The organism is Burkholderia sp. MSMB617WGS (genome assembly GCF_001532025.2).
Classification (GTDB): domain Bacteria; phylum Pseudomonadota; class Gammaproteobacteria; order Burkholderiales; family Burkholderiaceae; genus Burkholderia; species Burkholderia savannae.
In genome coordinates, this window is record NZ_CP013458.1 from 173,015 (window position 1) to 403,700 (window position 230,686).

Here is a 230,686-nt window from a genome sequence, read left to right on the forward strand (position 1 = left end):
CGAATATTCCGTTCGCTAGCGTTCCCGGATAAACAATAGAATCTCTCCGTATACTATTCCCTTTCACGGCATCGATCTTTTGTAATTCGTATTTCCGAAATGAAAGAAATTTGAAATATTCGGCGGTCGACGCGAGAAATGACGAAAGAGCAAAAGTATGATGAATAGGCTGCTGTGATGCCTGCCGTGATGGCGAGGCTACTCGGCGTGTCGAATTTTATGAGCTGATGCCGACCGGCGCTCTCCTGCCTTTCGAGCTGTCTGGCCAGCGATCGAGTCTCACGCAGGCAACGCGGCGCAAAGATCCGGCGGGCGCGTGGAGCGTTCGCCGAAGCGTGTCGTTCGGCGGGGAGGCTATGCGGAGGCGGGATGATCCGTCGGTCGGCTTTGCTCGAATGGCGGCGGCCACGCAACGGTCCGTCGCGCTCGGTGTTGCGCGTTCGCGTCCCCTGGAGCCTTCATGGGAGGTCGGTGCCGGCATGGATTATCGCGCAAACCCCTGAAATTCGGCCGACGTTCTCGACGCGTTCATGTTACGTCGCTCGGGCCGGATTTGGATTGCTCGACCATTCGCGTGCTACCGGCATCGTTGACGTAAAGCGCGAGCCGCATATTTCGCCGCAAGTGCGACGAGGACGAAATTCAGCATTTGGCGCTGCCGGCGCGCAACACCGTTCCGGTTTTGACAATCTCCTTCCATTCGGCCTGCGCCTTGCGTCGCGCGGAAGGTGAGAGGAATATGAAATTGTTGAGAAGCACCAGGAATTCTCGCCTCTCCTCCTCCGGTAGAGCTGAAAAATCGAGCATTATGGATGCAACCTTTTGTGAGTTTGACATCGGATAGACCTCGGAAGATTGACTCAATCAGCTCCGGTCGAGGTGCGTTGGCGTGCGCAAATGATTGGTTATGATTCGAGTTTTGTCGAATGGAATCGGGTTGGGCACGACCGGGCATGGTGTGAATCGATCGAGTTGAATGATCGAAATATACGGACCCGATATCCGAGGGTGTATTGGACAAAACAAAAAATGAGTGTGAAGTGAGGCGTATTTGTATTAATCTCATGCGCGTGCGAGGCCATGTAAGTCGAGCGCGGCGAGAAAGCGGCCGGAATTTGATTTCTATTGAGAGGCCGCGGCCAATCACGACGTGTTGTCGATCGATGACGACGGCATCGGTCATTCGTCGTCGGCATTCCGAAGATCGCAAATTGATGACCATGCGGATGGCGGGCATGGCTGTGCAAGGGCGCGAAGTGTGTCGTGAGTTGTCCGATATCCGGCTCCTCGCAGGAATTCGATGCAATGCCGAAGAAGAAAAGCACGGCGCTGTCGAGGCCGAAGTTCGAACGAGCGACGAAGACATGCAACGCGCGCTACCGTGATTTTGCGGCGGCGAACGCTCATGAGCGACGTCAGCGAACGTCATAAGGCCGTTCATCACGACAGCAACCGATCAATGACTGGTCGTGTCTTCGACCAGTTTCACCTTCAGCGCATATTTGAGAAGATCGATGTCGCTGTTGAGGCCAAGCTTTCGCATGGCATTGGCTTTTTGAGAGCTGATGGTTTGTTTGCTTCGCTTCAGGCGGTTGGCAATTTCGTTGACCGACAAGCCGGACGTGAACAGGCGCACGACTTCCATTTCCCTCGGCGATAACGGAACGCTTCCGTCCGGCGACTTGCCATGACCGCTGTTGACGATCGTCTCCATGGTCGGAGAAAGGTAGGAACCCTTCGCATAGCTGGCGTGAATTGCTGCAATGATGTGTCCGACCTCGTCCGATTTGCTGAGAACCGTGGAAATGCCGTGTGAAATCAGATTGTGGATGATCGCGGGGTTGCTGATCATCGTGAGCGCAATCAAGCGGGTGCTCGGATATCGCCTTTGGATATACGAGAACAGAGAAATGCCGTCTCCGAAGTTGTCGTCCGGCATGTTGTAATCCGAAATGACAACATCGCAAGGATATTCATTGAGCGCAGACAGCAGTTCAGTGGAATTTCGGCAGGCGCTCACCACTTCTATCGAGCTGACAGGAGCCAGCGCGTGAAGCAGGCCGGTCAGTACAGCGGGATGGTCATCCGCGATGATGACCTTGATGGAAAAAACAGTCATCTTGATTTTAAGTTACATGGTTTGCGAAGTTTTGTGAAAGCGCGTGACATTTTTGAGATTGGCTGAAATTCCATCTCGATATTGGGCTTTTTCTATCGATCTTTATCAATTCGATAATTTGAGATTCATTTGACATTGGCGGCTCGGGTGTTGAAAATTCATGTCGAAAATCGTAAGGCGAAGCCCGAAAATAGGCGCATCGCGGTTTGATGCGCTGGATATGGAGCTTCAATAAAATCACACTTCGAAGCCGATGGGATCATCGTCATCGATGATTAATCGACGTGTAAGATGCAGATTAAATTACAAATGCCGGCAGTGCCATCGGACATGTATTAAAGGGTTGAATTTGTCAATATTTTACAAATTCAATCGCGGGAAGAGTTGTGGATCTCGTTTTGTTCATGAAGGTGAAGATGGATTGTGCAATTCTGCCTGTGAAGGATATGCGAATTAAGAAGGCGCATACTTGGCATGTGCGCCTTGGCGTCGGGTAGCGTGACGCGCGATGCGAGGCTGGTTGCGGACGATCGCTGATCAGCCGCATGATCCTTCGGCTTCTTCATAAGGTTGATCCGGATCGAACAGTTCGGGCGCGTCATAAGTAACGCGGCATTCGCTTCGGTTGACGCCTGACAACCTGATCGGCTTGCCGATGTCGTCATCGGATAGGATGAAATTTCCGTCTCCGACGATCGTGCCGAGGAATTGCCCTTGCTCGTCGAGCACGGTGGTGCCGACCGGTGCGGTGGCCCCTGTCGAATCTCGTATCGTCAACATGAGTTGTCGCGTTTCGGTTGCGTTGATCGTGCGTGTGAGCACGCTTCCTCGTCTGAGTCCGATGTCTACGGTCGTCGTGTCTAGGCGCACATTCATGGGGAGGCTTTGCGTATCGAGCCGAAGCTGGGCTTTCGTGTAGGGCGTCACTGAAGGAATGATCGCGGTGCCGAGCGGATTGGTGATGGAGGTGCCGCCGGGAGCGCTGATTCGCAGCCCCTTCTGGTTTGGAACCGATACGATGGCGAACGTATCTCCGATTCGACTGGAGGCCGTTCCGAATAGTCCGTTGGCGTATGCGATGCCTCCACTTACGGACACGTAAGTAGACCGTGAATTGGTCGTGCTCTGAGCGACGCCTGCACCGATCTGAGCAAGACCGGTGTTCATGCTGAAGGATGCGTTCGCGGTCTGGCCGTTCTTGTCGCCCGATGCGCCAATGGAATAGGAGCCGTTTCGTCCCAGCCGATTGCTGTAGGACGTGCCGAACGTGAGATCGCCGCGCTGCGACCGGGCGCTTCGTGCGCTCAAGGAGCCGCCGCCAAGCGGAATCGACACGTTGGCGTATACGCTGCTGCCGTATTTGGGGCTGATTTGTGCGGCAAGGCTGACGTTCGCACGGCCGATCTTGCGGCCGATGCTCAGCGTGTGAGACAGGGTGCTCGAAGCGCCGAAGAAACTGTTGTACGAAAGTCCATACGTAAAACTGCCCCAGCGAGGATGCGCCCAGTTTACCGACGCGTTCGCCGAATGCTTGGTTTGGCCCGCTCCGGTGGCGTCGCGAAGCGATCCGAGTGCAACATCGGGCGTGGTATAGCGATTCGAGCGCGAAAGCCACGAGGCGGACGCGAACACGTTCCCTCCGATCCGGGTCGAGCCTTGCAACTCGAATTGATATCCTTGACCCACGCCGGCGGCTCGTGAATAGCGCACTCCACTTGCAAGCCATGCCCCGGATTCCACCGAGAGTGTTCCTTGGGCGCTCGCATGAACATAGCCGGGGGCGGCAAGCGCGGCGGTCGACACGCGAAGATTGTTGGACGCCGAGAAGGAGACTTCGCCCGTGGCGAAGATCGCGGGCGTGCGCCTTCCGTCGGAATGGCCCGCGTCCTGATAGCGGCCGATGGCTGCCTGCCAGGTCATCGGCTGCTTCGCGTCGGCATAGCTCATGCCGACGGGCATCTCGAAGCGTCGCTTTCGCCCGTCCTGTTCGGTGATTTCGATCTGGAGATCGGCGTTCTGCGCGACGTTGCCGATGTCTGACAGCATGAACGGCCCAGGCGGGACGATCGTGCGATAGACGACACGGCCGCGCTGACGTACTTCGACGGTCGCGTTGCTTTCCGCGATGCCCTGAATGGGAACAGTCAGTTGTCCTCCGCTTTGCAGGCTGTCCGAACCGATTTGAACGCCGAGCATCGGCAGGCCGCCCAGGCTTTCGCCTGCGGAAGTGAACTGGCCGATCTGCGCGATGGCGCCCCACGCGTCGACGGTACGCGCGAGGTAGGTGTCCTGCAATTGATACGAGAATCCATTGCTGGAATTTGTCAGCGATCCGCGATTGCGGAAAGACCAGTTTCCGATATTGAAGCCGGGCTCAATTCGCGCCTGAAAGTAATGACTGTTGCCGAAACGGGTATCGAAGCGCTGCGCGAAGACATCGTAATTCAGCAACATCGCCTTACCGCCGGAGTGCAGTCCGTCGTCGCGCCGCTTCGGATCGAACGCTTTCTCCGGCACGGTCATGTCGATTCGGAACTGCCCCGGATGGAGTTTCATGTGAAATTCCGGCCACATTTGCTCGGGGTCGACGCAACCGGCCAGGTCGGACGGTTTACGCAATCGCAGCGTGCCCAACAGTGCGGCGTCGAAGCACGGATCGCCGTCGTCATCAAATTGAACGTTCGTCGTGTAAGTCTGATGGGCGTTGAGTGCGATCGTGACTTCCTGTCTGCCGGGGAGAAAGCGCGAATCGCCGCTGAAGAATTTTGCGATGTCGGCGGAATAGCCTCGCGCGATCAGCGTTTGTGTGTCGAATTCAACAGCCGCGCTGGACGAAGGCGACGAGACGGCGAGCGCGTCGCTGCTTCCCCATCCAATGAAGAGGAGCAAGCTAAGCGACAGGATCGACCGTCTTGCGTGCACAACGTATCTCCCGGCAGCGGTGCTGTTTGAGTTGGCGAGGGAAGGGGGCCGCGTTGATTCGCAAGCCCTCTACAGGTGAAAGGCGCAACTGGCCGTGCGCGCCGGACGGAAATGGCGCGAGCCGCATCGACACATGAGCCGCGTGCGTGGCGGCGATGCGGGCGCAGGGTCAATGGCCGGCATCGCTCGAACAAGAGCGTTCGTTCCGCGACGAGCGCGCGGGTGGCCATTAATGTGAATGATCGTCGCGTCGCGAGGCGAAATCGCCCGGCGGCGCGAATGCAGCGGACTGGGGCGAGAGACGAGAGTTGGCTGGTTGACGTCGGCGAGGTGATGTTGCCGACTTTCGCTCCGCCAAATTAACGCTGGACCGGCATCGTGACTGCGGGCAATACGAGGCCGTAGCGGCTGAGCGGAACGATCTCGATTTTGTCGGCGGCATCGTCTATTTCAACAGTTCGAGACTCGCCAGGCATCAGGTAGGCATGCGGGAGCGCGACCGTCTTGTTCGCGGGCAACAGCTTGACGCTTGGCGCGAGGCGGATCACGTGCGTGCTCGGATTGCTGAGCGTCAAATGTCGATCCGCAAGGCTGAGCTTCAAGTTATCCCAAGGGGTTTTGGAAACGGGAACCGCGCCGGCTTGAACCAAAAAGCCGATTTCCTGGCGTACCGGCATCACGAGCGAGCCGCGGCCGGTTTGCGATACCCCTTCGAACGATGCCTTGAGCATGTACTCGTGCTCGAGTTTGGCCCCCTTCTTGAGCGAAAAGTTGATCTGCTGACTTTGGCCGGGATCGATGCGTGCGATTGGCGGCGCAATCAGAATGCGTTGACTGAGTTTGTCTTCGCCAAGATCTTCGAGCTTGCTGACGAGCAGCATGGGGCTTTCGCCGTCGTTTTTGACGTTGAAGGCGACGCGTTGATCCGTTTCGTTGAAGATGATGGTTGGGCTCTCTAGGGTAAAAGTAGCTGCTTGGGTCTTCAGGCAGAATGCTGAAAAAATGAGGAGCAAGAGTGTTTTCATGAGAGTAATTCGAGAATTGAGAAAGTGGGGCATGAGATTGGTTTTTAAGAAATATCAAATATTGATAAATAATGTAGACGTGATGCTATGCCGTTGTTTCGATATGTGGAATGTTATCTTTTGTGCCGCGGGTAAGGGATGGGACGAGTCTTGTTGTTCGGTAGGACAAGTACTACGTTGTTAAATGCATGTATAAGATGGGATGGGGATGGTGAGGCGACTGAATTTTGAAGATATTCAGGCATGGCTAACGCATGGCCGCGTGATCGTTGCGTGATGAGATGTAGCTGTTGTTACGGAAGGTGCGAGATGAAATCGAATGACATTAGGCCAGATGACATCTTTGATGTGGTATATCTCGATCGATGTCTCGACTTGGAAGCTGCCGCGTGATCATGGTATGAGGGGAAGCGTCATAAACCATTTATTTTCTGAATCGCCAAGGTCCGGCTTACGCAGTGCTATTGAAAATGAGTAAAAGCGCCGCCTCGTGAGCGACGCCAATATGAGAGCGAGCAGTCATGCACTTCTGATTGTGAGGGCGACTGCCTGGTTATGATGCAATGATTTCTTATGCTTTACGGGTTGCGTCATTGGGGAAATTTGGCATCATGTTTATTTTGAGTAATATCCTGCTGGGTGTTGTGGGAGGTTATAAATATTTTTTAAATGCCAAATGCGAACGTGAGCGTTATGGAACCGTCCAGATCGACTGTATCAGTAAGTGCGCCATTCATCGATCCGCTGCCGGCCAACGTCGGCGTGACCACCAGATCGGCTGTAAATGTTTGGCCGGTTGCCTGCTTTGCACTGCTCCCCTGGCCAGTTGACCAGCCGTGTCTGTTTTGGCCACTTGGATTTTGGAGATACACGTCGCTGCTCCCCATCATGCCTCCACCGTTTGGCCAGGCTGAGAATACGGTAGAGTTTTTCCCGTCCACGGTGCCGTTCTCCATCAATACTGTGTAGTAGCCAAGCTTTCCATCTGAATTGACCTTTCCTAAACCGAAGTTGCTTGGATTTGCTTCGGAGGTTGAATCGGAACGATTATCCGTCACAGTGAAATTCAAAAATGTCGTGGCATCGCATTTTACGACCCAAGTTTTTGTCATTGAGGAAAGTGTGGTCTTTTCATTTCCAGGTTTGATGAGCGTCGATGGAAGGTGACCAAAGTCGTAAACTCCTTCTCCTGGAGAGCCAATGATGCAACTTGGAACGTCTATTTTTCCTTTGACGGATAGATCGATCGTCGGCTTGTCGGCATGTGCGCTCGTCATGAGGGAAAATGTAGACGCGGCCGATAATGTAAGAAGGATTGCTTTCATATTTAAACGTGATTGGAATTTGCAAAAATTTCTGTGTGATGTATTTGTATCAAGGAAATTAGGGGCGTTGTGATGCAGGGATGTGGGGATTAAGCTGATGCGTGGCTGTCGTTAAGGAAGGTATGTGCGGATCATTTTCCGAGTGTCGGGCATCTCGTTCCGCCCGCTGATTATCAAGGTTAGAGGCGCTCGCAAATGCTCGACCGTCCAGCCGGCGGTGAATATGCCAAAGTGCCCGGTAGCGACCCATGCACCTTCTATGCTTTACGTATAGCCTTTCGCGCCATCCATCGGTTGCCCAGTGCAAACAAGGTGGTGATTTCGGCAATGTTCTTCGTCAGGCCGCGGTATCGCGTCGTTGTATGGCAGAACTGGCGCTTCGAGACTCGAAGCAAATGCTCGGCCCTGGCATGGATGCCGGCTTTCGGGCGCTCGATCTGGTCGGACATCGCATCCAGGCGGTCGCTGGAGACCAATTACCTGCGCCCGCCGGGCCTCATCGCGATGTGCCGGCGCAACAAGCAGCGTTCGCGGCGCTTCTCGATGCTCGGACATCCGGCATCGGCGTACACGGCCGTCTCTTCGCCATGCACTGGCGCCTCGGCTACGTTGATGTCGTGAACGTTGGTTGCGCCATTTCCGTCGCCGGCGCATTTGCCTTGGGTAACTTGCTGACATCCACGAAGCGTTCTACAACTCGGCTGCTGCGTGATCTGCTGAAACACCTTGCAGCGCACTCAGCAGCCTTTATGAAACAGCCTCTTAGAGGCCGAACGCGAAAGTCAGCGTTGCGGAGCCGTCCAGATCGACTGCGTCCTTCAGCGCGCCACCCATCGTTTCGGTGCCGGCGAGAACCGCTTCGACCACCATGTTCGCGGTGAAAGTCGTTCCGGCCATCTGCGATGCGGCGCTTTCGCTTGCCCACCCGTGCGTGTAGTTGGCGAGCTTGTTCAGTTTTTGAGACGCTGCGATAACGCCCGTACCACCGAGAGACGTGTTCGGCGTTGCATACACTCGTGCCTTTTGGCCATCGACCTGCGCATCTTGCATCGTCACCGTGTAGTAGCCCAATTTGCCGTTGTCGTTGACCGTACCCAGGCCAAATGCGGTGTTGTCCGTCGAACTCGACGAAGCGCTGCGATTGTCCGTCACTTTGAAGCTCATATACGTTTTGGCATCGCAGTTCACGGTCCACGCCTTTTCCATCTTGGTAAGCGCCGTAGTCGCCGTACCGCTCTTGATCAGCGTCGGCGAAATTTTCCCGTAGTCGTATACGCCATTGTCGGCCGCGGCGACGGTACAGGCCGGCACGTCAATCGTGCCCTTGACGATAAGGTCTTGAGCCGGTGCTGCAGCATGAGCTGCCGTCGTGCCGAGCATGGCGATGGACAGCGCGAGAAGAGAGGTTTTCAGTTTCATGGATTCGAGTTCCCAAGTAGAAAAAAGCCCGGAGGCCGGCATATTCCCGATAAACCAGACGGTCGTTGCGGAAATCCGTGACTGAGATGCTAATCAACGAGGTTTGTCCTAACACTGGGACAGGTCCTGTTTTGGATCGAACTCGTCCTAACCCGCGGGCGCGCAACACCGCGAAAAATACCTGTGGACACGAGCCGCGCGTCCGGTGCGCGGTTGGCAGCCTGGCGCCACGCGCAGGAATGCCGCCGAGGCGACTGTACGGAGTGCAGAGCGAGCGGAGAGGATCGCAGCGGCAGCCGCCATGCGGCATGAACGCAGCTTTTGCCGGTGCGGGATTGCAGTGCATGCCGTCCGGGATTGTCGTTTGGATGCTTGTCGCACAAGCGTTGCAAGAAGGAGGCGATAGGCAGGGCAATGCATGCGCGTGAGAGCGTCGTACCGTCGAACATCGCTCGCTTTGCGATCCCGTCGCTTAGTTCGAGCGTGGACGCCGTACTCAACTCACGGGCCCCGTAAATCGAAAGAGCGCTTCGAAGGCGTGCCAAAAGCGTCTGTACGGTCGCCGCGCGCCGATGGAAATTATTATGTGACCCTTAATGTGGGTGTGACTCACGCTATAGGGGGCGATTCCGGAGCGTGATTTCGGTCGGGTAATTTCGGAATGGATGCGTCGATACACGATCCTGGTGGGCTGTATCCGGATGCTGTTTGGACGTGGCTCGCAGCCGTGTGCGCCTCTTGTGCATAGTGCAGCAGGACGATCGGTCAATTCGACTGTTCTTGCGCGGCGCCACATCGAGCTTAATCAATTCGACGAGACAGGTAAAACTTACGCGGCGCGCAGTAATTGTTAAATATTGTTTGTAATGAAATTGCCGAGTGTTTTGTAATTATAATGTAAACATGTAGGCAGTAGGCCGCTAGATTCATGTTGTCGTGAATTGAAAATTATAAAGTGCATCAACTTATTGAGTTTTCAATGAAGTGGTGAGCGAAGATTGTTTGCCGCGCGCCACGTTGCTTGTCTAGCGGCAAAAATGGAGATCGACGTTATATAAACCCTATTCGTTCTGAACAGTTGATCGATTGATTCGGGATCGAATGAGGCGCGTGGTCGATATGACGTTGATACAAATTTGGGGGTGAAATGAAAATCGATTTGATTGTCGCTGACGACCATCCCGCACTGATAGCCGGAATAGAGCATGCGCTGAGCAGATCCAGTGCGATCAGAGTCGCAGGCACGGCAAGCAATTCCACTGAATTGGTCGATCTGCTCGCGTGCGAGCGATGCGACATCCTGATTACCGATTACGCCATGCCTGGCGGCAGCCACGGTGACGGCCTTGGGCTGCTTTCGTTCCTGAGGCGCCATTACCCCGATTTGAAGATCATCGTATTCACGGCGATCGACAATCCCGCGCTCATCGCGTCGATGGCACGGCTGGGCGTGCGTGCGATCGTGAACAAGATGGACCATATCGACAACCTGATTGCGTCGGTCCAGGCCGTCTACGCGGGAGCAACGTACATTCCGGCGGACGTCGATGCATTCGTGTCGTCGCGAATTGCCGACGACGGGCAAGCGCTGTCGATCGAGCGGCAGCTCTCGGCCCGGGAATTGGAAATCGTGCGTCTTTACGTATCCGGGCTTTCCGTCAACGAAATCGCTGCCTATCTTCATCGCAGCAAGCAAGCGGTCAGCACGCAAAAGATGAATGCGATGCGAAAGCTTGGCATCGAACGCGATGCGAGCCTGTTCCGCTTTGCGTATGAAACCGGCCTCATGGCGGCCGGCGTGCCGTCCGGCGCTCCGGTCGGGGTGCAGGCGGCGGCGTATTGATTGCCGCTTCGCCGCGACGCCGGATCGTTCCGCTCGTCACGCTATTCTCATGCGGCAGGCGTCCTGTTTCGCACAACGACACGCGGAGCTCGCGGTCGCGACGCAACATGCGCGGTTCGGGTAAGCAAAGCGCTATCGGGCAACGAATCGCTTAATGCGCCGGCGCTTGCATGGAGCAGCCATGTTGCGCCTTGCGCTGCGAGCCGTGCGCGAATGCGTGCGCGGCAACATGACAGGCCCGCGATCACCGGCACCCGCTCAACCGGAAGGCGGTTTCCGTCGCCTCGTCACGTATCGCCGCGTGCCTCTTTTTTCGACGGCTGCAATGCTGGCCGACGCTCGGCTTGGCCGGATGCCGAACTGCCCGGAGAGCGGCAGCCGGATCGGCGCGCGACTCCGGCCGAATCTCCGGTGGAATCTCCGACCGAATTCGCCGAGCGACGCAATCGCGCCTTTGTGCCGGCCATCACGCTCGACGGCACCGCGCGGTTCGGCGCCGCGATTTCATCCCAAATGATCGTTGTCCTGGTGGCTCGACAATTCGAAAACCTTCCTGTCCTTTCCGCGTATCCATGCCGGTTCTCGCCCGAGCCCGGTCCACGTCGAGCCGCTGACCGGGTCGTAGTACTTGGGTTCGCGCTTCTTCTTCGAAGAAAATACTTCTTGAGGCGTAAAGCCGAATTCCGCGACGCATTCGCGAATCTCCTGGAGCACTTTGGCTGAAATCGCCTTGCGTTCCCGGTCCAGGGATGCCTGAAGCGATTTGACGTGTTGTTTGTACTCTTGATAACTGTTCATGCCTGAATTATTTCGATCGAATACGATATTCGATTGGTGAGGTATGCCGTTGAATAAACTCGATATTGTTGGATGGTAATTTAAAGATTGATCATTTGTAATGGGACAAGTATGGATTAAGGGCGCTTTAAATCGCGATTGCCGAAATTCAATCGCCGGCCTCCGTCCTTCCTCGGGCGTCGCGCAATGGCGATGATGTTCGTGGTGCGGCCGGCAGCGGGAACGCCGAGCTGATTCCGGCCGGCCGCGGCCACTTGCCGAAAATGCCGCGACGAGGCGCAAGCGGCTTGGAGGCTCCGCGATGTGCGGATCGTGGGCGGCGCGGGCCGCGATAGCGGTCATTGGCCGTCGGAGGTCGCTGAGGGGAAGCGTCGCGGTGATTGAACGAACGGCACGAGAAGCGGGGCACGTGTGCGCCGTCCACCGTCGACGCCGACGCAATGGCTGCGCCGCGCGCAAAAGCAGCGCCGCCGACGCTCGAGACTTTCGGCATGGAGCAACGCGTCGTCCATTCCGATGAACGGAGAAGCGGAGAAGCGGAGAAGCGGAAAAGCGGAAAAGCGGAAAAGCGGAAGACCGGACCAGAGGACGAGCGATTCGCGCACACCGCGGGCAACGCCGGCGCGCACAGAGGCGGATGGGCAGATCGCCCCGCATGTACATTTGCACCATAAATCTCGCCTGAATGTCACGTCTATAGTGCATTCGCCCGATGAATCCCCGGCGCGACGTCCCTACCATACGGCTCACACGATATAAAACGATCCGGAGACGCGCATGACCCCTCCCTCCTCCGTCGCGGCGCGGCCCGCATCGGACCCGCTGAACGACGGCTATCGCAAGGTCGCGTTCCGGCTGATCCCGCTGATCTTCGTCTGCTACCTGTTCAACTATCTCGATCGCGTGAACGTCGGCTTCGCGAAGCTGCAGATGCTGAGCGACCTGCAAATGAGCGAAACCGTCTACGGTCTCGGCGCGGGCATTTTCTTCGTCGGCTACGTGCTCGCGGGCGTGCCGAGCAATCTGATCCTGCGGCGCGCAGGCGCGCGCGCGTGGATCGCGATCATCATGATCGTGTGGGGCGCGCTGTCGTCGGCGCTGTTGTTCGTGAAGACGCCGGCGTCGTTCTATACGCTGCGCTTTTTCACCGGCATCGCGGAAGCCGGGTTCTTTCCCGGCATGGTGCTCTATCTGACGCAATGGTTCAGCGCCGAGCATCGCGGCCGCGCGATCGCGCTCTTCATGTCGGCGATCCCGATCTCCGGCGTGATCGGCGGCCCGCTGTCGGGCTGGATGCTCGACCACTTCTCGGCGGGCCAAGGCGGGCTCGCGGGCTGGCAGTGGCTGTTCCTGCTGCAGGGCGCGCCGACGATCGTGCTCGGCGTCGCGGTGTTCGTGTTTCTGCAGGACCGGATCGAAGACGCACGCTGGCTGTCCGGCGACGAGAAAGCCGCACTCAACCGCGCGATCGTGACGACGGCGGCCGACGCCGCCCGCGCGTCGTCCGGCCAGCCGCACACGTTGCGCGACATCCTGCTGAACGCCGCCGTCTGGAAATTCGGCATCGTCTATTTCTGCATCCAGATGGGGGTGTACGCGATCAACTTCTGGCTGCCGTCGATCATCCGCTCGCTCGGCGTCGGCGGCAGCGGCGCGATCGGCTGGCTGAGCGCGATCCCGTATTTGTTCGCGAGCATCGCGATGATCGCCGTCGGCAAATCCGCCGATGCGCGCCAGGAGCGCCGCTGGCATCTGAGCGTGCCGATGGCGGTCGGCGTCGCGGGGCTGCTGATGGCCGCGCAGGCCGGCAACGCGATCGTGCCGGCGATGATCGGCCTCGTGCTCGCGACGGCGGGCGCGCTCACCGCGCTCGCGATGTTCTGGCCGCTGCCGACGCTCGTGCTGACGGGCACCGCCGCGGCGGGCGGTGTCGCGCTCATCAATTCGCTCGGGCAGATCGCCGGGTTCGTGAGCCCTTACATCGTCGGCTGGATCAAGGACGCGACGCAGCGCACCGATCTCGCGCTCTACATCCTGTCGAGCACGATGGTGGTCGGCATCGTGCTCGTGATGCGCACGCACGCGCGCCGCGCCGGCCGCTGACGCGGGCCATGCCGCGCCTTTCGTTCCTGCATTCGCGCGCGAGCCGCGCGCGCCACCGAAGAGGTTCGTTGATGAAGATCGTGATTGCTCCCGACTCGTTCAAGGAAAGCCTGAGCGCGGTCGAAACGGCGCGGCAGATCGAGGCCGGGTTCCGCGAAGTGTTCGCCGACGCCGACTACCGGTGCCTGCCGATCGCCGACGGCGGCGAAGGCACGGTCGACGCGCTCGTCACGGCGGCGGGCGGCGAGCGTCGCGCGGCAATCGTCGCCGATCCGCTCGGCCGGCCGGCGCGCGCCGCGTTCGGCATCCTGCCCGACGGCACCGCGGTCATCGAGATGGCCGAGGCGAGCGGCCTGCATCGGGTGCCGCCCAAGTCGCGCGATCCGCGCGTCACGTCGAGCCGGGGCACGGGCGAGCTGATCCGCGCGGCGCTCGACGCCGGCGCGCGCCGTTTCATCGTCGGTCTCGGCGGCAGCGCGACGAACGACGGCGGCGCGGGCATGCTGCAGGCGCTCGGCGCGCATCTCGCCGACGCAGACGGCCGGCCGATCGGCCCGGGCGGCGCGCCGCTCGAGCGGCTCGCGCGCATCGACGTCGCCGGTCTCGACGGCCGGCTCGCGGCGTGCGCGTTCGAAGTGGCGTGCGATGTCGACAATCCGCTCGTCGGGCCGAACGGCGCATCCGCGGTGTTCGGCCCGCAAAAGGGCGCGACGCCCGAGATGATCGCGCATCTCGATCGCAACCTCGCGCATTTCGCGGCGATCGTCGCGCGCGATGTCGGCCCGGACGTCGCGCGGCTGCCGGGCGGCGGCGCGGCGGGCGGCCTCGGCGCGGCGATGTCCGCGTTCCTGAACGCGACGCTGCGCCCGGGCGTCGAGATCGTGTCCGACGCGCTGCGGCTGCGCGACGCGATTCGCGGCGCGAGCCTCGTCGTGACGGGCGAAGGCTGCATCGACGGCCAGACGCTGCGCGGCAAGGCGCCCATCGGCGTCGCGCGGATCGCGGCGGAATGCGGGGTGCCGGTCGTCGCGATCGGCGGCGCGGTGACGGGCCAGGCCGACGCGCTGTACCGGCACGGCTTCGACGCGCTCTTCGCGTCCGTCAGGCGCGCGTGTACGATCGACGAGGCCCTTCGCGACGCGGCGACGAACGTGCGCTTCGCCGCGCGCAACGTCGCGGCGGCGATTCGCGTCGGCTGGCAGCTCGGCCGGCGCGCGCCGGCGCGGCACGCCGCGTAGCGCACCCGCATCGGCCGCCCGTTCGCCGGCCGGCCGCATGCATCCGATCCACTTCTCAGCTCTGCACACGGATATGCGAAACGAAAGCCACACCGACCGCGAGCGCCGCCGTTCGACGAAGATCGTCGCGACGCTCGGCCCGTCGAGCTCCACGGAGCCCACGATCGAAGCGCTCGCGCGCGCGGGCGCCGACGTCTTCCGCCTGAATTTCAGCCACGGCACGCATGCCGATCACGCGTCGCGCCACGCGGCCGTGCGCGCGATCGAGGCGCGCATCGGGCATCCGATCGGCATCCTGCTCGATCTGCAGGGCCCGAAGCTGCGCGTCGGGCAGTTCGCGGGCGCTCGCGCGCGGATCGCGAAGGGCCAGCCGTTCGTGTTCGACCTGAACCCCGCGCCCGGCGACGCGCAGCGCGTGTCGCTGCCGCACCCCGAGATTTTCGACGCGGCCCGGCCGGGCCATCTGCTCCTCGTCGACGACGGCAAGCTGCGGTTTCGCGTGGAGGCGGTGTCGGCGGGACGCATCGAGGCGGTCGCGCTGCTCGACGGGATCGTGTCCGATCGCAAGGGCGTCAGCGTGCCCGACGCGACACTCGCGATCCCGGCGCTGTCCGCGAAGGATCGCGACGATCTCGAATTCGGGCTGTCGCTCGGCGTCGACTGGGTCGCGCTGTCGTTCGTGCAGACCGCGCAGGACGTGCACGACGCGCGCGCGCTGATCGGCTCGCGCGCCGCGATCGTCGCGAAGATCGAGAAGCCGCAGGCGGTGACGAACATCGTCGACATCGTCGAGGCCGCCGATGCGGTGATGGTCGCGCGCGGCGATCTCGGCGTGGAGATGTCGCTCGAGGACGTGCCGAGCGTGCAGAAGCGGATCATCCGGCTCGCGCGCGCGGCGGGCAAGCCGGTGATCGTCGCGACGCAGATGCTCGAATCGATGACGCTCGCGCCGACGCCGACGCGCGCGGAGGCGTCCGACGTCGCCGCGGCCGTCTACGACGGCGCGGACGCGGTGATGCTGTCGGCCGAATCGGCGTCGGGCGAGTATCCGGTCGAGGCGGTGGACTTCATGCGCAAGATCATCGCGACGACCGAGGCGGACCCGATCCAGCCGCAGTTGATGAAGGCGATCGTCACCGCGCACGCGCCGAACGCCACCGACGCGATCGGCGCGGCGATCGAGGTGGTATCGGATACACTGCGGCTCGGCGCCGCCGTCACGTACACGGCGTCGGGCGCCACCGCGATACGCCTGTCCCGCCTGCGGCCGAGCACCGCGATCCTGAGCCTCACGCCGCGCGCCGACGTCGCGCGGCGGCTCACGCTCGCGTGGGGCGTGCGCTCGCGCGTCGCGGTCGAGGCGACGGGCATCGAGAACATCGTCGAGATCGCGATCGAGGCCGCGCACGCGGAAGGATTCCCGACGGACGAATGCCCGATCGTCGTCGCCGCGGGCGTGCCGTTCGGGCATCCCGGCTCGACGAACCTGATGCGCATCGTCTGGCCGACCGAAATGACGCGACAATAGGCGTCGGGCCGGGCGCCGGCCCGCGGCCCGCCTGGCCGCCGGCTTTGCCGCCGTTCCCGCAACCCGACCTGACCGCCATGATGATCGATGCCCGGCTCGCGACTGAAATCGTCGCACGCACCGTCGAAGTGATGCCGTTCGACGTGAACGTGATGGACGCGCACGGCCTGATCCTGGCGAGCAGCGACGCGGCGCGCGTGGGCGAGATCCACGCGGGCGCGCAGCTCGCGCTGGCCCGCGCGCGCGCAGTCGAGATCGACGACGCGATGGCCGCGAACCTGAGCGGCGTGCGGCCCGGCATCAATCTGCCGCTCAGCGTGCGCGGCAAGGTGTGCGGCGTGATCGGCGTCACCGGCGAGCCGGACGCGGTGCGCGGCTTCGGCGAGCTGCTGCGCGTCACGGCGGAATTGATCCTCGAGCGCGAGCAGTTGACGGTCGAATTGCGCCGCAACGCGCGCCATCGGGAAGAGTTCGTTCTCCAGCTTCTGAGGCGCACGGCCGCGTCCGCCGAGCTCGAAGCATGGGCCGACCGGCTCGGCATCGACGTGCGCGTCGCGCATGCGGCGATCGTGTGCCGCCTGAGCGGCGTCGATGCGGACCCGGAGGCGGGCGTCGGCCAGATCGAGGCGATGCAGTCGCAGCTCGCGCACGAGTGGCCGCAGTTGCTGACCGCGAAGACGTCGTATCTGGAGCTCGTGATGTTCGATGCGATCGATGCGCGCGCGGCCCGCGACGGCGCGCTGGCGAAGCATGCCGGCAAGCGGCTCGCCGCGCTGGAGGGCACGCTGCGCAAGGTCGCGACGCAGCCGTTCTCGCTCGCGCTCGGCATCGCGCTCGACGGGATCGACGGCTTCGAGCGTTCGTATCAGTGCGCGCTCGCGACGCTGCGCGTCGGCGCGGCCCGCGCGCCGCGGGAGAACACGTACTCGTACTACGAATTCGTGCTGCCCGTCTTGCTGTCGGCGCTGTCGCAAGGCTGGCAGGCGCAGCAGTTGCGCTTGCCGCTCACGCGCCTGCTTGCGCGCGAGCGGCGCTCCGGCGCGCTGCTCGACACGCTGAAGGCCTGGTACGCGAACGACGGCCACCCGAGCGCCACGGCCGAGGCGCTCGGCATTCATCGCAATACGCTCGATTACCGGCTGCAGCAGATCCGCGACGCGACGGGCCTCGATCTCGGCGCGATGGACGATCGGCTCTGGCTGTACATCGCGCTGCAGACGACGGTGAGCCGCCGCGACGGCGATGAGGGCGGCGCAGGCGACGGACGTTCGGCGAGCTGATCGGCGGCAAGCCGCACGGCATCGATCGATCCGGGGCGCACGCGGCGCGCACGCGGCGCGCACCTTCGCATGCGCGTTCCGTGCGCTCACCGCGCTTCCTGCACGCTGTCGAACGGCGCGCGCAACCCCGTTGTCGTCCCATTGTCACCTAATTTCCCGCCGCGTCCGCCTTGCCCGCGTTTCCGGGCGTCTCGCGCTTACCGAACCACCCGTTGCTCGATTTTCTGAAATATCCGTAAATGATACGGATATTTTTTTGAAATTTTCCGATTATAAATATCGTGCGCGCATGTCGTGTTTGGGAGATATATGTCGCCGAATTGAGCGGAATGATTTCGTGCAAATGAACGGATCGACCGATTGGTTTGGAGTCTTATGAATTTCGCGAGAAACTTCGATTTTTAACAAATACTTTCGTGCGAATCGCATTCAAACATCACACGATTTATCGTAGACTTCGTTCCGTTCCAATCGTCAAGATTAATACGGGAACGTCGTCGCTGCAGCTCCCGGTGTTTCATCCAGACGACGAATGTTCCCTGTTTCGCTTCAATGTTGCTCGCTTGAACCGGCGCCGGCGCATCGACGGCGCCGGAGCACCGATGATCGGCCGATTGCCCGCAGCGTCTCGCCGGTTGTCGAGCTGTAAATCGTTCTCGCGCGGCCAATGAATGGCGTCGATCATTGGCGCGCGGAAAACAATCGATTCGTTCCGCATCTTTCATCAAAGCAATCCAGGGATTATTCCGGGAATCCGGTTCATTGGCGCGCCTGATTTGAAATGAGCCGAGCATTTCGGATCGCGGCGGCGGCCATTGTCGGAAATCGCCCGAACAATCCCGCCTTTGCCGGGAGATCGGCCGATTCGTCTCATGCAGTCGAGTGTCAATCGGCCGCCGATCCTTTCTTCGGAAAGCCGGCGGCCAGTCAGGTAGGGATTCACCCTGCAATCGTCAATCGACGCGTCCGCGCGGACACGCACGGGCGGTCGTTCATCAATTGCGCCACAAGCATGGAGTGCCTGCACCATGACGACATCCACCCTCGATTCGCCGCGCCTTTCCGAACACGAATCGCGCGTTCCTTCGCCGCAAAACGCCGCCGACCTGCTGTTGCGCGCCGCGCGGCTGCATCCGCACACGGGCGTTCGCTTCGTTGCCGCGGAGTCCGAAGAAAACGGCACGTTCCTGACGTATCCCGAGCTGCTGGACGAGGCGCGCCGCATTCTGGGCGGCCTGCGGGCGCGCGGCTATCGCTCCGGGATGAAGGTCGCGCTGCTGCTCGAGCACGCAAACGATTTCATCCCGGCGTTCTGGGCCTGCACGCTGGGCGGATTCGTGCCGTGCCCGCTCGTGCCGATCCGCAACGATCCCGAGCGCTGGGCGAAGCACCTCGCGCACGTCGACGCGCTGCTCGACCATCCGCTTCTCGTCACCACCGAGGCGCTGAAGAACGATTTGCCGAGCGGCGCGTTCGCGGTCAACCTGAACGCGCTGCGCGCGGGGACACCCGACGAGTCGGTTCATGTCGCGCAGCCTGCGGACCCCGCCGTCTTCGTGCTCACGTCCGGCTCCACGGGCAATTCGAAGGCGGTCGTGCTCACGCACGGCAACCTGCTCGCGTCGATGGCGGGCAAGAACGATCGCCAGCAGCTCACCCGCGCGGACGTCACGTTCAACTGGATTTCGTTCGATCACGTCGCCGCGCTGCTGGAAGCCCATCTGTTGCCGCTCTACGTCGGTGCGGTGCAGCTTCACGTCGAATCCGCGGCGATCCTGACCGATCCGCTCAGGTTCCTGCATCTCATCAGCCGCTATCGCGTCACGATGACGTTCTCGCCGAACTTTCTGTTCGGGCAACTGAACGCCGCGCTCGAATCGATGGGCGACGAAGCGTTCAACGCGTTGCGCCGCAAGCTGGATCTGTCGTCGCTGCGGCATGTCGTCTCGGGCGGCGAAGCGATCGTGGTCGCGACCGGGCAGCGCTTCCTCGATCTCCTCGCGCCGTGCGGGCTCGCTCGCGATGCGCTGTGGCCGGCCTTCGGCATGACCGAGACGTGCGCCGGCTCCGTGTATTCGCGTGAGTTTCCGCAAGGCGACGCCGGCCGCGAATTCGCGTCGCTCGGCCTGCCGGTTCTCGGGCTGCAGATGCGCATCGCGGACGACCGCAACAACGTGCTGCCGGACGGCGAGACGGGCGAGTTCCAGTTGCGCGGCCCGATGATCTTCCATCGCTATCACAACAACGCCGAAGCGACGCGCACGGCGTTCACCGACGACGGCTGGTTCCGCACCGGCGATCTCGGGCGCATCGAGCGCGGCCGGCTCTCGCTCGTCGGCCGCAGCAAGGACAGCATCATCGTCAACGGCGTCAACTACTTCAGCCACGAGCTGGAAACGACGCTCGAAGAGCTGGACGGCATCAAGCGCTCGTTCGTCGCGGCATTCCCGACGCGCGGCGCGGGCGACGAATCCGAGCAGCTCGTCGTGACGTTCACGCCGTCGTTCCCGCTCGACGACGAAGACGAGCTGTATCGGCTGATCATCGCGATCCGCAACAGCACGATCCTGCTGTGGGGCTTCCGGCCCGCACTGATCCTGCCGCTGCCGGAAGACGAATTTCCGAAGACGAGCCTCGGCAAGACCCAGCGCACCATCATGCGCAAGCGTCTCGAAGCGGGCGGCTACGACGGCTACAAGGCGTGCGCCGCGGATCTCGCGAACCGGCAGATGGGCGGCTACGTCGCGCCCGAGGGCGAGACCGAGGCGGCGGTCGCCGCGATCTTCGCGCAGATGTTCCAGGTCGAGCACGACGCGATCAGCGCGACCGCGAGCTTCTTCGATCTCGGCGGCACCTCGCTCGACATCCTCAAGCTGAAGCGGCACGTGGAGCAGCGGCTCGCCGTTGTCGATCTGCCGATCGTGACGATTCTCCAGAATCCGACCGTGCGCGCGCTGGCCGCGCGTCTCGCGCCGGGCAAGCGCGTGACGGCGGGCGAATACGACCCGGTCGTGCCGCTCCAGCTCACGGGCGCCAAGACGCCGCTCTTCTGCGTGCATCCCGGCGTCGGCGAGGTGCTCGTGTTCGTCAATCTCGCGAAATACTTCGTCAACGAGCGCCCGTTCTACGCGCTGCGCGCGCGCGGCTTCAACGAAGGCGAGACGTACTTCTCCCGCTTCGACGAGATGGTGAACGTGTACGTCGATGCGATCCGCCGGCGGCAGCCGCACGGGCCATACGCGGTGGCCGGCTATTCGTACGGCGGCGCGGTCGCGTTCGAAATCGCGAAGGTGCTCGAATCGCAGGGCGAGCGCGTGGATTTCGTCGGCAGCTTCAACCTGCCGCCGCACATCAAGTACCGGATGGACGAGCTCGACGAAGTGGAGGGCGCGGTCAACCTCGCGTTCTTCCTGTCGCTGATCGACAAGCAGCAGTCGCTCACGCTGCCGTCGCAATTGCGCGCCGCGATGCCCGAGCAGGACCCGCTCGCGTACCTGATCGACAACGCGCCGCCCGGCCGGCTCGCCGAGCTCGACCTGGATCTGCCGAAGTTCCGCGCCTGGGCGGGGCTCGCGCAATCGCTGCTGACGCTGGGGCGTTCGTACGCGCCGTCCGGCGACGTGGCGTCGATGTCGATCTTCTATGCGATTCCGCTGCGCGGCACCAAGGAAGACTGGCTGAACAAGGAGCTGCGCCGGTGGGACGAGTTCACGCGTGCGCCGAATCGCTACATCGACGTGGCGGGCGAGCACTACACGCTGATGGGGCCGGCGCACGTCGCGACGTTCCAGGCGGTGCTGCGGGCCGAGCTCGACCGCGCGCTCGGCGGCAAATGACCGGCGTCTCATGTCACGGATGACCAAGGAGAGAGGCTCATGACTGTGTCAGGCAACGACAAGCGTGGCGACGCGAAGCAGACGCGCGCGAAGCGGAAGATCTTGATCACGGGCGCGACTGGCCAGGTCGCGCGGCCCGTCGCCGAAGCGCTGGCGGCGGAGGACGAAGTATGGGCGATCGGCCGCTTCGGCGACGCGAGCGTCGAGGACGCGTTGCGCGCGAAGGGCGTCAACACGCGGCGGTGGGACATGGAGCGCGACACGCTCGACGGCCTGCCCGACGACTTCACGCACGTGCTGCACGCCGCGGTCAGGCGCGGCGAGGACGGCGATTTCGAGAAGGCGATCGAAATCAACACGGTCGCCACCGGCCGCCTGATGACGCATTGCCGCCACGCCGAATCGTTCATCTACGTGTCGAGCGGCAGCCTGTACGCGCGGCAGGCGCTCGACCATCCGTATGCGGAGACGGACCCGCTGAACGGCGTCGCGCACTGGCTGCCAGCGTACCCGATCGTCAAGATATCGTGCGAAGGCGTCGTACGCGCGTTCTCGGCCGTGCTCGGCCTGCCGGCCGTGATCGCGCGTCTGAACGTCGCGTACGGCCCGTACGGGCACGGCGGCGTGCCGGTGCTGCTGTACCGGCAACTGCTCGCCGGCAAGCCGATTCCGGTTCCGCGCGAAGGCCAGAACTGGGCGTCGCTGATCCACACCGACGATCTCGTCCGGCAGGTGCCGCTGCTGTGGGATGCGGCGAGCGCGCCCGCACTCGTGCTGAACTGGGGCGGCGACGACGCCGTCGGCATTCAGGACTGCATGCAGTACGTCGCGGACATCACGGGCGTCGACGCGCGTTTCGAGCGCGGCGACGTGACGCGCGAAACCTATGCGTTCGACAACACGAAGCGGCGCGCGCTGATCGGCGACTGCGGCGTGCACTGGAGGGAGGGCGTGCGCCGGACGATCGAAACGCACTTCCCCGGAGCGGTGAAGACGCACCCGGCCGCGCAGCCCTGACGCGCGACACAGGAGAAATAACCGATGTCGACCAACATGCAGACCGTGCGGGCCTCGTACGAGGCTTTCCATCGCCGCGACCTGCCCGGCGTGCTCGCCGCGCTCGCGCCGGACGTGCTGTGGACCCACCCGGACGGCATGGGCCCGTACGGGCTCGGCGGAACGAAGCGGGGCCACGACGAAGTGATCGCCTTCATCAGGCACGTGCCGACGCACATCGCCGAGATGCGGCTTGCGCCGGAGGAGTTCATCGAATCCGGCGACCGGATCGTCGTGCTCGGCACGCGCGGCGTCACCGCCGTCAACGGGCGCAGCGCGACGCTGAAGTTCGTGCACGTATGGAAGTTCGTGAACGGCAAGGCGGTCACGTTCGAAGATCATTTCGACACGGCGGAAATGATCAAGCTGATCACGGCTTGATCGTCCCGGCTCGCGCGGGCGGCGGCGCGTGCCGTCGGCCCGCGTCGGTTCGCCGCGCGGCCGCGCGAGACCAGGGCGACGAGCACATTCCCATTTCGAAACAAGGAGAAGCTTCATGGCGAAAGTGGATGCGAGCCCGGCGCCGCACACCGCGATATTGCAGATGATCATCGGCAAATGGCACGCGCAGGCGCTGTACGTCGCGGCCGAGCTGGGCATTGCCGATCTGCTGGCGGAGAAGGAACGGACGGCGGCCGAGCTGGCCGCCGCGACGGACACTCATCCGGAAGCGCTATATCGCGTGCTGCGCGCACTCGGCGATCTGGGCGTTTTCGTCGAAGGGGACGGGCGGCGTTTCAGCAACAGCCCGCTCGGCGAAACGCTGCGGTGCGACGTGCCGGGCTCGATGCGCGGGTTCGCGCGCATGGCGGGCATGGACGTGGGCTGGAAGGCGTGGGGCGGGCTGCTCTACAGCGTGAAGACCGGCCGAAGCGCGTTCGAGCACGTCGTGGGCGGGCCGGGCTTCGAATACATCGATTCGCACCCGGAGGTCGCGCAGATCGTCAACGACGCGATGACGAGCGTCAGCGAACTCGAATCGCCGCCGGTGGCGCGCGCGTACGATTTCTCCGGAGCCCGAACGATCGTCGACGTCGGCGGCGGTCACGGCCTGCTGCTGGCGACGCTGCTCGCCGCGAATCCGCAGGCAAGAGGCGTGCTCTTCGAGCTGCCGCATGCTTGCGACGGCGCGCGGCGGCTGTTCGCGAAGCACGGGCTGACCGACAGGGTCGAGGTGGTCGCGGGCGACGCGAGCAAGTCGGTCGACGCGCAGGGCGACGTCTACGTGATGAAGCACGTCATCTGCGATTGGGACGACGAACAGGCGATCCGGATCATGACGAACTGCGCGGAAGCGATGCCGTCGGGAGGCAAGCTTCTGCTCGTGGAGGCCGTGCTCACGCCGCCCGGCGAGCCGCATTTCGCGAAGCTCCACGATCTGGAAATGCTCATCATGAGCTCGGGCGGGCATGCGCGCACGGCCGGCGACTACCGGCGGCTCTATGAGGCGGCCGGATTGTCGATGACGGCCGTTTATCCGACCGAAGGCATGCATAGCGTCATTGAGGGCGTCAAACGGTGACGCGGGCGGCAGGGCACGCCGATCGGCGGCGCGCCCTGCCTTGCCGCGCCGCGCCTTGCCTCGTCGCCGTGACGTCCGCCGACGAGGATTCGCGCCCGACGGCCGATGGCATGTTCACGCGCGCGCATCCGGCGCGCGGCGATCGACCGGATCGGGGCGGCGCCGCGCGCAGGCTCGGCGGCGAACGGCGATCGCCGGGCCCGACGCCGCGGACACAGCGTTCATGTCGCGCCGATTGGCCGCCGCGCGCACGGAAAGGAACGGGCGGCAACGATCGATGCGCGCGCGGCGCACGTTCGCCTTCGCGCGCGGCGCGTCGCGCGATGCATCGAAGCCGCCCGCCGCGCGAGTTGCGCGAGTCGCGCCAATCCCGTCAAGTCACCTTGCCGCGCAGATAAGCCGACAGGTGTTCGGCTCCCGTCACGAGAAAGAACGTGATGATCAGCAGCAGCGACACGGTCTGATACTGGAACAGATTCATCGCGGTCAGCAGATGAAAGCCGATGCCGCCCGCGCCGACGAAGCCGAGCACGAGCGACGAACGCAGGTTCTCGTCGAAGCGGTACAGCGCGATGCCGAGCAGCGACGGCAGCACGCCCGGCACGACGGCATGCGTGAAGACCTGCAGGCGGCTCGCGCCCGTGAGCGTCAGCGCTTCGACAGGGCCCATGTCCATGTCCTCGATGACTTCCGAGAAAAGCCGCCCGAGCATGCCGACCGAATGCACGGCCAGCGCGAGCGCGCCCGGGAACGGGCCGAGGCCGACCGCCGTCACGAACAGCAACGCCCACACGAGATCCGGCACGACCCGCGTGACGCCGATCAGCGAGCGCGCGGCAAGGTACAGCGGCCGCGCCGGCGTGACGTTGGCGGCGGCGAGAATCGCGAGCGGAAACGCGAAGACGACGCCGCAGACGGTGCCGAACATCGCGACGTCCACCGTCTCGATCACCGCCCACAGGCTCGATTCGAGCTTGCCGAAGTCGGGCGGCATCGATCGCGACAGGATGTCGAGCATGCCGTGCACGCCGGTGACGAGATCCTGGGGGCGCGCCTCGACGACATAACAGGCCTGCGCGAACAGCGCGACACCGAGCAGCGCCGCGACGAACAGGGCGGCGGGCCGCGCCTCGCGCGCGCCCGGCCGCGGCGCGCAGCGCACGCTGTGGTTCATCGTATGGCTCATTGCGGCTCCGATGCGTAGAGGCGGGCCACCCTCGCGGGATCGACGGACGCGGCGGCATCGTCGAACACGACCTCGCCCTGGCGCAGGCCGATCAATCGGTCCGCATAGCGTTGCGCGAGCGCCGGCTGATGCAGCACGCAGACGATAGCGATGCCGTCTTCGGACGTGAGCCGGCGCAGCAGCCGCATGACTTCCTCGGCCGCCTCGGGGTCGAGGCTCGCGAGCGGCTCGTCGGCGAGCAGCACCTGCGGCCGCTGCGCGAGCGCGCGGGCCACGGCGACGCGCTGCGCCTGACCGCCCGACAGCGTGCTCGCGCGCTGCCGGGCGAGATGCAGCAGGCCGACTTCGTCGAGGAAAGCGCGCGATGGCTCGACCTCGGCGCGCGGCACACGGCCGAACGCGGTTTCCCACGTGCGGTAGCGGCCGAGCGCGCCGGTGCACACGTTGGCGAGCACGCTGCGGCGCTTCACGAGGTTCGCATGCTGCGAGATCAGCGCGATCGGCAGTCTCGCCACGCGCAGCGTCTCGCCGGACAGGCCGGCGAGATTGCGGCCGGCGATTTCGATCGTGCCGCTCGTCGGCCGGTTGAGGCCCGCGACGCATTTCAGGAACGTCGACTTGCCGCAGCCGTTGCTGCCGAGGATCACGGCGAACTCGCCCGCGCGGACGGATAGATCCAGCGCGCGCAGCGCGAGATGCCCGTTCGGATAGCGCATCGACAAGCCGCGCACCGCGAGCTTCGTCTCTGCGCCGGACACGGCGCGCGGCGGCATCGCGGAAATGGGAGCGAACGACATGGGCGCGTGTCCGAGCGCATCGATGGAGGGCGTTCCGACAGGCAGGTTCATAGCTTGCTCAAGTCGATGTTCAGCATCGAAACGAGGCTGCGAATCACGTCATACGCAGCGTCCGTCTGCGGCGCGGTACGCAGCGCCGGCCCCAGCGCCGCGGCGATGAACTTCTGCGTGCCCGGCGACAGCTCGTGGAAATCCAGATTGCTCAGTACCTCGGTCAGTCTGGCCTTGACGTTCGCCGGCAGATCGCCGCGGATCGCGATCGGATCGATTGGAATCGGTTCGGACTGCCACAGTGTCACGAACGCTGCCGGGTCGTACTGATTGCTGAGCTTCGCGCTCGCGATTTGCGAGCTGTTCAGCTCGCCTGCCTTCACCTTGCGATTGCGCAGCGCCTCGTACGACGCGGTGTGACTGCCGGCGTAGAGCGCGCGCACGTCGGCGTGCGGATCGATGCCGGCTTTCTTCAGGCCGAATGCCGGGAACAGGTGCCCGGACGTGGACGCCGGGTCCGAAAACGCGAACGATTGCCCCTTGACGTCCGCGAGCGTCTTGATGCCGGAGCCGGGCCACGTGACGATCGACGCGGTGTAGGTCGCGGCCCGGCCGTCCTTGCCGGCGAACGTCGCAACCGCTTCGGCGCGCGCGATCTTGTTGGCGAGCACGTAGCCGAGCGGACCGAATTCGGCGATGTCGAGCTTGCCCGCACGCATCGCCTCGATCTCGGCGTTGTAGTTCGTCGCGATCGACAACTGCACCGGGCAACCGGTTTTCCTGGCGATCAGGTCCGCGATCTCCTTGTACGCGGGCTGCAGCAGCGCGGTGGCTTCGTAGGGAACGACGCCGAAGCGGATCGTGCCGCCGCTCGGGCACACGGGTTCGGCATGTGTCGCGCCGACCGAGACGCAGAGCGATGCGGCGGCCGCCGCGAGGATTGTCGAGAGTTTCAATTTGCGCTCCAAAGGATGCGGTGATCAGGGGCGAGAAATCGATGAAAGTTAGGGTGACTATCTATCTGGATTGGTTTGCCGTTCAGGCTGACGAACCGACGAACCGACGAACCGACGAACCGACGAACCGACCGACGGCCGCGTTACTGCGCCGCAGTCGCTTCGCCGGACCGCAGCGCGCTCGTCAATCCGCCTGCGGCGGCGCGCTGCGGATACCGCGTGGAAAATACGTGGCGGCCTGCGTTCCAGGTGTTCGTCACCACCGGCCAGCGCTCTTCGAACGACACCGACACGAGATCCGCCCGCGCGCCGAGCGCGATGCGGCCGCGATCGGCGAGGCCGCAGGCGTCTGCGGGATTGCGCGTGACGAGCGCGATCGCCGACGGCAGGTCGAGCTGCGCTTGATCGGCGGCGATGAACGCGGCCACGACGAGCGCCGACGGCTGATAGTCCGAACACAGACAGACGGATTTGCACGCGCGGATCGCGTCGATCGCGCGCATCGAGCCGCTCTGGCTCTTGCCCCGCAGCACGTTCGGCGCGCCGAAGAGCGCCGGCAGCCCGAGCTCGGCGGCCGCGCGGGCGGTTGCTTCGTTGGTCGGGAATTCGGTCATCCGCACGCCCAGGCGCTTCATCGCGGCGACGCGCGCGGCCGAATCGTCGTCGTGGCTCGCCGTCGGCACGCCGGTGCGCTGCGCGTGCGCGAGCAACGCCGACATCCGTTCGTTCGCGCCTGCCTGCGACGCGAGCTTCTCGGCCGCGATCGCATGCGCCGCGCCGCGCTCGATCCGGTGATTGCCCGTCAGATAATCGATGTACGCATCGAGCGTGCGGAACTGGCCCTGGCCCGGAGAGTGGTCCATCACCGACAGCAGGTCCACGACGCCTTCGTCGAGCAGCCGATGCAGCAACGGCGCGGCGGCCGCGTCGGTCACTTCGTAGCGGCAATGAATGCGGTTGTCGACGAGCCCGCTGCGTCGGAACGCGGCGACCGCGCGCACCAGCGCCTGCGCGGTGTCGTTGTCCCGCACGCCGGCGTCGGCGCTCGCGAACGAGATCGCGTGAAAAGGCGTGGTGATGCCCGCCGCCGCGTTGCGGCGATCGATCTGCGAGGCCGCGAAATCGAGCGGGAACAGCACGCGCGCACGCGGCTCGGCTTCCTTTTCGATTGCGTCGCAGTGCAGATCGACGAGCCCCGGGATCAGCGTGTGCCCCGTTAGGTCCGCGTGCGCGGCGCCGCTTGCGCCGTCCGGCTCGATCGCGACAATGCGGCCATGCTCGACGAGGATCGCGCTGTCGTCGAGCACCGCGTCGGGCAGCACGACGCGCGCGCCCGTCAGATAAGTCCTGTTCGTCATGATCGGCTCCGGTGATCAGCCAGGTTGCGCGGCGTCGGCCGCGTTGCGTTGCGGCGGCTGCGACGGGGCTCGCGCGCCGGGCGAATGCGGTTGCGTTGCGGTGTCCGGCGCGTTCATGGCGAGCGTTCGCGTGCCGACTGCTTCGCGCACCGCGCGATCGTGAAAGATGCCGATCAGGCAGCGGCCGGCCGCGCACGCGTCGCGCATCAGCTCGATCACGATCGCGGCGTTCTCGGCGTCGAGCGATGCGGTCGGTTCGTCGAGCAGCAGGATCGGCTGCTCGCCGATGAAGCCTCGCGCGATGTTCACGCGTTGCTGCTCGCCGCCTGAGAACGTCGCGGGCGGCAGATGCCACAGTCGGCCGGGTAGCCGCAACCGCTCGAGCAGCGCTGCGGCGCGCGCCTCGGCCTCCGGGCGGCTCGCGCCGCGCTGAAGCAGCGGCTCGGCGACGACGTGCAGCGCGCCGATGCGCGGAATCGCGCGCAGGAACTGGCTGACGTAGCCGATCGCGATTTGCCGCGCGTGCAGCACCGCCTGCTCCGACGCGCCGACGAGCTCGAGCCACGGCGCGTTCGCCGGGGCCGTCGCGCTCGCGGGCATGCGGATGCGGATGCTGCCTTCGGTCGGCAGATAGTTGCCGTACAGGCAGCGCAGCAGCGTGCTCTTGCCGGCCCCCGAGGGCCCGGACAGGATCAGGCAGTCGCCCGCGGCCGCGTCGAGATCGACGGAATCGAGCACGGGCAGGCGCACGCCGCCCTGGTTGTGCAGCGTGAACGTCTTGCCGAGCCCGCGCACGCTGATCATCGTGGTGGTGTCTGTCATGGTCAGTTTTGCAGCATCGAGGAGACGAGCAATTGCGTGTACGGGTGTTGCGGATCGTCGAGCACCTGATCGGTGAGCCCGCTCTCGACCACCTCGCCGCCCTGCATCACGAGCGTGCGGTGCGCGAGCAGCCGCGCGACCGCCAGATCGTGCGTGACGACGATCGCGGCGAGCCCCATTTCGTTGACGAGCTGGCGCAGCAGATCGAGCAGGCGGGCCTGCACGGAGACGTCGAGCGACGCCGTCGGCTCGTCCATGAAAACGAGGCGCGGGCGCGTGACCAGATTGCGCGCGATCTGCAGCCGCTGTTGCATGCCGCCCGAGAAGGTCGTCGGCGCGTCGTCGAGGCGGCCGACGTCGATCTCCATCTTGTCGAGCCATTGCGCGGCCGTCGCGCGCAGCTCGCCGTAATGGCGCTGCCCGATCGACATCAGGCGCTCCGCGATGTTGCCGCCCGCGCTGACCTGCATGCGCAGGCCGTCCCGCGCGTGCTGCCGGACGAAGCCCCAGTCGGTGCGCGCGAGCAGCCGCATGCGCGCGCCGGCGAGCGCCGCGAGATCGACGAGCCCCTGGCCCGGCAGATCGTAGTGAACGGAGCCGGACTGCGGCGCGATTTGCGCGGACAGCGCGTCGAGCAGCGTGGTCTTGCCCGAGCCGGATTCGCCGACGATGCAGAGCACTTCGCCCGGATGGAGCTCGAAGCTCACGTCGCGAAAGCCGTGAACGCCGTCCCAGGTCTTGGTCAGGCCGCGCACGGACAACAACGGGCGGGCGTTCATGCGGCGTCCTCCTTGGCTTGCTTCGCTTGCTGCGACACGGTTCGCTCCGCGCAATATTCGCTGTCCGAACAAACGAACTCGCGCGTGCCCTGATCGTCGACGATGATCTCGTCGAGGTAGCTCTTGTCCGAGCCGCAGATCGCGCAGCGCTGTTCCCATTTCTCGACCGTGAACGGATGGTCATCGAAGTCGAGGCTCCTGACCGGCGTGTACGGCGGCACCGCGTACACGCGCTTCTCGCGCCCGGCGCCGAACAGCATCAGCGCCGGATTGCGGTCGAGTTTCGGGTTGTCGAACTTCGGGATCGGCGACGGACGCATCATGTAGCGTCCGTTGACGACCACCGGGTAGTCGTATGTCGTCGCGATGTGGCCGTATCGCGCGATGTCCTCGTAGAGCTGAACGTGCATCGCGCCGTATTCGGCGAGCGCGTGCATCGTCCGGGTTTCCTTCTCGCTCGATTCGAGCCAGCGCAGCGGCTCCGGAATCGGCACCTGGAACACGAGGATCTGGCCTTCGGCGAGCGGCGTTTCCGGCACGCGGTGGCGCGTCTGGACGATGGTGGCGTCGCGCGTGCGCTCGGTCGTCGCGACGCCGGCGACCCGGCCGAAGAAGCGGCGGATGTTGACCGCGTTGGTCGTGTCGTCGGAGCCCTGGTCGATCACCTTGAGCACGTCGTCTTCGCCGATGATCGATGCGCTCACCTGAATGCCGCCCGTGCCCCAGCCGTAGGGCAACGGCATCTCCCGGCTGCCGAACGGCACCTGATAGCCGGGGATCGCGACCGCCTTCAGCAGCGCGCGGCGCAGCATGCGCTTCGTCGCTTCGTCGAGGTAGCCGAAGTTGTAGTGCGGATCGCGTTCGACTTGCGTGTCTGTCGTCATGCCGATACTCCGTGAGGCGTCATCGCATCGGCGTCGGCGTTCGCGCTTGCGTTCGCGTCTTGCGCCTCGCGTGTTTTGCTCACGTCGCTCACGTCGCGCACTTCGCGTATCTCGTCGGCGCGCGGCGCGCACTCGGCCGAGCCGCCCGCGGCCGCGGCCGCGGCGTCTTCGTGCGCGCGTTGCGCGTTCAGCCGCCGCAGCAATTCGAGCTGCGCCTGGAAGTCGACGTGATGCGGCAGCTTCAGATGCTGCACGAAGCCCGACGCTTCGACGTTGTCGCTGTGGTAAAGAACGAATTCCTCGTCGTTAGCGGGCGACTCCGCGCTTTCGCCGAGCTCGACGGCGCGCATCGCGCGATCGACGAGCGCCATCGCCATCGCCTTGCGCTCGCTGTAGCCGAACGCGAGCCCGTATCCGCGCGTGAAGCATGGCGCGTGCGCAGCGTTGCCGCCGAAGTCGTTCACCATCTGGCACTCGGTGATGTCGATCTCGCCGACGGTGACCGTGAAGCCGAGCTCCGGCAGCTCCATTTCGACTTCGACGCTGCCGAAGCGGATCTCCGCGACGAACGGGTGCGTATTGCCGTAGCCGCGCTGGGTCGAATAGCCCATCGACAGCAGGAAGCCTTCGTCGGCGCGCGCGAGGTTCTGCAGGCGGGCCGCGCGATCGGCCGGGAGCTGCATCGCCTCGCGCGTCAAATCGACGGGAGCGGGGTCGCCCGGCGCGGGCGCGTCGCGTTCGATCAGGCCGTCGCGTTCGAGCAGCGCCGCGATGCCGGGCATGTTTCCGCACATCTGCGCGGGCATCGACGCGCGCTCCGCGCATGCTTCGCCATCCGAAGCGATGCAGCCGGGATGCGTGGCGGCCGGATCGCGCGCGGCTTCGAGCGAGAAGTCCAGAAGCCGCTGCGTGTAGTCGTAGGTCGGCCCGAGCAGTTGGCCGCCCGGCACGTCCTTGAACGTCGACGAGATCCGACGCGAAACCGCCATGCGGCCCGTGTCGATGGGCTCCGCGTACGCGAAGCGCGGCAGCGTGGTCCGGTACGCGCGCAGCAGGAAGATCGCCTCGATCAGATCGCCCGCCGCCTGCTTGATCGCGAGCGCGGCGAGACGGCGATCGTAGAGCGACCCTTCCGCCATCACGCGCGACACCGCGAGCGGCATCTGCGCGACGATCTGCGCGATCGTCAGCTCCGGAATCGACGGATCGCCGCGCCGGTATTCTTCGAGCATCCGGTACGACTGCAAGATGGCTTTTTCGCCGCCCTTGACCGCTACGTACATGTCAGTTCTCCACGACGATGGTGCGCGGCAGGCCGCAAAGCGCGTTGCCGCAGACGAGGAAGACGTCGACGCCGAGCGGAAACCGCTCGTGGTTGAGGCGCCATTGCGCCCAGAAGCCGTCGGGCAGCCCCGCGACGGCCAGCGCCTGCTCGTCGAGGATGCCGGGGCCGCGCAGCGTCACCGCGTCGCCTTCGCCGAGCGCGGTCACTTCGATCAACAGCGTCGTCGAGCGGTCCGGGTAGGCCGGGTCGCCTTGCGCGCAATCCGCGAGCTTCGGCATCGCGCATGCGGCCGGCACCGCGGCGAACGTCGCGTGCGCGGGCGCCTTTGCAAACGTGCATGCGTTGTGAAAGCGCAGGAAGCGGCGAATCTCGTCGTCGGCCTCGGCGGGCAGCCACAGCGGCGCGTCCGCGTCGGCGAGCGTGAGCAACAGCGCCGTCATCGCGGGCGAGAGCCCTTCGGGGACGCCGCACGCGTGCTCGGCGCCGAGTGAACGGATGCGTCCCGGATGGGCGAGCGCGGCGAGCGCGGCGCGGAACGTCGATTGCGCGCCGCGCACCGGATCGGCGAATGCGGGCAGCAGGCCCGGCGATGCGGGGCGCGGCATCACGGCGGCGACGGCGGCGGTGTCGGTATCGAGCGTCATGTCATTCGTCTCCGCGCGACAGCGTGAAGAAATCGACGCGCGTGCGGCTCACGTCCGCCGCATGCCGGGCGCGCCGCGCGGCGCGCGATGCGGCGAGCGGCGCGACCACGCTTTCCCGGACGCGCGCATGCCACGCCGGCGACTGCATCAGCGCGTCGACGAGTGCCGCCTGCTCGGCGTGCCGCGCGCTGCGCCCTTGCACGTAGGCGATGCCGACCACGCCCTCCGGGAGAGACAGCGCGCACCGCGTGACCGTCATTTCGCCGAGATTGAAGCGCGCGCCGGTGCCGCCGGCGCGCCCCTGAACCATCGTCATGCCGATTTCCGGCGACCGAACCCAGCGATAGGCCGGCAGCTCGGCGCTGTCCGCGAGCGCGCGCATCGCGCGATCCAGCTCGTCCGATTCGGCGAGCGCGAGCACGCGCAGCCAGTCGGCGCGCAGCCGCTCGTCGGGTTTCGGGGCGGGGCGAATGTCGGGAGCGTTTCGCATTGCTTTCGGATTCTCCATGGTGCGTCGAGGTGTTCCCATGTTTGCCCGCAGCGCGCGGCCGCCGCCGTGACGGCTCGCCGGCGGATCGCCGCGCATCGGCATGCGACACCCGGCCGAAATCGTAGAAAATGTCTATACCAACTGGTTTAGACAAGTTGATTGGCGACCATTGCAGCAAAGTGCGGTGAAGGTTTCGTGACGGCCGCCGATGTGATCGAAAATGTTCGCCGTGTCGGGGAGGCGAGGCTTGCTCGCGTGGAATTGCATAGAATCGTTCGATCCGATATCGTCCCGAAGAACTTCCGACTCAAGAGTGCTCATGGAACGCCGTTCAGGTATCGCAGTATGGCGACAGATAGGTGAATCGCTGGCAGAGGAAATCCGGACCAATCGCTACATGCCGGGCACGTTACTGCCGTCCGTGTCGGATCTGGCCGCGCGTTACGACGTGAACCGCCACACGATCATGCGCGCGATCGCGGAACTCCAGCAGCACGGGCTCGTGCGCGTGGAGCGCGGCCGCGGCACTTTCGTCGAGTCGAGCATGCTTCAGTATCCGATCGGCAAACGCACGCGCTTCACCGAAACGCTGCGCCGGCAGGGCGTGCTGGGGTACGTGACGCTCGTCCAGTCCGACGTGATCAAGGACGCGGACATCGCGCGCCATCTGAAGCTGCCCCGCACGGCGAAGCTTTTGCACATTCGCGTGCTCGGCAAGGCCGAGAAAACGACGATCAGCCTTTCCGACAACTACTTCGAACAGAAGCGCTTCCCGGATTTCGCGGATATCCTGCGCGAGACGCATTCGATCTCCGCGGCGTACGCGCGCTACGGGATTGACGACTACGTCCGGCAATGGTCGAAGGTCACGGCGCATCTGCCGGAGCCGGACGTCGCGCGGCTGCTGGAGCAGTCGCGGCTGCGGCCGATTCTGCAAGTCGAGGCGCTGAATACGGACCTGAAGGGCGCGCCGCTGCAGTACACGCTGGGAAGCTTCGTCGGCGACGGCGTGGAGCTGCTGATCGGCGAGGAATGAGCGGCGAGCGCGCGAACGGATATGGCGTGCTCGTGCGCGGCGGATGGGTATCGAGTTCGGTGATTCGATAGGTTATCTAGACTGGCCTATCTAGACATCTTGGTGTCATCGTCGCCCGCTAAACTGCCCCGCATGAGTCATTTGCTCAGCGAGGTGCCGCAGATGAAGGACGATTCGTTGACCACTGCAATCGCGCGCGGCGCCGACCGCACGGCGTCCCGGCTGGCAGGCATCGTCGGCCGCCGGGTGCTGACGCGCTCCGGCATCGAGGCGGCGCGCATCGCCTTCGCGGGCGAACGCATCGCCGACGTGCATGCGGCGAGCCGCGACGATGCGCCGCCGTCCGCTGCCGATTTCCTGAACGCCGGCAATCTTCTGGTGCTGCCGGGCATCGTCGATCTGCACGGCGACGCGTTCGAGCGGGTCGTCATGCCGCGGCCGAACGTCAGCTTCGATTATCGCCACGCGCTCTACGATACCGACAGGCAACTGCTCGCCAACGGCATCACGACCGAGTTCCATGGCGTGACGCTGTCGTGGGAGGGCGGATTGCGCGGCGCGGCGTACGCGGAGCGCATGTTCGACGCGCTGGCGCGCCACCGCGGCGTGCTCGGCGCGCATCACTACGTGCACCTGCGCTTCGAAGCGCACAACGTCGCCGACGTTGCGCTCGCCTGCGAATGGATTCGCGCCGGCCGCGTGCAGTTCGTCGCGCTCAACGATCACTTGCCCGAGATGGTCAAGCGCTTGGGCAATGCGCGCAAGCTCCAGCACTATGCGGACCGCGCGCAGTGCGACGTCGACGCATTCTGCGAGCGCGTTCGCGCCGCACAAGCGGCGGCGGATGCCGTGCCCGCGTCGGCGGCGCGGCTCGTTCGGGCCGCGCTCGACGCGGGATTGCGCGTGGCTTCGCATGACGATCCGAATCCGGAGGTGCGCCGCCGTCATCATGCGATGGGGTGCAGCATCGGCGAATTCCCGTTGACGGTGGAAACCGCGATGACCGCGCGCGAGCTCGGCGACGCGGTGGTGTTCGGCGCGCCGAACGTGGTGCGCGGCGGCAGCCACATGAATGCACCGAGCGCCTCGGAGATGGTGAAGGCCGGGCTGTGCGACGTGCTGGCTTCGGACTACTACTATCCCGCGCCGATCGCGGCCGCGTTCGAGCTCGCGGCGCGCGGGGCGCTGCCGCTCGCGCACGCGTGGCGTCTGATCTCGTCGAATCCGGCGCGCGCGGCCGGCCTCGACGATCGCGGCGAACTCGACAGACATCTGCGCGCCGACGCGATTCTCGTCGACGACAGCGTGCCCGGCCTGCCGCGCGTGTGCGCGACGATCGTCGGCGGGCGCGTCGCGTACTCGACCGGCCAGTGGGCGATGCGCCCGGCGCGCGACGCCGTGCAGCTCGACGCGGCGTGACGGCGAGGCGAAGAATGCCCGTGAACGATGCCCGCTATGCCGTCTATCTGACGCCGGCCGAGCCGTGGAACGCGCTCGGCAGCCGCTGGCTCGGCCGCGATGCGTTGACCGGCGAACGAATCGAACGGAGCGCGGAGCTCGACGACGCATGTCTCGATGCGTGGACGAGCGGTCCGCGCACCTATGGTTTGCACGCGACGCTCAAGCCGCCGTTCCGGCTCGCCGCCGGCCGCTCGGCAGCCGAGCTCGACGTGGCTGTGCGCGCGCTCGCCGCGCGCATGCGGCCCTTCGCGCTTTCGTTGGAATGGCGGCCGTTGCGCGGCTTTCTCGCATGGCGCCCCGCCGATGAGTCCGTCGAGCGCGGGCCGCTGCAGGCGCTCGCGGACGCGTGCGTGCGCGAACTCGACGGCTTTCGCGCGCCGCAGCCCGCGACGGATGTCGAGCGCCGGCGCGCCGCGGGCCTCACGCCGCGCGAGGAAGCGCACCTCGTTCGCTGGGGATATCCGTACGTGTTCGACACGTTCGCGTTCCACATCACACTGACGAATCAACTGGATACGGCGTCGGCGGACGCCGCGACGAACGCGTTCGCGCGGCTCGCCGCGCGTCACGGGTGCGCCGCTGCGCTCGATGCCGTATCGATGAACGTGCGCGACGTGTCGATTTTCGTGCAGCCCGCGCCCGACCGGCCGTTCGTCGTCGCGCGCCATTACGGCTTCGACGGTTCGACGCGCGACGGCGCGGGCGCGGCGGCTCTGAAGGATCATCGATGAATGCGACGCAAGTGTCGCGACCGGGCGCGCTCGTCTATCTGACGGGCGCGTCGGGCAGCGGCAAGGACAGCGTGCTCGCGTGGATCGCCGCGCGGCTGACGGCGCGCGACCGGGTCCGCATCGCGCGCCGCTACATCACGCGCGACAGCGGTGCGACCGAGGCGTCGATCGCGCTGTCCGACGCGGAATTCGCGCGCCGCGCCGAGGACGGCCGCTTCGCGATGCACTGGCGCGGCCACGGCCTGTCGTATGGCGTCGGAATCGAGATCGACGCATGGATCGCATCGGGCGACGCCGTGATCGTCAACGGCTCGAGAGCCTATCTGCCGCACGCGAGCGCGCGCTATGCGCAACTGATCGCGGTCGAGCTCGTCGTGTCGACGGATATCCTCGCCGCGCGCCTGTTGCGGCGCGGCCGGGAGGACGCGGCGCGGATCGCCGCGCGCATCGAGCGCGCCCAGCAGGCATTCGCGGTGCCTGACGGCTGCACGATGATCCGGATTCCAAACGACACGACGATCGATGCCGCGGCGTCGGCGCTATTCGCGCTCGCACGCGCGGGCCATGCGCCCGACACGGCCCCGCGAAATGCGGCCCGGACGGCCGGCTCGACGCTTTTACCCGTTCGCGTATGAACGATTCACTTCGCCCGCCGCCGAAGATCGCGGAAACCGTCGTCAGCCCGAGCGCGCGGGTGCGCGACGCGTGCATCGGGCGGCGTTGCGAAATCCTGCACGACAGCGTCGTCGAATATGCGGCGCTCGGCGACTATTCGTACATCGGCGAACGATGCATGATCGCCGACGCCGAGATCGGCCGCTTCTGCGCGATTGCGGCGAACGTGCGCATCGGCGCGCCGAATCATCCGATGGAACGCGCGTCCCAGCATCGCTTCACCTATTGCCCTGAGTATTACTTCGACGACACCGCGCGCGACGCCGCATTCTTCGGCGAGCGGCGCACCGATCGCGTCCTGATCGGCAACGACGTGTGGATCGGCCATGGCGTGATCGTGCTGCCGGGCGTGACGGTGGGCGACGGCGCGGTGCTGGCCGCGGGCGCGGTGGTGAGCCGCGACGTCGCGCCGTACGCCGTCGTCGGCGGCGTTCCGGCGCGGAAGATCCGCGATCGTTTCGCGCGCGACGTCGCGCGCAGGCTGCAAGCCATCGCGTGGTGGAACTGGCCGGACGAGGTGATACGCGAGCGGCTGGCGGATTTTCAGCACGGCGACGTCGACGCGTTCTGCGCTGCGTGGGGTTGAGCGGCGCGTTCTGCGACGATCGGCGCGCATTCGCCGAACGATTCGACGAGGCCGGTTCCGACGGCGCGACCGGCAACGGCGCGAGAGCCCCGGCAGGGCGCGCCGCGACGCCCGTTCAATCCCCCGATGAATGGGCGTCGAGCTGCGACGGAGTGATCCGGCCCGGTCGGCGGGGGGCGCCGATTGCTCGCGATCATCGGTCGCCTCGATGCGCGGGAGGCAATATGCGGTGCGACCCGCGCGCATCGCGGCGCCGTCCGGCAGTGCGCATCGCATGCCGCTACGATCGACGTCGATGCGCGCGACGGCGAGAGAAAATTCGCACGCTAGCGATTTGTGACCTCGGCCGCCGTCGCGGCGAGATGGGCGGGCGCGACGACGTTCCGGCCGAGCGTCTTCGCGCGATAAAGCGCGGCATCGGCGGCGGCGACGAGCGCTTGCGGCGTTTCGAACGGATTGCCGCTGCTTGCCGCATAGCCCGCGCTGACCGTCACGCAGCCGGGCTCCGTATCGGCGGCGAGGCGCAGGCGTTCGACGGCCTGCCGCGCTTGCTCCGCGATCGTCTGCGCGCCGTGTTCGTCCGTTCCGGGCAGCACGACGGCGAACTCCTCACCTCCGTAGCGCGCGACGAAATCGGTCGGACGGTTCGCGACGCCGGACAGCGCGGCCGCGACGGCGGCGAGGCACGTGTCGCCTTGCAGATGACCGAACGTGTCGTTGTAGCGCTTGAAATGATCGACGTCGACCATCACGAGCGCGATCGGCAGATTGTGCCGATTCGCGTGGCGAAAGGTTTTTTCGAACTGCTCGTTGAAATAGCTGCGGTTGTACACCATCGTCAGCGCATCGTGCGACGCGGTTCGCACGAGCGATGCGTGCGCGTCGAAGAGCCGACGGTACAGCACGGTCACTTCCCATATGAGCACGCAAACCAGCACGCCCGGCGTGAACATGCTGAAGAGCCGCGCGACGTACCACCCGACGCTGAAGCGCGTGGTGCTCAACAGATTCAGGCTGGTGTCGGTGAAGCAAGCGAGCAGCACGACGACGAGCCAGACGTCGAGCGTCGTTCTCATGCGGCCGATGAACAGCGCGGCCGCGATCGAGCCGAGATTGATCGCCCAGACGACGCTCGCGGCGAGATTGGCGGCGAACAACGCGTTGTCGAGCGACGGATCGAACGGCCCGGGCAGATCGGCGTACAACGCGACAACGCCGAGCGCGATGCCGGATGCGGCCGGCACGCCGATCAACGCCGCCAGCCAGCGGCCGACGTGGCGCGTGCGGTCGAGCCGGTTCGCGAGCCGGTAGCGCGTCAGCAGCGCGATCACGACGAGCAGCGGGAAGCCCGCGTGCCAGAACATCCATATCCATGCCGCGCCGTAACGTCGCGCGCCGAGCAGGCCGGCCGGCGAGAAGACGCCCGGATACGCGAGCAGCTGGAGCGCCACCGTCGTCGCCGCGAACGCGTACGCGCCGGCGAGCGCACCGAGGACGGGGCGACGCATGACGGTGAACTGCGCGCCGAGAAGGAACGCGGCAATGATCGAAGTGGTGAACACCGTCAATGCGCACATCGGCAAGAACGGCGCGATCGCCGGCAGCCGCAGATTCGCGCTCGGCGCGGTGGCCGTGAGCGCGCCCAGCGTCATCAGCCCCATTGCTCCGGCCCCAAGCGTCTGCAAGCGAGACGGGCGTTGTATGAGAAAACCATCCATTGGATCTCCCGAACGCGAAAGCCGGCGCGTCCATCTGGTGGACGGCGAAACGAAGTGCGAAAAGCGGAACTGGAAGGCACCCCGTACGAATGAATTGAATGTTGACGACGCGGTCCGCCGCGACGTTGATTTACTTTAGTCCATTCGGGGTGCATCGTCATTCACGGTGGAGCCGCGCTGAAGCGGCGGGAGGGCAAGGGCATGCGATGGCTGTGCAGACACGCGCCGGTATCGCCGCCGTCGGTTCGCCGCATCGAATTTCGCGAACCGCCAGGGCCGAAAGCCGGCTTATCGCACGCGCTCGCTCGCGATGGGCCTGGTGTGATGAATCGCGTCGGGCATGCTCGTTTGAAGGTTTCGCGGCGCGCCGCGTGTCCGGCGCACGCTCGAATCCCGGCCCGGGGCGACCGATCGACGGGAATCCAAAACAATCCGGCGCGCCGACCGAGACGCTTGCCGACGGCGCTCGCCGATATGGCTCGCCGACGCGGCGATGGCTCGACGCGCGGGTTCCGCCCCGCTGCCGGCGTCAAGGGCAGGACCCCAAAACGGCGGATGAGCGAAATCGTCTTATCATTCGTGGATTGGGCGACGTTCGATCGAGATTGAAGAGAGACGTGCGCGACGTCTCAAACGTTCATTCGGTTTTTCTAGCGATGAGATTCGCCGTTTGCAAGCGCGGCCTCGAAGGCATGCGGAGCGCTCGCGACGGCACGTATCCGACGCAACGGCAACGAAGGAGAACGCCATGACTCGACGCTTCGATGCAATCATCATCGGCACCGGTCAATCCGGCCCGCCGCTCGCCGCCCGGTTGTCCGGCGCGGGCATGAAGGTGGCGGTCGTCGAGCGGGCGCGCTTCGGCGGCACCTGCGTGAACACCGGCTGCATTCCCACGAAGACGCTGATCGCGAGCGCATACGCGGCGCATCTCGCGCGGCGCGCGGACGAATACGGCGTCGCGATAGGCGGGCCGGTCACGGTCGACATGAAGAAAGTGAAGGCGCGCAAGGATCGGATCTCCGGGCGTTCGAACCACGGTGTCGAACAATGGGTGCGCGGCCTCGAGAACGGCACGGTCTATCAGGGGCATGCCCGTTTCGAGAGCGCGCGTTCGGTGCGCGTCGGCGACGAGCTGCTGGAAGCCGGCCGGATCTTCATCAACGTCGGCGGGCGGGCGCTGATTCCGCCGATGCCCGGACTCGAGCAGGTGCCCTATTTCACCAACTCGACGATGATGGACGTGGACTTCTTGCCCGAGCATCTGATCATCGTCGGCGGCAGCTACGTGGGGCTCGAGTTCGGTCAGATGTACCGCCGCTTCGGATCGCGCGTGACGATCGTCGAGAAAGGCGCGCGGCTGATCAGGCGCGAGGACGAGGACGTGTCGCAGGCGGTGCGGGACATTCTGGAGAGCGAAGGGATCGACGTACAGCTCGGTGCCGATTGCCTGAGCGTGCGGCGCGACGCGGGCAACGTGGTGATCGGGCTCGATTGCGCGGCCGGCGCGCGAGAAGCGACGGGCTCGCATCTGCTGCTCGCCGTCGGGCGCGTGCCGAATACCGACGATCTCGGGCTGGAGAAGGCCGGCGTCGAAACCGACGCGCACGGCTACGTCAACGTGGACGAGCAGTTGCGCACCAACGTGGAAGGCATCTGGGCGCTGGGCGACTGCAACGGTCGAGGCGGATTCACGCATACGTCTTACAACGACTACGAGATCGTCGCGGCCAATCTGCTCGACGACGATCCGCGCAAGGTGTCGGATCGCATCCCTGCCTATGCGATGTTCATCGATCCGCCGCTCGCCCGCGTGGGAATGACGCAGGACGAGGCGGCGCGTTCGGGGCGCCGGTTGCTGGTCGGCACGCGGCCGATGACGCGCGTCGGACGCGCGGTGGAAAAAGGCGAGAGCCTCGGTTTCATGAAAGTGATCGTCGACGCGGAGAGCCGCGCGATTCTCGGCGCGTCGATTCTCGGCGTGACGGGCGATGAAGTCGTGCATTCGCTGCTCGACGTGATGTATGCGAAAGCGCCGTACACGACGATCAGCCGCGCGATGCACATTCATCCGACCGTGTCGGAGCTGGTGCCGACGCTGCTACAGGATTTGCGTCCGCTGGCGTAGAGAAGGGGAGGGGACGCGCGTGCGGGCGCGGCGCCGCACGCGATCGCGTAATCGGATGATCGCGCGATCTCGAGTGATCAAGCGTTCGACTGCCGTTCAACGCCGATCGCTTCGCCATTTCCGGGTGCTGAAGCGAGATGTCGCGCACGGCGCGTGCGAACGCCGCCGTTCGGAAGTCGGAACCGGATTCGGCCGGGGCGCGCATGTCCGCTGCCGCGATCGAACGACGGACGAACCGGCGCGCGGCACGACGCGCCGCGCGAGCACGCGCCGGCGGCACGCCGGCCTCATTCAGGCATCCGTCGTACTGTCGCGCGCACCGCCGCCGCTCGCTCGGCCCGGAAGAATCAATGCGAGCTCCAGCCCTTGTAGCGCTTCGCGTTGTCGCGCGTGACGAGCGTCGGTTCGAGCAGGATCATCGCATTCGCGGGCTTGTGTCCGTTCATCACCCCATAGCCGACCGACACCGCCTTCTTCGCCATCGCGAACGGGTCCTGGCTCGACGACGCCTGCACCTGCGTGTCGCTCTGGAGCGCGGTTTCGATATCGGGTGCGCCGTCCACCGACGTGATCACGATGCCGGTGCGATGCAGTTGCTTCGCGGCGAGGTCGCTGCCGATCGCCTGCGGATCGTTGATCGCGAATACGCCGTCGACTTTCGGAAAGCGCGTCAGGTAGCCCTGCATTGCGTTCATTCCGCCTTCGCGCGAGCCCTTGCCGTCCTGGTCGCTCGACAGCAGCTTGAGGCCCGGATTCTTCGCGAGCACCGCCTTGCAGCCGTTCACGCGATCGATGACGGCCGACACTTGCGGGCCGTTCTCGATGATCACGTTGCCCTTGCCGTCGAGCTTCTTCGCGAGGTAGTCGCATGCGAGCTCGCCAGCCTTCACGTTGTTCGTCTGCACGGTCGCATCCGCGCCGGACGCCGCGACGTCGACCGCGATCACCGCGATGCCGGCCGCCTGCGCCCGGCGCACGGCGGGCTCGATCGCTTTCGGATCAGCGGCGTTCAGCAGGATCATGTCGACGTGGGCCGAGATGAAGTTGTCGATCTGCGTGAACTGCTTGTTCAGGTCGTAGTCGGCGGAGACCGCGGTGACTTTCGCGTTCGGATTGAGCTCCTTCGCCTGCGCCTGCGCGCCTTTCACGACGGTGACGAAGTACGGATTGCCGAGCGAGCCGACGGTGATGCCGATCGACTTGAGCGGCTTGTCGCCCGCGTGCGCGGCGCACGCCGCGAACGCGAGCGCGCACGCGGCGCCGGTCTGAACGAGCTTGTGTTTGATCTCCGACATGTCGTTGTCTCCGTATGGTCCGTGATGGAGGGCGCGCGCGAGGACCTGCGCGCGCGCCGCATGGCGTCTCGATGCGTCAGGTGCGGGCCGATTCGTGCTGGCGGTAGCGGTCGAGCGCGACCGCGCCGATGATCACGAGCCCCTTGATGATGTATTGCCAGATGTCGGACACGCCGAGCAGCACGAGGCCGTTCGACAGCACCGCGATGATCAGCGCGCCGATCAGCGTGCCGACGATCGAGCCGACGCCGCCGACGAAGCTCGTGCCGCCGAGGATCACCGCGGCGATCGCGTCGAGTTCGTACGACTGGCCCAGCTGCAAGCCGTTCGCCGCATAGAGCCGTGCGGCCGACATCAGCGCGCCCAGGCCGGCGAGCAGGCCCGAGCTAGCATAGACGAACAGCTCGATGCCGCGCACGTTGATGCCCGACAGCCGCGCGGCTTCCGGATTGCCGCCGACCGAGTAGATCCGCATGCCGAGCACCGTGCGGCGCAGGATGAACCACGAGATCGCGACGACGGCGAGCGCGATCACGATGAGCCACGGCACGCCGAGAATCGAGCCGTTGCCGATGAACGCGAACGGCAGTTGCGGATTGAAGATCGTCGTATCGTTGCCCATCAGGCGCGCGACGCCGCGCACGGCCGTCAGCGCACCGAGCGTGACGATGAAGGGCGGCAGGCGCAGGAACGAGATCAGCACGCCGTTGACGACGCCGAACGCGAGCCCCACGAGAAGCGCGGCGGGAATCCCGAGCCAGCCCCAGCCGGGAAGGTTCGATGCGATCAGCGACGCGACGGCGGCGGCCGCGAGCACCGAGCCGACCGACAGATCGATGCCGCCCGTTAGGATCACGAACGTCATGCCGGCGGCGAGCACGATGTTGATCGACGCCTGCTGCGTGACGATCGACAGGTTCTGCAGCGTGAAGAAGCCGTCGGTCATGAAGCCGAAGCCGACGCACAGGAGCACGAGAACGGGCAGCATGCCGGCCGTACGCATCAGCGCCTGCATCCGCGCGCGGTGGTCGGCGGCGCGCCGCGGCGCGCGGTCCGGCGCCGCGCCGGCCGGCGCGGAGGCGATCTCGCTATGCTTCATCTGATGGGTCATGGCGATAACCTGAGGGTGAGAGGACAAGGCGACGGCGGCCGCTCAATGCGCGGCCGCCGTTTCGGTGCGTGAGCCGGTGGCGAGCGCGATGATCGCCTCCTGCGTGATCGGCGCGCCCGTGTGTCCGCCGAGCTCGCCGGCAATCGTGCCTTCACGCATCACGAGCACGCGGTCGGCCACGCCGATGATCTCCGGCAGCTCGCTCGAGATCACGATCACGCCGACGCCTGCGCGCGCGAGATCGTTGATGATCCGGTAGATCTCCGATTTCGCGCCGATGTCGACGCCGCGCGTCGGTTCGTCGAGGATCAGCACGCGCGGCTTCGTCTCGAGCAACCGCGACAGCAGCACTTTTTGCTGGTTGCCGCCCGACAGCGCGCCGACGTTGACGTTCGCGTGCGGCACGCGAATCGACAGCGCGGCGATCGCGTCGCGCGCGCGCTGCGCGCCGCGCGCGAGATCGAGCGCGCCGAGGCGCGCGTCTCGCCCGCAGACCGAGATGTTGATGTTGTCGCGCACGCTCATGTCGAGGAAGAGGCCCTGGCGCTTGCGATCCTCGGTCAGATAGACGAGCCCGGCGTCGATCGCGTCGCGCGGCGAATGCGCGCCGAAGCGCTTGCCGTCGAGCTTCACTTCGCCGCGCACGCGCGGCTCGGCACCGAACACGAGGCGCGCGAGCTCGGTGCGGCCCGCGCCGACAAGGCCCGCGATGCCGAGCACCTCGCCCGCGTGCAGATCGAGGCTGCAGCCGCGCACGCGGCCGCCGTCCGCGACGTCGCGCACCGACAGCAGCAGATTGCCGGGATCGTACGGCGCATGCGTTTTTTTGTAGAACCCCGAAATATCGCGGCCGACCATCATGCCGACGAGCCGCTCGGCCGACAGCGAATCGCGCTCGAGCGTGCCGACGTACGCGCCGTCGCGCAGCACCGACACGCGGTCGGAAAGCTCGTAGATCTCCGCCATCCGATGGCTGATGTAGATGATCGCGAGCCCTTCGGCGCGCAGTTGCCGAATCAGCCGGAACAGGTTCTCGGTCTCGCGCGACGACAGCGGCGTCGTCGGCTCGTCCATCACGAGAATGCGCGCCTTCGTGTGAACGGCGCGCGCGATCTCGACGAGCTGCTGCTCGGCGATCGACAGCGTGCCGACGAGCGTGTCCGGCCCGAAGTTCGCGCCGAGCCGTTCGAGCACGTCCCGGCAGCCGCGCGCCATCGCGGCGCGATCGATCGTGCCCCAGCGGTGGTTGCCGCGGCGCAGCTCGCGCCCGACGTAGATGTTCTCCGCGACGGTCAGATTCGGTGCGAGGCACAGCTCCTGGTAGATCACGGCGACGCCCGCATCGCGCGCGGCGAGCGGCCCGTCGACGGCGACGCGCGCGCCGTCGATCAGGATTTCGCCGCCGGGATCGGCCTGATACGCGCCCGACAGAATCTTGATGAGCGTCGATTTGCCGGCGCCGTTTTCGCCCATCAGCGAATGAATCTCGCCCGCATGCACGGCGAGGCTCACGTCGGCAAGCGCACGCACGGCGGGGAACGTCTTGCTGATGCCGCGCATCTCGAGCAGCGGGCGCGACGGTTCAGAACGCCGCATATCTGGCCTCCTGCGATTCCACGCCGGCGCCTCGGAGGATGCCGGCGCGCGGGGAGAAGTTGAAGAACATCGGCAGCGTCGCGGCACCGATCGCGCCGGCGTCCGGGCCGAACGAGCCGCGCACCAGCGCGGGTGTGCCGCGCGCTTCCGGCGCGAGCGCCGCTAGCGCGGCGTGCAGGCGCGCGATCAGTGTGCCGATCAAACCCGCGTCGATGTCGGCGTCGAGCACGACGACGGGTGATTCGAGCACGGCGAGCGCCGCGCGCAGCGCGGGCGCGAGCGCGTCGACGCAATCGTCGATCCATTCGTCGACGGCCTTCGCCCCGCGCGCGATGCAAGCTTCGAGATCCGCGCGGCTCTCGACTTTTTCGCCGCAGTAGCGCAGATGCCGGACGAGCCCGTTGAGCGACGCGCGCGTGATCAGGATGTCCCATGCGCCGCGCGGCTTCGGCACCGAAGGCAGGCGGCTCGGCGGCACCGGCATCATCGCGAAGTCGCCCGCGTTGCCGGTGACGCCGCGCAGGCAGTCGCCGTCGATCGCGATGCCGCCGCCGATCGCGGGGCCGAGGAACAGGTAGACGAAATCGTCGCGTTGCCGTCCGCAGCCGTAGAACAGCTCGGCGATCGCGGCGGCGTTGCCGTCGTTTTCGCTGAAGACGGGCAGCGCGATCGCGCGATCGAGCTCGCGCGCGAAATCGACTTCGGCCCACGCGCCGAACGCATCGGCGGGCAGGTCGATCTCGCGCAGCCAACTGCCGAGGTTGTACGGCTGCGCGACGCCGACGCCCGCGAGCCGCTCGCGCTCGTGCGGAGCAAGTAGCCGCTGCATCGCGGCGACGTCCTGCTTGACGATCTCGAGCACCGTGGCGGGCGGCGGGAGCAGCGTGTCGTGCGAGCGGCGGCCGATCACGTCGCCGGCGAAGTTGACGAGCGCCGTCTCGATGCGCATCCGGTCGAGGCGCACGCCGATCCCGAATGCGCCGCGCGGGTCGAGCCGGATCAGCGACGCGGGCTGGCCGCGCTGGCCTTCGGCGCGGCGGCCGGCGAACTCGATGAGCTTTGCTTCGGCAAGCGAAGCGATGATGCTGCCGACCGCGGTGCCCGTCAGATTGGCGAGCCGCGCGAGATCGGCCTTCGACGCGCTGCCCGCGCGCCGGAGCGCCCTCAGCAGAAGGCGCTCGTTGTAGCGGCGCACGTTGGCCGAGTTGCTGCCCTGGCCGATATGCGGACTCCTCATGATTTCTCCTCCGGGTTGGCACGGTTCGCCCGAGGTTAAATAAATCAGCTTGATTTATTTAACCTCGGGATGTCGGGCGTGTCTGCCTAGGGAAATCCCGAGGGTTGATGCGAGGAGGTCAGGAAATGGCGGCGAGCGATGATGGTTCGCCTTCAGTCGTGCGTTCGGGCGTGGTCGAGCAATGCGCGCGAGCGCGCGTGACCGCCGAGCGAATCGGCGATGCCTTGCTCGCATGCGCGGATGGCGTGTCGCCGGCGGTGCTGCGTTTGATTGGGCATCCGAAACGAATGAGCGAGCGCGTCGAATGAAGCCGTGCATGAGACCGCGAACGCGGCGGTATAGCCCGGCCTTTCGATTCGCGCGCCGAAAGGCGCTCGGCGCGCCGGCGCGAATGCGATCGTGCGGACTGCTGCAGGCGTTGCGTGCGTTGCGGCGCGCGATCGTTCGGCTGCCCGCCGATCCGGCGTGCAAGCCGGATCGGCGGGCAGCCCGTGCGCCGTCATGCGGCGTTCAGGCCGATCGCGTCGCCATCACGGCGAAGCCGACGCCGGCGGCCGCAGTGGCTGTGCGCCCGGCACGTCGGGCGCGCCGCGCTGCGCTTCGACGGGCGCCTGTGTCGCCGCCGGGTCCGGATTCCAGCTCGTTCCGCCCGGCTTGACCTTCGGCGGCGGCAGCGCCTTCGCGAGCGGGCGGCTCGGCGGCGCGGGCGGAGGCGGCGGCGCGGGCTGCGCCCGATCGGGCGCGGCCGCCGCCGAAGCGGGCATCGCGGCGGCCGCGGCCGCCGAATTCCGATTCGACAGCAGTCCGTAACGCCAGCCCGCCGCGGCCAAGCCCAGCAGCGCCGCCGCGGCGAGCGGCAGCCAGCTTGCGCGCGACATCACCAGTTCACCTGATCGTTCAGCGTCAGCGTGCCGCTCGCGGGCGTCTGCAGCTGGCGATTGCCGGACCAGTTCTCCCACGTCACGCTGCCGTCGGCGTTCTTGCGGTAGTACTTGTACTGGATCGCCTGAGCGGCCGGCATGTTGACGGTGTTGCTCCACACGGGGTAATTGGCCGGGTCGACGGGAATGCCGAGATCGGTATTCCAGTTGCCGAGCGCGGCGGCGTTGCCCGTCACGTACATTTGCTGGCCGGGCTGCGTGCCGGCGTTGACGTTGACCGACACCGACACCTGCCCGCTCTGCAGCGGCGCGACGCAGTTGTTGTAGCGCGCGCAGACGACCGACGGAATGTCGACGATGCGGCTCGCCTGGATGGACGCGAGCAGGCTGATGTACTCGCCCATCGCCCAGTTCAGCGGCGCCATCGACTTGGTCGGCTGGCCCGGCGCGTAGCCCGCGGGCGTCGTCACCGCCCAGCCGTCGGGCAGCGTCGTCGAATTCGACCACACCTGTTCCGGCAGGAAGCCTTCGGGCGTCGTCAGCTGCTTGAGCGTCGAGAAGTACGCGCTGCCCGCGTTGCCGCTGCCTTGGCGCGCGATCTCGTACATGCCGCGCTCGGCGGTGAAGATCGGCCACAGGCGGCCGGCGCCGGTGCCGTCGAAGTCGCTGCCGTCGTTGTGCTCGCCATAGCCGTCGAAGTTGTAGCGGAACCACGCGTTGGGCGACAGCGCCGGCGCGTTCGGCAGGCTCAGCGACTGGCCGAGCACGCTGTCGTAGACCGAGATCGTGTTCACGACGGTCGGATCGGTCGCGCGCTTGACGCCCATCCGGACAAGCTCGAAGAAGCCGCCGTCGACGACGCGCCGCGCGTCGTGGCTGCCGCCGCCGTTCTTGATCGTCAGCGTTTGCGTCGCGTCCGGGCCCGCGGTGGGCGCGAAGCTCGCGCGATCGGTGCCGGTGCCCGAGCGGCCCGCCGGGTTGATGCGGATGTAGTAGCTGCCGCTGCCGAACGAGCCCGTCGACGTGTACGTCCACGCCGCGACGTTCTCCTGCCAGTAGTCGGCCGCCGCGAGATAGCGCGCGGCGCTCGTCGTGTCGCCGTTCTGCGTCGCGATGTCGGCCGCCGTGACGAGGCCGGCGATCTCGGCCGCGATCGTCGACGGCGAGTAGCCGGAGTTCTCCTCCCAGCGCTCCTGATACGTCCACGGGCCGGTGTTGACGATGTAATCGGCGGTGAGCTTGATCTTCGACCACAACGGATTGAACACGCTCGGGCCGAGGCGCCACGCGAGGATGATCGGCATCGCCTGCTCGTCCATCTGCGTGCCTTGCCAGTACGGCCAGCCGCTCACCCACGCGTTCTGCGGGAAGCGCCCGGCGCGGCTGTAGCCCTGCGAGCAGCCGGACGCGTTGTATTCGGCGGTGCCGCAGTCGCTCGTCTGTTGCAGCGTGTTGAACAGATAGTTGACGACGCTCGTCGCGGTGGACGTGTCGCCCGCCGTCGTCAGCGCGTTCGCGAACTTGAACAGATCGCGCGGCCACACGAGGTGATAGCCGCCCGCGTTCGCATCGCCCTGCGTTTCGCCCCACGGCGTGCCGATGCCGGCGATCATCGCGCCGTTGCTCTTGTCATGCATCGTCTTGAGCGTCATCGCGGCGAGGTAGTACGCGTCGTCCGCGGCGCCGTTCTGCGACGACAGGCCCGCCGCGTAGTTGTGCCACGCGGTGTCGTACTGCTGCTGCTCGCCGGCGAGATCGCTGCCGAGCACGGTGTTCGCGTCGCCGAGCGCCTGGTCCTGCGTGCTGCCGAAGCCGAGCACGACGTCGAACGACACGCTCGTCGCGCTCGGATCGCCGAGATCGATCCAGCCCATCTGCGCGACGTTGCCGTTGGTGGCGGACGTGAACGTCCAGTCCATCGTCTTGTCGGCGGTGCCGCCCAGCAGGTCGGTCCAGCCGTCGCTCTGCCCGACGAAGCCGTTCGACGTCATGCCCACGCCGTTGACGACCTTCCACGGACGGTTCGTCACGAGCGCCGAGTAGCGGCTGTCGTGATTCGCGACGAGCGCGTTGCCGCCGGTGCCGGACACTGTCTGGGCGGTGTTGTTGCTGCCCGCGTTGTCGAGGTACGGTTTGGACAGCATGTAGAGATTGAAGTCGCCGACCTTGTGGCCGTTGAGCGCGGTGAACGTGACGCGCTGCACGATCGCGTTGTAGTTCGGATCGGCGAAGATGATCTTGCTGATCCGCCAGTTGTGCGAACTATTGCTGGTCGTCACTTGCCAGCTCATCGTGCGCGTGTCGGTTTGCGCGGCCGAGTAGGCCTGCAGCTTTTCTTCGTCGACGAAGGTCTTGCCGCTGTCGCCGACGAGGAACTGCAAGTCGACGGACTCGGGCGTGTCGAGTACCGGGTAGTAGACCTCCGAGAGGATGCCGCGATAGCCGGTGAAGTAGACCCGCGATGCGCCGCTGACCGCCGTGCCGAGGAACGATTTGGCCGACGGGCCTCGCACGGGCGTCGCGCCGGGTGAGCCGAATGCTTCGGTGGCCGAAACGGACGCGGGTAAAGCGGCCGCGCCCGTCAGCGCGGCCAGACTGCCAACCAGCACTGCCTGTTTGAATCCGAAGTGCTTTGCCGACATTTTTTTCGTCTCCGTTATGGATATTTGCGGTGTCGTTCTTTGTAGCAAAACAACACGCGCTGTATCTCACGCGGAGGCGAAAGAGTCAATATTGTCAATGTCTTGTAGTCGACTATGTACTGATACTACATCCGCTGAACTGTGCGGTAGCGCGCACTGGTGGCGACGCGCGGACGACGATCCGCGCCGGAGCATGTCGGTACTTTAGGAGGGCGGCGACGAAACCCAGGCCGACGGCAGTCCGGATTCGCCGCGCGCGCCGTGCGCTCGACGTCAATCGAGTGGCTTGCCCGCCTTGTCGTCCATCGAGCGTAGCGCGATCAACGTCAGCACGCCGCAGCCGATCGCGTACCACGCGGGCGCGTTCGCGTTGCCCGTCGCGGCGATCAGCCACGTGACGAAGAATTGCGCGAAGCCGCCGAAGATCGCGACGCCGACGCTGTAGACGAGCGCGCCGCCCGTCGCGCGAACCGCGCGCGGGAACAGTTCGCCGAGCATCGCGCTCATCGCGCCGACGTTGATCGCGTGCACGGCCGCGAGCGCCGCGATGATCGTCAGCAGCGAGACCGCGCCGGGCCAGCGGTTCAGCGCGACGAACGCCGGATAGATCGCGAGCATCAACGCGATGCGCGTCCACCAGACGATCCGGTTGCGTCCGTAGCGATCCGACAGATGGCCGCCGATCGGCGTCACGATCGCGAGAATCGCGCCGGCGACGCAGCCTGCCGTCATCGACAGCCAGCCCGGCAGATGCAGCACCTGCACGCCGTAGATCGCCATGTAGAACACGATGATGTAGTGGATCGACGTGCCGCCGATCGTGATGCCGAGGCCGGCGAGCACGGCTTTGCCGTGGTGGCGCAGCACGTCGGCGAGCGGCAGCGACGCGGCGCTTCCGTGCGCTGCGGATGCGGCGGCATGCGCAGCGGCCGGCGCTTCGTCGACTGTGCGCCGCAGCCAGTAGCCGAGCGGCACGAACAGCGTGCCGATGACGAACGGGACGCGCCATCCCCAGCTTTCGAGTTGCGCGGCGCTCAACGTCGACGTCAGCAGGACGCCCGTCAGCGCGCCGGCGAGCGCCGCGAGCCCCTGGCTCGAGAACTGGAACGATGCGTAGAAGCCGCGTTGCCCGGGCGGCGCCTGCTCGAGCAGCAGCGTGGTCGACGCGCCGACTTCGCCGCCCGACGCGAATCCTTGCAGCAGTCGCGCGGCGACGAGCAGCAGCGGCGCGGCGACGCCGATCTGCGCAAAGGTCGGCGCGACGGCGATCGTCGCGGTGCCGAGCGCCATGATGAGAAGCGTGGCGATCATCGCGCGCTTGCGGCCGACGCGGTCCGCGTAGATGCCGATCACGAGGCCGCCGAGCGGGCGCGTGAAGAACCCGACGCCGAAGCTCGCGACCGCGAGCATCAGTTGTCCGAACGACGAGTGAACCGGGAAGAACAGCTTGCCGATCAGGATCGCGAAGAAACTGTAGACGGTGAAGTCGTAGAATTCGAGCGCGTTGCCGACCGCGGCCGCGGCGATCAGGCGCCGCCTCTTCGCGGCGAGGCGTGCGTCGGCCGGCATGCCGGCGAAGTCGAGAGCGGTTGTTTCCATGTGATCCCCGAGGAGCGCGAGACGGCGTGGCGAGAAGGCGTCAGGCGGCGAGCCAGGCTTCGGTCAATCGAACCCAGTAGCTCGCGCCGATCGCGAGAATGTCGTCGTTGAAGTCGTAGCCGGGGTTGTGCACCATGCAGCCGCCCTTGCTGCCGACGCCGTTGCCGATGAACGCATAGCAGCCGGGGCGCGCTTCGAGCATGTACGCGAAATCCTCGCTGCCCATCAGCGGCGCGGCGTCCGCCTCGATCCGCTCCGCGCCGAGCATCCTGCGCGCGACGTCGACGGCGAACGCGGTGGGCTCGGGATGATTGACGAGCACCGGATAACCATAGTCGTACTGAACGTCTGCTGCGATGCCGAAGCTTTCCGCCTGGCCCTTCACGAGCGCCTCGATGCGATGCGCGAGCCGTTCGCGGACGTCGGCGTTCAGCGCGCGCACCGACAGCTTCATCACGACCGTCTCGGGGATGACGTTGAACGTCTCGCCCGCCTGTACGCTGCCCACGGTGATCACCGCTGCCTGCTGCGCATCGATTTCGCGTGCGACGATCGTCTGCAGCGCGACCATGATGCTGCCCGCCGCCGACATCGGGTCGCGCGCGAAATGCGGCATTGCGCCGTGGCCGCCCACGCCGCGCAGCGTGATCGTCACGCGGTCGGACGACGCCATCGCGGCACCCGCGCGGAACGCCATGTCGCCCGCCGCGCGGCCGGGCATGTTGTGGATCGCGAAGATCGCGTCGCACGGAAAGCGCTCGAAGAGGCCCTCGTCCATCATCGCCTTCGCGCCGCCGAAGTTCTCTTCGGCGGGCTGGAAGATGAGGTTCAGCGTGCCGGAGAACCGGCGCGTCGCGGCGAGGTGGCGCGCCGCGCACAGCAGCATCGCGGTATGGCCGTCGTGCCCGCACGCATGCATTTTGTTCGCGTGGCGGCTCGCGTACGGCAGGCCCGTCGCTTCGGCGATCGGCAGCGCGTCCATGTCGGCGCGCAGGCCGAGCGTGCGCGCACCTTGTTTTTCGCGCAGCACGCCGACGACGCCCGTCTTGCCGAGCCCACGATGCACATCGTAGCCCCAGCCGGCGAGCAGCTCGGCGACCAGGTCGCTCGTCAGCGCTTCTTCGAACGCGAGCTCGGGGTGTGCGTGGATTCGGCGGCGCACATCGATCAGATCAGGCGCGATCGCGGCGATGCCGGGGATGACGGGATTCTTGGGTGTGTCGGAATGCATGCTGTTTCCTCGTGGGGCGTGAGTGCGCGCTTGTGCGGACATGTTGACGAAGCATATGAATTTTTTTTGCGCACCATAAGCTGATAAATTGCGTCGGTGCTCACCGCCGGTTGCCTCTAGGGAACACCCTGATTCGCCGCGGCGCAGCCGATGAACGGCCTCTTCGAACCGCGCGTTTCATATGAAATATCACCAGTTGAAAGCGTTCGTCGCCGTCGCCGACGAGGGCAGCATTCGCGCGGCCGCGCGCCGGTTGAACGTGTCGCCGGCCGCGTTGACGAAAGCGGTCAAGGAACTGGAGCTCGCGCTCGGCGTGTCGCTCGTCGTGCGCACGGCGCGCGGCGTGCAGCTCACCGGGTTCGGTCAGCAGCTTCAGGTGCGCGCGCGCCTCATCGTCGCCGAGATGCAGCGGGCGCGCGACGATATCGAACAGGCGCAAGGCGCGACGACAGGCTCGGTCGCGGCCGCCATCACGCCGGCCGCCGCGGTGACGATCCTGCCCGACGCGTTTCGCGCGTTTCGTCGGCGCTTCCCGGTTGCGCGCGTGAGCATTGTCGAAGGGTTTCCCGGCGTCGCGCTGCCGAAGCTGCACGACGGGTCGCTCGATTTCGCGGTGGCAGTGGTGGTGCCGGAACTGCTCGCGGCGGAATTCGATCACTCGGAGCTGTATGCGAGCCGGCACGTGATCGTCGCGCGCAAGGGGCATCCGCTTGCGTCGGCGACGTCGCTCGCCGATCTCGTCGATGCGGACTGGCTGATGAATCCGTCGCCCGAGAGCTCGACGCAATTGATGTTCAATTGCTTTACCGAGCACGGCTTGCCGGCGCCGATACGCGTTGTCGAGTGCCCGAGCTATGCGATCGCGCACTGCCTTATTCAGGGCTCCGATCTGATTGCGTCGATGCCCGAGCAACTGCTCGATGTCGAATGGTCGCGCGGCCACGTCGCGGTGCTGCCGATACGCGAGGTGCTTCCGGCCGCGTCCGTGCAGTTGGTGACGCGCCGCGACAGCCCGCTGACGCCGGCGGCGGCGATGCTCGTCGATTGCATGCGCGACGCGGCGCGGCGGCATGGGTTGCGTTGACGTTTGAGACGCGCGGCGAGGTTCGCCTTGGGTGTCGTGTCGATCGATGGGCGCCGTTTTACGTCGTGCCGCTTGTTTTGCGGGCTGCGCGAACGATGCGTTCGTGGCTGATCGATCGACGTACCCGACCTATCCGCCCAGATCCATCCAGGCCTGTCACGTTTCATCGAGAACCGTCCGGACGCAACGGATGGGCGTGCCGCGTTTCTTGTCGATCGGGGCCGCTTCCGGGATCGCGGCCGCGTGCTTCGCGGCACGTGCCGCGCGTTACGCGAGCGTCGGATAACCGAGCGCGATCGCGTCGCGCGCGAATCGCTCGATTTCCGCGTATGCGTCGGGCGCGAGCCGCTCGAAGCCGCGCAGCCGTAACGCGCGCGCGCGCTCGGGGTCGAGCGCCGCCGCCGCATCGAGCGCGTCGCGCAGCGCGGCGACGCGTTCCCCGGCAAGCGTGCGCGACGCGATGAACGGCAGGCCCGGCGCGGACGCCGTCGCGCCGATGATTCGTACGCGACGCAGCAACGCCGGCAGCGCGTCGCGCACGTACGCGAGCGTCACGCAATCGATCGCGGCGAGATCCGCGTCGCCCGCATCGAGCGCGCGCAGCGCATCCAGATGCGAGCCGGTGCGAGCGACCGTCGAGAAGAAGCGCGCGTCGCGCGCGTGCGGCGCGACGGCGTGACGTAGCGCATTCATTCCGCTGTGCGAATCGTCTCCGTTGTACACGGCGCGCAGGCCGCGGCATGCGGCGAGCGTCGTCGCGCCGCGCGCGTGCGCATCGGCCGATACGACGAGCATGCTTCGATAGCGTGCGCCGTCGCATCCGTCGGCGTCGAAGACGGGGGTCGCGATCAGATGAACCGCATCGGCGACGCCGAGCATCCGATACGGATAGCCGCACGTTTGCGACAGCAGCAGATCGCCGCGGCGCCACATCGGCAGCAATTCGCCGAAGGGTTCGCCGGAAGGCTCGCCGAGCAGCGCGACGCCGGCCGGGCCGCCCGCGCGCGCGAACGCGCGCAGCGCATCGCGCAGCAGCGCGCGCCACAGCGCGGCGTGCCGCGGCGTCACGTTGTACATCGGCAGTCCGGCGATCCATCGGGTCATGCGGACATTCTACGGATTTCCGGGCCTCCGGCGGGCATGCATGCGTTTGCCCGAGCCGCGAATCGCGCGCCGCCTGGCGCACGCCGGCGGCGGAACCGTTTCGCCGCTTCTTTCTCGATTTCGCCACATCGATCGCGAGCCGCGCCGCATAAGCAAATGCGAATCCATTGGTTGGTCCGGCGGCCGCGATTGGTTACGGTGCACGTTCCGCCGCGCGTCGCGCGCGACGACGTCGCCGTCTGCGCGCCTGTCGACGTTCGGCCTTAGCCACCACCAAGAACATGGCCGAATATTTCGATGTAGATCATGCGCGCGAGATCCGGGCGCTCGGCGAACGTTTCGCCGCACGCACCGAATGGCCGACCTGGCTGTTGATCTTCGTCGTCTACGGCGGCTGGCTCGGCGTGCTGCTTTGCGTGCGCGCCGGATCGCTGCCGCTCGCGGCGGCGACGCCGCTGCTGATCGCGCTGTGCGCATGGCACATGTCGTTGCAGCACGAACTGCTGCACGGCCATCCGACGCGCTCCGCGCGCGTGAACAAGCTGCTCGGCTATCCGCCGCTGGCGGTCTGGTATCCGTACACGCTGTATCGCGACACGCATCTCGAGCACCATCGCGACGAAGATCTGACGGTGCCGGGCGTCGATCCCGAAAGCAACTACGTGCCGCGTGCGCAATGGGCGCGGCTGCCGCGATGGCGGCGTGCGCTCTTGCGCGCGCGCAAGAGCTTCGTCGGGCGGCTTGTCGTCGGGCCGCCCGCGAGCGTCGCCGCGATGGGCGCGCACACGCTGCGCGCATGGCGCGGCGGCGACTGGCGCCATGCGCCGATGTGGGCCGCGCACGTCGCGTCGGTCGCGGCGCTGCTCGCCTGGCTGCAATCGTCGATCGACGTGCCGTGGTGGTATTACCTGCTCGCGATCACGTGGCCCGCGCAGTCGCTCGCGATGATTCGTTCGTTGTACGAGCATCGCGCGGCCGCGCATCCGAAGGCGCGCATCGCGATCAACGAGGCGGGCCTCGCGATGCGCCTTCTGTTTCTGAACAACAACTACCATCTCGTTCATCACGATCTGCCGAAACTGCCGTGGTATCACCTGCCGCGCGCGTACCGGATGCGGCGCGAAGCGTATGCGCGCAAATGCGGCGGCTTCGTGATTCGCGGCGGCTATTGGGAACTGTTGAAGCGCCACGCGTGGCGCGAAACCGATTCGCCCGTGCATCCGTTCGCGCAAGACGGCGAGCCGGTGCCGGCGAAACGCGGCTCGCGCGTCGCGGTGATCGACGATTGCGTTCAGATCGGCGGTTGACGGGGGCTTGAAGAACGGCCGCGCGATGCGCCGATGCGCCGGCCGGCGAGCGGCGATGTCGGGCATGCTGTCGCGAGGGCGCTGACGCCGATCCGCGGCGACATCGGCCGAGGTCGACAGGTATCGGCCATATCGGCCGTCTCGCCTTGCCGGACGCGGCCGATGCGTCGACGTGGGTGGCACACGCACGTTGTCCCCTTTTGCGCGGACGCGCGGCTCAATGAAGGGCGGCGGCGCGATTCGCGTGTGCGCCGGCCGTCAGCCGATGATTCGTCCCCCCAAATTTCCTGCTTTCGCCTTTTACGCCCGCACCCGTGCGTGCCGAAAAACCGCCGCCCCGCCGCCGACGCCCCGCCGGATCACTTTGTTACATCTCTTACCGCGGCCGCCCCGAAAGGCAACAGTTGCCTTTCACCGTCCCGGTATACTCGGCGCTGCTTCAAACCCAAAACGAATCAAGACCTGTCAACTATGTCGAAGAAACTCATCCAGATCGTGGCTGTCGCGGCGCTGACCGCCGCGGCGTCGCTGCCGGCCTTCGCCGGCGACATGAACAACGCGCTCGGCGGCGCGCTCGGCGGCGTGGCCGGCGCGGCAGTCGGCGGCGCCGTGGGCGGCAGCACGGGGGCGGTGATCGGCGGCGCGGTCGGCGGCGGCGCCGGCGGCGCGGTCACGTCGAACCGCCGTGAGCGCACGGGCGCGATCATCGGCGGCGCGCTTGGCGGCGGCGCGGGCACCGCGGCCGGCAACGCGATGGGCGGCCGCTCCGGCGGCCTGGTCGGCGCGGCCGTCGGCGGCGGCGCGGGGGCCGCGCTCGGCGGCAACATCTCGCGCTCGAACTCGTACAACGACGACTACGATCGCGGCTATCGCCGCGGCGGCAAGCATCACGACAAGCATCATCACCGTCACTGATCGTCGAAGCGGGCCCGATCGGCGTGACGCGATCCGGGCTTGCTCGCCGCGCGTCGGCGGCCCGCTTCGGCGTGCATCGGTCGATCTTCGGCGGCGGCGCGCGCGAAGGCGGTGCCGGGCGGTCGGCCGCGCGATGCGGCTCGCGGCGGCGGCGCGCGCCGGCCATCACGCGTTGTGAGCGCGTTGACGCCGCATGCATCGAAGCCGACGGCGACAACCGGCCGTCGCATCCCGATCCGGATCGGCGCGCCGCGCGCTGCGAGCGCCGTCGCGATTGGCGGCGTCGCATCGGCGCTACGTGATTCGCCGACACGGGATCATTGACGGGCCGACGATCGTCCGCGCGGCGATTCCGGCGCGTCGCGGTCCCCATTTCGCTGCGACGTGAATGGGAAGGCGCGGCCAGCGTTCTTTCCGGTCATCACGAAATTTCGTCAAACAATTCCGTCAAACGAAAAAGGACGATGCCGGGCTTCTTCTGCCGCCGCTTCGTCCGCGTTCGTCGATGCGCACGTCTGCCCGCTCAATCGAGCGCCTTGTCGTTCGGATTCGCGAACAGCTGCTTCATGTCCGCCGACAGCGGATAGTCGAGGTTCACGCCCTTCGGCGGAATCGGCCGATTGAACCATTTCACGTACAGCGCCTCGGCTTCTCCCGAGCGTTGCATCCGCGCGATCACGCGATCCGCGAGCTGCTTGAAGCCGGCATCGTCCTTGCGCAGCATGCAGCCATACGCTTCGGACACCGGAGAATTTCCGGTGATCACGTAGTCGCCCGGATTCGCTTCCTTCGCCTTCGCCCCATACAGAAGCGGCTCGTCCATGAAGAACGCGACGGCACGGCCGCTCTTGACGTTCAGGAACGCATCCGCGTGATCCTTCGCGCTGATGATCTGCATCGACATGCCTTTCTCTGCATTCCATTGCCGCAACAGCCGCTCCTCGGTCGTGCCGGCGGTCGTCGCGACGGTCTTGCCGGCGAGGTCGGGGAAGTCCTTCACGCCGGACGTCTTCTTCGCGATCAATCGCATTCCGTATTGAAAGATGCTGTTCGAGAACGACACCTGGTTGGCCCGTTCCTTCGTGTGCGTGGTCGAGCCGCATTCCAGATCGACGGTGCCGTTCTGCACGAGAGGAATGCGGTTCTGCGACGTGATCGGAATCTCGCGCACCGTCAGGGTCGGCCGGTTCAGTTCCTTCTTGATTGCGTCGACGATCTTCAGCGCGATTTCCTGCGAGTAGCCGATCGTGTGTTGCTGCTGGTCATAGTACGAGAACGGAACGGACGATTCGCGCACGCCGAGCGTGACGACGCCCGTATCGCGAATCTTCTTCAACGTGGGGCTGGCGTCGTCCGCGTGAGCGGCGGCGGCAAGCGCGCAGCCGATGGCGATTGAGAGCAGCGGGCGGAGGGTGTTCATCATCGAGGGCTCCTGACGGAACGGGTAGCGGGTGACAAGCCGGGTCGGGAAAGGCGAGCTCGGGAACGCGCTCGCGCGAATCGCGCGCGCCCGCGAGCCGCTTCTGCGTTACCCCGGATTGCGCACGTCGGCTGTCGGCGTCGTGCCGAAATCGTCGCTCAGCGCGTAATCGATCAGCTTGCGCGCGGCGTCCTCCGGCGTCGTGAGCGCGCCGCTCGACTTGAGCTGCTCGAACCGCTCGCGCGACGGAAACCGGTCGCTGCTGCTCGCGCGGATCGTCGCCTGCATGCCGGTGTCCACCACGCCCGGCGCGACGCTGCAGATCCGCAGCGCGCGATTCGCATCCAGCGCCACCGCTCGAGCGTGATGATCGAGCGCGGCCTTGGTCGCGCAGTAGACGCTCCAGCCCGCATATGCGTTGCGCGCCGCGCCGCTCGAGATGTGCACGATGCGGCGCTCGACCGCGTGCGGCGCGATTTTCGCGATCGCGCTCGCGAGCATCAGCGGTGTCGCGACGTTCAGGGCGACTGCACGCGCGATCGCCGCGGCGTCCTGCGTGTCGAGCGGGCCGATCGGCTCGACGGTGCCCGCGTTGTTGAACAGCAGCACGCGGCTCGCGCCGGCGACGAACTCGTCGAGCGCGCCGCCGCCGAGCCACGCCTCGATGCGCGCGGGGTCCGACAGATCGAGCTCGGCCTCGACGAACCGCGCGCCCGCGTGTTCGCCGAGCGACGGATGGCGGCTGCGCGACAGGCCGAGCACTGCGAAGTCCCGCTCGAGCAGTTGCGCGGCGAGGGCGGCGCCGAGCCCGCGCGTGTGGCCGGTGACGATGGCGCGAACGGCCGGCAAAGGAGAAGAGCGAGTGACCATGTCGATTCGGAAAATGACGAGAACAGGATGGGTGACGTGCGTATCGCGGCACGTAGTGGTATGCGATCCGCGCGACCGGCGCGCGGTTGCCGATCGGAGCGCGTCGAGCGGCCGACCATTGCGGCCATCCCGACGAAAACCGGACGAAAACCGGACGGAAGCGGGACGAAAACCGGACGACAACGCGACGGCGGCCGGACGAGCGACGCGCAGCGCGGCGATCGAATGAGCCGGTATCGTAACGTCGGCACCAATTTGGCGCAAACGCCGCCTCGTCGATCCGGTTTACCGCGAGATCGCTCGCCTTCGATCAAAGCGCGAGCAATGTCCAATGAATTTCGTCACGACATGATTGCATGCTAGCCTTGGTCCGGATTCGGCAATGAAATGCCGAATGCGAAACGAAAACGATTCGACGAACCGGACGATGCCGCGATGCAAGCCGTCGAATGACGGCCGGCAGTTGCCGGATTTTCCCGAGCCATCTTCGATACCTACGCCCGATGGAAACGATCACGCAAGAGTTCGTCCGGCAATTCAGCCGAGAATGGATCGACGCATGGAATTCGCATGACCTCGACCGAATCCTGTCGCACTACGCCGACGATTTCGACATGTCGTCGCCGATGATCGCGCAGATCGCCGGCGAGCCCAGCGGGCGCCTGCGCGGAAAGGCAGCGGTGCGCGCGTACTGGTCGAAGGCGCTGCAGATGATTCCGGATCTGCATTTCGAATGGATAGCGACGCTCGCCGGCGTCGACAGCATTGCGATTCATTACCGCGGCGCGAAAGGGCGGCTCGCGCTCGAGGTTTTTCACTTCGGGGCGGATCGGCGAGTCGTGAAAGCGTTCGCTCACTATGCCGGCTGAGCGGGCAGCGCAATATCGGCGCGGCTGCATTTTCTACCGCTGCCGATTCGATATTGACGACAGTTTTACCGAATGGAGCGACAGCGCATCGCTCTAGACTCCTTAACAAATTCAATTGAATGCCGGATTCGTCGGCGGGCGACGCATCGAACGAATGGCGTCGATGCGAAATCATTCGCCGTCCGGCGGCTGACCGTCGAAACGACGACAAGCAAGCGGTGGGGCGCGATGCGCGCGCCGACACGGCTGCCCGTGCCGCGCGGCGGCGCGAAGCCGATCGCGATGCGGCGGAAGTTGCGTGGTGACCAATCAACCGAGGGCTGCGACGGTTCGTTCGTCGTACTCACCTATGTCATACCCGGCGACCTATATTTTGTTTGTCGATGGGGCAGATCAGGGAGAGCATCACTCATGGTCAAGAAACGACTCCGCGCCGCATGCGTCGGCACCGTCATCGGGCTCGCGGCGCACGCAACGCACGCGCAATACACGACGGACTGGCTGGCGAACACCTACGGAACCATCGCGTCGCACGTCGGCAACAACGCGCGGTCGATGTGGGTGTCGCCCGAAGGCGTCGTCTATACGGCTTCCTTCTGGGACGAGAACGAGGGCGGCGTCGCGATCTACCAGAACGGCAAGAGTCTCGGCTCGATCGGCTCGCACGCCGAGTTCCAGGGCGGCGCGATCACGGGCAACGCGACGTCGATCTTCGCGGCGCTGCAGTACGGCACCCCGCAGGGCAGCGGATCGGTCGGGCGCTACAACCGGACGACGCTTGCGCGCGATCTCGTGATTAACGTCAGCGTGTGGAACGCCGTGAGCCGCGCCGACGTGATCACCGGTCTCGCAACGGCGGGCACGCTGCTCTACGCAAGCGACTTCTTCGGCAATCGCGTGCGCGTCTTCACCACGGACGGCGTCTGGCAGCGCGACATCAGCATCGCGAATCCCGGCGCGCTCGCGCTCGACGATGCCGGAAACCTGTGGGTCGCGCAGAAGAACGCGGCGAAGATCGTCGAGTACGGCCCGGCCGGCGCGTTGATGAACACGATCCAGATGCCGACGGCGTCGCGGCCGTCGTCGCTGTATTACGACGCGTCGAAGCGGCAGTTGATGGTCGGCGATCAGGGCCCGGACATGAACGTCAAGCTGTACGCGATCAACGGGACGCCGAGGCAAACCGGCACGTTCGGCGTGCAGGGCGGCTACCTCGATACGACGACCGGCATCAAGGGGCAGGTCGGCGACAAGCGCTTCACGCGCGTGGTCGGCATCGGCAAGGACGCCTCCGGCACGCTGTACGTGCTCAACAATCCGTGGGGCGGCGGCTGGGATCTCGGGCGCAACGGCGCCACCGACATTCATGCCTACGATACCTTCGGCAACGTGCGGTGGAAGCTGCAGGCATTGAACTTCGAGGCGATCGGCGCGCCGGACCCGACGACGGACGGCGCATTGTTCTACAGCGGAATGAACGTCTACGCCGGCACGGCGGGCGGCACTTTCGTCGCGAACACGGTCGATCCGTTCACGTATCCGTCCGATCCGCGCCTCGACATGAACGATTACCAGCGCGGCCAGCACTTCGGCCAGCTCGTCGGCGTCGGCGGCAGCAAGATCCTCGTCGCGTCGGGGCAGAATCCGGGGAACTTCAACTTCTATCACTTCAACGCGGCGAGCGGCTACATCGCGATTCCCGACGCGTCGCTGCCGGGCAAGGCGTTCAACACGACGCTGCAGGTGACGGCCGGATTCTCGATCGACAACAAGGGCGACGTGTGGGCCGGCCTCAACGGAACGAACGCGATCTCGCACTATCCGCTGACGGGCTTCGACTCGAGCGGCAAGCCGACGTGGGGCGCGCCGGCGTCGATTCCGGCGCCGGCAAGCATCCAGCCGACGGCGCGCATCCTCTACATGTCCGACAGCGATACGATGATCCTCGCGCAGGGCATCGCGGGGAGCTGGGACTGGACCGCGATGAACGGGCGGATCGAGGTGTATCACGGCTGGAATGCGGGCAACGTCGCACAGCCGAATCCGGTCATCACGCTCACGAGCCCGAATCCGAAGTCGATCGCGGCGGCCGGCAAGTACCTGTTCGTCGGCTACGTGCACACCGTGCCGAACGTAGACGTGTTCGATCTCAACACGGGCCAGCTCGTCACCACGCTGATCAACTCGAACACGGGCGTGATGGACGTCGGCAACGACGTCGATTCGATGTACGGCATCAGGGCGTATCTGCGGTCGACGGGCGAATACGTGATCACGAAGGACAACTACAACGGATCGAGCATCGTCGTCTATCGCTGGCGGCCGTGACGGCGAGCGGCCCGCCGGATCGAAACGGACGGAAGCCGGGCGGCGTGCGATGCCGGCACGTCGCCGTCCGGCTTGCGGGCGCGGCGTCGCGCGAGCGTGCGAAGTAAAAGCGCCGTGTTGCACGATGTTTCGCATCGTTTAGTAAATCTGATAAAAACATTACATCACCCTTCATTTCATTGACGAAGAAACTTCCCGTGTCCTAGTCTTCCAGCACAGTCGAGATTCACGATTGGCCGTCGACGCGTCGTCGATCGTGCCGCTCGAAAACGAAGCACAAGAACTGGAGACAATCATGAATCGATTCGTCAGGCTGGGCGTCGCGATGGCCGTTGCTTGCGCGCTCGCGGCTTGTGGAGGGGATGACGGCGGCCCCGCCGCGACGGCGTCCTCGCTGGCCGCGACGGGTGCGAACGGCGCTGCGGCAAACGCGGTGCAAACGGATGACGCCGTTCGCGCCGTCTCGCTGACCCAATACGTCGACCCGCTGATCGGCACGCTCGCGAGCAATTCGCCGAACCCGGTGCCGGCCGGGCAGGCGGGCAGCGTGGTGCCGGCGGCGGGCCTGCCGTCGGGCATGGTTCAGTGGGCGCCCGATACGAACACGACGCCCGCGCCCGCCGGCAGCAAGGAGCCGGGTTCGCCCGCCGGCTACTACTACGACCTGAACTCGATTCAGGGCTTCAGCGTCACGCACATGAGCGGCGCGGGCTGCGCGGGCAACAACGGCGAATTCCCGGTGATGCCGACCACCGACGCGACGAAGCTCGCGCCGACATTCAGCCATGCGAACGAAACCGCGAAGCCCGGCTATTACTCGGTGCTGCTCGATTCGCAGATCAAGGTCGAGCTGACGGCGACGCTGCGCACCGGCTTCGGCCGCTTCGCGTATCCCGCCGGCAAGCCCGCGATCCTCGTGCTCGACGCGACGCGCACGAACACGAAGGCGTCGACGAGCGGCGCGATCACGCGCGTGTCGTCGAGCGCGATCTCCGGCAGCACGGTGGGCGGCGGCTTCTGCGGCAACTCGGTGCCGGTGCCCGTGTACTTCTATGCGACGTTCGACCGGCCGTTCGCGTCGACGTCGTCGATCTCGCGCGGCGTGGCGAAGCTCGCGTTCGATTCGGGCGCGACCGTGCAGATGAAGATCGGGATCTCGTACGTGAGCGTTGACAACGCGAAGGCGAATCTCGACGCCGAGAACAAGACGTGGGATTTCGACGGCGTGCGCGCGCTCGCCGATGCGGCGTGGAACGAGCGGCTAGGCGCGATCCGCGTGTCGAGCACCGATGCCGACGCGCTGAAGAAGTTCTACACCGCGTTCTATCATGCGCTGTGGGCGCCGAGCGTGTTCAGCGACGTCAACGGCCAGTACGTCGGTTTCGACAAGCAGGTGCACGCGGTTGCGAATGGCCAGGCCGCTCAGTACTCGAGCTTCTCCGGCTGGGACATCTATCGCTCGCTGATCCAGCTGAAGGCCGTGCTGTTCCCGCGCGAGACGAGCGACATGATCCAGTCGCTCGTCAACGATGCGGACCAGTGCGGCGCGATTCCGCACTGGGTGAACGACAACGTCGAGGACGGCGTGATGCCGGGCGACGCGGGCTCGCTGATGGTGTCGAGCGCGTATGCATTCGGCGCGCGCAACTTCGACGCGCGCGGCGCGCTCGCGCACATGATCAGGATGGCGAACATTCCCGGCACCGCATGCGCGGGCGTGACGACCAACGGCGGGCGCGCGAGCTATCTGCAGACGGGCTACATCACGAGCGGCGAGTGGGGCATCGCATCGTCGACGCTCGAATACACGAGCAGCGATTTCGCGATCTCGCGCTTCGCGGGCGCGCTCGGCGACACGGCGACGCAGAAGATGCTGCTCGGGCGCTCGGCGTATTGGCAGAACCTGCTGAACGCGTCGTCGAATCCGCCGCTCGTCGCCGCGCGTCAGGCGAACGGCGCGTGGATCGCCGAAACGCCGGGCAGCACCGACAATTACGTCGAGGGCAACGCGGAGCAATACACGTGGATGGTGCCGTACGATCCCGCGGGCCTTTTCGCGCAGCTCGGCGGCAATCAGGCGGTCGTGCCGCGGCTCGACAAGTTCTTCACGGTGCTCAATGCCGGGATGAGCCTGCCGAACTTCTACATGGGCAACGAGCCGACGTTCGAAGTGCCGTGGCTGTACAACTGGGCGGGCGCGCCGTCCGGCACGCAGCGCATCGTTCAGCAGATCATGCAGACGGCGTTCAGCACGCAGCCCGACGGCCTGCCCGGCAACGACGATCTTGGCGCGGTGTCCGGCTGGTACGTGTGGGCCGCGCTCGGTCTGTATCCGCAGATTCCGGGCGTCGCGGGCTTTGCGATCGGCAGTCCGCAATTCCACGCGATCGACGTGCAGCTCGGCAGCGGCAAGACACTGAAGATTCGCGCGCCGGGCGCGCCGTCTTCGAATTACGTACAGAGCGTCAGCGTGAACGGCCGCGCGCAAGCGAGCCCGTGGATCGCGCTCGACGCGCTCGAAGGCGGCGCGGTCATGCACTTCAAGATGGGCGACGGGCCGTCGCAATGGGGCGCGGGCGAGGCGCCGCCGTCGTTCGGCGTGCCGGTTGCGCGCGACGTGGCGGACAGCTTCAACAACCGCGGCATCAGCACGGACGGCGCGGCGAACGCCGACGGCCAGGGCGCCGATTTCGACGGCAGCCTGTTCAGTTACTCGGCGGCCGCGCTCGCCCAAGCGGGCGTGCGGCCCGGCGCGCCGTTCACGTACGGCGGGGCGAGCTTCGTGTTCGGCGGCGGCGCGTCTTCGCTCGACAACGCGGTGACGGTGGGGCAGACCGTGATGCTGCCGCCGGGCTCCGCAGGCACGAGCGTCGTCGTGCTGGGTGCGTCGAACAACGGCCCGAGCACGGGCGTCGCGCAGTTGCACTTCGCGGACGGGACGAGCGCGCAGGTCACGCTGTCGTTCGACGACTGGACGCTGAACGGCGGCAGCACGAGCGCGAGGTCGGCGATCGCCGTGACGTCCGCTTATCGCAACGCCGGCAACGGGCAGAAAGACAACGTGAAGACTTACGTTTTCGCGCAGAAAATCCCGCTGCCGGCCGGCAAGGTCGTGACGAGCGTCACGCTGCCGCGGCAGGTGAGCGCGGGCAAGATGCACGTGTTCGGCATCGGCGTGGCGGCTTGACATAGGCGCGCGCCATGCCGATGCGTGGCACGCGCTCGATGCATTCTAGGCGGGCCGGTCGCGGCCCGTGACGTGCGGCGGCGCGTCTTCGCGGACTGCGCCGCCGCATGCCGCTTCGATGAGCGGCGAATTGTCTATTGCGCTTGGCGAAGAATCGCCACGATCAACGCGCGTTATCTCCTCATTGTTCCCTCCTGGTTTCACGATCGAATATGTCGGGCGGCAATCCGGTGCGTTGCACCGACTGAATTTCAATGAAAGTCTCGGCGTTTTAGTTTTTCGATCGACTGATCAAATAATCTACAAAAGATAATCCAATCGGGTCCGTCATAAAAACAAAACACTCGATTGGATTGCGATCTGCAAACACTTCCTCGGCGCTCGCGGAATCGTTTCATGTGACTTTCTGTTGGAAATTTCATTCCTTTGATCAATCGGCTTATCGGCGCGGATATATCGAATTATTCGCGTACTGTCCGGCTGCATTTTCAATTTAATCGTAAGAAAATTCTCCGAACAGTCATTTCGATTAATGCGTATTTATCGGGTTTAATGCGAAAAATAGAATCTGCCTCGCCATCAACTCATTTGATCAGCGAGGTCGAAATTCATGAGAAACGACCGGAACCACGAGATCGCTCTGGCGATCCTGGGCGAAATTCTCGAGATTCACCGGCGGTATCCGGAATACACGACGGATTCGGACATCCGTCACGAAATCGAACAGATCCACGCGGTTCAGCTTCCCAGAATCCGGACGTTCGTCGACGCGGCGCGGCCGGTTCGCTTCGTCCTGCCGGCGTTTCCGTCGAAATCGCCGAATCCGAACAAGGTGCTGGGGCGGCTGCCGGACATGGCGGAGAAGCTCTCGCTGTCGTTCCTGAACGATCTGTGCGAGCGGATTCGTCGCTTCTACGCACCCGGCGCGACATTGACGATCTGCTCGGACGGCCGCGTGTTCGGCGATCTGATTCGCGTCGACGATCGCGACATCACCGCGTACCAGGGCGCGCTGACGCGGATCATCGCGGATCTGCGCGCGGATCATCTGTCGACGTACAACCTCGAGAACTTCGAGGCGTTTGCGGATCGCACGTCGAATTTCGACGACATGCGGCGGCTGCTCGTCGACGAATTCGCCGACCCGATCGATGCGATCAAGCGAAAGCTGACGGGCGAAGAGGAGGGCACGCTGCTGTATCGAGCGATCACGCGCTTCATGTTCGAGGACGGCTTCACGCCCGACTATCGCGGCTCGAAAGCCGCGCTGCAGAAAGACTCGAAGACGCGCGCGCTCGGCGTGATCCAGCGTAGCTGGGCGTGGGGCGCGCTCCTCGCCACGCAGTTTCCGGATGCGATTCGGCTGTCGATCCATCCGCAGCCGGCCGCGAGCCCGAAGATCGGCGTCCACTTGATGCCGACGCGCGACAACTGGCTGACGCCGTGGCACGGCGTTGCCGTCGACGCCGGCGATCAGTTCGTGCTGATGAAGCGCAGCGACGTCGAGCGGCTCGGCGGCCGCGTCGTGATGCGCGACGCTCGACCGAGTCACTACGAAATCGAACGTTCGCGGATTGCCTGCGGCGACCTGCTTGCGCTTGCCGTCGCGCGCGGCGAACACGCGTCGGCCGATGCCGGCGACAACCTGATCATTTCGGAGGCCGTATGAGCGACTTTTTCATGCAGCGGTCGGTATCGCTCGAACCGCTCACGGGCGATGCCGGCGCGCCCTGTTCGTTCGGCGTGCTGGTGAAGCCGCGCCATGCGCACGTTCACGTCGGCGAGCTGTCGATCGAGTGGCTGCGCGCGCTGGTGCGCGGCCAGCAGCTCGTCGTGCTGCGCGGCTTCGACAGTTTCGTCGACGCGGCAAGCATGACGCGCTATTGCGCGACGTTCGGCGAAATCATGATGTGGCCGTTCGGCGCCGTGCTCGAGCTGATCGAACAGGCGAATCCCGCCGATCACGTGTTCGCGAGCAGCTACGTGCCGCTGCATTGGGACGGCATGTATCTGGAGACCGTGCCGGAATTCCAGGTGTTCCAGTGCGTGCAGGCGATCGGCGAAGCGGACGGCGGGCGCACGACGTTTTCGAGCACGACGCAGGCGCTGCGCGTCGCGACGCCCGAGATGCGCGCGCTCTGGCAGCGCGCGCACGGCCGCTATCGGCGCACGGTGGAGCTCTACAGCAACACGGTCGAGGCGCCGATCGTCGAGAAGCATCCGCGCCGCGAGTTTCCGGTCTTGCGCTTCTGCGAGCCGCCGATCGAAGGCGACAGCACGTTCATCAACCCATCGAGCTACGCGTTCGGCGGCATCGCCGAAGACGAGAAGGAGGCGCTGCTCGGCAGCCTGAAGCGCGCGCTCTACGATCCGCGCGCGCATTACGCGCATCGCTGGCAAACGGGCGACGTCGTGCTCACCGACAACTTCACGCTGCTGCACGGCCGCGAGAGCTTCACGAGCCGCACCGGCCGCCATTTGCGCCGCGTGCACATCCACGGCGATCCGCCGCTGCGCAATCCGCATCTGTCGAAGCAGCCGCAGCGCGCGGCGGCCGCCGATGCGGCAGCCTGACCAACTCGTCGACGGAGAGACGACCATGACGTTGATGACCGGAAACGATTATCTCGACAGCCTGCGCGACGGGCGCAACGTGTATCTCGGCGGCGAACGGATCGCCGACGTCACGTCGCACCGCGCGTTTCGCAACGCGGCGCGCAGCATCGCTTCGCTGTACGACGCGCTGCACGGCGAGCATCGCGAGCGGCTGACCGCGCCCGATCGGCACGGGCAGATCACGCACCGCTTCTTCAAGCCGAGCTATTCGGTCGACGATCTGCTGTCGGCGCAGGACGCGATCGAGCTGTGGTCGAAGATGACCTACGGCTTCATGGGTCGCACGCCCGATTACAAGGCGGCGTTCATGTCGGGGCTCGAGGCGGGCGCCGGCTATTACGGTGATTTTCGCCAGAACGCGGCCGACTGGTACAAGCGCTTCTCGGGCAGCGGCCTGTATCTGAATCACGCGATCATCAATCCGCCGCTCGATCGCAGCAAGGCGATTCACGACATGCGCGACGTGTTCGTGCACGTCGTCGACGAGACCGATCAAGGCATCGTGGTGAGCGGCGTGAAGATGCTCGCGACCGCCGGCGCGCTGACCAACGCGACGTTCGTCGCGCCCGTCGCGTCGGCGCTGCTCGAGCCCGGCAAGGCGGACGACTTCGCCGTCGTGTTCTTCGCGCGAATGGACAACCCGGGCCTGAGCCTGATGTGCCGGCCGTCGTACGAGGCCGCCGCGACGAGCCCGTTCGACGCGCCGCTGTCGAGCCGCTTCGACGAGAACGACGCCGTGCTGATCTTCGATCGCGCGTTGATCCCGTGGGAAGACGTGCTCGTCTATCGCGACGTGAAGCGCGCGACCGGCTTCTACGCGGCGTCGGGCTTCGCGAATCTCTACAACTTCCAATCCGGCATCCGGCTCGCGGTGAAGCTGGAGCTGATGATCGGGCTGTTGTCGCTCGGCACGCAGGCGAACGGCACGCAGCAGTTCCGCGGGATTCAGGCGGCGCTCGGCGAGCTGATTTCGCTCCGGCATCTGCTGAAGGCGATCACGTCCGCGATGGCGCACGATCCGGATCGCACGCAGGCGGGCGTCGTCGTGCCGAAGCTCCAGTACGCGTCGGCGCTGCGCATCCAGGTGCCGCAGATCTGGAAGCGCGTGCGCGAGCTGATGGAAACCGCGCTCGGCGGCTCGCCGCTCGTCACCGTGTCAGGCGCGGCGGACTTGCTCGATCCGCAGGTGAAGGGGCTGATCGATGCGTACTACCGCGGCGCGGCGCTCGAGCCGGAGCAGCGGATCAAGCTCTTCAAGCTGATCTGGGACGCGACGGGCAGCGAGTTCGGCTCGCGTCATTCGGTCTACGAAACGCATTACTCCGGCAATTTCGACCAGATACGCCTCGACTCGCTGACGTGGGCGACCCGGTTCGGCCAGCTCGCCGATTGCGAAGCGTTCGCGCAGCGCTGCATGGACGACTACGACGCGTCGGGCTGGTCGCGCGGCCCGTGGCTGCACGACTGAATCGCCCCGTCGATCCCTATCGTTTCAACTCAAAGGAGCAGCTATGTGCGGTATCACTGGATGGGTCGACTTCGGCCGCGATCTGCGCAACGAAGCGCGGATCGTCGACGAGATGACCGATACGCTCGCGCGCCGCGGGCCGGACGCGCGCGGCGTGTGGCTCGACAAGCACGTTGCGCTGGGGCACCGGCGCTTGTCGATCATCGATCTCGAGCGCGGCACGCAGCCGATGCTCAGCCCCGAGCGTGGCCCGCGCGATCTGCCGCGTGCGGCGATCTCGTATGCGGGCGAAACCTACAATTTTCGCGAGCTGCGCGCCGAGCTGGGCGCGCTCGGCCACCGGTTCGGCACGCATTGCGACACCGAGGTCGTGTTGCGCGCGTATCTCGAATGGGGCGCGGCGTTCGTCGATCGCCTCAACGGGATGTATTCGATCGCGATCTGGGACACCGCGCGCGACGAGCTGCTGCTCGTTCGCGACCGGCTCGGCGTGAAGCCGCTGTTCTACTACCCGACGGCGGACGGCGTGATCTTCGGTTCGGAGCCGAAGGCGATTCTCGCGCATCCCGACGTGCGTGCGCGCACGTCGTCCGAAGGGCTGTGCGATGCGCTGCTGTTCCTGCGCACGCCGGGGCAGGTGCCGTTCACCGGCATGCGCGAGCTGAAGCCCGGTCATCTGCTGCGCGTGCGGCGCGGCGGCATCGTCGAAGAGCGTTACTGGGCGCTCGAGGCGCGCCCGCACACCGACGACCTGCCGACGACGATCGCGACGATCCGCTCGCTGCTCGACGACATCGTGTCGCGCCAGATGATCTCCGACGTGCCGCTGTGCGCGCTGCTGTCGGGCGGCGTCGATTCGAGCACCGTCGCCGCGCTCGCGCAGAAGCAGCGGCGCGCGAACGGCGGCGGCGCGTTGTCGACGTTCTGCGTCGACTTCACGGGCCACACGCGGAACTTCCAGGCCGACCCGATTCGCCCGACCGCCGATGCGCCGTTTGCGCTCGAAGTGGCGCGACACATCGGCAGCGACCATCACACGATCGAGCTGAACCAGGATGGGCTGCTCGATCCCCAGGTGCGCGAAACGGTGCTGCGCGCGTGGGATCTGCCGTTCAACTTCGCCGATCTCGACGTGTCGCTGTATCGGCTGTTTGCGCAGGTGCGTAAGCACGCGAGCGTCGCGCTGTCGGGCGAGGCGGCCGACGAAATCTTCGGCGGCTACCTGTGGTTCTCCGATCCGGGCGCGCGTCGCGCCGAGACGTTCCCGTGGCTCAAGCTCGGCGCGCATCGCGGGCTCGATCCGCGCGCGCTGTTCCATCGATGGTTCATCGACGATCTGAAGCTCGGCGAATACGAAGCGGACCTGTACCGCGCGGCGCTCGCCGAAGTGCCGCGCCTCGACGGCGAAAACGCGGAGGACCGCCGCACGCGCGAGCTGCACTACCTGACGCTCACGCGCTGGCTGCCGGTGCTGCTCGACAAGAAGGACCGGATGGGAATGGCGAGCGGCCTCGAAGGGCGCGTGCCGTTTTGTGACCACCGGCTCGTCGAGTACGTGTTCAACATCCCGTGGTCGATGAAAACGTTCAACGGCCAGGAGAAGGCGCTGCTGCGCGCGGCCGCCGCCGATCTGCTGCCCGAATCGGTGCTGAACCGCAAGAAGGCGGCGTATCCGTCGATTCAGGCGCCGGGCTACGACCGCGGCCTCATCGACCGCCTGAACCGGGCGATCGACGCCGGCCGCGCGCCGCTCAAGCCGTTCATCGACGCCGACGCGCTGCGCAATCTGACCGCGAGGACCGCGGCCGGAAGCCTTTCGGAATTCGAACGAATCCTGCTCGAATCGAGCAGCCGGCTCAACCACTGGCTCGATCTCTATCGGGTCGAAATCGACGGCGTGACGGCCGGTTGAGTCGTCGACGAACATTTCATTTGGAGAGCGTATCAATGCAAGCAATCGAGATTCGCGAGACGGGCGGCCCGGACGTCCTCGACTACGTGACGCGCGCCGAGCGCGATCCCGGCGAGGGCGAGGTGCTCGTCGAGCTCGCCGCGGCGGGCGTGAACTTCATCGACCTGTATCGCCGCGAGGGCCGATATCCGATGCCGCTGCCCGGCACGCCGGGCGAAGAGGGCGCGGGGCGCGTGCTGGCGGTCGGCCCGAACGTCAAGCGGTTCAAGCCGGGCGAGCGCGTCGCATGGACGACCGTGATGGGCAGCTACGCGACGCGCGTGATCGTGCCCGAGGACAAGGCGATCGTCGTGCCGGACGGGATCGATCTGCGGACGGCCGCCGCCGCGCTCGTGCAAGGGATGACCGCGCACTATCTCGTCCACGATTCGTACCGCGCGCGCGAAGGCGACGTCGTGCTCGTCCACGCGGCGGCGGGCGGCGTCGGGCTGCTTCTGACGCAGTGGCTGAAGCGGCGCGGCGCGCGGGTGATCGGCACGGTGTCGACCGAAGAGAAGGTGGCGCTTGCGCGCAGCAACGGCGCGGACGACGTGATCCTGCATCACGCGCACGAGGATCTCGCCGCCGAAGTGCGCCGGCTGACGGACGGCAAGGGCGTGCACGCGGTGTACGACGGCATCGGCGCCGCGACGTTCGACGCGAGCCTCGCGAGCCTCAGGACGCGCGGCACGCTCGTGATCTTCGGCGGCGCGAGCGGCCCCGTGCCGCCCGTCGACGTGATGCGGCTGCTGTGGGGCGGCTCGCTCACGCTGACGCGCCCGTATCTCGAGCACTTCCGCGCGACCGTCGACGAATTCCTGTGGCGCGCGGGCGAAGTGTTCGACGGCATCCTGAACGATACGCTGAAGATCCGGATCGGCGGCACTTATCCGCTTGCCGAAGCGCGTCGCGCGCACGCGGATCTCGCGGCGCGCAAGACGACCGGCAAGCTCCTGCTCGTGCCGTGACGCCGTTTCGTTTCGCCCGCTCACTCACTCACTCATTCATTCATTCATTGAACAGGATGCCTATCTATGGGAAAGATCATCGGCGCCGGCCTGATCTCGCACGCGCCCGTCGTGATGATGTCGGAGGCGACGCGGCTTCGCGAGAACGGCGGCCGCGATTTCACGCTCGCAACGGGCCTGATGCGGTTGCGGCGCGACGTGTTCGATGCCGACGACTACGATACCGTGCTCGTCTTCGACAGCCACTGGCGAACGACGACCGAGGCGGTCGTCACATCGCACGCGCGGCGCGAGGGCCGCTTCACGTCGGACGAGATGCCGAACGCGATCCGGCAGTTGCCTTACGATCTCGCCGGCGATCCCGAGCTCGCGCACGCGATCGCCGAACTGGCGCCGCGGCGCGCGTCGTGGATCGCCGCGGTCGACGATCCGTGTTTGCCGATTCATTACGCGACGCTCAATCCGTGGACCTACCTCGGCCGGCCCGACAGGCGCTGGCTTTCCGTCTCCGTGTGCCAGACCGCGACCGCCGGCGATTTTCTGCGAATGGGCGAGATCGTCGCGGAAGCGATCGGGCGGCTCGAGCGCAACGTGTTGCTGGTCGCGTCGGGCGGACTGTCGCACGTGTTCTGGCCGCTCGCCGAGCTGCGCAACCGGATGGCGGGTGCCGCATCGAACATCGTGACGCCTGCGGCGCGCGCAGCCGACGAGCGGCGGATCGCGTGGCTCGAAGAAGGGCGGCACGACCGGGTGATCGACGCGATGCCGGAATTCCTGCGTTTCAATCCGGAAGCGAACTTCGGCCACTATCTGATGATGGCGGGCGCGATCGGCGCGCGCGCGTGCGTGGCGCGGGGGCGACGCTTCGGCGAGTACGAGAACGGGATCGGCACCGGTCACGTTCACTTGTGGTTCAGCCCGGCAGACGGCAGTTGGACGCAGACTGCGGCAACGCAGCGCGCTCGGAAAGCGGCGAGCGCATGAACGTCGCGGCGCGCGGGCGCGGATTCCCGGCGCCCGTGCGCGCGAAGCGCCCGGCGCCGTGATCCTTCGATGCGCCGACGCCACGCTAGGCGGAGATCGGTGCCCGCCGCTCGGGCGCGCGGGCACCGACCGGCCGGGCCCGCGCCTGCGCGCGCCCGACGCCCGACGCCCGACGCCCGACGCCCGGCAAGCGGCAAGCGGCAAGCGGCAAGCGGCAAGCGGCAAGCGGCAAGCGGGCGAACATCGTCGCAAGCGCCGTGTCGCGCGAAGCGGCCGTTCGGGCTCGCCGTTAGACCGGAATCGCGCCCGTGTACGTCTGCTCGCCGGGCAAGCGGGCCAGATACGCCTGGACCGCGCCGAGGAACAGGCGCTCGCGAACCGATGCGTGCCGCGGCGACGTGCGAAACGCATAGATGCCGCCTTTGGGCATCGTCCATGTCGGCAGCAGCCGATGCAGACGTCCTTCCCGCAAGTCTTCGGCCACCAGATAGTCGGGAAACGCGGTGATGCCCGCGCCCGCGAGCGCCATCTGATGCGCGAGCAGCACGCTCTTCACCTTCAGGCGGCCGTTCGTCTGAATCCGGACCGAGCGGCCGCCGTTGCCGAACACCGAATAGCTGAGATTCGCGAGCCCGCCGTGCCCGATCCAGTGCGAACCGGGCAGATCGTCGGGATGCCGGGGCACCGCGTGCCTGCGCGAATACTCGGTAGATGCGACGAGCACTTGGTCGAACGCGCCGAGCATCTTCATCCGGAAACCTTTCTTCTTCGGCCACCCCGTTTCGAACGCGAGATCGATGCGTTCGCCGACCAGGTCGATTTCAGCATCGTTGCAGACGATCTCGAGCTCGATCTGCGGATGCTGGTGAATGAAGGTTGCCGCGATCGAGCTCAGATGCGCGGTGGAAAAGCCGCTCGGCGCAGCGACGCGCAGCAGGCCGGTCGATTCGTGGCGCAGGCACCGGATGCTGCCGATCACGTCGTGAAGGCCGCTCACGAACTCCTGGGAGGCCGAATACAGTTTGTTGCCGGCGTCGGTCGGCGCGATCCTGCGGGTGCTGCGCATCACGAGCTGTGTGTCGATCTCGGCTTCGAGACGACTCAGGTATTCGCTGACCAGCGACTTCGACATGCTCAAGCACTCCGCTGCCGCGGTGAAACTACCCTTCTCGACAATCGTCATGAAAACGCGCAGGTGATTCAAATTTCTTATCCCCACCTCGGACATATATCCCACCTCAAGAACGGTCAAGTTTCGAAATGCCGGGCGGCGCCCGCCGTGTCGCGGACGGGGCGCCGATGTCGCGCGTGCGCTGCATCGCAATACGGCGACATGAACCCGGCGCTGGATCTGGAAGATGGTTGTTCCGCCGCATGCGGGGCGTGTCGTCGGGGAGTATCGTGGGCGAGCGCGACGTCGGGCAGGCAAGGCGGCGCGCACGGCCGCGCGCGATCCGCGCGTCGCGAATCGCGGCTGTCGACGTGCGGGCCGGCGCCGACGGCTCGGCGCGAGTCGGGCGACCGGCGCCGCCGACGCGGCGGCGGGCTGCGAACGTCAAGTTCGTCCTCCTTTGCATGCTCGATCCACGAAAGACGGGCCGGACGAGCCGACATTCATCGCGGCCCGTGTTCTTCATGTGCGGCAATCGGTTCATCGGCAATGCGATGCGGCAGCAATCCGGTCCCGCGGAATCCATGCTCCCTCGCATACGCTTTACAACCATCTCCGTCAGTATTCCATAGCCAACTTAAGACCTTAATAAAATAATGGTAAATAATTTTATATGAGACGATTGTCTCGTCGAGAGGGCGTCGATATCTCGTGCAGAGCTGCACGTAGGCGGCGGTTGAATCCATTCATTATTTCGGCCTCATTCGATGTGTTTACGGTGCTTATGGCGCATAGCGCGCTTGCATGGATCGCACGTGAAGCCGGCGGAGGATTCGGACGTGGTTGCCGATCGAGTTCCGGGCCGGCGGAATCGGGCTGGAGCGGCATTTCGACCGGCGACGCGGCGGCCGTGCCGACGCGGGATACCGCTACGGCGCACGGTGAGAGGCAGTGAATCCTGACGGAAAATGCGCGAATTCGGATGGATTCGGCGGAATCGAGAATATTCGGACAAGTGCCGCATCGTCGATTTTTATGCGATGGGGATGCCGGTATTTTGAGGAATTAAGTTACCTGAAGGTTACTTGTCTCGCCGATCGAATATTCAAGATGAGTTACCTTCCGGTTACTAATAACTCGAATGCGAGATTTGCTCGATGATCTTTCGTGACGCTTATCGACGGCGATTCGGCGTAATCGCTTATTGACGGGCGCGATAAGCGGCTCGAAATGGCTGATCGTAGTCAGTAGTCAGTAGTCAGCAGCTAGCAGTCAGCGGCTCGTGGCATGCGGCACGCGGCACACAACCGCACAGCCACGGAGTTGCGCAGCCGGTGCGCGAACGTCATGGATTCGCGCGATGCCCTGCCGCACGGCGTACCCATGCGGCAAAACGGCGGCATGGCGCGCGCACGTCTCATGATGTGCTCATCCGCAACCGCATCCGCATCTGCCGGCGTTCGCGTTCGCATCCGCATCCGCGTCGACCGTCACGCGGACAGAAAGAACTCGCGAAGATGCCGATTGAACGCGCTCGGCCGCGCGAGATTCATGCCGTGGGACGCGCCCGCGATCGTGGCCCGCGACGCGTTCGGCATCCATCGGCTCAGCGCGTCGACGTTCGCGTGAAAGTGAGCCGGGCTCTTCTCGCCGTCGATCAGCAGCGCCGGACACGCGACGCCGCGCGCCGTTTCCGCCGCATACGCGGGCAGCGGATCGCGCAACTGCATGGCGAGCGTATGCGCGTTGTCGGTCGCCATCGTGCGGAAGACGCGCGTGCTCTTTCGCCAGGTGCCGGGACGGCTGACCGAATCGACGAACAGCTCGAGCCCGGCGTCGGTCTCGCCTTGCGCGATCAGCGCCACCGCGCGCGATCGCAGGCGCTTCGTGTCGAGCGACGCCTTTGCGTCCTCGGCGGCCGGGCCGGCGAGCGATCCGCCGGGGTCCGCGAGCGTGAGTGAACGGACGAGCGACGGAAAGCGGGCCGCGACGTGATATGCGACGCAGCCGCCGCGCGAATGGCCGACGAGATGCACGGCGCCGATGTCGAGACGTTCGATGAACGCGCCGACTTGGTCGGCGTGCGTGCTCCAGCTGAACGGCGGCAGCGATGCCGCGTGCGGCGCGGGCCAATAGTGCGTGAGGCTCGGCGCGATGCAGTCGAAATGCGCGGCGAGGCCGCTCGATTGGGCATGCCAGAAACGGAAATCGCACAGCGAGCCGTGGACGAACAGCACGGCCGGGCCGTTGCCGGTTCGTACGTAGGGCATGCGGATGCCGCCGGAGATTTCCAGCGTCGTTGCGGTGTCGGGGGAGGAAAGGTGATTCACGGTCGATGTAGCGGCGCAATGTCGCACGCAATGATAAGCGCAGCGGGGCGGCCGACGCCATCGGTCGGACGCCCCGGGCGCCGCGTCGTGGCGATGCGGCGCCGGACGCCCGTCGGACCGTGGCGCGCGCGCGGAATTTTGCAGCCGAATACCGGCCGTTGTGTGGCCGCAAGGTCGAACCGAAGGCGGCGTGCCGTGCCGTTGTGTCGTCATGTCGTCGAAGACATGCCGATGATTCGTTGCGGACGACCCGTGTCGGCGAAGGCACGGCGTTGGCCGGGGAACTGTCGGGCGGCGACGTCGCGTGACGCGGCGGTTGTCGATGCCGTGATCGACGCGCCGGCTCGCTTGGTTCGCTGCGCGCGGCGTGCGGCGCGCCACGGGCGACCTGCGTCGGCAGCGATCCGCGATTGACGAAGGCCGATGCGGATTTCCCGTGATCTGACCAAAATTGACAGACGTTTCGCGATGAATCGTCTAACTTTTACGACGGAGAGGCTATTCGACGTCCGGCCTTCTCCGATCTCAAGAAACTGCAGCAATCGGCCCATGTTGTGTTGTTGATCGACCCGTTGCCTTGCCGGGCGGCGGGTCGTCTTTTCCGATCGTTCGCATCGGAAGCGGTTGCCGCGCCCGCCGGATCGAACGGCGCGCGGATCGGAAGCGGCGCGCGGCCAGCGGATGTCGATCGGCCTTCGCTTTTTCGGTCATTCATGCCGCGGCGTCGTCGGCCGCGCGTCGTTGAAATACGATCGGAATGCGAAATGCCCGGAACGCGCGTGTTCGCACCCGCATTCTCCGGAGCGCGTTTTCGCCGCGCGCCGCGCGACACATGAAACGCGACACGCGACACGCGTGCAAACCCCTCCCTTCGCCGCCGATCCCATTGCCTAAAATCAAGTTACGCGCGAGACGGTTCCGATCGTATTGGCGCGAAGGCGTCTGGCGGCGTCGCTCGCGCGTTCGAATCCCGACATGTTTCAATCGTAAGGTGAATCGTCATGGCGACTTATGTGGTTCTTGCAAACTTCACGGACCAAGGCATCCGCACGGTGAAGGACAGCCCGAAGCGGGCCGGTCAGGTGGCGGAGATGGCGAAGAGTTTCGGATGCGAAATGAAGGAGGTCTACTGGACGCTCGGCGCGTTCGATATCGTCGCGGTCGTCGAGGCGGCCGACGAGCAAAGTCTCACCACGTTCGGCTTCGCGCTCGGTTCGGCGGGCAACGTTCGCACGCAGACGCTGCGCGCGTTCACGAAGAACGAAATCGGCGCGATCATCGGCAGATTGCCGTAACGCACGCGTCGCGCGCCGGCGTCGGCCGGTCGAGCGCGGGCTGGTCCGAACGCGGGCCGAAGGCGGATTGCAGGCAGAGGAAAGGGCTGAAGCAAGGAGAAAGCCCATGTCGAATACGCAAGGCGACGCAGGATCGCCGTTCGCGGCGTCCGTCGAAGCGGGCAGCTACCGCATCGCGCGGCCGGCCGGCGTGAGCGACGTGATCGAACTGGTGCGTACGCACGGCATCCAGATCGTCGATCTCAAGTTCACCGATCTGCCGGGCCTCTGGCAGCATTTCTCGATCACGCTTCCGGAACTCCACGCGGATCTGTTCAGCGCGGGAATCGGTTTCGACGGCTCGTCGATCCGCGGCTTCCAGGAGATTCACGAATCCGACATGCTGCTGCGTCCCGATCCGACGACCGCGTTCGTCGATCCGGTATGCGAGGCGCCGACGCTGTCGATTCTTTGCGACGTGATCGATCCGGCGACGCACGGGCCGTATTCGCGCGATCCGCGCTACGTCGCGAAAAAGGCGGAAGCGCATTTGCGTGCGACGGGCGTGGCGACGGCCTGCTACGTCGGCCCGGAGCTCGAATTCTTCATTTTCGATTCGATCCGCTACGGCCAGGATCAGCACAGCGGCTACTACCACGTCGAATCGGCCGAGGGCGATTGGGCGACGGGCCGAGACGAGGGCGCTTACGGCGGCGGCAACCTCGGCTACAAGGAGCGCTACAAGGAAGGCTATTTTCCGACGCCGCCGAACGACACGCTGCAGGACATCCGCTCGGAAATCGCGCTGACGCTGCAGCGCGCGGGCGTGCAGGTCGAAGTGCATCATCACGAAGTCGCGACGGCCGGCCAGAACGAAATCGACATGCGTTTCGCGACGCTCACGCGCATGGCCGACAACGTGATGATCTACAAATACGTGTGCAAGAACGTCGCGCGCCGGCACGGCAAGGTCGCGACGTTCATGCCGAAGCCGCTGTTCGCGGACAACGCGAGCGGCATGCATTGCCATCAGAGCCTGTGGGCCGACGAACGCAATCTGTTCTACGACGCGCACGGCTGGGCGATGACGTCGCAGCTGTGCCGCTGGTACATCGGCGGACTGCTCGAGCATGCGCCGGCGCTGATGGCGTTCTGCGCGCCGACGACGAATTCGTACAAGCGCCTCGTGCCGGGCTACGAAGCGCCCGTCAATCTCGCGATGTCGCAGCGCAACCGCTCGGCCGCCGCGCGGATTCCGATGGTGTCGGACGCGCCCGCCGCGCGGCGCGTCGAGTTTCGCTGCCCCGATCCGTCGGCGAACGCGTATCTCGCGTTCGCGGCGATGCTGATGGCCGGGCTCGACGGCATCGAGAACAGGATCGATCCGGGCCCGCCGCTCGATACGAACATCTACGAGCTGCCGCGCGAGGAAGCGGCGAAGGTCCGGCAGGTGCCGGGCTCGCTCGACGCGTCGCTCGCCGCGCTCGAAGCCGACAACGCGTTCCTGCGCAAGGGCGACGTGTTCACCGACGACGTGATCCGCACGTGGATCGACTACAAGCGCAGGCGCGAGCTCGATGCGATCCGGCTGCGTCCGCATCCTTGGGAGTTCTATCTGTACTTCGACGTCTAGAAGAACGAGGAGGCCCGCGATGACCACGGTCGGCAGCTTCGACATCGATTACACGCAATACCTCGGCCCCGACGGCGAGCCGGTCCAGCCGTTGCCCGCGTTCGCGCAGGACGCGGCCGCGTTGCTGCCGCTCTATCGCGCGATGGTGCTCACGCGCGCGTTCGACACGAAAGCGATCGCGCTGCAGCGCACCGGCAAGATCGGCACGTTTGCGTCGTCGGTCGGGCAGGAGGCGATCGGCGTGGGCGTCGCGAGCGCGATGCGGGCCGACGACGTGCTGTTTCCGTCGTACCGCGATCATGCCGCGCAGTTCATGCGCGGCGTCACGATGACGGAGAGCCTGCTCTATTGGGGCGGCGACGAGCGCGGCAGCGATTTCGCGGCCGCGCGCCTGGATTTTCCGAACTGCGTGCCGATCGGCACGCAGGTGTGCCATGCGGCGGGCGCCGCGTATGCGTTCATGCTGCGCGGAGAAGCGCGCGTCGCGGTGGCGATACTCGGCGACGGCGGCACGTCGAAGGGCGATTTCTACGAGGCGATGAACATCGCGGGCGCGTGGCGCGCGCCGCTCGTCATCGTCGTCAACAACAACCAGTGGGCGATCTCGATGCCGCGCGCGCGGCAGACGGCCGCGCGCACGCTCGCGCAGAAGGCGATCGCCGCGGGCATCGAAGGGCGGCAGATCGACGGCAACGACATCGTCGCGGTGCGCCAGATCGCGGGCGACGCGATCGAGCGCGCGCGGCGCGGCGGCGGCCCGACGCTCGTCGAAGCGCTCAGCTACCGCCTCGGCGATCACACGACGGCGGACGACGCGACGCGCTACCGCGATGCCGAAACCGTCGGCAAGCAATGGGAGTTCGAGCCGTTGCTGCGCCTGCGCAAATACCTGATGCATCGGAACGTGTGGGACAAGGCGCAGGACGAGCAGCTCGGCAAGGCGTGCTACGCGCAGGTCGAAGAAGCGGTGCAGGCGTATCTCGCCGTGCCGCAGCCGGATGCGTCGGCGATGTTCGACCATCTGTACGCGAGCCTGCCGCAGGCGATGCGGGAGCAGCTCGCGACGGCGCTCGCGTTCGCGCCGGCCGCGGGGAATCATCATGGCTGATCTGAATCTCGTCGAAGCGGTCAATCTGGCGCTCGCGTACGAGCTCGCGCACGATCCGTCGGTCGTGCTGCTCGGCGAGGACATCGGCGCGAACGGCGGCGTGTTTCGCGCGACCGTCGACTTGCAGGCGCGCTTCGGCGCGCAGCGCGTGATCGACACGCCGCTCGCGGAGACGGCGATCGCGGGCGCGGCGATCGGCATGGCGGCGATGGGGCTCAAGCCCGTCGCGGAAATCCAGTTCACCGGCTTCGTCTATCCGGCGATCGATCACGTGCTCAATCATGCGTCGCGGCTGCGCCACCGCACGCGCGGCCGGCTGTCGTGCCCGCTCGTGATCCGCGCGCCGTGCGGCGCCGGCATTCACGCGCCGGAGCATCATTCGGAAAGCCCCGAGGCGATGTTCGCGCACATTCCGGGGCTGCGCGTGGTGATTCCATCGACGCCCGCGCGCGCTTACGGGCTGCTGCTCGCGGCGATCCGCGATCCGGACCCGGTGATGTTCTTCGAGCCGTCGCGCCTGTATCGCCTGTTCAGGCAGCCGGTCGAAGACAACGGCGACGCGCTGCCGCTCGACACGTGCTTCACGCTGCGCGACGGCTCCGACGTCACGCTCGTCAGCTGGGGCGCGATGCTGCAGGACGTGCTGGCGGCCGCCGACCAGCTCGCGCAAGAGGGCGTGACGGCCGAAGTGATCGACGTCGCGACGCTCAAGCCGCTCGATGCCGACACGATCGTCGCGTCGGTTTCGAAGACGGGACGCTGCGTGATCGTTCATGAAGCGCCGCGCACGGCCGGCTTCGGCGCGGAGATCGCCGCGCTCGTCGCAGAGCGTTGCCTGTATTCGCTGCTCGCGCCCGTGCAGCGCGTGACGGGCTACGACGTCGTCGTGCCGCTGTTCCGGCTCGAAAGCCAGTACGTGCCGAGCGTCGCGCGCATCGTCGACGCGGTCGGAAAGACGCTGGAGGCGCTGTAAAGACATGAAGATCTTCAAATTGCCCGACCTCGGCGAAGGCTTGCAGGAAGCCGAGATCGTCGAATGGCACGTGAAGGCCGGCGACACGATCGAGGCCGACCGGCCGCTCGTGTCCGTCGAGACCGCGAAGGCGATCGTCGAGATTCCGTCGCCGCAAGCGGGCCGAATCGCGAAGCTGTTCGGGCAGCCGGGCGACATCGTTCATCTCGGCGCGCCGCTCGTCGCGTTCGAGGGCGAAGCCGACGAAGCCGATGCGGGCACGGTCGTCGGCCACATGACGGTCGGCGAGCACGTGGTGCACGAGACGCCCGCGGCGCTCGGCGCGGGCCCGGGCGGGCGCGCGGCCGGCGCGATCAAGGCGATTCCCGCCGTGCGCGCGCTCGCGCGCAAGCTCGACGTCGATCTGGCGATGGTGACGCCGTCGGGCGCGGACGGCGTGATCACCGCGGCGGACGTGCAGCGCGTCGCGAAAGTGCTCGCCGAGCTCGGGCCGCCCGAGGTGCTGCGCGGCGTGCGGCGAGCGATGGCGCAGAACATGGCGCGCGCGCAGAGCGAAGTCGCGGCGGCGACCGTGATCGACGACGCCGACATCCACGCGTGGCCCGCGGGCGCGGACGTGACGATGCGCCTGATTCGCGCGCTCGTCGCCGGCTGCCGCGCGGAGCCCGGGCTCAACGCGTGGTTCGACGGGCAGGCGGGGCGCCGCCACGTGGTCGCGAAGATCGACGTCGGCATCGCGGTCGATCTGCCGGACGGCCTGTTCGTGCCGGTGCTGCGCGACGTCGCGCATCGCGACGCCGCCGATCTGCGCCGCGGGCTAGACCGGATGCGCGCCGACATCCGCGCGCGCAAGATTCCGCCCGACGAGCTGCGCGGCAACACGATCACGCTGTCGAACTTCGGAATGATCGCCGGCAAGTACGCGGCGCCCGTGGTCGTGCCGCCGACCGTCGCGATTCTCGGCGCGGGGCGCGTGCACGACGCGGTCGTGGCGGCGAACGGCGTGCCCGCCGTGCATCGCATTCTTCCGCTCAGCCTCACGTTCGATCATCGGGTGGTCACGGGCGGCGAGGCGGCGCGCTTTCTCGCGGCGGCGATCGCGGATCTGCAATCGCCGCAATAGGTCGATGGCTCGCGCGGCTGCGCGATACGCACGACGCGCGCGATGCATGTGATGCATGCGACGCGCACGATCGTTGCTCGACGTCGTCCGCGCATGACGAATTTCCCGAGCGCGGCGGTTGCCGCGCCGCCGCCGCGAATGTGCTCCTCGCCGCCCGGATGGCCGGTGCGCGAGCTCGGATCAACTGTGTCGCAAGTCTTGCCTTCATCGAAACTTCGTCATCCTTTGCATGAGGAAGCGATACCGCCGCGCATTGCCGTTTTCGGGTTGCTCGTCGGTCAACGTCTCATTCAAAAGGGGCATTGAAACGCATCGGAATCCGCGATGCGCCCGCATTGCCGCCGGACTGCGCGGGCCTCTCGACGCCCCCGTACCCCGTGACCCGGGAAGACTGGATCGAAGCGTCGAATGTCGATCAGGACTTCTTGCCGTTCGCGTGCGGCGTCGCGCATCCCGGCGCCGAACCGAACGGCGTCAGACCGATGCCGCGATGTGCTCGCGCAGCCACATGTGCGCGGAGTCGCGATGGGAGCGTTCGTGCCACAGCATCGCCATCTGGAAGCCGGGCACGTCGACGGGCGGCTCGACCACCCGCAGCGCGCGGTTGTCGCGGACGAGTCGCGAAGGCATCATCGCGACGAGATCGCTGCTCGCGACGACCGACATCATGAACAGAAAGTGCGGCACGGACAGCACGACGCGCCGCGTGAGGCCGGCTTTCGCGAGCGCATGGTCGGTGACGCCCTGAAAGCCGCCGCCGTCCGGCGACACGATCACGTGATCGAGCCGGCAGAATTGCGCGAGCGTCGGCCGCCGTTTCAGGCGCGGATGGCCGGCGCGCCCGGCGAGCACGTACCGTTCGGTGAAGAGCGCGCGATGGCGCAGGTTGCCCGGCGCGCATTCGGTGATGTGGAAGGCGAGATCGATGTCGCCTTGCTCCGCCTGCTTCGCGATCCGCGACGGCACCGTCTCGACGACGGCGAGACTGTATTACCCCGGCTTCGACGTGCTGCCGCCGTTCGTCGTCTATCGGACGAGCCGCACCGACGAGGCGCGATTCGAGACGATCTGCGATTCGCTCGGGCAGCGCCTCGACGATTTCTGGAAAACCGCGCCGATACCTTATCGCGCGCAGAATGCCGGCGAGTACGAGATTCCGCGGCTCACGCTGCGGGACGACGTCGCGCCGGAGCGGTCGGGATTCGCCGCGCATATCGCGTAGCGGGGCGGCGGCGTGCGAGAAGATGCGAGGCGATGCGTCGCCCGGCGTGATGCATCGTGCATCGCGTGCGACGTGTCACGCGTCACGTGTCACGCGTCGCACATCGCGCATCGCGCATCGCGTGCGGTGCGTCGCCGCGCGAAGCTCGCACTTGAGCGCCATGCGCCCATCGCCGTGCGCGCGCGTTCCCGCATGCGCGCCGAGCGGGTTCAAAACCGCCGCGCGAGCACGTCGGCATCCACCGATCGAATGTCGGTATGGCCGCACAGCGCCATCGTCGTGTCGAGCTCGCGCGCGATGATGTCGAGGCTGCGAAACACGCCCTCCTCGCCCAGCGCCGCGACGCCGTAGAGAAACGCGCGCCCGATCATCGTGCCGCGCGCGCCGAGCGCGACCGCCTTCAGTACGTCCTGCCCCGTGCGAACGCCGCCGTCGAGCCAGACTTCGACGCGCCGGCCGGCCGCATCGGCGATGGCGGGCAGCGCTTCGACCGACGATATCGCGCCGTCGAGCTGACGGCCGCCGTGATTCGACACGACGATCGCGTCCGCGCCCGCTTCGGCCGCGAGGAGCGCGTCGCGCGGATCGAGCACGCCCTTGACGATCAGCTTGCCGCTCCACCGTTGCCGGACCCATGCGACGTCGCGCCAGCCGATCGCCGGATCGAACTGTTCGCGGGTCCACGATTCGAGCGACGACATGTCGGTCACGCCCTTCACGTGCCCGAAGATGTTGCCGAAATGGCGGCGGCGCGTGCGGGCCATGCCGATGCACCAGCGCGGCTTGCTCGCCATGTTCAGCAGGTTCGCCAGCGTGATGCGCGGCGGCGTCGACAAGCCGTTTTTCACGTCCTTGTGCCGCTGGCCGCCGATCGGCAGATCCATCGTCATCACGAGCGCGGGGCAGCCCGCCGCCTTCGCGCGCTCGATCAGCCGCTCGATGAAGTCGCGCTCGCGCATCATGTAGAGCTGGAACCAGAACGGCCCGGGCGCATGCGTGGCGATGTCCTCGATCGAGCAGATGCTCATCGTCGACAGCGTGAACGGCACGCCGAACCGCTGCGCGGCGCGCGCCGCGAGAATCTCGCCGTCGGCGCGCATCATGCCGACGAGCCCGGTCGGCGCGAGCGCGACCGGCATCGCGACGTCCTGCCCGGCCATCGTCGTGCGCAGGCTGCGTTGCGAGATGTCGACGCCGACCCGCTGACGCAGCCTGACGTGCTGGAAGTCCGCTTCGTTCGCGCGATACGTCGTTTCCGTGTAGGAGCCCGTGTCGACGTAGTCGTAGAACATCCGCGGGATGCGTTTTTTCGCGAGAACGCGAAGATCTTCGATGCAGGTGATCGGGACGGACATGGGCGGCTCCGAGAGGGTGGCGACGATGCTAACGCCGCGCCCGGCGTCGCGCCCGGAAATATCTTCAGGCGCGGCGCGAAAGAAATTCCGCGCCGTCGTGCGCCGCGCGCTCGCAGACGCTCGCGAGCCAGGCCACGAACGCGTCTGCGGCGGCGCGTGACGCGTGCGGCATCACGTAATACGGGGCGGCCGGCCGCGCGATGCGCGGAAACGGCGGGACGAGCGCACCCGACGCGAGCCAGTGGCGCGCGAGCGCGGGGCTGCCGAGCGCGACGCCCTGGCCGCTGACCGCCGCCTCGAGCAGGAGCCCGAGATCCATCAGCTTCGGGCCGTTCGCGGGCTCCGGCCAGTCGAGGCCGGCGACGCGGAACCACGGCGTCCACGGTTCGAGCGGCGTGCAGAGGAGCGGCAGCGCGGCGAGATCCGCGGGCGCGCGCAACGGTGCGTGCCGTTCGAGCAGCGACGGCGCGGCAAGCGGCGTCAGCGAATCGACCATCAGCACGGTCGCGCCCGACACAATCGGGCCGCCGCCGCGAATCCAGAGATCGGCGCCCGTCGGCGGACCGTCGGGAAAGGGGCTCGCGAGCATCACTTCGAGCTCCACGCCCGGGTGCGCAAGCGTGAATTCGTCCAGACGCGGAACCATGACCTGTCGCGCGAACGTCGGCGGCGCGCAGATCCGCAGCCGTTCCGCGTTGCCTGCGCCGCGCCGGTGCAGCGGCACCGCGGCGAGCAGATGCAGCGGCGCATGAACCTGATGCAGATATTCGCTGCCGGCCGACGTCAGCGCCAGCGCCTTGCCGCTGCGCACGAGCAGCTGCACGCCGAGCAACTGTTCGAGCGCCGCGACGCGCTTGGCGACCGCGCTTCCCGTCACGCACAGCTCCTCGGCCGCGCGCTCGAACGTGCCGTGGCGCGCGGCGGCCACGAAGGCGAGCAGGCCGTCGAGGGACGGGAGGCGGAGGTCGCGGAGGTCGGAGGCGTTCATCCGGCGATTCTAATCGACCGGTTTCGCGGCGGTTGCGCGGACGACGCCCGGCCGGCGGCGTGCCGTCGCGCGGCGCGGCTTCGATCGAGCGTGCATTGGCGGCGGCGCGTTTCATCGGATGAATATCCGCTCGACACGAAATGGAGCCGATGTGTCGCGCGCGAATCGCCGCGACGCGGTCGGGCGGCGCGCCTCGCTCGGCCGCGTCGTCATGCGGCCGCCACCCGACCGCCACCCGACCGCCACCCGACCGCCACCCGACCGCCACCCGACCGCTACCCGGCCGCTACCCGACCGCTACCCGACCGCTACCCGACCACCATCTCGGCCGCGAGACTTCCCGCCCACCTGCCGGTAATCGATCATGCAAGACGCGACGATCCGCGCCTTCATTCGAGATCGGCACGTGCGCCGCCGCGCGACGAGCGGACTTACGAGCTCACGGCCCACGCTTGCGGCGCGGCGGCGCGCAGATTCCGCCGATATCGGCCGAGCCCGGCGATGCCGGCGAGCGACACGAGCGACAGCAGCGAGAAGTACAGCGCGAGCGGCAGCCATTCGCCCTGATAGCGCTGCGCGATCATCGCGCCGACGAGCGGCGTCGTGCCGCCCGCGACGAGCGCGCACAGCTGGTACGCGATCGAGATGCCCGAATAGCGCACGCGCGTCGGGAACGCGGGCGTCATGAAGCCCGCGATCACCGCGTAGACCGCCGACAGCGCGACGACCGCGAACGCGATGCCCGCGACGATCGCGACCGGATCGTGCGTGCGGACGAGGACGAACATCGGATACGGCGACAGCATCGACAGCAGCGCCGCGCAGATCAGAAACCGCGTTTCGCCGAAGCGTTGCGCGAGCAGCGCCGAGACGGGCTGCGACAACAGCTGGATGATCGTGACGATGAACAGGCAATCGAGAATGAACGATTTCGACATCCCGAGATACGTCGTCGCGTACGAGATCATGAACGTGTTGGTGAAGAAGAAGCCGGCGGAGCCGATCGTCGTCGCGGCGGCGGCGAGCACGATCGGATGCCACGCGGTGCGCAGCGCGTCGGCGACCGGATAGCGGGCGATCGCACCGCTGTCGCGCACGCGCTCGAACTCCGGCGATTCGTTGACGCCGAGCCGGATCGCGACGCCGACGAGCAGCAGCACGAAGCTCGCGAGGAACGGCAGACGCCAGCCCCACGACACGAAGCTGTCGTGATCGAGCGACGTGACGAACCGGAACGCGAGCAGCGACAGGATCAGCCCGGCCGGACTGCCCATCTGCGGGAACGACGCGAACAACGTCCTGCGCTCGGCGCTCGCATGCTCGCTCGCCATCAGCACCGCGCCGCCCCATTCGCCGCCGACCGCGATCCCCTGCAGGATGCGCAGCAGCACGAGCAGCGCCGGCGCCCAGACGCCGATCGTCGCGTAGCCGGGCAGCAGGCCGATGCCGGTCGTCGCGATGCCCATCAGGAACATCGTCAGGACGAGCATCTTCTTGCGGCCGATCCGGTCGCCGAGATGGCCGAACACCGCGCCGCTCAGCGGCCGCGCGACGAAGCCGACGAAGAACGTCGCGAACGACGCCATCGTGCTGACGAAATGATTGCCGCTCGGGAAGAACACGTCGCCGAGCACGAGCGCGGCGGCGGTCGCGTACGTGTAGTAATCGTAGAACTCGACGGCCGTGCCGATGAAGGCGGCCGTCGCGGCGCGCACGGGCTGATGCGTGCGCAGAGTCGGGGTAGGCATGGGCGATCCTGTCAGGGTGATGACGGCGTGACGGTGGCGGAGGCGCGGGCGAGGCGGCGGACGAGCGAGCGATCCGCCCGCTCGTCCGCCGCCGGGCGGCCTTCGTTCGATTCTGTTTTCCAATCCGAAGCATGGGTGACGCTCACGCACCGCTCGCGCATCGGCAGCCGCTTGCGCGAACCGGCACGCGGCGCGGCGGCGCGCCCGCGGCCTCGATGGTGTTCGAGCACGCGCGTCGTGCCGCTCGCGTCTAGCGAATCCGATTCGTTCGCCTGCATCGGCATCGACGCCGCCGCCGAATCGATCGCGACCGGCCGTGCGTCGCGTGCCGTGCGCGCAGAGACTGACCGAATCGGGTCGCTCCCGGGTAGCTCCAGGCGATCGGAGGTGGAAAAAAAGCGCCGGCGGCGAGCCGGCGCTTCGAATCGCGACACTTCACGCAGCGCGCTACGTCGGCCGGCGCGCGAGGTGGACGCCCGCGAGCATGCAGCGCACCGAGCCGCCCGCCGTCTCGATCGTCGGCACGTCGAGCGGCAGCAGCCGCGCCGAGCGTTCGATCAGCCCGCGCTGGCGCGGCGTGAGGCAATCGAGCGCGCGGCGCGACAGCGCGAGCACGCGCGCGTCGCGCGCGGACAGCTCGAGCGCGTTGCCGGCGAACTCGGCGATCTGCTCGTTCTCGAGCGCGATCACCGTCCGGCCCGTTTCGGCGATGCGGCGGCGCACTTCGTCGCGGCGGTTCGGATCGCTGATCAGATCGAGGCCCACCAACGCGAACTCGGTCGCGATGCTCATCATCACGTTCGTGTGATAGACCGGGCGGCCGTCGGCGTCGGCGGTGTCGAAGCACATGGGCTCGAAATTGAAATGCGTGCAGAAGCGTTCGAGCGCGACGGGATCGGCGCGGCGCGAGCGCGCGGTGTACGCGACGCGCGCGACGTGGTCGAGCACCATCGCGCCCGTGCCTTCGAGAAAGACGTCGTCGTGCTCGAGGCCGGAAAAATCGATCACGTCCTGCACGCGGTATTCGCGCTTGAGCATCTCGATGACGTCCGCGCGCCGCTCGCGCCGGCGATTCGCGTTGCAGATCGGATATAGCGCGACGTGGCCGCCCGGATGCGTCGAGAACCAGTTGTTCGGGAACACGGAATCCGGCGTGTTGCCGTCGCCGTGATCGTCGAAGACGTGCACGCGGACGCCCGCCTCCGACAGCCGGCCCGCGGCCGCGGCGACTTCGTCGCGCGCGGCGGCCGCGACGGCCTGCGCGCGCGCGTCGTCGCCGGCCGGGGGCGTGCGTTGAAACGCGTTGTCGGCGGCCGTGTCCGGATTCGGAAAGAAACGGTGCGGCCGGATCATGACGACGGCCGCAGCCGCCTGAATCGACTGAAGACTCATGGAGTGCGACGAGAAAACGAGAAGGGCGCGGCGCGCCGAACGCCTCAGCGCGAGAACGCTTCCGCTCGAACGAACGCCGGCGTCGCGCGGGGCGCGACGCCGGCCGGCGCGCCGATCAGCGCGTACAGGTTTTTCGGATCGTCGGCGGGCGGGATCAGCGAGATCGGCGTGCCGGCGTCGTGCCGCAGCGCGAGCGCGTGCAGATGGCGCAGCGCCGAGTAGTCCTCGAGCGCGAAGCCGACCGAATCGAAGATCGTGACTTGCGACGCGCTGTCCCGCCCGGCCGCCTCCTGGCGCAGCACGCGCCACAGTTCGGTCACCGGAAAATCGGCCGGCATCTGCTGGATGTCGCCTTCGATGCGCGTCTGCGGCTCGTATTCGACGAACACGCGGCCCATGCGCAGCACGTCCGCGTGCAGCTCGGTCTTGCCCGGGCAATCGCCGCCGACCGCGTTCAGATGCATGCCGGGCTCGATCATGTCCGGCGTGACGATCGTCGCGTACGCCTTGTCGGCGGTGACGGTCGTCACGATGTCGGCGCCGCGCGCCGCGCCGGCCGTCGATGCGGCGGGGATCACGCGCAGCCCCGGATACGCGGACAGGTTGCGCACGAGCTTGTCGGTCGCGTGCGGATCGATGTCGTACGCGCGGATCTCGTCGATGCCGAGCAGCGTGTGAAACGCGATCGCCTGGAACTCGCTCTGCGCGCCGTTGCCGATCAGCGCCATCGTCCTCGCGTCGTCGCGTGCGAGCGCGCGCGCCGCGAGCACCGACGTCGCGGCCGTGCGCAGCGCGGTGATCAGCGTGAGCTCGGCGAGCAGCACCGGGTAGCCGGTGTCGACTTCGGCGAGCGCGCCGAACGCCATCACCGTGTGCATGCCGCGGCCGGCGTTGACCGGATGGCCGTTCACATACTTGAACGCGAACAGCTTCGCATCGGCGACGGGCATCAGCTCGATCACGCCGTCGCGCGAATGGCAGGCGACGCGCGGGGATTTGTCGAAGTCGTTCCAGCGCAGATAATCGGCGCGCAGCGTGTCGACGAGTTCGCCGACGAAGCGCGCAACGCCGACGCGCGCGATCAGCCGGCTCGTGTCGGGAACGTCGAGGAAGCGTGTCATGAGGTGTCTCCCGTGTTGGCCGCGGCCCTCGTCGGGCCGCTCGTTCAATTGATTATTTCGAAGTCCTCGGCCAACAGATAGCGAGCAAAAGTGACAGAATGCTCGATAATTTAGGCGTTCTGCTTGCCTCGAGATGACAAAATGCGCAGTCGGCGGCTTTCGCGCCGCCGCCCGGTGCCGCACTTTCATTGATTGCTCGGAGAGACTCCCCATGATCAGCCTCGACGACGTCGACCGACAACTCATCGCGCTGCTGCGCGACAACGCGCGCACGCCGGTCGTGACGCTCGCGAAGCAGTTGCGCGTCGCGCGCGCGACCGTGCAGAACCGCATCGCGCGGCTCGAGAAGCACGGCGTGATCGTCGGTTATACGGTGCGGCTGAAGCCCGCCGCGGAGAAGCATCGAATTCGCGCGCTGATGTCGATCGCCGTGCAGGGCAATCGCGCGGCGGACGTCGTCAAGGTGCTGCGCGGGAATCCGAACGTCGCGACGATCCACAGCACCAACGGGCGGTGGGATCTCGTCGCCGAGCTCCACGCCGATTCGCTGGAGAATTTCGATCGCGTGCTGGGCGTGATTCGCCTGGTCGACGGGATCGCCAATACGGAGACGAGCATCCTGCTGTCGACGCACAAGGCGTGAACGGCGGGTTCGTGTTTCGCGATGCGTGGCTCGCGCTTCACGTGGGTTCGTGCGCGACGTTCGATGCGTCGCGCATCGGGCCTGAAGAAGCGCGATGCGCGCGGTCGCGCCTGTCGCATCGGGCATCGGGGATTCGACATGCGACATGCGACATCCGACATCCGACATCCGACATCCGACATCCGACATCCGACATCCGACATCCGACCGAAGGCGTTCGTCAGGACATCGGATCATTGAGCGAGACGCGCGCGTTCACACCGGCGATCGTGGTTCCCGATCCGTGCGCCGCCGCTCCTTCGTCCCCCCGCCCGCCGGCGACGGTCGACGCGCCGCGTAATCGTTCGATTCGCTTCGCAGCCAGGCGACGAACGATTGCACGCGCGGATCGTCCGGCCGCGCATGGATCAGCTTGTATTGCGCGGGCGCGGGCACGCAGCGTCCGAGCACGTGGACGAGCCGCCCGCGCGCGATCTCGTCGTCGACGAGCGCCTGCCGGCACACCGCGACGCCTTGCCCCGCAAGCGCCGCGCCGATCGCGAGGCTCGCGAGGTTGAATTCCGGCCCGCGCAGCTCGCCTGCGTATTCCGGCACGACGGCGGCGAGCCACGTGCGCCATTCGACGTACTTCGGCGCATCGGGCCACGCCGACGCATCGTGCAGCGGCACGATGCTCGATACCCATTCGGCCGTTGCCCCCGGCGGATGCCGGTCGAGATACGCGGGCGCGGCGACCGCGACGAGACGCTCGTCGAACAGCGGCTCGACATGGAGCGCGTCGTAATCGAACGGGTCCCAGCGGATCGCGACGTCGATGTCGCCTGCGGCCATCGTCTCGCGATCGATCGCGTGAAACTCCGCTTTCAGCCGCACCGACGTCTGCGGATGCAGCCGATGAAACTCGGTGAGCCTCGGCATCAGCCATTGCAGCGCGAACGACGGCAGGCAGCTCACCTGCAGGTGCGCGTCCGGCGCGCTCAACTGGCGCAGCGTGCGGCCGAGCGACGCGAACGCCGCCAAAGTCGCCTCGTGCAGCACGCCGCCCTTCGGCGTGAGCGCGAGCCCGCGCGCCTGGCGCACGAACAGCGGATAGCCGAGACGCGCTTCGAGCTGGCGGATCTGCTGGCTGATCGCGCTTTGCGTCAGGTGCAGCGCGTCGGCGGCTTTCGTGAAGCTGCCGAGCCGGCCGGCCGCCTCGAAGCAGCGCAGCGCGCCGAGCAGCGGCGTGTCGAGCTTCGTATCCATTAGTGTGGCTTATGCTCCCGCAAGAATTGATCGCTTCATCGGCTGATCGTCGGAACGTACGATGACGGCCTGTTCATCGCATTCTATTTCAGGCCATGCACGACAGCCGACAACTTCCGCTCGATCCGAATCTATTAGCCAGACTTCAGTCTGGCTCGCCGATGCTGTGGCTCAATCCGCATCAGGGCGCGCCGCTGCCGGACATCGCGCCGACCGCCGCCGATCTCGCCGACGCCGACGCGCGCCTGCGCCGCTGCGGCGGCTTGCTGGCCGCGCTGTTTCCCGAGCTGCGGCCGTCGGGCGGGCGGATCGCGTCGCCGTTGCAGCGGGCCGATCGGTTGCAGCGCGCCGGTCATACGGACGCGGGCGCGTGGTTCGTCAAGCGGGACGACGCGCTGCCGGTAGCCGGCTCGATCAAGGCGCGCGGCGGTTTTCACGAGGTGCTCGCGCTCGCCGAATCGATCGCGGATCGGCACGGCCTGCTCGATGCGCACGCCGACCGGCGCGTGCTCGCGAGCGGCGACGCGCGGGCGCTGTTCGCACGCTACACCGTGATGGTCGGCAGCACCGGCAATCTCGGCTTGAGCATCGGGATGCTCGCGTCGGCGCTCGGGTTTCGGACCGTCGTGCACATGTCGGCGGACGCGAAGGCGTGGAAGAAGGCGCGCCTGCACACGCGCGGCGTGGACGTCGTCGAGCACGCGGGCGACTATGCGAAAGCGGTCGATGCCGGACGCCGGCAGGCCGCCGGCATGCCGCGCTGCCATTTCGTCGACGACGAAGGATCGCGGATGCTGTTTCTCGGCTACGCGACGGCTGCCGCCGAACTCGCCGGGCAGCTCGCGCGTGCCGGCCGGACAGTCGACGCGCGTCACCCGCTGTTCGTCCACATTCCGTGCGGCGTCGGCGGCGCGCCGGGCGGCATCGCGTACGGGCTCAAGGCGCTGTACGGCGAGCACGTGCATTGCTTTCTCGCCGAGCCCGCCGCGTCGCCGTGCGTGCTCGTGCAGCTCGCGAGCGGCGGCGCGCGTTCGATATCCGTCTACGACATCGGCCTCGACAATCGCACCGAGGCGGACGGGCTGGCGGTCGCGCAGGCGTCGCACCTCGCCGGCCCGCTGCTGCGCGCGCAGGCCGCGGGCGTGTTCACGGTCGACGATCGGCGGCTGTTCGCCGGCCTGCTCGACGCGAACGAGCGGCTCGGCATCGATCTCGAGCCGTCGGCGGCGGCGGCGTTCGGCGGCCCGGCGTGGATCGCGGCGTCGCAGGCGGGGCGCGACTACCTGCGCGGCCGGGGCATCGCGCCGAACGAGGCGACGCACGTGATCTGGGCGACGGGCGGCTCGCTCGTTCCGGCCGGCGCGCATCGGCGCTTTCAGGCGCGGGCGCGCGCGCAGCGGCGAGCGGATGCCGCTCGCGCGTGAGCGGGCGGCTGCTTCGCCGCTTCGGCCGGCGGTTGGGGGGCGCAGCGCGCGCGGCGGGCGTCGTTTCGCATGCCGCGCGGCGCACGACAACCGATAGGCGCGCGGCGTTTCGGCGCTCGTCGCGCCGCAAATCGGGCAATCGCGCGGGCGTGCTACGCGATGTCGCGCTGTGTATCGAGTGACGCATCGAATCGCGCATCTGCATAGCGGATCGCGCATCGAGTCACGCTTCGAGCTGCGCCTGACGAATCAGCCAGGTCACCATCGTCGCGATGTCGTCCGGGCGCCGCGGCTCGTTCGGATAGACGACGTAATAGCCGATCGACAGCGGCAGCGCGAAATCGAACAGCCGGCGCAGCCTTCCCGCGTCGATGTCGCGGCCGACGAGCTGATCGCTGACGAGCGCGACGCCTTGCCCCGCGATCGCGGCGTCGATCGCGAGCGACGATTGATTGAAGCGCGGGCCCTTGCCCGGATCGAGCGCGACGCGCTCGGGCAGCGCGGCGAGAAACTCGGGCCACAGATCGTGCGCGTCGTGCAGCAGCACCTGCCCGGCGAGATCGCGCGGGCTCGCGAGCGCGCCGGGCGAGTTCAGCAGCGCCGGGCTGCAAACCGCGTAGATGTCGACCGGAAACAGAAAGCGCGTGGCGAGCCCCTTGCCGAAAGGCGGCTTGCCGTAGCGAATCGCGACATCGACGCCGTCGTTCTGGAACGTCGCGAACCGCGAATCGGCGATCACGCGGATGTCGATGTCGGGATGCTCGTCGCCGAAGCTCGCGAGCCGCGGGATCAGCCAGCGCGACGCGAACGACGGCGTCGTGCTGATCGTGAGGCTCGAGCGGCGCTTGACGAGCCGGTCGGTCGCGTCGCCGATCAGGTTCAGCGCGCGCCGCACGTCGGTGCAGTACGCGAGGCCGTCTGCCGTCAACGCGAGGCCGCGCGGCAGGCGTTCGAACAGCTTCACGCCGAGGACGTCTTCGAGGTGGCGCACCTGTTGCGCGACGGCGCCCTGCGTGACGCCGATCTCGTCGGCCGCCGCACGGAAATTCAGGTGCCGCGCGGATACCTCGAACGCGCGGAGCGCATTCAGCGGCGGCAGTCGGCCGGGGATTCGGATCGTCATGCTTTGCCAGTAGAAAAATTATCGTCAGATGCAAGAAATGATGATTCGACACGACGAATCGCCGCGCCTAAATTAGCACGTCGACAGGAGCAATGCGGGCGATGCGGCCCGCACATCATCCGAAGGAGATTGTCGTGACAGTAGAAAAAGTGGCATTGATCACGGCGGCGGGCAAGGGCATGGGCGCCGCGATCGCGCGCGAGCTCGCGTCGGCCGGCTACCGCGTCGCGCTGATGTCGCCGTCGGGCAGCGCGATCGCGCTCGCCGGCGAGCTGGGCGGCTTCGGCATCCAGGGCTCCGTGACGGACGAGGCCGACATCGAGCGGCTCGTGCGCGAGACGCTCGCGCGCTACGGCCGCATCGACGCGGTCGTGAACAACACCGGCCATCCGCCGAAGGGCGACTTGCTGTCGATCGCGGATGCGAGCTGGCACGACGCGCTCGATCTGATCCTGCTGAACGTCGCCCGGCTGATGCGCCGCGTGACGCCGATTTTTCAGGCGCAGGGCGGCGGCGCGGCCGTCAACCTGTCGAGCTTCGCGGCCGTCGCGCCGGAACAGCCGATGCCGGTGTCGTCGGTGCTGCGCGCGGCGCTCGGCGCATGGACGCGGCTGTACGCGCAGCGCTACGCGGCCGAGAACATCCGGATGAACGCGGTGCTGCCGGGCTTCGTCGACAGTTGGCCCGAGACGCCCGAGATCGTCGCGCGCATTCCCGCGGGGCGCTTCGGCAAGACGCAGGAGATTGCGAAGACCGTCGCGTTCCTGCTGTCGGACGGCGCGGGGTATATCACGGGGCAGAGCATTCGCGTCGACGGCGGGATCGTGCGGGCGGTGTGACGCGGCTCGCCGCAGCCGCCGAGCCGCGGCCATGATCGCGATCGGCTCGATCAGGCCGCCTTCGCCGGTTCGCGCGCCGCGTTCCGTCCGGCGATGCGCGGGCGCGTCACGCGGCGTTCGCTTGCGCCGGCGCGAGCGGGCGGCCGTGATAATCCGGCAGCGCGAGCGTGCTCGCTTCGTCGCGTTCGATGATGTCGTCGATGTCCGAGAACGGCGCGCCGTTGCTGCGGCGGTCGACTTCGTCGATCAACCGGTCGGGCAGATCGAGCCGGTCGCCGAGCACGATGTTCGACGTGTACGTTCGCCGGTCGTGCTCGTAGATCGACAGCGCTTCGTAGACGTCCGGCGTTTCCGCCAGACGCTTGCCGAGGCTGTGGGCGTCGAGAATCGCCTGCCCGGCGCCGTTGGAGCCGACGGGCACCATCGGGTGCGCGGCGTCGCCGATCAGCGTGACGCGTCCGCTCTGCCAGCGGGGCAGCGGGTCCCGATCCGCCATCGGCATCGCGATGATCGGGCACGCCGCGCGTTCGAGCAGATTCGGCGCGTCGAGCCAGTCGAACGTTCTCGACGCGAAGAAGCGGATGAAATCCTTGTCGTTTCCCGGTGCGGCGTTCGAGCCGTCGCGGTAGACGGCCTCGTCCAGCTCGGCGACCCAGTTGATCAGTTGATCGCCCCGCGCGTTGACCTGGTTGCGGATCGGATAGATCACGAGCTTGCCGTGCGACGGGACGCCGACCCGGACCATGCTCGCGCCGGTGAGAAAAGGCGGCGCGATCGTGACGCCGCGCCACATGAGCACGCCGTTGCCTTCGGCTTGCGGGCCGTCCGGATAGAGCGAACGATACACATTCGAGTGAACGCCGTCGGCGCCGATCAGCGCGTTGCATTCCACGTTCACGATGCCCGCGTTGGTCGACGCGCTGGAAAAAATCGCCCTTACGGACCGTTCGTTTTGCGCGAGGGAGATAAACGAATGGCCGGTAACGAGAAAATCCGGGCCGAGCCGTTCGGTTGCGGCCTTCAGTAAAACGAGTTGAAGTATTCCTCGGTGAATCGAAAGTTGCGGAAAATCATGGCCACCATATTTTCCGAGCGGAAGTGAATGAATGCGCTGGCCGTGCCGCGTGAAAAACACCATCTCTTTCGTCGTTACCGACTGGCGGGCGAGCGTTTCGAGCAGCCCGAGCTCGTGAAGCACTTGCGTCGCATAAGGCTGGATGTTGATTCCCACGCCCACCGGCTCGATGCGCGGCGTGGCCTCGAATACCTTGACCGATAGGCCTCGCGCGTGCAGCGAGAGCGCCAGCGTCAATCCCGCAATCCCCGCGCCGACTATGACGATCTTTTTCATGGCAGTTAAATGAACCGCGTGCGTATTTTAAGAGATATTCAATAATATTCATCCGAGGCAGCGGGCCGGAAATTATCATGCGTCCACCTTGAAATCAAGGGGGCGTTGTTGCCGTATTTTTCATTGTCGATCTGATTGTGTTCGATGGTGAAATTGATGATTTTTACTTCGCCGAATGCGTTGGTGACTTTATTCGGAAAACGGACATCCGGACCGGCGGCGCGTCGACGCGAATCGTCGCGCGTCGCCCCGATCGGCCGGCGCGAGAGGCCGGTGCGGCGCGCGCCTTGACGCGTGCGCGCGCGCGACCCAAACTGGCTTCGATCGACGGACGGGCGGACCGTTTTCATCCGTGTCGGCTCGCCGCCGCGATTCGCCCCGTCACTCGCGCCCGCCCGCTGCGATGTCCGATTTCGTTCGATTGATCCGATTATTTTGCGTCGCCTGTGCGGGCCTCGTCGTCCACTGCGCGAACGCGTCGCCGATCGACGCCGATGCGGGCGCCGCCGACGCCGCGCCCGCCACCGTCGTCAGCGACGTCCACGTGTTCGTCGTCCAGCGCGACGGCTCCGTCGACGAGGAAGACGATTCGACGCTGCGCGCGAACACCGCGAGCGGCATCGACGACGTCGCGCAGCGCTACGTGTGGTTCAACAAGGACATCGACCGCGTCGAGCTGTTGAAGGCCGAGACGATCGACGGCGCCGGCGTCGCGCATCCGGTCGGCCCGGAGGCGATTCGCGACGTCGAGGAGCCGCGCTCCGCCGGCGCGCCGTTCTTCGAGAACGGCGTGTTGCGCTCGGTGATCTTTCCGGGCGTCGACGCGCACGCGCGCACGCGCCTCGTGTTTCGCAAGTCGCGCACGAAGCCGCGCGATCCGGGGTTCTTCGGCTATTTCGTCGCGCCGTCGCGGATGCCCGTCGACGCGCAGCGCCTCATCTTCGACCTGCCCGCCGACATGCCGCTCTACGCGGACGCGCGCGGCTACGTCGCGCGAGCGCCGGTGACGGAGAACGGCCGCACGCGCTACGCATTCGATTATCGGCACGGCCCTTATCCGCGCATCGAGAGCGGCTCGGTCGGCTATGCGACGTACGGCGATCGGCTGATGGTATCGACGCTGCGCGATTTCGCGTCGTTCGCGGAGCGCTATCGCGTCGCGGCCGTCGACGCGACCGCGGCCGATCCCGCCGTCGCGCGGCTCGCCGAATCGATCGTCGCGAGCGCGGGGGCGTCCGAGCCGCGCGCGAAGGCGCGGGCGATCTACGACTGGGTGCGCATGAACGTGCGCTACGTCGCGCTCTTTCTCGGCGAGACCGCGGCCGCGCCGCACAAGGTGACGGACATCCTGCGCAACCGCTACGGCGACTGCAAGGATCACGTCGCGCTGTTCGGCGCGCTGCTCGCGGCGCTCGGCATACGCAGCGAGCCGGCGCTGCTGAATCTCGGCCCCGTCTACACGCTGCCCGCCGTGCCCGGCTACGGCGGCAGCGCGATCAATCACGCGATCACGTGGCTGCCCGATCTCGGGCTCTTCGCCGACACGACGGTCGGCGGCGTCGAGTTCGGCTATCTGCCGCCCGTCGTGATGGATCGGCCGGCGCTCCTCGTCGACGACGGCGTGCTGTCGCGCACGAGCGCGACGCAGCCGCGCGCGCGCGATGCGCGCCTGCGGATCGACGTCGCGCCGGGCGGGACCGCGCGCTATCAGTATTACGTCGAGGATGCGGGCTGGACGGCGGAGCTCGAGCGCGGCGTGTTCAGGCAGGCGGCGCGCGAGCGCGTGCGGCAGCTCGCGATCGATCGGCTGCGACAGAGCGGCTTGCGCGGCACCGCGCAGCTCGGCGCGAGCGAGCGCGATGCGACGGGCGGGCCGTTCTCGACGTCGATGACGGGCACGCTCGAGCACTTCATGTGGCCCGACGGCACGACCGCGCTGCCGGCGCTGTCGAGCCTGTCGGGCGGCATCGCGACGCAGGTGCAGGGCTGGCTCGACGAGCCCGTGCGCACGCAGCCGTGGCTGTGCATCGGCGGCGACTTCGACGAGACCGCGCAGATCGCGCTGCCCGACGACGCGAGCGTGACCGATCTGCCGGCCGACGCGACAGTGCGGGACCGCTTCGTCGATTACGAATCGCACTATGTGCTCGATGCGCCCGCGCGCGTCGTGCAGATCACGCGGCGCCTGCGCGCGCGCTTCGCGCATCAGGTGTGCTCGCCGGAAGATTTCGATGCGGCGCGCGCGTCGCTCGAGCGCATCGAGCGCGATGCGCTCGCGCAGATCGTCGTGCGCGCGAAGGCGCGCGACTGACTGCTTCGGATACCTTCGGAATTCGCCGTGTCGACGAAGGCGAATCAGCTTCTGCCGCGCCCGCGATAGCTTTCCACTTCCGCATCGTACGCGGCCAGAAACGCCTTGCCGAACACGGACGCGAAATCGTCTTCGATCGCGAACAGCGTGTCGCGATGCGTCGTCGCATAGCGGTCCCACAGACGCGCCTTGTACAGCGCGGGCAGGCGCTTCTCGTACCACTGCGGCGCGACGGCGCGCTCGCGCAGGCGCTGCGGCGAGAAGCGCGTCAACAGGTCCATCAACGCGGCGCGCATGCCGGCCACCATGCCGATCTGGTGCGCGTGCAGATCCTGGAACGCGTCGGACACCGCGCTTTGCGGCGACATGAACCCCGGCAGCGGCAGCCCGAACATCTGGCGCAGCACCGCGCTGCCGTCCGGCAGCAGCTTCAGCGGATTGTTCTCGCGATCGAGCAGCATCGTCATGTCGGCCTTCACTTCGCGTTTCAGGATGCTGCGCGACGACAGCAGCTCGACCGTGCCGTTCGCGAAGAGCGCGAGCAGTTGCCCCGCGATGAACAGCTGCTCGGCGGACCAGCGATGCGATTCGGCCGCGGTGTCGAGGCCCGCGCCCTCGAAGAACGCCTGCAGCAAGTTCTCGGGCGTCGCGGGCTTTGTGGGCGTCGATGCGCGCGCGCGCGCGGGCATGCCGGCCGCGTCGGCGGAATTCGCGGCGCGCGCGTGCGGCGTCGAATCCGGCTGCGCCGCGGTCGCGGCGGGCTGCACGCGGACGTGATGCGTCCATTCGGGCGCGTGATCCGATTGCGCGGCGGGCGGCGGCGCGTGACGATGGCCGTCCCGCGCGCCGCCCGCCGGCGCGTCCAGGCCGGCTTGCGGCTGCGCGAATAGGTCGAGCGGATCGGTCGACAGTTGATGCAGCTCGCGCGGCGCGGCGCAGGCCGACGCATCCGGGCGCCGCGCCGCGCCGGGGCGCTCGACGGCCGTGGCCGGCCGCGCGCCGGACTCGTCGCCGCCGGCGGGCGTCCTGCCGAGCCCGAAGCGGTCGTGCAGCAGGCCCCACAGTTTGTTGCCCGCGCCTTTCGCGTCCATGCGCGATGCGGGTGGAGCGCCCGCCGCCGATGACGCTTCGATGGTCCGCTCGATCGCGGCATCGTCGGGCTCCGCGCGCAGCAGATATGGCCCGATCCGGATGATGTCGCCCATGTTGAGGCGCTGCGCCTGCGCATAGCCGATCGGCACGCGGTTCACCTCGATCGTCGACACGCTGCTCAGGTTCTTCAGCAGGCACGCGTCGTCGCCCACTTGCAGCAACGCCTGAAGGCGCGAGATCTGGCGCGTGTCGTCGCGCAGCACGAGATGATTGTCGCTGTCCCGGCCGATGGTGCCGCCCGGCGGATGAAACACGACGGCGTTGCGGTCATCGGTGCCGACCGGCTCGCCCGCGTGTTCGATAACGATCAGTTGCATGTCGATACGTCGTTCAGTGGATGAAGCGTTCGCCTGGAAACCGATTTGTTCAGGACGACGCATGTTTGCGACGCGCGGCCTCGAACGCCGGCCCCCAGATCGGATGCCCCTTTTCGGCAGGGGACAGATCGAAGCGCGGATTGATGTCGAGGATTCTCGAGAACTCGGCGCGGCATTGCGTGACGCGCCTCTTCAAGCAATAGCTGAACGCGAGCAGCTTGTGCGCGGTGACTTGCGTGTTGGCGTCGGCGCCGTCGATCTCGTGCGCGTGCGCGCCGAGCAGCGAAATCGTGCGCCCGTAGTCGCCCGCGTCGTAGGCGGCGCGCGCGCCGTCGACCGTGGCCTGCGCAGCGGTCTGAATCGGGGAAGCCGGGGAATTCGGGGAATTCGTGCCGCAACCGCCAATCCCCGCCAAGAAAAAGCCAAGGAAAATATAAAGCGACGATCGGCCTTTCATTCTTGAATTGACGGTTTTAAGTGAATGGGAAAGGGTGGCGCGCCGTGCTGTTGGATTCTAGTTCCGATAATTGGAAATGGACCGGCTGTTACTTTTTGTTTCATCTTGAAACAATAAGTCTGATTAAAGTCCGCTTCTCGGCCGGGCCATGCCTTGTGAAGCGCGAAAGTTGAACCTATAGTTCGATGTGATTTTTGTTTTCGTCGGTTGTTTGGCCGTGCTCATCCCAGTGCGTAAAAGCCCGCCGCCCATCCGGCGGCATAAAGGGCTCGGCACGAAATAGGCTCCGCGCAGGGCCGTCCGCGCCAGGCGGCGGCGAGGTGCGTCGCGTCTACCCGGCTGGCGTTCGCGAACTTGGAACGGGCGGCCGCAACGAATCAGTCCCGTGAATGATGTCAGGCATTGTCAGGAAGTAATTCAGCTACTCGAATTTCCAGGAATTTCAATTCTCCAGGATTTATTGGTGATTTGACCCGGCTTTCTATTCGATGAAATTTCCGGGTGAAACATCAGTGAAAGGAAATGGAAATTATTAATTAATCGACCTAAAAAAGATCGTCACTTGTTTTTAATTCGGTCCGGATTCCGCTTGGGGAAGCCGGCGGGCATCTTGTTGCGATGCGAGAAATGACACATAAAATGCGACGGCGATCAGGCGGCTACATCGTATTGGGATGCGTGCTGCTGCTTTCGGGATGCGGGGCGACCGAGCGTTCCGTTGCGGTGCCGTATTCGATCACGCTCGACGTCGCGCCCGACGTCAATCCGGACATTAATCGCAAGCCGTCGCCGATCGTGCTGAAGGTGTTCCAGCTGAAGACGGCGTCCGCGTTCGAGACCGCCGATTTCTTCTCGCTGCAGGACAAGCCGGAGAGCGCGCTCGGCCCGGATCTGCTCGGCATCGACCGGATCATCCTGCGGCCGGGCGACGCGCGCACGCTCCACTATCGCGGCAACGTCGACGCGAGCGCGCTCGGCATCGTCGCCGAGTATCGCGTGCTCGAGAAGAACCGCTGGCGGCTCACCGTGCCGCTGCCGCGCGCGAAGCAACTGAACCTGTACCGATTCTGGCAAACCTCGCCGAGCGAAATGAAGCTGTCGATCGCGGTCAAGAACGGCGGCATCGGCATCGGCCTCGGCGGCGATTCGCGAGTACGCCAATGAACGAGCCGGCATTGTCCGCGACCCCTGCTGCGGCGCTGCGTCAGCGCGTGATCTGGACCGAGGGCATGTTCCTGCGTCCGCAGCATTTCCAGCAGCTCGAGCGGCATTGGGAGCGCTACGTCGGCATGCGCTGCCTGCCGCTGCAAGGCTTCTACTGGGGCTTCGACGATTTGCAGCTCGACCGCGAGCTGCTCGCGCTCGGCAAGGTCGCGTTGCACGCCGCGTCCGGCGTGATGCGCGACGGCACGCCGTTCGATCTCGCGCATCCCGACGATCGGCCCGAGCCGCTCGACGTGCCCGCCGACGCGAAGGATCAGCTCGTCGTGCTCGCGCTGCCGCTGTGGCGCGGCGGCGCGCAGGAGGTGTCGTTCGGCGCGGATGCCGACGGCAACGGCGACGCGGGCTTCGCGCGCTACGTCGTGCGCGAATACGAAGTCGCCGACGCGAACGAGGTCGCGCTCGGCCCGGCGCTCTTGCAGACCGGGCGCCTGAACGTGCGCCTGATGCTCGAATCGGAGCTGACGGGCGATTGGGAAGCGCTCGGCGTCGCGCGCGTCGTCGAGCGGCGCACCGACGGGCGCCTCGTCGTCGACGACGGCTACATTGCGCCGCGGCTCGTCGCGCAGCGCGATCCGGTGCTGCTGCGCCACACGCGCGAGCTGCACGGGCTGCTGACGCAGCGCAGCGAGGCGCTCGCCGAGCGCCTGTCGGAGCCGGGGCGCGGCGGCGTGTCCGAAGTGGCCGACTTCCTGCTGCTGCAGCTCGTCAACCGCTATCTGGCGCTCACGTGGCACGCGCAGCAGGACGTCGCCGCGCATCCGGAGACGCTGTTCTGCGACTGGCTGAAGCTCGCGTGCGATCTGAGCACGTTCACCGCGGCGGGCCGGCGGCCGCAGGCGCTCGCGATCTATCGGCACGACGATCTGCGCACGAGCTTCGGCGAGCTGATGGCCGAGCTGCGGCGCTCGCTGTCGACGGTGCTCGAGCAGAACGCGATCCAGATCGAGCTGCGCGACGCGGGCAACGGGATGAAGATCGCGACGATCGCCGATCCGGCGCTGCGCGACACCGCGGGCTTCGTGCTCGCGGTGCGCGCCGACGTGCCGGCCGACAGCCTGCGCGCGCGCTTCCCGGCGCAGGCGAAGCTCGGGCCCGTCGAGCGGATTCGCGATCTCGTGCAATTGCAGCTGCCGGGCATCGCGATGCGGCAATTGCCGGTCGCGCCCCGGCAGATTCCGTATCACGCGGGCCACACGTATTTCGAGATCGACAAGGGCGGCGAGATGTGGAAGCAGCTCGAACGCTCCGGCGGCCTCGCATTTCATTTCGCCGGCGAATTTCCGGGACTCTCGATGGAGTTCTGGGCGATTCGCGGGTGAGGGCGGGATGGCGCGATGAACTCTTCTTCCGATTCGTTCTCGGCCGGCACGGGCGGGTTCGTGCCGCCGAACCCCGGCGGCGTGCATCCGGGCGCCGCGTCGGCGGCCGCGGGCGCGGCGCAGCCGAGGCCGGGCCGCTGGGCGGCGAGCGGCACGAATCCGCTCGTCGCGGCGGCGAATCCGCTGCTCAACCTCGTGCCGCAGATCCGCTCGACGGTTCATCATCCGAATCCCGCGTGGCTGCGCGAGCATCTCGTCGTCGAGATCCGGCAGTTCGAGGAGCGCGCGCAGCAGGCGGGCGTCGCGTCCGAGGCGATCATCGGCGCGCGCTACTGCCTGTGCACCGCGCTCGACGAGGCGGCCGCGCTGACGCCGTGGGGCGGCAGCGTGTGGTCGTCGCACAGTCTGCTCGTGTCGTTCCATAACGAGACGTGGGGCGGCGAGAAGTTCTTTCATCTGCTCGAACGGCTGTCGCAGCAGCCGCGTCAGCATCTGGATCTGCTCGAGCTGCTCTACTTCTGTCTCGCGCTCGGCTTCGAGGGGCGCTATCGCGTGCTCGACAACGGTCGCGCGCAGCTCGACTCCGTGCGCCGCCAGCTCGCGCAGACGATCCGCTCGGTGCGCGGCGAATTCGAGCCGGCGCTGTCGCCGCACTGGCGCGACGTCGTCACGCGCGAAGTCACGCGGCGCTTCGCTGTGCCGCTGTGGGTGTGCGCGGCGCTCGCGCTGCTCGCGGGCTTCGCGGTGTTCGCGGGCCTGCGCATTGCGCTCGCCGGGCATTCGGATCGGCTGTTCGCGTCGATCGATGCGCTGCACGTGCCGAAGCTGCAGCCGGCGCAGCCCGCGGCGCGTCCGGCGCCCGCGCCGCGCGTCGCGAAGTTCCTCGAGCCGGAGATCGTCGCGGGCCTCGTGACCGTGCGCGACGAGGCCGATCGCAGCGTGATCGTGCTGCGCGGCGACGGCCTGTTCCAATCGGGCTCGACGTCGGTGATCGATCGCTACGCGCCGGTGCTGATGCGCGTGGCCGACGCGCTGAACAAGGTGCCGGGCAGCGTGCGCGTGAGCGGCTACACCGACGACACGCCCGTGCACACCGCGCGCTTCGCGTCGAACTGGGACCTGTCGCGCGAGCGCGCGGAGGCGGTCCGCAGCCTGATCGCCGCGCGCCTGGACCGCGCGGAGCGGATCACGGCCGAAGGGCGCGGCACGCTCGATCCCGTCGCGCCGAACGATTCGCCCGCGAACCGCGCGCGCAACCGGCGCGTCGAGATCACGCTGATGCTCGCGCCCGGCAGCGACGCGGCGCGCGCAACGAAGGAGACGCCCTGAGCATGAGCCACGCTGTCGCACGCATCGTTCGCCCGCTGCCTTCGCGGGAAATCTGGACGTTCGCCGGCCTCGTCGTGCTGGCGTGCTTCATCTGGCTCGCGGGGCCGCTCGTCGCGTTCGCCGATGTCCGCCCGTTCGAGAGCGGCTGGGTGCGCGCCGTCACGATCGCGGTGCTGTTCGTCGCGTGGGGCGCGCGGATTGCGTGGCGCAACTGGCGCGCGGGTCAACTGAACGCGCAGCTGCTGAACCAGTTGCGCGAGGCGGCGTCGCGGCCCGCCGCGGCGGGCGATCCGGCGCGGGCCCAACTCGAGGAACTGCGCAGCCGTTTCGACGAGGCCGCGACGCTCCTGAAGAAAGTCCGCTTCGACACCGCGGACGCCGCGCGCAAGGGCCTGCCGCAGTGGCTCGAGCGGATGTCGCGCCAGTATCTGTATCAATTGCCTTGGTACGTGTTCATCGGCGCGCCGGGCTCGGGCAAGACGACGGCGCTCGTCAATTCGGGGCTCAGCTTTCCGCTCGCCGAGCAGTTCGGGCGCGCGGCGATTCGCGGCGTCGGCGGCACGCGGCATTGCGACTGGTGGTTCACGAACGACGCGGTGTTGATCGACACCGCCGGCCGTTACACGACGCACGAGAGCAACCGTGCGCTCGACGAGGCCGAATGGAAGGGCTTCGTCGATCTGCTGAAGAAGTACCGCGCGCGCCAGCCGCTGAACGGCGCGATGCTGACGATCAGCGTCGCGGATCTGCTCGGCGCGTCGGAGGCGGAGCGCACGCAGCACGCGATGGTGCTGCGCAAGCGCCTGCTCGAGCTGCGCGCGCAGCTCGGCATCCGCTTTCCGGTGTATCTGCTCGTGACGAAAGCGGATCTGCTCGCCGGCTTCGCCGAATATTTCGGCGGCTTCGGCCGCGCCGAATGCGCGCAGGTGTGGGGCTTCACGTTCCCGCTCGCCGAGAGCGAAGCGCCGGGCTTCGATCTGCGCGCGGCGTTCGATCGCGAATACCGGCTGCTGCACAAGCGCCTGAACGACGGGCTGCCCGAGCTGCTCGCGTCGCAGACCGACGCGCGCCAGCGCGAGATGACGTATCTGTTGCCGCAGCAGATCGCCGATCTGCAGGACATGCTCGGCCAGTTCGTCGCCGAGGTGTTCTCCGTGTCGAGCTTCGAGCCGATGCCGATGCTGCGCGGCGTCTATCTGACGAGCGGCACGCAGGAAGGCACCGCGTTCGACCGCGTGATGAGCGGGATCAAGCGCTTCCTGAAGATCGAGGGCGTGCCGCCCGCCGCGCAGGCGGGCTCGAGCGGGCGCAGCTTCTTTCTGAGGTCGCTGCTGCAGGACCACATCTTCCGCGAGGCCGCGCTTGCCGGCAGCAACCTGCGCTGGCATCAGCGGCGACGCGTGCTGCAGATCGTCGGCTATGCGGCGATCGTGCTGCTGTGCGCGGCGGTGCTGTTCGGGTGGCTGCGCAGCTATTCGCGCAATCGCGACTATCTCGACCAGGTCGCCGCGCGCGTGCCCGCGGTCGACGCGCAGATCGGCCGCGCGAAGTTCACGGGCGCGGCCGATATCGTCCAGCTGCTGCCGGTGCTCGACGAGCTGAGCGGCCTGCCGAACGCGGGCGGCGTCGACTTGCGGCATCCGCCGCTCGCGTATCGCTGGGGCCTTTTTCAGGGCGAGAAGATCGAGGAGGCGAGCGACGCCGTCTACCGGCGCGCGCTCGACGACGTGCTGCTGCCGATCGCCGCGAGCCGGATGGAGGCGGCGCTGCGCGACGCGCAGCCGGACGAGATCGAATACGCGTACGCGGCGCTGAAGGCGTATCTGATGCTCTACGACAGCGCGCATTACGATCCCGCGTTCGTGCAGGCCGTCGTCGATCTCGAAATGGAGCGCTCGCTGCCCGCCGATTTCTCGTCCGCGCAACGCAGCGCGCTGCGCGCGCATCTCGACGCGCTGTTCGGCGATCGCGTCGCGGTGTCGCCGTTTCCGATGAACGAGCGGCTCGTGGCCGATGTCCGCGAGCGGCTGCGGCAAGCGCCGTTCTCGCAGCGGCTGTACCGGCAGCTCGCGCGCACGCTGCGGCCGAGCACCGCGTCGTACGACTTCAGCGTCGCGCGCGCGGTCGGGCCGGACGCGTCGCTCGTCTATCGGCGGCAGAGCGGCAAGAGCCTCGCCGACGGCGTGCCGGGCTTCTACACGCGCAACGGCTACCGGAACGTGTTCGCGCCGCGCCTGCCCGGCGCGATCGATGCGTACGGGCGCGAGGAGGTGTGGGTGCTGAACCTCGGCGCATCCGAGATTCCGAATCCGTCCGACGCCGCCGCGTGGGCGCGCGACATCCGCCAGCTCTATCTGAACGACTACATCAAGACCTGGGACGACTATCTGGCCGACATCCGCCTGCAGCGCACGGTGACGCTCACGCAGAGCATCCAGGTGGCGCGCACGCTCTCGTCGGCCGATTCGCCGCTCACGCGGCTGATGGTGGCGCTCGCGCGCGACACGCCGCTCGGCGATGCGCCGGGCGGCGCGCGCAACCTCGCGTCGCGCGCGCAGGACAAGGTCGACGAGGCGCGCAGCTCGCTCGCGCAGATCTTCGCGGGCCAGCCGGGCGCGGACGCGGGCGCGGCGGCCGCGGCGCCCGCGAGCCCCGAGCAGGTCGTCGACAGCCACTTCGCGGGGCTGCGCACGTTCGCGCCGGGCAGCGGCGATCAGGCGGCGTCGTTCGACGCGGTGCTGAAGGCGATCGACGCGCTGTACACGTACCTGAGCGCGACCGACGACGCGCTGCGCAGCGGCGCGACGCCGCCGCCGTCGGATGCGCCCGCGCGGCTGCGCGCGCAGGCGGGCCGGCTGCCGACGCCGTTTCGCGAGGTGCTCGACGATTTGTCGAACGTCGCGAACGGCAGCGTCGCGAGCGTCGAGCAGCGCAACGTCGCGCAGCGCGCGGGCGCGAACGTCGGCGACTTCTGCCGGCAGGCGATCGCCGGGCGCTATCCGTTCGCGCGCGGCGCGGCGCGCGACGTCGCGCCGTCCGATTTCGCGCAGCTGTTCGCGGCGGGCGGCCTGATGGACGACTTCTTCCAGAAGAACCTGCAATCGCTCGTCGACACGGCCGCGCATCCGTGGCGCTTCAACAACCGCAACGCCGACGCGGACCCGTCGGCGGCCGCGATGCTCGGCGCGTTCGAGAAAGCTGCGGTGATCCGCGACGTCTACTTCGGAGGCGGCGCGCGGACCGCGCAGATCAAGGTCGAGATCGTGCCGCTCGAAATGGACCCGTCGATTTCGGAGATGGTGCTCGATATCGACGGCCAGATCGTCCGCTACGCGCACGGCCCGCAGGTGCCGACCGCGGTGCAGTGGCCCGGCACGCGCGGCAGCAATCAGGTGCGGCTGCAGGTGACCGAGCAGTCGGGCGCGGCGGGCGGCTTCACGACCGAGGGGCCGTGGGCGCTGCATCGGCTGTTCGATCGCGCGGGCGTGTCGGGCGGGCGGGCGCCCGAGCAGATGGTCGCGAGATTTTCGGTCGACGGCAAGCCGATCGTGCTGCAGGTGACGGCGAGCAGCGTCCGCAATCCATTCCGGTTGCCGCAGATGGAGTCCTTTACATGTCCTCCGAAGCAATGAGCACGACGCCGACGCCGCTCGCCCGCGACGGCGAGCCGCCCGCCTGGTACGGAAAGATTCCGGGCGCGGGCGACTTCGTCAACCACCGGCTGCCGCACGAGCTCGCCGGCTGGTGGGAGCGCTGGCTCCAGCAGGGAATGGCGGCGATGCGCCAGCGCGGCGCTGACGAAATCGAGCGCTACTACACGGTTGCGCCGGTCTGGAACTTTCTGATTCCGGCGGGCGCGGGCGCGCAATGCGTGCAGCCCGGCTGCCTCGCGCCGAGCTGCGATCGCGTCGGCCGCTACTACCCGGTGATCGCGACGCTGCCGATGCGCACCGCCGATTACTGGGGCGGGCTGCCCGATGTCGCCGACGCGTTTTACTGGCAGGTCGGCAGCGCGTTGCTCGATGCGATCAGGCACTCGCGCGCGCCGGTGCAGCTCGAGCAGACGCTCGCGCGGGTGCGGCTCGTGCCGGGCGTCGTGCAGCCGGCGCTGTTCGGCGGCGCGGGCGGCGGGCGAGGCGCAAGCGGTTGGAGGGGCTGGAACGGTGAACGCGGCGAGGCCGGTGAGCGTGGGGAAATCGGCGGTGCCGGCGAGATCGGTGGGACCGGCGAGATCGGTGGAGCGGGAGAGATCGGTGGGGCAGGCGAGATCGGTGGAGTGGGAGAGATCGGTGGGGCAGGCGAAAGCGGCGACGAGGACGACAGCTCGTTCGCCCAACCGCTGCCGGGCCCGCCCGCGGCGCCCGCGTGGCCCGGGCTTTCACAGTACTTCGATCCGCATGGCTCGACGAGCTTCTGGTGGACCAATCGCGCCGACGGATCGCCGCTGCGCACGCACGCGCACACGGGCGCGCCGGACAGCCGCTTGTTCCTGCGGCTGTTCGGCGGCGTCCAGCACGGCGTGTAACGAAGGCGCGCAACGAAGACACACAACGAAGACGCACAACGAAGACGCACAACGAAGACGCACAACGAAGACACACAACGAAGGCGAACAGCTAAGTCGAACAGCTAAGTCGAACAGCTAAGTCGAACGACTAAGGCGCGCAGTGAAGAAGGCGCGCAACGGCGGCGGATGGAACGGCGCGCGCGATGCCGCGCGCCATCACGCGACGGACCGGCTCGCGGCGTCGGCCCGAGGCGGCCGCGGTTCGCGGAATCGAGAGGTGGCACATGACGGATGCATTTTCGAGAGACAACGAGCAGGAAACCGTGACGCGCAGCGCGGCCGCCGAATTCGCGGTGCGCCCGCTGCCGCTCGGCCATCGTCTCGGCGAATTGCAGCTGGACGAAGTGCTCGGCGTCGGCGGCTTCGGCATCGTCTATCGCGCGTTCGACCGCACGCTGCGGCGCGCGGTCGCGATCAAGGAATACATGCCGTCGATGCTCGCGACGCGCGGCGGCGACTACACGGTGTCGCTGCGCTCCGAGCGCTTCGCGCAGGCGTTCGACGCGGGCCGCAGCGCGTTCCTCAACGAGGCGCGGCTGCTTGCGCAGTTCGATCATCCGGGGCTCGTCAAGGTTCTGCATTTCTGGGAGAGCCACGGCACCGCGTACATGGTGATGCCGTTCTACGAAGGGCGCACGCTCAAGCAACTGCTCGACGGCGGCGCGCAGATGGGCGAGACGCAGCTGCGCAACATCGTCGCCGCGCTGCTCGGCGCGCTCGACACGCTGCATCGCGCGCAGTGCTTTCATCGCGACATCGCGCTCGACAACATCCTGATCCGCCCCGACGGCAATCCGATCCTGCTCGACTTCGGCGCGGCGCGCAAACGGATCGGCGATCTCGTCGACGACAGCGCGATGATGATCAAGCCGGGCTACGCGCCGATCGAGCAATACACCGACGACCCGGCGTTCGGCCAGGGGCCGTGGACCGATCTGTACGCGCTCGGCGCGGTGATGCACGCGATGGTTGCGGGCGAACTGCCGCCCGCGGCGGTCGTGCGCAGCATCAAGGACACCTACCGGCCGCTCGCGGCGCGCGAGCTGACGGCGCGCGAGCCTTACAGCCCGGCGTTTCTCGCGGCGATCGACCATGCGCTGCAACTGAAGATCGCCGACCGGCCGGAGTCGGTCGCGGAATTCGCGGCGGAGCTCGGGCTGCGCGAATTCGATCGGCCGCCTTATGTGTCGCCGATGCCGGCGACGCCGACGCAAGCGCAGCCGCGCGAGCCCGAGGGCGATCGGGACGCGGGCGCGGCGCGTTCCGGCGCGGAGCAGGCGGCGGCGTCCGGTTCGTCCGGCGCGGGGCGAAGCGACAACGCGGATGCGGCGGCGACGGCGGCGTGGCCCGACGGCGAGCGCGCGCGGCAGTCGAGCCCGCATCGGCAGGCAGACGCCGGTTCGGCCGCCGCCGCGCAGGGCGGCGTCGAGCCGGGCGCGTCGGCGGCCGAGCCGCAGCATCGGCAGGCCGGTGACGAACGGGCGACGTCGGCGCGTTCCGGCGCGGAACAAGCGCAATTGCAATCGTATCGACAAGCGGGCGAGCGCGGCGCGGCGGCCGCGAAACCGGATGAGGCGGCGGCCGCGCCGCCGCCGCCGCCGCCGCGACGTCCGACGGACGATCGCGATGCCGTGCGCTCGCAGTCCGGCGTCGAGCGCGCGGCGCCGCAGCCGCCGCCGCGCGGGCATGCGAGCGAGCAGGATTCGCTGCCGGCGCGGCCGGTCGCGGGCGACGCGTCGCGGCAGTCCGCATCGGCGTCGAGCGACGGCATGCCGCCGTCCGGGGCCGACGGGCGGCGCACATCCGAAATGCCGCTTGCGCGCGACGCGACCGGGGCGCGCGAGAACGCGGGGGCGGGCGCGATGCCGGCGGCCGGAACGGGGCATGCGGCAGGCGCTTCGAGGGCGGCCGCATCGCCCTCCGGCGCATCCGCTTTCGCCGCATCTGCGTCGGGTGCGTTTGCGTCTGCCGCATCCACGCCGGGCGCATCCACGCCGGGCGTATCCACGCCGGGCACATCCGCTGCGGCGCGTCCGGCCGCGCTGCGCGGCGACGTGCGCAACCGGCTGCGCGACCGGAGGACGATTGCCTACGCGGGCGGCGCGCTCGCGGCGGTGCTGGCGATCGGCATCGGCGTTGCGTCTCTGCTGAAGCCGTCCGGCCCCGCCGAGACGGCCGCGACGAACGTGAGCGGGCCCCCGTCTCCGGCCGCGACGAATGCGAGCGCGCCGCCGCCACCGGCCGCGACGACGGCAGCGACGGCAACGCCCGCGCCCGGCGACACGCCCGCATCAGCGTCCGTGCTCGCGCAGCGCGAGCCGCCGCCCGCGCTGGCACCGCCGCCCGCAGCCGCACTCGCCGACACGACCGCGCCCACGCCCGCGCCCGCTCCGACGGTCGCGACGACGGTCACGAGCGAGGCCGCGCTTCAGCCTTCGCAGACGACCTCGCCAGGCGCGCAGCCCGCGCCGCCGCAGATCGCGAAGAACGACGCCGGCGGCGCGCCCGCGCAGCACGCGCCTGCCGCGAACCTCGCGCCGAAAGGCAGCCTCGATGCGACGGAGACGGTGATCGCGAATTCGCCGGCGAGCGGCGTCGCGCCGCCCCCGGCGACGTCCGTCGCCGCGGAGGCCGCCGCCGCGGCCGATCAGCGCCCGCCGGATATGCAGGAGACGATCCCCGTGCGATTCCGCGTGCGCCCGTGGGGCGACGTCTACGTGAGCGGCGTGAGGCGCGGCGCGAGCCCGCCGCTGCGCGCGCTGTCGCTCGCGCCGGGCGTCTATCAGATCGAGATCCGCAACGGCACGCTGCCGCCGCTGCGGCGCACGGTGAAGATCGATCCGGGCAGCAAACCGATCAACATCGACTATGCGTTCGAATGACGTCGACATGGCGGCGCGCGTCGCCGGCGCCGGTTCAACCACGGGAAGGCCCATGCGGAGTTCAGACCTGATCGAATCGTTGCTCGCCGGCGTCGCGCCCGATGCGCCGTGCGGCGCGAATCTCGAATACGAGCAGGATTTCCTGCGGCTGCAGGAGAGTGCGACGCCGCGCCCCGAGCAGCAGTACGGCGACACCGTGATCCCGGCCGAGGCGCCGGACTGGGGCGCGGTCGAGCGTCTCGCGCTCGAGCTGTCGGCGCGCACGAAGGATCTGCGCGTCGCCGCGCATCTCGCGCGCAGCTGGACCGAGCTGCGCGGCATTCCCGGCTACGCGGACGGCCTCGCGTTCGTCGCGGGCATGCTCGAACGATGGTGGGACGACGTGCATCCGCGTCTCGACGCCGATGGCGATCGCGATCCGACGCTGCGGATGAACGCGCTCGCCGAAGTCGCGGGCGCGCACGATTGCGCGCGCGCCGCGCGCCGGCAGGCGCTGTTCGACGGCGGGCCGAGCGTGCGCGACGCGGAGCGCGTGTTCGACGCCCGCGACGCCCACGACAGCGGCGCGGAGCACCCCTATCCGGGCGGACGCGAGCGCTTGATCGCCGATTTGACGCGCGCGCGCGACGGCGCGGAGCCGACGCTCCGCGCGGCGTTCGACGCGCTCGACGCGCTCGATGCGATTCGCGCGCACGCCGTGTCGCGGCTCGGCGGCGAATGGGCGCCCGACGCGAGCGACTTCGAGAAGGCGTTGCGCCGGATCGTGCGCGACGCGCTGCCGCCGCCCGCCGCGCCGCGGGCGGACGATGCGGCGGGCGCGTCGGCGGCGGCGGGGGGCGCGGGGGGGGCGGCCATCGCGGCAAACGGCGGCGTGGCGGCGGCCGGCGCATCGGCCGCGGCCGCCGCCGCCCACGGTCGCGCCTGGCGCGACGCCGAAGTGACGAGCCGCGACGACGTGCAGCTCGGCCTCGAAAAGATGTGCCGCTATTTCGAGCTGCACGAGCCGAGCCACCCGGCGCCGATCCTGCTGCGCCGCGCGCAGCGGCTGCTGTCGCTCGACTTCTACGAAATCATCCGGGATCTCGCTCCGGAGAGCCTGCCGAAGCTCGACTTGCTGAGCGGACAGCGCAGCGAATGATGCGGGGCGCCGCCGGGGACGGCGGCGGACATGATCGACGCAACCTGATGCGAAGGAGCAGACGATGACGAGCAAGTACAAGGCCTCGGCCAGCGGACAGAAATTCATTGCGCGCAACCGCGCGCCTCGCGTGCAGATCGAGTACGACGTCGAAACCTACGGCGCCGAGCGCAAGGTTCAGCTGCCGTTCGTGATGGGCGTGATCGCCGATCTCGCGGGCAAGCGGGCCGAGCCGCTGCCGGATCTGCCGGAGCGCAAGTTCCTCGAGGTCGACGTCGACAACTTCGACGAGCGGATGAAATCGATCGCGCCGCGCGTCGCGTTCCAGGTGCCGAACACGCTGTCGGGCGACGGGATGATGAGCGTCGACATGACGTTCGAGAGCATCGACGACTTCTCGCCCGCCGCGATCGCGCGCAACGTCGACGCGCTCAGGCGCCTGCTCGAAGCGCGCACCGAGCTGTCGAACCTGCTGTCGTACATGGACGGCAAGCACGGCGCCGAGCAACTGATCGAGAACGCGATCAACGATCCGGAACTGCTGAAGTCGCTCGTGCGTCAGCCGCTCGCGGCGAGCGCCGCCGGCGGCGCGCAGGCGATGACGGACGCCGCGAACGCCGCAGACGATTCGGAGATTCGCCATGAATGAACACGCTCAAACCCGGGCCGACGCGCGCGAGGCCGCGCAGCCCGTCGTCGCGCGCGACGAGTTCGCCGCGCTGCTGCAGAAGGAATTCAAGCCGAAGACCGCCGAGGCGCGCGAATCGGTGGAGCGCGCGGTGCGCACGCTCGCGCAGCAGGCGCTCGAGCACACGGTCGGCATGACGACCGACGCGTACGGCAGCGTCAAGCAGATCATCGCCGAGATCGATCGCAAGCTCTCCGAACAGATCAACCTGATCCTGCATCATCAGGAGTTCCAGACGCTCGAGGGCGCGTGGCGCGGGCTGCACTATCTCGTCACGAACACCGAGACCGACGAGCTGCTGAAGATCAAGGCGCTGCCCGCGTCGCGCAACGAGCTCGCGCGCACGCTGAAGCGCTACAAGGGCGTTGCGTGGGATCAGAGCCCGCTGTTTCGCAAGGTCTACGAAGAGGAGTACGGACAGTTCGGCGGCGAGCCGTTCGGCTGCCTCGTCGGCGATTTCTATTTCAACCACAGCCCGCCGGACGTCGAGATGCTCGGCGAGCTGTCGAAGATCGCGGCGGCCGCGCACGCGCCGCTCATCGCGGGCGCGTCGCCCGAGCTGATGCAGATGGATTCGTGGCAGGAGCTGGCCAATCCGCGCGACCTGACGAAGATCTTCCAGAACACCGAGTACGCGGCGTGGCGCAGCCTGCGCCAGTCCGAGGATTCGCGCTACGTCGGGCTCGCGATGCCGCGCTTCCTCGCGCGGCTGCCTTACGGCGCGCACACGAATCCCGTCGACGAATTCGACTTCGAGGAAGACACCGACGCCGCGAGCCACGACCGCTACACATGGGCGAATTCCGCGTACGCGATGGCGGCGAACATCAATCGCTCGTTCAAGCTGTACGGCTGGTGCTCGTCGATTCGCGGCGTCGAATCGGGCGGCGCGGTGGAAGGGCTGCCGTGCCATACGTTCCCGACCGACGACGGCGGCGTCGACCAGAAGTGCCCGACCGAGATCGCGATCAGCGACCGCCGTGAGGCCGAGCTCGCGAAGAACGGCTTCATGCCGTTCGTTCACCGGAAGAATTCGGATTTCGCGGCGTTCATCGGCGCGCAGTCGCTGTATCAGCCGGACGAGTATCACGATCCCGACGCGACCGCGAATGCGCGGCTGTCCGGCCGCCTGCCCTACCTGTTCGCGTGCTGCCGCTTCGCGCATTACCTGAAGTGCATCGTGCGCGACAAGATCGGCTCGTTCCGCGAGCGTGACGACATGGAGCGCTGGCTCAACGACTGGATCATGAACTACGTCGACGGCGATCCGGCGAACTCGTCGCAGGAGACGAAGGCGCGCAAGCCGCTCGCGGCCGCGCAGGTCGTCGTCGAGGAGATCGAGGACAACCCCGGCTATTACGCATCGAAATTCTTCCTGCGGCCGCATTACCAGCTGGAAGGGCTCACCGTGTCGCTGCGGCTCATCTCGAAGCTGCCGTCGGCGAAGGCGGCGGGCGAATGAGCGTCAACCGACTGAGTTTCGACTGACATCCCTCAATCAACCAAGACGGAGAAATCGATGGGCGTCGCAATGTTTATGAAAGTGGACGGCGTCACCGGCGAATCGGCCGACGCACAGCACAAGGGCTGGACCGACATCCAGTCGTTCTCGTGGGGCGCGAGCCAGCCGGGCGCGATGGCGAGCGGCAGCGGCGGCAACGCGGGCAAGGCGAGCTTCAACGATCTCGTCGTCGCCGCCTACATGGACAAGGGCGCAACGGCGATCATCAAGAACTGCGCGAACGGCAAGCACCTGTCGACCGTCGAGATCTCGGCGTGCAAGACGGGCGGCACGCAGATCGAATTCATGCGCGTGACGTTGCAGGAAGTGCTCGTCACGTCGGCGCAGATCGCGGGCGTCGATCCGGGCGACGCGGCCGACCGGCTGATGATGCAGTACGGCTTCCAGGCCGCGAAGGTCAAGAAGCAGTACTGGCAGCAGAACGACAACGGCGGCAAGGGCGCCGAGGTGTCGGTCGGCTGGAACATCAAGGAAAACACCGAGATGTGACGGCGCGAGGCGGACCGATCATGGACGACGACGTGCGATCCCGGGACGGCCGGGAGGGCGGCATGCGCGCCGCGCGCGACCGGCTGCAGCCCGCGCTGCTCGACCGGCTGACCGACGCCGAACCGCAGCGGCGCAGCGAGCCGCCGGATGCGCAGGCGATCGGCGGCGAGCGCCTGCGCGCGGCGGTGCTGCGCGATCTGTCGTGGCTGCTCAATACGCGCAACGGCGAGGACGGCTTCGTCGACTGGTCGGCGTTCGCGCACGCGCAGGCGTCGGTGCTCAACTACGGGATGCGGCCGCTCGTCGGCAAGCCGATGTCGGGCGTCGAGCGGATGTCGGTCGAGGCGTCGATCCGCGATGCGATCGTGCGCTTCGAGCCGCGCATCGCGCCCGACAGCGTCGAGGTGCGCAGCGTGCTCGACGCGCCGGGCGGCGCGGCGGGCGAGCGCCGGCACAACGTGCTGATGTTCGAGATCAAGGGCACGCTGTGGTCGGTGCCGCATCCGGTCGAATTCGTGCTGCGCTCCGATCTCGATCTGGAGACGGGCGCGATGTCGCTGCAATCGGCGGCGGGAGGCTGATGCGATGGACACGCGCCTGCTCGAGTACTACAACCGCGAACTCGCCTATCTGCGCGAGCTCGGCGGCGAATTCGCGCAGCAGTTTCCGAAAGTGGCCGCGCGCTTGCGGATGCACGAATCGGGGCCGCCCGATCCGTATGTCGAGCGGCTGCTCGAAGGCTTCAGCTTCCTCACAGCGCGCGTGCAGCTGAAGATGGACGCGGAGTTTCCGCGCTTCACGCAGGCGCTGCTCGACGCCGTTTATCCGGGCTACGTCGCGCCGCTTCCGTCGATGGCGATCGTGCAGTTCACGCCGATGATGAACGAGGGCAGCCTCGCGCAAGGCTGTCGGCTGCCGGCGGGCACCGCGCTGCGCGCGCGGCCCGCCGCGTCCGAGCAGACCGCGTGCGAGTTCCGCACCGCGCACGATCTGACGCTCTGGCCGCTCGAGCTGACCGCGGCGGCCGTGACGGGCGCGCCCGCGTATCTGCCGCGCTCGGCGACGGCCGCGCGCCGCGACGTGCGCGGCGCGCTGCGGATCAGGCTGAAGGCGCGCGGCGGCGCGAGTCTCGCGCAGTTGCCGATCGACCGGCTGATGTTCCATCTCGCCGGCCCCGAGCGCGACGCGCTGCACCTGCTCGAACTGATCGCCGGGCACACGATCGGCGTTGCCTGCCACGATACGGGCCAGCCGCCGCGCTGGCTGCACGTGCTCGGCGCGCACGCGCTCGTCCATCAGGGCTTCGATGCCGATCAGGCGCTGCTGCCCGACGACGGCCGCGGCTTCCAGGGCTATCGGCTGCTGCGCGAGTATTTCGCGTTCCCCGCGCGCTTCCTGTTCTTCAGCATCGAGGGGCTGCGGCCGGCGCTCGCGCGCGCGACGGGCGACGAGTTCGAGCTGACGCTGTTGCTCGACCGGCACGACGCGGCGCTCGAGAACCGCGTCGACGCGCGGCATCTCGCGCTCAATTGCACGCCGGCCGTGAACCTGTTCGCGCGCCGCGCGGATCGCATCCCGATCCGTCCGGGCGTGCGCGAGCATCACGTCGTCGTCGATCGCAGCCGCCCGCTCGACTACGAGGTCTATGCGGTGCAGCGCCTCGCGAGCGAGCAGCGCGACGACGGGCAGGCGCGCGAGTTCCGGCCGTTCCACGCATCGTTCGCGGGCGACGACGGCAACTACGGCGCGTATTACACGGTGCGCCGCGAGCCGCGCCTCGTGTCCGCGCAGGCGCGCGCGAACGGCACGCGCACGGGCTACGTCGGCAGCGAGACGTACGTGTCGCTCGTCGACAGCGATTGCGCGCCGTACGACGAATCGATCCGCTATCTGTCCGTCGACACGCAGTGCACGAACCGCGACCTCGCGCTGCTGCTGCCGGCGGGCGACGCGAACACGTTCACGCTGCGCGTGTCGGCGCCCGTGGAGCGGATCGCCGCGATTCGCGGGCCGTCGCGGCCGCGAGCGCCGATCGCCGACGCGCAGAGCGCATGGCGGCTCGTCAGCCATCTGGGCCTCGCGCGCCATACGCTGACCGACGTCGACGACGAAGAAGGCGCGCGCGTGCTGCGCGAGCTGCTCGGCCTGCACGCGGACCCGGCCGACGCCGCGATGCGCCGGCAGATCGACGGCGTGCATCGCGTCGCGTTCACGCCGGTGTTCCGCAGGCTGCCCGCCGCGGGGCCGCTGATGTTCGGGCGCGGCGTGCAGGTCGACGTGACGGTCGACGATCACGCGTTCTCCGGCGACAGCCCGTACTTGCTCGGCGCGGTGATCGAGCAGTTCTTCGCGCGGCACGTGTCGATCAATTCGTTCGCCGAATGCGTGCTGAGCAGCGCGCAGCGCGGCAGGCTCGCGCAATGGCCGGCGCGCGTCGGCAGGCGGCCCGCGATATGACGACGAACCTGAAACCGGATTCGCCCGCGGCGCACGCGCATGAGCGCGCGGGCGCGAAGCCGGACGCGAGCCCGAACCGGAGTTCGAGCCCGAGCGCGCATCCGAATCTGGTTCCGAATGCAAGCGCGAGCGCCGCCGCGCGCCGCGACGCATGGTGGCGCCGCCTGCGCGCCGCGCCGCACGGCTACGACCTGTTCCAGGCGCTGCGCTGGCTCGACGCGCTGTCGCCGGAGCACGCGCCGTCCGGCTACGCGGCGCGGCCGCGCGACGAGCCGATGCGGCTCGGCCAGGCGCCGTCGCTCGCGTTCGCGGCGGCGATGCTCGCGGGCGTGCGCGACGACGGCCCGCGCCCGCGCATCGCGATTCAAGGCTTCGGGCTGTTCGGGCCGAACGGGCCGCTGCCGTCGCATCTGACCGAATACGCGCACGAGCGCGCGACGCAACACGACGATCCGACGTTCGCCGCGTTCGCCGACGTCTTTCATCATCGGCTGATCCTGCTGTTCTACCGCGCATGGGCCGACGCGCAGCCGACCGTCAGTCTCGACCGGCCGGCGCGCGCGCGGTTCGACGCCTACGTCGCGAGCCTGATCGGGCCGCGCGATGCGCCGGGCGCGGCGGACGCGCTCGCGCCGCACGCGAAGTATTTCCAGGCGGGCCACCTGGTGCGGCACACGCGCAATCCGGAAGGGCTCGTGCAGATCCTGCGGCGCTACTTCGGCGTGCGGGCGCGGATCGTCGAGCACGTGCCGCACTGGGTGATGCTCGATCGCGCGCAGCGCTGCGCGATCCGCGCGACGCGGCCGACGCAGCGGCTCGGCGGCGCCGTGCTCGGCTGTGCGGTGCGCGACGCGCAGTCGCGCTTGCGGATCGTGCTCGGCCCGCTGACGCTCGACGAATACCGGCGGTTCCTGCCGGGCGGCGCGCATGCACGGCAGCTCGCGCAATGGGTGCGCGAATACGTCGGCGTCGAATTCGGCTGGGACGTGCAGCTCGAGCTCGCACACGACGAAGTGCCGGCGCTCGCGCTCGGCAGCCGCCACGCGCTCGGCCGCACCGCGTGGCTCGGCGAGCGGCTCGATCACGGCCCCGCGCGCGACCTCGTGCTCGGCTACGACGCGCACGCGCGCGGCGCAAGCGCCAGCGCGGGCGCCGCAAGCGCTCGATCGACGAGGGCCGATCAGGCGGCCGCCGCCGATGCGTCTCATCGCCAACCTGCCTGACCGGGAATCGCCATGTCCGATATCGGCCGAGTGACCTTGTTCGGAAAGCTGAACGCCTTTCTCTACGAGACGCTGGAGCAGGCGACGGGTTTCTGCCGGCTGCGCGGCAATCCGTACGTCGAGCTCGCGCACTGGCTGAACCAGATGCTCCAGCGCTCGGACAGCGACGTGCACCGGATTCTGCGCCGCTTCGACATCGATGCGGCGGCGGTCGACCGCGGGATCGTCGCCGCGCTCGACCGGCTGCCGCGCGGCGCCGGTTCGGTGTCCGATCTGTCCGCGCACATCGACGATGCGGTCGAGCGCGCGTGGGTGTACGCGACGCTCAAGTACGACGCGACGCAGATCCGCAGCGCGGTGCTGCTGCTCGCGATCGTGAAGACGGCGCAGCTTCGCAACGTGCTGTATGCGATCGCGCGCGACTTCGAGCGGATCGTGCCGGACGTGCTCGCCGACGAGCTCGACCGGATCGTCGACGGCTCGCCGGAAACGCCGCCGCCTGCCGCGCGCGCGCCGGGCGGGGCGTCGTTCGCCGCACGCGAGGGCGCGGCGCTCGCGCGCTATGCGGTCGATCTGACCGCGCGTGCGCGCGCGGGCGAAATCGATCCGGTCGTCGGCCGCGACGGCGAGATTCGCCAGATCGTCGACATCCTGCTGCGGCGGCGGCAGAACAATCCGCTGCTCGTCGGCGAGGCGGGCGTCGGCAAGACGGCGGTCGCCGAGGGCTTCGCGCTGCGCATCGTCGCGGGCGACGTGCCGCCGCCGCTGCGCGACGTCGAGCTGTATCTGCTCGACATCGGCTTGCTGCAGGCGGGCGCGAGCGTGAAGGGCGAATTCGAAAGCCGACTGCGCGGCGTGATCGACGAGGCGAGCTCGAGCGAGCGGCCGGTGATCCTGTTCGTCGACGAGGTGCATACGCTCGTAGGCGCGGGCGGCGCGGCGGGCACGGGCGACGCGGCGAACCTGCTGAAGCCGGCGCTCGCGCGCGGCCTGTTGCGCACGATCGGCGCGACCACGTGGTCCGAATACAAGCAGTACATCGAGAAGGACCCGGCGCTCACGCGGCGCTTCCAGCTCGTGCAGGTGCGCGAGCCCGAGGAGGACGCGGCGCTCGCGATGCTGCGCGGGCTCGCCGCGAAGCTCGAAGCGCACCATCGCGTGCTCGTGCTCGACGATGCGCTGCACGCGGCCGTCACGCTGTCGCATCGCTACATTCCCGCGCGGCAGTTGCCCGACAAGGCGATCAGCCTGCTCGACACCGCGTGCGCGCGCGTTGCGGTCAGCCAGCATGCGGTGCCCGCGCCGATCGAAGACGCGCGGCGGAGGATCGACAGCCTGCGCGTCGAACGCGAACTGATCGCGCGCGAGTGCGCGCTCGGCGCGGGCGATGCGTCGCGGCTCGATTCGATCGATGTATCGGTGGCGAGCGAACAGGCCACGCTCGATGCGCTCGACGCGCGCTGGCAGGCGGAGCGCGACGCGCTCGGCGAGATCGTCGACTGGCGCGCTTCGCTGCTCGACGACGATCCTTCGCGCGCGCTCGATACGCAGGCCCGCGCGAACGTGCAGGCGAAGCTCGCGGCGGCGTTGCAGGCGCTCGCCGAATTGCAGGGCGAGACGCCGCTCGTGCTGTCCGCGGTCGACACGCACGCGGTGGCCGCCGTCGTGTCCGACTGGACCGGCATCCCGCTCGGCCGGATGGTGCGCGACGAAATGCAATCGGTGCTCAAGCTCGCGGATACGCTCGCCGAGCGCGTCGTCGGCCAGCGGCATGCGGTCGAGCTGATCGCCGAGCGCATTCAGACCGCACGCGCACGGCTCGACGATCCGGCGAAACCGCACGGCGTGTTCCTGCTGTGCGGGCCGTCCGGCGTCGGCAAGACCGAGACCGCGCTCGCGCTCGCCGAAACGCTGTACGGCGGCGAGCACAACGCGATCACGCTCAACATGAGCGAGTTCCAGGAGGCGCATACGGTGTCGACGCTGAAGGGCGCGCCGCCCGGTTACGTCGGCTATGGGCAGGGCGGCGTGCTGACCGAAGCGGTGCGGCGGCGGCCGTACAGCGTCGTGCTGCTCGACGAGATCGAGAAGGCGCACCGCGACGTGCACGAGATCTTCTTTCAGGTGTTCGACAAGGGCTGGATGGAAGACGGCGAAGGGCGCTACATCGATTTTCGCAACACGGTGATCATCCTCACGTCGAACGTCGGTTCCGAGCGCGTGATGCAGCTGTGCCGCGACGCGCAGCGGCTGCCCGATGCGCAGACGCTGACCGACGCGCTGCGCGCGCCGCTGCGCGACGTGTTCCCGGCCGCTTTGTTGGGACGCCTGACCGTCGTGCCGTACTACCCGCTGACCGACGAGATGCTCGCGCGGATCGTCGCGTTGCAGCTCGCGCGCATCGAGCGGCGCATCGAAGCGCATCACGGCATCGCGCTGCGCTGCGCCGATTCGGCGACCGCGCTGATCGTCGAGCGCTGCCGGACGATCGAATCCGGCGGGCGGATGGTCGACGCGATCCTCACGCACACGGTGCTGCCGCGCATCAGCCAGGAGATCCTGCGCGCGACGATCGAGGCTCGCGCGCTGTCGGCGATCGACGTGAGCGCGGACGACGGCCAATTCGTTTATCGATTCGAAGAGGAGGGCGCGACGTGACCCGCGTGTTCACACTCGACAGCCTGCATGGAGACGACCTGAGGTTCCACCGGCTCTACGGCGAGGAAGCGCTCGGGCGATTGTTCGATTTCCGGATCGAAGCGCTCGCCGACAATCACAGCCTGTCGTTGAAGGAGCTGCTCGGCAAACCGGTGACGGTGCGCATCCGGCAGCAGAACGAATCGGAGCGCTGTCTGAACGGGATCGTCGCGCGCGCGTCGCTCGTCGGGCGGCGTGCCGAGCGCCATTACGGCTACCAGCTGATCGTGCGCCCGTGGCTGTGGCTCGCGACGCGCCGCTCCGATTGCCGGATCTTCCAGAACAAGACGGTGCCGGAGATCGTGCAGGAGGTGCTCGCCACGTACGGCTTCCCGATCGAAAACCACCTGACCGAGACGTACACGCCGCGCGAATACTGCGTGCAGTACAACGAGACCGACGCGGCATTCGTATCTCGGCTGATGGAGTTCGAAGGGATTTATTACTACTTCAAGCATGCGGCGCAAACGCATACGCTGATGCTGTGCGACGCGATGTCGTCGCACGTCGCGCTGCCGGGTTACGAGACGATTCCGTTCATCGCGCGCGACCGCACCGCGATCGCCGACGAAGAGCACATCGACAGTTGGCTGCCCGCGCAGGAAGTGAGCATCGGCAAGCACGAGACGAGCGACTACGACTACACGAAGCCGCGCGCGGACTTGTCCGCGCAGAAGATCGATCCGCGCGGCCACGACCATGACGGCTTCGCGTCGTTCGAATGGCCCGGCGGCTATCGCGACGACGAACCGGGCGCGCACTACAGCCGCGTGCGGCTCGAAGAGCAGCAGGCCGAGCACGAGCGCGCGCTCGCGCGTACCGACGTGCGCGGCGTCGCGCCCGGCTATCTGTTCGCGCTCGAACACTGCCCGCGCGCCGACCAGAACCGTGAGTACCTGATCGTGCGCTGCCAGTATCGGTTTCAGGAGAATGCGTACGCGACCGACAGCGGCAACGAAGCGGTCGTGCACGAATCGCAGGTGCTCGTGCAGCCGTCGAGCCTGCCGTATCGATCGCCGCGCGCGACGCCGCGGCCGCGCACGAACGGCCCGCAGACGGCGAGCGTCGTCGGCCCGAAGGGCGAGGAAATCTGGACGGACCAGTACGGGCGCGTGAAACTGCAATTTCGCTGGGACCGCTACGGGCAGAGCGATCAGAACTCGTCGTGCTGGGTGCGCGTGTCGAGCCCGTGGGCGGGCGGCGGCTTCGGGGGCGTGCAGATTCCGCGCATCGGCGACGAGGTGGTGGTCGATTTCCTGAACGGCGACCCCGATCAGCCGATCGTGACGGGGCGCGTATACAACGGCGAAAAGATGCCGCCGTGGGGCCTGCCCGGCAGCGCGACGCAAAGCGGGCTGCTGTCCCGCTCGTCGCCGGGCGGCACCACCGAGCATTCGAACGCGTTTCGCTTCGAGGACAAGAAGGGTGCGGAGCAATTATGGATGCATGCGGAGCGCAACTTCGATGCGGAGACCGAGCAGGATCACACGCTGTCGGTGGGCCGCGATCATTCGCATTCGGTCGGCAACAACGAGACGATGAGCGTCGCGAACAACCGGCAGAGAAGCGTCGGGCAGAACGAGACGGTGAACATCGGGCAGCATCGCGTCGCGCAGATCGGCGGGAACGAGACGCATGGCGTCGGCGGCAATCGCACGCGGCAGGTTGGAAAAGACGAAACCGTGACCATCGGCGCGAATCGCGAAGCGACGATCGGCGGAAATCACGTGGAGACAGTGACGAAAGACAAGACCGAATCGATCGGACAGGGCAAGACGCTGAATGTCACCACGCACTATCAGACGAATTCGAAAAGCATGAAGACGACCGTCGCCGAACATCACGCGGAGGAGATCGGTGCACGAACGTCGACGATCAAGGACGCGCACGTGCTCAACGTCGGCCAATCGCAGACGGTGAACGTCGGCGCGAGTCACGCGATGAACGTGAAGAACAACGTGCATGTCGGCGCGGGCGATCAGATCGCGCTTGTTTGCGGCAATGCGAGCATCACGCTGAAGAAGGACGGCACGATCGTGATCAACGGCGTCACGGTGGAATCGAGCGCTAGCGGAAGCCATAGCGTGCGCGGCAAGACGGTGACGTCGTCGGCGACGGGCGAGCACACGGTGGAAGGCACGATACTGAAACTGAACCCCTGACGGGGAACGAGGATCATGCAGAACTGGCAACCCACGAACCCCGTGGAGCGCAGGTTCATGGATGCGCACACGGATTGGCAGAGCTTTGCGAAGGATCGAGCCGCAAGGCTGATGATCTGGCAGGCGAACGAAGCCGATGCGCAGCTCGTGCAGCTTTATTTTCAGACGCAGGAGGAGATGTCGAGCGCGGTGATCGTCATGCGTTCGGATTTCGTCGGTGAAGCGCGCTACGCGGCTGCGCTGGCGGACGAGCTCATCCGCTTTTACGACAGCCGGCGCGACGCGTCGAACGCGCAAGGGCTGCGAGCGGATTGGCAACCGCCCCGTGACGACGGCGGACATCCGGTTCTTCGGTTTCTGACGGTTGCCGATAGCTTGATGCAGCACCATCCGGACATTTTTCCGGCGATGGTTTTCGTGTTGCAGCCCGAGCAGGTTCGCGACGATGCGGCGCTCGCGCGCTGGCTCGGCGAATTGCTCGACGTCATCGAAAACTCGCCGCGGCTCGGCGCGCGTGTGCGATTCGTATTGCCGCGCATCGGCGACGAACCGTTCAAGCCGTTGCAACAGCAGCATTCGAGCACCGTGCACGTCGTGAAGGGACGTTACACGATGGCGAGCGTGCCGCGCGAATTGCTCGCGGAATCCGGCGAGCGCGGGCCGAACGGCGAGTTCAGGCGATTGTTCGTCGAACTGAGCGAGACGATCGGCGACGGCAATCCGGCGCGGCTCGAACAATTGCGCGCGGCCGCGTTGCGGATCGCCGAACGCGAGCGCTGGTTCGATCAGTGCGTGGTCGTGCATCTGATCGCGGGCGCGGCGTATTTGAAGTGGCGCGATCACGAGCGCGCGCTCGACGCGTATCGGCAAGCGACCGAAAGCGGCGAGCGCGCGCTCGGCGCAGCGCATCCGGCGGGGCACAAGCTCGTCGCGAACGGGCTGTTCGGCGAAGCGAGCGCGCACCTGACGCACAAGGCGTTCGCACCGGCCGCATACTGCTACGAGCGCGCGGCGGCGTCGATGACGGCCGCGCGGGACGCGCTGATGACCGTCGAGGCATGGCGGATGAGCGCGGTGTGCTGGGAGAAGGCGGGCGAGCGCGAGCATGCGCTGGAAGCGGGCTTCAACGCGCTCGACGCGGGGCTGTTGATCGACGAACCGATGCGCGTGAACAGCAACCTGCGGCTCGTCGTCGAATGGATGGTCAAGCAGGTCGGCGCATTCGACCGGCGCCGCAGCGAGCTGAGCGACAAGGTCGCGGCGCTGCGTGGCGGACGCTGAGCGCGAGCAAGGAGCGGAAAACATGGCGCTGCCGGCCGTCAAGCATCTCGATCCCGTCGTCGGCGTCGACGTGCATTCCGTGATCGTCACGCCGGGGCTGCCTCCCGTGTTCTTGCCGCATCCGCACATCGGCTTCATGCTCGATCTGCGGGAATACGTCGAGGCGGCGAAGGGCGTGATCGGCAGCATTGCGATGGCGATCGCCGAAGACGCGGTGCTGGAATATCTGAAGGATCATCCCGACGACGTCGAGAAATTGACCGATACGTTCGATTCGCTCGATGACCAGATGAAGAAGGCCACGAGCAATCCGATGGTCGCGGAAGCACTGAAGCTCAATCGCGACGTGTCGTCGATCAAAGGCGACGCGGCGAACGCGATGGGCGCGGGCGTCGGAGCGGGCGCCACCGCCGGCAGGCCGATCTTCGTGAACGGGCTGATGCGCGCGACGGCGGGCACGCATTCGTTTCATGTGCCGGGCTTGCACTTTCCGCTCGGCGAAACGTTCGCGCCGCCCGATCCGCTGCCGTCCGACGACGCCGAATCGTACATGGGCAGCCGCACCGTGCTCGCGAACAACGATCCGCTGTCGTACATGGCGCTGTCAGCGATGAGCTGCTGGGCCGAAGGGATCGAGCCGCCGCCGCACAACGGCGCGCATACGGCGCGCACGCATGTGTCGATGCCGAGTTCGGTGATGCTGCCGATTCCCGCCGGACGGCCCGTGCTCGTCGGCGGGCCGCCCGTGATGAACATGGCGGCGGCCGCGAAGGGGATGTTCAAGGCGTTTCAGGGATCGAAGTGGGCGAAGAAGCTTGCGGACAAGCTGCATCTGAAGTCGGGGTTCTTGCGTTGCACGGTGCTGAAGGCGGAACCGGTCGACGTGACGACAGGCGAAGTGGTCGTGCAGCAGAACGACTTCACCGTCTCCGGCCGGCTGCCGCTCGTGTGGGATCGTTATTACGCGAGCCATGATCGCCATGCGGGCGCGGTCGGCTTCGGCTGGCAGACGCCTGCCGATATCCGGCTCGAACTGATGCGCAACGAAGACGGGATCGGAGTGGCTGCTTATTTTCCGGATCATGCGACCGCTTTCGACGTAGTGCCGGCCGGCGACGGTTGGTCGGCGCGCACGTATGACTGGCAGCATGGGCATGCGTTGTATTGCGACGATGGGCGGATGGTGCTGCGCACGCGTGAGGGTATCGAATACGGGTTCGTGCTGCCTTCTCGTTGGCGAGATGCTGTTGCGGCGCTCGATGGCGAGTCGCGAGTCACGCTGCCGATCGATCGCATGGCCGATCTCAATGGCAATGCGTGGGTGTTCGAGCGTGACGTGTATGGCGGGCTCGTGCGTCTCGTCGAATGGAAGCGCGACGGGCAGACCGAGCGTGTGATCGAATGCGGCACGGGCAGCGGGCTGCACGCCGGGCTGTTGACTTCATTGACGCTGATCGATGCGGGAGGGAACCCGCATCCGCTCGTGAGCTACGAGCATGATCGCGAGCGCAATCTGGCGGCCGCGATCGATGCGATGGCGCATCCGCATCATTTCGAGTACACGGCCGGCCATCGGATGGTGAGCCATACGAGCGCGCGCGGCGTGTCGTTTTACTACAGCTACCAGCAGGGCGACGACGGCGTGTGGCGCGTCGATCATGCTTGGGGCGACAACGGGCTGTTCGATTATCGCTTCGTCTACGATCGCGCGCGGGTGGAGACGCGCGTCACCAATTCGCTCGGGCATACGTCGATCATGCAGATGAACGAGCGCGGGATGCCTGTCGCTGAAATCGATCCGCTAGGCGGCGTGACCGCGTATCGGTATGACGCGCAGGGGCGTGCGAGCGCGGTGATCGATCCGGCGGGGCGGACGACGGCTTGGGAATATGACGCGTATGGCGGTTTGTTCGTGCAGACGTTGCCGGACGGCAGCGCAGTCAGAACGGAATTTGACCTCGATCACCGCCCGGTCTGCGTGACGTTGATAGGTGGCCGGCAGTGGCGCTACGAATGGGATACGTTCGGCAATCTGCTCGCGCAGATCGATCCGTCGGGCGCGATATCTCGCTATACATATGACGAGTACGGTCAGCTCGTCGAACATACCGGGCCGCGCGGTGCGAGCACGCGATTCGATTACCACCGGGACGGCGATCTCGCGGCGCAGATCGATGCGTTGGGGCATCGCACGCAGTATCGGTACGATGCGCGCGGATACCTCATCGAAGCAATCGATGCGCTCGGACAACAAAGCAAATACGAGTACGACCGCAACGGCAATCTGATGCGCGCAATCGAGCCGGGCGGGCGTGAGATTCACTGTGGGTACGACGCTGAAGGAAACCTGTCTCGTTATCGCGACCCCATGGGCTACGTGACGCAGATGGAGTACTCGGCGCTCGGAGAGGTCAATAGACGGCTCGCGCCCGACGGCACCACCGTTGAGTACCGCTACGACACGGAAGAACAACTGATCGGCGTCGTGAACGAACGCGGCGAGCTATACGCGCTCGAACGCGATGCGTTGGGGCGGATCGTCGTGGAGACGGACTACTGGGGGCAAGCGCGACGCTATCGATATGGTGCTGCGGGCGAACTGCTCTATAGCACTGATCCTCTGGGGCAGACGATCGAATACCGATACGATCGGCTCGGACGCATCGTGCAGAAGCGCGTGCCTGATCCGGAACATGGCGATGGTCTCCGGATCGACAGCTTCGCATACGACCGGCGCGGGGATTTGGTGATCGCGCAGAATCCGTCTTGCCGCGTCGAGTTCAGTTATGACACAGCGGGCCGCGTGATCGAGGAGCGACAAGGCGACGACTTCACGATCGCCAGCGATTTCGACGAAGCCGGCAACCGGATAGCACGCAGGACCCGGCTTATTGCCGGCGGCGCGGTTGTCGAGCATACCGTTCGCTATGCATACGACGCTTTGGATGCCGTCACGTCGATTCGGATCGACGACACCGCGCCGGTCGTGCTCGAGCGAGATGCGCTCGGGCAGATTTGCACCGAGCAGTTGGGTGCGGAGTTGCGGCGCGAACTGTCGTACGAATCGGACGGCCAGCTTGCGTCGCAGCGTACGTTGCTAACCGGCACCGGCGCGCTCTTCGCGAGCGAATATACGTACGACGCGAATGGCGAATTGGTCGAAAAGCGCGACTCGCGGGGCGGCATCGAGCGCTTTCAGTACGATCCGGTGGGGCAGGTGATCGCGCATCTCGACCCCGCTGGGCAGTTGCGTCGCTATCTGTACGATCCGGCCGGAGATTTGCTGAAGACGCACATTCACGAGCGCCGCGCGGCGGATGCAGCCGCTGCGGCAAAGACCGGCACTTGGGTGCGTGAAGGTGAATATGAAGGCTGCTATTACGCGTACGACAGAGTCGGCAACCTTATTCGGAAGCAGGATGCCGCGCAGGACCTGACGCTGCGTTGGGATGCGGCCGGGCAGCTCGTTGAGACGGTGGCGGTGCGGCCGGGTCTTGCCATTTCAGGGGAGAAGTCAACACACATTCGCGCACAGTATGAGTACGATCCATTCCAGCGGCGGGTTCGTAAAGTCGTGTGTGAGGGAGCAACAGGCGGGGCATCGCAGCAGCCGCTGTACCGTCTGAGCCGGTTCTTTTGGGACGGCGATACGCTTGTTGGGGAGTATGCAACTGGCGGCAAGGGAAGGGATGACACGGATCTGGACGTAGGAGGAGATATGCAGCCGTCGTCGCACGCTTCGCCGGAGTATGGCCAAACAGAAACAGGAGCGCTGCCTGTCGCTGGTTGTGTGTGCGAGTGGATTTACTATCCGGAAACATTCTGCCCCCTCGTGACGGTGCGAGGTGATCTGACAACGGGTAGGGTATCAGCGCGATTGTCGGGGCAACTGACACCGAACACAGGAACGGTGTACTTTTATCAGAATGATCCGAACGGGGCGCCCGTGCGGTTACATGACGCTAGTGGGAAGATTGTGTGGGAGGCACGTTATCATCCAACGGGGAGCGCCGAATGCGATGGGCGATGGATCATGCAGCCGCTGAGGTTGCAGGGGCAGTATTACGACGACGAAAGTGGGCTGTGTTATAACTGGCATCGGTACTACGATCCAAATAGCGGGCGGTTTATATCGAAGGACCCGATTGGCCTTGGCGGTGGCATCAACGTCTATGCATATGCACCTAATCCAATCTCATGGATCGATCCGTGGGGGTTGGATTACAGAACATGGCAAATTCACTCACCTGGTTTTGACGATGTGGTTCAGAAAGGACTGCATTTTTATGCTCCAAATGGAGTTGAGCTTTCAGTGAGGCCGGATCACCTCGGTGGAATAACATTTAAGAATGCAATTCCCAACGAGGCGGGGAGTAGGAAGGTTGATGTCGCCATAAAATCGGCTAAAGAACATTTCGAAAATAATGCGGCCTTTAGAAATGATATTCTAACCAAGGCGCGCGAAGGAACTCAGTCAGTTTTGGCTCATGCTAGGCAGCAGTCTTCGAAGTCGCTGTGTGCTTTAGCCAACGGAAGATCCAGAGAATTGCGTGATATAGAAAGAAATGTGGAGCGGATAAACGATATTCTGGGAGGGTGAATGAGATCTGGACAATTTATAATTGATGTAATGGATTTGATTAAAGAGAGGCGATTGCATGGTATTGCAGTTGGTGATTCTATCGAATCGGTTCGGAATGTCTTTGGGATGGCTGAGTTGCCAAAATCAAGAATTGGTAGACGTTCAAAGCTTCATTACCACTTGTATGGAAACTTGAGTTTTGTTTCGGAAGATGAGGTGGTTGTTTCTATAAATATTGATCTTCATGGAAATAGAATGAGGGTTGTTGATGTTGTTGATGAGGGAAGGGGAGTGGATGAGTGGATGGCTTTCTTTAGTGAGAATAAATGGAACGTGCGAAGGGTTTCTGAGATTATTTCGGCTAGCAGCAATGGAGTGTCTCTCGATTTTTTGCCTTCTGGAAAGCTAGGAATGATTTCGCTTACCTGAAATTTCTCGCCTTATTTGCTGCGGAGCAACATTACTTGCGTACGGTCCTCGCCTTCGACAAAACGCCCCATCGTCGCCTTTCATCGGAACGGGTTGCTTCAGCCCAGGTGATCGAACGCGTTTTTACGCGGCGGCCAAAGCCGGACTGTGGCATACGGAGCGTGCTCGGCGCAAGGGCAACGAACTAAATCTATGGTCCGCTACCGTCTGACAGTTGCCTTTCATCTCGGCTTCGTACGGATGATCTGCCGCACGCTCGATGCTTACAAAAAGATTCCCAAGCGGCTGCGGCAGCATCTGGGCGAGCAACTCTGCATCGAGCCGCCCGATCTCGGCATGTTGCGTGCACTGTATGACGACCGCACCGACACGCTCGCCGATCACCAGAAGCTCGCCTGTCAAGGGGAATCCAATTTTTCCGGGTTTGGGAATTTAAAATTCCCCACCATGTTCAGGCCTCGGTTTCCTCGGTACGCACGACGTGCTGATTGATCGAGCGTCTCTTGCAACTGGCTGACACGGCGCTCTCGCAAAGCGGTCCGAGCCGCGCGAGTATGGTGTGCGCGCAACTGCTGACCAAACAGCGTGTCGCTCGCGCGATGTTCGCGAAGTTGTTGACGTTGCCATTCGCGTCGCAAATACCGCATCCTATCGGCACTTTCTTGGAGGCGAGCGACGCTGCATTGATGGCTTCGGTCGTCATCGGCGATCTTTACCCACGTCCGCTTTGATTCACGTGTTCGAGAATTGCTTTAGAAAATCCCATAACTCCCGATCCCCAAAATCCCGAATCACCCCCTTCGCCTCCGCCTCTCTCAACCTCTCCTCACCCAACGCCGTCAACATCCCGAACGTAAAAATCCCAGCCGAACTCGCCGAGCGCACCCCCGACGCCGAATCCTCGAACGCCACCGCGTCTTCCGCCTTCGCCCCGAGCAACTCCAGCGCGGTCAAATAAGGCAACGGATGCGGCTTCCCATGTTCCAGCTCGCCGCCGATCACAAGCGTGCCGAACCGCTCCGCGAGCCCCAACGCATTGAGCATCATCGTCGCATTCTCGCGCGGCGCATTCGTCACGACCGCGGTCTTCGCGCCAACCCGCTCCGCATACCCGAGAATATCCGCCGTCCCCGCCGTCGGCGTCAGCTTCGCGCCCAGCTGCGCACGAAACAGCTGCTCCTTTTCCGCCGCCAGCTCGGTATATTCCGCCGCCGGCATCCCCGGAAACAACTCCCCGAAAATCAGGTCGTCGGAAAACCCCATCACGTGCGTCTTGTAGTAATCGATATCGATCGACCGATTCCAGCGCGCGAGCAGCGCGTTATACGCATTCAGATGCAACGCGTCGGTATCGACGAGCGTGCCGTCCAGATCGAACAACAGGGTGAGCGCAGTCACTTTGCGAAAACTCTTTTCGAAGCGCGTCGGCAAGTGCCGACGAGTGTTTCCCATACGTGAAGCATCGATTCCGGGGGAAATACGGCCCACGACACCTCACGCGCAATCGCCAGCCCATCGCCGTGCCGACGCGTTTGCCCCGACGCGCTCCCTGCGCGACGAACATCCGTCATGCGACGCCACGACTAAACAATCTGCTCCCCCCCATCGACAGTCATCGACGCCCCCGTCACAAACCCATTCACCATACAAGCGATCACCACCCCCGCCACATGCTCGGCCCGCCCGATCCGCCTCCCCGGCAGCTTCGCCGCGTGCCCCGCAAAAAACGCCGCGCGCCGCGCCGGATCGAGCGCGTTCCACAGCGGCGTATCGAGCAACCCCGGAACCACGGTATTCACCCGTCTCGGCGCAAGCTCGACCGCGAGCGCCCGCGCGATGCCTTCGATCGCGCACTGCGACGACGTGAACAGCGATTTCCCCGCCACCGGCTTGCGGCTCAGCGATCCCGTGACGAACGTGATCGATCCCGTCTCGGCGAGATGCGCGAGCGTTTCCTTGACGACGACGAGCGACGACCAGAACAGGCTGTCCCAGTGCCGTTTCAGCGTGACGAGATCGTCCGCGATCGAATGCGGCGCGATGTCGTGAGCGACGCTCAAGCAAAGATGATCGATACGCCCGATGCGCTCGGCAAGCCGCCGAACGTCGCGCGGCTCGCGTACGTCGGCCGCCTCGGCGATCGCGCCCGCGCCGACGATCGCCACCGCGCGATCGAGGCGCGCGCGATTCCGACCGACGATGATCGCTTGCGCGCCGAGCCGCGTCGCCTCGCGCGCGAGCGCGAGCCCCACGCCGCTCGATCCGCCGACGATCAGCACGCGCTGGCCGTCAAGTGAATAGATGCCGTTCGAATGCGTCGCGCCCATGATGACCTCGTCGCCGTTTCATCGATCGTCGCGCCACGAATGGATCGGCTCGAAGCCGAACAATCGCTTCGCATGTTCCGGCGCGAAGAAGCTGCCGCATTCGCGCAGCCGCGCCGGCACCGGCGCGCCGGGGAAGCGCAGCTCGAAGAGCGCATCGATCGGCTGGGCCATCACGGTGTCGCGCGCGGACACGAACACGTTATGCACGCCTCGCGGCCGCGTTTCGACCGCGAGACGGCATGCGCGGGCGAGATCGCGCGCGTCGATGTACGACCACAGATGCCAGCGGCGCAGCTGCGGATCGCCGTGATACTTCGCATAGTGCGGATAATCGGCCGGGTCCTCGATCACGGGCGCGCGCAGGCCGACGATCGACATGTGTTCGCCGCAAAAAAAGTCGGCCATCTGCTCGGTGACGATCTTCGACAGCGCGTACGTGGAGCCCGCGCGCGCGGGCGAATCTTCCGTCACGGGCACGTCGATCTCGCCCGACGGATCGAACAGGTCGTCGACGACCGCGGCGCTCGACAGCCACACGACCGAGCGGATGCCGAGCAGGCGCGCGGCCCTGAACACGTTGTAGTTGACGGTCAGGTTGTCGCTGAACGTCTTGCCCGGCGGGAACATGCCCGGCAGCGACACGTTCGCGAGATGGACGATCGCATCCGCGCGCTCGAACGATTCGAGCACTTGCCCGAGGTCGCGCAGATCGGCCTTCATCGAAGGCAGGTGCCCGAGCGCGCTCGATACGACGGTGGCCTTCACATCGACGCCGAGCGTGTCGTAGCCGTGCGCGGCGAATTCGCGCACGACGAACGCGCCGGCCTTGCCGGCGGAACCCGTGATGACGATCCTTGTCATGCTCGCCTCCAAAAATCGTTAAAGTAAGGATTTCGATGTGTCGCGGCCGCCCGAGCGCGGTCGCGCTTCGTCGGCACACACGCTGCGCGGCCTCGCGCTTCGCAGCCGCACGGAGGAACCATGGTTCGACCATCCGTCGAAGCGGCGCTCGAACAGACACTGTTGCTGGCGGTGCCGGCGATGACGGCGATGTTTCGCGATCCGTGGTGCGTGATCGGCAGCGCGGCGCTCGCGCTGTACGGCGTCGACGTCGCGCCGAAGGACATCGATGTGCTGACGAGCGTGCGCGACGCCGACGCCGCGATCGCGCATTGGGCCGCGTCGCGCCGCGCCGAATTCCGTCCGGCCGACGGCGCGCGTTTCCGGTCCCGCTTCGCGCGATTCGGCTTCGCGCCGCTCGACGTCGAAGTGATGGGCCGCCTCGAAGTCAACGACGGCCGTGCGTGGCGCGAGGTCGTCGTCGATTCGATGCGGTACGTCGCCGTCGCGAACGTGAAAGTGCCGGTGCCGTCGCCGCTCGCGCTCGAACGCATGCTGACGCTGTTCGGCCGGCGCAAGGATCTCGAGCGCGCGGCGTTGCTGAGGCTGCGCTTCGATGCGTTGCGCGAATAGTCGACGCTCGCGCCGATATGGCCAAAACGAGCGAAGCGCTCGAAGCGCTCGAAGCGCTCGAAACGACCGCCACGAGCGAAACGACTCAACCGACTGAATCGGCCGCGATATCGCCGCATCGCGTCCGACGGCGGACGGCGCGCGCCGTCCCGCGGCGTCGTCGTCGCCGCGCGCCGCTTCCGATCGCGAGCGTACTGCGCGCAATCCGTTCAAGTTTCAGCCTCGATGCGCAGCACCGCCTCGGCGATCTTCGCGAGCGTGGCGGCGGCGGGCTGCATGCCGGCGAGCACGAATGCGTGCGTCACCGCGTTGTCCGGATCGAGCCCTTCCGCCCAGTTGCAGTTCGCGCAGATGAGCGCATACGGAATCTCCATCTGTCTGCACAGCACGAGCTCCGCACCCGCGGTCATGCCGAGCACGCGGTTGCGCCGGCCCTGATAGACGTGGCGGTACGTCTCGACTTCGGCCACGCTTTCAAACGCGTCGCCGCCCGACTGGATGTACAGCCCCTGCATCAGCAGCTTCGCGCCGACCTTGTCGGCCGCGAGCGCGAAGTTCGCGCGCAGCCGCGCGTCGAACGGTTCGCGCATCGACGGATGCACGTGTTTCGCAACATTGCCGAAGCTGTGCGAGACGCTCGACAGGCCGCGTGCGTAGTCGTCGGGCGCGAGAAACACGTTGTCGGCGGCGAGCGGCAGATCGAGGTCGATCGCGCCCACCGAATTGAATGCGTAGACGGCTTGCACGCCGAGTTCGTGCAGGTGCCAGATGTGCGCTTCGTGTCCGAGCTCGGCGACGAGCTCGGACGGGCTGCGGTCGGGAATCTCGAGCGTCGGGCCGTGCCGAGGCAGGACGATCGCCTCGATGCCGCCGATCCGGCCTGTCGTGTAATGCAGCACCGCGCCGCTGCGCCGGCCGAACGTGACCCGCACGTTCTCGATCGTCTCGCGGTTGCCGAGGAATGCGTCGAGGCCGCGGGCGAGACCGGTGCCCGCGATGATGGCGATGCGCTTCGAGTGTGACATGCGCGACTCCTGTCGGGTGATGGAGGGCGTTACCCGTCGCGCCCTCCGATAAGCGGCGGCGCGTCGCGCGCCCCGTCGTCGATGAGAGCGCCCGCACCGTCGGGCGGCGCGCGCGCGCGATCGGGATCGGTTCGCCACGCGAGCGACAGATGCGACGTGTCGCCGAGCGGACCGAGCGCCACGCCGCCGCCGTCGCGCACGATCAGCGAAACCGAGCATGCGTGAATGCCGGCGATCTGCCGGAAGCGCGACAGCGGCGTCGCGCCGTAGAACGACGCGAGCAGCCGGATCGGCGATTTGTGCGTGACGAGCGCGACGTCGTCGAACATGCCGATCGCGTCGCGCACCGCCGACATCACGCGCGCGAGCACCGCGAATCCGGTTTCTCCGCCGGGCGGCGCGTGGATCGCCGGATCGTCGATCCAACGCCGGTACGCCGGCTCGTCGCGCACGTCGTCGGGCACGCGCCCTTCCCACGCGCCGAACGACAGTTCGCGCAGCCGTTCGTCGACGAGAATCGACACGGAGTTCGCGTCGGCGATGTGGCGCGCGGTCTGTCGCGCGCGCAGCGACGGCGACGTCACGACGACGGCGATGCCGCGCAGCGCCGGATGTCGCGACGCTTCGATCGCCATCCGGTGCCCGAGCGCCGTGAGCGCCGGGTCGCGCGCGCCGCAGAAGCGCCCGTCCAGCGTGTCCGGCGTCTGGCCATGACGGATCAGGATCAGGCGGTAGCGATCGTGCACGGGCTTGCTCCTCCGGCGGCGCGCGACTACGGACTTCGCTCGGCGGCGAGCGCGCGGGCGACGTGCGCGGCGAGCGCCGCGGCCGCGCCGGCTGCTCGCGTGCTCAGCAGCTCGCCGTATACGCGGATGCCGCCTTCCGTCGTGGACGGCCGCAGCAGCAGCCATTCGCCGCTGTCGAACGAAAACTTGATGCCGTCGACAGTCGTGATGCGCGCCGTGCGTGCGTCGAAGCCGCATCGTTCGAGTGCGCGCCGGCCCGCGTCGCGCAGTTGCGTGTCGGTGGCGTCGCCGTTCACGTGCGATTCATGCCAGTCGAAGCGGCCGTAGCGATGTCGCAGGTCAGCGACGAGCGCTGCGAGAGACTGGCCGCTCGTCGCCAGCAGGTCGGCGAGGAGCGCGACAGCGCCGAACGGATCGCGATCGACGCCGAATTCGGCGAACGCGAGATCGCCGACGCTGCCGCCGCCTGCGTCGATGCGGCCTTCGACGAGCAGCGGCGACAGATGCTTGAAGCCGACCGGCTGCTCGATGACGGGGCGGCTCCACCGCGCGCACAGCCGCTGCACGAGCGCGCCCGTTGCCGCCGTGACGGCGACGCCGCGCTCCGGATGGCCGTATCGCCGCCGATGCCGGTGCGCGAGCAGCAGTGCGAACAATTCGTGCGGCTCGACCGTGCGCCCGTCGCTGTCGATCGCATAGACGCGGTCGCCGTCGCCGTCGACGACGAGGCCGAGGTCGGCATGTTCGGCGCATACCGCCTCGGCCGCGCGTCGCCGGCTCGCGGGCAGCGACGGATCGGGCGCGACGCCGCCGAAATCAGCGGACGGCGCGCAGCCGAGCGGCGTCGCCGACCAGCGCAGCGCGTCGCAAAGATGCAGCATCGCGCTGCCCGCGATGCCGCTGAGCCCGTCGACGACGACGCGCAGCGGCAGATCCGGCGTCGCCGGCAAGCGCGACAGCACGTGCGCGATGTGCCGGTCGATCCACGGAGACGCGTCGCATGCTTCGAAGATCGCATCGTCGAGACCGCCGGCATCGTCCGCGCGCGCTTCGTCGGCTTGGTCGAATGGCTCGCCGGAAGGCTCGCCGAATGGCGCGTCGCCCGCGGCGCGCTCCGAATCGTCGAATAGCGCATCCGCGCGCCGTTCGAGCTCGGCGTCGAGCGGGCAGCCTGGGCGGCCCTTCGCCTTTACGCCGTTCCATTCGGGTGGGTTGTGGCTCGCGGTGACGAGCAGCGCGAGCTCGGCGTCGCCCGCGCCGACGAGGTACGACGCGGTCGGCGTCGGCAGATGTTCGACGATGCGCACGGCGCGCGCGCCCGCGTCGCTCGCCGCGCGCACGATCAGTCGCGCGGCGCGGCGTCCGAGGCGGCGGCAGTCGTAACCGACGACGACGCGCGGGCCGCCGCCGTCGTGCGCACGCACGGCGGTCACGATCGTCGCGGCGAGCCTCGCCGCGCGCTCGGGCGTGAACGTGCTTCCGATGAGACCGCGCCAGCCGTCAGCGCTTCGCCGCATGCGCATGAGCGGGCTCCTGGGCGCGCGGCGGCGCGGACCTGTATCGCGGGCCGTCGAGTGGGCCGTCGAGCGTCGCGTCGAGCAGCGCGTCGAGCGTCGGCAGGCCGTCGCGTGCGCCGCGCGTGCCGACCGCGCATGCGCCGCTCGCGTTGCCGAGCCGCAGGCGGTCGGCCGCGTCGAGGCCGGCGAGCCGCGCGAGCAGGTAAGCCGACGCGAACGCGTCGCCTGCGCCCGTCGGATCGACGACTTCACACGGATGCGCAGGCGCGCGCGTCTCGATGCCGCGATGGCGGGACAGCGCGCCGTGCTCGCCGAGCGTGACGACGACGTCGACCGCATCGAGCATGTCGAACACGTGATCGCCCTGATCGCGCAGATGCGCGAACTCGCGCGCGTTGCAGAATACGACGTCGCATTGCGGGAGGAGCGTCAAGGCGACCGGATCGCGCGAGTACATCCCGGACGGCGTCCAGCACAGCGCCGCGGCCGCACGGTGCGCGCGCACGAGCGCGACCGTCTGCACGAGCGCGTCGACGCTCGGATCGAACAGCATGACCGCATCGCAGCGCGCGACGCCGGACAGCGCGGCGCGCACATCGTCGGCGATGAGCGACTCGTTCGCGCCGCGATCGAGCAGCATGTAGTTGCGGCGCTCGGGGCCGAGCACGGGGATGATCGCGCGGCCGGTGTGCGCGTGCGCGATGCGCCGCACGAAGCGCGTGTCGACGCCGCGCCGGTCGAGGTCGGCGAGCAGCCTCTCGCCGTCGGCGTCGTCGCCGACGGCCGCGACGATCGATACGGCCAGGCCGAGCGCCGACAGCGCGGACGCGCAGTTGCCCGCGTGCCCGCCCGGCAGCGTGACCGCCCGCACGGGCAGCGAGTCGCCTTCGCATGGCGACACGTCGCTGTACAGCAGCAGATCGACGTTCAGCGAGCCGACGACGAGCACGCTCGCGTGCTGCGCGACGCGCGGCAGCACCGCCCGCTGGCTGCGGGGATCGGCCTGTTCGGCTGCAGCGTCGCGCGATGCGGGCGCGTTGGTGCGGCTAGCCACGTCCGCCGTCCTCGCCGATCACGGCGATGCCGCTGATTTCGACGACACAGCCCGCCTCGGCGAGCGACGCGACCTGTACGAGCGTGCTCGCGGGCGGCGGCGTGCCGAGCACGCGGTTGCGGATCGCGGACACCGCTGGAAAATCGGCGATGTCGCGCAGATAGATCACGACGTTGACGAGCGCCGAAAGATCGCCGCCCGCCGCGTCGAGGATGCGCGCGAGGCGCTCGAACACGATCTCGGTCTGCGCGCCCGCGTCGCCGGGCGCGAGCACGGCGCCGTCGGCGTCGGTCGCGACCTGGCCGCTGATGAAGAGGAGGCGCTGCCCCGCGCCGATCGGCACGGACACGGCGGGCGAATACTTGCCGATCGGCCGCGAGTGGCCGGCGGGATGAATGCCTGTGAAGATCGTCACGCTGGGTTTCCTCCCGGGAAAGGGCCGAAGCTGGATGCGAACGCGGTGACGCGCAGCTCGCGGATTTCGATATGAGGCGGGCCGTCGAATAGATCCGCGACGATCGTCGCGATGTCGGCCGCGTCGAGCGCGCCGGGACGGCTGCCGGGCGCGGCCGACGCGTGGCCGCCCTGGAAATGCGTGTCGATGCGGCTCGGCAGCACGGCGGTCATCCGGACGCCGCGCTCGCGCAGCTCCTGTCGCGCAATCTCGAAGAGCTGATAGAAGCCCGCCTTCGACGCGCAATACGCGCCCCGCTCGGCGAACGGCCACACGCTCGCGTCGGACATCATGCCGACGATCAGCGGATGGCGCGCCTCGAGCAGTGGGACGCACGCCTTCAGCGTGTGGAACGCGCCGTCGAGATTGGTGCGCAGCGTGCGGCTCCATTCGTCGGACGCCGTATCGGCGATGCGCGCCCACCGGCCGCATCCCGCGTTGACGACGACGCCCGCGAGCGCCACGTCCTGCGCGTGCAGCGCGCGGCCCGCCGCCTCGACGGCGGCGGCGTCGCCGACGTCGACGGCCGCCGTGTGGACACGGCATCCGGCCGCGCCGAGGCGTTGCGCGATCGCGTCGAGGTCGGACGCGGATCGAGCCCATAGTGCGAGGTCGTAGCCGCGCTGCGCGAGCGTTTCGGCGATCGCGAGGCCGACGCCGCGGCTCGCGCCCGTCACGAGGACGGTGCCGCGCCGCGCGCTCATGCGGTCGCCTCCAAAAGCCGCGCGGCGGCCGCGCCGCGACCCGGCCGCAACTCCATCCGGGCCGCCACCGGTGCGACTGCGTACGGCGCAAAATCGGCGAGTAGCTGGAACGCGAGATCGGTCGCTTTCGTCGAAGGCGACGCATCGCCGCCGACCGACCACAGGCGTCCGTCCGCGATGAGGCCCGCGGCAGGCTCGACGGACGGCGCGACGTCGCGCAGCCATTGCTGCTTGTCGTGATGGATCGCGAGCCGTCGTCCGTTCGCGATGCCGGCCGCTGCCGCGAGCAGCGCGCCCGAGCACACTACATAGATCGCCGCGCCGCGCATATGCGCGCGTGCCAGCAGCGTGGCGAGCGACGGGTGCCGGGCTGCGGCCGCCGCACCGCGTCCGCCCGGCACGACGATCGCGTGCGCGTGATCGAGCGTGTCGAGCGGCGCGCCGCAGCTCAGGTCGATACCGCACGAAGTCGTGATGACGCGCGACGCCGCCGCGATCGCGACGCGCAGCGGCGCGGCGCCGTCCGGCGCGGTCACGGCCGACGCCTTCGCGAGCACGGCATGCACACCGAACAGATCGAGCGCGTCGACGCCGTCGTACGCGAGCAGAATGACGTCGATCGTCGCCGCTGCGCAGCCGCCAGGGCGTTCGATGCCGCGTTTCGGATGCGCCATCGTCATGCTCTCAAGCGGCGGACGCGTCGAGTGCGCGAAAGCTCGCGTCGATGCTTTGGGGCGTGATCTTGTCGTGTCCGCCGACGGGTGACTTCAGCAGCTTCGCGGCCGCGGCCGGAAAGCCGGCGAGCTTCGCGCGGCGCGATGCGGCGGCGATCCGGATCAGATCGATGATGACACCCGCGGCATTGCTCGAATCCTGGACCTTCAGCTTCAGATCGAGCTGTACCGGCGTGCCGCCCCAGCCGACGCCCTCGATGTTCACGATCGCAACCTTGTTGTCCTTCAGCTGCCCGATATAGCCGGCCGACGGGATGATCTCGACGCGAGATGTATCGACGCCGTCCTGCGCGAGCGCATTGAGCTTCGACTGCTGTTTGCTCGCGCCGCGCTCGCGCAGGTTGCGAAAGTCCTCGTTGCCGCCGAAGTTCAGTTGATACGAGCTCTGCAGCGTGATGCCGCGATCGCTCAGCAGTCCGAGCAGCGCGCGATGCACGACCGACGTGCCGAAGTGGCTCGCCAGATCGTCGCCCACGAGCGGCACGCCGGCCGCCTGATAGGCGTCGAGCAACGCGGGCGTGCGCGCGACGAGCTCCGGCGTGCAGTTGACGAACGCCACGCCGGCGGCGAGCGCCGCGCGCGCATACGCTTCGGCCGCCCATTGCAAGCCGGTCGGCAGAGAATAGAGCAGTACTTCGGCTTCGCTTTCGCGCAGGCGGCGCACGACGTGCTTGAATGCGTCGTCGTCGTCGCGGGTGGTCTCGGCCGTCAAGCCCTGATCCACCGGGAACGGGATGGCCGGCAGCGGTGCGCCGAGCATCGGATAGTTGTTCGGCGGCGCGAGCACGGCCGTGTCGAACGGGCGGCCGACCTTGTTCGGATGGACGTCGAATGCGGCGACGAACTCGACGTCGCTTACGCCGATGCCGCCGATGCGCGGCCGCTTGATGCCGACGAATTCGCGCTCGTCGACACCCTGGTCGCGAAGCGCCCGATAGTATTCGATGCCTTGGAACAGTGCCGATATGTTGTTACCCACGCCGGCAACTGCGAGACGAATGCGCTGAGCCATGTCTCGGTCTCCTCGTAACGTACGTGTGTCTATTGAATCGGATCGTTTGCCGAAATGTTGCGGAATGCAATCGATAAACTGATTCCGTTCTATATTTACGGTTTAATAGAAAATTGAGCGGCGAAACGGAAGGTGGCAGTTTTTATTGATGAGTTGATTTTTTGGTGGAACACAACTCTTCAATATTAGTCGCCGGAATTGGATTATCAAGGCGAGAGGCGATGAGATGCTGGGCGATTGCTTGATGGAACATTCAAGCGGCGTTCCGCCATGTTTTTTAATGAGGGGCGAAACCGTTTAATTTATATTTAATTGAATTGCGAATTTGTCGATTTTATTGCTTGTGATTCGTGCTGTAAATTGCGGCGTGGATTTGTTGATGGATTAAGCCGCTCCGAGCGGCTTCGGAAAACGACCCTCATTGACGGACGGCAGGGTCGTGGCGCCCGGCCGTCGATTGCGACGCGACGCGCGAGGCGTCGTGCGATCGATCAGACCCGCGCGCCGTGGCGGGATCAACACTTGTCGCGAGATCTCCGACGGAAATCAGCCGTGAATCAGGCTGTTCGGGAGTCCGCTTATCCCGGTGCACAGATAACGATTCTTGGCTGCCTTGTACACAAAATTGCGGACAGGTCCTTATCGTTAATCTATCGGCTTGGGGCACGCTCGAGGAATTCCCACAGCCCCCGATCCCCAAAATCTTTGATCGCCGTCTTCGCTCCCGCTTCTCTCAATTTCTCCTCACCCAACGCCGTCAACATCCCGAACGTAAAAATCCCAGCCGAACTCGCCGAGCGCACCCCCGACGCCGAATCCTCGAACGCCACCGCGTCTTCCGCCTTCGCCCCGAGCAACTCCAGCGCGGTCAAATAAGGCAACGGATGCGGCTTCCCATGTTCCAGCTCGCCGCCGATTACAAGCGTGCCGAACCGCTCCGCGAGCCCCAACGCATTGAGCATCATCGTCGCATTCTCGCGCGGCGCATTCGTCACGACCGCGGTCTTCGCGCCAACCCGCTCCGCATACCCGAGAATATCCGCCGTCCCCGCCGTCGGCGTCAGCTTCGCGCCCAGCTGCGCACGAAACAGCTGCTCCTTTTCCGCCGCCAGCTCGGTATATTCCGCCGCCGGCATCCCCGGAAACAACTCCCCGAAAATCAGGTCGTCGGAAAACCCCATCACGTGCGTCTTGTAGTAATCGATATCGATCGACCGATTCCAGCGCGCGAGCAGCGCGTTATACGCATTCAGATGCAACGCGTCGGTATCGACGAGCGTGCCGTCCAGATCGAACAACAGGGTGAGCGCGGTCACTTGGCGGAACTCCTTTCGAAGCGTCATGGTGTCGCATTCGTCATACGTAAGCGAATGCCGCTCAACGCTAACACAATCGGCGGCATCGTGTCGGAATATGTGACCGATGCGGCGAACCCGCTCTCGCAGCCATGAGCCGCGAATTCGCGCATGACGGACAGGCCACACGTATCGCCCTTGCAGGAGGAACCGGATCGGCAGGCCGCGATGATGCTTCGTGCGCCGACGAAGGGCGCCGCGCGCCGCCGCCGCGCGGTGCGTGCGCTACCAGAAGCCGCGGCGCGCATCGCGGGTGAGCAGGGGATCAAATGCGGAATCGAAGCCGCGTGCGAAGCGCCGCGCGCCGACGAACGGCACGTAACGACTGTCGGCATCGCGCGAGGCGCGTGAACGATCGATGCGCTCAGCCTTCCTGCTCCGCCGTCAGCCAGTCGAGCACAAGTGTCGCGAACGCGTCGCTCTCCTCGAGCTCCGGCGAATGCCCCGCATGCTCGAAGCCCGGATGCCGGACCGCGTGCGGCACGTACTGCGCAATCGACCACTTGCAGCTATGCCGATGCGTGCGGTCCGCCGCGCCCCACGTGAGCAGCGTCGGCTGCCGGACCTGCACGGCGCGCGGCGCATCGTCGTAGAAGCGCTGCCACAGCGAGCCGAGGCAGCAGAATGCGCCGTGATCGAAGGACGTATCGAGCATCGGTGCGAATTCGCGATAACGGTCTTTCGCCATCGCCTGACGGAACCAGCCGATGCCGATCTTCCGCGCGCCGAACGCGCACGCGCACTGTCCGACGAACGGCGTCGAGAGCAGGCTGCGCGCGTCGACGCGCCGCGCCCATGCGACTTGTTCGTCCCACGCCGGGCTTTGCCAAAGCAGCAGCCTGTCGACGAGCTCCGGCCGCGCCGCCGCGATCTGCAGCGCGATATGCGCCCATACGCACGAGAACGCGAGCAGGTATGGCCCTTCGTTCAGGCTCGCGAGCATCGCCTCGATCGCCGCGCGGTAGTCGTCGAACGAAAACGTGAAACGCCGGTTCGGCACGGAAAAGCCGAAGCCCGGCGGCTCGAAGCAGACGACGCGCGCATGTTGCGCGACGCGCGAGATCAGCCGGTCGAAGTGCTCGACGACGCTCGGCGGATCGCAGACGAACACGATCGTCGGACGTTCGCCCGCGCGCGAGCCGGCGGCGCGCACGCGGATCGTCGCGGTCGGCACGTCGCAAAAGCGCACGTCCGGCCGCGATTGCGCGGCCCAGCCGTGTCTGATCCGCGACGCGCGCGGGCCGAGCCGCAGCGGATCGAGCCACGTCATGCCGATATCGGCGCGCCGTTCGCGAGCGCTCGCGTGCGGCGCGTTCTTCAGGCGTCGCGTGCTCATCGCGATTTACTTCGTTGGCCAGAGAATCATCTGCGTGCAGCGGAACGTCGCGAGCAGCTTGTCCGTTTCGCGGTGCCGGACGGTCGCGTCCCACACCTGCGTCATGCGGCCGGCATGGATCGCGCGCGCCTCGCAGACAATCCCGCCTTCGCGCGCGGTGCCCATGAAATTGCTCTTCAGCTCGAGCGTGCTGAAGCTGGATGCGCCTTCCGGCAGGCTCGCGAGGCATCCGTAGCCGCACGCGGTGTCGGCGAGGCCGACGATCGTCCCCGCATGCAGGATGCCGTGCGCGAGCACGGCCTTGCGTATCGTCAGTTCGGCGCGCACGTAGTGTTTCTCGACCTGATTGACGACGATGCCGAGCAGGCCCGGCAGATAGTCGGCGCCGAACCGGTTGAAGTAGTCCGCATCCAGTTTTTCTTGCATGCCGCGTTCCTCGTCAGTTGTTCCGGATCTCGTTCGGCGTGCCGAGCTGCGCGCGCCACTGGGTGATGACCGGCAGCGTGTCGTTGAGAAACAGTTCGCGACAGGCGTGCCGCTGGATCTTTCCGCTCGTCGTCTTCGGTATCGCCGACGGCGGCGTGAAGACGATGTTGTGCACCGCGATGCCGTGCTGCAGAGTGATTGCCCGACGCAGCCGGCCGAACAGCGCGTCGGGCGTGAGGCCGACCATTTCGTGGCCGCCGTCGCCGAGCGCCTTCAGGTAGCGGGCCCGCAACTCGCGCACGACGATCACTTGCGGCGTCGCCTCGGTATCGAGCGCGAACACCGCGCATCCGCCGGGGCGGAACAGCTCGACGTCGAGCTCCTCGATCGTCGCCTCGACGTCGTGCGGATAATGATTCGCGCCGCGAATCAGCATCATGTCCTTCAGACGTCCCGTGACGAAAACCCCGGCCCCCGACCGATAGCCGTAGTCGCCGGTGCGCAGGAACCGCCCGTCGTAGCCGGGCAGTTCGTTTTCGAAGGTCTGTTCGCTCAGCTCGCGATTGTTCCAGTAGCCGAGCGCGACGCTTGGCCCCTGCGCCCAGATTTCGCCGACCCGGCCATCATCGCATGGAACGCGCGTGTCGGGATCGACGATCAGCACCACGCTGTCGCCGGCCGCGTCGCCGCATCCGATTGCCGTGTTCGCGCGCGCGTGCCGCTCGTCGCCGGTGCCGTCGGCGTCGGCGTCGTCGGATGCGCGCGTCGGCTGCGCGCCGCGCGGCGCGCACGCGACGACGGGCGGCTGCGATTTCAGTCCGCCCGTCATGAACAGCGTGTGCTCGGCGAGGCCGTAGCACGGATAGAACGCGCGTTCGTCGAAGCCGCAGCGCGCGAAGCGTTGCGCGAATGCCTGCAGCGTGGCGGGCCGAATCGGTTCCGCGCCGACGAACGCGACGCTCCATGAGCGCAGGTCGAGCTTGTCGAAATCGGCATCGGCGATGCGCATCGTCGCGAGCATCTGATACGCGAAATTCGGTCCGCCGCTCGTCGTCGCGCGCCGCTCGCCGATCGTGCGCAGCCAGCGCAGCGGGTGCTTCAGGAAGTCGACGTGCGACATCAGCGTGACCGGAAAACCGGCGTAGAGCGGCTGCAGGATGCCGCCGATCAGGCCCATGTCGTGGTACGGCGGCAGCCAGATCGCGCCGCGGCTGTTCGCGTCGTGCTCGAAGCGGCTCGCGATGAGGGCGGAGTTGTGCAGCAGGTTGCGGTGGCCGATCATCACGCCTTTCGGCGCGCCGGTCGAGCCGGACGTGTATTGCAGGTAGACGGGCGTCCGGTGATCGACGGCGCGCGGCGCGCGGCGCGCGCCGTCGTCGAGCAGCGTGTCGACCGTGAGCCAGCGCAGGCCGTCGAGCGCGGGCGAACCGGTTTCGACGCGATTCGCGCTGTCGCGCCCGGACGTCGTCGACAGGATCGCGGCCGGCGCGCAGTCCGCGACGATGCCGATCAACCGCCGCAGCGTGCGTTCCGCTTGTGCGGGCTCGACCGGATACGCGGGCACCGCGACGACGCCCGCATACATGCAGCCGAACAGCGCGACGATGTAGTCGATGCCCGGCGGAAACAGGAGCAGCACGCGATCCCCCGGCCGGGCGACTTCCGCCAGCGCCGCCGCGACGGCGCCCGCGCGCCGGTCCAGGTCCGCGCAAGTCAGATGCCGCTCGTCGCGATCGCCGCCCGTGACGAACGTATAGACGCGCAGGTCCGGCTGATGCGCGGCGCGATGTTGCGCGAGCTCGACGAAATCGGCGAACGCGCCGGCGGCGTTCGCGCCGGTGGGCGCCGAATGATTCGCATGCTTCATCGTGTCGGCCCCGTGGTCGGTCCGGCCGCGAGCAAGTCGGCCGATGCGCGCTCGCCTGCGTTCGCGTGCGCACTCACGCCGATGCCCATGCCGACGCTCGCACTCGCATCGCCGCCGAACAGCGCGCAGGCGTTGTCCCACAGAACCTTGCGCAGCACGTCGGCCGGCAGGTAGCGCTTCAGCTGCTCGATTTCGAAATCCCATTCGTACGGAATGAGCGGAAAGTCGCTGCCGTACAGGAAGCGGTTCGGGTGGTCGCGCATCTGCGGCACCAGTTGCTCGAGCGCGGGCTTCCATCGCGCGGGCAGGCGCGGATGCGCGCCGTGCGGATAGCGCGCTTCGTGCAGCGGCCTGACGTCGGGCACGATCTCGCCCGTCGCCGCGCGATGCCCGCCGAACGCCATTGCGGTATCGAAATGCAGGTTCGGAAATTCGTCGAGCAGATCGACGTACTCCTGAACTTCGTCATAACCGATGTGCGGGACGATCACCTTCAGGTGCGGCGTGCGCCGCATCGCGCGCCGAAAGCGCTCGACGTTGCAGACGCCGCGAATTTCATCCATGTTCGCGTTGTTCTTCGCGACCGCGCCCGAATGCAGGTTCAGCACTTTTCCGCGCTCGGCGAGCGCTTCGAAAATCGGCGCGAGCGCGTCGTCGTCCGGCGCGATCTTCAGCAAGCGGCAATGGATCTTGAGGCCGGCGAAGCCGAGCTCGTCGAGCACGCGAACCGCCTCGCGCACGCAATCGCGATCGTGCGGATGCACGGTGCCGAACGGCACGAGAAACGCCGGATGCCGCGACGCCAGGTGCGCGACGAAGTCGTTGAGAAACGGCGCGATGCCGGGCTGCGCCGCATAGCAGATGCCGGCCGCGCGCGCGACGCCGTGCGACTTCAGGAAAACGATCGATTGCTCGGCGAGCAGCGCATAGCGAATCTTCCAGGCGTCGCGCTCGTAGTTCTTCCAGACGAGCTTCGTCACGACGTCGGGCAGCACGTGTATGCGCGCATCGAAGATCTTGAGTGCCGTCATCGGGAGATCCGGTCGGTTTCGATGGAAGGAAAACGCGGGTCACGCATCGTCGCGCCGCGCGTTCGCGAGCCGCCGGCGGATCGCGTCGCGATCGGGATGCTGAACGTCCCACACGAGCCCGAGCCGCTCGAGCAGCGCGATCAGCGATCCGGTCACGTCGATCTGCCATCGATCGAAGCGCATGCTCGCGTACTGCGGAAACGCATGATGGTTGTTGTGCCAGCCCGCGCCGAGCGTCAGGATCGCGAGCCACCATGCGTTGCGGCTCTGATCGCGGCCGCGAAACGGCCGGTTGCCGCCGAGCGAATGGCCGATCGAATTGACCGCCCAGATCGCGTTCGTCGCGAGAAAGATCCGCACGGTGCCGCCCCACAGCAGGCCGAGCAGCGCGCTCTTCCACGACGGATCGAGCAGCCCGCCGAGCGCGGCGGGCAGCAGCAGGCCGAGCAGCAGCCAGTAATCGTACGCGAGATGGATGCGCAGCAGCGCCGGGTCCCGGTACATGTCGTTTGCGTACTGGCGCCAGCCCGCCGGGCGCGCGGACGACGGATCGAACAGCCAGCCGACGTGGCCGTGCAGAATGCCCTTCGCGCGGCCGACGAAACCGCGTCCGCCGAGTTGCGGCGTATGCGGATCGCCAGGCCGGTCGGCGTTCGCATGATGCAGCCGATGGATCGCGACCCACCACATGAGCGGCCCCATATATGCGAGCGAGCCGAGGACCGCGAGCGCGATCTTCACCGACGGCGCGGCCTTGAACGTGCGATGCGCGAAGTAGCGATGCAGCGCGAGCTCCATGCCGAGGATATTGAGCACGTAGAAGAGCGCGAGCATCGCGATGTCCTGCGCGCGCGGGGCGAGGCCGAATCCGGCCCAGAGCGCGATCGCGGCGGCCGTGCCGATCGCCGGTATCGCTGCGACGCCCAGATGGCGCGCGGACGACGCGCGCGACAGATGCCCGGATGCGCGATCGTCGGGCGTGGGCGGGATTGCCGGATCGGTCGCCGACGCCGCGCGATGCGGCGTCTTCGCGCAGCCGGCGCTGTCGGCGGGCGCGTTTTTCATGCGACGGCCGCCCGATGCCGGGAGCCGGCGTGAATCCGGTTCGGCTCGATGCGCCGGAACGTGATCCGGTAGAGCACGAACGCGCCGAGATCGAACGAATAGCTCATCGTCCGGTAAAGCCGCTCGTAGCGCTCGATCACGTCGGGCGGCGCGAGCTCGAGCGCCTCGCGGCGATGCGCGCGCAGGTTCTCGAACCACGCGCGCATCGTCTTCACGTAGTCGTGGCGATCGTTGCGAACGAGTTCCACTTCGAACAGCATTTCGGATGCCAGAACGATATCCGCGAGATACGGCAGATCCGATTCCGGAAAGACTTCGCGCGCGATGAAGAGATCGGAGTGCCGGCGGTCGCGGGGCACGTCGCCGTAGCCCATCGTCTGCAGCGACAGCCGGCCGCCCGGCTTCAGGAAGCCGTGGCATTTCGTGAAGAAGTGCCGATAGGCTTCGACCTTGTCTTCGTCGATCTTCGCGAAGTGTTCGAATGCGCCGAGCGAGATGATCCCGTCGAACGGCCGGTCGGGTTCGTAGTCCTGCCAGTTCCGCAACTGCACGTCGATGCCCGGATGCCGGTATTGCTCGCCGATGTAGCGGAGCTGCTCGTTCGACAGCGTGAGCCCGACCGCCTCCTTCACGCCGGCGGCCGTCACGAGCCGGTCGAGCAGCGCGCCCCAGCCGCAGCCGATGTCGAGCACGCGCGCCGCGCCGCGCGCCCGGATCTGCGCGATGTGATAGTCGAGCTTGCGGATTTGCGCCTGCTCGTGCGTATCGCCTTCCTCGAACATCGCGCACGAGTAGTTGCGGCCGCGTTCCTGCGCGAGCGCGAGGAACGCGTTGCCGATGTCGTAGTGGTACTGGATCGCGTCGGCGGACGCGCCGTACGGCGCGCCGCGATTCGGCGCGCCGGTTTCGCGGTTCTCGGGCCGGATGGTCATCGTTCGGTCTCCTATCGCTTGGCCGACAGATCGGCGAGCGCCCGCGCGAGCGAGTCGATCGTCGGATATTGATAGGGCAGGCTCGGGGACAGCTCGAAGCCGAGATAGTCCTCGAGATCGCCGACCATCCTCATCGCGTCGGCCGAATCGAGGCCGTACTCGACGAACTGCTTGTTCACGTCGATCGCGCTGCTGTCGGTGCGCAGCCTGGCTGCGACGTAGCCGGTCATCCAGCCGGCGATTTCCTCGTGGGTTCTTGCGTCGAATTCCACTGCGTTCAGGGTGGCGCTCTTCATTTTCCGGGCTCCCGTCGAGAGTCGTTCATGGGGCGATGCGCTTCTTTGCAATCAGTTCGTCGTTGGGGCGATTCACGTCGTGGACGAGGTGCAGGCGTTCCAGCACGCGCACGAACAGCCCGCCCGGATCGATCTGCCACCAATGCAGCCCGGTGAAGGCGGACGCGGGAAACGCGTGATGGTTGTTGTGCCAGCCTTGGCCGAATGTCGGGATCGCGAGCAGCAGGCTGTTGCGGCTGCGGTCGTGCGCGCTCGTGTGGAAGTCGCGCCGGCCGATCACGTGGCACAGCGAATTCAGCGCCCAGATGCAATGGCTGACCGCGAAGATTCGCACCATGTCGCCCCACAGGAAGCCGAGCAGCACGCCCGTCCACGAGCGCGACGCGAGCCCGCAGATCAGCGGCGGCAGCGCGAGGCCGATCGCGACCCAGCGGTAGTACGCCATGTGCTGCCTGAAGACGAGCGGGTCCTGATAGAGGTCGGGTACGTATTTCTCCCATCCCGCCGGCCGTGTCGACTCGCCGACGAAGAGCCACCCGATGTGGCTGTGATAGAGGCCCTTGAGCCGGCCGCCGGCACCGTCGCCCGACAGATGCGGCGAATGGGGATCGCCTTTGCCGTCGCTCGTCGAATGATGGCGGCGATGCGTCGACGCCCACCAGTTGACGGGGCCGTGCGCGCCCATCGAGCCGAGTGCGATCAGCGCGGTCCGCACCCACGGCTTCGCCTTGAACGCCTTGTGCGTCACGTGGCGATGAAAGCCGACTTCGAGGCCCAGCGCGGTCGCGAAATAGAACACGGCGAACACGGTCCATTCGACGGCGCCCGGCGCGTGACCGCCGATCCATAGCGCGATCGCGGCGGCTGTGCCCAATGCGGGCAGCAGCGTGACGGCGGCGGCGATGCGGCGATCGAGACGGGCGGCGGAGCGGGGCGGGAACCGTGCCGGGCGAGCCGAGCCATGCGAACCGGAAGAAAAAGACGCGGGAATCGCGCTTCCGGTCGCACCCTCGGGCTGGCTCGCCTCGCTTGAAGACGGAGGCTGGCCGGAACTCATCGGATATCTCTCAGTAAATTGTTTGGTACATATTTCATTGACGACATTCGAAACTCAATATGAATTTTCCTATCGTCAATGCTGAAGTGTTTGGTATGCGGAAAGTGATTTTTCGAGGCGTTATTTGGATTCGAATGCGTCAATCGGATAAACGTCGGCGGAAACCGTTTCCAGCGTCTCGCGCGCTTTCTAGTCCTCGGTTCGTCGTTTCGCTTCGGTAAATGCTGCATAGGGCTGGATTTGACGCCGATGACGATACGGCGGCCGTCAAACGGGTTTCGGAAGCGGTTCCTGAAAATCGAGGAAATACTCGGTGAACGAATTGCCGGAATGTTGTCGCGATGCGGATTGAGTCAGCTTGCCTGAGTCGGACTGAATTTAAATAAGCGGCGATAAAAAATAAGGAATTGATTCACGCGATATCGAACGGGCGCTTTTCGATCGGGGTTGAATCGGCCGCACGCGATGTCGGCCTGCCGCGGTATGGTGCGGGTTTTGCCTTGCGTCGTCGATCGTCGCCGCGGGCGATGAAAATCGCGCCGGCCTTCGGGTTATCGCGCGGCGGAGAATCCGCGCCCGAACTGCTTTCGATACGCGCCCGGCGAAATCGAATAAGCGGCGGTGAAATGCTGCCGCAGCGACACGGTCGACCCGAATCCGGCGATCTCCGCGATGCGCTCGATCGTCTTGTCGCTCGTCTCGAGCAGCCGCTGCGCGGCCGTCAGCCGATGATTCAGCAGCCATTGCGAGACGGTCGTGCCGGTCTTCGTCTTGAAGCGCCGCGTGAAGGTGCGCCGGCTCATGCCCGCGCGCGCAGCGAGCGCGTCGAGGCACAGCGGCTGTTCGAGATGCTCGATCGCCCAATCGAGCGCCGCGCTGAGCGGATCGCCCGCCGTCGCCTTCGGCAGCGGCTGCTCGATGTACTGCGCTTGCCCGCCGTGGCGGTGCGGCGCGACGACCATCCGGCGCGCGACGCGGTTCGCGATGTCCGCGCCGTGATCGCGGCGCAGCAGATGCAGGCAACAGTCGATCGCCGCCGCGGTGCCCGCCGACGTGAGCACGTCGCCGTCGTCGATGTACAGCACCTTCCGGTCGAGCCTGATCTTCGGGTACTTCTGCGCGAAGTCGTCGCCCCACACCCAATGCGTCGCGGCGGTGCGGCCGTCCAGCAGGCCGGCTTCCGCGAGGATGAACGTGCCGAGGCACAGGCCCGCGATCCGCGCGCCGCGCCGATGCGCGGACCGCAGCGCGTTCAGCAGCGCCTCGGGCGGCCGTTCGTCCGGGTCGCGCCACGCGGGCACGATCACCGTATCCGCAGCGGCCAGCACCGACAGATCGTGCGGCACGTCGATGCTGAAGCCCGACATCGTCGGCACGAGCCCCGGCTTTTCGGCGCAGATCAGCAGGCGGTAGCGCGGCACGCCGAGCCGCGCGAGGTCGTCGCCGAACACGATGCACGGCACCGACAAGTGAAACGGGCTGATGCCTTCGAACGCGATGACCGCGACGGTATGCATGACGGATGAGACGGCAGTCCAAAAAGGTGGCCCGATCCTATCACATGTTGTCTCGAAGGCCACTTTCGCGGTGCGGCCCGCATCCGGATACTTGCGCCTGTCTTGCCGCCGCGGAGGCGAGACGCGCAGCGACGGACGATGGGCGTGCGTCGCGTTTCATTCACCAGGACTTTCACGATGAGCCATCCCACCATTCGCACCTTGGCCGGCGCGAGCGCTCCGCAGGCGATCGAGGCCGTGAGCACCGCGCTGCTGGTGATCGATTTCCAGAACGAATATTTCAGCGGCAAGATGCCGATCCCGGACGGCGCGCGCGCGCTGCGCAACACGCAGCGGCTCGTCGAGCATGCGGACCGCGCAGGCATTCGCGTGTTTCACATTCAGCACGTGGCGCCCGCGGGCAGCCCGGTGTTCGCCGAGGACGGCGACGGCGTGCGCTTCCACGCGCAGTTGCAACCTGCGGCGAACCATCAGGTGCTGAGGAAATCGTCCGTCAGCGCGTTTCCGACGACCGACCTCGACGCGCGCCTGAAGGCGGCCGGCATCGAGACGCTGATCATCGCGGGCCTGATGACGCATGCGTGCGTTGCGGGGGCGGCGCGCGACGCCGTGCCGCTCGGCTACGACGTGATCGTCGTCGACGATGCGTGCGCGACGCGCAATCTCGATCGCGCGGACGGCAGCGTGCTGCCGCATGCGGATTTGCATCGCGCGGCGCTCGCGACCGTCGACGACACGTTCGGCGAAGTGATGACGACCGACGACGTGTTGACGCTGCCGCTCGCGTAACACGGGGCGCGGCCGGCTTCGGCCGGCGGCGCGAGGGACCACCGAGAAACGAAAATCGTCGCCGTGCGGCGAGGCGTGCCATCCGCGCCGCGCAGGCCGACGTGACAACGAAGTTTGACCCGGAGCGTTCGCGATCGCCCGACGGGGCATTACCAGAACGAAAGGAACGCTCCGTTTTTTCAATAAGAAAGAAGGCAAGAAAATGAATCACAAGTCGTTCTCGAGAATCGATGCTCACGATCTGGAGATGGTCGCGTTCGGCTCGAACCCGCGCGTACGGGCGCGCGACGCAGTGTTCGCCGTCGACAACGCGATGCGGCAGAACTACGCGGCGCTGAAGGCGAGGCTCACGTCGCATCTGAGCCCCGTCATCGTCGTCAACAACGATTACCGCGGCGGGCAGTACACGCTGATCCACGAAGGCCGGCGCGAGACGCTCGAGTCGGTGTCGCCGGTGTTCGAACTGGTGAAATCGATCAGCCACACGCCGCTCGGCATCTACGTGATCATCGCGCCGTATCTGAAGCAGCCCGAAGCGATCGAATGGGTGCGGCCGCTCGAGGCGTTCGGCGAGACGCTGAAGAACGCGCTGCGGCACCTCGACGCCGCCGAGTTTCCGGCCGATGCGCGAGCGGCGAGCGCGCGCATTCTCGAAGGCGGGATTCACTTCATCGCGCAATCGGTCGTCGAAGGGCGCTTCAGCATCGAGAGCTACGAGCGGTTCTCCGCGAGCGTCGCCGATGCGATCAAGGTCAACATGCAGTGCGCGGCGCAAGCTCAGGTGGCGGGCGTCGAGGCGTTGATCAAACGCTGGAAGGCGGCGCTCGGCGACGACGAATGGAAGAAGGTGTACACGGTCGTGCTGTCGATCTGGACGACGTCGGTGCGCAACCAGAACACGATCATCCTGCGGCGCCTGATGGACCGAAAGAACGTCGACACGCACCTGATCGACATCGCGACGGCGGAGACGCCCGCCGATCCGGTCGCGGTCGCGCTCGACAATCTCGCGCGGATCGTGCAGGACAACATCGCGGCCGAGATGGTGTTCCCGACCGATCCGGTGCTGGCGGATTCGCTCAAGGGGACCGAGGATCTGTTGTCGAATGCGATCGGCAAGCTGATTCGCTGTCCTTATTCGAAGCACTGACCGCCGATGGGGCATGCCTGGGCGTCGAGCGTGCGAAGCCTCGCGAAGCCGATGCTTCCGGAAGCGGAAGCGGCCGAGATCGCGACGCACGCGAAGCGCGTTATGCGTCTCCCGTCGCGCTCCAAAAGGCGAAAGGCGCGCCGCCCGGCGCGCCTTTTTTCATCGAGCGATGCGCAACGAACCGCAATTCGTCACGCCGCATCGGACTCCCAAACGACCGCCGCCCCGCGCGCGTCCCACGCGTCGAGAAACGGCGCATACCGCGCCTCGACGCGATTGCGGCGCACCTTGAACGTCGGCGTGACGAAGCCGCTCGTCTCGTTCCAGATCGAATCGACGACCACGACGAAGCGCAGCTTCTCGTGATCGTCGAGGCTCGCGTTGACGCGTTCGAGATGCTCGCCGAGCGATGTCGCGAGCGCCGCGCGCCGGCCGTCGTCGTCGAGCCTGCGGCCTTCGTCGGACAGCGACACGAGCGCGCACGGCTGCGGCCGTCCCGCACCGACGACGCAGCACGCATCGACGAGCGGATGCGTCGTGAGCCTGCTTTCGATCGGCGACGGCGCGACGTACTTGCCCTTGCTCGTCTTGAAGATCTCCTTCACGCGCCCGGTGATTTTGAGTCGGCCCGCTTCGTCGAGCTCGCCCAAGTCGCCGCTGCGGATGAAGCCGTCGGGCGTGAAGAGCGCGGCGGTGAGGTCGGGGCGCTTGTAATAGCCGATCGTGTTGCCCGGCGAGCGGATCTCGATTTCACCGGTGTCGGCGAGCCGGCTCTCGACGTCGCGCACCGGCGCGCCGACGTAGCCCGGCCGCATGTCGTGCTGCCGGCACGAGTGCGACACGCCGCACAATTCGCTCATCCCGTAGCCTTCGAGCAGTTCGAGCCCGAGATCGCGATACCAGGTGAGCAGCGCGGGCTCGATCGCCGCGGCGGCGCTTGCGGCGAGGCGAACCCGGTCGAGGCCGAGCTGCTGAAGAATCATCGGCTTCATCGCGTCCGGAATCGGGCCGGGCGGCAGGCGGCTCGCGGCCGCGTGCCGGAACTTCGCCCACAGGCGCGGCACCGAGATGAAGAACGTCGGCCGCGCGCGTTGAAGGTCGGCGACGAACGTGTCGAGCGATTCGCCGAAGTAGACGGTGAAGCCCGCGCGCACCGATAGCATCTCGACATAGCCGCGCTCCGCGACGTGCGACAGCGGCAGGTACGAGATCATCCGGTCGCCGGGGCCGAGCGCGATCAGATCGAAGACGGGCTCGACGCACCAGCCGAGCGCGCCGAACGTTAGCATCACGCCCTTCGGGTCGCCCGTCGTGCCGGACGTGTAGACGATCGTCCCGAGCTCGTCGGCGGCGCGCGTCACGTGCTCGGCGAGCGGCACGGTGTCGCGCACGATGTCGTCCCATTTCACGCCGTCGAACTGCGCGCCGGACAGGTACGGCAGGCCGATGCGCCGCACGTGCGGCGGCACGCCGTCGCGCATCTGCTCCCATGCGTCGAGCTTGCCGACGAACAGCGCCGCCGCTTCGCTGTGCGTGAGCACTTGCCGGACCGATTCGGCGCCGAGCGTCGGGTAGAGCGGCACCGACACATGGCCGCTCAGCCAGATCGCGAAATCGGCGAGAATCCAGTGCGCGCAGTTCTTCGACAGGATCGCGATGTTCGATCCGCGCGGCAGATCGAGCGCGCGCAGGTACGCGGCGACGCGGCGCGCTTCGTCGAGCGCCTCGCGCCACGTGAAGCGGCGGATTTCGCCGCCGCCCGTCGGCTGGACGAGCCAGACGTCGTCGGCGCGCGTGCGTTCCCAGTATTGAAGGCGTTCGAGCGGCAGGTTGTCCGGGTCGATCGAGGTCAATGTCGTCTCCTTGCGAGCGGCGGGCGCGCGGCGGCCGCCGCGCGATGTATCGTTGCAGGCCGGTGCATTCGCACAACGCCGACGCGCGCCGGTTTTCGTCGGTTCGGAGCGGCGTCGGCGGCCTCCCGAAAATTCTCACCTTTCGATCTTGCGCGCCATATCTGCGCCGCCCGGTGCGCGCATGCATGTATGCGCGATGCGTGCTGTCGCGCGATCGCCGAGCGGCTTCGGCGATCGCGCGCCTTCGTCGGCCGCGTCTTGGCCGTGTCTTGGCCGCGTCTCGGTTGCGTTGCTCCCGTCGCGGCGTTCATCGGCGTCGCGCTCGCCGCGCATCGGCGGCGCGGGCTGCCGAGCCGGCCGCCGCGATCGCGGCTCCTTTCGCCCGTCAAGCGTCGTTCATGCAAGCGATGCGGCTTGCGCACGCGTGCCGAGAATCCGCCGCGCTTCCTGCGGCGACGCGATCTCGCGCCCGGCTTCGCGCGCGATCGTCGCGATCGCGTCGACGAGCTGCGCGTTCGACGTCGCGCGTGCGCCGTCCGGCAGATAGAACGTGTCTTCGAGCCCGGTGCGCAGCTGTCCGCCGAGCTCGGCCGTCCGCCGATGCAGCGCCCAGATGTTCGCGCGGCCGATCGCGGTGACCTGCCACGTCGAATCGGGCCGCAGCAGCCGGATCAGGATCGGCAGCAGCTCGGGATCGGCCGGCATGCCCGACTCGACGCCCATCACGAAGTTGTAATTCGATCGTCCTGCGAACAATCCGGCGCGCGCGTACATGTCGATGCAGCGGACGATGCCGGTGTCGAAACACTCGAACTCGGGCACCGCGCCCGTCTCGGCCATCGTCGTCAAAAACGACGCGACTTTCTCGACCGGGTTGTCGAACAGCATCGGCGGCCACGCCCACGCGCCGTCCGCCTTCACTTTCAGATAGTTGAGCGAGCCCGCGTTGCATGCGGCGATTTCCGGGCGGATCGAACGGATGCATGCGAGCGGACCGTCGACGTTCGGCCCGACGATGCCCGTCGACTGATTGAAGATCACGCCCGGGCACGCCTCGCGGATCGCCTGCGCGATCTCGGCCGCGAGCTGAGGGTCCCACGATGGCAGGTGCCCCTTGTCCGGCTCCTGCCGGCGAAAGTGCACGTGCATGCACGATGCGCCGGCGTCGTACGCGCCTTTCGCTTCGCGCGCCATCTGCTCGGGCGTGACGGGCACGTTGAACTGCTTCGGGTCCGTGAAGATGCCGTTCAGCGCGCACGTGACGACGACGGGGTGGCTCATCGAAAATTCTCCTTGTATCGAATGCCGGCGCGTTAGCCGGCCTGCGGCTCGAGTTGCGCGAGCACCTGGCCGGGCGCGACCTGCTCGCCCGCGCGCGCGCCGAGCGACGCGACCTTGCCCGCGAACGGCGCGGTGATCGCGTGCTCCATCTTCATCGCCTCGAGCACCATGACCGTTTGTCCGGCCGAGACCGTCGCGCCTTCGTCGATGTCGACCGCGATCACGCGGCCGTTCATCGGCGCGCGCAGCACGCCGTCGCTGTCGGCGGCGCCGGCGCTCGCTCGGCCTGCGCGGTTGAGGATCGCGAACGCGTGATCGATGCCGTCGAGTTGCAGCCACAGGCGCTCGCGCGCGATCGCGAAGCAGTAGGCGTGCGCGCGGCCGTCGATCTCGACCGTCGACGGCTCGCCCGGCGGCGCGGGGCGTGCTCCGTCGAGCGCGACCGGCGCGCGGCCGTGCGCGCGCACGGCCGCGCGCCGGTCGATCGTCACCACGCCTCGTCGCGCATCCGCGTGCTCCGCGCTCGCGCTTACGTTCGCGTTCGCGCGCGCCGACGACAGCCGATATGGCACGGGCAGCGGCGCGCCGTTGCGCCAGCCGCGCCACGCGGGCGACAGCGTCTCCGCGCGATCGGCGGCGGCCGCCGACAGCCACGCGGCGATCGCCCACGCCGCTTCCGTCGGCGCGAAGCGGCGGCTGTCGTTGTCGGGAAAATGCGCGGCGATGAACGCGGTGGACACGGCGCGTCCGTCGACGAACGCCGGATGTCGCAGCACGCGCGCGAGAAATGCGCGGTTGCTCGGCACGCCGAGCAGCACCGTGTCGTCGAGTGCGTTCGCGAGGCGGTCGATCGCCTCGTCGCGCGAGCGGCCGTGCGCGATCAGCTTGCCGAGCATCGAATCGTAGTGCGGGCTGATCGCGACGCCGTCGGCGAGCGCATGATCGCAGCGCGCGTGACGGCCCGGCCGCCACGTCAGCACTTCGCCCGTGCGCGGCAGGAAATCGTCGGCGGGGTCCTCCGCGCAGAGGCGCACTTCGATCGCATGGCCGTCGAGCCGCACGTCGTGCTGCGCGAGCGGCAACGCATCGCCTTGCGCGACGCGCAACTGCCATTCGACGAGATCCTGCCCGGTGATCAGCTCCGTCACCGGGTGTTCGACCTGCAGCCGCGTGTTCATCTCCATGAAGTAGAACCGGCCGTCGCGGTCGAGCAGGAATTCGACGGTGCCCGCGCCGACGTAGCCGATCTCGCGCGCGACGGCGACTGCCGTCGCGCCGAGCCGCGCGCGCAGCGCGGCATCGACCGCGGGCGACGGCGCTTCCTCGACGATCTTCTGGTGGCGGCGCTGCACCGAGCAGTCACGCTCGCCGAGATGGACGACGTGGCCGTGCGTATCGGCGAACACCTGCACTTCCACGTGGCGCGGCTCGATCACGGCGCGCTCGACGATCATGCGGCCGTCGCCGAACGCGTTCCGCGCTTCGGATACGGCAAGCTTCAGCGCGGCGGGCAGCGCGTCGCGCGCATCGACGCGGCGCATTCCGCGCCCGCCGCCGCCCGCCGCTGCCTTCAGCATTACCGGAAAGCCGATTCGTTCGGCCTCCGAAAGCAGGCGCGCGTCGCTCTGATCGTCGCCGTCGTAGCCGGGCACGACGGGAATGCCGGCCGCTGCCATCCGGCGGCGCGCGCGGGCCTTGTCGCCCATCGCGTCGATCGCGTCGGCGCGCGGGCCGACGAACGCGAGGCCCGCCTCGACGGCGCGCCGCGCGAACGCCGCGTTCTCCGACAGAAAGCCGTAGCCCGGATGAATCGCCTGCGCGCCGCTCTTCGATGCGGCGTCGATCAGCTTGTCGATCGACAGATACGATTCGGCGGGCGTCGCGCCGCCGATCGACACCGCCGCGTCGCACGCGGCGACGTGCGGGCTGCGCGCGTCCGCGTCGGAGTGGACGGCGATCGTCGCGATGCCGAGCCGGCGCGCGGTGCGCGCGATGCGCACCGCGATCTCGCCGCGGTTCGCGATCAGCAGACGGGTGAAGCGGCGCTCGCTCATGGCGTCACCGGCAGCGTCGGCGCATCGGTTGCCCAGCGGGGCGCGCGCTTGTCGGTCAATGCGGCGAGGCCTTCGACGACCGTGCCCGAGCGCAGCGCGGCGGCGAATGCGTTCGCCGCCGCATCGAGGACGGCGGCGCGCTCGCGATGCAGTGTGTCGGCGACGATTCGCTTCGTCGCGCGCTGCGCGGCCGGTTCGCATGCGAGCACGCGCGCGAGCTCGCCGCGCAGCAACGGATCGATGGCGTCCGCGTTCGCGATTTCGTCGGCGAGGCCCGCGTGCAACGCGTCGGCGGCCGACAGGCGGCGGCTCGTCAGCATCAGCCAGCGGCCGCGCACGGCGCCCGCGCGTGCGACGATGAACGGCGCGATCTGCGCGGGCGGCAGGCCGAGCGACGTTTCGGGCATCGAAAGATATGCGTCGCTCGCCATCAGCACGCGGTCGCACGCGGCCGCGAGCCCGCAGCCGCCGCCCATCGCCGCGCCTTCGATCACGGCGAGCGTCGGCATCGGCAGTGCCGCGAGCCTGTCGAGAAGCGCGCCGAACCGGCGGTTCGACGTTGCGATCGGATCGGGCGCGTCGGCGGGCGCCGGCTCGCGCATCATCGCGTGAAAGCCGCCGAAGTCGCCGCCCGCGCAGAACACGCCGCCCGCGCCGCGCAGCACGAACGCTCGCACGCCGTCATCGGCGGCGACGCGCGCGCACTCGGCGTCGAGCGCCGCGACGAGATCGTCGGTCAGCGCGTTGCGCTTGCCCGGCCGATTCAGCGTCGCGAACACGACGCCGTGCGTTTGCGCGACGTGCAGCGGCGCGAGCGTCGAGGAAGTCGTCTCGGTCATCGCGCGTCACTCCCGCGGCAGCGTGCCGAGCTTCTTGCAGATGATGCCGAGCATCACCTCGTCCGCGCCGCCGCCGATCGAAAACAGGCGCGTGTCGCGATAAGTGCGCGAGATGCTCGATTCCCACGCGAAGCCCATGCCGCCCCAGAACTGCAGGCAACTGTCGGTGACTTCGCGCGCGAGGCGTCCCGCCTTCAGCTTCGCCATCGACGCGAGCGTCGTCACGTCGCCGCCCTGCACGTACAGTTCCGTCGCGCGATATGTGAGCGCGCGCAGCGCCTCCACCTCGGTCTTCAGCTCGGCGAGCCGGTAATGCACGACCTGATGATCGAGCACGGGCCGCCCGAAGATCTTGCGCTGACGCGTGTAGTCGATCGTTTCGTCGATCGAACGATCGAGCACGACGAGCGCGGCGGCCGCGCCGTAGAGCCGCTCTTCCTGGAACTGCAGCATCTGATAAGTGAAGCCTTGGCCTTCCTCGCCGATCAGGTTGCGGCGCGGCACGCGCACGTCGTCGAAGAAGATCTGCGCGGTGTCCGAAGAATGCATGCCGATCTTGCGGATCTTCTTCTCGATGTGCACGCCTTTCGATTTCAGCGGCACGACGATCAGCGATTTGTTCCGATGCGGCGGGCCGTCCGACGTGTTCGCGAGGCAGCACATCCAGTCGGCCTGCGTGCCGTTCGTGATCCAGAGCTTCGTGCCGCTGATCACGTAATCGTCGCCGTCGCGGCGCGCCGCCGTGCGAATCGACGCGACGTCCGAGCCCGCGCCCGGCTCCGACACGCCGATGCACGACACGTGCTCGCCTGCGATCGCGGGCGCGAGGAACTCGCCGCGCAACGCATCGGAGCCGAAGCGCGCGAGCGCGGGCGTCGCCATGTTCGTCTGCACGCCGATCGCGAGCGGCACGCCGCCCGCCTTGCACACGCCGAGCGCCTCGGCCATCACGAGCTCGTAGCTGTAGTCGAGGCCGCCGCCGCCGAACGCGGCGGGCTTGCTCAGGCCGAGCATGCCGAGCGCGCCGAGCTTGCCGAACACGTCGTGCGCGGGAAAGATGCCGGCTTCCTCCCATTCGTCGACGTGCGGATTGACCTCTTGCTCGATGAAGCGCTTGACGGTGCGCGAGATCGCTTCGTGTTCTTCGGTGAAATGCATGATGTCTCCAGATCAGGGGCGGGCGACGCCGAACGTGAGCGGTTGGACGGTCTTGCCGCGGCCGTCGCGGCAGACGGCGAGCGTCATCGCGATCACGCGGCGCGTGTCGCGCGGATCGATGACACCGTCGTCGAGCATGCGCCCGGACGTGTAGAACGCGTGGGTCTGGCGCTCGAAGTTCGCGACGATCTTCTCGCGCAGCGCATCGATTCGCGCGCGGTCCGGCTCGACGCCTTTCGCGCGCGCCGCGCCTTCCATCACGATCGCCATCGTGAGCGCCGCCTGCTCCGCGCCCATCACCGCGGTGCGCGCGTTCGGCCACGAAAACACGAAGGCCGGATCGAAGCCGCGCCCGCACATCCCGTAATTGCCCGCGCCGAACGAAGCGCCGCACAGGATCGTGATCTGCGGGACGGTGGCGTTCGACACCGCCTGGATCATCTTCGCGCCATGCTTGATCATTCCCGCGCGTTCGGACTCCTTGCCGACGATGAAGCCCGTCGTGTTCTGCAGATAGACGAGCGGCACGCCGCTCTGGCAGCACGCCTGAATGAAATGGGTCGCCTTCGTCGCGCCGGCCGGATCGAGCGGGCCGTTGTTCGTCACGATGCCGACGGGCATTGCGTGGATGCGCGCGTGCGCGCAGACGGTGGCCGGCCCGTACGACGGCTGGAATTCCAGAAGATCCGATGCGTCGACGAGCCGCGCGATCACCTCGCGCATGTCGACGGGCTTCTTGCCGTCGCGCGGCAGGATGCCTAGCAGTCCTTGCGGATCGAGCGCGGGTTCCTCGCCGACGGGCAGCGCCGCCTCGCGCTCGCGCCAGCCGAGCTTGTCGACGAGCTCGCGCAGGATGCGGATGCCGTCGGCGTCGTCGTCCGCGACGTATTCGGCGAGGCCCGACACGCTCGCGTGCATCGTCGCGCCGCCGAGCTCCTCGTCGGTCGCGATCTCGCCCGTCGCGGCCTTCAGCAGCGGCGGGCCGGCGAGGAACGCCTTCGCGCGGTCGCGCACCATCACGACGTAATCGGACAAGCCCGGCATGTACGCGCCGCCCGCGGTCGACGAGCCGTGCACGAGCGTGAGCACCGGGATGCCGGCGGCGGACAGCTTCGCGAGCTGATGGAAATGGCGGCCGCCGTGGATGAATTCCTCGACGCGGTATTGCAGCAGGTTCGCGCCCGCCGATTCAACGAGATGCACGAACGGCAGCCGATGGTCGAGCGCGATCCGCTGCAGCCGCTGGAATTTCTCGAGGCCCATCGGCTGCAGCGCGCCCGCGTCGATGCCCGAATCGGCGACGACGATCATGCAGCGCGTGCCGCTCACGTAGCCGATGCCGCCGATGAGGCCCGCGCCCGGCACCGATTTGTCCGGATCGCTTTCGCCGACGAGATAGCCGGCGAGCGCCGCGAGCTCGAGAAACGGCGCGCCGGCGTCGACGAGGAGCGCGAGCCGCTCGCGCGGCAGCAGTTGCCCGCGCTTGTCGAAGCGCGGGCCGGCCTTCGCCGATTCGTCCGCGGCGCGCGCGTTGAGCGCGTGCCATTGCGCGATCAGCGCGCGCATGTGATCGGCGTTGTCGCGGAACGCGGCGCTTGTCGTATCGAGACGGGAATCGAAGATCGGCATGTCAGCGCTTGAAGAGTTCGGGCGCGATCGCGCGATGGAAGCCGTCGAACGGCGCGTTCGCGTCGACGGGCTGCATCGCGAAATGGCGGCGCGCGTTCGGCGCGCCGCCGTCTACGCGCAGGCACGCGCCGCTGATGAACGACGCGGCGTCCGACAGCAGGAACGCGATCGCCGCCGACACTTCGGCTTCGTTGCCGATGCGCCCGAGCGGCACCATCTTCGGCAGGCCGCGCAGCATCGGCTTGATCGCGTCGGGATACGTGTCCATTCCGCTCGACGCGATCCAGCCGGGCGCGACGGCGTTCACGCGCACGGGCGCCCATTCGGCGGCGGCCGTCTCGGTGAAGTTCAGCATGCCGGCGCGCGCGGCGCCGCTGTGGCCCATGCCCGTCATGCCGTGCCACATGTCGGCGATGATGTTGACGATCGCGCCCGTCTTGCTCGGCTTCATCGATTGCACGTAGCACTCGCGCGCGACGAGAAAGCCGCCGAGCAGGTTCGTGTTGAGCACGGCCTGCCAGCCTTTCGCGCTGATCTGATCGAGCGGCGCGGGGAACTGGCCGCCCGCGTTGTTGACCAGCAGATCGACGCGGCCGTGCCGCTCGACGATCTGCGCGATCGCGTGCCGCACGCCGTCCTCGTCGCGAATGTCGCATGCGATCGCGTCCGCACGGCCGCCGTCTTCGTGGATTTCGGCCGACACGTTCGCGAGCTTGTCCGCGTTGCGGCCGAGCAGCACGACGAGCGCGCCGAGCGACGCGAGCTCGTGCGCGCAGCAGCGGCCGATGCCGCTGCCGCCGCCCGTGACGAGCGCGACCTTGCCGTCGAAGCTGCCCGCGCGAAGTTGTGAGCGATATGCCATGTGAGGTTTTTCGTCCGTCAGTCGAGAAACAGATCGTTCGGAAACGACGTGGTGCCGGGCACGACCGCGTAGCGCGAGAGATCGGCGACACCCGCGCCGGCGAGCACCTGCTCGTCGATGAAGAAGCGGCCCGTGTGCGTGCGCGCGTCGAGCGACAGCACGTGCGCGGCGGCGTCGGCGACGATCTCCGGCGTGCGGCAGACCTCGGGCGCAATGCCGGGAATCATTTGCAGCGCCGCCGTGCGGATCACCGTGCGCGGCCACAGTGCGTTGACCGCGATGCCGTGCGGACGGAATTCCTCCGCGTGCCCGAGCACGCACAGGCTCATGCCGTATTTCGCGATCGTGTACGCGACGTGCGGCGCGAACCATTTCGGATCGAGATTCGGCGGCGGCGACAGCGTCAGCACGTGCGGGTTGCCGCCGCGCTTCGCGGATTCCCTCAGATACGGCAGCGCCGCCTGCGTGCACGCGAACGTGCCGCGGACGTTGACGTCGAACATCAGGTCGAAGCGTTTCATCGGCGTGTTCGGCGTGTCGGTCAGGCTGATCGCGCTCGCGTTGTTGACGAGCACGTCCACGCCGCCGAAACGCTCGGCCGCGCGCGCGAGCGCGGCGGCGATCTGCGTTTCGTCGCGTATGTCCACTTGAAGCGGCAGGCATGCGCCGCCCGCCGCTTCGATCTCGGCGGCCGCGCTGTAAATCGTGCCGGGCAGCTTCGGATTCACGTCGGCGGTTTTCGCGGCGACGACGACGTTCGCGCCGAGGCTCGCGGCCTTCTTGCCGATCGCAAGCCCGATGCCGCGCGAAGCGCCGGTGATGAAGACGGTCTTCCCTTGCAGCGTGCTCATCGGGCGCCCCGGATGTCGTCGTGTGCGATGTGCGCATCGTAGCGCCGTGAATCTAATAAATCAATCGGTTGATTTATTTTTGCCGCGTTCCTAGAATCGGCACGAAAGCGGCCGACTCCCGGCGCACCGAAAGGAGGCATCGATGCATCGCGCGATCCCGAACCCGGCCTATTACCGGCCGGAGCACGTCCAATTGCAGGACACGTTGCGCCGATTCGTCGCGAACGAGATCTCGCCGTACGTGAACGATTGGGACGAGGCGGGCGAGTTTCCGCGCGAGCTGTACGAGAAGGCGGCGCGCGTCGGGCTTCTCGGCATCGGCTTTCCCGACGCCTACGGCGGCGTCGAGGACGTCGACATGTTTCATCGGCTGATCTGCTCGATCGAGCTCGCGCGCTGCGGCGCGGGGGGCGTCGTCAGCTCGCTGATGTCGCATACGATCGGCGCGCCGCCGATCGCGCACGCGGGCAGCGACGAACTGAAGGCGCGCGTGCTGCCCGGCATTCTCGCGGGCCGCAAGATCTCGGCGCTCGCGATCACGGAGCCGGGCGGCGGCTCGGACGTCGCCGCGCTGCGCACGAGCGCGGTGCGCGACGGCAGCCGCTACGTCGTGAACGGCGAGAAGGTGTTCATCACTTCGGGCATGCGGGCCGACTACTACACGGTGGCCGTGCGCACCGATGCGCACGCGCAGGGCGCGAAGGGGCTGTCGCTGCTGCTCGTCGAAGGCGACGCGCCGGGCTTGTCGAAGACGCCGCTGAAGAAAATGGGCTGGTGGGCGTCGGACACCGCGCATCTGCGCTTCGACGATTGCCCCGTGCCGGCCGCGAACCTGATCGGCCCGGAAGGCGGCGGCTTTGCGCTCGTGATGCAGAATTTCAACCTCGAGCGCTTCAGCCTCGCCGCGTCGGCGCTCGGCTTCGCGCAAGTCTGCTACGAGGACGCGCTCGACTGGGCGCGGCAGCGGCGCACGTTCGGCCGGCGCGTCGCGGATCATCAGGTGATCCGGCACAAGCTCGTCGACATGGCGATGCGCATCGACGCGACGCGCGCATGGCTCGAGCAATGCGCGTGGCAGATCGATCATCTCGACAGGGGCGCGCCGACGCTCGTCGCGACGATCTGCATGCTGAAGAATTTCGCGACGCAGACGATGCAGTTCTGCGCGGACGCCGCCGTGCAGATACTCGGCGGCATGGGCTACATGCGCGGCACGCGGCCCGAGCGCATCTATCGCGAAGTGAAGGTCAACATGATCGGCGGCGGCGCGGAGGAAATCATGAAGGATCTGGCGGCGCGCCAGCTCGAGTATTAGCGCGCGGCGCTCGGGATCGGGCGGCGCGCGCGGGCGGATCGGCTTTCCAAGCGTTTAAAACTCGCCGATAATCGCTCGAATGACGGGCTTCGCCGCAGCAGCGCGGTTGCGCGGCGGCGAGCGCCGGTTCGAAACATCGCATTGTGATTCTATGAGCGCCATACCTCAGGCCACGCGCAAGCGCGGGCGTCCCGTGAAGGGCGAGAGCGCGACGCTGCGCGACGAGCTGATCCTCAAGTCCGCGAAGCTGTTCCGCACGCAGGGATACGAACGAACGACGGTCCGCGACATCGCCGCTGCGGCGGGCGTGCAGGCGGGAAGCTGGTTCTACTATTTCAAGACGAAGCAGGACATTCTCGTCGCGGTGATGGAGCAGGGCATGTCGAACGCGCTCGCGCGGATCGAGGCGCTGGACGTCGAGAACCTGCCCGCGCGCGACGCGTTCCGCGCGCTCGTGCACACGCACTTGAAAACGCTGGTGTCGCCCGATCACGACTTCATTCCGGTGCTGCTGTACGAATGGAAGTCGCTCGACGAAGCGATGCAGGCGAAGGTGCTGAAGCTGAAGGACCGCTACGAGGCGGTGTGGGACGGCGTGATCGAGCGGCTGCAGGCGGCGGGCGAGTGGCCCGCGCCGACGCCGATCGACCGGCTGCTGATGTTCGGCGCGCTGAACTGGGTCGCGCAATGGTACAAGCCGAACGGGCCGCTCGGCCTCGATGCGCTCGCCGATCATGCGGTGCAGTTCCTGTTGCGCACGCAGCCCGGCTGCACGTTCGCCCCCGAGCCCGCGCGCGCGGCGAAGAAGAAATCCGTCAGGAAAACGGGCTGACGCGGTCGAGCCGATTCATTCGTCATCCGGAACGATCCGGCGCGGAGCGACGCGCGGTTCATGTGCGGCGATGCGTTGCGCCGGAAGCGCCGGGTGTGCAGGAGGCAGCGGACGAAGCAGTCGCGGCGGAAACCGCGACGCTTGTCATGCTGCCCGATGCGGCGTCGAGCGGCGTGGCAAGCGTTGCTGGAACGATCAGTACTGCGTGCCGTACGTCGCCGCCATGGCCGCAGTTGCCGTCGCGCGCCGAGCGTGTCTCGATGCGCCCGGCGGCCGACAGCGCCGCGACGATGTCCGCGGGATCGCGGGATCGCCGGCGTCGCGAGACGTCGCCAGCGTCAACGGCTGCGCGGGCCGGTACAGCGTCTCGCGGCACGGCGCGCCGAACCGGAGCGGCGCGCCGTGCCGCGAGACGCCGCTCACCGCGTGATGCGAGCGCCGCAAGCGCAGCACGAGCCGGCTCCCCGCGTGCCGCGGCTCGGCATGCGCGAACGCGAGCCGCGCGCTTTCCCCTTCGGAGAATTTCGGCAGGGCCGCTAGCTGATCGGCACGCACTTGCGGCAGCAACGGCAGCAACGGACGCAACGCCGCGCCCGCAGGCGATGCGTGCGGCGTTTGCCAACCCGCCTGCTGCAGGCGGTGCGCGATCTGCGCGCGGTGCGCCGGCCATTGCGGCGGCAGCGGCTCTTCCTGATCGGCGCCGGCGACCATCGCGTCGCGCGGCGAACCGCCTTTCTTACGCGTCGCCGGATGCCGCGCCGCGCCGCCGTGTCGTCCTCCCGCAAAGGCCGCGATTCGTTCGCCGGCCTGTTCGCCGAACCGCCCTCTTTTTTCATTTGAAGAAAACGCAGGCCGCCTGCATTGACAACCACGCGTCATTGATCAATTGAATATTCATAATGTGAATTCAACAATTGAAATGAATATTCGATTAAGCAGAGCATGGCCGTCGCCATCGTTCTGCAAGCGCGCCGTAAATTCTGCTCGGGCTGCATCGCGTGCGGCGCGGCTTCGCCGTCGGCTCGTTCGCTGCCCATCCGGCGCGCCCCGCCCGCTCGCCGTCACCGGCATGCCTGAGGCACGCCGCACAGAACCATTTCAATTCACTAACCAAAGCCTAACTCGATTAACGCGACCATAACGATAAATTAATTTATTGGTAAATTTCTTGTAAAGATAGATTTGACCTCCTAGCATGGCTTTGCAGTTCACCGTACCTCTCTTGTTTAGTGCTTGCAGTTAATACGTTTCCAATAACCACGCATTCATTATCTGGAGGATTACATGAAGAAACTTTCCTTCCTGCTGTCCGTCACCGCGATTTCGCTCGCCAGTCTCAGCGCGTTTGCGCAAGCCGGCGACCAGCCGGCCGCGGTCGACCGGGCGCTGCAATTGATCCAGCAGAACCCGGCCGCCTTCAACCTGGCCGCCGGCAGCGCCGCGCGCACGCTGAAGTTCGCGGCCGCGCAGCCGGGCGCGCCGGCGGAGGGCGACCAGTTCCAGGTGCGCGACGTGATCGTCGACCCGGACGGCACCGAGCACGTGCGTTTCGACCGCTTCTATGCGGGGCTGCCCGTGATCGGCGGCGACGTCGTCGTGCACTCGAATCAAGGGCAACTGAAGCAGGCGAGCCTGACCCAGCCCGTGCCGATCGATCTTGCCGGCAAGATCGGCAAGGTCGGCGAGCGCTTCGTGGTGCGCAACGCGCCCGATGTGGGTGCGGCCGCGGCCCGGCGCGCCGCGGCCAAGCACTTCGGCGCGGACGTGCGCCGTGTCGACGGCCCGGATCTCGTCGTGTTCGCGCGCGACGCCGCGCCGACGCTCGCCCACGCGGTGCGCGTGTACGGCAAGGCGACCGACGCGCACGGCGAGGCCGTGCTCTACTACGTCGACGCGCGCACGGGCAACGTGCTCGACGCGCAGGATCTGATCAAGACCGCCGCCGCAACCGGCACCGGCCGTTCGCTGTACTACGGAAACCTGTCGCTGACGACCGACCAGACCGGCACGAACGCGTACCGGATGCTCGATCCGACGCGCGGCAGCGGCTCGGTGTACGACGGCCGCGGCCTGACCTCGGACGAAGTCGAGCTGGCGACCGATCTGCCGATCTTCACGAGCAGCACGAACGTGTGGGGCGACAACACGACGAGCAACCGGCAGACCGTCGCGGCCGACATCGACTACGGTCTCGCGCTGACCTGGGATTACTACAAGACCACGCACAACCGCAACGGCATCTTCAACGATGGTCGCGGCGTGAGGAGCTACGCGCACGTGGTGTTCGACACCGGCGGCGGCACGACCGGCGCGAACGCGGCATGGCTGTCGTCGCGCGTGATGGTGTACGGCGACGGCGAGCCGGGCAGCCGCCTGCCGAAGCCCGTCGTATCGGTCGACGTGGCCGGGCACGAGATGAGCCACGGCGTGACCGAAGCCACCGCGAACCTGAACTATTCGGGCGATGCGGGCGGCCTCAACGAGTCGACTTCCGATATCTTCGGCACGCTCGTCAAGTACTACGCGAACAACCCGAACGATCCGGGCAACTACGTGATCGGCGCGCGCATCACGAGCGGCGGCCTGCGCAAGATGTACAAGCAGGATCTCGACGGCCGGTCGTACAGCTGCTATCCGTCCAGTGGCTTCACGTGGACGAATCCGCATTACTCGTCGGGCGTCGGCAACCGCTTCTTCTATCTGCTCGCGGAAGGCCCGGTGGTGCCGGCGACCGACACCGGGCTGTCGAAGAGCCAACTGGTCTGCAACGGCGACACCAGCTTCAGCGGCCTCGGCCGCGACAAGGCGGGCAAGATCTGGTATCGGACGTTGACTGTGTACTTGACCTCCAACTCCAGCTACTCGAGCGCGCGGCGCGCGTCGATCCAGGCGGCGAACGACCTGTACGGCGCGAATTCGGCTGAGAGCGCAACGGTTGCGCGCGCGTGGAGCGCGTCCGGCGTGAACTGACGACGCGGCGTATCGGCGGCGGCGTGCCCGCCGGCCGGGAAGCCCGTTCCTGCGGGCTTCCCGGCGATTCTCGATGCGCATGATTGGATCAAGCCGCTTCACGGCGGCGCATCCGTTTTCCATGGCGACGCTATGTCGTCGTGCGGAGAAGCGAACGAGGCGCACGAAGCGAAGACGCGAACGAAGCGAAACCAGCGCGCATGTCGGTCATCGATGCGGACGTTGGACCATTCAAGCCCATCGTTTCACGCCGTGCCCTCCAGCGACGAAACGCCGAAGGTCAAGCATTTCATCGCACCGCTCGCGCGCCACGCGCAAGGGGCCGTCACGACGCCGTCGATGAATGCATGATGCGGCAGAGCATCCGGCGCATCCGGCGCAACCGGCGCGGCGATACGAATTGACGGAATCACTTCACTGCAGGCGGACGTTGCCATCACGCCTTGCGTGATGGCCGCAGGCGAGAAACGACCGAGAAAGTCGATCGCGGATGCATTGCGGATCGTTGCCTTCCTGTTGCGCGTTCGCCAAATCGATCCGCTCGGCATCGACATCAACCGGTTCGTTCACCTACCCATCGCGATTGAGCGGGGCACGTCGAACATTGCGTCATGTGCGGGCCCGGCGTGCATCGAGCGCCGCGATGTCGCTCGCGTCGTTCGCCTGCGGTTCGCCGATGTGAAAATGCTCGAACCGGCTGCACGCGGCGGCGACGCGCGATATCGCCGAATCCTTCCGTGACGCGATCCGTCGACTATGCTTCAGACGTGTACCGCAACGTCCCGATGAAAGGAGGCGCGATGACGGAGCCTGGCCCCTGCGTGTTGGCGATCGATCTCGGAACGAGCGGCCCGAAGGCCGCCGTCGTCTCGCTCGACGGGCGGGTCGTCGCGGCGGCGCGCGAGGCGGTCGCGACGCTGTCCGTGCCGGGCGGCGGCGTCGAGCAGGACCCGCTCGACATCTGGCGCGCGGTCAAGCATGCGTGCGTCGTCGCGCTGCACGCATCGGGCGTCGCGTCGCGCGACGTGCGCGCGATCGCATGCAGCAGCCAGTATTCGTCGATCGTGCCCGTCGGCGCGGACGGCGCGCCCGTCGCGAACATGATTCTCTGGCTCGACCGGCGCGGCGCGCCGCGCGCGATGCGCGACGTCGCACATTACCCGAAGCGGGCCGATTCGCTGCTGCGGCAGTGGCAATGGCTGCGCGTGCATGGATTGCCGCCCGTCGAAGGCGGGATCTCGCTCACGCACATGCGCTATCTGAAGTATGCGAAGCCCGACGTCTACGCGCGCACCGCGACGTTTCTCGAACCGATGGACTATTTGAATCTGCGCTTCACGGGGCGCGCGTGCGCGAATCAATGCACGGCGTTCATGTCGCTTGCGATCGACAACCGCCGCCTGAACGCGACGCGCTACGATTCGCGGCTCGTACGTTACTCGTGCATCGATGCCGACAAGCTGCCCGAGCTGCTGCCGATCGACGCGATCGTCGGCCGCGTGTTGCCCGACGTCGCCGACGAACTCGGCTTGCCGCGCGATACGCCGGTGGTTGCGGGCCTGAACGACACGCAGGCGGGCGGCATGGGCGCGTGCGCGTTCGCGGGCAAGCACGCGGCGCTGTCGATCGGCAGCTCGAGCGTGATGATCGCGCACGTGCGGTTCAAGCGAACGGATATCCGGCACGCGATTCTCAGCATGCCGAGCCCGGTGCCGGACACGTATTTCGTGATGGCGGAAAACGGCGTCGGCGGCGCGGCGCTCAAGCACTTCATCGAGCAGCAGGTCTATGCGGACGATCCGTTCGGCGCGCTGCCGCGCGACGATTGCTTCGCGCGCCTGCAAACGGCGATCGACGCGACGCCGCCAGGCAGCGGCGGCGTGCTGTTCCTGCCGTGGCTCGCGGGATCGCTCGCGCCGTGCGCGGACGCATCGATGCGCGGCGGCTTCGTCAATCTCGGGCTCGACGCGACGCGCAGCCACCTCGCGCGCGCGGTGCTCGAAGGCGTCGCGATGAATCTGCGCTGGCTGCGCGGCCCTGTCGAAGCATTCGCGAAGCGGCGCTTCTCGCACTTCGTGCTCTACGGCGGCGGCGCGGAATCCGACGCATGGTCGCAGATCGTCGCGGACGTGCTGAACGCGCCCGTGCATCGCGTCGAGCAGCCGCAATACACGACGTGCGTCGGGGTTGCGCTGCTTGCGTTCCAGCGGCTCGGCTTGCTCGATCTCGACGATTTCGGCGCACGCGTGCGGATTCGCGGTGTCCACGAGCCGAACCGCGCGAACGCGGACGTCTATGCCGAAATGTCCGCGCGATTCGTCGACGCGTTCAAGCGTAATCGGCCCGTTTTTCGCGCGATGCAGCGTGTTTAGGCACACGAACGAATCGCTCGCCGGCGCGCTGCGTCGTCAGCCTCGGTTCATACCCGGTGCGTGCGCGCGCGTCGGCGGCCGCGCGCGAGCCGACGCGCAAACCGGGAGCCGCTCAGCCCGGCGCGTAACACGAGAGCCAGTCCTTGACGTAAAAGCACTTCCAGCTCGAGTTGATCGGCAGGTTGAGCGAAGGAGCGGGCGGCGTGGCCGGCGACGGCTTCGGATCGTTCGGCCCGCTCGCGCGGCTCGACTGATCGACGGACACCGGATAGGGGACGTTCGCGAGAATGCCGCCGTACTGCTTGCCGAGCACGAAGCCGACGGGCGTCACCAGCATGTAGGCGCCCGGATTGCCCGATGTCGCAGTCGACCACACGGGCTGCCCCTTGTTGTAGACGACGAGATTGCCGTCGGGCTGCATCGCGACGCTGTCCGACGCGAAGCTCTTGTTCCACAGGTAATAGGTGACGTTGTTGAAGATCTGCAGCGATTGGCGTCCGTTGAGCACCGGGAAGTTCAGCCCGAACGGATAGCCGACGACCGTCGTGAGCGCGCCGCTATTCGGCGTGATCGATGCGAACGGCCAGGTGAACGAAGGATAGCCGCCCTGCGGCGGATAGATCGCGACGACGCCGAAATCCTCGACGACCGCGTACGAGCCCGGAATGGGCGCGGGGCCGTAATACCAGTTGCTCCAGACGACGTCGTTCCCCGAATAGAATGCGAGCCGGCCGTCGGTCTGCATGACGAGCCGATCGCCTTTGCCCACGTAGAGCGCGCCCTCGGGCTTCGTTCCGAAGAATTGCGACATCGAGCTCGCGCCCCATGCCTGCGTCGGGAATTTATAGTGGAAATACAGCTTGCCGCTCGCGGCGTCGATGCCGAATGCGAAATTGCCGTTGTTCGACATCGCGTATTGCCCCGCGACCAATGTGCCGCCCGATGGAATGATCGCCCCCGCCATTGCCGACATCGATGAGCACAGCATCAACAAGAAAGCCAATGCGTATCTCTTCATGACGTGTTCCGATTTTTATTAGGATGTCATGCTAAGCATAGCGTGAACGAAAGGAACGTACAGGGAATTTTTAATGTGTTAATTAGGCAGCCTTAATGTGAACGGCGAGGCGGAATCATCGGCAGTGCCGTCGGCATCGACGCACGTCCGAAAGCCGATGCCGGTTCCGATCAGGAGGGCGTGATGGATCTCGAAGAAGGCGTCAAGCGGCTTTATCCGTATGCGGCCGAATTCGGCGCGATGCACGGCTTTCCCGAGCGCGGCATGCCGCGCGAGCGCTTGCTCGAAGAGCTGCGATCGATGGCCGCGCGCGAAGACTTCAAATGGGAACACGGCCGCTGCTCGGGCACGATGTACTGCGGCGATCACGAACATTATGCGTTCCTCAACGAAGCGTACGGGCTCTTCAGTCACGTCAACGCGTTGCAGCGCGACCTGTGCCCGAGCATGAACCGGATGGAAAGCGAGATCGTCGCGATGACGGTCGCACTGCTGCACGGCGAGGCCGTGACCGGGCATGACGGCGCGCATCGCGCATGCGGCGCGCTGAGCCTCGGCGGCACGGAGAGCATCCTGAACGCGACGCTCGCGTATCGCGACAAAGCGCGCGCCGAACGCGCAATCGTGCGGCCGCGGATGATCTGGCCCGCGTCGGCGCATCCCGCGTTTCGCAAGGCCGCGCATCTGTTCGGCATCGACGTGATCGTCGCGCCGGTCGATCCGCAAACGATGCGGGTCGACGTCGATTTCGTGCGCGATGCGATCGACGCCGATACCGTGATGATCGTCGGCTCGGCATGCAATTATCCGTACGGGACGATCGATCCGATCGAGGCGCTGTCCGACGTCGCGATCGACAAGCACGTGTGGCTGCATGTCGACGCTTGTCTCGGCGGCTGGATTCTGCCGTGGGGGGAAACGCTCGGCTATCCCGACATTCCGGTTTTCGATTTCCGCTTGCCCGGCGTCACGTCGATCTCGGCCGATACGCACAAATACGGCTACGGACCGAAAGGCGGCTCGGTGCTCGCGTGGCGCGACGCGAGCTTTCGCCGGCACCAGTACTTTTTGATGACCGACTGGGCGGGCGGCGTATACGGGTCGCCCGGTTTGGCCGGCAGCCGTTCGGGCGGCCTGATCGCCGCGACGTGGGCGGCGCTGCGCGGCCTCGGGCGCGAAGGATACCTGGCGCGCGCGAAGGCGATATTCGATACGGCGTTCGACATGCAGGCCGCCGTGCGCGCGATTCCGGAACTGCGCGTGCTCGGCAGGCCGACGTTCTGTTTCGCGTTCGCGTCGGACGCGTTCGACATCTATCACGTGAACGACTGCATGCGTCGGCACGGCTGGCGCTTCAACGGGCTTCAGCGTCCGGACGCGCTGCACATGTGCGTGACGGGGCCGCAGACGCAGCCGGGCGTCGTCGAGCGATTCAGGCGGGATCTCGGCGAGGCGGTCGACTATGCGCGACGCCACGCGGAGGCGCGCCCGCAGTCGAGCGGCGTCTATGGCGGCGATTCGGCCGGGCTCGACTTGCGCGACGATGCGCAGGCGAGAGCGTTCTTCACGCAGGTGCTCGATCTGTTTACCGACTGTCCGCTTTAGGCCGCGATGCATGGAGCCGTGCGCGCCGATCGAGCGCGATGGTCGAGCGTCACGAGTCGCCGGTCGGTCCGTCCCAGCCGTCGAGATATTTCGGCAGTTCGTCGCGCACGTCGACGATTCGCTGCCGATAGAACAGATGCATCGTCGGCCGCAGCGCGTCGGGCAGCTCGCCGCCCGTGGCGCGCGCGACGATCGCGTTCGGCACGACGCGCATGCCGAGCCGGTTCGTGCCGAACACGGTTTCGCCGCAGGCTGCGCAGAACCTGCGGGACAGGTGCTTCGCCGGATGCGTGAACGTCGCGGCGTCGCCTTCGGCGACGGCGACTTGCTCGGCCGGCCAAGCGGTTGCCGACAGCATCGGCGCGCCGTAGAAATCGCGGCATGACGCGCAGTGGCAGTTGGCTCGCGCGGCCGGCTCGCCCGTCAGCGTCACGCCGACGGCGCGGCATAGACATCGAATGGAACGCGTTGCGGTCATCTCGTCTCCAGCGGTGAGCCGGCGAGTATAAGACAAGCGCCGCGCGCTTCGGCGTGAACAAGATGCGTTGCGCGCGGCCGGCTCGTCGGCGAATCGGATCGCCGCGCGCGGGTTCGTCGAGCGACGGACGCTCGCTGGCGCGGGCGTGTCGCCGCGCCGCCGGCATCGATCGCGCCGACGCCCGCCTCAATCGAAATCGAACATGTCGAACAGCGATTTCTTTTTCCGATACCCGCCGTGTTGCGGCCGGTAATGACCGTCGTGCTCGTACCCGTCATGCCGGCGCCGATCGTCGTGCGCGTTGCGCGCGGGCGGCGCTTCGCGGGCGGTATCGCGCGCGGCGTCGCGTCGACGCTCGCCTGCATCGTCGTCGGCACGGGCCATGAGCTTGTCGAGCTCGCCGCGGTCGAGCCATACGCCGCGGCACGCCGGGCAGTAGTCGATCTCGATCGATTGCCGTTCTGTCATCAGCAGCTCGGGCGTCACGCAAACAGGGCATTTCATCGTGCAACTCCTTTCGAGGGCGCGCGGACGAGCCGCGCTTCGTTTCCCGCCGCGCGTCCGGCACGGCCGGGCGGCGCGACGTTTCGCTTCGTACGGCCCGATCGAGCCGGGCCGTGCAAGCAGTTCGCACCGCACTGCACTGCATCGCGTCACGTCACGTCGCGCGGCGGCGCGTCACTGCACGGCGATCCGCTTCGCGTGCTTTTCCTTCGCGCGCCGCGCGAGCATGTTCATTCCTTCGACGAAGGCGGAGAACGCCATCGCCGCGTAGATGTAGCCCTTCGGCACGTGCGAGCCGAAGCCTTCCGCGATCAGCGTCATGCCGATCACCATCAGGAAGCTGAGCGCGAGCATCACGATGGTCGGGTTGCGGTCGATGAAGCGCGCGAGCGGGCCGGCTGCGAACAGCATCGCCGTGACGGCGGCGATCACCGCGACGAACATGATCGGGACGTGCGTCGTCATGCCGACCGCGGTGACGATGCTGTCGATCGAGAACACGATGTCGAGCATCAGGATCTGGCTGACCGCAGCCCAAGTCGTCAGGCCGGCGGCGTTCGTCGGGCCGGCTTCGTTCGAGCCGTCGTGCGACACGTGGTGATGCATCTCCTTCGTCGCCTTCCAGACGAGGAACAGGCCGCCCGAGATCAGGATCAGGTCACGCCACGAGAACGCGTGATCGAACAGCGTGAATACCGGCTCGGTGAGCCGCGCGATCCATGCGACCGTGCCGAGCAGCGCGAGTCGAAAGATCAGCGCGAGCCCGATGCCGAGGCGCCGCGTGCGTTCGCGCTGCGCTTCAGGCAGCTTGTTGCTCAGGATCGAGATGAAGATCAGGTTGTCGATGCCGAGCACGATCTCCATCGCGACGAGCGTCACGAGCGCGGCCCAGACGGCGGGATCGGCGGCGAGGGTCAGCAGGTAGTCCATGTGCGGTGTCGGACGGGGTGTCCGTCGAATGTCGAAGTCGTGATGATCGACGCTTTCATGTTTCGAAAAAATCAGTTGGAATCTGATCTATCATTCGGTTTTTACGAAGTATCGATGACGATGGAGGCGAGGGCGCGATGCTGAATTTTCGCCATCTGTACTACTTCTGGGTCGTCGTGAAGGAGGGCGGCTTCGCGCGCGCGGCCGGGCGGCTCGACATGGCCGTGCAGACGATCAGCGCGCAGGTGCGCGAGCTGGAAAGATCGATCGGGCATCAGCTGTTGAAGCCGTCGGGGCGGGGCGTGGCGATGACGGACGCGGGGCAGGCCGCGTTCGCGCGCGCCGAGGAGATCTTCCGGATCGGGCAACTGATCGAGGACGAGGTGCGCGAAGCGGCGCGCGGGGAGGGCGCGCGGCTCGCGGTCGGGCTGACGGACGGCATTTCGAAGCTCACCGCGCACGCGGCGCTCGAGCCCGCGCTCGCGGCGCCGTCGCTGCGGCTGCTTTGCCATGACGGCGAATACGAGGAACTGCTCGCTGAGCTCGCATTGCACCGGCTCGATCTGGTGCTCGCGGGCGAGCCCGCGCCGCGCCGCGCGAACCTGCGGCTCGCGAGCGAGCGGATCGTCGCGTCGCCCGTCGACTGGTACGGGCCGACCGCGATGGCATCGGCGGCGCGCGGCCGCTTTCCGCAGTGCCTGGCGGACCTGCCGGTGCTGTTGCCGACCGGGCACGCGGTGCTGCGCATGCGGCTCGATCGCTGGTTCGACGCGCACGGCATCCGGCCGCGGATCGTCGGCGAATTCGAGGACAGCGCGCTGATGGCCGTGTTCGCCGCGCGCGGTCTGGGCGTGTTTCCGCTGAGCGAGCCGGGCGCGGGCGACGTCGCGCTGCTGCGCGGGTTGAGGCGGCTCGGGCGCGCGGACGGCGTGACCGAGGAGATCTACGCGATCCGTTCGCAACGCGGGCAGCATCATCCGCTCGTCGCGCAGGTGCTGGCCGCGGCGGCGCGAGGGTGAGCCGCATGATCGTGCGCGGCCGGCCGTGTGCCGACGCGCACGTCGCGGTCGTTCGCGAGTGTCCCGAGCGCCGTGCTCGCCGTGCTTGCTGTTGCCGCGCTCGCCGGCCTCGACCGGCCTCGCCCGGCCGACGCGAACCGCGTGCATCGGCGACGATGCGCGCTCGGGCGATCGTTGTTGCAGCCTGGTTGAGAAGTTGCCGTTCGATGTCGTCGCGTCTTGTTCCGCGGCGCGTCCTGGCCGACGCGGAAGGCGAACGGCGAACGGGACGCCGGCTTTCGCCGACCGTCGCCCTCGGTTGGCTGAGACGCATTGGCTTGCGAAGCCTTCGTGTGCATTCGTGCAATACGTCCCGCTTGCTGTCGATCGTGAACGTGCGGCCTCTTTCTTCGACCGCCGCGCTTGCCGATCCTTTGCTTGCGATTGCGTTTCCGCCTGCAATGGCGGGCGCTGCGAATCCGTCCATTGCCTGCGACGAAGCTCATCGCCGAGACATCGGCGCGTTCGGATATGTCGCCCAACGCGCCGCATTTGCACGGGTCGTCAAGCGTTCACCCCTGCGGAAGTCCGGCGATGCGGCGCACGCGGGGCGGCGGCAGCTTGCACTTCATCGCGCCCGTCGCCGCCGCCGCTTCCGCCGTTGCATCCGGCACCGATCGGCTCGGACGGGCGGCCCATCGACGCAGTCGATCCGAGAATTTTCCAAAAAGGGCTTGTGCGCGCGTGCGAGGCTCTCTATAATTCGCGCCTCACACAGGCTCGTAGCTCAGTTGGTTAGAGCACCACCTTGACATGGTGGGGGTCGTTGGTTCGAATCCAATCGAGCCTACCAACGCACATCGGACGCGGATGAACAGCGCAGCAAAGCCCTCTTGGGCGAGCGCTTTCATCCGCGTTCTTCTTCATGCAGCGCTCGGCGCTCGTCCTTCGCATCGACGGGGTGGTCCGCGCGGTTTCTCGCATTCTTCAATTTTCAGCATGACGTTCGACGCGCGGCGCGGTGGGTGATCGCACATCGCATAGGCATGTGCGATCGCGTACGTGCGTTGATGTCACGCCGTGCTCCGAGCATCGGAATCGCGGAGTGGCGTGCGTTCGGCGGATGGGCGGGTTGCATCGAACGGCGCGTGAATCGCATCACATCGTGCATTGCCTGCGGAGCATCGCGCGTCATGCCGCGCGCGTGCCTCGCACGCGGTACGCTATTGGCGCACCACGCACCACGCACCACGCACCACGCACCACGCACCACGCACCACGCACCACGCACCGCGCGTCACGCACCGCGCGTCACACGTCACACGCGCAGCGTCACCGCTGGCGACAGCGCCGCCCCGTCGGACACTGCGTCGCGCGCGGCCCGTGTTCGCAGCCGCACGCGCCGCACCCGATGCAGCCTCCGCCGATCCGCGCCGGCAGCGACGTGACGCGCCGCCGCCCGATCACCGGATGGCAGCCGCGCGCGCACGCGCACACGTTGCCCGCCCGGGCGCTCGCGCAGACGTCGCGGCCCGCGTGCCGCCAGACGATCACGTTCACGCCGACCTCAGCGCGCGCAAGCCGAGCGCGAGCGCGTTGCATGGCGCTTCGATCGCGGCGAGCGGGAAGCGCGCCGTGTCGGTCGCGTACGGCATGTTCAGCAGCGCATGGACGATCCGCTCGCTCGCGTGGCCGTCGCCGTACGGATTCGACGCGCGCGACATTTCGTCGTACGCATCGTCGTCGTCGAGTAGCCGCGACGCCTCGCCCACGATCCGCTCGGTGTTCGTGCCGACGAGCCGCGCGGTGCCCGCCTGGATCGCCTCCGGCCGTTCGGTCGTGTCGCGCGTGACGAGCACCGGCTTGCCGAGCGCGGGCCCTTCTTCCTGGATGCCGCCCGAATCGGTGATGATGAAATGCGCGCGCGACATCAGGAATACGAACGACAGATATTCCTGCGGCGCGATCAGATGGATGTTCGGCAGCCCGTCGAGCAGCGAGTGCGCCGGCTTCTGCACGTTCGGATTCAGATGCAGCGGATAGATGAAGCGCACGTGCGGATAATGCAGCGCGAGCGTGCGCAGCGCGTCGCAGAAATGCGCGAACGGCTCGCCGAAGCTCTCGCGCCGATGGCCGGTGATCAGCACGACGCGCTCGTCTCGGCCGAGGAACGGAAACTGCGCGGCGATTTCGCGGGAAAGCGGTGCGTCGGCGTCGAGCATGCGCTTCACGTCCTGCAGTGCGTCGATCACCGTGTTGCCGGTCAGCACGACGCCCTGCGTCGGCACGCCTTCGCTGAACAGATTGTGCTGCGCGCGCTCGGTCGGCGCGAAGTGCCACGACGACACCGCGTCAGTCACGCGGCGGTTCAGCTCCTCGGGCCACGGCGACCAGATATCGCCGCTGCGCAGCCCCGCTTCGACGTGGCCGATCGGCAAGTAGCGGTAGAACGCGGCGAGGCTCACCGCGAGCGTCGTCGTCGTGTCGCCGTGCACGAGCACGACGTCCGGATCGAAATCGTCGAACACGGCGCCGATCGTCTGAAGGATTCCTGTCGTCACGTCGGTCAGCGTCTGGCTTTGGCGCATCACGTTCAGATCGTACGCGGGCGCGATGTCGAACAGCGAGAGCACCTGGTCGAGCATCTGGCGATGTTGCGCGGTCACGCACACGCGTGCGTCGACGTCGGCTCGCGCCTGCAGCGCACGCACGAGCGGCGCCATCTTGATGGCCTCGGGACGAGTGCCGAACGCAAGCAGGATTTTCTTCATCTTCATCCCCGATTCACGGTTGTTCCGGTCGATCGGGCACGCGGCGCGGCGGCCGCGTGCCGTGAAGCTCGACGTGCGAGCGAACGGCGCGCGCGAACGGCGTCGCGCGATCGGACGCGCGACGCGGTCCGCCGCGCGTCGCGCGACGGTATTTCGACGTCCGTGCGCAGCGTGTCCGCGACGATTCGTCGTGCGAATCGCATCGCGACCGGCTGGCTCGGCCGTGGCGATTGGGCGGTCACGTCATGTATCGCTCCTCGTGGTCTCGGGATTGGCGCCGCGTCGCGGTGCACGACCGCGTGCGCCGCATGTGGCACACCGTTTCGTCCTTTGAGCAATATTTAAACCAGCATCGTCGCCGCCAAGGCGGACGGCGCCGGCCGCGGGCCCGGCGCGCGGGAACGTCTCGCGGCTGTTACGGCGCATTACCGCTTTGCCCGGCGCGGCATGCAGGCGCCGCTTGCGGCGTCTCGGCGGCACATGGATGCGGCCGCGCAACGCCGGCCGCGCATCCATGACGACGTTCGCCGAAAACCTTTGGGCGCTTGGGTTCCGCGCTCGCGCGCGGCTTTCGGGCACACCGCGCGACGAATGCCGCGCGGCGGAGTTCGTCAGGGATTTCCCGGCCGCGCTCGGCCGAAGGCGGGCTGCCGGCGCCGCCTTCGCGAAACGTTTCGATTCTGAAACGCGGCCGCTTCGCAGATTTCGCGGACGCGGAAGACATGCCGCGTACGCGCGCCGGAGTCAATCGTTTGCGGCGGGCTCGCATGCCGCGCGCGCCGCGACGACGGAACTGCGTGCGCGTTCCCGTTGCGATGGCGCGCGGGCGCGGCGCGGCCGCTCGGCGTATGCGCGCATGCGATCGCGCGTTGCGCGACGCACGCCGTCTTGCGAGCGACGGCGGCCCCGGCGTTGATTCGCCGATGAATCAAAACGCGTCGCGCGCGTCGTCGCGCGAACCCGCGCTTCGCCTCGAAACCCTTGTCGCGCGGACTTTTCCGGGCGATGGCTCGCCCTTTGCTTTGAACCAGCGCAGATCCGTTCCGACGCGATTCGACGACAACACACCAAAGGAACGGCCGATGTGACGAAGCCGGAAACCGGCGGCGCGGCGCGTGTTCCGCGCGGCGTCGACGCGCGACATGCGACATGCCGCATGCGACGCGCGCGCGGCACGCAGCGCCGGTTTCCTTTTGCACGTCCGTGCGGGGGCGAGCGCAAGCCGCTGCCGACACGGGCACGGGGACATGAGCATGAAGAACAGGCGGGCGATGTCGTTGTGCGTGGAATGCGTGCTGCTGCTGATCGTGTTCGCATGTTCGCTGGCCGTGCGCGACACCGCGTCGCGCCCGGCATCCGCTTTGCTCCCGTCGATCCCGCTCGTGCGCGCGACGCAGGTGGCCGAGCAGGTCGGCGCGCTCGCCGAGCCGAGCCGGCCGCACGCCGAAGCGATCGCATTCCCGCTCGCGGAATCCGCGCCGCTCGATGCGCCGCCGCTTTTCGCGGCCGTCCGCACGACCGTCGCCCGTGTGCTGGCCGCTTCCGGCAAGGGAATCGTCATCGGCCTGTGCGCGGCGTATCTGTGGTCGTTCGCGCTGCTGACTTTCGTCTACGCGACGCGCCACTACGTATTCAGCCTCGATCGCCTGTTCAAGCCGCAAAGCGCGCCGTATCGCGCGATCACGCGTGCGGACTGGCCGGAGATCACGGTGTTCGTGGCCGCGCACAACGAGGAAGCGGTGGTCGTCGATTGCCTGATGGCGCTCCTCGCGACGACCTATCCGCGCGACCGGCTGACGATCGTGCCCGTCAACGACCGCTCGACCGACAACACGCGCGCGCTGATCGACGAAGTGCAGGCGCTCGCGCCCGATCTCATCAAGCCGTTTCACCGCGAGAGCGGCAAGCCCGGCAAGGCGGCGGCCCTGAAGGACGCGCTGCGCGAGATCCGCGGCGACATCATGGTCGTGTTCGATGCCGACTATCTGCCGCGCCCGGGCTTGCTCGGCGAACTGGTCGCGCCGTTCTTCGATCCGGAAGTGGGCGCGGTGATGGGCCGCGTCGTGCCGCAGAACGCGGATCGCAACCTGCTCGCGCGGCTGCTCGATCTCGAGCGCGCGGGCGGCTATCAGGTGAACCAGCAGGCGCGCAACAATCTCGGCCTCGTGCCGCAATACGGCGGCACGGTAGGCGGCATCCGCAAGAGCGCGCTCGACGCGGTCGGCGGCTGGCGCGACGACACGCTCGCCGAAGACACCGACATGACGTACCGGCTGCTGCTGAGCGACTGGCGCACCGTCTATCTGAACCATGCGGAGTGCTACGAGGAAGTGCCGGAGCGGTGGCCCGTGCGGGCGCGCCAGCTCACCCGCTGGGCGAAGGGGCACAACCAGACGCTGTTCCGCTACCTGATTCCGCTGCTGCGCAGCCCGGTGACGTCGCGGCGTTGCCGCCTCGACGGCGCGCTGCTGCTCGGCGTGTTCACGATGCCCGCGCTCCTCGCGCTCGCGTGGGGCATCGCGCTCGCGCTCTATCTGACGAACGGCATCGATTCGCTCGCGCTCGGCCTGCTCGTTTCGGTGTTCGCGCTGTTCGCGTTCGGCACGTTCGGCAACTTCGGCGTGTTCTTCGAGATCGTCGTCGCCGCGCGCCTCGACGGCCGCGCGACGCGGCTGCGGCTCGTGCCGGTGAACGTCGTCGGATTCTGCGTGACGATCGCGGCCGTCATCGCCGCGCTATGGGGGCTCGCGCTCGACGTGCTGCTGCGTCGCGAGCTGCGTTGGGACAAGACCGAGCGCTTTCGCCGGCCGCTGAAATCGGGACGATGAGCGATGACGACCTTCAACGTGATCATGCCGGTGGCCGGAATGCTCAGCCTGCCGTTTCTGCCGCTTTTGAACGAGCTGGTGAGGCGCAGCGACGTCAGTGCGCTGCCGATCGGCGACGGCCCGTTCGTCGACTATCCGCGTCGCGCCGAGCAGTGGCTCGACGCGTTGCGCGCGAACGCGCGCGGCGAGCCGCTCGCGCAGGGCGACGCGGCACCGTGGCAGGCGCTCGGCCTGCGCGTCGAGCACGTCGACGCGCTCTGCCTCGCGCGCGGCGACCGGCGCGACGGCGTGCTGTATGCGGACCGGATGATCTCGCTCGGCGCGGGCGCGCACGCGGCATACGCGTTCGCCGAGGAGCGCATCGAGATGCGCGCGGGCGCGACGCTCGGCGGGTTCGCGTACGCGCCGAACGTCGACATCGACAACACGCTCGTACACGGCGCGGTGATCGGGCAGACGGTGCGCATGCACGGCTGCGGCGGCTTCGCGAATCTGCACGGCACGCCGATCGTGTTCGGCCGCGTCGCGCGCGCGCTCGGCCGCGACGGCACGCTGGCGCCGCATCGCGCGCTGTCGCTCGCGAACCGCCTGGCCGGCGTTCCGCACCGCGTGCTGGACGGCCGCTATCTGGTGCATCGCGACGTGCGCATGCCGTCGCACACGATCCTGCACGGCACGCTGATCGTCGAGGGCCGGCTGACGCTCGGCGAGGGCTGCGTGCTGATCGGCAGCGTGAAGGCGCACAGCGTCGTGCTCGAATGCGATGCGCTGTTGAACGGCGCGGTGTTCGCTCGCGACGACGTGCTGCTCGACGACGCGAGCTGCATCGACGGCGTCGTGTCCGCGGGCGGTCTGTTGCGGCTGACGGGCGCACGCATCGGCGCGGCCGATCATCCGGTCAGCGCGTGCGCGCGCGACGTGTCGGTGGTCGGCCATGCGTGCGTGCACGGCGATCTCGTCGCGTGGCGCAGCGGCTGGTATCACGCGTCGTAACAAGGAGATCGACATGCATGCGCTTCGTTGCCGGCGCGACCCGCCCGTTCCTCTCGCCGCCCTCGCGCTTGCGTGTGCGTGCGCGCTCGGCGCGCCGAACGCACATGCGGCGCCGGCTTCCGGCGACGTGCCGGTCGCGGCCGCCGCCGACGCGCCTATTGCGGCTTCCGTCGCGTCGTCCGCGCCTGTCGCCGTGCCGGCTGCCGCTGCTGTTGCCGTTGCCGTTGCCGTGCCGACCGCGGCGTCGCCCGAGCCGTCCGCGTCGCGCTTGTCGTCCGCGCCGAACGCGATCGCATCGGCGTCCGCGTCCGCATCCGCATCTGCGTCCACGGCGACGTCCGCGTCCGCCCCCCTTTCGGCGCCGCCGGCTGCGCCGCTCGTCATCGTGCCGCGAGAGTTCGACGACATGGCGCTCGTGAAGGTCGATTCGGAAGGCATGCCCGACGGCTATCCGCTCGCCGAGGTCACGCCCGATCAGGAGAACCAACCGACATTGCCGGAAGCGATCGTCACGCACGTCCAGGCGCCGGCGGAGCGGCACACGGAGCTGTCGCTCGCGTATTCGATGGCGCACGTGACGAACGGCTATGGCGACTGGTACGGCGTGCATCTGCGCGGTCTCTATCAGGCGGGCGGCCGCACGTTCATCGGCGAGCTCGCGCAACTGCACCGCTTCCACGAGAGCACGCAGCTCGGCGCGATCACGTACGTACAGGACATGGGGCCGGACTGGTTCGGCGCCGTCGGATTGTCCGGCACGACGTCCGGCACGATTCTGCCGAGCGCGCGCGTCGACCTGTCGCTCAACCGCAAGCTGCTGTCGAACCGGTCACTCGTGTTGTCGGCGGGCGCGGGCTACGCGTGGAACCGCAACGGTCACCGCGATCAGCTTTATCACCTCGGCGCGATCTGGTATGCGGTGCCGAAGTGGATCTTCGAGGCGGGCTGGAACTACACGGTCGACTCCCCGGGTTCCGTGAAGGCGCCTGCGTATTACGGCGCGGTCACGTACGGCGAGGTCGGCAAGAGCGTGATCGTGCTGCGCGGCAGCTTCGGCCGCGAGGCGTATCAGGCGATCAGCAACAACGCGCAGATCACCGATTTCCGCAGCCACGAGGTGTCGCTGAAGTGGCGCTACTGGTTCACGCGCAAGTGGGGCACGCAAGTCGAGTTCGACTACTACCACAACCCGTACTACTCGCGGATCGGCGGGGAGGTCGGGATGTTCTATCGGTGGTGACGGGCGGGCGCATGGATACCGATCCCATCCCGTCGCCCGATGATCGTTCGCTGCGCACGCACGCGCATCCGCGGCGCTGGCTCGCATCGGCCGCGCTACTCACGCCCGCGCTGTACGCGCTGCTATGGTTCGCGCTGCCGTACGCGTGGCGGTACTGGTGCGCGGTGGTCGGCTGGGGTGCGCGACAGATCGATCCGTCGCTGGACGCGGTCGTGCTCGGCTATCCGGCGCACGCGCTGCGCGTGCCGCTGCTGTCGATCAATCTCGCCGCTCGGATGCCGAGCGGCGCGCTGCTGTTCGCGACCGCGGCGGCCTGCGCGGCGGGATTCGCGGCCACGTTCGTTCGTCGGGCGAGATGGCTGCCGGTTGCGTACCTGCTGAGGATCGCGACGTTCGCGCAGCTGATGATCTGCCTGTATTTCTGGACGATGTACGGGCCGCCCGCTGCCGCCGCCTCGCCCGCAGGCGCGGTGGCGGATACGTTCCCGTACGACGCATCGCTTCATCTGCGAGACGTGTTCGTGATGAACGTCGCGGCGATCGCGCTGATTCCGCTCGTGATGGCGGCGCTCTACTACCCGCTCGATTTCTCCCTCGCGCAGAAGGCGTTCGCGTCGCTCCTCGTACTCGGTTATTTCATGGCGGCGCTGCCGTTCGTGCTGCTGCTGCACGCGGTCGTCATCTATCACGGCTCGCTGCTGTTCATGCCGTTCTGCTATTTCGTGCTGGGCGCGCCGTTGCTGATCGGATTGCTCATCACGCTCTACAGCTATTGCGCGAGCTGGCACGGCGCGCTGACGCGAGAGCCGCCGTGAGCGGCCGACGAGAGAAACCGCTTCCGTATCAGCGCTGAGACGATTTCGCGAGATTTCGTCGGGAGGGCGCCGCACGATCGGCCGCAGAGCCTGATCGATCGGGCATCCGAAGCAAATGGCACGGAGCTCGCTTTCACCGGGGGGTAGGTTCGATTGCCGTGCCGCGCCGAATGGGCGCGGCGCAGTCGTCGGAAGACGCCGGGCAATGCGCCGGCGTGACAAACGGCCATCACATCCACGAGGCCGGGGCCGGTGTGCCGGGCGGCGCGTCTGACGCGCCGCAGCCGGTCGCGAGCCGCCCTTCCCTGAAGAGGATAGGAGCGAACCATGTTGGCGAAGTCAGGCAAATTCCTGCGGGTCGTGTTCGCGTTGTTCGCGCTCGCGCTCGCGTTCGGGCCGGGCGTTGCGCGCGCGGCCACCAATCAATTGCTGCTGCTGGTTCCGGACACGCTCACGCTGCCCGATCCGAGAGTGTCCGCGTGGCTCGACAGCGCGCAAGAAGAAGGGCTTCAGATCAAGCTGATCACGGATAGCCAGTTCATGCAGGCGGGCGCGACGCTGTCGCAATATCCGGGGCTCATCCTACCCGACCAGGTGCATACGGTTGCCGACGACACGCTCGTCACCGCGATCCAGAACTATGCGCTGAACGGCGGCAAGGTGATGCTCGTCTATGATTTCGGCGTGCTGAATTCTGCGGGCTTCTATCCGGTTCCGAAGTCGCGCTTCAGCTCGATGGTGGGCGTCGATTACGTGCTCTACAGCCAACTGCTCGGCAACACGATCGGCCTCGGCAACGTGACCGGCATGAGCAGCTGGCTGCGCACGATTCAGGTGCCGCCCGGCAAGTCGATGGCGTGGACGACGACGTCGTCGTCCACGACGACGAGCGCGCTGCTGTCGGCCGCCACCGGCACGACGAGCGCGGCCACGACCGGCACGGCCACGTCGGGCACGCTGATGTACCTGAGCGCGAGCCCGTCGAACCCGGGCGGTCTGCAGGGCTACAACCACAGCGCATGGTTCGGCTATACGCTGCCGAAGGACGGCAAGGGCACGTTCGCGTCGACCGCGCCGAAGCTGACGGGGTTCGTCACCGGCAAGCCGGTGAAGTCGGGCACGTACAGCGCGAGCTCTCTGACGACGAGCACGTCCACGACGCTGACCGGAACCGCGAGCACGCTGCTCACGACGGCGGGGACGCTGACCGACACGCTCGAAGGCATCTCGGGCTACGTGTACGGCTTCCTCACGTATCCGAGCTTCGTCACGCAAGGCACGTACACCGGCACGACGATCCTGACCTCGCCGAGCTTCGGCCTCGTATCGGGCTACAACACGTACGGCAACGGCGGCGTGCTGTTCGTGAACCTGCCGCTCGCGTACCTCGACGGCCAGACGGACGGGATGCTGATCCACGGCTTCCTGCATTACTTCGGCACGGGCCTGTTGAGCCTGCCGTCGCTGTCGAATCTGCCGAGGGCGCGGGCCGGGCTCGTGTTCAACTGGCACTTCTGCGCGGAAGACCAGATTCAGCCGGCGCAGACTCTGAAGAACCTCGGCGTGTGGGCGAACGGCCCGTTCTCGATCGTGTTCACAGCCGGCCCCGACGAAGCGACGTTCGGTGACGGCGACGGCATCAACCTCGACTACAATTCGACCGCGCTGAATCTCGTCAGGTACTTCCTGTCGAGAGGACATCACGTGGGCAGCCACGGCGGCTGGATTCACGACTACTGGGGCGCGTATGCGAGCGAGACGGACCAGAGCACGTTCCAGCAGTATCTGGTGATGAACCATCAGGCCGTGATGACCGCGACGGGGATGCCCGATGTCGAATACGCGGCGCCTGAAGGCAACACGCCGACCTGGTCCGTGAACTGGCTCGAAGCGAACGGCTTCAACGGCTATTACTTCACGGGCCACACCGGTTCCGAGCCGACCCGCGCGTATCGCAACGGTGCATTGTTGAACCCGGGGCTGTGGGCGTACCCGGTGATGCCGTTCGGCAAGTACGCGACGTTCGAGGAATTCCAGCAGTACGGCGTGTCGACGACCGACATCACGAACTGGTACACGAACCTCATCAACTTCGTGGTCGCGAACCGCACGAGCCGTCTGATCTATGCGCACCCGTACGGCGCGTCGTTCTACCCGACCGTGCTGACGTCGATCTTCACGCAGGCGAACGCGTTGAAGCTGCTCGGCCAGTTCAGGTGGTACACGATGAGCGACATCACGAACTTCGACCGCTCTAGGCTGAACGTGGCGTGGTCGGCGACGGACATGGGGGCGAGCTGGGCATTCCACGCGAGCCACCCGACGAGCCTCGCGAACATGACGTGGCTGTTGCCGAAGGCGAAGTACGGGATGCCCGTCGTGACGCAGGGCTCGGCGAGCGTCGATTATTCCGATCCGACGAACTGGCTCGTGATTGCCGGCGCCGGCACGAGCCTCACGTTCACGAGCGCGAAGATGTAGTGACGCGGCAAACGCGTCGCCGCGCGCGGCTTCGGCCGCGCACGGCGGCGGCGACCTCGAAGCCCAACCGCGCGCAAGCGCACGACATCATGAACCGGCCCGCGCTCGTCGCGGCCGCTCGCGCATGCGGGGCGGCTCGCCTTCTGCTACGCCGCGCATCGCGCGTCGTACTGCTTGCCATGTGCGGCGTCGCGTTGTGCGCGCACGCCGCCGAGCTGCAACTGAGCGGCTATTACCAGCGGCCCGACGGCGCGATCACCGTGCGCCTGAACGGGGCCGGCATCGATCCGTACTTCGCGGCGAAGGCGCTTCTCGCCGCCGCCGACGCGCAGCTCGACGCGCACCGGGCCGCGCGCGCATGGATTGCATGGCTGCTGCCGCGCCAACGCGCGGACGGCGGCTTCGACCGCTTCTGCGTGAAGGACGGCCAATACACCGCATGCGCGGATGCGGATGCGGACGATTCGATGATGGCGACGTGGATGGAACTGCTCGCGCGCTTCGCGCCGCAGAACGGGATGCCGGCGAACTGGGAGCGCAGCCTCGCGCGGGCGAGCGCGCATCTCGATACGTTGCTCGACAAACGCACGGGCGTCTACCAGATTTCGCCGACGCTGCACGTCGCGCTGCTGATGGACAACGTCGAGGTGCACAGCGCGCTGCAGGCGCTCGCCGCGTATTACATCCGCCGCTCCGACTACACGCACGCGGGCCCGTGGAGCCAGCGCGCCGACCGGCTGTCGGCGGCGATCCTGCAGGTGTTCTGGCGCGGCACGCAGTCGGGCTTCCGGGCGAGCACGCAGCAAATCGGCGACACGAGCTTCTACCCGGAGAAGGTCGCGCAGGTGTTCCCGATCCTGTCGGGCATCCGCGTGCCCGATCAATCGAACGCGACGATCTACGCGCAATGGATGCGCCGCTACGGCAAGACGTGGCTGCAACTCGCCGGCACCGATTTTCCGTGGGGCTTGATCGCGCTCGTCGCGTACAAGATGAACGATTGGAACACCGTCGCGTGCTGGCACGCGCGCTCCGGTCCTTACCGGCACGGCCCGCACTGGAACGTGCTCGAGGAGACGCTCTATCTCGCATTCGAAAGCAAGATGGCCGATCCGGTCGCGCCCGCGCGCTGCGGGTTCACGACGGCGTCGGCCGCCGCCGTGCTGCGTTGAAGAAGACGCGCGGGCATCGCTAGTCACTCGAGGTAACGAGTCATGTGTGGCATCGTCGGCGCGGTTGCGCAACGGAACATCGTTCCGATTCTGATCGAAGGCTTACGGCGTCTCGAATATCGCGGCTACGACTCGTGCGGCGTCGCGACCCTGGTCGACGGCGAGGCGCGACGCGAACGCAGCGTGTCGCGCGTCGCCGATCTCGAAGCGCACGTGCGCACGGCCGGCCTCACCGGCAGCACGGGCATCGCGCACACGCGCTGGGCGACGCACGGTGCGCCCGCGACCTGCAACGCGCATCCGATCTTCTCGCGCGATCACATCGCGCTCGTGCACAACGGCATCATCGAGAATCACGAAGCGCTGCGCACGCAGCTGTCCGAACAGCTTTACGAGTTCGACGGACAGACCGATACCGAAGTCGTCGCGCATCTGATCCACAGCAAGTATCGCGGCGACCTGCTGTCCGCGGTTCGCGACGCGACGTCGCAATTGCGCGGCGCGTACGCGATCGCCGTGTTCAGCAAGACCGAGCCGAACCGGCTGATCGGCGCGCGCGTGGGCTCGCCGCTCGTCGTCGGATTGAAGGACGGCGAGTGCTTTCTCGCGTCGGACGCGCTCGCGCTCGCCGGCATCACCGATCAGTTCATCTTTCTCGACGAAGGCGACATCGTCGAGCTGACGCCGGGCGGCGTGCGGATCGTCGATCGCAGCGGCGCGCCGGTCGAGCGCACGGTGCAGACCGTGCCGTCGACGCAGGGCGCGGTCGAGCTCGGCGATTATCGGCACTTCATGCAGAAGGAGATTTTCGAGCAGCCGCACGCGGTGGCCGCGACGATTCCCGACGCGGGGCTCTTCGATCCGGCGGTGTTCGGCCATGACGCGCGGCGCGCGTTCGAGCAGATCGACAACGTGCTGATTCTCGCGTGCGGCACGAGCCACTACGCGGGACTGACCGCGCGCCGCTGGCTCGAGACGATCGCGCGGCTACCCGCGCAGGTCGAGATCGCGAGCGAGTACCGGTACAGCGACGCGGTCGCGATGCCGAATACGCTGATCGTCGTCGTGTCGCAGTCGGGCGAGACGGCCGACACGCTCGCCGCGCTGAAGTACGCGCAGGCGCTCGGCCACATCGACACGCTCGCGATCTGCAACGTCCCGACGAGCGCGATGATGCGGCAGACCGGGCTGCGCTTCCTGACGCGGGCGGGCCCGGAGATCGGCGTCGCGTCGACGAAGGCGTTCACGACGCAGCTCGTCGCGCTCTTCATCCTGGCGGTCACGCTCGGGCGAATGCGCGGCCGCGTCGACGACGCGCAGCTCGCGCGCTACACGCAGCAACTGCGCCGCCTGCCCGGCGCGCTGGAGGACGTGCTCGCGCTCGAGTTGGAGGTGGCGCGCTGGGCGGACGAGTTCGCCCGGCACGAGAACGCGCTTTTTCTCGGGCGCGGGCTGCACTATCCGATCGCGCTTGAAGGCGCGCTGAAGCTGAAGGAGATTTCGTACATTCACGCGGAAGCGTATCCGGCGGGCGAGCTCAAGCATGGGCCGCTCGCGCTCGTGACGAACACGATGCCGGTCGCGACGATCGCGCCGAACGACGCGCTGCTCGAGAAGCTCAAGTCGAACATGCAGGAGGTGCGCGCGCGCGGCGGGCAGCTCTACGTCTTCGCCGACGCGGACACGCGGATCGACAACCGCGACGGAATTTCGGTGATGAGGATGCCGGACTATTACGGGCTGTTGTCGCCGATCCTGCACGTCGTGCCGTTGCAACTGCTCGCGTATCACGCGGCTTGCATCAGGGGGGCGGATATCGACAAGCCGAGGAACCTGGCGAAATCGGTGACGGTCGAGTAGGGAGGGGCGGTGCGGTGCGCATCCTCGAGCGCACGCGATCTCGCCGGATGCACGCCGCAATCGCGGCCCCCTACAGGAAGGCTGGCGCGTCAGCTATACGACTGATACACGCTCGACTGGCCGCCGCGCTTGATGATAAGCACGTCGTACGGCATGTGACGGCCGTTGTACGCCGGTCCGTCCATGCCGGGCGAGCCGATCGGCATCGCCGGCACGGCGAGCCCGATCGCGTTCGGCCGTTCCCGCAGAAGACGCTTGATCTCGCGTGCGGGAACATGCCCCTCGAGCGCATATCCCTGAATGACGCCCGTATGGCACGACGCGAAGCGCTCGGGCATGCCGGCTTTTTGCCGCGCGTCGGCCGTGTCCTCGACATTGTGCACCGCCACGTCGAAGCCGTTGTTCTTCAGATGCGACAGCCAGTCTTCGCAGCATCCGCACGTGGGCGTCTTCCACACCTGCACGACGGGCTTCGCGGCCGCTTTTTGCGAAAACGCGATGACGGGCAGCAGCGCCAATCCGGTGGCGAAGGCGCGTCTTGCGTGAGAAATCGGCTTGTTTTCGAAAGGTCGGGTCATGGGGCTTTCCGTCGGAGTGGAGGGGATATCGGCGATGTTCCGCTTTTAGCCGCGGTCCTTGCTTGCGGCTGCGATCGAACCGATACAAATGGTCGATCGCGATTCCCGGCCATTGTAACGGGCCATCGCACAGCTATCGGTTTTCCCGGCGTCGCGGCAGTTCGCTGATGCCGCGACATCGCGTCGCACTGCGGCGTGCTTTTGCGTCCGGCCGGGCCTTTATCCGTCGGATGGCCTGGCATGCATCGAACGGGTTCCGATTCGCGTCTCTCGTGATCGAATCGAATTCTCCGGTTCGGCCGAAACGCGAAATCAAGCATGAAGTTTTTATCGAACCGCATCGCCGCATTGGGCGATGCATTATCCAATCACTTAATTCGATTATCTAATTATCATGTAAAGGACAAAATTTTGACTTGGAAGTTTCGATGAACTAGCTTTAATCCGTTACGCGGCGCAAAAAACAAGAGTCCCGGTGCAGGTCATCAACAACTGAAATAGCCTGTGGAGACAAGCATGAAACCAACCGAATTCAAAATCACGGTTTCCGGCGCGGCTTTGGACGAGAAACAAATCGCGCATGCGTCCGCGCATATGAACATCGCGCTGCTCACCGCGCTCGTCGGCGAGAATTCCACGCAGATCAGGGGGCCTGCGTGGAATGTCATATTGCCGAACGGCGGAAAGGTCATCGTGGCCGAAGCGGCGGAGCGCTTGCTGAGAGTCTCGGAACAAGAAAGCGGAGAGTGACATGACGCCGGCCGGGGGAATCTCCGCCGGCGCGGTTCGGACGGAGGCGGGCGAGACGTCGCTCGGCACCTGCCCGAGCGCGCCGGCCGAGTCGGCTTCAGCGGTGCTGGGCGCGGTGATGGAGGGCGGTACCGTCGCCTACATCAGCCCGAAGATTCCGATCAGCAGCGAATTGCTCGACGGCCTCCGCGCGAACGGCGTTCCGGTCGAGAACCGCGTTCGCTTTCTCGGCCCGTGTCTGGGCGGAAAGTGTGCGCAGTGGGCCGAACACCGTTGCGGGCTCGTCGATGCGATCGTGAAGGAACCGGCCGTGCTGTCGACGCCGGTAGAAGGGCTGCCGAAGTGCGGCATCCGAAGCACGTGCAGGTGGTATGCGCAGCACGCGAGCGCCGCCTGCATGCAATGCCCCGTCGTCATCTATGAGCCGCGCGCCGAATAGCGCGCGGGTTTTGATGAAGGCGGAGGCATTCGGGCGGCGTTGCCGTTCGCGGCTGGCATCGAGCATGAGGTAGCCGGCATGACGTCCGGTGGAATGGAGGCAGGCCGCGGCGCAGCCCGCGGCAATTCGATTTCATCCGGACGAAGCAAAGCGGTGAATCGTTCCGTTTGCGAAGCGACGGCGCGAGCAAATGGTCGTCGACGTGCGCCGGGACCGAACGTCGACGATCAATCCTACGGATGCCTTTCAATTTCAATGCGGAGCGACCGGGTGCGATCGGCATGCACGCGACCGTGGCCGACCGCCGCCGAAAACTTTCTTCAGACGATGCGGAAAACGACAGGTGCTTTGCCTAATTGACGGCACCGCATGGGGCTTCGAAAGCCCGGCGCATCGTCATCCCGCGATGCATTCGCAAACCGCGCCGCACGAGATGACCACAACAAGAATAAGGATATCGAATTGTCTGAACGAGAATCGCTCCTATTATCGTCCGCATCTCACAACCGCTCGCTTCCATGAACACTCTTCAGACGATTTCCGCGCTTGCGCTGGCCGCGTTCGCGGCTTCGGCGACGCACGCATTCGCAGCCGACGACACGTACGTCCTCACGCTCAAGGATCACAAATTCTCGCCGGCGAATTTCACGATTCCGGCGGGCAAGAAGGTGAAGGTGACGGTCAAGAACCTCGACACGACGCCCGCCGAATTCGAAAGCGACGATTTCAAGGCGGAGAAGGTGGTTCCCGCGGGCAAGCAGGTCGACGTCTTCATCGGGCCGCTCAAGGCCGGCACGTACGAGTTTCACGACGAGTACCACGAAGCCGAATCGAAAACCAAACTGACCGTCAAGTAAGCACCGCGAAACATGCTCTCCACCGCCGTCATCGTCTTTCGCGAAGTGCTCGAAGCAGCGCTCGTCGTGTCCATCGTCCTCGCGGCGACCAAGGGCGTGCCAGGGCGAGGATGGTGGGTGAGCGGCGGCCTGCTCGGCGGCGTGATCGGCGCCGCGCTGATTGCGGCGTTCGCCGACGTCATCTCGGCATGGGCGTCGGGCATGGGGCAGGAGGTGTTCAACGCGGGCGTGATGTTCGTCGCGACGATCATGCTCGCGTGGCACAGCATCTGGATGGGCAAGCATGGCCGCGAGATGGCGCAGCAGCTGTCGACGATCGGCAAGGCGGTCGCCGCCGGCAGCCGGCCGTTGACGGGGCTCGCGGTCGTCGTCGGCGTCGCCGTGCTGCGTGAAGGTTCGGAAGCCGTACTGTTTCTGTACGGCATCGCGGCGAGCGATCCCGGACAAACGCCGCAGATGATCGCCGGCGGCGCGCTCGGCGTGCTCGGCGGCGTCGGGCTCGGCGTAGGCATGTACGCCGGGCTGCTGCAAATTCCGCTGAAGCGCCTCTTTTCCGTGACCAATGCGCTGATCGTCCTGCTCGCGGCGGGCATGGCGAGCCAGGGTGTCGGGTTTCTCGTGTCGGCCGGGTGGCTGCCGTCGTGGGGCGACACCGTGTGGGATACGTCGTGGCTGCTGAAGGAATCGAGCGTCGCCGGCAAGATGCTGCATACGCTCGTCGGCTATACGGCGCGGCCGGCCGGCATTCAGATTGCCGCGTACGTCGGCACGCTGCTCGTCATCGTGCTGCTCGCCCGCAAAGTGGCGCGCACGCAGGCGACGGCCGCGTCGCCGACGCAGGCGGCTTGACGGGGCGTCTGTCCGCGACGCGCGCGAGCGGCGGCGTTGCATTCCGGCGCGCCTGCCCGCAGCGGCCAGCGCGATGATGCGACGGCCGAAGCTCGATGAGCGCGGCGTCGATTCCCGTCGTTTCCGATGCGAACTGCGTGAAGCGTCATGCGCGCGGAATGATGCGGATTGCGTATCGTCACGTTCGGCTTTGAAATGGGCGGCCGTCGCGAACGATGAAGGCGGCGCGACTGCGCTTGCGCGACGCAATGGCCGCGCGGCCATGGCCGTCTGCGAACCCATGCCGCGATGTCGTTCGACTCGCTCCGGCCCCGCCTCGCGGCCGCCGCGTCTTCTCCGGCGCGATTTCTCCATCGCTTCGCGCATCGCCTGTTTTCGGCGCTGTCATCGTCGGGTCACCGCGCACCGTTAGTTTTCCTCTTCATTACCAATCGTTACGACGCTGCCGCTGCCGCGGTATGGCGCCGCGCCTTCTCGAAGAGGTTCGATCGTGCATAGACGTTTCCTGCTCGTTGGGATGACGACGCTCGCGCTTGCCGCGTGCAACAGCGATTCCGTCGACACGCCCGCGCTCGGCGACACCAGCACGACGCTGCTCGCGACGGGCCAACTGATTTCACCCGCCGCGGCGCCGAGCACGGCGTTCGTCGCGCTGAATCCGGGGCTCGCGGATCTGCCGAACTACGTTGCCGGCCAGCCCGTTTCCGAGGCGCTCAGCCCCGACCGCAAGACGCTGCTCGTGCTGACGAGCGGCTACAACAACGTGCTGGACGCGAACGGCAAGATGGTGAAGGCGGACTCGAACGAGTATGTGTTCGTGTTCGACGTTGCCGGCGGCGCGCCGGTCAAGAAGCAGGTGCTGCAGGTGCCCGACACCTACGTCGGCATCGCGTTCGCGCAGGATGGCCGGCATTTCTACGTGACGGGCGGCGGCGACGACAATCTGCACGGCTTCGCGTTCTCGCAAGGCGCTTGGGGCGAGGCGGGCGCGCCGATCGCGTTGAATCACAAGACGGGCAATGGAATCGGCAGCACGCCGCTCGCGACGGGCGTCGACGTGACGGCGGACGGCAAGCGCGCGGTCGTCGCGAATCGCTACAACGATTCGGTCACGCTCGTCGATCTCGCGGCGGGCGCGGTGCTCGCCGAGCGCGATCTGCGGCCGGGCAAGAGCGGCGGCGCGTCCGGCGTGCCGGGCGGCGAATATCCGAACGCGGTGCGCGTCGTCGGCAACAAGACCGCCTACGTATCGAGCGAACGCGATCGCGAGATCGTCGTCGTCGACATCTCGACGAACGCGCCGCAGGTCGTCGGGCGCATTCCGGTGAACGGCAATCCGAACAAGATGATCCTGAACGCCGCGCAGACGCGTCTCTACGTCGCGTCGGACAACGCGGACGTCGTTTCGGTGATCGACACGGCCGCGAACAAGGTCGTGTCGACGGTGTCGACGGTCGCGCCTGCCGGCCTCGTCACGGAGATGCAGTATCGCGGCGCGTCGCCGAACGGACTCGCGCTGTCGGCCGACGAGCGCACGCTGTACGTGACGAACCGCGGCACGAACGACGTCGCGGTGATTTCGCTCGCGGGCTCGTCGCCCGTCGTCACGGGCTTGATTCCGACCGGCTGGTATCCGTCCGACGTCGCGCTCGGCGCGGCGAACGCGCTGTACGTCGTCTACACGAAGAACATGCCCGGTCCGAATCCGGGCAACTGCAAGGACAGCGGCCGCACCGTGCCGTGCCCTGTGAAGAACACGCCGGTCAAGCTCGTCGAGAATCAGTACATCGAACAACTGAGCAAGGGCGGCCTCATGTGGATGCCGGCGCCGGGCAGCAAGACGCTCGATCAACTGACGACGCAGGTCGCGAACAACAACAGCTTCAACGCTGCGCTCACGGCGAACGATATCGCGACGATGACCGCGCTGCGCAAGAAGATCAAGCACGTGATCTACATCGTGAAGGAGAACCGCACGTACGACCAGATTCTCGGCGACGTCGGCCGCGGCAACAGCGATCCGTCGCTCGCGGAATTCCCCGACGCGACGACGCCGAGCATGCACGCGCTCGCGAGAACGTTCGTCACGCTCGACAACTTCTACGACTCGGGCGACGTGAGCGGCGACGGCTGGCCGTGGAGCACCGGTGCGCGCGAATCGGACGCGGGCGCGAAGATGCTGCCCGTCAACTATGCGAACAGCCCGGCGCGCTCGGGCGCGCGCGGCGGCTCGTACGATTGGGAGGGCGCGAACCGCAACGTCAACGTCGGCCTGGCGGGTGCGCAGCGCGCGGCCGCGAATCCGTCGCTGCCGGCCGATCCGGATCTGCTGCCGGGCAATGCCGACGTGTCGGCGCCCGATGGCCCGTCCGACGCGCTCCAGCAGGGCTACATCTGGAACGCCGCGCTGCGCGCGGGCCTCACGGTGCGCAACTACGGCTTCTTCGCGGATCTCGCGCGCTACAGCGGCCCGAGCGCGATCCCGCCGGACCGCACGCCGTTCGTCGATCACGCGGTGCAGACGTATGCGACGAGCCCGGCGCTCGTCGATCGCACCGATCCGTACTTTCGCGGCTACGACAACGCGTATCCGGATCTCTATCGCGAACTCGAGTGGGAGCGCGAGTTCAACGGCTTCGTCGCGAACGGCCAGATGCCGTCGCTGACGCTGCTGCGCCTGCCGCACGATCATACGGGCTCCTATGCGACGGCGCTCGACGGCGTGAATACGCCGGAGATACAGATGGCCGACAACGACTATGCGGTCGGCCGCGTCGCGCAGGCGGTCGCGAACAGCCCGTATGCGGCCGACACGCTGATCTTCGTCGTCGAGGACGACGCGCAGGACGGCCCGGATCACGTCGACGCGCATCGCAGCACGGCGTTCGTGATCGGGCCGTACGTGAAGCAGAATGCGGTCGTCAGTACGCACTACACGACGGTCAACATGATCCGCACGATCACCGAAGTGCTCGGCCTCGATCACCTCGGGCTCTTCGATGCGACGCAGGGCCCGATGACCGACGTGTTCGATCTGAACCAGTCGAAATGGAACTTCAAGGCGGTCGCGTCGGGCCTGCTCGCGAACACGCAGCTGCCGATTCCGGCCGGCGATATCAAGACGGCCGCGCTGAAGCCAACGCACGGAATGCGCTACTGGGCGCTCGCGACGCGCGGCATGGACTTCTCGGTCGAGGACAAGATCGATGCCGTGGCATACAACAAGGTGCTGTGGAAGGGGTTGATGAGCGGCCGGGCGTACCCGGCGCGCATCGGCGAACGCGTGACGCCCCATCGCCGCGACGACGATGACGACGTGAAGGTGTCGCAAGCGAGGAGCGCGGCGCGAGGATGATGCACCCGCCGCCGGACGATGCGCGGGTGCGCCGCCCGGTCGGAATGCGCGAGACGGCGGTGCGCGCAGGGAAAAACGGATCGGCTTCGCGCCGGTCCGTTTGGTTTTTTGGGGCATCGTTCGCCGCACGGCGGCGATCTCGTGCGTGCGATCGTCGCTTGTCCGGACGCCTTACGTTTGTAATAATTCCTCGCCGAAAGCCGAAGTCCGGCCGCCGTCTTTCACGATCGATCGGCATTTCGGGCATACCGATGCGATCGATGCAAGGACGCCGCGCTGCGCCGCGCCGTATGTGACGCGCCGTCTCGCCGTCGACGGCAAAGCGCCGACGGTCCGGATTCGAACCTCCCGAACGCTCCGAATTTTCCGATTCGCCATGCGCATGAGTACGCAGTTCGTCATCAGGATGTGGCTCGCGCTGAGCTGCTGCATCGCAACCGCCGCGCACGCCGCCCGCGGCATCGAGCCGGCGGACGTCGAACGCATCGTCGACGCCGTTGCGCAACCGCTGCAACAGAAGTACGGCATTCCGGGGCTCGCGATCGCGGTGAGCATCGACGGCCGACATTACTTCTACAACTATGGCGTCGCGTCGAAAGCGACGCGGCGGCCCGTTACCGGCCGGACGTTGTTCGAGATCGGTTCGCTCGGCAAGACGTTCACGGCGACGCTCGCCGCGTATGCGCAGGAAGGCGGCGAGCTGTCGTTTGCCGACAGCGTGAGCCGCTACCTGCCGTCGCTGCAAGGCAGCGGCTTCGATCGGATCAGCCTGCTGAACATGGGCACGCAGACATCCGGCCTGCCGTTGTTCGTGCCCGACACGATCACGAATACCGCCGAGCTGCTCGACTACCTGAAGAACTGGCGGCCCGAACATACGCCGGGCACGCACCGCGTCTATTCGAATCTCGGCATCGGCACGCTCGGGATGATCGCGGCGGCGAGCATGAACGAGCGCTTCGAGACGTTGATCGAGAAGAACCTGTTTCCCGAATTTCGCATGACGCACAGCTACATCGACGTGCCCGCCGAGCAGCGAGGCGATTATGCGCAGGGCTACACGAAGCAGGACGCGCCGATTCGGCTGAAGGCGGGCGTGCTCGCGTCCGAGGCGTACGGCGTCAGATCGTGCACGACGGATCTGATCCGCTTCGTCGATGCGAACATGGGGCTTGTGCCGCTGAGCGAAAAATGGGGGCGCGCGATGAAAGCGACGCACGTCGGCTACTACGACGCGGACGGCATGATCCAGAGCCTCATCTGGGAGCAATACCCGTATCCGGCGAGTCTCGACAAGCTGCTCGCGGGCAACGATCTGATCGGCAAGGATGTCGTCGCGAAGCCGTTCAATCCGCCGCTGCCGCCGAAGCAGGACGTGTGGATCAACAAGACCGGATCGACGAACGGGTTCTCGACGTATGTCGCGTTCGTGCCGTCGAAGAAGGTCGGCGTCGTGATTCTCGCGAACAAATCGTATCCGCTGGGCGAACGAGTGACGGCGGGTTATACAATCGTCGACTCGATCGTTCGGGCCGAACGATGACATGCACACCAACTCATCCAGATCAACAATGAAAATCCGATATGCGCTGTCGAGCGCACTTGTTCTGCTTGGCTGCGTCGCCGCCTCGGCGCACGCGAAGCCCGTCTGCACCGCGATCGCCGACGCGGCCACGGGCAGGTTCTTGCTGAAGGACGGCGATTGCGGCCGTCGCGCGACGCCCGCTTCGACGTTCAAGATCGCGATAAGCCTGATGGGCTACGACGCGGGCTTCCTGCGCAACGAGCACGAGCCCGTATTGCCGTATCGCGACGGCTACGTCGACTGGGGCGGCGCGGCGTGGAAGCAGCCGACCGATCCGACTCGGTGGCTCAAGTATTCGGTCGTGTGGTATTCGCAGCAGGTCACGCATCATCTGGGCGCGCAGCGTTTCGCGCAATATGCGAAGGCGTTCGACTACGGCAATGCGGACGTGTCGGGCGACCCCGGCAAGAACAACGGTCTCGAGCGCGCGTGGATCGGCTCGTCGCTGCAGATCTCACCGCTCGAACAGATCGGATTCCTGCGCAGGATGCTGAATCGCGAACTGCCCGTGTCGGCACACGCGATCGACATGACCGAGCGGATCGTCGATACCGCGACGCTTGCCGACGGCACGGTCGTGCACGGCAAGACCGGCATGGCTTATCCGCTTCTGGCCGACGGCACGCGCGACGAAGCGCATGGGTTCGGCTGGTTCGTCGGCTGGATCGCGCGCGGCAAGCAGACGCTGGTGTTCGCGAGCCTCACGCAGGACGAGCGCAAGGAGCCCGTCTCCACCGGCATACGCACGCGCGACGCGTTCATGCGCGAGCTGCCGCAGCGCTTGGCTGTGCGCTGACGCGCGGGCGATCGACGCGGGCGATCGAACGCACCGGCATTCCTCGTATCGGCGACTCCTCGCGCGATACCACACGCGCCGGCGTGCTTTCGGCCGCGCATCTATTCGACCGACGGGAAGCGGCAGGCGTTGCAAGACGGCCTGCCGCATGTTCATCCGCGATCACGCGGGACGCAGCCATGACGTTCAGGACCCGGCATACGGGTTGCAGAACGTGCGCGGGCCGACGCAGCGCTCATCCTGCGCCGCCTCGGACATGCGGCCCGACGAGCCCGCCTTCGCGTCGCCGCGCGTATCGGCGATTGCGTGCGTCGGCTGCTGCGGCTTGGCCTTGTTCGCGAAGCGCGGCGCGTAGAGCGGCGAGATTTCCGGATACGACGCGTCGGTCACGTAGTCGAGCCCGTTGGCCTTGGCCTCGACCAGCTCCTGGTAGACCTGGGCGCGCGTTTTCCCGGCCGGTGCGTCCGCGAATGCCGCAGGCGAAACGAGCGCGGCGGCGAGGGCGACAGTAAGGAATTTGGCTTTCATACGTTCTCCATATCAATATCGAATTCAGAAGGAGAATTCGATGATTGACATTTTGAACAAGGGGCCCTCCGGCAACGTGACTCCCATATGAAGTTTTTGTCATTTTGATGAAAAAGCCGAATTCGAATTTAAAATGATTCACGAAATGACTCAAGTCTGTTCGAGATGCCAACGCGGATCATGACCCGCCGCCATGTAATCGGCGTCCTCTGCCGTATGCTCGCGAGGAAAGCGCAGGAAGAACGTCGTGAAGACGTTCGGCACGCTTTCGACCCAGCAGTCGCCGCCGTGCTCGGTGATGATCGAGCGCACGATCGCGAGCCCGAGGCCCGTGCCCGACGCCGAGTCGTATCGCGAAGGGTCGACGCGATAGAAGCGATCGAAAATTCGCGGCAGATGCACGGCTTCGATTCCGCGTCCGCTGTCGGTCACGGCGATCACGGCATTCCGCCCGGCCTGTTCGCAGCGGACGACGACCATCGAGTGGTCAGGCGCATGGCGAATCGCATTGGACAACAGATTGCTCAGCGCCCGCTGCACGAGGATCAGGTCGCCGTTGAAGCTCGCTTCGCCTTCGACGGCGATCCCGATGCCGCGGTCCTCCGCCACCGTCTCGTAGTAGCGGACGATCCGATCGGCCATCGCATAGGCGTCGATCGGCTCGATGTCGAGCTTGTTCTGATGACCGTCCGCGCGCGCGAGGAACAGCATGTCGTCGACCATTCGCGCGAGCCGTTGATACTCTTCCACGCTCGATTCGATCACCTGACGATATTCGTCGACCGACCGCCGCTGCGACAGCGCCACTTGCGCCTCGGCGAGCAGGTTGGTGAGCGGCGTGCGGATGTCGTGCGCGAGATCGGATGAATACTCCTTCAGCCGTGTGAACGACGCGTTCAGGCGCGCGAGCATCCGGTTGAACGACACCGCGAGTTCCCGCAGCTCTCCCGCCATTTCCGTTTCGGTCAGCGGCTGTGCGAGACGGCTGCTCGAGATCTGATCGGCCTGCGCGGCGAAGCGGCGCAGCGGCCTGAGCGCGTATGCGGCGATCCAGTACGCGAGCGTCGCCGCGACGGCCGTGCCGACGAGGATGATCGCGACGATGCTGATCGCGCACGTGCGCAGCAGCGACTGCTCGCGACGGAAATCGTACTGAACGGCGACGCGCAGCGGCAAGCCGGGATTGCCGGTGAGCCGCGCGTCGGCGACGAGATAGCGCTTTGCATTGCGCTTGTCGTCGACGATCGCGGGATCGAGGCCGGGCTTGGCCCGCTGCACGCCGCCGTACGGCACGTACCAGCCGCTTTGCATGTACGCGGTGCCGCGCGCGTCGTAGATCGCGAAATCGACTTTCTCGTCGCTATGGAACGAGTAGTAGAACCGCGTTCCCTTTTCACGCAACTCGGCGATGCTGCGCGCTTCGCCGACGTGCGCGACGATGCCGGCGAGCGTCGTTTCCATCGCGCGCTCGGACGAATACGCGAACGTGCGCGTGAGCGTTTCGTACAGCAGCAGGCCGCTGATCGCGAGCAGAACCGACGTGGACAGCGCGAACTTGATCGCGAGCCGCCCGCGCATCGTGCGCGGCACGAGCCTCTGCATCATGCGTACGATTCGCACGGCTCGCCTCGCTGCTCCAGAACATATCCCATCCCGCGGACCGTATGGATCAGCTTGGGCTCGTAATCCTGATCGACCTTCGCGCGCACGCGCTTGATCGCGGCGTCGACGACATTCGAATCGCTATCGAAGTTGATGTCCCAGATCTGCGATGCGATCAGCGAGCGCGGCAGGATCTCGCCTTGCCGGCGCATCAGCAGCCACAGCAGCAGGAATTCCTTCGCGGTGAGCAGGATCGTGTTGCCCTGGCGGCGCGCCTTGCGCTGGATGAGGTCGAGCTCGAGATTCGCGACGCGCAACACCGGCGCATCGGTCGCCTGGCCGCGCCGAAGCAGCGAGCGCACGCGTGCGAGCAACTCGGCGAAATCGAACGGCTTCGCGAGATAGTCGTCGCCGCCGAGCTCGAGGCCCTTCACGCGATCGTCGACATGGTCGCGCGCGGTGAGGAACAGCACCGGCGTGCGATGCGTTCTGCGCAGTTCGCGCACGATCGTCCAGCCGTCGCAGCCGGGCAGCATCACGTCGAGTATCGCGAGGTCATAGTTCTCCGTGCGCAACTGATGCAGGCCGCTGATGCCGTCTTGTGTCCAGTCGCAAACGAAGCCGGCTTCGGTGAGCCCACGCTTCAAATACATGCCCGTCTTCGGCTCGTCTTCTACGATAAGGACCTTCATTTCAAACTCATTAAGATTGCGTTAAATATTCTTTGAGAATGCGTGTCGTTCACAGTTCAACATTTCGGTGTGCGTGATTAAACGTGCGAAGCGAGTATCGTTTTTCGTCGGCGCGTGTCGCGATAAAACGTCGCATTCGAGAACCAATCGGCGAAGCGGGCAGGCGCGCGCGATCGTGACGGTGATCGGCGGGAAGCGAATCGCGGAAGCGTTCGCCGGCGCTTGACGAAGCGTACGATGCGTACGATGCGTACGAGGCGCGCGGCGTCGTGCGAGCCGTTGCATGATGTTCGGTGCGTCGTTCGCGTGTTCTTCACGGCGATGTCGACGTTCATCGACCGGTCGCGCGACGAGGCCGTCTGATCGTCGGCGACGTCCAGCGTTTTCCTGTGTCAACTGAACGTGACAAGAATGTCATGCGCGCACGCCGGCGAGCGATTGAACTTCTCGGCGCGAACGAATGGAAATTTGTCGGCGAAGCGGATATCGGCACGCAACGACGCACGGATATCGATCACCCGTGATGCTCGCCGATCGTCAAATCGCCGTGCCGAAACACGCCGTCTGCATCCTTTCGGCGTCACGCGACATTGCTGAAAAACGAAAACGCGCGGTTGCGATCTCGAAGTGCGAAGCAACGCGCTGCGGATGCACGCGATGAAAAGTCCGGAATTTGTCGAGCGGCACACGCAAACGCGCCGGAGTATTCCTTATACGGCGTAGGGATATATGGCATGCGCCGCGTGCTGCACCGCACGAGCAGAGTTGGCCTGCTGCAAAAGCAGCGCCCGTAGCGATTCCTGCTTCGAACGAGCGGGCCGTGACGCACGAAGCCTCACTCGAATCGCCATTTCGTGACGGAATATGCGCCCACCATGGCAACGCGATGTGCCCGAGCGCGAAACCGCCGCCGCAGCGCACGAAACGCGCGGAGGAAGGCCATTCCTGCACACGCGATCCGGGCTCCGCAAATCTCTCTGTTCCGCGCCCGCGACTGGCGCTTTCTTGCTCGTTTGCCATTTTCTTCTACGAGACCGTCGGTACGGAGAAACAACGCGTCGTCGCGCGAGGCGCGCGAGTGGCGCGGCCCGGTAATTGGGCGAAAGCGCGGAAGCCGATTCTCCTCCAAGTGGCGGGAACGAAACTTTTTTTGATATCAGCTAAAAATGTTTGACATGAGGATTTCAGCGAGATAAGTTTTGCGCAAGCTTTTGGAAAGAAAATGGATTGCGCGGCGCAAGCTCGGAATCGCGAATTTGACGGCGATCCGAGCCGGCAGCGGCCGCTGCCGGCAGATCCGGCGGTCCGGCGCTTCTCGCCGCGTGCGATTTCGTGTCGACATTTAGAAATATGAATGTAATCCGAGTTTGCCTTCGTCGAACGACGCGGCAAACGCTTGATGCGGGCCTGACGAGTCGCAAAGACGCACCGATAAATACAAACGCGGCAAAAAGAACCTGAGAGGGTGGGGCAGACGGAACGGGCCACCGTTCCGAGCGGTTCCCATGACGCAGATCTGGCGGAAGACGAATCGCCCGGCCCGCGCGGCGGGCGATTCGATCGGCCGCAACCGGTTTGTCGGCAACACGTCGTCCAGTCGATTCCCATCGTTCGCATCGGCGCGGCGCGTCCTTTCTTGCCGGCAGCGCAGCGAAGCAAGCAGCTACAACACAACATCGTCGACTCATTCCGTTCAATCTCGTTTGGGGGAGTATGGGCATGTCTACGTTAATTCGTACTGCTTCGTTTAAGCTGACCGTCCTTTGTGCCGCGCTGGCCGGGTTCGCCTCGGTCGCGCAGGCGGAAACCTCGGCCGCGCCGCAAGTTCCCGGCCCCGCCGACGCGGTCAATCAGTTGATCGTCAAGTTGCGCGTCGCGAAGACGTCGCCCGATTCGTCGTCCGATTCGTCGATCGCGAAGGCCGCGCACGCCGACGTCCAGGCGGTCATCGACCGCGTGCTCGCCGCACGCAAGGCGCGCGCGGCCGGGCGCGCGTTCGGCGCAGCCGCTGCGTCGGCGCCCGGCAATTTCGCCGATCCCGCCGCGGGCATTCGCATCAAGCGCGACATGTCGGGCGGCGCGACCGTGCTGTCGTTGCAGCGCCGCGTGTCGCTCGCCGAAGCGGAGGGGCTCGCGCGCGACTTCGCGACGGATGGTGCGATCGAGTATGCGGAACCCGACGCGCGGATGCATCCGTTCCTCGTGCCGAACGACACGCGTTATTCCGAGCAGTGGGGCTACTTCAATCCGAAGGGCGGCGCGAATCTGCCGAAGGCATGGGATCGCACGACCGGATCGTCGCGCGTCGTCGTCAGCGTGATCGATACCGGCTATCGGCCGCACGCGGATCTCGCCGCGAATCTCGTGCCCGGATACGACTTCATCTCCGATCCGGCGATCGCGAACGACGGCAACGGCCGCGACAGCGACGCGTCGGACCCGGGCGACTGGGTCACCGTGCAGGAAGACGCCGATCCGAGCGGTCCGTTCTACGGCTGCGGCGCGAGCAACAGCTCGTGGCACGGCACGCACGTAGCGGGCACGATCGGCGCGGTGACGAACAACGGCCTCGGCGTCGCGGGCATCTCGTGGGTCGGCAAGGTGCTGCCGGTGCGCGTGCTCGGCAAATGCGGCGGGATGCTGAGCGACATCGTCGACGGCATGCGCTGGGCGGCGGGCCTGTCGGTGCCAGGCGCGCCTTCGAACCCGAATCCCGCGAAGGTGCTGAACCTGAGCCTCGGCGGATACGGCCGCACATGCAGCACGACATACCAGAGTGCGATCAACGAGATCACGTCGCGTGGCGCGAACGTCGTCGTTGCCGCGGGCAACAACGGCGGCCCGGTATCGACGACGCAGCCGGCGAATTGCCAAGGCGTGATCGCGGTCGGTGCGATCGACAGCAACGGCGTTCGCGCGAGCTTCAGCAATTACGGCGCGGCCGTGAAAATCGCCGCGCCGGGCGTCGGCGTTCTGTCGACGCTCAACGCCGGCAGGACGTCGCCGGGCGCGGACAGCTACGCGAGCTACAGCGGCACGAGCATGGCGACGCCGCACGTCGCGGGCACGGTCGCGCTGATGCTCGCCGTGAATCCGGCGCTGTCGCCATCGCAGGTCTTGCAGCGGCTGCAGTCGAGCGCGCGTCCGTTCGCGAGCGGATCGAACTGCTCGACGAGCACCTGCGGCGCGGGTTTGCTCGACGCCGGCAACGCGGTCGACGCCGCCGCGCAGTGAGCGAACGCGGGCGTTGTTGCGAAATGGTTTCGCGTTTGCGCGCGCCGATGCCCGTCATGCGGGATGCGGGCACCGGCGCGGCAAGTCGAGGCGCGAAAACGCTGATATGCAACGCCCGCATCGCGGCGCTGCCGGCCGGCGATGCCGCGTCGGCAGCGCCGAAGCATCGCGTCGCGAACGCCCGGCGTCGTCCGGGCGGCATCGCGCGCGAGATGGCCGGCAGCGTTCGCCGGCATGTTCGACAAGAAGCCATCCCGCACGGGATGACCGTTTCCAGACGATCATCGAAACAAGGACAACAATGAGAATTCATCGAATCGAACCGCGTCGCACATGGATCGCCGCACTCGTGGCCGCTACGACGCTCGCCGCATGCGGCGGCGAAGACGGTGCCGGCGTTCCGGGTGCGTCCGCGCTCGCTCAGGTCCAACAGGAGGGAGCCGCGCCGTCCGCGGCCGGCGCGCAGCAGATCGCCGCGCGCTTCTCGCCGTCCGGCGTGCCGTATGCCGATCTGTCGAGCGGCGGCCGTTATCGGCCCGTGATCGAGAACGGCCAGGCGCAGCCGTCGCTGTCGGGCGGCACGATTTCCGAGGAAGCGTGGGTCGAGACGCCCGTCGATTCGGACGGCGACGGCGCGAAGGACCGCATTCACGTGCGCGTCGTGCGTCCGTCCGAGACTGCAGCGGGCGCCCGCACGCCCGTCATCGTGCTGGCGAGTCCTTACTACAACGGACTTGCCGACAGCCCGAACCACAACGTCGACGTCGAGCTCGACGGCACGCCGCATCCGACTGCTTCGGTCTCCGCACGAATCATGGCCGCCGCGCCGCAGACGCGGATCTGGCAGCAGGTCGACGCGGCCGCCGCGGGGCGTTCGTGGATCGAGGGCTATTTCGTGCCGCGCGGCTTCACGGTCGTGTATGCGGATTCGCTCGGCACCGCAGGCTCGGACGGCTGCCCGACGATCCTGACGCGCGACGAATCGGTGGCGATGGCGTCGGTGATCCGCTGGCTCGGACGCGGCGCGGCCGCGAAGGATGCGAACGGCAAACCGGTCGTCGCGACCTGGTCGACGGGCCACGTGGGCATGTACGGCGTGTCGTACGACGGTACGCTGCCGAAGATGGTCGCGAGCCTGCGCACGCGCGGGCTCGATGCGATCGTGCCGGTTGCCGGGCTGTCGAACATGTACGGCTACTACCGCTCGGGCGGGCTCGTGCGCGCGCCCGACGGCTACCAGGGCGAGGACGTCGACGTCTACATCAAGGCGCTGCTGACGAATCCGCATCCGGAGCGTTGCACGCACCTGATCGACGAGGCGCTGCAGAAGGAGGATCGCAAGACGGGCGACAATTCGCCGTTCTGGGCGGCGCGCGACATTCCGAGCGCGCTTGCGGTCGCGCCCGCGCTCGTTGCCCAGGGGCTTGCCGACGACAACGTGCGAACCGAGCAGTCGACGTCGTGGTATCTCGCGATGAGGCGTCAGGGCGTGGCGGCGCAATTGTGGCTGCACCGCGCGCGTCACACCGATCCGACTCGCGTGCCCGCGATGGCCGACGCATGGACCGCTCAGGTGAACCGCTGGTTCACGCGCTATCTGCTCGGTTATGACAACGGCGTCGAGCGCAGCCCGGGTGCCGTGATCGAGCAGGCGGACGGCACGCTGCTGAAGGAGGCGAGCTGGCCCGCGCGCGGCGCTTCGTCGGTCACGTATTTCGCCGGCGGCGACGGCGCGAGTGCCGGCACACTGCTGCGCGAGCCGACGGGCGGTCCGCTCGCGAAATTCACCGACGATGCGCGGATCACGGCGCTTGCGCTGGCGAACGCGAATACGGGCGAGCATCGCAGCCGCTTCGAGACGACGCCGCTCGCGAGCGCGACGCGGATCTCGGGTACCGTGAAGGCGCGCGTTCGGCTGACGTTCTCGGCGGCCGCGAACGTGACCGCGCTGTTGATCGATCGTGCGCCGGACGGCAGCGCGACGATCGTCACTCGTGCGTGGACCGATCCGCGTAACCGCGTGTCGAGCTGGTTCTCGGAGCCGGTGCTGCCCGGCATGCCTTACGATCTGCGCCTCACGTTCATGCCGCGCGACTACAGGCTCGAAGCGGGGCACCGGCTCGGGCTCGTCGTGCTGTCGAGCGACAGCGAGGCGACGCTGCGGCCGACGCCCGGCACCGAGCTGACGCTCGATCCGGCCGGAACGTCGGTGACGGTGCCGCAGCTTCCGGCCTGACGGCAGGCGTGCGCCGCTCGAACAAGGCATCGCCGCGAGCGTCTTGCTCGCGGCGATGCCGTTTGGCGAAGCCGATTCGCACGCTGAGCGATGCGCAGAGCGCGGACGATCAGCGCTTCGTTTGCCGATGCCGTTACCCCTGCGGCGACGGCAGCAGTTCGGCCACCTTGTTGCGCAACGCGGGCAGCACTTGCGTGTCGAACCACGAATGCTGCTTGAGCCAGCCCTGATTGCGCGGCGACGGGTGCGGCAGCGGAATGAATTCGGGCGCGTACTCGGCCCACGCTCGCACCGTTTCGGTCAACGAAGATTTGCGGCGTGTGCCGAGGAAGCGGCGCTGCGCGTATTGACCGATCAATAGCGTCAGCCGGACGTCGGGCAGTTCGCGCAGCAGCTTGTCGAGCCAAAGCGGCGCGCATTCCGGCCGTGGCGGGTTGTCGCCGCTCGCGCCGCGTCCCGGATAGCAGAACCCCATCGGCACGATCGCGAACAGCGATTCGTCGTAGAACGTCGCATCGTCCACGTTCAGCCATGCTCTCAACCGCTTGCCGCTCGCATCGTCCCATGGAATGCCGGACGTATGGACGCGCGCGCCGGGCGCCTGCCCGACGATCAGGATGCGCGCATGCGGATGTGCGCGCACGACCGGCCGCGGACCGCAAGGAAGGTGGGGCGCGCAGACGGTGCATGCGCGGATCTCGCGAAGGAGGGCGTCGAGGGACGCATGTCGCGCGGGCATCGAGCGCGAGCCCTTGCGGATCGGCGGCGGGTCGTTTGGTTTCGGTGACATCGCCCGCCATTATGCAACCGTTTCGCTACATGCGATCCGTCCCGTTTCAAACGTTTGAAGCGCGTGTCCGTAGGCGCGAACGCTGGCAATCCCGATGCACATCGGCGCGTGAAACTGGTAGGGTGGCGTGCGAATTCGTCGCGGCGACGCGTCGCGCATGGCGCGCGGATTCGGCGAGCGGCTTTGACGAGCGGATGCGGGCGCGTGATCGGCGTCGCTTCGCCTGCGCGAGACGAGCGCGTCCACAATGCATCGGGAGCGACTGCCCGGCAGTCGACGGCAACGAGAGGAATCCTTCATGAGCACTGCATCCGCCGCCGGCATCGCGCCGGCCGAATGGAAAATCCGCTGCGACCTGGCGGCCTGCTATCGTCTCGTCGCGATGCACGGATGGGACGATCTGATCTTCACGCACATCTCGGCGCGCCTGCCCGGCCCCGATCATCATTTCCTGATCAACCCGTACGGAATGATGTTCGAAGAGATCACCGCGTCGTCGCTCGTGAAGGTCGATCAGGCCGGCAACAAAGTCGATGATTCGCCGTATCCGGTCAATCGCGCGGGCTTCGTGATTCACAGCGCGGTGCACGCCGCGCGCGAAGACGTGCAGTGCGTGCTGCACACGCATACGCGCGCGGGCGTCGCGGTCAGCGCGCAGCGCGGCGGCGTGCTGCCGATCTCGCAGCAATCTACGTTCGTGCTGCTGTCGCTCGCGTATCACGCTTACGAAGGCGTCGCGCTGAAAGACGACGAGAAGCCTCGTCTGCAGGCCGACCTCGGGCGCGCGACGTACCTGATGCTGCGCAATCATGGCTTGCTGACGGTCGGCCCGTCGATCGCGGACGCATTTCTCGCGATGTATCTGTTCGAGACGGCGTGCCAGATCCAGATCGCCGCGCAAAGCGGCGGCGAACTGATCGCGATACCGCCCGAGATCGTCGCGACGAGCGCCGAGGCAGCGTCCGTGCAGACGGGCGGCCTCGGCGGCGCGTTCGTGTGGCCTGCGCTGATCCGCAAGCTAGACCGCCGCGACGACAGTTACCAGACTTGACGGCGAGCGATCACGTGCCGCTTGCGAGCGCGTGCATTCACGAGCCGGGCATGCATCGCGCTCGCGATGTCGAATACAAAGGAGCGGCGCGCGTGGTGCGCGCCGCCCAACGCCGGTCGTCGTGCCGACAGCTCACGACGCCTGCTTGCCATTCGTGTTGACGAACCTCGGGCCATAGAACACGGGTTTCGACAGATCGGTGTAGGTGCGCAAGTAGCCGATCTCGTCGGGATACAGCTCGCCGAGTTGCGCGAGGGCCGCGGCCGGCACCTGATGGCGCATGATGTTGAAGCATGACAGCACGCGCAGGTCGACCATTCCGTGCACGGCTGCGCCGAGCGTTTTCCACGACGTGGCCGACGGGCCGTTCCATACCGCGTCGAGTGTCGTCAGGATCGTCGAGAAGCTGGTGTCGAACGCGTTCAGATCATTCTCCACCGCGCCGCGGTCGGGATCGAGCGCGAGGATGTCGGCGTAGCCGTCGCGCGGCACGGCGAGCGTGTTGATCACGACGGGCGCGGTGATCGCGGGGCCGCAGAAGAAGAGCGGCTCGTTCTTCGGATTGAAGTCGACAGGCGGCGACGGCGCTTCGTAGCGCGCGCCGTAGTAGAGCTCGGCGAAGCGCGCGTAGTGCGATTCTTCGTTTTCGAACGGATTGCCGGCGAACACGTCGCCCCGGCTGGAACCTTCGCCTTGCCGAAGGATTTCGTCGATGCCTGCATAGAACGATTCGACGGGATCGACGCCGGGCGTATACGTGACCGTCGTGAAGCCGATATCGTCGCCGACCTGGTTGGACGGGCCGCCCGCCTGCACCGCCGCGCGCACCGCGTCCGCGTTGCGCTCGACCGCGTCGCGGATGCTCTCGTAGAACGCGGCGATCGTCGGATAGCTTTCGTCGCGGCCCAACTGGCGCAGCAGGAACGCGGGCGTCTCGATGCGCAGGAAGTTTTTGAGTTGCGGCTTCGAATAGCGCGCGAGGCCGACGTGCAGATCCGGCTCCGCGCCGCCCGGCAGTCCCGCCGTCGGATAGGCGATCCGGATCGTCGCGAATTGCGGCGAGCCGCCTAAAGCCGCGAGCAGATTCGACGCGATCGCCATGTGCACCATCTCTTCCATCGCGACACTGCGGATTGCGTTGTACGCGGTGTAATTCTGGACTTCCAACGAAAACATCGCGGACAGGTACAGAGGCAGCGTCGAGTATTCGAGCTCGATCGCGGTCTGCAGCGCGCGCTTGATCCACGCGAGGTCGCGCGCGGCGGGCGGTACGGTGTTCGGGTTCATCGCATGTTCCTCGCCAAGTCAGCCTTGATAGAAAAGCGCATACGACGTGCCGCCGACGCGATACGGCACGACGTGGGACGCGCCCGCGGCTGTCGTGGCGGCGCCGATGCGCGTCCAGCCGAGACAGTCCGCGTGAATCCGGTAGACGGCCGTCGCGCCGTCGCCGGCGATGTACGTGACGAGCGTCGGTGCGCCGTGCGCCCAAGGCACGCACGCCGCATTCGTGATCTTCAGCGCGTCCGGCAGTTGGTTCTGCAGATAACTGCCGACTTCGACGGTGCCGAGCGCCGGATTGTCCTGAATGTGATCGATGTTGACGTTGAGCTTCGCGGTGTTGATCTTGAAGAAGAAGTTCGCGCCGCCCAGCTGAAAGAACGAGAACTGCGTCCAGCCTTTTGCCCATTCGTGATACCAGACGTTCAGCGCGAGAAGGGGCGGCGTGCCGCCCGTCGACGCGGGCGTGACGGCGACGCTGAAATTCGCGACGCGTCCCGTGTTGAAGTCGTAGCCGAGGATGTATTGCTGGCCGAGCGACGTGAACGGCGCGACGTTCGTGAAGCCGCGCGTCGGCGTGTTGCGCGGCAGTGCGAACTTGTACGGCGGCGATGCGCTCAGGTCGGCTGCGATCGCGAAGAAGCCGAACGTGCCGTCGTCCGCGCGATACGTAAGCAGGTACGGCACGTTTCCGAGCACGAACGACGCGACGCTGTCCCACGGGCCGCCCGCAAGATCGATCCTCGAATCGGCAGGAGCGATCCACGGCGGCGCATCGCTGAGCGTGTAGACATCGGTCTTCTGCGTGGCCTTGTTGTAGGCGATCAGATCGAGCTTGCCGGCGTGCGGTAGCGCGACGAAGCTCGTGTAGCCGCGCGCGAGCGGGCCGTCGCCGTCCCACACGCGTTCCAGCATGATTTTTTCGGAGCCCGAATCAGGGCGAATCGAGTAGAGGCTGCTCATGTACGCTCCTTTGCGATAGAACGGTCGAACGGTTGCTCGGCCAGACGGGAACGGCGTCCCGGCAGCGCCGGCGAATCATGAGATCGGTTCGACGAACAGCGGCAGCGGCGTCGGGTCCGCCCCCGCGATCTGGAAATAGCTGAGCCGGGCGGGCTTGCCCGCGCCGGCGAGCTCGAGAATCTGGAAGCCGCGGTTGTACCAGTCGTCGGTCAGGTCGAGCTGCAGGTCCGCTTGCTTCAGCGGAACCGGGTACTTTTGCGCGTAAGGCGCTTCGCTCGCCTGCACGGGTATCGCGCTGTGCCCCGCGCAGCGGCCTTTCGGCAGCGTCTTGAAGATGTGCGCCGCGTCGTCGCCTTCGGTCGGCCAGTCTGCCGGACGGTATGCATCCGCGAAGATGCCGAGGTTGTGCTCGTGGCCCCAGATCCACGCGGCCACGCGATCGCCGAACGTCGGACCGAATTGCCGCCATAGTCCCGTGTTCACCCATTCGCGATTGAAATCGGATGAATCGGGCGTCCCGGACGCTTCGCGACGTTGCGCGATTCCGCACACGTCCAGCGCCGAATACAGCTGATGATGCGACAGCAGGATCGAGCGGCCGGAGAAGTTCGTCAGCTTGTCGAGATGCCAGACGGCTTCGTCGGTGCGAACGGTCACCTGATCGACGGGCGACGTGGTGTCGCGAGGCGGATGATCGGCGAGCGACGCGAGGCGGAAGTACGGATTCCTGTCGGTGGGCCAGTGCGGGCTTGCGCCGGCGGCCGCCGTCTCGATCTTGCCGATGTGCAGCCGCTCGAGCGTCGCTTGCTGCGCCGATGCCGCGACGTTCATGTAGTGCCCGTGGTAGCCCGTGTCGAGGCCGAGGAATTGCCAGCCGTCGTCCTCGGTGCGCAGGCAGAAATAGCTTGCCTGCTGCCGTTGCGCGGGGCCGTCGACGAGTTCGCCCGAATCGAGCGCGTGCAGGAACGATACGGCGCCCGTGAAGTATTCGTGATTGCCCGGCACCGTGAAGAACGGCACGCGTCGTTTGTCGCTGCGCAGCACGTCGCGCACGAGGCCGATCAACCGGTGCTCGGTTTCGAAGCGCGTGCCGGAGAAATAGACGTCGCCGAGATGCAGGATTGCATCCGGCGAGAACTTCAGCGCGGCGACGAGCACGGCTGCCGCGACGTCGGTGCCGGTGCCGATGTCGCCGACGATCGCGATTCGCGCGCGCGCCGGCAGCTTCCATTCGATCACGCCGTAGCGCAGGTCGCCCTTGCCGGCGTCGGCGGCCTGCCACGAGCGGTACTGCGGTTCGCTGCCTTTGTGATACGGATATTGCCAGTAGTACTTGAAATACTGGACGTACATCTGCTGCCATAGCGGATTGCCGAATTTGTACTGCTGCGTCTGATGCTCGACGTCGCGCTCGATCTGCGCATCGCCGGCGATGTTCGCGTGCGCGCGGCGATGATGCAGATACGACAGATAGGTTTGCACCGCCTCTTCGTCGTTGCTGTCGGCGGGAGGCGGATCGAGCGGCCGGTTTTCGAGCATCGCGCGGCAGTAGCGGTCGGTCGCGCGCATCAGCGGATGATCGGCGTCGATGCCGGCTGACGCGCGATGCTCGAGACGGAGCGCATGCGCGAGCACTTCGGCGACGCACGACTTCCACAGCGCCAGATGCGGAACCTCGAAATGTTCGATCGGGACCATTCATGCCTCCGGCGCGCGCGGCGCCGCGCGGGACGTGCGCGGCCGAGGGAATTGCAGATTGATGCACGTGTCGCGCGTGAGATCGAGGCCCGGCCAGTCGTCCCACAAGCCGGCCGGCAATGCGAGCGGGCGCGGCGCCATCCGCAGCACGGGCGTCGTCAGCGCCGCAAGCCGATCGAGCTCCGGACACGGACGCGGATGTGGAGACGCGCTGTGTATCCATGCGGCGACGTAGTCGTCGCCGCAGCACACGAGCGCGCCGTCGACGCCGTCCGGCGGCTCGGCCTGAAAGGAAGTGGCCCACACCTGCACGGCCGCGAGTAAATCGGTTGGCCGCGTATTCGCGCGACGCGCGCCGACGAAATGCTTCGAGCTGCCGAACATCCAGTCAGTGGGCCGATCGATGAGGAAGTAGGGCTGCTCGGCGACGAGCGCATCGGCATGCGGATCGATCGCGACGGGCACTTCGGGCAGCTTGCTGCGCGTCATGTCGTAGGCGTCGCCGTGCAGGTTCTGATAGATGCGCGCCGCGATCGCCTTCGTCGCGCGATCGTGCGACGAAGGCGTCGCCCAGAACATCAGCGCGGTCTGGTCCGGAACGGCGGGCGGCTTGCCGGCTTGCGGAATCATCGTCGGCAGATACGCGCGCAGGCCGACGGGCGGCTGCAGCAGCACGCAGGCCGGCACGAACACGCTGCCGAGAAACTGCGCGAAATGCTCGTAGTCGAGCGCGGGCGACCGGAAGCCGCGCCACACGTAGACGGCGTTCGGCGCGACCGGGAAGGATTCCTGCGGCGTGTTCATCGGTTGCCCTCACGTTCGAATTGCATGTTGAAGCTGCTTCCCGCGCGCACGTCCATGCCGGCCCATTCGTCCCAGAGCCCGATCGGCAGGAATGTGGGCGCGGGCGCGAAGGTTTCCTTCCAGTCGGTCAGCACGGCCTGCAGGCGCGGCACGCCGGTCGGTGCCAGGGCCGCGCCGGCCGCGACGGGGCCGAGCTCCCAGTAGACGACGTAGTCGTTGCCCGTGCACGCGAGCGCGCCGGCAAGCGGTACGTTCTTCTGAATATCGGCGAGCGCTTTGGCGACGGCCGAGCGGAACGACACGGCGTCGACGGTGGACGGCCGCGCCGCGACGAGATGGCGGATCGCGCCGTGCATCCAGTCGGCGGGCTCGTCGTACAGATAGACGGGCTGGTCGACGGCGAGCGTGCCGTCGAAACGGACCGGAAAATCGGCGCGGCTCTGGTTGTCCTGCGTCAGATAAACGCCGTTGTGCGTCAGCGTGTACGTGCGCACCGCGAGCCGCGTGAAGCCGTTCCAGTACGTCGCGGGCGATGCCCAGAACAGGATCGCGGTTTCATCCGGCACCGACGCGGGCTTGCCGGGCAGGCCCGCCGGCACCGTCGGCGCGTACGCGCGCAGGCCCGCGTCGATCTGCATCTTCACGGTGGCCGGCACGAATACGGTGCCGAGCTTGCTCATGAATTGATCGAGGCCGAGCGACGGCAACCGGAAGCCTCGCCATACCCGCACCGAATCGGGGGCGACGCGCATGTCTTGCGGCAAATCGGGCGTGTTCATTGCATGGCTCCGGTTGGGGCGGCCGGCGCGCCGGCTTCGGCGCTCGCGGGCGCGGCGGCCGGCAAGGCGGGCTTGCCGGTGGCGACGAGGTGTTGCGCGACTTTGGCGAGAAATCCGGCGGGCGGCGGAGACTCGCGTGTCTTGTCGTAGCGGCATTCGTTCGGGAACTGCCAGTGGCGATTCACGCAGAACCGGCAGGAACCTTCGGTGCGCGACAGATAGCCGCCGCCGTCGGCGTCGTGCCACGTGAGCGCGCGTTGCGCGTAGAGCTCGTCGAGCACCGACGCCATCGCCGCGTGCGCGTCGACGAAATAGGCGCAGAGCGTGCGATACGCGTCGGGGAACTGGCTCGCGAGCCACGCGCGCGCCGCGTTCGCCGCATCGGCGTCGGCGGGCAGTTGGATCGCGACGTAATCGTCCGGATATTCCTGCGTCGGCAGCACGAGCGTGAAGCCGTTCTGCGGCGTGAGCGCCGCGGCGCATTGCGGTTGCGTCGCGCTGAACGCCTGCCATTCGACGGCGCTCATCCGGTATTGCTGCAGGAAGAAGCTGTTGTACGAGAAGTGCGGCGTGATGACGAGGCGTGTGCGGCTGAAGTAGCGCGTGCCGTCGATCGTCACGTCGAATTCGACATAGGCCGGGTGCGCGGGGTCGCTGGTTTCCTTCAGCAGCGTGTAATCCTTGTCGGCGGGATGCGTCGACAGCGGCGGATTGCGCCGCACGTGCGCGCCGAACGCCGCATGGAACATGTTCCAGCTCGATTGGCTGACGATGTAGAGCACGGCGGGCCGCGTCTGCACCATCTGCTTGATCGCCCATGCGTTGCGGCTCACGCAGTTGTCGACGATGTTCGCGACGCTGGCGTCGCTGCCGCCGAGAAATCCCGGTTTCCAATGTGGAGACGCGCACGCGACCATGTCGAGTTGGCACACGTCCTCGCCGACGCGCAGCGAGGCGGCCGGGTGGCCGTCGCCGTGCAGCGTGCGCTCGAATTTTTCGAGCACGGGCACGAACTGCAGGTAGTAGCTTTGCGGCTGCTGCAACACCTCGATCTGGATGCCTTCCGGCACCGATACGCGGGCGGCGAGCACGTCGCCCGCGGCGAAGCGGTTGTGCGGCTTGTAAGTATCGAAGAGGAGTACGTAGGGGAAATCGCCCGGCTCGCCGGGGATCGCGACCTTCGTGTCGGCGGCGTCGCCATCGTAGCGCACCGTGATCGACCACGCGGGACTGTCGTCGACGCGCGCCGCGCCCGTTACCTCGCCGCCGCGCGGCGCGATCACGCGTCCTTCCGGCAGCATGAAGCGCCGCACGAAATCGAGATCGAGCTTCTCCTGATAGACGGTGCGATAACGGTAGTACCACGCGTATTTGGCCCACGCATCGGTGTCGCCGTCGGAAGAGAAATCCGGATAGCACCACGCGGCGCCCGTCTGGCCCGGCAGGAAGGCGGTCAGATTCGGATTGATGCCGATCGTCATGATGGGCGCCTTGCGGCAGCCGTCGATCACTTCGCCGTTCGGAAACGCCGGCGGACGCGTGCGGCCGTTGATCCAGCGCGCCGCGCCGCTCTTGCCGTTCGCGCTCGCTGGATAGGGCACGGTGACGTCGAAATCGAATGCCGTGTACGGGCCGTACGCGCGCTTCTTCAGGTCAGCGGGCCAGAAGAACGAGCACGTGCCGCACGAGCGCACCTGGAATGCGAGCTGCACCTCGAGCGGGTCCTTTTCGTCGACGGGCTTGTAGTCGCGGCTCGGGTTGTAGGTTGCGCTGCCTTCGCCGGCTATCGTCGCCCACGTCGCGAGCGCGCCGTTGTAGCTCGTTTGCAGTCCGAACGTCGAGTAGATGAGACCGGACCAGTCGGCGCGCACGGCGTCGGAGATCGGCGTGCCCCGGTCGGTGCGTCGCCGGACGATCGGGTCCGAAATGTTGCGCACGCACGCGAATCGCACGCCGAGCCGGTTCGCCTGCTGGGCGATGATCGCATCGTCCATTTCGAGGCATGAGTATGCGCGCGCATCGTTGCCTTCCGCGATGTAGTAGAAGTCCGTCGTCAGGAGCGGCGCATCCTTCAACGGCCGAATTGCCGGCGCGTTCAGACATTCCGGCCGGATCGCGTCGTTGACGAGATCCGACAGCGTAAGCTCGCCGAGGCCGGGATCGTCGGGGTGGCGAGCCTTCAGCTCGTCGAAGAGCGCGGCGAGCGACTGCGGCGTCACGACCTCGCTCATCCTGAACAGCAACGTGCGCTCGACTTCGCCGACGAGCGCGGTCGACGGATACCAGGTCGGGCAGCGATACATGTTGCCGCCATCGGGGCTCGTCGTGTTCTGCGGGCGTTGCAGCTCGAGCAGCGCGGCGTTCGCGACGACCGTGTCGCCGAGGCGCTGATCGCGGCGCGCGCCGCCTGCGGTGCCGATCGTGTAGATGCGGTCGGGGCGAGCATCTTCGACGATGCATCGGATCATCGCGGACAAGCCGTCGAGCCAGGGAGAATGCGCGAGATGCGCATTCGACTTGAACAGCAGCACGTTCCATGGGCGCCCGGAGCGATCGACGACTCGCACCATCTGAAAGAGCCCCCAGAGCGTGCCCGATTTCGAGTCCGCCGCATACGACGATGCCCCTCGCGTATACGGAAGCCATGCCTGCTTCCACGCGTAGTCGTTGTAATCACCGGTGCGGTCGCTGTTGACGAACACGCGGTCGAGCGCGAACCACTCGGCGCTCGTCCACGTGATCACGACGATGTCGGCGCGCGGCAGCGGATCATCGGGGGCGCGCGTGCCGGGCGCGATGCGCACGGGCTTGGTTTGGCCGATCGTGTCCCATGCGACGGGCGGCAGCGTCGTCGTGCCGCGCAGCGGCGCGGCGGCGGAGATGTCGGTGTGGCGCGTGACGAGCGGCAAGAGCGCGCTTTCGGGTAGTTGCGCATTCATGGCAAGGCTCCAGGGCGATGTGGGGACGCGTGAGCGTCGACGTTTTGTTATGCGAAGGATGCTGCGCTATTCGGCCGATTCATGTGTTTTGCGGATCAGCTCGCGTGCCTGCGCTTCTGTCTTGCCGGGCGGCGGCACGATCAGATCGGTTTCGGACAGCGCTTTCCATAGCTTCGGATCTTGGAATGCGATCGTGCCGCCGCCGCGTTTTTCCTGCGACACCATTCGGTTGATGTCGCCGACGCACACCCAGTTGTCGGTCGTCGTGATGCCCCATTTCGCGTGGTCCTGCGTTTCGGGCCATGCCCACGGCGCGCCGAGCTTGCGCAGATCGATGAATTTGATGTCGTAAGTCTTGTGGATGCCGTCGGAATCGAGGACGGGCGGGATCTCGCCTCGAATCCACGTCTCCACGTACATGTCGGCCTTCAGCGTCGGGCCGACGAGGTCGTTCCAGAAATCCTTGTTCCACTTGCGGTTCTTCGCGATCACCTTGAACGGCACGCCGCCGCGGGTCTTGAAATCGAGCGCGTCGGAATCCGCGGGCGCGGACGCGGTGAGCGGCTGCGTCAGCGCATACAGCGGGCTCGAGCGATCGAGTCCGCCGGTGCGCGGCAGATAGACCTGCGGCTGCTGATGCAGCGCCATCTGCGCGGCGATCTTGCCCGCCGTCGCGAGATCGAGGCTCACGCACAGGAAGGTCTGTCCATACAGCGGCGTCGGCACGCCCGGTTCCGACGGGCTGGCATATTTCGGCCACGAATGCAGCAGCCACAATGCGGAGTTCGACGCGACATCGAATGCGATGACGCCCTTCGTATGGCCGAGCGTCGCGTTGTTCGAGCGATCGGCGTCAGCGGGCATTTCGTCGTTGTAGAGTATCCAGCCCGTCGTGCCGCCCGGATCGCCGAAGATCGCGTCGAGCGTGTAGAACAGCGCGCCCTTCGAGTCCTTCATCAGATTCGGCGATTTCTGCACCGCGCCGACTTGACGATCGTAGTAGACGTATTCGTAGCCGGTCGCGCTTTCGCTCTCGGCATCCTTGACCAGCTTCGGAACTTTGTAGGCGAACCATAGATCGACGGATCGATTCAGTTCGTCGCGCGGCGAGATAGCCATCTGATGTCCCCGGTTGCTGAATGGCGCCGCATGCGCGGCGAACGACGCCCGTTCGTGCGAGGCGTCTATATCTTGTCGTCGAAGGCTTGCCTGCGCCGGTTGCGTGGCACTCGCAGCCGGCAGACTATCGCTTTGCGCGGGCGCGAAAAGACCTTCGCGGGCAACAGGCGAATGTGCGTCGCGCGCACGCGCCGCCGAACCCAGGCGTGCGTGCGCGCGACGGCGCCCGTCGGCTCGCTCCGCGAACCGTCGGCGTCGACGATCAATGAGTAGGAGTGCGAATAGGCTAGTGGACGAATCGACTGGTGCGCATAGAGGTCCCCTCCGTTTATTGCTATCCGTTGTCTTTGCGCCCGAACCCGTTCGTTGGCGACCGAAGCGGCACGGCTTCGGAAGTTGCGGGTTCTTGTGGTCTTAGCATAGAACACTCCGACGAAAACGGTAAGCCAATTCCGGACGCGTTGCGATTACGGATCGGCGCGGGGTTTGTCGTGCGGGATGGGGATTGCGGTGGAGGGAGGTCCGATCGGAGGCTCGATCGGCTGAAGCGCGGGAAAGGCGCTTCGCGTTGCGTAACCGGCCGGATGGCGACGTCGATACGAGACAACAGCGTTCGCGCAAGCGTCACGCGTTCTGAGTTAAGCATTTCACGCGCTCGAGCGCGGCGATCGCGGCTCGAGCGGGCGATTGCGCGGAAACACGGCTGTCATGCGCCGATACGTTTGACCGCGGGCTTGGGTCACGGCGGTCGCGACGGCGCTGCATGCATTCGTCGAACCGGGCAACGCGGCGATTCGACGACGCCGTCGTCAACGACGATGTGATTCGTTTCACTTTCGCGTCAGGCGCGGCCGTGTACCTCGACGGTTACGTGCGACAGACTCTTGAAGCGCTTCAACAACTGATGATAGAAGCCCGAGTCGCGTGCGGGATCGCCCGTCGCGACGGACACCACCGCGCTCATGTGGCCGGGGCCGAGACGCCAGACATGCAGATCGGTGACGCGATCGCCGCCATTTTCGATCGAGCTGCGCACGTTGGCGGCGAGGCGAGCGTCCGGGTTGACGTCGAGCAGGATGCGGCCGGTGTCGCGCATGAGGCCGTACGACCAGTTCGCGATCACGAGCGCGCCGACGATGCCCGCGAGCGGGTCCATCCACATCCAGCCGAAAGCGCGCGCGAGCACGAGCCCGACGATTGCGAGCACCGAAACCGCCGCGTCCGCGATCACGTGGATATACGCGGACCGGATGTTGTGGTCGCGCGCCGTGGCGTCGCTCGAGCCGCCGTGTTCGTGATGATGCTCGTGGTCGTGCTCGACGAACGCGAGCGAATGCTCGCCGCCGTGCAAGCTCACGATGGCGGTGAACGCGTGCGGCTCCGGGATCGTGTCGGTCGATTCCAGATAGGCGCCGCGGTTCGCCAGCCCGAACGTCTGCCGCGTCCCGTCGGAGCGGATCGTCGTGATCGTTGCAGGCGCGTCGCCGATTGCCGGCTGGCTCGCCGCCGCGGGCGCGATGCGGAATACCGGCGGCACGCCGTCCTCGAAGATCGACACGATGAAGGCGCCTGCGCGCGTGGAGATCGTCTGCGCTTCGTCTTCGTGATCGTGATGGCCGTCGTGTCCGTGTCCATGCCCGTGATGATGGCCATGCCCGTGGCCGTGCCCATGGTGATCGCCGCTCAGCAGCCACACGCTTGCGAGATTCACGAGCAGGCCGAGCACGGCGATCGGAATCGCTTCGTCGAAATGGATCGGCACGGGCGACAGAAAACGCGCGACTGCTTCGTACGCAATGAACAGCGCGATCATCGCGAGCACGATTGCGCTCGTGAAGCCGGCCAGGTCGCCGAGCTTGCCCGTGCCGAACACGAAGCGCGGGTCGTTGGCGTGCCGGCGTGCATAGGTGTACGCGAGCGCCGCGATCAGCATCGCGCCCGCGTGGGTGGACATGTGCAGGCCGTCGGCGACGAGCGCGAGCGAGCCGAACAGCGTGCCGCCGACGATCTCCGCGATCATCATCGCCGAGCACAGCGCGATGACGGTCCAGGTTCTGCGTTCGTTCTGCTCGTGCGCCGCGCCGAGGAAGATGTGGTCGTGCCCTGCGCCGAACGCGACGTTTTCGAATTCGCTCATCGATCGCTCCGATTATTTGAAGTAGCTGTGAACCACGTCGATCAACTGCTCGGTCGCGCTGCCTTCGTGGTCGTCGGCCGCGTCGACGAGATGCGTGCGAATGTGGTCCTCGAGCACGACGGCCAGCAGGCCGTTCATCGCACCGCGGCAACTCGTGATCCGCTGCAGCACCTCGTTGCAGCCGCATTCTTCCTCGAGCGCGCGCTCGATCGCTTCGACCTGCCCCTTGATGCGGCGAACGCGGTTCAGGAGCTTCTGTTTCTCTCGAATGGTATGGCTCATCGCCTCTCCCCTAAATACCGGGGGGGAGTATATATCAATGTGCGAATTTGTATAGTGGGGAGGGGTATGCGGCATTCCGACGCCGCGAGCTGCAGGCGACGCTACGCCGAGCGCGGACGGCTCGCCTTGCCGCGGATCATGCGCGGGCGATCGCTGCCGGTGCGGCGCCGATGCGCCGCACGATTGCTTCTTCGCGTCGATGTAAGAGGGATGAATCGTCGCGTGCCTGGCGGCGCGCGGACGCACGGTGTCGCGCGGAAAACGACAAGGGCGCCGATGGCGCCCTTGTCGTCGACTTCGTTCGTCGAGATGGATCGATCAGCTTGTCTTGCCGACGGCCACGTGCTTGCCCACATGGTGGTGGTTCATATGGGTCGACGCATGGCGCGCGTGAGAGCGCGACGTTTGCGTGCTCGCGCGATCGGCCTGCGTATCCGAGCGATCCGCTGCGCGGGAGAGGCCCTTGTCGCGGTCGCCGGACTTGAAGCCGTTCGTGTTCGTCATGCCGGAACTGCTCATATGGCCCGCCGACATGCCGCCCGAATTGCCGCCGGCACCACCCATGCCGCCCATGCCGCCGCCGTGGCCGCCGCCACCGGCACCGCCGCCCGCCGCGTGCGCGGCCGACGACATCAAGATGAACAGACCCGTAGCAGTCAGCGCGACCAAACGATTACCTTTCATTTTTGTCTCTTCCTAAACGTTGTTTGGGCAATTGCATTGTACGAACCGCATTTGCCGTGCAACGGCGGCGTTGTAATCAAAGGTAACCGCTGCGGTAACTCCGTTGCGGCGCAACGGCGCGCGCGGGCGAAAGCCGCACGAGCGGCCTGCACAATCCGATTGCAAACGCGTGCGCGGACGAGTCGGGCCGCGTTCGTGCAAAGCGGAAGCACGCGTTACCGGTTGGTTACAAGCGTGCCGCGTTTTCCCGACGCGATCGGCGCCGCGCGGTCGCCGATCAGTTCGGAACGGCGCCGGCAATTGCCGTTTTCATGAGCCCGTAGCGCGGCTTTTCCTGTGCGCTGTTCGTCAGCAATCCGTAAGCGCCGCTGCGGTCGTCATAGAGTTCGTACCAGTCGAAGCCGATGACGTTGTACGTCGCTTTCGCGGCGGCCAGCTCGGGAATCGTCTTCGCGATGTAGGCCGCGATCTGCGCGTCCGAGTTGTCCGTGTTCACGCCGATCTCGGTGACGACGATCGGCAAGTTGTAGCGGTCCTTCAGCCGCGCGAGCACGTTGTATCGGCCGGTTTTGCCGAGTGCGTTTTCGAGGTCGCCGCCGTTCGAATACCAGTGCCACTGGATCACGTCGGGCGTGAGCTTCGGGTGTCCGGTCGTGCCGTCGGGTTGCGTGCCCGTCATCAGGCCGTCGAGGAAGCCGAAATGCAGTGCGCCCGACGTCGCGTTCGCGATCAGCTTAGTCGTGCGATTCGTGTCGACCGAGCGCCAGCCGTCGAGCGCGCCTCTCAGCGCGCCGCGCCAAATGGGAAAGGTCGAATTGTCGTAATCCGAAACATTGATGCCGTCGCCCTGGATCGGCGCGTTGTGGCTGTCGATGTCGTACTCGTTGCCGAATTCCACCATCGGGATGCCGGCCAGCTTCTTCGCCGCGTAGACGGAAAGCTTGTAGGCGTACGCATAGGCGCTCGCTTCGGTCGGCTGCTGCCCGTTCAGCGAGGGATCGGCCCAGGGGTGCGCCTGGATCATCGGCAGGACCGTGACGTTGGAGCCGAGGCCGGGGATGACCGTCGACGCGAGCGTGTCGATGTGAGCCGGGATGTACACGTCTTGCCGATAAACGCTCATGCCGAGCCCGGCAAGATGGGCCGCCTGAGTGGCGAGCGGGACCGACGCGTAGACGCCGCCGTCTACGTAATGTCCGTTCACGCCGAAAAACGGCAATGCCGAAGCGGTGTTCGAGGGCGACGACGCGCCGGATGCGGGCGCGGCCGTGCCGGACGAAGATGTCGACGGCGAACTGGAAGCCGGTGCGACGACGTTACTCGTCGGTGCGGCGGCGTTGACCTTGGCCTGATCGCCGCCGCCGCCGCAAGCGGAGAGCAGCAGCGCGAGCAATGCGGCTCTCGCCGCAGGGTAATGGATAGGAATACTAATGGATTGTGTCACGCTCATGGCGACCGCAGCTAGGCGTTTCATGGTGGGATCTCCGGAAGGGGAAATCTCTATTTTAGGTTAAATTGAGATAAACCTATCTCAAAATTGAGCAGTGATCTCGTTGAATATTCACGTTGGAGAGATAAATAGTGGGCTCGGGGCGGCTTTTGCCTACTCGGCGTTGGGCTCGGCGAGCGTTCGTGACGTGATGGGAATCGGCGGGCGCGACTGGCGTGAAATACGTGGAACGCTTGTGTGGCGGGCCTTTGCCGCCATCGTGCATGGTCTCGGTTCATGCCCGATACGCACGGGAGAAAGAAATCGATCGAATGTTTTGTCTACTGAGGTTCTTGCATGATTCATGATCGATTCATGAAACGATCGTCGGCGCCGTAGCAAAGATTTAAACGCTTGAGCCAATAAAAAACCGGAGGTGCGGAAACCTCCGGTTTTAGGTGCGATTACTTCTTCGTATCGAATCGATTCGGAATCCGATCTGATCGGAGCCTCTGCCTTCAGTTTCGAGAGGCTTTCGCGACGGCTCCTTTCGCCAACCTGAACGTCTGCTTCGCCTGAGCTGGTCGGGCGGGGCGTCGAGGCTTGGTCCAACGCTCGGCGACGTCGCGCCACCCGTCCCGCAGCGACGTGCGGGGCGGGCGCGGCGGCGCGACGTATGCATTGAAAATGTGGCCGGCGATTTTCGCGCCGACGCTGTCGAGGCGCTGCAGCGCCGTTTCGAGTTCGGCCGCGCGTGTCGTCCTGCCGCGCGACACGATCAGCACTGCGTCGCAATCCTGCGCGGCGATCGAAAGCGCATCGCTGAACGGGAGCACGGGGGGCGCGTCGACGATCACGAAGTCGTAGCGCGTGCGCAGCGTCGCCAGCAACTGCGAGAACTCGGCGCGCTCGAGCAGTTCGCCCGGATTCGATCCCGTGAGCGTACCGGGCGTCATCACGGACAGTTTGCTCTTGCCGAGCTTGACGATCGCCTTGTCGAGCGGCTGGCCGCCTTCGAGCACGTTCGCGAGACCGATGCTGCCGCCGTTGCGGCCCACGCCGAGCGGGTTGTGCGAACCGCCGCGCATGTCCGCGTCGACGAACAGCACCGACGCGTTCGCGTCGGCGAACAGATACGCGAGATTCGATGCGACGAAGCTGCTGCCGACGCCCGCGGTCGGGCCCGCGAACGCGAGCACCTTGCCGCCGCCGCGGCCGTCGTGCGCAAGCGCTGCGCGCAGGCTCGTGCGCAGCGCGCGCAGCGCCTCGATGCCCGGGTCGTTCGGATATTGCGCGGCAAGCGGCTTTACCGCCGCGCGTGAGCTGCCGGCCCTGTCGTCGCGCTGCGCGAGCGCGGCCGGCGACGGTGCGATGACCGCGACGCAGGGGATGTCCGACACGTCCGCGATCGATTGCGGACCGTTCAGCTCATCGCGATGGCGCGCAAGCAGATACGCCGCGGCGAGGCCCGCGAACAGCCCGCCCAGCAGCGCGCCGAGAATGATGATGCCGCGCTGCGGCCATGCCTTCTTGTACGGCTTGCTTGCCCAATCGACGACGCTCACGCCCGGCGTCGTGCTCGCCACGGCGATCTCGAGCTGCTGCGCGTTGGTCAGCACGCTCGTGTAAAGCTGCGTCGCGACCGATACCTGCCGCGACAGGCGAACGAATTCGCGTTGCGCGGTCGGCAACCGGTTGGCCGCCGTGGTCGTCTGCTGAATTTCCTTCTTCACCTGATCGAGCTGCGTCTGCACGGTCTGATAGGTCGTGCTGCCCGGCAGGAAGCGCGCCTTCACGTTGTCGAGCGCGAGTTGCAGCACGGTTTGATGCTCGGACAGCGAGTTCAGCCGGTTGATGAGCGCGATGCCTTGCTGGTCGACGTCGATCGTGCCCGTCGTGGTGCGGTAGCGGTTCAGCGCGTCCTCGGCTTTCTCGAGGTCCTTCTTGAGGCCGGGCAGGCGCGCGTGCAGCGAGTCGAGATTGCGCTGCGCCTTCTCCGCGCGATATTTGATGTCCTGATCCAGATAGACGCGCACGATCGCGTTCACCATTTCCTGCACGCGCTGCGGCGTGTCGGCCTGGTAGATGAGCTTCATCATCGACGGCTCTTCGAGCGTCGAATCGCGATTCGCCACGACGGTCTTCATTTTCTTCATCACGTCGTCGTAGACGAGCTGCGTCGGCTCCTTGACGATCGAGAACGCGATGCCGGCGCGCGCGCGCAGCGTGTCGACGCGAATCTGTCCCGCCTGTGCGCGCTCGCCGTCCGCGGCGACGGCGAACGGCACGGTCTGGCCGACCGCGCCGCGTGCGAGCAGGCGATCGCTTTTGTCGTAGAGCGCCCATTGGCCGTTTTCACCCGCGACGAGCCGGAATTTCTTGCCGAGCGCGGCGTCGGGCAGCGAGAGCTCGCCGAGCTTCAGCTTTTCGCCGCCCCATGCGAAGCCGGACAGTCCGAGGAACGGCGACGCGAGCTCGTCGTCGCTCGCGTGGCCGGAAGCGAGCAGACGGCCGATGAGCGGGAAATAGTCGAGCGTGCGGATCTCGAGGTTTGCGCCGATCTGTTCGATCGCCGCGCCGACGATCGCGCGCGACGTCAGCACCTCGCTCTCGTCGTTCGCGGACGGGCCGTTCGAGATCGTGCCGGACACGTCCGACAGCGCGCTGATCGACGATCCGGGCTTCGTTTGAATCCGCAGCAGCGCTTCGGCGCGATATTGCGGCGTGGCGACGAGCGCGTACAGCAGGCCGAGCGCGAAGAACACGACGACGATCGCCGCGAATAGCGTGCGATGCCGAGCGACGCTCCACCACAGGCTCGCGAGCCCGTCGTTTCTCTTGGCGTGCGGAGCCGCCGAAATGGGTTGTGCTTTCAGATCCATCGTTATTTCCCGTGATATGCGGCGAAGGCCGCCGCAATCCTCTGAGTCAATCCTCTTCATCGAGCGCGTGCCCGGCTCGGCGCGAAGGCGGAGCCGGGCGCGACGCTCATGCTCCGATCGTGATGAATATCGGCCCTCGCGTTTCCGGAACGTCGAGTCGCCTGCGGTTGCCGGCATCGAGCCCGGTGCCGTACATGTCGGTCACGGCGGCACCGGCGGGCAGCCGCGACAGGTCGACGCCGATCGCGTTGCCGTCGCCGTAGCACCAGACCACATACTTCGTCGCGCGCGCGGCGGTCAGCTTCAGCACCACGTAGCGCGCGTCCGAATCCAGAAAA

188 protein-coding genes, 1 tRNA gene and 4 pseudogenes (1 of these 193 only partly in view) are annotated in these 230,686 nt (G+C 66.7%); 93 read left to right on the forward strand and 100 right to left on the reverse strand.

The features are described 5' to 3' along the window. Positions 1–642: 642 nt before the first annotated feature. A complete protein-coding gene (locus WT60_RS20800) occupies positions 643–864 on the reverse strand; it encodes a hypothetical protein (protein ID WP_226377267.1) in 222 nt (73 codons plus the stop codon). 299 nt (positions 865–1,163) lie between these two features. Between WT60_RS20800 and WT60_RS33855 the strand changes: the two genes are divergently transcribed. Further along, positions 1,164–1,385 carry a hypothetical protein gene (locus WT60_RS33855; protein WP_145986841.1) on the forward strand — a complete coding sequence of 74 codons (222 nt, stop codon included), beginning with the start codon at positions 1,164–1,166 and terminating at the stop codon, positions 1,383–1,385. Between the two features lie 71 nt (positions 1,386–1,456). On the opposite strand, the gene WT60_RS20810 is transcribed toward WT60_RS33855, so the two are convergent. From WT60_RS20810 to WT60_RS20835, 6 genes and pseudogenes are all read right to left on the reverse strand, one after another. Next, positions 1,457–2,119, reverse strand: a complete 663-nt coding sequence (locus WT60_RS20810) for a response regulator transcription factor (RefSeq protein ID WP_038745896.1) — start codon at positions 2,117–2,119, stop codon at positions 1,457–1,459. Between the two features lie 537 nt (positions 2,120–2,656). After that, positions 2,657–5,041, reverse strand: a complete 2,385-nt coding sequence (locus WT60_RS20815; protein ID WP_060356166.1) for a fimbria/pilus outer membrane usher protein — start codon at positions 5,039–5,041, stop codon at positions 2,657–2,659. A gap of 359 nt (positions 5,042–5,400) precedes the next feature. Then, positions 5,401–6,066, reverse strand: a complete 666-nt coding sequence (locus WT60_RS20820; RefSeq protein ID WP_226383165.1) for a fimbria/pilus chaperone family protein — start codon at positions 6,064–6,066, stop codon at positions 5,401–5,403. 665 nt (positions 6,067–6,731) lie between these two features. Then, a complete protein-coding gene (locus WT60_RS20825; protein WP_082717459.1) occupies positions 6,732–7,391 on the reverse strand; it encodes a DUF1120 domain-containing protein in 660 nt (219 codons plus the stop codon). A gap of 257 nt (positions 7,392–7,648) precedes the next feature. Then, positions 7,649–8,023, reverse strand: a pseudogene (locus tag WT60_RS35285) (transposase); the annotation flags it as partial. Between the two features lie 130 nt (positions 8,024–8,153). Continuing rightward, on the reverse strand, positions 8,154–8,810 hold the full coding sequence (locus WT60_RS20835) for a DUF1120 domain-containing protein (protein WP_038745904.1): 657 nt from the start codon (positions 8,808–8,810) through the stop codon (positions 8,154–8,156). 1,147 nt (positions 8,811–9,957) lie between these two features. Between WT60_RS20835 and WT60_RS20840 the strand changes: the two genes are divergently transcribed. Next, positions 9,958–10,653, forward strand: a complete 696-nt coding sequence (locus WT60_RS20840; RefSeq protein ID WP_038745906.1) for a response regulator transcription factor — start codon at positions 9,958–9,960, stop codon at positions 10,651–10,653. Between the two features lie 504 nt (positions 10,654–11,157). Here the strand turns inward: WT60_RS20840 and WT60_RS20845 are convergent. Next, entirely contained in the window at positions 11,158–11,451 is a 294-nt protein-coding gene (locus tag WT60_RS20845; RefSeq protein ID WP_038745908.1) for an H-NS histone family protein, read from the reverse strand. A gap of 777 nt (positions 11,452–12,228) precedes the next feature. On the opposite strand from WT60_RS20845, the gene WT60_RS20850 reads away from it, so the two are divergent. The 4 genes from WT60_RS20850 (at position 12,229) to WT60_RS20865 (ending at position 17,600) form a co-directional block, all read left to right on the forward strand. After that, the gene (locus WT60_RS20850) at positions 12,229–13,554 is read left to right on the forward strand and encodes an MFS transporter (RefSeq protein WP_060356165.1); all 1,326 of its coding nucleotides are present in this window, start codon (positions 12,229–12,231) and stop codon (positions 13,552–13,554) included. Between the two features lie 71 nt (positions 13,555–13,625). Then, positions 13,626–14,792, forward strand: coding sequence for a glycerate kinase (locus tag WT60_RS20855; protein ID WP_059644808.1), 1,167 nt, complete (start codon positions 13,626–13,628; stop codon positions 14,790–14,792). Positions 14,793–14,865: 73 nt separating this feature from the next. Beyond that, on the forward strand, positions 14,866–16,320 hold the full coding sequence (pyk, locus tag WT60_RS20860; protein ID WP_059576816.1) for a pyruvate kinase: 1,455 nt from the start codon (positions 14,866–14,868) through the stop codon (positions 16,318–16,320). Positions 16,321–16,397: 77 nt separating this feature from the next. Beyond that, positions 16,398–17,600: a sugar diacid recognition domain-containing protein gene (locus WT60_RS20865; protein WP_038745916.1), complete on the forward strand. Its 1,203-nt coding sequence runs from the start codon at positions 16,398–16,400 to the stop codon at positions 17,598–17,600. Between the two features lie 724 nt (positions 17,601–18,324). On the opposite strand, the gene WT60_RS34600 is transcribed toward WT60_RS20865, so the two are convergent. After that, positions 18,325–18,630 (reverse strand): hypothetical protein, encoded by a 306-nt coding sequence (locus WT60_RS34600; protein ID WP_156440055.1) that lies wholly within the window; start codon positions 18,628–18,630, stop codon positions 18,325–18,327. On the opposite strand from WT60_RS34600, the gene WT60_RS20870 reads away from it, so the two are divergent. From WT60_RS20870 to WT60_RS20885, 4 genes are all read left to right on the forward strand, one after another. After that, the gene (locus WT60_RS20870; protein ID WP_060356164.1) at positions 18,629–21,436 is read left to right on the forward strand and encodes a non-ribosomal peptide synthetase; all 2,808 of its coding nucleotides are present in this window, start codon (positions 18,629–18,631) and stop codon (positions 21,434–21,436) included. The two genes, WT60_RS34600 and WT60_RS20870, sit on opposite strands and share 2 nt — an antisense overlap. A 39-nt stretch (positions 21,437–21,475) precedes the next feature. Beyond that, complete coding sequence (locus WT60_RS20875) at positions 21,476–22,453, forward strand: NAD(P)-dependent oxidoreductase (RefSeq protein WP_060356163.1); 978 nt, start codon at positions 21,476–21,478, stop codon at positions 22,451–22,453. 24 nt (positions 22,454–22,477) lie between these two features. Next, the gene (locus WT60_RS20880; RefSeq protein ID WP_038745922.1) at positions 22,478–22,873 is read left to right on the forward strand and encodes a nuclear transport factor 2 family protein; all 396 of its coding nucleotides are present in this window, start codon (positions 22,478–22,480) and stop codon (positions 22,871–22,873) included. 115 nt (positions 22,874–22,988) lie between these two features. Beyond that, complete coding sequence (locus tag WT60_RS20885) at positions 22,989–24,014, forward strand: methyltransferase (protein WP_060356162.1); 1,026 nt, start codon at positions 22,989–22,991, stop codon at positions 24,012–24,014. A gap of 373 nt (positions 24,015–24,387) precedes the next feature. On the opposite strand, the gene phnE is transcribed toward WT60_RS20885, so the two are convergent. From phnE to phnG, 10 genes are all read right to left on the reverse strand, one after another. Further along, positions 24,388–25,200: a phosphonate ABC transporter, permease protein PhnE gene (phnE, locus tag WT60_RS20895; protein ID WP_038745928.1), complete on the reverse strand. Its 813-nt coding sequence runs from the start codon at positions 25,198–25,200 to the stop codon at positions 24,388–24,390. Further along, complete coding sequence (phnC, locus tag WT60_RS20900; protein ID WP_231753784.1) at positions 25,197–25,997, reverse strand: phosphonate ABC transporter ATP-binding protein; 801 nt, start codon at positions 25,995–25,997, stop codon at positions 25,197–25,199. The genes phnE and phnC overlap by 4 nt, the downstream gene beginning before the upstream one ends. Positions 25,998–26,044: 47 nt before the next feature. Continuing rightward, the gene (locus WT60_RS20905; protein ID WP_059671437.1) at positions 26,045–26,944 is read right to left on the reverse strand and encodes a phosphate/phosphite/phosphonate ABC transporter substrate-binding protein; all 900 of its coding nucleotides are present in this window, start codon (positions 26,942–26,944) and stop codon (positions 26,045–26,047) included. 143 nt (positions 26,945–27,087) lie between these two features. Beyond that, the gene (locus WT60_RS20915; protein WP_060356160.1) at positions 27,088–28,302 is read right to left on the reverse strand and encodes an alpha-D-ribose 1-methylphosphonate 5-triphosphate diphosphatase; all 1,215 of its coding nucleotides are present in this window, start codon (positions 28,300–28,302) and stop codon (positions 27,088–27,090) included. Between the two features lie 15 nt (positions 28,303–28,317). After that, positions 28,318–29,124: a phosphonate C-P lyase system protein PhnL gene (gene phnL, locus WT60_RS20920; RefSeq protein WP_226377269.1), complete on the reverse strand. Its 807-nt coding sequence runs from the start codon at positions 29,122–29,124 to the stop codon at positions 28,318–28,320. A 2-nt stretch (positions 29,125–29,126) separates the two neighbouring features. Further along, positions 29,127–29,903, reverse strand: a complete 777-nt coding sequence (gene phnK, locus WT60_RS20925; protein ID WP_059644776.1) for a phosphonate C-P lyase system protein PhnK — start codon at positions 29,901–29,903, stop codon at positions 29,127–29,129. Then, positions 29,900–30,787: an alpha-D-ribose 1-methylphosphonate 5-phosphate C-P-lyase PhnJ gene (locus WT60_RS20930; RefSeq protein WP_060356159.1), complete on the reverse strand. Its 888-nt coding sequence runs from the start codon at positions 30,785–30,787 to the stop codon at positions 29,900–29,902. Before WT60_RS20930 ends, phnK begins: the two co-directional genes overlap by 4 nt. Then, entirely contained in the window at positions 30,784–32,070 is a 1,287-nt protein-coding gene (locus WT60_RS20935) for a carbon-phosphorus lyase complex subunit PhnI (protein ID WP_060356158.1), read from the reverse strand. The genes WT60_RS20930 and WT60_RS20935 overlap by 4 nt, the downstream gene beginning before the upstream one ends. 1 nt (position 32,071) lies before the next feature. Further along, complete coding sequence (gene phnH, locus WT60_RS20940; RefSeq protein WP_060356157.1) at positions 32,072–32,716, reverse strand: phosphonate C-P lyase system protein PhnH; 645 nt, start codon at positions 32,714–32,716, stop codon at positions 32,072–32,074. A gap of 1 nt (position 32,717) precedes the next feature. Then, on the reverse strand, positions 32,718–33,206 hold the full coding sequence (gene phnG, locus WT60_RS20945) for a phosphonate C-P lyase system protein PhnG (RefSeq protein ID WP_059577022.1): 489 nt from the start codon (positions 33,204–33,206) through the stop codon (positions 32,718–32,720). 319 nt (positions 33,207–33,525) lie between these two features. Between phnG and phnF the strand changes: the two genes are divergently transcribed. The 5 genes from phnF to WT60_RS20970 all read left to right on the forward strand — a co-directional run bounded on the left by phnF (position 33,526) and on the right by WT60_RS20970 (position 37,695). Then, on the forward strand, positions 33,526–34,242 hold the full coding sequence (gene phnF / locus WT60_RS20950; protein ID WP_038745938.1) for a phosphonate metabolism transcriptional regulator PhnF: 717 nt from the start codon (positions 33,526–33,528) through the stop codon (positions 34,240–34,242). Between the two features lie 162 nt (positions 34,243–34,404). Next, positions 34,405–35,661 (forward strand): alpha-D-ribose 1-methylphosphonate 5-triphosphate diphosphatase, encoded by a 1,257-nt coding sequence (locus WT60_RS20955; RefSeq protein WP_060356179.1) that lies wholly within the window; start codon positions 34,405–34,407, stop codon positions 35,659–35,661. Between the two features lie 14 nt (positions 35,662–35,675). Further along, positions 35,676–36,434: a DUF1045 domain-containing protein gene (locus WT60_RS20960; protein ID WP_059576795.1), complete on the forward strand. Its 759-nt coding sequence runs from the start codon at positions 35,676–35,678 to the stop codon at positions 36,432–36,434. After that, positions 36,431–37,069, forward strand: a complete 639-nt coding sequence (gene phnN, locus WT60_RS20965; RefSeq protein ID WP_038745942.1) for a phosphonate metabolism protein/1,5-bisphosphokinase (PRPP-forming) PhnN — start codon at positions 36,431–36,433, stop codon at positions 37,067–37,069. Before WT60_RS20960 ends, phnN begins: the two co-directional genes overlap by 4 nt. Next, positions 37,066–37,695, forward strand: a complete 630-nt coding sequence (locus WT60_RS20970; RefSeq protein WP_059671360.1) for a DapH/DapD/GlmU-related protein — start codon at positions 37,066–37,068, stop codon at positions 37,693–37,695. The genes phnN and WT60_RS20970 overlap by 4 nt, the downstream gene beginning before the upstream one ends. A gap of 326 nt (positions 37,696–38,021) precedes the next feature. Here the strand turns inward: WT60_RS20970 and WT60_RS20975 are convergent, their stop codons facing one another. After that, the gene (locus WT60_RS20975) at positions 38,022–39,356 is read right to left on the reverse strand and encodes a sensor domain-containing diguanylate cyclase (RefSeq protein WP_231752107.1); all 1,335 of its coding nucleotides are present in this window, start codon (positions 39,354–39,356) and stop codon (positions 38,022–38,024) included. Between WT60_RS20975 and WT60_RS35290 the strand changes: the two genes are divergently transcribed. Together WT60_RS35290 and WT60_RS20980 are read left to right on the forward strand one after the other, a co-directional pair. Then, positions 39,238–39,552 carry a hypothetical protein gene (locus WT60_RS35290; protein ID WP_226377338.1) on the forward strand — a complete coding sequence of 105 codons (315 nt, stop codon included), beginning with the start codon at positions 39,238–39,240 and terminating at the stop codon, positions 39,550–39,552. The genes WT60_RS20975 and WT60_RS35290 overlap by 119 nt on opposite strands. A 609-nt stretch (positions 39,553–40,161) precedes the next feature. After that, positions 40,162–41,541 (forward strand): FAD-containing oxidoreductase, encoded by a 1,380-nt coding sequence (locus WT60_RS20980; RefSeq protein WP_038745948.1) that lies wholly within the window; start codon positions 40,162–40,164, stop codon positions 41,539–41,541. Between the two features lie 347 nt (positions 41,542–41,888). Here WT60_RS20980 and WT60_RS20985 read toward each other — a convergent pair whose 3' ends face one another. From WT60_RS20985 to WT60_RS21025, 8 genes are all read right to left on the reverse strand, one after another. Further along, a complete protein-coding gene (locus WT60_RS20985) occupies positions 41,889–42,836 on the reverse strand; it encodes an ABC transporter substrate-binding protein (RefSeq protein WP_038745950.1) in 948 nt (315 codons plus the stop codon). Positions 42,837–42,912: 76 nt separating this feature from the next. Continuing rightward, positions 42,913–43,947 carry a ribose ABC transporter permease gene (locus tag WT60_RS20990; protein WP_059644759.1) on the reverse strand — a complete coding sequence of 345 codons (1,035 nt, stop codon included), beginning with the start codon at positions 43,945–43,947 and terminating at the stop codon, positions 42,913–42,915. Positions 43,948–43,989: 42 nt separating this feature from the next. After that, the gene (locus tag WT60_RS20995; RefSeq protein ID WP_059576773.1) at positions 43,990–45,543 is read right to left on the reverse strand and encodes a sugar ABC transporter ATP-binding protein; all 1,554 of its coding nucleotides are present in this window, start codon (positions 45,541–45,543) and stop codon (positions 43,990–43,992) included. Then, positions 45,530–46,780 (reverse strand): ROK family protein, encoded by a 1,251-nt coding sequence (locus tag WT60_RS21000; RefSeq protein WP_038745956.1) that lies wholly within the window; start codon positions 46,778–46,780, stop codon positions 45,530–45,532. The genes WT60_RS20995 and WT60_RS21000 overlap by 14 nt, the downstream gene beginning before the upstream one ends. A 530-nt stretch (positions 46,781–47,310) precedes the next feature. Next, complete coding sequence (locus WT60_RS21010) at positions 47,311–47,658, reverse strand: hypothetical protein (protein WP_059576767.1); 348 nt, start codon at positions 47,656–47,658, stop codon at positions 47,311–47,313. Further along, the gene (locus WT60_RS21015; RefSeq protein WP_060356155.1) at positions 47,658–50,303 is read right to left on the reverse strand and encodes a glycoside hydrolase family 15 protein; all 2,646 of its coding nucleotides are present in this window, start codon (positions 50,301–50,303) and stop codon (positions 47,658–47,660) included. Before WT60_RS21015 ends, WT60_RS21010 begins: the two co-directional genes overlap by 1 nt. Before the next feature lie 273 nt (positions 50,304–50,576). Then, positions 50,577–51,902: an MFS transporter gene (locus WT60_RS21020; RefSeq protein ID WP_038745964.1), complete on the reverse strand. Its 1,326-nt coding sequence runs from the start codon at positions 51,900–51,902 to the stop codon at positions 50,577–50,579. A 40-nt stretch (positions 51,903–51,942) separates the two neighbouring features. Further along, positions 51,943–53,133, reverse strand: coding sequence for a M20 aminoacylase family protein (locus WT60_RS21025; RefSeq protein WP_038745966.1), 1,191 nt, complete (start codon positions 53,131–53,133; stop codon positions 51,943–51,945). A 181-nt stretch (positions 53,134–53,314) separates the two neighbouring features. On the opposite strand from WT60_RS21025, the gene WT60_RS21030 reads away from it, so the two are divergent. Next, positions 53,315–54,217, forward strand: coding sequence for a LysR substrate-binding domain-containing protein (locus WT60_RS21030; RefSeq protein WP_060356154.1), 903 nt, complete (start codon positions 53,315–53,317; stop codon positions 54,215–54,217). A gap of 267 nt (positions 54,218–54,484) precedes the next feature. On the opposite strand, the gene WT60_RS21035 is transcribed toward WT60_RS21030, so the two are convergent. Continuing rightward, complete coding sequence (locus WT60_RS21035; protein ID WP_060356153.1) at positions 54,485–55,321, reverse strand: PhnD/SsuA/transferrin family substrate-binding protein; 837 nt, start codon at positions 55,319–55,321, stop codon at positions 54,485–54,487. Between the two features lie 156 nt (positions 55,322–55,477). On the opposite strand from WT60_RS21035, the pseudogene WT60_RS21045 reads away from it, so the two are divergent. Then, a pseudogene (locus tag WT60_RS21045) lies at positions 55,478–56,628 on the forward strand (fatty acid desaturase). 471 nt (positions 56,629–57,099) lie between these two features. Then, the gene (locus WT60_RS21050) at positions 57,100–57,543 is read left to right on the forward strand and encodes a hypothetical protein (protein WP_060356151.1); all 444 of its coding nucleotides are present in this window, start codon (positions 57,100–57,102) and stop codon (positions 57,541–57,543) included. A gap of 523 nt (positions 57,544–58,066) precedes the next feature. On the opposite strand, the gene WT60_RS21060 is transcribed toward WT60_RS21050, so the two are convergent. Together WT60_RS21060 and WT60_RS21065 are read right to left on the reverse strand one after the other, a co-directional pair. Next, positions 58,067–58,966, reverse strand: a complete 900-nt coding sequence (locus tag WT60_RS21060) for a glutamate/aspartate ABC transporter substrate-binding protein (protein WP_082717457.1) — start codon at positions 58,964–58,966, stop codon at positions 58,067–58,069. 105 nt (positions 58,967–59,071) lie between these two features. Further along, positions 59,072–59,812 (reverse strand): SDR family oxidoreductase, encoded by a 741-nt coding sequence (locus WT60_RS21065; protein WP_038745978.1) that lies wholly within the window; start codon positions 59,810–59,812, stop codon positions 59,072–59,074. A 524-nt stretch (positions 59,813–60,336) separates the two neighbouring features. Between WT60_RS21065 and WT60_RS21075 the strand changes: the two genes are divergently transcribed. The 9 genes from WT60_RS21075 to WT60_RS21120 all read left to right on the forward strand — a co-directional run bounded on the left by WT60_RS21075 (position 60,337) and on the right by WT60_RS21120 (position 74,204). Continuing rightward, positions 60,337–60,702, forward strand: a complete 366-nt coding sequence (locus tag WT60_RS21075; protein ID WP_038745980.1) for a nuclear transport factor 2 family protein — start codon at positions 60,337–60,339, stop codon at positions 60,700–60,702. A 411-nt stretch (positions 60,703–61,113) separates the two neighbouring features. Next, complete coding sequence (locus tag WT60_RS21085; protein ID WP_038745984.1) at positions 61,114–63,030, forward strand: SMP-30/gluconolactonase/LRE family protein; 1,917 nt, start codon at positions 61,114–61,116, stop codon at positions 63,028–63,030. Between the two features lie 232 nt (positions 63,031–63,262). After that, positions 63,263–66,217 (forward strand): GH92 family glycosyl hydrolase, encoded by a 2,955-nt coding sequence (locus WT60_RS21090; RefSeq protein WP_059644734.1) that lies wholly within the window; start codon positions 63,263–63,265, stop codon positions 66,215–66,217. A gap of 610 nt (positions 66,218–66,827) precedes the next feature. Then, positions 66,828–67,886, forward strand: a complete 1,059-nt coding sequence (locus tag WT60_RS21095) for an isocyanide synthase family protein (RefSeq protein WP_060356149.1) — start codon at positions 66,828–66,830, stop codon at positions 67,884–67,886. After that, entirely contained in the window at positions 67,883–68,791 is a 909-nt protein-coding gene (locus WT60_RS21100; protein WP_038745990.1) for a TauD/TfdA family dioxygenase, read from the forward strand. Before WT60_RS21095 ends, WT60_RS21100 begins: the two co-directional genes overlap by 4 nt. A gap of 25 nt (positions 68,792–68,816) precedes the next feature. Then, positions 68,817–70,301 carry a 4-hydroxyphenylacetate 3-hydroxylase family protein gene (locus WT60_RS21105; protein WP_059671440.1) on the forward strand — a complete coding sequence of 495 codons (1,485 nt, stop codon included), beginning with the start codon at positions 68,817–68,819 and terminating at the stop codon, positions 70,299–70,301. A 43-nt stretch (positions 70,302–70,344) separates the two neighbouring features. Beyond that, a complete protein-coding gene (asnB, locus tag WT60_RS21110; RefSeq protein ID WP_060356148.1) occupies positions 70,345–72,213 on the forward strand; it encodes an asparagine synthase (glutamine-hydrolyzing) in 1,869 nt (622 codons plus the stop codon). 35 nt (positions 72,214–72,248) lie between these two features. Then, a complete protein-coding gene (locus WT60_RS21115; RefSeq protein ID WP_060356147.1) occupies positions 72,249–73,220 on the forward strand; it encodes a quinone oxidoreductase in 972 nt (323 codons plus the stop codon). A 66-nt stretch (positions 73,221–73,286) separates the two neighbouring features. After that, the gene (locus WT60_RS21120) at positions 73,287–74,204 is read left to right on the forward strand and encodes a 3,4-dihydroxyphenylacetate 2,3-dioxygenase (RefSeq protein ID WP_059576736.1); all 918 of its coding nucleotides are present in this window, start codon (positions 73,287–73,289) and stop codon (positions 74,202–74,204) included. A 289-nt stretch (positions 74,205–74,493) separates the two neighbouring features. Here WT60_RS21120 and WT60_RS21125 read toward each other — a convergent pair whose 3' ends face one another. The 3 genes from WT60_RS21125 to WT60_RS34605 form a co-directional block, all read right to left on the reverse strand. Further along, positions 74,494–75,432: a LysR family transcriptional regulator gene (locus WT60_RS21125; protein WP_081989453.1), complete on the reverse strand. Its 939-nt coding sequence runs from the start codon at positions 75,430–75,432 to the stop codon at positions 74,494–74,496. Between the two features lie 1,373 nt (positions 75,433–76,805). Beyond that, positions 76,806–77,585, reverse strand: coding sequence for an alpha/beta hydrolase (locus WT60_RS21135; RefSeq protein ID WP_081989454.1), 780 nt, complete (start codon positions 77,583–77,585; stop codon positions 76,806–76,808). 269 nt (positions 77,586–77,854) lie between these two features. Next, the gene (locus WT60_RS34605; RefSeq protein ID WP_156443871.1) at positions 77,855–78,196 is read right to left on the reverse strand and encodes a hypothetical protein; all 342 of its coding nucleotides are present in this window, start codon (positions 78,194–78,196) and stop codon (positions 77,855–77,857) included. A gap of 450 nt (positions 78,197–78,646) precedes the next feature. On the opposite strand from WT60_RS34605, the gene WT60_RS21145 reads away from it, so the two are divergent. The 5 genes from WT60_RS21145 (at position 78,647) to WT60_RS21165 (ending at position 83,756) form a co-directional block, all read left to right on the forward strand. Continuing rightward, entirely contained in the window at positions 78,647–78,940 is a 294-nt protein-coding gene (locus WT60_RS21145) for a GYD domain-containing protein (RefSeq protein ID WP_038746001.1), read from the forward strand. Positions 78,941–79,046: 106 nt separating this feature from the next. Then, a complete protein-coding gene (gene glnA / locus WT60_RS21150) occupies positions 79,047–80,552 on the forward strand; it encodes a type I glutamate--ammonia ligase (protein WP_038746003.1) in 1,506 nt (501 codons plus the stop codon). Positions 80,553–80,571: 19 nt separating this feature from the next. Continuing rightward, positions 80,572–81,660, forward strand: a complete 1,089-nt coding sequence (pdhA, locus tag WT60_RS21155; protein ID WP_038746005.1) for a pyruvate dehydrogenase (acetyl-transferring) E1 component subunit alpha — start codon at positions 80,572–80,574, stop codon at positions 81,658–81,660. Then, positions 81,653–82,633 carry an alpha-ketoacid dehydrogenase subunit beta gene (locus tag WT60_RS21160; RefSeq protein ID WP_038746007.1) on the forward strand — a complete coding sequence of 327 codons (981 nt, stop codon included), beginning with the start codon at positions 81,653–81,655 and terminating at the stop codon, positions 82,631–82,633. The genes pdhA and WT60_RS21160 overlap by 8 nt, the downstream gene beginning before the upstream one ends. Positions 82,634–82,637: 4 nt before the next feature. Then, a complete protein-coding gene (locus WT60_RS21165; RefSeq protein WP_038746009.1) occupies positions 82,638–83,756 on the forward strand; it encodes a dihydrolipoamide acetyltransferase family protein in 1,119 nt (372 codons plus the stop codon). A 474-nt stretch (positions 83,757–84,230) separates the two neighbouring features. Here WT60_RS21165 and WT60_RS21170 read toward each other — a convergent pair. Beyond that, positions 84,231–84,740, reverse strand: a pseudogene (locus tag WT60_RS21170) (LysR substrate-binding domain-containing protein); the annotation flags it as partial. Between the two features lies 1 nt (position 84,741). On the opposite strand from WT60_RS21170, the pseudogene WT60_RS21175 reads away from it, so the two are divergent. After that, positions 84,742–84,978: pseudogene (locus WT60_RS21175) on the forward strand (flavodoxin family protein); the annotation flags it as partial. A 209-nt stretch (positions 84,979–85,187) separates the two neighbouring features. Here WT60_RS21175 and WT60_RS21180 read toward each other — a convergent pair. The 6 genes from WT60_RS21180 to WT60_RS21205 all read right to left on the reverse strand — a co-directional run bounded on the left by WT60_RS21180 (position 85,188) and on the right by WT60_RS21205 (position 91,582). Next, entirely contained in the window at positions 85,188–86,333 is a 1,146-nt protein-coding gene (locus WT60_RS21180) for an alpha-hydroxy acid oxidase (RefSeq protein WP_038746013.1), read from the reverse strand. A gap of 64 nt (positions 86,334–86,397) precedes the next feature. Next, entirely contained in the window at positions 86,398–87,321 is a 924-nt protein-coding gene (locus WT60_RS21185; protein WP_060356145.1) for a LysR substrate-binding domain-containing protein, read from the reverse strand. Between the two features lie 431 nt (positions 87,322–87,752). Then, positions 87,753–89,069, reverse strand: a complete 1,317-nt coding sequence (locus WT60_RS21190) for an MFS transporter (protein WP_038746017.1) — start codon at positions 89,067–89,069, stop codon at positions 87,753–87,755. Positions 89,070–89,080: 11 nt separating this feature from the next. Beyond that, positions 89,081–89,503: a hypothetical protein gene (locus WT60_RS33865; protein ID WP_145986844.1), complete on the reverse strand. Its 423-nt coding sequence runs from the start codon at positions 89,501–89,503 to the stop codon at positions 89,081–89,083. A gap of 13 nt (positions 89,504–89,516) precedes the next feature. Next, the gene (locus WT60_RS21200; RefSeq protein WP_038746020.1) at positions 89,517–90,461 is read right to left on the reverse strand and encodes an arginine deiminase-related protein; all 945 of its coding nucleotides are present in this window, start codon (positions 90,459–90,461) and stop codon (positions 89,517–89,519) included. A 44-nt stretch (positions 90,462–90,505) separates the two neighbouring features. Continuing rightward, positions 90,506–91,582, reverse strand: a complete 1,077-nt coding sequence (locus tag WT60_RS21205) for an ornithine cyclodeaminase (protein WP_052145044.1) — start codon at positions 91,580–91,582, stop codon at positions 90,506–90,508. 211 nt (positions 91,583–91,793) lie between these two features. On the opposite strand from WT60_RS21205, the gene WT60_RS21210 reads away from it, so the two are divergent. Next, positions 91,794–92,225 (forward strand): Lrp/AsnC family transcriptional regulator, encoded by a 432-nt coding sequence (locus WT60_RS21210; protein WP_038746022.1) that lies wholly within the window; start codon positions 91,794–91,796, stop codon positions 92,223–92,225. A 255-nt stretch (positions 92,226–92,480) separates the two neighbouring features. Here WT60_RS21210 and WT60_RS21215 read toward each other — a convergent pair whose 3' ends face one another. Beyond that, positions 92,481–93,470 (reverse strand): LysR substrate-binding domain-containing protein, encoded by a 990-nt coding sequence (locus WT60_RS21215; RefSeq protein WP_060356143.1) that lies wholly within the window; start codon positions 93,468–93,470, stop codon positions 92,481–92,483. Positions 93,471–93,565: 95 nt separating this feature from the next. Here WT60_RS21215 and WT60_RS21220 point away from each other — a divergent pair, with 95 nt between their 5' ends. Beyond that, on the forward strand, positions 93,566–94,894 hold the full coding sequence (locus WT60_RS21220) for a D-serine ammonia-lyase (RefSeq protein ID WP_060356142.1): 1,329 nt from the start codon (positions 93,566–93,568) through the stop codon (positions 94,892–94,894). A 223-nt stretch (positions 94,895–95,117) separates the two neighbouring features. Here the strand turns inward: WT60_RS21220 and gcvA are convergent, their stop codons facing one another. Next, positions 95,118–96,017 (reverse strand): transcriptional regulator GcvA, encoded by a 900-nt coding sequence (gene gcvA, locus WT60_RS21225; protein WP_059671377.1) that lies wholly within the window; start codon positions 96,015–96,017, stop codon positions 95,118–95,120. Positions 96,018–96,151: 134 nt separating this feature from the next. Between gcvA and WT60_RS21230 the strand changes: the two genes are divergently transcribed. After that, a complete protein-coding gene (locus WT60_RS21230; protein ID WP_060356178.1) occupies positions 96,152–96,856 on the forward strand; it encodes an SDR family oxidoreductase in 705 nt (234 codons plus the stop codon). A 106-nt stretch (positions 96,857–96,962) separates the two neighbouring features. Here WT60_RS21230 and WT60_RS21235 read toward each other — a convergent pair whose 3' ends face one another. Beyond that, on the reverse strand, positions 96,963–98,207 hold the full coding sequence (locus tag WT60_RS21235) for a flavin-dependent oxidoreductase (RefSeq protein WP_060356141.1): 1,245 nt from the start codon (positions 98,205–98,207) through the stop codon (positions 96,963–96,965). A gap of 38 nt (positions 98,208–98,245) precedes the next feature. After that, positions 98,246–98,557: a hypothetical protein gene (locus tag WT60_RS21240; protein WP_060356140.1), complete on the reverse strand. Its 312-nt coding sequence runs from the start codon at positions 98,555–98,557 to the stop codon at positions 98,246–98,248. A gap of 53 nt (positions 98,558–98,610) precedes the next feature. On the opposite strand from WT60_RS21240, the gene WT60_RS21245 reads away from it, so the two are divergent. After that, complete coding sequence (locus WT60_RS21245) at positions 98,611–100,518, forward strand: DUF3857 and transglutaminase domain-containing protein (RefSeq protein WP_059671379.1); 1,908 nt, start codon at positions 98,611–98,613, stop codon at positions 100,516–100,518. 44 nt (positions 100,519–100,562) lie between these two features. Here WT60_RS21245 and tagH read toward each other — a convergent pair whose 3' ends face one another. Both tagH and WT60_RS21255 read right to left on the reverse strand, forming a co-directional pair. After that, positions 100,563–101,987, reverse strand: coding sequence for a type VI secretion system-associated FHA domain protein TagH (gene tagH, locus WT60_RS21250; RefSeq protein WP_060356139.1), 1,425 nt, complete (start codon positions 101,985–101,987; stop codon positions 100,563–100,565). Positions 101,988–102,036: 49 nt separating this feature from the next. Then, the gene (locus WT60_RS21255; RefSeq protein WP_060356138.1) at positions 102,037–102,444 is read right to left on the reverse strand and encodes a TssQ family T6SS-associated lipoprotein; all 408 of its coding nucleotides are present in this window, start codon (positions 102,442–102,444) and stop codon (positions 102,037–102,039) included. Between the two features lie 639 nt (positions 102,445–103,083). Between WT60_RS21255 and tssJ the strand changes: the two genes are divergently transcribed. The 20 genes from tssJ to WT60_RS34615 all read left to right on the forward strand — a co-directional run bounded on the left by tssJ (position 103,084) and on the right by WT60_RS34615 (position 133,164). Further along, on the forward strand, positions 103,084–103,608 hold the full coding sequence (gene tssJ, locus WT60_RS21260; protein WP_038746033.1) for a type VI secretion system lipoprotein TssJ: 525 nt from the start codon (positions 103,084–103,086) through the stop codon (positions 103,606–103,608). Continuing rightward, positions 103,605–104,987 (forward strand): type VI secretion system baseplate subunit TssK, encoded by a 1,383-nt coding sequence (gene tssK, locus WT60_RS21265; RefSeq protein WP_060356137.1) that lies wholly within the window; start codon positions 103,605–103,607, stop codon positions 104,985–104,987. The genes tssJ and tssK overlap by 4 nt, the downstream gene beginning before the upstream one ends. 15 nt (positions 104,988–105,002) lie before the next feature. Continuing rightward, on the forward strand, positions 105,003–106,316 hold the full coding sequence (locus tag WT60_RS21270) for a DotU family type VI secretion system protein (RefSeq protein WP_038746037.1): 1,314 nt from the start codon (positions 105,003–105,005) through the stop codon (positions 106,314–106,316). A gap of 2 nt (positions 106,317–106,318) precedes the next feature. Next, positions 106,319–109,948, forward strand: coding sequence for a type VI secretion system membrane subunit TssM (gene tssM / locus WT60_RS21275; RefSeq protein ID WP_060356136.1), 3,630 nt, complete (start codon positions 106,319–106,321; stop codon positions 109,946–109,948). Beyond that, a complete protein-coding gene (gene tagF / locus WT60_RS21280) occupies positions 109,945–110,841 on the forward strand; it encodes a type VI secretion system-associated protein TagF (RefSeq protein ID WP_038746042.1) in 897 nt (298 codons plus the stop codon). Before tssM ends, tagF begins: the two co-directional genes overlap by 4 nt. A gap of 266 nt (positions 110,842–111,107) precedes the next feature. Beyond that, a complete protein-coding gene (locus WT60_RS21285) occupies positions 111,108–113,765 on the forward strand; it encodes a serine/threonine-protein kinase (protein ID WP_060356135.1) in 2,658 nt (885 codons plus the stop codon). Positions 113,766–113,817: 52 nt separating this feature from the next. After that, complete coding sequence (tssA, locus tag WT60_RS21290; protein WP_060356134.1) at positions 113,818–114,903, forward strand: type VI secretion system protein TssA; 1,086 nt, start codon at positions 113,818–113,820, stop codon at positions 114,901–114,903. 64 nt (positions 114,904–114,967) lie between these two features. Further along, positions 114,968–115,552, forward strand: coding sequence for a type VI secretion system contractile sheath small subunit (tssB, locus tag WT60_RS21295; RefSeq protein ID WP_060356133.1), 585 nt, complete (start codon positions 114,968–114,970; stop codon positions 115,550–115,552). After that, on the forward strand, positions 115,545–117,053 hold the full coding sequence (gene tssC, locus WT60_RS21300) for a type VI secretion system contractile sheath large subunit (RefSeq protein WP_060356132.1): 1,509 nt from the start codon (positions 115,545–115,547) through the stop codon (positions 117,051–117,053). The genes tssB and tssC overlap by 8 nt, the downstream gene beginning before the upstream one ends. 57 nt (positions 117,054–117,110) lie before the next feature. Next, positions 117,111–117,602, forward strand: coding sequence for a type VI secretion system tube protein Hcp (locus tag WT60_RS21305; protein WP_038746052.1), 492 nt, complete (start codon positions 117,111–117,113; stop codon positions 117,600–117,602). Between the two features lie 20 nt (positions 117,603–117,622). Then, positions 117,623–118,183 (forward strand): type VI secretion system baseplate subunit TssE, encoded by a 561-nt coding sequence (gene tssE / locus WT60_RS21310; RefSeq protein ID WP_038746309.1) that lies wholly within the window; start codon positions 117,623–117,625, stop codon positions 118,181–118,183. Positions 118,184–118,187: 4 nt separating this feature from the next. Further along, positions 118,188–120,059, forward strand: a complete 1,872-nt coding sequence (gene tssF, locus WT60_RS21315; RefSeq protein ID WP_060356131.1) for a type VI secretion system baseplate subunit TssF — start codon at positions 118,188–118,190, stop codon at positions 120,057–120,059. Then, the gene (gene tssG / locus WT60_RS21320) at positions 120,023–121,282 is read left to right on the forward strand and encodes a type VI secretion system baseplate subunit TssG (RefSeq protein WP_060356130.1); all 1,260 of its coding nucleotides are present in this window, start codon (positions 120,023–120,025) and stop codon (positions 121,280–121,282) included. The genes tssF and tssG overlap by 37 nt, the downstream gene beginning before the upstream one ends. Before the next feature lie 12 nt (positions 121,283–121,294). Further along, positions 121,295–123,940, forward strand: a complete 2,646-nt coding sequence (gene tssH / locus WT60_RS21325; protein ID WP_060356129.1) for a type VI secretion system ATPase TssH — start codon at positions 121,295–121,297, stop codon at positions 123,938–123,940. Then, a complete protein-coding gene (gene tssI, locus WT60_RS21330) occupies positions 123,937–126,141 on the forward strand; it encodes a type VI secretion system tip protein VgrG (RefSeq protein ID WP_038746060.1) in 2,205 nt (734 codons plus the stop codon). The genes tssH and tssI overlap by 4 nt, the downstream gene beginning before the upstream one ends. A gap of 15 nt (positions 126,142–126,156) precedes the next feature. Beyond that, a complete protein-coding gene (locus tag WT60_RS21335; protein ID WP_060356128.1) occupies positions 126,157–127,422 on the forward strand; it encodes a hypothetical protein in 1,266 nt (421 codons plus the stop codon). 22 nt (positions 127,423–127,444) lie between these two features. Beyond that, on the forward strand, positions 127,445–132,022 hold the full coding sequence (locus WT60_RS21340; protein WP_082759415.1) for an RHS repeat-associated core domain-containing protein: 4,578 nt from the start codon (positions 127,445–127,447) through the stop codon (positions 132,020–132,022). Continuing rightward, positions 132,023–132,433 (forward strand): hypothetical protein, encoded by a 411-nt coding sequence (locus tag WT60_RS33870; protein ID WP_145986845.1) that lies wholly within the window; start codon positions 132,023–132,025, stop codon positions 132,431–132,433. It begins immediately after the preceding gene. Between the two features lie 192 nt (positions 132,434–132,625). Then, positions 132,626–132,925, forward strand: coding sequence for a hypothetical protein (locus WT60_RS34610; RefSeq protein WP_186448644.1), 300 nt, complete (start codon positions 132,626–132,628; stop codon positions 132,923–132,925). An 11-nt stretch (positions 132,926–132,936) separates the two neighbouring features. Then, positions 132,937–133,164, forward strand: a complete 228-nt coding sequence (locus WT60_RS34615; RefSeq protein WP_186448645.1) for a hypothetical protein — start codon at positions 132,937–132,939, stop codon at positions 133,162–133,164. Position 133,165: 1 nt separating this feature from the next. Here the strand turns inward: WT60_RS34615 and WT60_RS21350 are convergent, their stop codons facing one another. The 3 genes from WT60_RS21350 to WT60_RS21360 form a co-directional block, all read right to left on the reverse strand. Continuing rightward, positions 133,166–133,831: an HAD-IA family hydrolase gene (locus tag WT60_RS21350; RefSeq protein WP_060356177.1), complete on the reverse strand. Its 666-nt coding sequence runs from the start codon at positions 133,829–133,831 to the stop codon at positions 133,166–133,168. Positions 133,832–134,016: 185 nt separating this feature from the next. After that, positions 134,017–134,760: an SDR family oxidoreductase gene (locus WT60_RS21355; RefSeq protein ID WP_060356125.1), complete on the reverse strand. Its 744-nt coding sequence runs from the start codon at positions 134,758–134,760 to the stop codon at positions 134,017–134,019. A gap of 18 nt (positions 134,761–134,778) precedes the next feature. Continuing rightward, positions 134,779–135,621, reverse strand: a complete 843-nt coding sequence (locus WT60_RS21360) for an NAD(P)-dependent oxidoreductase (RefSeq protein ID WP_060356176.1) — start codon at positions 135,619–135,621, stop codon at positions 134,779–134,781. Positions 135,622–135,741: 120 nt separating this feature from the next. Between WT60_RS21360 and WT60_RS21365 the strand changes: the two genes are divergently transcribed. Next, positions 135,742–136,233: a hypothetical protein gene (locus WT60_RS21365; protein ID WP_038746067.1), complete on the forward strand. Its 492-nt coding sequence runs from the start codon at positions 135,742–135,744 to the stop codon at positions 136,231–136,233. 209 nt (positions 136,234–136,442) lie between these two features. On the opposite strand, the gene WT60_RS21370 is transcribed toward WT60_RS21365, so the two are convergent. From WT60_RS21370 to WT60_RS21410, 9 genes are all read right to left on the reverse strand, one after another. Beyond that, positions 136,443–137,258, reverse strand: a complete 816-nt coding sequence (locus tag WT60_RS21370) for a 5'-methylthioadenosine phosphorylase (RefSeq protein WP_038746069.1) — start codon at positions 137,256–137,258, stop codon at positions 136,443–136,445. Between the two features lie 29 nt (positions 137,259–137,287). After that, entirely contained in the window at positions 137,288–138,004 is a 717-nt protein-coding gene (locus WT60_RS21375; protein WP_059671392.1) for a histidine phosphatase family protein, read from the reverse strand. 26 nt (positions 138,005–138,030) lie between these two features. Further along, on the reverse strand, positions 138,031–139,521 hold the full coding sequence (locus tag WT60_RS21380) for a phosphoglucomutase (protein WP_235364008.1): 1,491 nt from the start codon (positions 139,519–139,521) through the stop codon (positions 138,031–138,033). After that, on the reverse strand, positions 139,505–140,575 hold the full coding sequence (locus tag WT60_RS21385; RefSeq protein ID WP_060356124.1) for a PfkB family carbohydrate kinase: 1,071 nt from the start codon (positions 140,573–140,575) through the stop codon (positions 139,505–139,507). Before WT60_RS21385 ends, WT60_RS21380 begins: the two co-directional genes overlap by 17 nt. Further along, positions 140,568–140,990, reverse strand: coding sequence for a RidA family protein (locus WT60_RS21390; RefSeq protein WP_059576670.1), 423 nt, complete (start codon positions 140,988–140,990; stop codon positions 140,568–140,570). Before WT60_RS21390 ends, WT60_RS21385 begins: the two co-directional genes overlap by 8 nt. Continuing rightward, positions 140,987–141,733, reverse strand: a complete 747-nt coding sequence (locus WT60_RS21395; protein ID WP_060356123.1) for an SDR family NAD(P)-dependent oxidoreductase — start codon at positions 141,731–141,733, stop codon at positions 140,987–140,989. The genes WT60_RS21390 and WT60_RS21395 overlap by 4 nt, the downstream gene beginning before the upstream one ends. Further along, positions 141,730–142,407, reverse strand: a complete 678-nt coding sequence (locus tag WT60_RS21400; RefSeq protein WP_236860909.1) for a DJ-1/PfpI family protein — start codon at positions 142,405–142,407, stop codon at positions 141,730–141,732. The genes WT60_RS21395 and WT60_RS21400 overlap by 4 nt, the downstream gene beginning before the upstream one ends. A gap of 10 nt (positions 142,408–142,417) precedes the next feature. Further along, on the reverse strand, positions 142,418–143,479 hold the full coding sequence (locus WT60_RS21405) for an inositol-3-phosphate synthase (protein ID WP_060356121.1): 1,062 nt from the start codon (positions 143,477–143,479) through the stop codon (positions 142,418–142,420). A gap of 650 nt (positions 143,480–144,129) precedes the next feature. Then, on the reverse strand, positions 144,130–144,795 hold the full coding sequence (locus tag WT60_RS21410) for an HAD-IA family hydrolase (RefSeq protein WP_038746320.1): 666 nt from the start codon (positions 144,793–144,795) through the stop codon (positions 144,130–144,132). A gap of 150 nt (positions 144,796–144,945) precedes the next feature. Between WT60_RS21410 and WT60_RS21415 the strand changes: the two genes are divergently transcribed. Further along, entirely contained in the window at positions 144,946–145,185 is a 240-nt protein-coding gene (locus tag WT60_RS21415) for a hypothetical protein (RefSeq protein ID WP_145986846.1), read from the forward strand. Between the two features lie 13 nt (positions 145,186–145,198). Here WT60_RS21415 and WT60_RS21420 read toward each other — a convergent pair whose 3' ends face one another. From WT60_RS21420 to WT60_RS21460, 9 genes are all read right to left on the reverse strand, one after another. Further along, positions 145,199–146,170, reverse strand: coding sequence for an alpha/beta hydrolase (locus WT60_RS21420; protein ID WP_060356120.1), 972 nt, complete (start codon positions 146,168–146,170; stop codon positions 145,199–145,201). Positions 146,171–146,176: 6 nt separating this feature from the next. Beyond that, on the reverse strand, positions 146,177–146,596 hold the full coding sequence (locus WT60_RS21425; protein WP_038746088.1) for a PaaI family thioesterase: 420 nt from the start codon (positions 146,594–146,596) through the stop codon (positions 146,177–146,179). 13 nt (positions 146,597–146,609) lie between these two features. After that, positions 146,610–148,463: a fatty acyl-AMP ligase gene (locus tag WT60_RS21430; protein ID WP_060356119.1), complete on the reverse strand. Its 1,854-nt coding sequence runs from the start codon at positions 148,461–148,463 to the stop codon at positions 146,610–146,612. Further along, the gene (locus tag WT60_RS21435) at positions 148,460–149,494 is read right to left on the reverse strand and encodes an amidohydrolase family protein (protein ID WP_060356118.1); all 1,035 of its coding nucleotides are present in this window, start codon (positions 149,492–149,494) and stop codon (positions 148,460–148,462) included. The genes WT60_RS21430 and WT60_RS21435 overlap by 4 nt, the downstream gene beginning before the upstream one ends. A gap of 39 nt (positions 149,495–149,533) precedes the next feature. Next, complete coding sequence (locus WT60_RS21440) at positions 149,534–150,559, reverse strand: acyl-CoA desaturase (RefSeq protein WP_060356117.1); 1,026 nt, start codon at positions 150,557–150,559, stop codon at positions 149,534–149,536. Next, a complete protein-coding gene (locus WT60_RS21445) occupies positions 150,556–151,491 on the reverse strand; it encodes a class I SAM-dependent methyltransferase (RefSeq protein ID WP_059576647.1) in 936 nt (311 codons plus the stop codon). Before WT60_RS21445 ends, WT60_RS21440 begins: the two co-directional genes overlap by 4 nt. 11 nt (positions 151,492–151,502) lie before the next feature. After that, positions 151,503–151,787, reverse strand: coding sequence for an acyl carrier protein (locus WT60_RS21450; protein ID WP_038746098.1), 285 nt, complete (start codon positions 151,785–151,787; stop codon positions 151,503–151,505). A gap of 25 nt (positions 151,788–151,812) precedes the next feature. Next, positions 151,813–152,844: a fatty acid desaturase gene (locus tag WT60_RS21455; RefSeq protein WP_059671402.1), complete on the reverse strand. Its 1,032-nt coding sequence runs from the start codon at positions 152,842–152,844 to the stop codon at positions 151,813–151,815. A gap of 551 nt (positions 152,845–153,395) precedes the next feature. Next, positions 153,396–154,361 (reverse strand): helix-turn-helix domain-containing protein, encoded by a 966-nt coding sequence (locus tag WT60_RS21460; RefSeq protein WP_038746102.1) that lies wholly within the window; start codon positions 154,359–154,361, stop codon positions 153,396–153,398. Between the two features lie 177 nt (positions 154,362–154,538). Between WT60_RS21460 and WT60_RS21465 the strand changes: the two genes are divergently transcribed. Continuing rightward, positions 154,539–155,150 (forward strand): cysteine hydrolase family protein, encoded by a 612-nt coding sequence (locus WT60_RS21465; protein WP_038746104.1) that lies wholly within the window; start codon positions 154,539–154,541, stop codon positions 155,148–155,150. A 202-nt stretch (positions 155,151–155,352) separates the two neighbouring features. After that, complete coding sequence (locus WT60_RS34620; protein WP_059671403.1) at positions 155,353–156,300, forward strand: hypothetical protein; 948 nt, start codon at positions 155,353–155,355, stop codon at positions 156,298–156,300. A 191-nt stretch (positions 156,301–156,491) separates the two neighbouring features. Here WT60_RS34620 and WT60_RS21475 read toward each other — a convergent pair whose 3' ends face one another. The 8 genes from WT60_RS21475 to WT60_RS21515 all read right to left on the reverse strand — a co-directional run bounded on the left by WT60_RS21475 (position 156,492) and on the right by WT60_RS21515 (position 166,827). Beyond that, positions 156,492–158,153, reverse strand: a complete 1,662-nt coding sequence (locus WT60_RS21475; protein WP_060356116.1) for an AMP-binding protein — start codon at positions 158,151–158,153, stop codon at positions 156,492–156,494. Between the two features lie 396 nt (positions 158,154–158,549). Then, on the reverse strand, positions 158,550–159,434 hold the full coding sequence (locus WT60_RS21485; RefSeq protein WP_038746112.1) for a 3-keto-5-aminohexanoate cleavage protein: 885 nt from the start codon (positions 159,432–159,434) through the stop codon (positions 158,550–158,552). Between the two features lie 32 nt (positions 159,435–159,466). After that, entirely contained in the window at positions 159,467–161,488 is a 2,022-nt protein-coding gene (locus WT60_RS21490) for a biotin carboxylase N-terminal domain-containing protein (protein WP_060356114.1), read from the reverse strand. Continuing rightward, entirely contained in the window at positions 161,485–162,327 is an 843-nt protein-coding gene (locus WT60_RS21495; protein WP_038746116.1) for an enoyl-CoA hydratase/isomerase family protein, read from the reverse strand. The genes WT60_RS21490 and WT60_RS21495 overlap by 4 nt, the downstream gene beginning before the upstream one ends. Before the next feature lie 6 nt (positions 162,328–162,333). Continuing rightward, the gene (locus WT60_RS21500) at positions 162,334–163,485 is read right to left on the reverse strand and encodes an acyl-CoA dehydrogenase family protein (protein WP_038746118.1); all 1,152 of its coding nucleotides are present in this window, start codon (positions 163,483–163,485) and stop codon (positions 162,334–162,336) included. A 12-nt stretch (positions 163,486–163,497) separates the two neighbouring features. After that, entirely contained in the window at positions 163,498–165,114 is a 1,617-nt protein-coding gene (locus WT60_RS21505; RefSeq protein ID WP_059642114.1) for an acyl-CoA carboxylase subunit beta, read from the reverse strand. Between the two features lies 1 nt (position 165,115). Further along, positions 165,116–165,976: an SDR family oxidoreductase gene (locus WT60_RS21510; RefSeq protein ID WP_060356113.1), complete on the reverse strand. Its 861-nt coding sequence runs from the start codon at positions 165,974–165,976 to the stop codon at positions 165,116–165,118. Between the two features lie 17 nt (positions 165,977–165,993). Further along, a complete protein-coding gene (locus WT60_RS21515) occupies positions 165,994–166,827 on the reverse strand; it encodes an NAD(P)-dependent oxidoreductase (protein ID WP_060356112.1) in 834 nt (277 codons plus the stop codon). Positions 166,828–166,969: 142 nt separating this feature from the next. Here WT60_RS21515 and WT60_RS21520 point away from each other — a divergent pair, with 142 nt between their 5' ends. The 4 genes from WT60_RS21520 to WT60_RS21540 all read left to right on the forward strand — a co-directional run bounded on the left by WT60_RS21520 (position 166,970) and on the right by WT60_RS21540 (position 171,944). Continuing rightward, positions 166,970–168,142 carry an acyl-CoA dehydrogenase family protein gene (locus WT60_RS21520; RefSeq protein WP_038746126.1) on the forward strand — a complete coding sequence of 391 codons (1,173 nt, stop codon included), beginning with the start codon at positions 166,970–166,972 and terminating at the stop codon, positions 168,140–168,142. Positions 168,143–168,293: 151 nt separating this feature from the next. Continuing rightward, on the forward strand, positions 168,294–168,974 hold the full coding sequence (locus tag WT60_RS21530) for a TetR/AcrR family transcriptional regulator (RefSeq protein WP_038746127.1): 681 nt from the start codon (positions 168,294–168,296) through the stop codon (positions 168,972–168,974). A gap of 615 nt (positions 168,975–169,589) precedes the next feature. Further along, the gene (locus WT60_RS33875) at positions 169,590–169,814 is read left to right on the forward strand and encodes a hypothetical protein (RefSeq protein ID WP_145986847.1); all 225 of its coding nucleotides are present in this window, start codon (positions 169,590–169,592) and stop codon (positions 169,812–169,814) included. Between the two features lie 444 nt (positions 169,815–170,258). Further along, positions 170,259–171,944, forward strand: a complete 1,686-nt coding sequence (locus WT60_RS21540; protein ID WP_059671406.1) for a M4 family metallopeptidase — start codon at positions 170,259–170,261, stop codon at positions 171,942–171,944. Positions 171,945–172,189: 245 nt separating this feature from the next. Here the strand turns inward: WT60_RS21540 and WT60_RS34950 are convergent, their stop codons facing one another. Beyond that, entirely contained in the window at positions 172,190–172,381 is a 192-nt protein-coding gene (locus tag WT60_RS34950; RefSeq protein WP_222430151.1) for a hypothetical protein, read from the reverse strand. Between the two features lie 13 nt (positions 172,382–172,394). Here WT60_RS34950 and WT60_RS34955 point away from each other — a divergent pair, with 13 nt between their 5' ends. Beyond that, positions 172,395–172,685: a hypothetical protein gene (locus WT60_RS34955; protein WP_060356110.1), complete on the forward strand. Its 291-nt coding sequence runs from the start codon at positions 172,395–172,397 to the stop codon at positions 172,683–172,685. 59 nt (positions 172,686–172,744) lie between these two features. Beyond that, positions 172,745–174,316, forward strand: a complete 1,572-nt coding sequence (locus WT60_RS21555) for an FGGY-family carbohydrate kinase (RefSeq protein ID WP_038746323.1) — start codon at positions 172,745–172,747, stop codon at positions 174,314–174,316. A 112-nt stretch (positions 174,317–174,428) separates the two neighbouring features. Here the strand turns inward: WT60_RS21555 and WT60_RS21560 are convergent, their stop codons facing one another. Next, on the reverse strand, positions 174,429–175,334 hold the full coding sequence (locus tag WT60_RS21560; protein ID WP_038746138.1) for a membrane protein: 906 nt from the start codon (positions 175,332–175,334) through the stop codon (positions 174,429–174,431). Between the two features lie 183 nt (positions 175,335–175,517). Here WT60_RS21560 and WT60_RS21565 point away from each other — a divergent pair, with 183 nt between their 5' ends. Then, complete coding sequence (locus tag WT60_RS21565; RefSeq protein ID WP_060356109.1) at positions 175,518–176,939, forward strand: aminotransferase class V-fold PLP-dependent enzyme; 1,422 nt, start codon at positions 175,518–175,520, stop codon at positions 176,937–176,939. 49 nt (positions 176,940–176,988) lie between these two features. On the opposite strand, the gene WT60_RS21570 is transcribed toward WT60_RS21565, so the two are convergent. From WT60_RS21570 to WT60_RS21585, 3 genes are all read right to left on the reverse strand, one after another. Beyond that, positions 176,989–177,417, reverse strand: a complete 429-nt coding sequence (locus tag WT60_RS21570; RefSeq protein ID WP_038746144.1) for a GFA family protein — start codon at positions 177,415–177,417, stop codon at positions 176,989–176,991. Positions 177,418–177,603: 186 nt separating this feature from the next. Continuing rightward, entirely contained in the window at positions 177,604–177,921 is a 318-nt protein-coding gene (locus WT60_RS21575) for a zf-TFIIB domain-containing protein (protein ID WP_060356108.1), read from the reverse strand. A gap of 174 nt (positions 177,922–178,095) precedes the next feature. After that, positions 178,096–178,851 (reverse strand): TerC family protein, encoded by a 756-nt coding sequence (locus tag WT60_RS21585; RefSeq protein ID WP_038746150.1) that lies wholly within the window; start codon positions 178,849–178,851, stop codon positions 178,096–178,098. Between the two features lie 137 nt (positions 178,852–178,988). On the opposite strand from WT60_RS21585, the gene WT60_RS21590 reads away from it, so the two are divergent. Both WT60_RS21590 and WT60_RS21595 read left to right on the forward strand, forming a co-directional pair. Then, positions 178,989–179,870: a LysR family transcriptional regulator gene (locus WT60_RS21590; protein WP_038746152.1), complete on the forward strand. Its 882-nt coding sequence runs from the start codon at positions 178,989–178,991 to the stop codon at positions 179,868–179,870. Positions 179,871–180,625: 755 nt separating this feature from the next. Further along, positions 180,626–180,702, forward strand: a tRNA-Val gene (locus tag WT60_RS21595). Between the two features lie 703 nt (positions 180,703–181,405). On the opposite strand, the gene wecB is transcribed toward WT60_RS21595, so the two are convergent. Beyond that, the gene (wecB, locus tag WT60_RS21605) at positions 181,406–182,620 is read right to left on the reverse strand and encodes a UDP-N-acetylglucosamine 2-epimerase (non-hydrolyzing) (protein WP_059642173.1); all 1,215 of its coding nucleotides are present in this window, start codon (positions 182,618–182,620) and stop codon (positions 181,406–181,408) included. A gap of 545 nt (positions 182,621–183,165) precedes the next feature. Here wecB and WT60_RS34625 point away from each other — a divergent pair. The 8 genes from WT60_RS34625 (at position 183,166) to glmS (ending at position 194,009) form a co-directional block, all read left to right on the forward strand. Continuing rightward, on the forward strand, positions 183,166–183,708 hold the full coding sequence (locus WT60_RS34625; protein WP_186448646.1) for a hypothetical protein: 543 nt from the start codon (positions 183,166–183,168) through the stop codon (positions 183,706–183,708). 165 nt (positions 183,709–183,873) lie between these two features. After that, positions 183,874–185,448, forward strand: coding sequence for a glycosyltransferase (locus tag WT60_RS21625; protein WP_038746332.1), 1,575 nt, complete (start codon positions 183,874–183,876; stop codon positions 185,446–185,448). 3 nt (positions 185,449–185,451) lie between these two features. Next, positions 185,452–186,441: a polymer-forming cytoskeletal protein gene (locus WT60_RS21630; RefSeq protein ID WP_059671411.1), complete on the forward strand. Its 990-nt coding sequence runs from the start codon at positions 185,452–185,454 to the stop codon at positions 186,439–186,441. A gap of 13 nt (positions 186,442–186,454) precedes the next feature. Continuing rightward, a complete protein-coding gene (locus tag WT60_RS21635) occupies positions 186,455–187,681 on the forward strand; it encodes a YaiO family outer membrane beta-barrel protein (RefSeq protein WP_060356106.1) in 1,227 nt (408 codons plus the stop codon). Between the two features lie 11 nt (positions 187,682–187,692). Beyond that, the gene (locus WT60_RS21640; RefSeq protein WP_060356105.1) at positions 187,693–188,496 is read left to right on the forward strand and encodes a hypothetical protein; all 804 of its coding nucleotides are present in this window, start codon (positions 187,693–187,695) and stop codon (positions 188,494–188,496) included. Positions 188,497–188,823: 327 nt separating this feature from the next. Next, positions 188,824–190,977 (forward strand): hypothetical protein, encoded by a 2,154-nt coding sequence (locus WT60_RS21645; protein ID WP_060356104.1) that lies wholly within the window; start codon positions 188,824–188,826, stop codon positions 190,975–190,977. Between the two features lie 89 nt (positions 190,978–191,066). Continuing rightward, entirely contained in the window at positions 191,067–192,149 is a 1,083-nt protein-coding gene (locus WT60_RS21650) for a hypothetical protein (protein ID WP_038746335.1), read from the forward strand. 42 nt (positions 192,150–192,191) lie between these two features. Beyond that, positions 192,192–194,009 carry a glutamine--fructose-6-phosphate transaminase (isomerizing) gene (gene glmS, locus WT60_RS21655; RefSeq protein WP_059576587.1) on the forward strand — a complete coding sequence of 606 codons (1,818 nt, stop codon included), beginning with the start codon at positions 192,192–192,194 and terminating at the stop codon, positions 194,007–194,009. An 89-nt stretch (positions 194,010–194,098) separates the two neighbouring features. Here the strand turns inward: glmS and WT60_RS21660 are convergent, their stop codons facing one another. After that, entirely contained in the window at positions 194,099–194,587 is a 489-nt protein-coding gene (locus WT60_RS21660; protein WP_059671415.1) for a DUF411 domain-containing protein, read from the reverse strand. Between the two features lie 516 nt (positions 194,588–195,103). Here WT60_RS21660 and WT60_RS21665 point away from each other — a divergent pair. The 7 genes from WT60_RS21665 (at position 195,104) to blaOXA (ending at position 203,218) form a co-directional block, all read left to right on the forward strand. Further along, a complete protein-coding gene (locus tag WT60_RS21665; RefSeq protein WP_038746173.1) occupies positions 195,104–195,337 on the forward strand; it encodes a hypothetical protein in 234 nt (77 codons plus the stop codon). Position 195,338: 1 nt separating this feature from the next. Next, positions 195,339–195,776: a hypothetical protein gene (locus WT60_RS21670; protein ID WP_059671416.1), complete on the forward strand. Its 438-nt coding sequence runs from the start codon at positions 195,339–195,341 to the stop codon at positions 195,774–195,776. A gap of 518 nt (positions 195,777–196,294) precedes the next feature. Further along, complete coding sequence (locus WT60_RS21675; RefSeq protein ID WP_038746178.1) at positions 196,295–196,633, forward strand: cupredoxin domain-containing protein; 339 nt, start codon at positions 196,295–196,297, stop codon at positions 196,631–196,633. A 12-nt stretch (positions 196,634–196,645) separates the two neighbouring features. Next, positions 196,646–197,482 carry an FTR1 family protein gene (locus tag WT60_RS21680; protein WP_038746181.1) on the forward strand — a complete coding sequence of 279 codons (837 nt, stop codon included), beginning with the start codon at positions 196,646–196,648 and terminating at the stop codon, positions 197,480–197,482. A gap of 517 nt (positions 197,483–197,999) precedes the next feature. Then, a complete protein-coding gene (locus tag WT60_RS21685; protein ID WP_060356103.1) occupies positions 198,000–200,837 on the forward strand; it encodes a bifunctional YncE family protein/alkaline phosphatase family protein in 2,838 nt (945 codons plus the stop codon). A gap of 382 nt (positions 200,838–201,219) precedes the next feature. Next, on the forward strand, positions 201,220–202,380 hold the full coding sequence (gene ampC, locus WT60_RS21690) for a class C beta-lactamase (RefSeq protein ID WP_236860910.1): 1,161 nt from the start codon (positions 201,220–201,222) through the stop codon (positions 202,378–202,380). Positions 202,381–202,408: 28 nt separating this feature from the next. Further along, positions 202,409–203,218 carry an OXA-42 family class D beta-lactamase gene (blaOXA, locus tag WT60_RS21695; protein ID WP_059576551.1) on the forward strand — a complete coding sequence of 270 codons (810 nt, stop codon included), beginning with the start codon at positions 202,409–202,411 and terminating at the stop codon, positions 203,216–203,218. 186 nt (positions 203,219–203,404) lie between these two features. On the opposite strand, the gene WT60_RS21700 is transcribed toward blaOXA, so the two are convergent. The 3 genes from WT60_RS21700 to WT60_RS21710 all read right to left on the reverse strand — a co-directional run bounded on the left by WT60_RS21700 (position 203,405) and on the right by WT60_RS21710 (position 206,040). Next, positions 203,405–203,746 carry a DUF4148 domain-containing protein gene (locus WT60_RS21700; RefSeq protein ID WP_038746192.1) on the reverse strand — a complete coding sequence of 114 codons (342 nt, stop codon included), beginning with the start codon at positions 203,744–203,746 and terminating at the stop codon, positions 203,405–203,407. A 150-nt stretch (positions 203,747–203,896) separates the two neighbouring features. Continuing rightward, positions 203,897–205,351 (reverse strand): heavy metal sensor histidine kinase, encoded by a 1,455-nt coding sequence (locus WT60_RS21705; RefSeq protein ID WP_059671419.1) that lies wholly within the window; start codon positions 205,349–205,351, stop codon positions 203,897–203,899. Beyond that, complete coding sequence (locus WT60_RS21710) at positions 205,348–206,040, reverse strand: heavy metal response regulator transcription factor (protein WP_038746198.1); 693 nt, start codon at positions 206,038–206,040, stop codon at positions 205,348–205,350. The genes WT60_RS21705 and WT60_RS21710 overlap by 4 nt, the downstream gene beginning before the upstream one ends. Positions 206,041–206,333: 293 nt before the next feature. Between WT60_RS21710 and WT60_RS33885 the strand changes: the two genes are divergently transcribed. From WT60_RS33885 to WT60_RS21730, 5 genes are all read left to right on the forward strand, one after another. Then, on the forward strand, positions 206,334–206,564 hold the full coding sequence (locus WT60_RS33885) for a hypothetical protein (protein WP_145986849.1): 231 nt from the start codon (positions 206,334–206,336) through the stop codon (positions 206,562–206,564). Positions 206,565–207,545: 981 nt separating this feature from the next. Next, positions 207,546–207,791: a hypothetical protein gene (locus tag WT60_RS34630; protein ID WP_186448673.1), complete on the forward strand. Its 246-nt coding sequence runs from the start codon at positions 207,546–207,548 to the stop codon at positions 207,789–207,791. Then, a complete protein-coding gene (locus WT60_RS21720; protein WP_081989468.1) occupies positions 207,760–209,274 on the forward strand; it encodes a S8 family peptidase in 1,515 nt (504 codons plus the stop codon). Before WT60_RS34630 ends, WT60_RS21720 begins: the two co-directional genes overlap by 32 nt. A gap of 23 nt (positions 209,275–209,297) precedes the next feature. Then, positions 209,298–209,579 (forward strand): hypothetical protein, encoded by a 282-nt coding sequence (locus WT60_RS21725; RefSeq protein ID WP_236860911.1) that lies wholly within the window; start codon positions 209,298–209,300, stop codon positions 209,577–209,579. Continuing rightward, positions 209,576–211,510 carry a Xaa-Pro dipeptidyl-peptidase gene (locus WT60_RS21730; protein ID WP_060356102.1) on the forward strand — a complete coding sequence of 645 codons (1,935 nt, stop codon included), beginning with the start codon at positions 209,576–209,578 and terminating at the stop codon, positions 211,508–211,510. Before WT60_RS21725 ends, WT60_RS21730 begins: the two co-directional genes overlap by 4 nt. Positions 211,511–211,643: 133 nt before the next feature. Here the strand turns inward: WT60_RS21730 and WT60_RS21735 are convergent, their stop codons facing one another. Further along, positions 211,644–212,300: a uracil-DNA glycosylase family protein gene (locus WT60_RS21735; protein WP_082759413.1), complete on the reverse strand. Its 657-nt coding sequence runs from the start codon at positions 212,298–212,300 to the stop codon at positions 211,644–211,646. A gap of 298 nt (positions 212,301–212,598) precedes the next feature. On the opposite strand from WT60_RS21735, the gene WT60_RS21745 reads away from it, so the two are divergent. Beyond that, on the forward strand, positions 212,599–213,351 hold the full coding sequence (locus tag WT60_RS21745; RefSeq protein WP_060356101.1) for a class II aldolase/adducin family protein: 753 nt from the start codon (positions 212,599–212,601) through the stop codon (positions 213,349–213,351). 132 nt (positions 213,352–213,483) lie between these two features. Here the strand turns inward: WT60_RS21745 and WT60_RS21750 are convergent, their stop codons facing one another. The 13 genes from WT60_RS21750 to WT60_RS21820 all read right to left on the reverse strand — a co-directional run. After that, entirely contained in the window at positions 213,484–214,638 is a 1,155-nt protein-coding gene (locus WT60_RS21750; protein WP_038746209.1) for a ferritin-like protein, read from the reverse strand. Between the two features lie 18 nt (positions 214,639–214,656). After that, positions 214,657–215,595 (reverse strand): hypothetical protein, encoded by a 939-nt coding sequence (locus WT60_RS21755; protein ID WP_059576543.1) that lies wholly within the window; start codon positions 215,593–215,595, stop codon positions 214,657–214,659. Positions 215,596–215,670: 75 nt separating this feature from the next. Next, positions 215,671–217,293 (reverse strand): metallophosphoesterase, encoded by a 1,623-nt coding sequence (locus WT60_RS21760; RefSeq protein WP_059671424.1) that lies wholly within the window; start codon positions 217,291–217,293, stop codon positions 215,671–215,673. Beyond that, positions 217,294–218,097: a hypothetical protein gene (locus tag WT60_RS21765; protein WP_060356100.1), complete on the reverse strand. Its 804-nt coding sequence runs from the start codon at positions 218,095–218,097 to the stop codon at positions 217,294–217,296. It lies immediately after the preceding gene. Further along, a complete protein-coding gene (locus WT60_RS21770; protein ID WP_059642068.1) occupies positions 218,094–218,876 on the reverse strand; it encodes a hypothetical protein in 783 nt (260 codons plus the stop codon). Before WT60_RS21770 ends, WT60_RS21765 begins: the two co-directional genes overlap by 4 nt. Further along, positions 218,873–221,815, reverse strand: a complete 2,943-nt coding sequence (locus WT60_RS21775) for a GTPase (RefSeq protein WP_060356099.1) — start codon at positions 221,813–221,815, stop codon at positions 218,873–218,875. The genes WT60_RS21770 and WT60_RS21775 overlap by 4 nt, the downstream gene beginning before the upstream one ends. Positions 221,816–221,881: 66 nt before the next feature. Further along, positions 221,882–222,934 (reverse strand): deoxyribonuclease II family protein, encoded by a 1,053-nt coding sequence (locus WT60_RS21780; protein ID WP_038746226.1) that lies wholly within the window; start codon positions 222,932–222,934, stop codon positions 221,882–221,884. Positions 222,935–223,775: 841 nt separating this feature from the next. Then, on the reverse strand, positions 223,776–225,071 hold the full coding sequence (dmeF, locus tag WT60_RS21790) for a CDF family Co(II)/Ni(II) efflux transporter DmeF (protein ID WP_038746232.1): 1,296 nt from the start codon (positions 225,069–225,071) through the stop codon (positions 223,776–223,778). A gap of 12 nt (positions 225,072–225,083) precedes the next feature. Continuing rightward, positions 225,084–225,353 carry a metal/formaldehyde-sensitive transcriptional repressor gene (locus WT60_RS21795; RefSeq protein ID WP_038746235.1) on the reverse strand — a complete coding sequence of 90 codons (270 nt, stop codon included), beginning with the start codon at positions 225,351–225,353 and terminating at the stop codon, positions 225,084–225,086. Between the two features lie 318 nt (positions 225,354–225,671). Continuing rightward, complete coding sequence (locus WT60_RS21800; protein WP_059576531.1) at positions 225,672–226,037, reverse strand: hypothetical protein; 366 nt, start codon at positions 226,035–226,037, stop codon at positions 225,672–225,674. Between the two features lie 277 nt (positions 226,038–226,314). Continuing rightward, entirely contained in the window at positions 226,315–227,487 is a 1,173-nt protein-coding gene (locus WT60_RS21805) for a beta-glucosidase (protein ID WP_060356098.1), read from the reverse strand. Between the two features lie 497 nt (positions 227,488–227,984). After that, complete coding sequence (locus WT60_RS21815; protein ID WP_038746245.1) at positions 227,985–230,348, reverse strand: GNVR domain-containing protein; 2,364 nt, start codon at positions 230,346–230,348, stop codon at positions 227,985–227,987. A 106-nt stretch (positions 230,349–230,454) separates the two neighbouring features. Then, positions 230,455–230,686, reverse strand: the 3' portion of a protein-coding gene (locus WT60_RS21820; RefSeq protein ID WP_038746339.1) for a cellulase family glycosylhydrolase. The gene runs 1,097 nt beyond the window's last position; 232 of the gene's 1,329 nt are visible here — the last part of the coding sequence; the start codon falls outside the window, past its right edge; it ends in the stop codon at positions 230,455–230,457.

Coding starts and splice junctions, on each gene's coding strand:
- WT60_RS21780 (WP_038746226.1), bottom strand. CDS start 222,934: ATGGCTATCTCGCCGCGCGACGAACTGAATCGATCCGTCGATCTATGG.
- WT60_RS21450 (WP_038746098.1), bottom strand. CDS start 151,787: ATGAAGAGCGCCACCCTGAACGCAGTGGAATTCGACGCAAGAACCCAC.
- WT60_RS21500 (WP_038746118.1), bottom strand. CDS start 163,485: ATGCATTTCACCGAAGAACACGAAGCGATCTCGCGCACCGTCAAGCGC.
- WT60_RS21515 (WP_060356112.1), bottom strand. CDS start 166,827: ATGAGCACGCTGCAAGGGAAGACCGTCTTCATCACCGGCGCTTCGCGC.
- WT60_RS21435 (WP_060356118.1), bottom strand. CDS start 149,494: ATGACGGCACTCAAGATCTTCGATGCGCGCATACACGTGCTGCCCGAC.
- WT60_RS20845 (WP_038745908.1), bottom strand. CDS start 11,451: ATGAACAGTTATCAAGAGTACAAACAACACGTCAAATCGCTTCAGGCA.
- WT60_RS21245 (WP_059671379.1), top strand. CDS start 98,611: ATGTCCGATTTCGTTCGATTGATCCGATTATTTTGCGTCGCCTGTGCG.
- WT60_RS21520 (WP_038746126.1), top strand. CDS start 166,970: ATGCATCGCGCGATCCCGAACCCGGCCTATTACCGGCCGGAGCACGTC.
- WT60_RS21700 (WP_038746192.1), bottom strand. CDS start 203,746: ATGAAAGCCAAATTCCTTACTGTCGCCCTCGCCGCCGCGCTCGTTTCG.
- blaOXA (WP_059576551.1), top strand. CDS start 202,409: ATGAAAATCCGATATGCGCTGTCGAGCGCACTTGTTCTGCTTGGCTGC.
- WT60_RS21145 (WP_038746001.1), top strand. CDS start 78,647: ATGGCGACTTATGTGGTTCTTGCAAACTTCACGGACCAAGGCATCCGC.
- WT60_RS21640 (WP_060356105.1), top strand. CDS start 187,693: ATGGATACCGATCCCATCCCGTCGCCCGATGATCGTTCGCTGCGCACG.
- WT60_RS21565 (WP_060356109.1), top strand. CDS start 175,518: ATGGATCTCGAAGAAGGCGTCAAGCGGCTTTATCCGTATGCGGCCGAA.
- WT60_RS21020 (WP_038745964.1), bottom strand. CDS start 51,902: ATGGAAACAACCGCTCTCGACTTCGCCGGCATGCCGGCCGACGCACGC.
- WT60_RS21220 (WP_060356142.1), top strand. CDS start 93,566: ATGCACGACAGCCGACAACTTCCGCTCGATCCGAATCTATTAGCCAGA.
- WT60_RS33855 (WP_145986841.1), top strand. CDS start 1,164: ATGACGACGGCATCGGTCATTCGTCGTCGGCATTCCGAAGATCGCAAA.
- phnK (WP_059644776.1), bottom strand. CDS start 29,903: ATGAACGCCCGCCCGTTGTTGTCCGTGCGCGGCCTGACCAAGACCTGG.
- WT60_RS34605 (WP_156443871.1), bottom strand. CDS start 78,196: ATGGGCCGATTGCTGCAGTTTCTTGAGATCGGAGAAGGCCGGACGTCG.
- WT60_RS21405 (WP_060356121.1), bottom strand. CDS start 143,479: ATGGCTCAGCGCATTCGTCTCGCAGTTGCCGGCGTGGGTAACAACATA.
- wecB (WP_059642173.1), bottom strand. CDS start 182,620: ATGAAGAAAATCCTGCTTGCGTTCGGCACTCGTCCCGAGGCCATCAAG.
- WT60_RS20835 (WP_038745904.1), bottom strand. CDS start 8,810: ATGAAACTGAAAACCTCTCTTCTCGCGCTGTCCATCGCCATGCTCGGC.
- WT60_RS21665 (WP_038746173.1), top strand. CDS start 195,104: ATGAAACCAACCGAATTCAAAATCACGGTTTCCGGCGCGGCTTTGGAC.
- WT60_RS21125 (WP_081989453.1), bottom strand. CDS start 75,432: ATGTCCGAGGTGGGGATAAGAAATTTGAATCACCTGCGCGTTTTCATG.
- WT60_RS21035 (WP_060356153.1), bottom strand. CDS start 55,321: ATGACCCGATGGATCGCCGGACTGCCGATGTACAACGTGACGCCGCGG.
- tssG (WP_060356130.1), top strand. CDS start 120,023: ATGGCCGGCGCGCGTCGGCAGGCGGCCCGCGATATGACGACGAACCTG.
- WT60_RS21335 (WP_060356128.1), top strand. CDS start 126,157: ATGCAGAACTGGCAACCCACGAACCCCGTGGAGCGCAGGTTCATGGAT.
- WT60_RS21590 (WP_038746152.1), top strand. CDS start 178,989: ATGCTGAATTTTCGCCATCTGTACTACTTCTGGGTCGTCGTGAAGGAG.
- WT60_RS21505 (WP_059642114.1), bottom strand. CDS start 165,114: ATGCCGATCTTCGATTCCCGTCTCGATACGACAAGCGCCGCGTTCCGC.
- WT60_RS21685 (WP_060356103.1), top strand. CDS start 198,000: ATGACGACGCTCGCGCTTGCCGCGTGCAACAGCGATTCCGTCGACACG.
- WT60_RS21370 (WP_038746069.1), bottom strand. CDS start 137,258: ATGTCACACTCGAAGCGCATCGCCATCATCGCGGGCACCGGTCTCGCC.
- WT60_RS21635 (WP_060356106.1), top strand. CDS start 186,455: ATGCATGCGCTTCGTTGCCGGCGCGACCCGCCCGTTCCTCTCGCCGCC.
- tagH (WP_060356139.1), bottom strand. CDS start 101,987: ATGCAACTGATCGTTATCGAACACGCGGGCGAGCCGGTCGGCACCGAT.
- WT60_RS21725 (WP_236860911.1), top strand. CDS start 209,298: ATGGTTTCGCGTTTGCGCGCGCCGATGCCCGTCATGCGGGATGCGGGC.
- WT60_RS21455 (WP_059671402.1), bottom strand. CDS start 152,844: ATGAGTTCCGGCCAGCCTCCGTCTTCAAGCGAGGCGAGCCAGCCCGAG.
- WT60_RS21395 (WP_060356123.1), bottom strand. CDS start 141,733: ATGAGCGCGCGGCGCGGCACCGTCCTCGTGACGGGCGCGAGCCGCGGC.
- WT60_RS21085 (WP_038745984.1), top strand. CDS start 61,114: ATGGTCAAGAAACGACTCCGCGCCGCATGCGTCGGCACCGTCATCGGG.
- WT60_RS33870 (WP_145986845.1), top strand. CDS start 132,023: ATGAGATCTGGACAATTTATAATTGATGTAATGGATTTGATTAAAGAG.
- tssJ (WP_038746033.1), top strand. CDS start 103,084: ATGCGACGGCGATCAGGCGGCTACATCGTATTGGGATGCGTGCTGCTG.
- WT60_RS21215 (WP_060356143.1), bottom strand. CDS start 93,470: ATGGATACGAAGCTCGACACGCCGCTGCTCGGCGCGCTGCGCTGCTTC.
- WT60_RS20875 (WP_060356163.1), top strand. CDS start 21,476: ATGACTGTGTCAGGCAACGACAAGCGTGGCGACGCGAAGCAGACGCGC.
- tssH (WP_060356129.1), top strand. CDS start 121,295: ATGTCCGATATCGGCCGAGTGACCTTGTTCGGAAAGCTGAACGCCTTT.
- WT60_RS21380 (WP_235364008.1), bottom strand. CDS start 139,521: ATGCGGCGAAGCGCTGACGGCTGGCGCGGTCTCATCGGAAGCACGTTC.
- WT60_RS21360 (WP_060356176.1), bottom strand. CDS start 135,621: ATGACAAGGATCGTCATCACGGGTTCCGCCGGCAAGGCCGGCGCGTTC.
- WT60_RS21675 (WP_038746178.1), top strand. CDS start 196,295: ATGAACACTCTTCAGACGATTTCCGCGCTTGCGCTGGCCGCGTTCGCG.
- WT60_RS20850 (WP_060356165.1), top strand. CDS start 12,229: ATGACCCCTCCCTCCTCCGTCGCGGCGCGGCCCGCATCGGACCCGCTG.
- phnC (WP_231753784.1), bottom strand. CDS start 25,997: ATGTCGTTCGCTCCCATTTCCGCGATGCCGCCGCGCGCCGTGTCCGGC.
- WT60_RS20935 (WP_060356158.1), bottom strand. CDS start 32,070: ATGTACGTAGCGGTCAAGGGCGGCGAAAAAGCCATCTTGCAGTCGTAC.
- WT60_RS21645 (WP_060356104.1), top strand. CDS start 188,824: ATGTTGGCGAAGTCAGGCAAATTCCTGCGGGTCGTGTTCGCGTTGTTC.
- WT60_RS21760 (WP_059671424.1), bottom strand. CDS start 217,293: ATGGTCCCGATCGAACATTTCGAGGTTCCGCATCTGGCGCTGTGGAAG.
- WT60_RS21235 (WP_060356141.1), bottom strand. CDS start 98,207: ATGAAAAAGATCGTCATAGTCGGCGCGGGGATTGCGGGATTGACGCTG.
- WT60_RS20855 (WP_059644808.1), top strand. CDS start 13,626: ATGAAGATCGTGATTGCTCCCGACTCGTTCAAGGAAAGCCTGAGCGCG.
- WT60_RS21340 (WP_082759415.1), top strand. CDS start 127,445: ATGGCGCTGCCGGCCGTCAAGCATCTCGATCCCGTCGTCGGCGTCGAC.
- WT60_RS21710 (WP_038746198.1), bottom strand. CDS start 206,040: ATGAAGGTCCTTATCGTAGAAGACGAGCCGAAGACGGGCATGTATTTG.
- WT60_RS21630 (WP_059671411.1), top strand. CDS start 185,452: ATGACGACCTTCAACGTGATCATGCCGGTGGCCGGAATGCTCAGCCTG.
- WT60_RS21425 (WP_038746088.1), bottom strand. CDS start 146,596: ATGCAAGAAAAACTGGATGCGGACTACTTCAACCGGTTCGGCGCCGAC.
- tssE (WP_038746309.1), top strand. CDS start 117,623: ATGGACGACGACGTGCGATCCCGGGACGGCCGGGAGGGCGGCATGCGC.
- WT60_RS21095 (WP_060356149.1), top strand. CDS start 66,828: ATGAGAAACGACCGGAACCACGAGATCGCTCTGGCGATCCTGGGCGAA.
- WT60_RS20880 (WP_038745922.1), top strand. CDS start 22,478: ATGTCGACCAACATGCAGACCGTGCGGGCCTCGTACGAGGCTTTCCAT.
- WT60_RS20960 (WP_059576795.1), top strand. CDS start 35,676: ATGCCCGTGAACGATGCCCGCTATGCCGTCTATCTGACGCCGGCCGAG.
- pdhA (WP_038746005.1), top strand. CDS start 80,572: ATGACCACGGTCGGCAGCTTCGACATCGATTACACGCAATACCTCGGC.
- WT60_RS21815 (WP_038746245.1), bottom strand. CDS start 230,348: ATGGATCTGAAAGCACAACCCATTTCGGCGGCTCCGCACGCCAAGAGA.
- WT60_RS21050 (WP_060356151.1), top strand. CDS start 57,100: ATGTCGAAGAAACTCATCCAGATCGTGGCTGTCGCGGCGCTGACCGCC.
- WT60_RS20825 (WP_082717459.1), bottom strand. CDS start 7,391: ATGAAAGCAATCCTTCTTACATTATCGGCCGCGTCTACATTTTCCCTC.
- WT60_RS21210 (WP_038746022.1), top strand. CDS start 91,794: ATGATCAGCCTCGACGACGTCGACCGACAACTCATCGCGCTGCTGCGC.
- WT60_RS20995 (WP_059576773.1), bottom strand. CDS start 45,543: ATGCGGCGTTCTGAACCGTCGCGCCCGCTGCTCGAGATGCGCGGCATC.
- WT60_RS35290 (WP_226377338.1), top strand. CDS start 39,238: ATGATCGAAGTGGTGAACACCGTCAATGCGCACATCGGCAAGAACGGC.
- WT60_RS34620 (WP_059671403.1), top strand. CDS start 155,353: ATGAATCACAAGTCGTTCTCGAGAATCGATGCTCACGATCTGGAGATG.
- WT60_RS21120 (WP_059576736.1), top strand. CDS start 73,287: ATGGGAAAGATCATCGGCGCCGGCCTGATCTCGCACGCGCCCGTCGTG.
- WT60_RS21270 (WP_038746037.1), top strand. CDS start 105,003: ATGAACTCTTCTTCCGATTCGTTCTCGGCCGGCACGGGCGGGTTCGTG.
- WT60_RS21100 (WP_038745990.1), top strand. CDS start 67,883: ATGAGCGACTTTTTCATGCAGCGGTCGGTATCGCTCGAACCGCTCACG.
- WT60_RS20840 (WP_038745906.1), top strand. CDS start 9,958: ATGAAAATCGATTTGATTGTCGCTGACGACCATCCCGCACTGATAGCC.
- WT60_RS21730 (WP_060356102.1), top strand. CDS start 209,576: ATGAGAATTCATCGAATCGAACCGCGTCGCACATGGATCGCCGCACTC.
- ampC (WP_236860910.1), top strand. CDS start 201,220: ATGAGTACGCAGTTCGTCATCAGGATGTGGCTCGCGCTGAGCTGCTGC.
- WT60_RS21585 (WP_038746150.1), bottom strand. CDS start 178,851: ATGGACTACCTGCTGACCCTCGCCGCCGATCCCGCCGTCTGGGCCGCG.
- WT60_RS21720 (WP_081989468.1), top strand. CDS start 207,760: ATGTCTACGTTAATTCGTACTGCTTCGTTTAAGCTGACCGTCCTTTGT.
- WT60_RS21030 (WP_060356154.1), top strand. CDS start 53,315: ATGAAATATCACCAGTTGAAAGCGTTCGTCGCCGTCGCCGACGAGGGC.
- tssK (WP_060356137.1), top strand. CDS start 103,605: ATGAACGAGCCGGCATTGTCCGCGACCCCTGCTGCGGCGCTGCGTCAG.
- WT60_RS21750 (WP_038746209.1), bottom strand. CDS start 214,638: ATGAACCCGAACACCGTACCGCCCGCCGCGCGCGACCTCGCGTGGATC.
- WT60_RS21185 (WP_060356145.1), bottom strand. CDS start 87,321: ATGAACGCCTCCGACCTCCGCGACCTCCGCCTCCCGTCCCTCGACGGC.
- WT60_RS20985 (WP_038745950.1), bottom strand. CDS start 42,836: ATGTCGGAGATCAAACACAAGCTCGTTCAGACCGGCGCCGCGTGCGCG.
- phnL (WP_226377269.1), bottom strand. CDS start 29,124: ATGACAGACACCACCACGATGATCAGCGTGCGCGGGCTCGGCAAGACG.
- WT60_RS20990 (WP_059644759.1), bottom strand. CDS start 43,947: ATGACCCATCAGATGAAGCATAGCGAGATCGCCTCCGCGCCGGCCGGC.
- WT60_RS21560 (WP_038746138.1), bottom strand. CDS start 175,334: ATGAAGAGATACGCATTGGCTTTCTTGTTGATGCTGTGCTCATCGATG.
- WT60_RS21460 (WP_038746102.1), bottom strand. CDS start 154,361: ATGCATACCGTCGCGGTCATCGCGTTCGAAGGCATCAGCCCGTTTCAC.
- WT60_RS21000 (WP_038745956.1), bottom strand. CDS start 46,780: ATGAGGAGTCCGCATATCGGCCAGGGCAGCAACTCGGCCAACGTGCGC.
- WT60_RS34630 (WP_186448673.1), top strand. CDS start 207,546: ATGACGCAGATCTGGCGGAAGACGAATCGCCCGGCCCGCGCGGCGGGC.
- WT60_RS20915 (WP_060356160.1), bottom strand. CDS start 28,302: ATGACGAACAGGACTTATCTGACGGGCGCGCGCGTCGTGCTGCCCGAC.
- WT60_RS21180 (WP_038746013.1), bottom strand. CDS start 86,333: ATGTCCGTCCCGATCACCTGCATCGAAGATCTTCGCGTTCTCGCGAAA.
- WT60_RS20820 (WP_226383165.1), bottom strand. CDS start 6,066: ATGAAAACACTCTTGCTCCTCATTTTTTCAGCATTCTGCCTGAAGACC.
- pyk (WP_059576816.1), top strand. CDS start 14,866: ATGCGAAACGAAAGCCACACCGACCGCGAGCGCCGCCGTTCGACGAAG.
- WT60_RS21420 (WP_060356120.1), bottom strand. CDS start 146,170: ATGAGCACGCGACGCCTGAAGAACGCGCCGCACGCGAGCGCTCGCGAA.
- WT60_RS20930 (WP_060356159.1), bottom strand. CDS start 30,787: ATGACGACAGACACGCAAGTCGAACGCGATCCGCACTACAACTTCGGC.
- WT60_RS21115 (WP_060356147.1), top strand. CDS start 72,249: ATGCAAGCAATCGAGATTCGCGAGACGGGCGGCCCGGACGTCCTCGAC.
- WT60_RS21285 (WP_060356135.1), top strand. CDS start 111,108: ATGACGGATGCATTTTCGAGAGACAACGAGCAGGAAACCGTGACGCGC.
- WT60_RS21135 (WP_081989454.1), bottom strand. CDS start 77,585: ATGCCCTACGTACGAACCGGCAACGGCCCGGCCGTGCTGTTCGTCCAC.
- WT60_RS20810 (WP_038745896.1), bottom strand. CDS start 2,119: ATGACTGTTTTTTCCATCAAGGTCATCATCGCGGATGACCATCCCGCT.
- WT60_RS21540 (WP_059671406.1), top strand. CDS start 170,259: ATGAAGAAACTTTCCTTCCTGCTGTCCGTCACCGCGATTTCGCTCGCC.
- gcvA (WP_059671377.1), bottom strand. CDS start 96,017: ATGACGATCCGAATCCCCGGCCGACTGCCGCCGCTGAATGCGCTCCGC.
- WT60_RS21255 (WP_060356138.1), bottom strand. CDS start 102,444: ATGAAAGGCCGATCGTCGCTTTATATTTTCCTTGGCTTTTTCTTGGCG.
- WT60_RS34610 (WP_186448644.1), top strand. CDS start 132,626: ATGGTCCGCTACCGTCTGACAGTTGCCTTTCATCTCGGCTTCGTACGG.
- WT60_RS21015 (WP_060356155.1), bottom strand. CDS start 50,303: ATGTCGGCAAAGCACTTCGGATTCAAACAGGCAGTGCTGGTTGGCAGT.
- WT60_RS21775 (WP_060356099.1), bottom strand. CDS start 221,815: ATGAATGCGCAACTACCCGAAAGCGCGCTCTTGCCGCTCGTCACGCGC.
- WT60_RS20870 (WP_060356164.1), top strand. CDS start 18,629: ATGACGACATCCACCCTCGATTCGCCGCGCCTTTCCGAACACGAATCG.
- tssB (WP_060356133.1), top strand. CDS start 114,968: ATGACGAGCAAGTACAAGGCCTCGGCCAGCGGACAGAAATTCATTGCG.
- dmeF (WP_038746232.1), bottom strand. CDS start 225,071: ATGAGCGAATTCGAAAACGTCGCGTTCGGCGCAGGGCACGACCACATC.
- phnH (WP_060356157.1), bottom strand. CDS start 32,716: ATGACGCTCGATACCGACACCGCCGCCGTCGCCGCCGTGATGCCGCGC.
- WT60_RS21660 (WP_059671415.1), bottom strand. CDS start 194,587: ATGACCCGACCTTTCGAAAACAAGCCGATTTCTCACGCAAGACGCGCC.
- WT60_RS21680 (WP_038746181.1), top strand. CDS start 196,646: ATGCTCTCCACCGCCGTCATCGTCTTTCGCGAAGTGCTCGAAGCAGCG.
- glmS (WP_059576587.1), top strand. CDS start 192,192: ATGTGTGGCATCGTCGGCGCGGTTGCGCAACGGAACATCGTTCCGATT.
- phnE (WP_038745928.1), bottom strand. CDS start 25,200: ATGAGCCATACGATGAACCACAGCGTGCGCTGCGCGCCGCGGCCGGGC.
- WT60_RS21490 (WP_060356114.1), bottom strand. CDS start 161,488: ATGAGCGAGCGCCGCTTCACCCGTCTGCTGATCGCGAACCGCGGCGAG.
- WT60_RS21795 (WP_038746235.1), bottom strand. CDS start 225,353: ATGAGCCATACCATTCGAGAGAAACAGAAGCTCCTGAACCGCGTTCGC.
- WT60_RS21400 (WP_236860909.1), bottom strand. CDS start 142,407: ATGGCGCATCCGAAACGCGGCATCGAACGCCCTGGCGGCTGCGCAGCG.
- WT60_RS21485 (WP_038746112.1), bottom strand. CDS start 159,434: ATGAGCCACCCCGTCGTCGTCACGTGCGCGCTGAACGGCATCTTCACG.
- WT60_RS20885 (WP_060356162.1), top strand. CDS start 22,989: ATGGCGAAAGTGGATGCGAGCCCGGCGCCGCACACCGCGATATTGCAG.
- WT60_RS21805 (WP_060356098.1), bottom strand. CDS start 227,487: ATGAGCGTGACACAATCCATTAGTATTCCTATCCATTACCCTGCGGCG.
- WT60_RS21200 (WP_038746020.1), bottom strand. CDS start 90,461: ATGAGTCTTCAGTCGATTCAGGCGGCTGCGGCCGTCGTCATGATCCGG.
- WT60_RS21105 (WP_059671440.1), top strand. CDS start 68,817: ATGACGTTGATGACCGGAAACGATTATCTCGACAGCCTGCGCGACGGG.
- WT60_RS20980 (WP_038745948.1), top strand. CDS start 40,162: ATGACTCGACGCTTCGATGCAATCATCATCGGCACCGGTCAATCCGGC.
- WT60_RS21575 (WP_060356108.1), bottom strand. CDS start 177,921: ATGAAATGCCCTGTTTGCGTGACGCCCGAGCTGCTGATGACAGAACGG.
- WT60_RS21625 (WP_038746332.1), top strand. CDS start 183,874: ATGAAGAACAGGCGGGCGATGTCGTTGTGCGTGGAATGCGTGCTGCTG.
- WT60_RS20865 (WP_038745916.1), top strand. CDS start 16,398: ATGATGATCGATGCCCGGCTCGCGACTGAAATCGTCGCACGCACCGTC.
- WT60_RS21570 (WP_038746144.1), bottom strand. CDS start 177,417: ATGACCGCAACGCGTTCCATTCGATGTCTATGCCGCGCCGTCGGCGTG.
- WT60_RS20955 (WP_060356179.1), top strand. CDS start 34,405: ATGAAGGACGATTCGTTGACCACTGCAATCGCGCGCGGCGCCGACCGC.
- WT60_RS21510 (WP_060356113.1), bottom strand. CDS start 165,976: ATGGCATATCGCTCACAACTTCGCGCGGGCAGCTTCGACGGCAAGGTC.
- WT60_RS21770 (WP_059642068.1), bottom strand. CDS start 218,876: ATGAACACGCCCGATTTGCCGCAAGACATGCGCGTCGCCCCCGATTCG.
- WT60_RS34600 (WP_156440055.1), bottom strand. CDS start 18,630: ATGGTGCAGGCACTCCATGCTTGTGGCGCAATTGATGAACGACCGCCC.
- tssC (WP_060356132.1), top strand. CDS start 115,545: ATGAATGAACACGCTCAAACCCGGGCCGACGCGCGCGAGGCCGCGCAG.
- WT60_RS34950 (WP_222430151.1), bottom strand. CDS start 172,381: ATGGCAACGTCCGCCTGCAGTGAAGTGATTCCGTCAATTCGTATCGCC.
- WT60_RS21305 (WP_038746052.1), top strand. CDS start 117,111: ATGGGCGTCGCAATGTTTATGAAAGTGGACGGCGTCACCGGCGAATCG.
- WT60_RS21365 (WP_038746067.1), top strand. CDS start 135,742: ATGGTTCGACCATCCGTCGAAGCGGCGCTCGAACAGACACTGTTGCTG.
- WT60_RS21745 (WP_060356101.1), top strand. CDS start 212,599: ATGAGCACTGCATCCGCCGCCGGCATCGCGCCGGCCGAATGGAAAATC.
- WT60_RS21240 (WP_060356140.1), bottom strand. CDS start 98,557: ATGAAAACGGTCCGCCCGTCCGTCGATCGAAGCCAGTTTGGGTCGCGC.
- WT60_RS21755 (WP_059576543.1), bottom strand. CDS start 215,595: ATGAGCAGCCTCTACTCGATTCGCCCTGATTCGGGCTCCGAAAAAATC.
- WT60_RS21495 (WP_038746116.1), bottom strand. CDS start 162,327: ATGACCGAGACGACTTCCTCGACGCTCGCGCCGCTGCACGTCGCGCAA.
- phnN (WP_038745942.1), top strand. CDS start 36,431: ATGAATGCGACGCAAGTGTCGCGACCGGGCGCGCTCGTCTATCTGACG.
- phnF (WP_038745938.1), top strand. CDS start 33,526: ATGGAACGCCGTTCAGGTATCGCAGTATGGCGACAGATAGGTGAATCG.
- WT60_RS21430 (WP_060356119.1), bottom strand. CDS start 148,463: ATGAAGCATGCGAATCATTCGGCGCCCACCGGCGCGAACGCCGCCGGC.
- WT60_RS21800 (WP_059576531.1), bottom strand. CDS start 226,037: ATGAAAGGTAATCGTTTGGTCGCGCTGACTGCTACGGGTCTGTTCATC.
- WT60_RS21555 (WP_038746323.1), top strand. CDS start 172,745: ATGACGGAGCCTGGCCCCTGCGTGTTGGCGATCGATCTCGGAACGAGC.
- WT60_RS20970 (WP_059671360.1), top strand. CDS start 37,066: ATGAACGATTCACTTCGCCCGCCGCCGAAGATCGCGGAAACCGTCGTC.
- phnG (WP_059577022.1), bottom strand. CDS start 33,206: ATGCGAAACGCTCCCGACATTCGCCCCGCCCCGAAACCCGACGAGCGG.
- WT60_RS21415 (WP_145986846.1), top strand. CDS start 144,946: ATGACGGACAGGCCACACGTATCGCCCTTGCAGGAGGAACCGGATCGG.
- WT60_RS21355 (WP_060356125.1), bottom strand. CDS start 134,760: ATGGGCGCGACGCATTCGAACGGCATCTATTCACTTGACGGCCAGCGC.
- WT60_RS21075 (WP_038745980.1), top strand. CDS start 60,337: ATGGAAACGATCACGCAAGAGTTCGTCCGGCAATTCAGCCGAGAATGG.
- WT60_RS21060 (WP_082717457.1), bottom strand. CDS start 58,966: ATGATGAACACCCTCCGCCCGCTGCTCTCAATCGCCATCGGCTGCGCG.
- WT60_RS21440 (WP_060356117.1), bottom strand. CDS start 150,559: ATGAAAAACGCGCCCGCCGACAGCGCCGGCTGCGCGAAGACGCCGCAT.
- WT60_RS21010 (WP_059576767.1), bottom strand. CDS start 47,658: ATGTCGCGCGCAAGCTGGCTGCCGCTCGCCGCGGCGGCGCTGCTGGGC.
- WT60_RS34955 (WP_060356110.1), top strand. CDS start 172,395: ATGGCCGCAGGCGAGAAACGACCGAGAAAGTCGATCGCGGATGCATTG.
- WT60_RS20975 (WP_231752107.1), bottom strand. CDS start 39,356: ATGGGGCTGATGACGCTGGGCGCGCTCACGGCCACCGCGCCGAGCGCG.
- WT60_RS21765 (WP_060356100.1), bottom strand. CDS start 218,097: ATGAACACGCCGCAGGAATCCTTCCCGGTCGCGCCGAACGCCGTCTAC.
- WT60_RS21025 (WP_038745966.1), bottom strand. CDS start 53,133: ATGCATTCCGACACACCCAAGAATCCCGTCATCCCCGGCATCGCCGCG.
- WT60_RS21205 (WP_052145044.1), bottom strand. CDS start 91,582: ATGACACGCTTCCTCGACGTTCCCGACACGAGCCGGCTGATCGCGCGC.
- WT60_RS21165 (WP_038746009.1), top strand. CDS start 82,638: ATGAAGATCTTCAAATTGCCCGACCTCGGCGAAGGCTTGCAGGAAGCC.
- WT60_RS21650 (WP_038746335.1), top strand. CDS start 191,067: ATGAACCGGCCCGCGCTCGTCGCGGCCGCTCGCGCATGCGGGGCGGCT.
- tssF (WP_060356131.1), top strand. CDS start 118,188: ATGGACACGCGCCTGCTCGAGTACTACAACCGCGAACTCGCCTATCTG.
- WT60_RS21190 (WP_038746017.1), bottom strand. CDS start 89,069: ATGCCTACCCCGACTCTGCGCACGCATCAGCCCGTGCGCGCCGCGACG.
- asnB (WP_060356148.1), top strand. CDS start 70,345: ATGTGCGGTATCACTGGATGGGTCGACTTCGGCCGCGATCTGCGCAAC.
- WT60_RS21465 (WP_038746104.1), top strand. CDS start 154,539: ATGAGCCATCCCACCATTCGCACCTTGGCCGGCGCGAGCGCTCCGCAG.
- WT60_RS21705 (WP_059671419.1), bottom strand. CDS start 205,351: ATGATGCAGAGGCTCGTGCCGCGCACGATGCGCGGGCGGCTCGCGATC.
- glnA (WP_038746003.1), top strand. CDS start 79,047: ATGTCGAATACGCAAGGCGACGCAGGATCGCCGTTCGCGGCGTCCGTC.
- WT60_RS21160 (WP_038746007.1), top strand. CDS start 81,653: ATGGCTGATCTGAATCTCGTCGAAGCGGTCAATCTGGCGCTCGCGTAC.
- WT60_RS21530 (WP_038746127.1), top strand. CDS start 168,294: ATGAGCGCCATACCTCAGGCCACGCGCAAGCGCGGGCGTCCCGTGAAG.
- tssA (WP_060356134.1), top strand. CDS start 113,818: ATGCGGAGTTCAGACCTGATCGAATCGTTGCTCGCCGGCGTCGCGCCC.
- WT60_RS21670 (WP_059671416.1), top strand. CDS start 195,339: ATGACGCCGGCCGGGGGAATCTCCGCCGGCGCGGTTCGGACGGAGGCG.
- WT60_RS21445 (WP_059576647.1), bottom strand. CDS start 151,491: ATGACCATCCGGCCCGAGAACCGCGAAACCGGCGCGCCGAATCGCGGC.
- tssM (WP_060356136.1), top strand. CDS start 106,319: ATGAGCCACGCTGTCGCACGCATCGTTCGCCCGCTGCCTTCGCGGGAA.
- tagF (WP_038746042.1), top strand. CDS start 109,945: ATGAGCACGACGCCGACGCCGCTCGCCCGCGACGGCGAGCCGCCCGCC.
- WT60_RS21735 (WP_082759413.1), bottom strand. CDS start 212,300: ATGTCACCGAAACCAAACGACCCGCCGCCGATCCGCAAGGGCTCGCGC.